Below are 224,333 nucleotides of genomic sequence, written 5' to 3'. Positions count from 1 at the left end.
CGCACAGCCACTGCACCCACCGCAGCGGGCTCATCTCGCCCGACAGCAGGTGCCGGACGCTGCCGAGCGGGGTCACCCACGGCTGCGCCGGACGGAGGGCGTCCACGGCGCCCAGCAGCCCGAACAGCCCCAGCGGCAGGACGATCGTCGCGGCGAACGCGAGCACCGTCGAGCGCAGCAGCAGACCCAGCCCGGTGCCGACCAGCCCGGCGACGACCTGCACCAGCACGCTGCCCACCGCCACCGTCCCCGCGTGCCGCCACGGTTCGTCGGCCACCTCGGCCGGGGTGAGAGCCACCGTCGCGGCGCAGATCAGCACCCCGCCCACGCCGATGACGACGGCCGGCACCAGCACCGCGAGCACGGTGGGGACGACCCCGACCGTGTCGGGCGCCCGCCGCAGATCACGCACCAGCAGGATGCCGAAGAGCGGCGTCAGCACCGACATCAGGCTCTGGACCGGGTCCGAGACCGCGGCGAACGTCCGGTCGGCGGGATTCGCCGCCGCGATCAGCGCCACGGCGCTGAGCAGCCCCGCCGCCAGGGTGCCCACCAGCAGCAAGGACCGGCCCCGCGTGCCGAGAGAGCGCCGCAGCGCACCGCGCGTCGTCTCGTCCACCGTGTCCACCTTTCGACCACCGGCCGGGTAGGAGAGCCTACCGACGGCGGCGTCGGTGCGTGGTCCCGTGATCACCCGGAGCTGTTCCCTCGCTCACGTCCGGGCGGTCTCACGCGGCGGGTCGCGTAGGGCCTACGGGAGTTGTCCCAGCCTCCGGCTAGGCTCGCTGCGGCGCGCCACGCCGGCTGATGTCGCCGGTGACCGGCAGCACACCGCCGAGACCGGGGAGTACGACCAGTTGACCGCAGAGCCTGACACCCTGTACGGGGCCGATGACCTCACCCACCTTGAGGGGCTGGACGCTGTCCGCAAGCGGCCCGGCATGTACATCGGCTCCACCGACAGCCGTGGCGTGGGTCACCTCGTCAACGAGATCCTCGACAACTCCACCGACGAGGGTGTCGCCGGTCATGCCAGCCACGTCGAGGTGATCCTGCACGCCGACGGCTCGGTGCAGGTCGACGACGACGGCCGGGGCATCCCCACCGACGTGCACGCCAAGTCGGGCATCTCCGGCGTCGAGCTGGTGCTGACCCGCCTGCACGCCGGCGGCAAGTTCGGCGGCTCCGGCTACAAGACCTCCGGCGGCCTGCACGGCGTCGGCGCCTCCGCGGTCAACGCGCTGTCCCGCCGGTTCGACGTGACCGTCCGCCGCGCCGGCAAGATCCACGCGATGTCGTTCCGGCACGGCGTTCCCGGGATCTTCGACGGCGACGGCCCGGACGCGCCCTTCACCCCCGGCCCCGGGCTCCAGGTCGTCGGCGCGATGAAGCGCGGCCACCGCACCGGCACCTCGATCCGCTGGTGGCACGACGCCCGCTACTTCGAGACCGGCGCGGCGCTCGACGTCGACGCGGTCCGGATGAAGCTGCGCAACACCGCCTTCCTGGTCCCCGGTGTGACGTACCTGCTGCGTGACCTGACCGGCGAGGCGCCCGCCGAGGAGCGGTTCCACTACCCCAACGGGCTCAGCGACATGGTGGAGTTCCTCGCCCCGGCCGGCGACCGGCCGGTCTCCGGCATCCTGCTCGTCAACGGCGAGGGGACCTACCGGGAGAACGCCGCCGACGCCAACGGGGTCATGCAGTCCAATGTGCAGCGCCGCGCGGAGGTCGAGGTGGCGTTCCGCTGGGGCACCGGCTACGAGCGCACCGTCGAGTGCTTCACCAACACCATCCGCAACGCGCACGGCGGCACCCACCGCAAGGGCTTCGAGCGTGCCCTGGTGCGCACCCTCGCCGACGCGGTCCGCAACACCCGCGGTCTGCTCAAGGCCAAGGAGGAGCCGCCCACCCTGGACGACGTCCTGGAGGGCATGACCGCTGTGGTGCACGTGCGGATCCCCGAGCCGCAGTTCACCTCGCAGACCAAGGACGAGCTGTCCACCACAGGCATCACCAAGGTGATCCAGCCCCTGGTCGACGCGCACGTCAAGGCGTGGCTGGAGGACAGGCGCACCAAGGCCGAGGCGCGCACCGTCCTGCAGAAGATCGTCGACGCGGCCCGGGTGCGGCTCACTCAGAAGCAGCAGAAGGACGCCGCCCGGCGCAAGACCGCCCTGGAGGGCGCGTCGATGCCGCCGAAGCTCGTCGACTGCCGGGCCACCGGCATCGACCGCAGTGAGCTGTTCATCGTGGAGGGCGACAGCGCCCTCGGCACGAGCCGGATGGCGCGCAGTTCCGAATATCAGGCGCTGCTGCCGATCCGCGGCAAGATCCTGAACGTGCAGAAGGCCAACCTCCAGCAGGTTCTGGACAATGCCGAGTGCGCGGCGATCGTCCAGGTCCTCGGGGCCGGCTCCGGGCGCACGTTCGACCTCTCCGCGCTGCGCTACGGCCGCGTACTGATCATGGCCGACGCCGACGTGGACGGCGCGCACATCCGTACCCTGCTGATCACCCTCTTCGCCAGGTACATGCGCCCGCTGATCGAAGCGGGTCGGCTCTTCGCCGCGATGCCGCCCCTGCACAAGGTGACCACCAAGGGCCGTAACCCGCAGACCGTCTACACCTACACCCAGGCCGAGATGGAGACGACGGTCCGCAAGCTGGAGAAGGCCGGCAAGCAGATCGTCACTCCCATCCCGCGCTTCAAGGGTCTCGGCGAGATGGACGCCGACGAGTTGTGGGACACCACGATGAACCCGGCCACCCGCGCCGTACGCCGCATCACCCTGGACGACGTGGACGCCGCCGAACGCATCCTCGAACTGTTGATGGGCGAGAAGGTCGAGCCCCGGCGCAACTGGCTCATCGACTCGGCCGACCGGGTCGACCGGGAAGCGATCGACGCGTGATCACCTGTCTTGTGCGAGTGGAGAGCTGAGTCATGGCACGCCGTAAGGAAAACAAGGTCGACCTCTCCTCGTTCGACCAGGCTGGCGCGCGGGTCTTCGACAACCCGCTGGTCACCGAGGTCTCCGACTCCTACCTGGAGTACGCGTTCTCGGTCATCCACTCCCGCGCCCTGCCGGACGCCCGCGACGGTCTCAAGCCCGTGCACAGGCGCATCCTCTGGTCGATGTACGAGCAGGGCTACCGACCCGACCGGGGGCATGTGAAGTCCGCCCGGATCGTCGGCGACACGATGGGTAAGTACCACCCGCACGGGGACACCGCGATCTACGACGCGATGGTCCGCCTCGCGCAGGACTTCTCGCTCAACGTGCCGCTCATCGACGGGCACGGCAACTTTGGATCGCCAGACGACGGCCCGGCTGCCTCGCGCTACACCGAGGCGCGGATGTCCCGCGAGGCGATGCTGCTCGTCGGTGAGCTGGGCGAGGACACCGTCGACGTCGAACCCAACTACGACGGGTCACTGACCCAGCCGACAGTGCTGCCGGCCGCGTTCCCCAACCTGCTCGTCAACGGCGCGTCCGGGATCGCGGTCGGGATGGCCACCAACATGATCCCGCACAACCTGGCCGAGGTGGTCTCCGCCGCCCGCTGGCTGATCAACCACCCGGACGCCACGCTGGACCGGCTCATGGAGTTCGTCCCCGGCCCCGACCTGCCCACCGGTGGTGTGCTGCTGGGCTTGGACGAGGTGCGCCGGGCGTACGAGACCGGGCGCGGCGTGGTGCGGATGCGCGGCAAGGTGGAGATCGGCCCGATCGAGGGCAGCCGGGGCCGTCAGGCGATCACAGTCGTCGAGCTGCCCTACGGGGTCGGCGCGGAGAAGGTCATCGCGGCGATCACCAACGAGGTCACCAAGACCAAGCGGCTGACCGGCATCGCCGACGTCAAGGACCTGACCGACCGGGAGAGCGGCACCCGGCTCGTCATCGAGTGCAAGGTCGGGGTCAACCCGCAGGCGCTGCTCGCCGACCTCTACCGGTTGACCCCGCTGGAGCAGTCCTTCGGCGTCAACAACCTGGTCCTGGTCGACGGGCAGCCGCGCACGCTGGGGCTGAAGGCGCTGCTGGAGGTCTTCCTGGCCCACCGGTACGAGGTGGTCACCCGGCGCACCTCGTACCGTCGGCGCAAGCGGCAGGAACGACTGCACCTGGTCGACGGTCTGCTCATCGCCCTGCTGGACATCGACGAGGTGGTCCGGCTGATCCGGGGCAGCGACGACGCGCAGGCCGCGAAGGACGGGCTGATGAGCCGCTTCGGCCTCTCCGACATCCAGGCCACCTACATCCTGGACACTCCGCTGCGCCGGTTGACGAAGTTCGACCGGATCGAGCTGGAGGCCGAGCAGGAGCGCCTGCGCGCCGAGATCGCCGAGCTGAGCGCGATCCTCGACGACGAGCGGGTGCTCCGCAAGGTGGTCTCCGACGAGCTGGCGGCGGTGGTCAAGCAGTTCGGCGCCGAACGGCGTACGACGCTTGTCGACGGTGACCTGAAGGAGGTGCTTGCCGCGTCCGCGCCGGCCGGCCCGCTCGAGGTGGCCGACGACCCGTGCCAGGTGATCCTCTCCGCGACCGGGCTTGTCGCCCGGACCGCGGCCGAGTCGGAGGAGAGCGCCGAAGGGCGCCGGCGCAACGGCCGGGTCAAGCACGACACGGTACGCGCGATCGCGCACTCCACCGCCCGTGGTCGGGTGCTGCTGCTGACCAGCGCCGGTCGGGCGTTCAAGGTCGACGTCCTGCCGTTGCCGGTGCTGCCCGAGCAGGCCGGCACGGTGTCGCTGCGCGGTGGGATGTCCGCGGCCGAGCTGGTGCCGTTGGAGGCGGGGGAGACCGTCGTCGGTCTGGCCCCGCTGGGCGGGCCGGCGGACGGCTCCCCGGGGCTGGCGCTGGGCACCCGGCAGGGTGTGGTGAAGGTCTGCGCACCGGAGTGGCCGGTGCGGTCCGACGAGTTCGAGGTGATCGGTCTGCGCGACGGTGACGAGGTGGTCGGGGCGACCTGGCTGACCGACGGCGCCGAGACGTTGACGTTCGTGTCCTCGGAGGCGTCGCTGCTGCGGTTCCCCGCCGCGCTGGTCCGTCCGCAGGGGCTCAAGGGTGGTGGCATGGCCGGCATCAACCTGCCGGCCGGGGCGCACGTGGTGTTCTTCGGGGCGGTACGCACCGACGACCCCGGTCACGGCGAGCCGATGGTGGTGACCTCGACCGGGGCGACCGTCAAGGTGACGCCGTTCAGGTCGTACCCGGCGAAGGGCCGGGCGACGGGCGGCGTGCGCGCGCACCGCTTCCTCAAGGGGGAGACGGACGTGGCTGTCGCCTGGGTGGGGCCGCGCCCGGTCGGCGCGACAGGCACCGGCGACCCGGTGGAGCTGCCCGCGGCCGACCCGCGCCGTGATGGTTCGGGCTTCGCGGTGATGCTCGGCCCGACCGTGGTCGGCCACCTCATCGAACGCGACTGACCCCACACGCCTTGTCGCGGCGTTGCCCGGCGTGCCCGGCGCGTGCCCGCCCCCAAGATCCGCACAACTTCGGGGAAGTTGGTGCTTCCGGGATGCCGGAGGCAGCACTTTCCCTGAAGTTGTGCGGATCTTGTCGTTCGAGCCGCCGCAAGATCGTGCTCGATCCTGGAAGTAGTGGCTTCGCCGACAGGGTGATGCCACTCGATCCTGGATCGAGCACGATCATGGGGAGTGGCGTGTCCGGCAGCGCGGTATGGTGGGGCTCTCTGTTGTCGGTGAGGGTCCGGGTGCACCGCGAAGCACCCCTCAACATGATTCCTTCTCTGTCCGGCGGAGTCGCCAGCGCGGCGTGAGCGCCGCCATCCGGGTCCGGCCGAGGCGTGAGCTACGCGCCGCCCGACGTCCCCGGCCACACCGCTGTTGGGGTCACCTGATCGCCGCTCCACTCTGGCCGATGCACGGCGCGAACCTGGGCACCCTGTTGCGTACGTGCGACGCGGTCGGTGCCTGCCTAGCCGTGCCTCCGCTCCGCTGGGTGGATGAGGCGGTGGCCCGGGGCAACACGTTGCGCCGGCCGGGCTGCATCCACCGGGTCGGCAGTCCGCTGCGCTGGCTGGCCGCCGAACGGGCCGCCGGCACGCGGATCCTCGGCGTTGAGTTGGCCGACGAGGCCGTCCGGCTCGGTGATCTGCCCGCCGCTCGGGGCCGCACCGTGGTGCTGCTGGGGCACGAGGCGACCGGCATCCCACCCGAGGCGCTCGACCAGTTGGACGCGGCGGTGGAGATTCCCATGGTCGGCCATGGTTACAGCCTCAACGTCGCGGTAGCCGGCTCCCTGGTCCTCTACAAACTAGCCGGCCTCCTATAGCTGGCGCCCCGCTCGCCCGATCTTGCACTTCCCGCACCGACAACGCAGCGCGAAAGGGGCACGTAGGCGTCCGAAAGTGCAAGATCGGCGAGGCGGGGCTCGGGTCAGGCGACGTTGACGGGGCGGAACTGGACGCTGACCCGAGGGCCCACCGGGCGGGTGGTCTTGGGGATGGCGTGTTCCCAGGTGCGTTGGCAGGAGCCGCCCATCACGATCAGGTCGCCGTGCCCGACGGGGAAGCGCAGGCTCTCGCCGCCGCCACGGGGACGCAGCAGCAGCGGCCGGGGCGCCCCGAACGAGACGATCGCGACGACCGTGTCGGTGTGCGCCGAGCGGCCGATGGTGTCGCCGTGCCAGGCCACGCTGTCGCGCCCGGACCGGTAGAGGCACATGCCCGCGGTGACGAACGGCTCGCCCAGCTCGGGGGCGTAGTGCCGGGTCAGCGCCGCCCGCGCCTCGGTGAGCACGGGATGGGGGAGCTGCCGGTCGCCCGCGTACCAGCAGAGCAGGCGCGGCACGTCGACCTCGTTGTCGAACATGGTGCGCCGTTCGGCACGCCAGGGCACCTCGGTGAGCAGGGTGTCGAGGACCGTGTCGGAGCCGCGCACCCAGCCCGGGAGGTGGTCGACCCAGGCGCCCCGGCTGAGCTGGTGCCTGCGGATCTGGCCGGGCAGCGGCCCCAGGGTCGGCCCGGCGTCGGCCAGGTCGAGCATCGACGGCTGGTAGGCGGCCTGCGTCATGCGGCCACCCTAGCAGCACTTTCGTACACCCGTGCTAGGTGTGAAGCCATGCCGGTCAGCCGGCTCGTGCTCGATCTCGGATGCGTCGCCCGCAGCCCGCGAGCCTGACCTTCGCAGGTCAGCCGGTGACGGCGGCCGGGCGGACGGCGTCGAGCACCGCGTCCACGACCCGCGCCCGACCCTGCCCGTCGACGGCGGACCAGGCCCGCGCGGCCAGCGCCGCGCGCCGCTGCGGGGAGCCGAGCAGGCCGTTCAGGGTCCGCGCCGCCGTCGCGCGCGCCGCCCGACCGGGGATGCCGGCGGCGGTCAGCTCGGGCAGGACGCCGAGGCCGGCGGCCAGGCCGTGCCGGACCACCCGGTCGTACGACTCGCGCTGGTTGTCGACCACGCAGACCAGCGCGGCGGGTGCCCCGAGGCAGCAGAGTTCCCAGGTGGACGTGCCGGCGGCGCTGACCACCAGGTCGGCGGCGGTGATCAGGGACGGCAGCGCGCCGGTGGGCGGGACGGGTCGGATGCTCTGCCCCCGGCCGGGGGTGATCTCCTCCAGCTCCGCCTCGATCCCGGGTCGACCGACGACGACCGTGAGGTCCATCGGATGGCCGGTGGCCACCAGCACCCGGGTCAGCACCGGGGCCGCGCCTACCGCGTCGGTGCCGCCGAAGAACGCCAGTACACGGGGTCGGCCGGCGGTCGTGGCGGGCGGGGGCGCCGGCGGACGGGCGGTGATCACCGAGTCGCGCAGCAGGGCGTACGCGCTGCCGGCGAGCAGCCGACCGGGCAGCTCCGGGTGCCGCGCTCCGAAGTTCTGGTCGAGGTAGAGGTCGGCGTCCTGGCCTCGGCTGTCGCCGTCGATGACGGCGACTGTGAACACGCCGGCGGCACGCAGCGCGCCCGCGCCGGCCGGGTCCAGCTCGTAGGAGTCGAGGACCATCACGTCCAGGTCGTGCCGGTGCGCGGCCTCGACCAGCTCGGCCGGCGAGTCGGGGCCGGGGTGCAGTCCGATGCCGCGCGCGGCCAGTTCGGCGACGGCCCAGTCGAGGCGTTCGACGGTGCCGAACACCGCGACGTGGGCACCGCGGGCCTGGAACTCCTCGGCGAGGGCCAGGCAGCGTACGAGGTGCCCGACACCGCGTCGCGGCCCGGCGTCGCAGCGCACCCCGATCCGGATCGTGTTCAGGACTCCTCCAGGCGCTTCTGGCGGACGTCGGCGTTGAGCGCCCGGAGCCGGGGCTGCCCGTCCAGCCAGTCGGCGAGTTTGGCCAGCGGCACGCTGACGTCGCCGAAGTGGTCGACGACGGCGCTGACGAGCGCCCAGTCCTGTTCGGTGTCGAGGGTCAGCCGCAGCCCGGAACGGTCCGGGGTGAGCGTCACCCCGAGCACCCGGAACAGGTCGGGGTGGGTGTACGCGTACGAGGTCACGTGCACCCGGTGGTGCCCGGTGGCGAGCCGGTCGAGGGTACGCAGCGCGTCCGCCCGGATGATCTCGACGTCCAGCCCACGGGGCAGCGTACGGGCGATCGACGTGCTCGCGTAGTCCAGTCCGGGGACCGCCCGGTACACGGCGGCGACCAGCGCGACGATCTCCGGGTCGAGCAGGGGGCAGTCGGCGGTGAACCGCATGACCGCGTCCCCGGGGTGCGCGGCGAGAGCGCCCACGAACCGGTCCAGGACGTCGTCGACGGGCCCCCGGTGGCACGGCACGTCCAGCCGTTCGCACTCGGCGACGACCGCGTCGTCGACCGGGTCGGTGCTGGTGGCCACCACCAGGTCGGCGAGGACGCCGCTGTCGCTGGCGGCACGCACCACCCGGCCCAGCACGGACCGTCCGGCGAGCGGGCGGAGCACCTTGCCGGGCAGGCGCGACGATCCCATCCGGGCCTGCACGATCCCGACGATGCGTGGCCCGGTCACTGCTGCTCCTCCTGCCTCGGGGCGAGCACCGTGCGGGCCCGGCGCTTGGCGGCGCGGGCGCCACGCTTGGCGAGCCGGGCCGGGGTGATGGCGAGCCGGCCCACCCGGTAGCTGAGTGAGCCGCTGAGCAGGCCGATCGTCGTCTCGGCGCGGCGCAGCGCCCGTTCGCGCGAGGTCAGCAGTTCCTCGGTCCACGCGGTGAGCGCCGCGAGTCGACTCAGTTCCTCCCGCTGGCGCAGCCACGCCTCGCGCAACTGCTGGTAGCTGTGCGGGCCGACCGGCGGGTCGGTCGGTGCGACGGCGTGCAGCCGGGTGGCGAGGGTGACCCGGCCGTCGGCGTCGAGCTGGTGCAGGGCCGCCGTGATCTCCGCCTCGGCGTCCACCGCGTCGGCGACCGTCGTACGGTCGAGGTCCCGTCCGGCGAGCCCGCCGAGCACCACTGTCAGGCCTGCCACGTCGAGGGTGGACGACCACGGGTGCGCGTACCCGCCGGTGAACAGGTCCGCCGCGAAGCGCCACAGGCCGCGGGCCAGCACCACGTCCGCCGGGAGGGCGCCGGTGGCCCGCCAGCTCGCGTCGAGGACGGCGTACCGGCCGCCGTCGACGACCACGTTGTCGGTGCCGGCCAGTGCGGTCGCGCCGACGACGAGACCGTCGGGGTCGGCCTGGTCGGCGAGCCAGCCCGCGTACCCCCGCAGCAGCGTGCGCAGGGTCGCCAGGTCGCGGCGCAGGGCCGCGTCGAGCAGGAGGGTACGCAGCAGCCGGCCGGGCGGCACCGGCCCGCTCAGCGCGTCCGGGTCCCGGTAGGCGGCCACGCGGCTGGCGAACGGCTGCGCGGCCGGCAGGCCCGCGCCGGTGCCCGGGGTGAGCCCCCAGCGCCAGCCCGACGGCCCGTCGAGCACCTCCAGCACGCCGATCCCGGGTTGCCCGGTCTGCGCGAGGGCCACCGGCAGGTCCGCCTCGGACCCCGGCGCCGGTGCCCCGTCCCGGTGGGCGAGCATCAGCCAGCCCGGCGCGAGGTCGGCGGCGCGCCCGGCGTGCAGCGCGTCCACCGCCAGCCGGGCCGGGTCCTGAAGGACAGTCGTGCCTGCGAAGCCCGCCGCGCAGGCGCCGTGCAGCACCGCGTCGAACAGGCCGGAGCCGGCGCCCCGGTCGAGCTGGTCGGCGTCGAGCAGCGCCGTGGGGGCGCCGGAGTCGGGGTACGCGGCCCAGCAGGCGGCCGGGAGCAGCCCGGCGCCGCGCAGCCGCTCGCGGAGCTGGTCGCGGTTGGCCGGGTGGGCCTGGTCCAGCACACCACCGATCACCCAGGCGGAGTCGTCCCGGCCGGCGTACCAGGGGGTGGTGTCAACGAGTCGGTGCAGGCCGAGCGGGTTGTCCAGGCGCAGCAGCAGCGCGCCTCCCGGCCGCAGCGCGCCGACGAGTCGCGCCAGCACTCCGTCCCAGCCGAGCCGGGCGCCCTCCACCGACTCCACCGGGTCCAGTCCGGCGGCGGCGATGACCACGTCGTACGTCTCGTCGGCCGGCAATCCGGCCGGGCCGCCCACCACCACGTGGGCTGCGCGCGGGGCGAGCGCCACCGCGTCCGGGTGGCTGCGCAGCAGGCAGGTCACCTCGGCGTGGGTGAGCCGGTCGAGCAGCGCCGGGTCGTGCGGGCCGGCCAGCAGGACCCGGGCGCCGGACGGCACGATCCGGGCGGCCAGCGCGGCGAGCGGCCCACCGTCGGCCAGCCGTTCGCGCGGCAGGTCGGACCAGGCCAGCATCTCGCCGCCCGGCAGGGTGATCCGGCCGGCGGGTGCCGTCTCAGTCGTCACGGTCTTCCTCTTCCTCCTGGAGGTTCGCCCATCCGAGCAGCTCGCGCAGTTCGGCGGGCGAGCAGCGGTGGTCGGTGCCGAGCTCGGCGCGGGCGATCTCGACCGCTGCGGACAGGTCGACTGTGGCGCCGTGCAGCTGCGGCCACTGTCGCCGGATGCGGGCCGTCCCACCGAAGGTCGGGTCCTCGTTGGACAGGATCATCGGGTCGCCGTAGACGGCCGGTTCGCAGCCCGCCGCGATGCCGTAGAAGATCGCGCTGGTCAGCCGGTTGGAGGCGACCCGGCGGTGCCGGCGCAGTTCGGTCAACTGCTTGTCGAGGAACTCCGGGTCGGTGTCCTTCCACCAGTGCCCCCGGTAGCCGTGGCAGATCACCCGGAAGCCGGCGCGCTCGTAGAGCCGGCGGACGTTGCGCATGCCGTACTCGTGCCAGTACAGGCAGACCGTGACCGGGCCGGGCTCGGTCTCCCGGATCAGGGCGATCAGCTTGCGGTGGTCGCCCTTGACGTGCTGGCCCTCCCAGCCGTGGAACGGGTACCAGATGGTGCCCTCGCGCTCCTCGGCCGGCGGCTCCTCGGGACGCATGGCCAGCAGGTAGACGAACGGCGCGCCGATGACGACCACGTTGCGTCGCCCCACCGACCAGGCCCGCCGGCGCGTCTGCTCCGACCAGAGCAGGCTCGGGGCGCGGTCGGCGTACGGGTGGCCCGGGGCCAGACCGTCGCCGATGTTCCAGCCGTGCTGCACGTACCCGTTGATCCGGGGTGGGTGCCGGTCGCCGAGACCCGCGTAGCGGGCCAGGACGTGCGCGTGGCCGTAGAAGTGGTTCGCGTGGTGCATCAGGTCCCCATCAGGCGGCGGAACGCACCGCGCTGCCCCGCAGAATCGCGGTCAGCGCGTCGACGACGCGGTCCTGGTCGGCGTCGCTGAGCCCCGGGTAGAGCGGCAGCGACAGCTGCTGGGAGTAGAACGACTCGGCCACCGGGCAGGATCCGCGCCGGTAGCCCAGATCGGCGAACGCCGGGTGCCAGTGCACCGGGAGGTAGTTGACCTGGACGCCGATGCCGGCGGCGCGCATCCGGTCGTACACCTCGCGGCGGCGGCCGTCGAGCACCCGGATCGGGTACAGGTGCCACGCCGGGTCGGCCCACGACCGGCGGGTGGGCGTCACCACGCCGTCCAGGTCGGACAGCGCCTCGTCGTAGCGGGCGACAAGGGCGGCCCGACGCGCCGTGAACCCGGCGAGGCGGCGTAGCTGGCTGCGGCCCAGGGCGCAGAGCACGTCCGGCAGCCGGTAGTTCAGCCCGAACTCGTGCACCTCCTGGTGCCAGCCGCCCTCGTCCGGAGAGCGCAGCTCGTGGCGCTCGCGGACCACGCCGACGCCGCGGAACCGGCGGGCCCGCTTCAGGATCCCCGGGTCCAGGGCGGCGACCGCCCCACCCTCGGCGGTGGTGAGGTTCTTCGTGGGGAAGAACGAGAACGTCGTCAGGTCGGCGAGCGAACCGACCGGCCGGCCGTGGTACGTCCCGCCGATCGAGTGCGCCGCGTCGGCGAGCAGCAGCGCCTCGCTGCCGACGAGCGACCGGCGCAGGGCGTCGTAGTCGGCCGGGTGGCCGGCGTAGTCGACAGCGGCGACGACCTTCGTACGCGAGGTGACGGCCGCGGCGGCGGCCGCCGGGTCGAGGCAGAACGTCTCGTCGTCGACGTCGGCGAACACGATCTTCGCGCCGAGGGCGACGGCGCTGCTGGCGGTCGCCACGAACGTCATCGGCGGGACGACGACCTCGTCGCCCGGTCCCACCCCGGCGGCCGCGTACGCCACGTGCAGCGCGGCCGTGCCGTTGGAGACGGCGGCGACGCCCACCCCGCCGGTCCACCGGGCCAGGTCGGCCTCGAAGGCGTCCACCTGCGGACCCGTGGTGAGCCAGTCGCCGCGCAGCACGTCGGCGACGGCCGCGATGTCGTCCTCGGTGACCGACTGCCGGCCGTACGGGAGCATCCCCGTCATGCGGTGAGGCCGAGCATGTCGCGCAGCTGCTCGACGCTGAGCCACTCGTCGTTGGTGTCCGACTGGTACGCGAAGCCGTCCGGCACCGGCTCGCAGTCGACAGGCGGCTGGTAACCCCAGCCGGCGATTGTCGGCTGGACGATGTAGCGGTCCTTGGCGCGCAGCGTCCGGCGGCTGTCGTCCGGCGCGATCATCTCCTCGTGCAGCTTCTCGCCGGGCCGGATGCCGATCTCGTGGGTGGTGGCGTCCGGCGCGACGGCCTCGACCAGGTCGAGGATGCGCATGCTCGGGATGCGCGGCACGAACAGCTCGCCGCCCTGCATCTGGTCGAACGAGTCCATGACGAACTGGACGGCCTGCTCCAGGGTGATCCAGAAACGGGTCATCCGCTTGTCGGTGACCGGCAGGCTCTTGCCCTCGGCGGCCAGCCGGTGGAACAGCGGGACCACCGAGCCGCGGCTGCCGACCACGTTGCCGTAGCGGACCACCGCGAACCGGGTGGGGTGGTGGGCGGCGTAGTGGTTGGCCGAGACGAACAGCTTGTCGCCGACGAGCTTCGTGGCGCCGTACAGGTTGATCGGGCTGGACGCCTTGTCGGTGGAGAGCGCGATGACCTTCCGGACGCCTGCCTCGATCGCGGCGTCGACCACGTGCTGCGAGCCGGTGATGTTGGTGGCGATGAACTCGGAGGGGTTGTACTCAGCGGTGTCCACCTGCTTGAGGGCGGCGGCGTGCACCACGTGGTCCACGCCGTGCATGGCGCGGGTGAGGCGGTGCCGGTCCCGGATGTCGCCGATGAACCAGCGCAGCCGCGGGTCGTCGCCGAGTTGCTGGCGCAGCTCGTACTGCTTGAGCTCGTCGCGGGAGAACACCACCACCCGGGCGGGGTCGGCCTCGTTGAGGATGTGCCGCAGGAAGGTCCTGCCGAAGGAACCCGTTCCCCCGGTGATCAGAATGGACGATCCATTCAACTCACTCAATGTGGTGCTCCCGTGTTCGTGGATGAACGGGCGGCCCTCGGCCGGCCGACCGGGGTGACACGCTAGCCATGGCGGGTTAACGCCCCGGCGCTCGCGGGTTAACCGCGTCCACTGCTCCCGTGAATGCCGCACGCCGCGCAGGCGAACACTTGCGGACCTCCGCGAAGCGGGCTGACCAGGCCGGATCCGGCCGCTACAGTGGCCGCGCGAGCGACCCGGGCGCCCTCGCGCCGCCGGTTGCCGCGTTCACCCGACAGCCGCGCCACCTCGGCGTGAGCGGTGCACCCCCACGCGCGTCACCGGCCGGCCGCAGCGCCGTCCGGCCCGCGCACCACCGGCCCGGCCGGCGACCTCAGGAGGCGTTGATGGCATCCGGCAGCGACGTGATGGAACGGCCGGCTGCTCCGGCCGGTACGCCGCCCGCCGCACCCGCGCGGCGCTGGCTCGTGCCGCTGCTGCTGCTCGTCGGGTGGGTGCTCAGCGTCGCCTGGCGGATGTGGCTGTCCCGGCACGTCGTGCTGCCGATCGCGCACACCGACGAGGACAGCTACCTCAACACCGCCCGCGCGCTGGCCGGTGGCCCGGGCGGGTTCAGCAGCGAGAACGACCTGCTGCGTCGGGTCGGCTACCCCATGCTGATCTCGCCGGCGTTCCTCGGCGACCGGGACTTCGCCGACAGCTACCGGCTGGTCCAACTGATCAACGCGATGGTGAACTCGACGCTGCTGCCCCTGGCGTACCTGCTGGGGCGGCGGCTGCTCGGGCTGCGCCGCTCGTACGCCCTGGGTGCGGCGGTGGTGGCCGCGACCCTGCCGGCGACCGCCTTCTACGCCGGCGTCGCCATGATCGACGCGGTGATGGCGCCGCTGGTGGTGGCCTGGCTGCTCGCCGTGCACCGCTGGATCGGGCGACCCGGGCCGCTCGCCGCGGCCGCCGTCGGCCTGTTCGTCGGCGCGTTCCACCTGCTGCACTCCCGGGGCCTGGTGATCGTCGGCATCCACGCCGGTCTGGTGCTGCTGCTGCTGGTCCGCCGCCGGATCAGCCCCGCCGGGGTGCTCGCGGCGCTGGCGCCGGTGCTGGCCCTGGCGCTCGTCAACGAGGCCGGCATCCGGCTGCTCGGGGACAAGGTCTACCTGCTGGGCAGCACCCCGGGCGGCAGCGTGGTCGACGCGGTCGCCTCCGCGCAGGGTGTGGTCCGGGTCGGCGCGGCGGTCACCACGCAGCTCTGGTACCTCGTCGTGATCACCTTCGGGATGGCAGGGGTGGCCTGGGCAGCCGCCGTCCGGGAACTGTGGCGTCCCCGCCACGGCGACGCGACCCGCTGGACGATGGGCGTCGCGCTGGTCACGAGCATCGGGGTCGCCAGCGGGGCCTCGGTCATCCTGGCCGGCATCACCGGCAAGCCGTTGGACGCGATCTACGGACGCTACGTGCAGATGCTCGCGCCGTTCTGGATGCTCGTCGGGCTCGGTGTGCTGCTCACCGCCGGGCGCCGGGTGGTGCTGCGCCGCACGGCCGTCGCGGTGGCCCTGCTGGCCGCCGGCGGCGCGCTCGTCGCGGCCCGGCTCGCGTACGTGGCCAGCCGGGGGCACACCCTGCGCTACGGCGGCTTCGGCGCGCCCGACCTGATGGCGTTGACCGGCGGCTGGCGGGAGATGCGCCCGGTCGTCGGGTCGCTGATCGGCGCCGCCGGCTGCCTGCTGCTGGTCGCCGCGGTCCAGGTGCCCCGCCTGCGGCTGCCGGTCCTCGGCGTCCTCGTGGCGGTCAACCTCGTCACCATGCAGGTGATCGACCAGCGGCTGGTGCGCCCGACCGTGGCGAGCACCGCGCCCACCCCCCGGGTGGCCGACGTCGGGGTACGCCCCGGCGAGCGGGTGTGGGCGTCCACGGGCGTGCACTACATCCTGCGGTTCAACCTCAGTCACCAGGTGACCTGGACCGACGTGCGGTGGTTCCGCGAGCAGCCGCCGGCCGCGGCGCAGGTGGTGTTCGCCCGCTGGGCGCCCGGCCAACCCGACGACTGGGACGGCGCCCGGTACGGCTTCGTCCGGCTCGGCGGCAACGAGCGCCAGCACTGGGCGGCGTGGCGACGAATGTGACACGGCCTTTTATGAACGGCCGGTGTCCAAGGGGGGCGGCAGCGGTTAATCGTTTCCGACCATTGCGCGAATATGCGCGACAATCAGCGTCGGCGGCGGTCGCCCTGGTGGAGCGAAATGGGGATGACCGTGATTTCCCGACCGTCGGACATCTCCCGGCGTCCGGTGCCCTCGACAAAACGGAAACGTCTGTTCATCTGCCGTACGACGGTGTTGTGCTCCAGCACCTCCCCGTCGAGCCGGTCCAGGTGCAACCCGTCGAAGGCGTACTCCACGGCCTCCCGCATGATGCCCAGCCAGGCGGGCAGCGTCTCGTCCCGCCCGGCCAGCCCCTCGGAGTCCAGATAGAAGCCCCAGGCACCCGTCCGGGGGCCGTCCAGCCGCAGGTCGAAGAAGGTGACCACACCGCAGGGGCGGTCGTCGCGGACGTACACCAGCACCCGTCGCGACGGGTCGTCGCGGACCGCCGACCACCACCGGGCGTGCTCCTCGGCGGTGATCTCGTGGCTGTTCCTGCTGACCTGCCGGTTGGCTTTCTGATTACGCCAGGACAACATCAGGTGAACGTCGTCCGCTGTTGCTTCGCGCAGCACGTGCCTCTCGCTTTCAATCTGTTCACGCCCGGTCCGGGAACCTTACCCGGGTGCACCGGGAAATCGGATATGCATTCGTTGGGTTGTAGACTCCGGCGCATGAACGAATTGAGTCGCGCGCAGATCCGCGACCTCATGGCGCAGGTGTTGAAGAACCAGGACAAGGAGCTGCCCGCCGACGACGCGGCGCAGCTGCGGGAGATCGGCTTCCGCTCACTGGACTTCTCCGAGCTGGCCCTGCGGGTGGAGGACGAGACGGGGGAGGAGCTCAACTTCGACGCTCCCGGCCTGCGCCGCATCGCCACCGTCGGTGACGTCCTCGACTTCCTCGTCGAGCTTCAGCACCAGTGACGGTCGCGACACCTGGCCCCGCGGCGGCCACGCGTCCCGAGCCGGCCGGCGTCGACAACCGGGTGGTCGTCGGCGGCGTCGCGTTGACCTGGCGGGAGCTGCCGGCGCCGGCGCTGCCCGACCCCGCCGCGGTGCTGGCGCACTCCGCCGCGCACGCCCTCGCCGCCGCGCGGCAGCACGCCGTGCGCGGCACCGAGCTGCTGCTCAGCACCGCGAGCCGGGTGGACGCGGCGATGCGCGCCGACCTGTCCGAGGCCGGCTTCGCGGTCACCGTCCTCGACGACGACGGCACGCATCCGAGCGCACCGGCCCGGCCGCGCGCCGCCGACCCCGGCCGGCTCTGGCTGTTGACCTCCGGTTCGACAGGCCGTCCGAAGCGGGTCGGACACACCCTCGACACGCTGACCACCGTGCGGGCCGACCAGCCCGAGCGGACCTGGCTCTGCCCCTACGCCCCCGGCACGTACGCCTGGTGGCAGGTGGTCACCCTGTCGCTGACCCAGCCCGGGCAGCACCTGGTGGTCATCGAGCCGGACGAGCTGGACGACTGGCCCGCGGTCGCCGCCGCGCACGGGGTGGACGCCGCCTCCGGCACGCCGACGTTCTGGCGTCGCACCCTCTACCGGGACGCCGCCGCGCTGGCCCGGGTGCCGCTGCGCCAGATCACCCTCGGCGGGGAGCCGGTGGACCAGGCGATCCTCGACCAGCTGCGGGACGTCTTCCCGACCACCCGGATCTCCTGGATCTACGCGTCGTCGGAGGTCGGTGCGTCCATCGTGGTGCACGACGGGCGGGCCGGGTTCCCTGTCGACTGGTTGGACCGGCAGGCCCCCGGCCGGCCGACGCTGTCCGTACGGGACGACGAGCTGGTTGTCACCTCCCCGTACCACGGGGCCGGGCTTGCCGGCCCGGTGCGCACCGGTGACCGGGTGCAGGTGGTCGACGGCCGGGTGCTGATCACCGGGCGGCTGGACTCCGACGAGATCAACGTCGGTGGCAGCAAGGTCTCCGCCGGTGTGGTGCGCGGTGTGCTGACCGGGCACCCGGGCGTGGCCTGGGCCCGGGTCACCGGCCGCCGCGCCCCGGTGCTCGGCCGGATGGTGGTCGCCGAGGTGGTCCTCACCCCCGCCGACCCGACCAGCGGCGACGCCGGCGTGCCGGACGAGGCCGCGCTGGTGCGCTGGTGTGCCGACCGGCTGCCCGAGCACGCGGTGCCCCGCCGCATCCGTGTGCTGACCGAGATCCCCGTCAAGGAGACCCTGAAGAGCGATGTCTGACCCCGCCGACACCCAGCTCGTTCCCCCCAGCTCCGTCGTCCTCGTCTCCGGGGGCTCACGGGGGCTGGGCCTGGCCATCGTCACCGACCTGCTCGACGCGGGCGTACGGGTGGCCGCGTTCGCCCGCACCGTCACCCCGGAGCTGGAGAAGCTCGCCGCCGAGCACCCCGACCGGGTGCACGTCGGCTCGGTGGACGTCACCGACCTGCGCGCCGCGCAGGCCTTCGTCCGCGAGGTGGAGCAGCGCCTCGGCCCGATCGACGGCATCGTCAACAACGCGGCCGTCGGGCAGGACTCGCTGCACGTGCACACCGCCACCGACGACATCGCCCGGATCATCGAGACCAACCTGACCGCGCCGCTGCAACTGACCCGGCTGGTGGTCCGCCGGATGCTCGGCAAGGGCCTGCGTGGGCGGATCGTCAACATCACCTCGATCTGCGCGCAGCGTGGCTTCCCGGGCCTGGTGGCGTACTCGGCCACCAAGGGCGGCATGGACGCCGCCACCCGCTCACTCGCCCGGGAGCTGGGCGGGCGGATGCTCGTCAACGCGGTGGCGCCCGGGTTCTTCGCCTCGGAGATGTCCGCGGTGCTCGGCCCGACCCAGCTCGACCAGATCGTGCGCCGCACCCCGAGCGGTCACCTCACCGAGCCGCTGGAAGTCGTGCCCGTGGTGCGGATGCTGCTGCGCGAGCACACCAACATCAACGGCCAGGTCATCGTGGTGGACGGTGCCGCCTCCGTCTGACCTGGCCCAGCTGGCCGTCGCCGAGCGGCATCTGCGCATCGGCGTACCCGCCGACCTGGCCGACGCGACGACTCGTAGCCATCTCGACGATGGTCGCTGCGTCGGCTGGTACGGCCCGCTGACGCCCGGGTGGCGGGTGGCGATCGACGCCGAACGCGCGGACGCCCCGGTGCCGCCGGCGCTAGCTCGCCGCTTCGGCGTGCCGGACTTCTGGGCGCGGTGGACCCGTACCGAGTGCCACTGCAAGCTGACCGACGTGCCGGTGGCGGTGTGGTGGCGTACCCACGGGCTGAGCACGCCAGCCGGCGCAACGGTCTGGCGCACCCTCACCGTGGCCGACCTGGTCGTCACTGTCGGCGTCGTCCGCGAGCCTGCGCTGCCACTCAGCTACCAGGACCTGCGGGAAGCCGCCGCCGGCGGTCGGTAGCCCCGGTGTGGTGGGCGCGCTGGCCGGCGCGCGGCCGCCCTGGCGGTCGGTACGGTGGTGCCTGTCGAGCTGCCCCAGATGTGGGGCAGACGCTCTCGCCGCTGGTCGGCGCCGTGGTTATCCCTGAGCTGCCCCTCGTCTTGGGCAGGCGCCTCCGCCGCTGGTCCACCTGGACCGCGAGTCTCGGGAGTCCGCAGGGCTGCGCGACGGCTGTCCACGGCTGCGCGACGGCTGTCCACGGCTGCGCGACGGCTGCGCGACGGCTGCGCGACGGCTGCGCGACGGCTGCGCGACGGCTGCGCGACGGCTGCGCGACGGCTGCGCGACGGCTGTCCGCCCCATATCCGGGGCAGCTCGACAGGCTCTCAGCCTCGCTCCACCGGCGCTGCGGGCGGACCCGCCGGGCAGCCCCGGTGGAGCGACCGATCAGATCAGGTCCCAGCTCAGGGGGGTGCCACGGGGGACGTCGGTGGTGAAGGTGCGGCCCCGCACCCGGTCGATCTCCACCGGGGCCAGCCCGCCGGCCGGGCGGATCGAGCGGACGTTGTCGGCAGTCACCGGGTCGCCGGCCCGCACGTCGGCGACAACGAACAACGAGCGGCGGAACCGCAGCCCCTCCTGCTCGGCCGGGGTCGGGCCGATGGCGGTGCCACCGAGCGCCGCGTACGCCCGGCCGGACTCGGCGACCAGGGCGGTGAGCTCCCCCGGGTTCAGGGAGAAGTCCGAGTCCACGCCGCCGTCGGCGCGGTCAAGCGTCACGTGCTTCTCGATGAAGCAGGCGCCCAGTGCCACCGAGGCGACAGCCACCCCGATGCCTGGCGTGTGGTCGGAGAGGCCGACCGGCACGTCGAAGGCGCCGGCCAGCACCGGCAACCGGCGCAGGTTGCTGTCGGCCGGCGGCGCCGGGTAGGACGCCGTGCAGGCCAGCAGGATGATGCCCGCCGCGCCGCCGTCGCGGGCGGTGCGCACCGCGGCGTCGATCTCGGCGACCGTCGCCATCCCGGTGGAGATCACCATCGGTTTGCCGGTGCCGGCGACCAACCGGATCAGCGGAAGGTCGACGAGCTCCGACGAGGCGATCTTGTACGCGGGCGCGTCAAGTGACTCCAGCAGTTCCACGGCCGTGGCGTCGAACGGCGACGAGAAGACGGTCAGACCGCGCTCGCGGGCCCGCTCGAAGATCGGCGCGTGCCACTCGTACGGGGTGTGCGCCCGCTCGTAGAGGCGGTACAGGTTCTCCCCGCCCCACAGCTCGTGCCCGCTGGAGATGCGGAACGCGGGGGTGTCGACGTCGATCGTGATCGTGTCCGGCCGGTACGTCTGGAGCTTGAGCGCGTGCGCCCCGCTCTCGGCCACCGCGTCGACGATCGCCAGCGCGCGACCCAGGTCGCCGTTGTGGTTGCCGGACATCTCTGCGACCACGAAGGGTCGCTCGCCGGCACCGACCGCGTGCGGTCCGATCTTGGTTGTCGCCGTCATTGGGACCTCTGCTCAGGTACGTCCGCACCGGGGTGCGGTGGTGCTGTCGTCGTCCCCCCGAGGGGTGGACGACCTGGAAAACTCCGGCGCCGGGAGCCGCGCCGGGCGTGGGGTGCGACTCCGACGGTCACGGCAGGCGGCCCCCTGCCAACGCGTCGGACCGCTCGGGTGTCCCGGTGGGCTCCGCGGCCCGCGTCGTGGTGGGGTCCCCTCGGTTCGGGTCCTCGTCGGTCCCGGCGTCCGGGCTCGCCGTCGGGCCCGACCGGCGCAGCCGGCCCGCGACCCGGTGCGCCTGACGCAGCGCCGAGTACGCCAGCCAGTCACCGCGCCCCACCAGCCGGTGCTTGAGCCCGGCCACGCCGGTCGGCACCGGGTAACCGCCGGTGGGCAGGTAGCGGCGGTAGTGCTCGGCGACCCGGTGGAAGAACGCCCGCCGCAGGTGCGGGTGCAGGCGGTCGTCGTTGCCGACCACCACCAGATAGTGGCTGATCATCAGCTCGAACAGCTCGGCCCGCAACCGCTCGTCCGGGTGTTTGCGGGCGACCCAGTCCATCAGCCGCTCGTACTGGCCGAACGCGTCGAAGTGCCGGCCGCTGCGGGTGGAGGTGATCGCGCCCTGGCGGCCCTGCCGGTACAGGTAGCAGACCCGGTCCAGTACGGAGATCTTCTCCGCGCCGATGAGCAGCGGATGGCTGAACGGGATGTCCTCGTACCAGCCGGGGAAGAACCGCAGCCCCAACTCGTCGAGGAAGGCCCGGCGGACCACCTTGTTCCAGGCGGTGTGCTGCACCCGCAGCAGGTGCGGCTGGTCGGCCAGGCGGACCACACCCGGCACCCCGCGCAGCAGGTGACTGCTCGCGTCCACCTCGCGCCGGCCGTCCTCGTGCACCCGCAGGTGGTCCACCATCAGCACGTCGGGCTGGTGTTGGCGCAGCCGGTCCAGCACCGCCGCGATGGTGCCCGGGGGCAGCCAGTCGTCGCTGTCGACGAACCAGACGTACCTGCCGGTGGCCACGTCGAGACCGGCGTTGCGGGCCAGCCCCAGACCCACGTTGCTGCTCAGGTGCACGACCCGGACGCCGTCGCGGCCTGCGTACGCGCGCAGCATCGCGCCGCAGCCGTCCGGCGACGCGTCGTCGACGGCGATCAGCTCGACCGCGTCCGCGTCGCCCGCGGGAATGTCCGCCCGGATCGACTCGAGGCACTGGTACAGGTACGCCTCCACGCCGTACACGGGCACGACGATGCTCAGCAGCGGTGCGTGCGTCGGCTCATTGACCACGCCGCCACCTTCGACGACCCGGGTGGCCGGCCCCGGAACCTGACGTGGCCGAGGAAGGTGGAGTCCCTGAACTCCCGCCGAGCGGAAGGTTAACGACGCTCGTCCGGTTCACCCGGGAGTGACCCGGTAGGGTGCCCCGGTGCGGCCCTGCCGGGTCGTCGCGGGCGTCGCCGTCGCGCCGTCCGACGCCGCGCCGAGGAGGAGACGTACGTGCTGGTGACCCTGCTGATCGTCAGGCGACCGGCATGACGGGCACCACCGACGTCCCGGCGACGGCCCGGCCCGCCCCGGTCACCCGGCTGCCCTCGCTGACCGGGCTGCGCTGGATCGCCGCGCTGCTGGTCTTCGGTTTCCACGCCGGCACCATGCGGATCATCGCCGAGCCGGACTACAAGGCGGTTGTCGACGCGCTGTTCACCCTCGGCCTGTCCGGGGTGCAGTTCTTCTTCGTTCTCAGTGGGTTCGTGCTGGTCTGGTCGGCCCGCCCGGGCGACTCCCGGCGGACGTTCTGGCGCCGGCGGGTCGCCAAGATCTACCCGAACCACCTGGTGCTGTGGGCGGCGGCGCTGCTTGTCGCCTGGTGGTTCGCCGACCCCGTCCTGCCCGCCGTCGCGCTGGAGAACCTCCTGCTGTTGCAGGCCTGGGACCCCAGGCCGGGCTGGTTCTACAGCATCAACACGGTGAGCTGGTCGCTGTCCTGCGAGTTCTTCTTCTACCTGTGCCTGCCGCTGGTGCTGCCCTTGCTGCGCCGGGCGCGGCCCGCGCTGCTGTGGACGCTGATCGTCGCGTTGCCACTGCTGATCCTCGCGCTCTGGCCGGCCCAGCACCTGGTGCCGGAGGACAGCCGGTGGTGGTTCACCCAGGTCTTCCCGCTGACGCGGTCGCTGGAGTTCTGGTTGGGCGCGGTGGCGGCCGAGCTGATGCGCCGGGGCCTGTGGCGCGGTCCCGGCCTGACCGTCGCGAGCGCGATCTTCGTGGCCACCTGGGTGGCAGCGGCACAGTGGATCCGCGCCGAGCTGTGGACCACCCTGCTTGCCGTGGCCTACCTGCTGGTGATCACCGCCGCGGCGGACGCCGACGTGCGGGGCCGACGCTCGCCGTGGCGGTCCCGCCCGCTGGTCTGGCTCGGTGAGGTCTCGTTCGCGTTCTACCTCGTGCACGTGCTGGTGATGACGAGCGTGCTGCGGTGGACGGGGGACTGGGGGACCGGGTTCGGCGGGTGGCGCGGCCCGGCTGTGGTGCTCGGCTTCCTGTCGGTCAACCTCGTCCTCGCCGCACTGCTGCACCGCTTCGTGGAGACACCGATGATGCGCCGGCTCGCCCCGAGCCGCCGGGCCCACACGTCGGCCGTCCCGCGTCCGCGCACACCAGCCACCGGCGCTGACGAACCCACCCACCAGGCCGGGAACGCGCCGACCGCCGGGCCCCGGCCCGAAAACCGATCGACGTACGCCGACTCGCGCTGATCGTCCACGCTGGTCGGCGCGGCGTGACCCGACACGCCCGGCGTCGGTGCGTCCGGCCGGCGACGGCGGTAGCGTGAGGACGTGCTTCCGGTCGCGCTCACCTGTCCCCTGTGGTGGGTGGCGCGCTGGGCCACACGGGTGCTGACCAGCCTGGCCGTCGTCGCCCTCGCGCTCGGCGCGGGCGCACCGCCCGCCTCCGCCGGTTCCCCGACGTTCGCCGACGCCGCGTCGACGTTCACCGCCAGCGGGCCGATCATGCGGCAGGCCAGCGTCGCACCGGGTCTCGTCACCGGCCCGAGCACGCCGTCCGGTCCGGTCGGCGTGGTCGCCATCGGGCACCTGCCGTCGGTCGTCGCCGACGACGCCGCCGACCGGCACACCTCGACCCGGTCGGTCGACCCGCAGCCCGCCCGGCTGGCCGCCGGGATCCTGCCCGCCGCCACGAGTGTCACCCCGGCGAGCGCTGCCCGGTCCGAGCGGCGGCCCCACGCCCACGGCCCGGCCAGCCGGGCACCCCGGGCCCCGCCCTCCCGCTGAGCCATCGGGACGAGCGTCCCGCCGCCGCGCCTGTCGATCAACCACCCGCACCCGTCGGCCCGTGGCCACGCCACGACCCGCCCGGCCCGTGCGGCTCACCGTCGCATCGCTGTCGCTCCGAGGTGTCGATCATGGAGACCGTCGTCTTCTACCAGTTCCTGACCGAGGTGCCGCAGGCCGCCGCCATCTGGTCGGTGCTGTTCCTGCTGGCGTTGAGCGTGCCCGCCGTCCTCGTCGCCCGTCCGGAGCGGGACGGGCCGACGGGTGAGCCGGGCCCGACCGCGCCCACCGCCCGGGAGGCCGCGGCCGCCGAGGCCGCCGACAGGCGCCGGTACGCCGAGGAGGTGGCTGTCGCCGCCGCCGGCGCCGCGCAGACCGCCCGACGGCGACGAGCTGACTGGCTGGTCACCCAGGAGGAGGCGGAGCGGGCCTGGGCCGGGTACGACGAGGCGGACACCGTGGCCCGTCGGTTCGCCGGCGCCGGGGCGCTGCCCACCCCGCGTACCCCGCACACCCCCGCCGAGTACGCCGCCCGGGAGCGGTACCTGCACCGTGCCGCGATGGCCGCGTACTGGCGCGGGGAGCTGACCATGGGGCAGCTCGGTGACGTGTTCGGGCACCGGCGCGGCTGGGATCCCCGCCGGCACCCCGTCGAGCAGGAGGTGCTGCTCGCCCGGGCGATCAGGGACGCGAGGCTCGCCGACTACCGGGTCGCCGCCGAGCGGGAACGGTCGGCCTGGCGGGACGCGGAACTGGCCGCCGAGTCGGCCCGCACCCTCGCCGAGGAGGCGTACGCGGCCGCAGCCCGACTGCGACCCGGCCCGGCGCCGGCCCGCCGGGCGGCGACCGGTGCGGTACGTCCCGCCGCGGTGGCCCGCTGGCGCCCGGCGCGCGTCAGTTGAGCCCGCCCGTCGGTTGAGCCCGATCTGTGACGTGAGCCCGGTCACGGGCCCGCGAAATCGGGCGGTCGGCGCGATCGGGCCCGTTGTTCACGCGAATCCGACGTCGTTGTCGACGACGTGTCCGGTTGTCGACCACAGGCGTCGCCGTCACCGGTTGTCCCATCGAGTCACGTCATCGGCAATACGCGCAGAAATTGTCGCCCAGAATGATGTTTACGCAGGTGGGCGCGGCTTGGCAGGCGTACGCACCACAAGTACTGTCGTCCTGTCCGGTGCGGTTACCGATCGCAAGAGGCGACGCCGCGCCGACCCGCTCAATCGTGATCAACGAACCGGGGACCCATCAGTACGTCCGGGGTGAATCCGCGAGCCACGGCCCGCGGTAGGGCGATCTTCCCGCCCGAATCCGTCAGCTAACCCGGTAGGCGGTGTCGGAAGGAGTTCCATCCTCGTGCAGCACCTCTCCACCCCTCGCTTGTTCCCCCGCCTCCACGGCGTCGCGGTGCCCCCGCTCATCCGTCCGGTGAGCTGACCCCCCGGGTCATCGCCCTTCCCGCCCGGCCGCGCCGGGCGTTCCCCTCGAGCGGTTCACCATCCGCGGACCACGGTTCGCGCGCTGGCGCCTGCCCGGATACCGGCTCGGCCCCGGTGTGCCGCTCTCCCCCCGAACCGTGGAGGACCCCGTGAAGCACACCCTGAAGCGTCAGCTCCGCCGTCTCACCACCGAACGTCCGTACCAGATCGTCGCCGCCTCCGCCGCGGCCCTCGCGCTCGCGACCACCACCGGTGTCCTGCTCACCGACACCGACGACGCCCCGGCCGGCCAGCACACCGCGACCACCGTCGCCGAGATGCGCAGCGACATGGCCGCCTCCCGTGGCCAGGCACGTGTCGCGCCCCCCTCGGCCAGCGCCGCGCCGAGCAGCGCCGCCCCGGCCACCAGCGCCGCGTCGCCCGCCGCGAAGGCCAGCGGCAACCCGGACCTCACCCGTAAGCCGACGCCGCCGAAGCCGCCCGCGACGAAGGTGCTCGACTACGACTACGAGGCGCAGAACACGTACTACAACTGCGGTCCGGCGGCCACCCGCAACGCGCTCAGCGCCAGCGGCATCGACCGCACCCAGAACGAACTCGCCGTCAAGCTGGGCACCACCGAGATGGGCACCAACTCGGCCCTGGACACCACACGCGTGCTCAACGCCGAGGTCAAGGGTTCCCCGTACCGGACCCGGATGTTCGCCGGCACCCCCAGCCCGGCCCAGATGGACCAGCTCCAGGCCGACGTCGTCAAGGCCATCACCGACGGCCGTGGCGTGGTGGCGAACGTCGCCGGCGACGCCGTCGACACCAACGGCGGCTGGCACTCCTACGGCGGTGGGCACTACATCGCCGTGGTGGGTTACCGGGACAACGGCCGGACCGTGCGGATCGCCGACTCGGCGAACGCGGCCGACGCGTCGTACTGGGTCACCACGATCGACCTGGCCAACTGGATCGCCACCCGGGGCTACTCCGCCTGACCCAGGCGGATGGACCGCCGCGGGCGCCGTCCCCCACGAGGGGCCGGCGCCCGCGGCGTCTTCGTGTCGTGCTCAGTAGTCGATGAAGCCGTACAGCGCGAGGTGGTTCGACTTCGTCCCGCTGACCGTGTGCCCGATGCTGGACGGCCGTACGGTGCCCTTCACGAACAGATAGTCGATCTTGCTGGACCCGCTGGTGGCGGCCGAGCCGTAGCCGGTCATGCCGTAGCCGCTCAGCGTGCTGGCCGCGATGCCCGTGCGGTTCGCGTCGATCCCCACGATCCGGATCGTGGAGGCGTTCAACAGGCTCGTCGCGTCCGCGCCCAGGTGGATGCCGCTGTTGGCGATGCCCCGGTCGCCGTCGCCGGCGCACGCGTTCTGCCGGTTCTCCTGCGGCAGGTGCATGGTCGCCGCGAACACGCTGGTGCCGGTCGCCCTGATCGTGAACCGGGCCGCGATGGCGCTGGTCCGCTTCCACTTGTAGTAGTCGGTGCTGTCCGGGTCGCTGTTCGGCGGCTTGTACAGCGTGCACCCGGCGCCGTTGGCGTACGCCGTGCCCGGCTTGAGCCAGCCCGCGCTCCAGTACTTGGAGATGTCGCCGGCGGCGAGGCTGAGCGTCCTGGTGTTCCAGATGATCGCGTTGGTCTGCTTCTTCTTCAGGTCGCCCAGCGACTGGGAGCTGCACTTGTGCGTGCTGCCCCACGGCTCCGGGTCCGTCCAGGCCACGATGGCCCCGTACGTGCCAGCCGGGTAGCCGAACTTCGCCGACAGTTGGTCGGCGTACGCCTCGGCCTGGCCGCTGCCGCGCACCTGCTGCACGATCAGCAGGTCCGGCGCCACCACACCGCTGGTGCCTGTGCGTCCGGCGTCGTCGACCAGGATCGAGGTCAGGTGGTCCGGTCCGGAGATCCGGGTGCAGCTCCCGTCGGCGTTGTTCACCACCAGGTTCTCGATGTTGTTGTTGTAGACCCGCAGGACCCGGTCGGCCGCCGCGACAGTCGCGCCGTGCGGCGCGACGCCCGACGGCGTGCCGAGCGCGGGCGCGTCAGGTGCCGCGCCGAGCGCGACGACGGCCACCGCCGCCGCAAGCGTTGATCGATGCCTTCTGAGCACGGAGGCTCCCTCCCGCGACGACGATGCCCGTCCAGGCGCCGCACTCTACAGTGGATCATCGCCGGTCGGGTCCGCGTTCGACTCTCGTTCCGGGCCGCGAACCGTGGGAGACTGCGGCCGTGGCGGATGAATCGGGTGGTCAAGCCGGTCGCGGACCGATCCTGCTGCTGCTGCACGGGATGGGGGCGAGCGGCGACGTGTGGCTGCCCTGGGCGCCGCTGCTGGAGCAGCACTGGCCCGCGCGGTGGCTCGCCCCGGACCTGGCCGGTCACGGCTGGTCGGCGCCGCTGCCGTCGTACTCCTTCGCTGGTCTTGCCGACCGGATCGCCCGCGGCATGGCGGCCGACGACCGGCTCGTCGTGCTCGGGCATTCGCTCGGAGGCGTCGTCGGTCTCGCGCTGGCCGCCCGCGACGCCGGACTGCCTGTCGACGCGGTGGTCGGGCTGGGCATCAAGGCGGTCTGGTCGCCCGCCGAGCTGGACCGCGCCGCCGAGCTGGCCGCCCGCCCGGTCAGCTGGTTCGCCAACCGCACCGAGGCGGCACGCCGCTACCTGCGGGTCTCCGGGCTGGCCGGCCTGCTCCCACCGGACCATCCGGTGGTGGACGCCGGGCTGCGGCAGGTCGACGGCCGGTGGCGCCTCGCCATGGATCCCGGCGCGTTCGCCGTCGGCGAGCCCGACCTGGCCGCCCTGATCGCCGCCACCGACGTGCCTGTGGTGCTGGCCCGCGGCGAGCACGACCCGATGGTCACCGACGCGCAGCTCAAGGAGTACGGCGTCCCGGTCGTCACGCTGCCCGGGCTCGGGCACAACGCACACGTGGAGGACCCGGCGGCGGTGCTGGCCCTGCTCGACCCGTACCGCTGAGGCGCTACACGCCCGCCGGGGCGGTGAGTGTCCGCTGCGGCGTCAGCTCCCGGCGGGCGGCGGTCAGGAACGCCTCGGCGTACGTCTCGGCCGGGAAGTCGCCCAGGTAGTGGCGGCGGGTTGCCCAGCGCGCCTCGGCCGCCGGATCGGTGTCCAGCAGGTCGGTCAACACCTCGTCGGTGTTCGACATGTCCCGCCGCAGCACGTAACCGGCCCCGGCCAACGGGAAGCGCCGCACGAACCCGTCGCCCTCGTCGCCCATGTCGGTCACCGCGTACGGCTTACCGGAGTAGAGGTAGTCGGAGATCACCCCGGACACGTCGGAGATCAGCGCGTCCGAGCGGTTCACGCACTCGGTAAGGCTCAGCTCGCGGGCCGCCGCGCCGACGACGTGCTGCCGTCCGGTGCGGGCCCGGTCGGCGACCAGCAGCTCGGTCAACCGGCCGAGCTGCCGGGCCGAGGCCGGATTCTGCGCGGTGTACGGGTGCGCCCGCAGGATGACTGTCGCGCCGCGCTCCAGCAGCCGCCGCAGCAGCTTCTCGGCCACCGGCAGGGAGCAGTAGTCGGCGTCGGCGTGGTGCCCCGTCCAGGTGGGGGTGTAGAGCACCGTCGGGTGGGCGAGCCCGCGTACCGGCTCGGGGCGTACCTCGATCGACTCGACCTGCGGGCGGCCCACCACCACGAACTTCTCGGCCGGGATCCGTACGCCGGCGCGGGCGTACCGCTCGATCGCCGCCGGGCCGGCCACGAAGATCCGGTCGAAGATCCCGGACACCGGGTTGGCGCTGGGCGCCTTGTCGCTGTCGCCGTGGTGCAACTGCACGTGGGTGAGCTGGGTGAACCTGATGCAGTGGCTGTTCTTGGCGCCGTGGTTGACGTAGAACGCCGCCCGCAGGCTTGGCACCAGCGCCTCGTCCATCGCCCGCAGGGTGGGGCAGTAGACCACCGGCGCGTCGGTGGCGGCGGCGATCGGCGCGAGGAACTCCGGCTCCCGCACCAGCACCACGAACGGGCGGCCGATCCGTTCCAGGTACGGCAGCCACATGGTGACCTGGTACTCCGAACCGGGGGGTGCGGAGAAGTAGAGCAGGAACTCGGGCTCGTGCCGGCGCAGCGCGCGGGCCACCGCCCCGCCAGCGGCGGCCGGCCGGAACCGGCGCCGGGCCAGGTCCAGGGCGACAGCCCCGGCCCCCGCGCCCACCAGCAGGCTGGCGACAAGCGCCACGACGGCGGGCAGGACCAGCGCGGCGGCGAGGGCCACGACGGCGAGTAGCCCCAGCAGTGCGGTGCCGAGCCGGTCGGCGACCAGCGGCGTCCAGGACCGCACCGGCAGGTTGGCCGCCCGGATCTCCAGGTTCCCGGCCGTCCGCAGCGGCCCCACCAGCAGCACCAGCCCCAGCAGGACCAGCGCGGTGGCCACCAGCGCCGGGTCGAGCCCGTCGTCGAGCCGCCGGGAGTAGCCGACCAGCACGGCGGCGGCGATGAGGGCCGTCTCGGCGACCAGGTCGGCGCTGGGCCGGATCCGCTGCTCGACGGCTGCCGCGGCCAAGGCGGCGACGGCCAGCGCCAGCCCCCAGTCGGTGGCCCCGGTGAGCGCCAGCACGACGAAGGCCAGCACGGCCAGCCCGGTGCTCAGGCACCGGGCGGCCATCTTCCGGACCAGGTCACCGCGCATGTCGCTCCGTTTTCCGCCCTCGCCGCCGCCGTCAGTTCGCGGACGCCGCCGCCGGCGCCTCGGCCCGGTCCGGGCCGGACTGCGCCGGCACGCTCGGCCCGTCACCGGGTGCCCGACGTACGTCGATCACCTGGCCGGTCAGGTCGGAGATCAGCACGTCAAGCGACGACTGGGCGACGGCCTCGGCGGCGAGCAGGGTGTGCTCCGGCTCCTCGCCGAACGCCCGGGTGCGCATCGGGGTGGCGGTCCGCTCCGGGTTGATGCAGTTGACCCGGACGCCGACGTCGGCCCACTCGTCGGCGAGCGCCTGGGTGAGGTTGACCAGGGCGGCCTTCGTGGCCGAGTAGAGCGCGTAGCGGGCCCGCCCCCGGGTGTACGAGCTGGAGGTGTAGAGCAGCAGCTGGCCCTTGGTCTGCTGGAGGTACGGAAGGGACTGCCGGGCGATGGTCACCGGGCCGACGAAGTTGACCTGGAGCACCCGGTCCATCGTCTCCTCGTCCATCTCGGCGAGGGCGCCCTTCTCCAGGATCCCGGCGGTGACCACCACGTGGTCGATGCGGCCGGTGGCCTCGAACGCGGTCTTCAGCGCGGCCTCGACGTCCTCGGCGCGCTCGACGTGGGTGCCGGTGGTGGAGCGGCTGAACGGGAAGACCTGCGCGCCGTAGCGGCGGGCCAACTCGGCCAGCTCGTGACCGATGCCGTAGCTGCCGCCGAACACCACGATGGTGCGGCCGGTCAGCTCCTCGGCGTAGCTGCGGTGGTCGGTGAGCCGGGGCGCCTGCGCGGCGGCGAGCTGGAAGAGCTTGTCCGCCAGGTGCACGTCGACCGGGTGGGTGACCTTGATGTTCTCGTCGGAACCGTCGATCACCTTGATCGGGGTGCCGGGCAGGTAGCGCAGCACCACGCCGCAGTCGTCGGTCGCGGCGAAGTCCGGGTCGCCCTCGGCGATCCGGTACGCCTCGCGGATGGTGGGGGAGCGGAACGCCTGCGGGGTCTGGCCACGGCGCAGGCGGGAGCGCATCGGGATGTCGGTGATGCAGTCGTTGTCGTCGACCTGGATGATCGTGTCCGCGGAGGGGATGGCCACGTCCACTGCGTCGTAGGTCCAGAGCGCGTTCACGCACTCGCGCACGATCCGGCCGCTGAGCAGCGGGCGTACCGCGTCGTGGAAGAGGATGTTGCAGTCGGCCGGGCCGACGGCGTCCAGGGCGATCCGGGTCGTCGCGTTGCGGGTGTCGCCACCCTCGATCACCTTGGTGACCTTGCGCAGGCCGGCCTTCTCGACGATCTGCCGGGCGTCCTCGACGTGGCCGGCGGCCATCAGCACGATGATCTCGTCGATCTCCGGTGCCGCCTCGAAGACCGCCAGGGTGTGCTCGATGATCGGCTTACCGGCGATCTTCAGGAGCTGCTTCGGGATGCCGAGGCCCAGCCGGGTCCCGGTGCCGCCCGCCAGCACCACGGCCACTGTCCGCGAGGGCCGCCACGGTGCCGGGGTCTCCGTTGCGGCGTCCGGGCCAGTGGTCTGGTCCTGCGTCATTGCCGGATCCTCACTCTCGTCGAATGCGTTAACGGAAGGTTCCGCCCGAGCGGCGACGGGATGAACCTTAACGCGCGGACCGCGCCACCCCAACGCGGGCGACGCGGTCCATGGCGTCGTGTCGATGCCGGAGGTTCGCCGGCACTTCTACTTGCTGTTCGCGTACGCCTCGTATTCGCGGATGACCTCGTCGGTGGGGCCGTCCATCCGGATGACGCCCGATTCCAGCCAGATCGTCCGCTCACAGGTGTCGCGTACCGAGGAGAGCTGGTGGCTGACCAGGAACACCGTGCCGGCGCCCTCGCGCAGTTCCCGTACCCGCTGCTCGCTGCGCTTGCGGAAGCCCTTGTCGCCGGTGGCGAGCGCCTCGTCGATGAGCAGCACGTCGTGCTTCTTCGCGGCGGCGATGGAGAACCGCAGCCGGGCCGCCATGCCCGACGAGTACGTCCGCATCGGCAGGCTGGCGAAGTCGCCCCGGTCGTTGATTCCGGAGAAGTCGATGATCCCCTGGGCCTGCTTGGCCACGTCGTCCGGGTGCATCCCCATGGCCAGGCAGCCGAGCACCACGTTGCGCTCGCCCGACAGGTCGTTGAGCAGCGCCGCGTTCACGCCGAGCAGCGACGGCTGCCCCTGGGTGTGGATCGCGCCCCTGTTGACCGGCAGCAGGCCGGCGATGGCCCGCAGGATCGTGGACTTGCCGGAGCCGTTGCTGCCGATCAGCCCGATCGCCTCGCCCCGGTACGCGGTGAACGAGACGCCCTTGACCGCGTGCACCTCCCGGACGTTCGGCGCGTGGGTGCGCTTGACCAGCCGGCGCAGCGCGGCCACCGGCGTGGTGCCACCGGAGGCGCCCTGGTGCACCCGGTAGATGATGTGCGCGTCGTCGACCACCACGGTCGGGATGCGCTCCTGGGTGGCGGTCAGTGTCGCGGTCGCCTCGGTGGAGGCCCCGATGTGCTCAACCACGGCCGTACTCCTGTTCGCCGCGCCAGAAGTAGATGAAACCGCCGAGCCCGGCCACCAGCGCCCAACCCGCCGCGACCACCCAGAGCCGGGTCAGCGACTCGTTGAGCAGTGGCGCCTGTTCCAGCAGGGAGTAGCGGGCCAGCTCGATGTAGACCAGCAGCGGGTTGTACTGCACGAGCGTCGTCGCCCAGGCGGGCAGCCGCTCGAAGAGGCTGACGCTGTACAGGACACCGGAGCCGTACATCCAGGTGCGCATGACGAACGGCATGACCTGCTTCAGGTCGCTTGACTTGGAGCCCAGCCGGGCAACCAGCAGCACCACGCCGGCGTTGAACACCGCCTGCAGCAGCAGGGCCGGCACCAGCAGCAACCACTTCAGCGTGATCGGCTCGCCGGTGACCAGCACGATGCCGATCAGCACCACCATCGACGCCAGTAATTGCTGGAACTGGGTGATCGTGGTGGACAGCGGCAGGCTGGCCCGGGGGAAGTGCAGCGCCCGGATCAGCCCCAGGTTGCTGCTGATCGACTGGGTGCCCGCCAGCACCGCGCTCTGGGTGAAGTTGAAGATGAACAGCCCGGTGGTCAGGTAGGCGATGAAGTTCGGAATGCTGTTCTGAGCCAGCACCACCCCGAAGATCAGGTAGTAGACCGCCGCGTTGGTCAGCGGTGTGAGCACCTGCCAGAGCTGGCCCAGCTTGGCGTTGCTGTACGAGGCGACCAGCTTGGCGTTGGCGTACGCGGCGATGAAATGCCGGTAGGCCCACAGTCGGCGGCTGTACTCGACGAGGCTCGGTCGCTCACCGGCGACCCGTAGCCCGTGCCGAGCGGCCAGCTGCGCCTGGGTCAGGCCCGTGTCGGGGTCGACCAGCGCGGTGGTGGCCATGGATATGGCGCTCCGATCTTTCGTGCAGACGGGGTTGCTCGCGACGATGGGATCCTAGTGGGAGTTGTGCGCGGGGCGCCGCCTCGTCGCTGCGTGGACAGTAGTCCGAAACACGTCGGGACGCAACCGTATCGTCGTTGCGCTACGCTGGCTGTCGTGACCTGCGAGAAGAGTCCCTGGTGACGTCCGAGAAGAGGCGTGCTCCGGCCGGTGCGGCGGTGCTCCGTGGAGAGATCACCACGGCCATCCGGCGCGCGCTGATGCAGGAGCTCGCCGCGGTCGGCTACGGGCGGCTCTCCATCGAGGCGGTCGCCCGCCGGGCCGGCGTCAGCAAGACGGCGATCTACCGCCGGTGGAGCTCCAAGCTCGACCTGGTCGTGGAGATCGTCGCGGCGGCGGCGCACGGCAAGCTCCCGGCGCTTGACACCGGCACCCTGCGCGGCGACCTCACGCTGCTGTTCCAGGCCGTGGCGCACGCGCTGCGCCACCCGCTGGCCTCGCAGATCATCCCCGACCTGCTGGCCGAGGCCGCCCGCAACCCCGGCATCGACGCGACCCTGCGTCAGGTGCTGCAGGCCCGCCAGCAGGACATCGGCGGTCGTCTGGTCGGCCGGGCCGTGCAGCGGGGAGAGCTGCCCGCCGACACCGACCCGGACGCCGCGATCGACCTCATCGTCGGCCCGCTCTACTGGCGGCTCGCCATCGCCCGGCTTCCGCTCACAGACAGTTACCTGGAGCGGCTCGTCGAGTCGGTGGTCGCCGGGCTCGGCGTGACGGGTGCCGTGCCGCACCCCCGGGCAGCTCCGATGGCCGGCTGACCGGCCCCGCGACACCCTCCGAACGGTGGGCCCGGATTCCCCGCCCGCCTCCGCTAGGCTGCCCCCTTGACATCGGGCTGTCACCGAGACGACATCCACTTTTCGCCCCCACACTCGCCGCCGGACGACAAGGACGACCCGTGACGAAAGTCGAAGACGCTGTTGTGGCGCCAGCGCCAGCCGACCGAGAGACCGCCCCGATCGCGGGCCCCGCAGCGGCGGGCACCAGCCGGTCGGGGCGCGGCCGGGGTCTGATCGGTCGACTCAACGCCGGTGTGGCAGCCGCACCCGTCCTGTTCACCGACGCGGCGGTGGTCGGCTTCGCCCTCTGGACGCTGCTCTACCACCTCAACCTCGGTCTCGACCTGCGTCCCTCGGTCGTCTTCATCGGCTGGGTGGTCCTGCTGCCGGTCGTGGCGTACGTGACCTGGAAGCTCCGGCAGCGGGACGAGGTCGTCCGGCCCGCCGACGACGAGCCGGCTGGCGCGCCCGCCGAGCCGCCCGTCGACCGGACGGCGCTGCTGCGCCGGTACGCCCTGCCCCTCGGCTCCGCGCTCGGCGCGGCGCTGTTCGCCTCCCTCGGCACCGGCATGGTGACCTGGTGGCTGGCGATCGGGCTCGGCCTGGTCTCGGTCATCTCGGCGTGGCTGGCCCTGTCGCGCCGCGGCGCCCGGGTCGACAGGGGCACCGCTGCGGCAAGCCGTGGCACCACCCCGGCGCAGGGCTGGGTGGTCCTCGTCGTCTCGCTGGCCGCCGCCTACTTCGCCACGCTCATCGGCCGGGTTTCCCTCGACGACGTCTTCTACGTCGGCAAGTCCGTCTGGGTGGCCGAGCGGGACGAGATCCCGTTCCGGGACTTCCTGTTCACCGAGGGCGTCCTGCCGGCCGGCTCGGCGAACCCGCCCCTGCCGTCCTTCGAGGTCTTCATCGGGGCGATGGCGCGCGTCCTGCACGTGCACGCCGCGTCCGCGACGTGGTACCTGCTCCTTCCGGTGCTTGCCGTCTTCGCCATCTTCGCGCTGTGGCGGCTCGTGCAGCGGTGGGCGCCGCGGCGTCCGCTCGTCGCGTTCGGCGTGGCCGCGGCCTACATCCTGCTGGTGGCGTACTTCGCCGACTCGTTGAACACCTACCACCTGCCCCGGCTGACCCAGGGCAAGAGCGTCTTCGTGCACGCGCTCATCCCACTGACCTGGGTGTACTTCACCGACTACCTGGAGCGCCGCTCCCGGCGTTCGCTGATCCTGCTCACCCTGCTCTCCGTGGCGAGCGTCGGCTACACCACCACGGCCGTGATGCTCCTGCCCCTGATCGGCGCCGCGGCGGGTGTCGTACTGCTGGCCACCAGGCGGGTGCGCGACGCCGTCCTGTGCTTCGCGGCCGTGTCGCTCTACCCGGTGCTGTCCGGCGCGCTCGTCCAGGTCCTGCGCGGCGGGATCGAGACGACGGTCGCCACGTACGCGCCGCTGCTGCCGCTGCGGACCATCTACGAGCTCACCCTGTGGCTCGGCATCCTCGGCGTCATCGCCGGGCTCGCCGTGTGGTGGTCGCCCCTGGTGCTTCGCGCGGGCGCGCCCCGGCAGCTCGCCGCCGGCGCCGTGCTCGCGGTGACGGTCCTGCTGATCCCCGGGATCCTCAAGGTCGCCGGTGACCTCAGCGGTCTGCGGGCGGTGCTCTGGCGGGTGCCGTGGATCCTGCCGGTGCCGGCGCTCGTCGGCATGCTCGCCGTCGTCCGGCTTCCCCGACTGCCCCGGCTGGCCCAGGTCAACCGCGTCCTGGCCTTCGCGCTCCCCGCCGTGCTGGTGTGCATCTTCTACACCCAGGGCAAGCCCATGTGGAAAGACGACATGGTCCAGACCGAGCCGACCTGGCGGATGCCGGTGGCCCGCAAGGCGTCCTCCTTCTGGATCAAGAGGCTGGACAACCGCCCGCCGGGCCTGGTGCTCGCGCCGTCGTCGGTCATGCGGTCACTCCCGGAGGTCACGACCGAGGTCCGGGTGGTGCTTCCCCGCGACCTCTACCTCACCGACTACGGAATCGACACGCAGTTCTCCCGGGACCGGCTGCTGCTGGCGAGACTGGCCGACGCCGACCGGACCGTCTCGATCTACGAGGCGGACGGCGCGATGCGCCGGGTGGGGGTCAGCACGGTCTGTGTCTGGAAGTCCAACACCCTCGTCGCCGACGCCGCGCCGTACCTGGGTCTGGAGCTGATCGCGTCGCGCAACCCACCCGGCGCGATGAACTGCTACCGGACCACCGCGGCCCCGACCCCCGGCGGCTGACCTGCCGGGACACGCCGACACCACGGCCCGGACGCCTCGTCGCGTCCGGGCCGTGGCGTGTCGGTGCCCGGTTGTGACCCGCCGCACAGCGGCGGGACCCGTCAGGTGCCCGGATTGCGGTCCGATACCCGGGTGATCCCTCGGTGTTCCACGGCGTTAAGGTCGCAGTCACGCGCGGACGGCCCGAGGCGCGGTTTTGGGCGGGTCCGCGCGTGGCACACTGCACTTCAGGAGTTCGGACATGGGACGTGGCGTGCGCGGTGGCGGGGCCGACCCGTCGGTGGCGCGCGAGGCTGCGACCTCCGCATCGCCGCGTGGCCCCCGCGTCGTACGCAGGCCGTCCCCATCCGGCGTCGCCATTAAGGGCCACGCGCCCAGACGGTCACCACTCTCGTAGGGAGCTGTACCTTTGTTCGGCACGTTATCGGGACGCCTCGGCGTCGCCGCCCGCAGCGCGCTGCTGGTGCTGTCCTACCTGGTCATGCTCGTCGCCGGCACCTTCGGTTGGATCGCTCTGTTCGCCGTCGCCGGGCTGGTCGCGGTGGTCGGCGAGTTCGCCGTGGCCCGCTGGTCGCCACCGTCGCAGCTGCTGCTGGAGAAGGTCGGCCTGCACTTCTCGTACCGGCAGTTGACCCGGGATCTCGCCGCCGTGCTGCTGGTCGCCGCCGAGGTGCCGCTCGACGGCGGTGAGCTGACGTGGCTGCTCGCCCTGCCGGCAGTCGTGTGGGTCGTGTCGGTCTTCGCCGGCGCCCTGACCACCATGATCGAGCGTCGTAACCCGCTCTCCGCCATGGTGCGCAACATCGAACTGGGTCCGCTGCGCTCGGCCCCCCAGCCGCCGGCCTGGGCCGCGGCCGTGGCCGGCGAGCGGATGCCCCTGCTCAACCTGCTGCTGGTGCCGGCGGCGGTGGCCGCCGCGGTGCAGCACGACGTGACCCCGTTCTTCGTCGCCGCGGTGGTGGCCGTGGCGGCGACCGGCGTGGTGGGCGCGATCATCGCGCTGACCTGGCTGCGCGGCCGGGGCTCGGGTCCGGGTCCGCTGCTGCCCGCCGTGCAGCGGTGGCTGGACACCTACCGGCCCGAGGTGGCGCTCTACTTCGCCGGCCCGGCGAAGGACGTCTACCAGGCGAACATGTGGCTCGCCCCCACCGAGGCGCTCCAGCAGCGCGCGGTGGTGCTGATGCGCAGCCGGGACGCGTTCCTGGAGCTGGCCGACACCCGGCTGCCGGTGATCTGCGTACCGGCCGGGGTGGACTTCATGAACCTCGAACTCGGCAGCATCCGCGCGGCGCTCTACGCCGCGAACGTCGGCGCGAACATCCACATGCTGCGCGAGCCCACCACGAAGCACGTCTTCGTCGGGCACGGTGACAGCGACAAGCAGGCAAGCGTCAACCCCTACAGCAAGGTGTACGACGAGGTCTGGGTCGCCGGACTGGCCGGCCGGGAGCGGTACGCCCGCGCCGGTGTGGGTGTGCTCGACTCGGACATCGTCGAGATCGGCCGGCCGCAGCTCGCCGGTGTCCACACGTTCGGCGCCGAGTCGGTGGACCGGCCGTTCACGGTGCTGTACGCGCCCACCTGGGAGGGCTGGCTCGACGACGACCCGTACCACACCTCGCTCGTGCTGATGGGTGAGCGGATCGTCAAGGGGCTGCTGGCCACGAACCCCCGGGTGCGTCTGATCTACAAGCCGCACCCGCTCACCGGGTCGCGGTCTACGGCGGCCCGGAGCGTGCACGAGCGGATCGTCGGCGCGATCCGTGCCGCCGGCGGCAACCCGAACGCGTCCTCTCTGGACGGCACCGCGCACCTGGTCATCACGGGCCGCACGCCGGCGTTGTTCGACTGCTTCAACCAGACCGACCTGCTGGTCAGCGACGTGTCCAGTGTGGTCTCCGACTTCGTGCAGAGCCAGCGTCCGTACGTGGTGGCCAACCCGGCAGGCCTCCCGGAGGACGAGTTCCGCAGGGAGTTCCCCACCACGCGGGCCGCGTACCTGCTCTCGAAGGACTGCGGTGAGCTGGAGAAGATCGTGTCGGTGACCCGGGCCGGTGACGACCCGATGACCGAGGCGCGCCGGGAGTTGAAGACCTACCTGCTCGGCCCCGCCGAGGAGAACCCGATGGACCGGTTCCAGGAAGAGATCGCCCGCCTCTGCCGCTGACCCGACGATCCCGCGCCCGGCCCGACGCCGTCGGACCGGGCGCGGTCGCGTCAGCTCAGGAGCGCGGCCACCGCCTCGGCGACCGGGACGTCCACCGGCAGCACCCGCGCGTCCACCACGGCGGTGACCGGCAGGGGACCGTACAGGTGCGGAAAGAGCTGCCCGCCGCGCGACGGTTCCCACCGCAGCGCGTCACCCAACCGGTCCTCGCGGACGCTCAGCAGGGTCAGCCCGGTGGCGCCGGCGAAGTGCCGACGGGCGGTCTCCACCACCTGCTCGGCGGCGGAGAGGTGGATGAAACCGTCCTGCCGGTCCACCGCCGAGCCGGCGAGGTGCCCGGCCGCCCGGGCGTCGTCCCACTCGACAGTCGGCAGCAGCTTGTAGATCACCTCCGCAGCGTACGTCGGCGGGTACGCGTTTCGGCCGTACCGCCGCCGACGCCGGGCGCGGCCCGGCATGCTCAGGTGCAACGGCCGCGGAGGGGATGGCGATGGAGAGCTACGACGACGACTGGACCGACAGCCAGCGGGCGCTGTACGACGAGTGCTACCGGGCCGGCGGGGAGTGGGCCGCGGATCCGGACACCCCGTCCGACGACGTGCAGCAGGTGATCAATCTGGCCGAGGCGGACGACGACGCCTTCGACGACGCCGAGATCGACTTTCCGCCCCTGGTCGACGCGGTCACCCAGGCCAGCGGCGTGAACGTCACGAGCGTGCCGGCCCGCCACGACGACCCGGGCTTTCGGGGCTTCACCGACGGTGTCCGGGACAGCGTCGCCGACGACGTCTTCGGCCTCTGAGCGTCCGCCCCCGGTGGGCGGGCCTCCCGCTCGCCGCCCGCTTCTGCCACCATTCGCAGGACGGCGCTGCGAGGGACGGGGGCACGGGTGCGGATCCTGCTGGTGGAGGACGACCGCCGGGTGGCCGCCGCGCTCTCCTCGGCTCTCGGCCGGCGCGGATACGAGGTCGAGCACGCCGCCACCGTCGCCGCGGCGCTCTCCGCCGCCCCGTGCGACCTGGTCCTGCTCGACCTGACGCTGCCCGACGGGGACGGCACCGACCTGTGCCGGGCGTTGCGCCGACGCAGCAGTCAGCTCGGCATCATCGCGGTGACCGCGCGGGGTGAGGAGCGCGACCGGGTGCTCGGGCTGCGCCTCGGCGCCGACGACTACGTGGTCAAACCGTTCTCGATGGTGGAGTTGCAGGCCCGGATCGAGGCGGTGCTGCGTCGGGCCGCTAACGCCGCGCCGGAGCGGCACCTGATCGAGGCCGGGTCGGTGCGCATCGACGTGACGGCCCGGACGGTGACTGTCGACGGCCGGCTGGTCACGTTGACCCGCAAGGAGTTCGACGTGCTGCTGTCGTTGGCCCGCCAGCCCGGGGTGGCGGTGCCCCGGGACCGCATCCTGCTCGACGCCTGGGGCACCACCTGGGCCGACCGGCACACAGTCGAGGTGCACGTGGGGTCGCTGCGCGGCAAGCTGGGCGACGCCCGCCTGGTGGAGACCGTACGCGGGGTCGGCTACCGGCTGCGCGAGGTCTGAGGAGCCGCCGTGCGTCGCCGACTGGTGATCAGCTACCTGCTGCTGATGGTGCTCGTCCTCATCGCCCTGGAGACCCCGCTGGCCGCCACCCTGGCCAATGGTGAGACCGAACGGGTACGCGCCGACCGGCTGGCCGACGCGACCCGGTTCGCCTCGCTGGCCGGGCCGACGTTGCGCGGCGGCGGCCCGGACCCGATCGAGTCGGAGTTGCGCAGCTACGACGAGTTGTACGCGATAGGCGCGGCAGTCGTCGACCGGGACCGGGGGACACTTGTCGCCTCGCCTCGGTGGCAGCCGACCGCGACCACCACGGCCCTGGACGTCGCGCTGTCCGGGCAGCAGGCCAGTGCCCCCCAGTCGGTGTGGCCGTGGACGACGGGCCCGGTGGTGGTGGCCGTGCCGGTAAGCGACGGTGGTGAGGTCCTCGGCGCGGTGGTGATCGTGACCCCGGCCGGCCCGATCCGCCGGGCCGTCGCCGCCTGGTGGTTGCTGCTCGCGCTGGCGGGTCTGCTCGCCGTGCTGGCCTGCGTGCTCACCGCGTTCGGGCTGGCCGGGTGGGTGCTGCGGCCGGTCACCGAGCTGGACGCGGTCACCCACGAGATCGCCGAGGGCGACCGGAGCGCCCGGGTGCAGCACCGCCTGGGCCCTCCTGAGCTGCGCCGGCTCGCGGCCAGCTTCAACCACATGGCCGACGTGGTCTCCGACGTGATGGACCGGCAGCGCGCCTTCGTGGCGCACGCCAGTCACCAGCTGCGTAACCCGCTGACGGCGCTTCGGCTGCGGGTGGAGGAGCTGGGCCCCAGCCTCACCGACGTGGACGGCCGCTCCGAGCACCGGTTGGCGCTTGAGGAGACCGACCGGCTGGCGCTTGTGCTCGACGCGTTGCTCACCCTGGCCCGTGCCGAACGCGAGGAGAACGAGCGGGTCACCGTCGATGCGGCGGCGGTGGCGGCGTCCCGGGTGGCCGCGTGGGCGCCGCTCGCGCGGCACCGGTCGGTCACGCTGCGGCTGGCCCCGGGCGACGCCCCGGCGTACGCCCGCACCGTGCCGACAGCCGTCGACCAGGCCCTCGACGCGTTGATCGACAACGCGGTGAAGTTCAGCGGTGCCGGCGGGACGGTCACGGTGACCGTTGCTCTCCGTGACCACGGGGTGGCCCTGGAGGTGCGCGACTCCGGGCCGGGCATGACCGAGAGTCAGCTCGGCCAGGCCACCGAGCGGTTCTGGCGGGCGCCGGACGCGCAGAACGTCGACGGCGCCGGGCTCGGCCTGACCATCGTCGCAGTGCTCGTGGACGCGTCCGACGGGCGGCTCACGATGCGCGCGGGGGAGCCGCGGGGGCTGATCGCCGGTCTGTGGTTCCCGGGGCCCCCGGCCGACGCCCACCGGCCGGATCCGGACACCGAACCCGCCGGCGACGCGTGCCCCGTCCCGTAGCGGGTGCTCAGGGTTTGGCCGCGCGGTACCACTGGGCGGCGCCCGGGTGCAGCGACAGCGGTGCGGTGACGATCGCCGAACGGGGGCTCATCCGTCCGGCCGCCGGATGGGCCGCGCCCAGCTCGGCCCGGCGCTCCATCAACAGCCTGGTCACCTCCCGGACCACCCGCTCCGGCAGGTTGGCCCGCACGATCAGGTAGTTCGGGTCCGCCACCGTGGTCACCGGGTCCATGCCGTACACCGAGCGGGGAATGTCCCGGGAGACGTAGACCGGCCCGTAGCGGGAGCGCAGCGGCTCGGTCAGCGCGCTCAGGTCGACGATCCGGGTGGCGCTGCGCCAGGCCAGCTCCGCGATGCCGCGCACCGGCAGCCCGCCGGAGAAGAAGAACGCGTCGATCCGCCCGGCCCGCAGGGCCGCCACCGAGTCGTCCAGGCCGAGCCGCTCGCGGCGCACCTGGTCGCCGCCGAGCCGCGCCACCTCCAGCAGCCGGGAGGCGGTGATCTCGGTGCCCGATCCGGGGGCGCCGACGGAGACCCGCCGGCCCCGCAGGTCGGCGACGGTACGCACCGGCCCGCCACCCGTGGTGACCAGGTGCAGCTGGTCGTCGTACACCCGGGCGATGGCGTCGACGGGCGAGTCCTTCGCCGAGGCTCTGGGCAGCACGTCGGCCTGGGTGAAGCCCAGTTCGGCGTCGCCGGAGCCGACAAGTCGCACGTTCTCCGCCGAGGCGGCGGTGACCACCACGCTCGCCCGCACGTCGGGCATCTCCCGGTTGAGGATGGTCGCCAGGGACTGACCGAAGGCGTAGTAGACGGCTGTGGGGCTCCCGGTGGCGATCCGGATGCGCAGCGGCTCGTTCGCGGTGTCCCGGCAGCCGGCGGCGGTCAGCGTCACGGCCAGCAGCAGCGTCAACAGGGCCGCCGGGCCCGCGCGGCGGTGGCCGGGCCGACTGGACGAGGTACGCCTCACGCGCTGCACTGTGCGCCGTCGGCAGCGCGGGCGCAAGCCCGTTCGCGCGGCCGGCGCGTCAACGGCGTCGACTCAGCAGACCTGACGGCGTGCCGGCTCCAGGGTCGCGCTGCGCAGGATCCGCTCCCGGTCGGGGCCGTCGGCGACGCTGACCAGGAAACAGCCGGTACCCGGGCGGAGCCGGGCCGGCACGTCGAGTACGGCGGCGGCGCGGATCAGCACCCCGGCCAGCTCCCGGTCGGTGATCCGGACGCCGAGGATGTGCCGGCGGACGTGCCGTCCACCGGCCAGCAGCGCCGACCGCCAGGCCGCCGCCGCCAGACGGGACACCCACAGCCGCCGGGCCGGCGACGCGCCGGGCGCCGGCCCGCCGAGCAGTTCCCGACGCCCCTGCCGCCAGCCGGCGTCCAACAACCGGGTGTACGCGCCGTGGTGCTCGCGCGGCACCCAGAGCCTGTGCAGTTCGTAGCGGCGGCGCAGACCACCGACGGCGGTCTCGTGGGTCACCGGGATGTCCAGCCGGCCGAGCAGTTGGCGCATCCGCTGCGCGGCGTCCTCCCGGTTGAACTCCACGCCTGGCGCGTACGGGGTGCCCGGCCGGGCGGCTGTCGGCGGCGGCGTGCACCGCAGCAGGCAGGCGGCCTCGAACGCGTCGCCGAGGGTCAGCCAGTCCAGTGGGGGCGGCGTCGCGGGTGCGCGCAGTGCGTCGAGCAGGGCAGGTTCGGAGGTCAACGAAGGCTCCCTTGTCGGAGTCTGGGTTCCCCTACCGTGGCCCCTGCGACGCCGTTGCGGAATGCCTCGCGCCCAGCCTTGAGGAAATCTTGCGGGTGCCCGCCGTCACAGGTCGCTGACGACCAGGTCCACCTGTCGTACCCGGCCGGGCGCGGTGGTCTGCTCCTCGACCGTGTGCTTCAGCTCGCGAAGCGTGCCGACGAGCTGCGCGGCGGTACGCGGGCGGGCGCCGGCGAGCAGCAGGTCGCGGACCAGCCGGCCCTTGGTGGCCTTGTTGAAGTGGCTCACCACCGAACGGACCGGCGCCCCGTCGACCTCCCGCTCGTGCAGCACCCGCACGGTGACCGTCCGCTCGGCCAGCTCCCCGCGCGGCGTCCAGGTGGCCGCGTACGCGCCGGAGCGCAGGTCCAGCACCAGGCCGCGACCGGCCGCGCCGTCCAGCGCCGCCGCCAGCTCCCCGCGCCAGTACGCGGACAGCGCCCCGACGCCGGGCAGGCGTGCGCCGATCGGGCAGCGGTACGGCGGGATCCGGTCGGCCAGGCGTACCGCCCCCCACAGTCCCGAGCTGATCAGGATCGACCGGCGGGCTGCCCGCTGTGCCGGGGCCGGCAACGAGGCCAGCCCCAGCGCCTCGTAGAGGACCCCGGTGTAGAGCCGCTCGGCGGGCGCGGTGGCCGCCACGCGCAGCCGGGCGTTGCGGCGCAGCTCGTCGCGCTGGCCCTCGCTGAGCCCGAGCGCGACCCGAGCCGCCTCCTCGTCCGGCCCGGCGCAGAGCGTCACAAGCGCGTCGAGCACCCGTTCCCGGGCGGGGTTCAACTCCGGCAGCGAGACCCGGTCGGGGCTGAACCGTCGTCCGGTGCCGGCGTCGGCCTTGCCCTCCGAGGGCGGCAGCAGGATGAGCATGGGACTCCTCGACGGGTGCGACGGCGGCGGCCCGGCCAGCGTACGACCCGCCGTTACCGCCAGGGCCGCACCGGTGTGTCGGGGTGGTACACGCGATAGCCGCCGACCTCCCGTACCGGTGTGGTGTCGTCCCGGTCGGCGAGCAGCCGGCGCAGCCGCCGGTCCATCGGCGAGTCGATCTCCACCACGTAGCCGGGTCGTTCGGCGCGGCCGACCTGCCGCCAGTACGCCAGGTAGCGGTTCTGCCCGGGGGACAGGTCGCCGTCGAGCACCCCGCAGATCACCGTCTCGTCGGTGTTGAAGATCAGCCGGTTGCAGGTCCAGTAGTCCGCGTACACCTCGTGCGGCCCGTCGGCGCGCAGCGCGGCGGCCAGCTCCCGGGCGGCGCGCTCCTCGGTCCGCGACGCGGCGGTCCCGGTCGTCACGAACAGCACGGTGGTGACCAGCGTGGTAGCGGTCAGCGCGACCAGCACGGCGGTGGCCAGCACGCCGGCGAGCCGCCCGAGCACGCTTGCCGTGCCCCGCCAGCAGGTCACCGCCACCACCCACACCGGCCACAGCACCGCCGGCAGCGACAGTTGCAGCACCGACAGGTAGCGGGCGTTGTCCAGCGGGCTGGTCGCGGCGAGCGGGCTGCGCACGTACGACAGCAGGGTCAACGCGGCGCCCGCGACAAGCGCGAGCTGCACGACAGGCGCGACCCGCTCCCCGCGCGGCGTCGCGGCCGCCCGACGGTACGCGAGCACGGCGAGCGCCGCGCCGGCCACCAGCAGCAGCGGGTAGATCATCCCGAACCACTGCTGCCAGCGCCCGCAGCCGTCCACCGGGCAGAGCCCGTGCGCCAGCGGTATCCCCTCGAGCAGGCCGCCGGAGATCCGTTCGGACCACGGCGGTTGCGGCCCCGCCTTGGTGCTCACCTCCCGGAACACCGACAGCGAGTCGTCACCCGGGCCGGCACGCAGGTTGTCGACGATCATCGGCGCGATCCCGACCACGACGCCGGCCACCAGCAGCAGGCCGGACCAGCCGAGAAGCTCCCGCCGCAGCGCCCACACCAGGGCCAGCCCGGCCACCGCGAGGTACGGCAGGATCAGCCAGTCCGACCAGGCGGCCAGGCCGACGAGCAGCCCGAACAACGCCACGGCGAGCCGCCGGCGGCGCACGGTGCCGGCCGCCAGCCCCACGGTGATCAGCAGCATCAGCAGCACCGCGGGCTTCACCTCGGGCCGTCCGCCGACGACTGTGAGCTGGTCGCGCACCACCCGTTCGCCCCCGAGCGCGAGCAGACCGACGACTACCGTGGCGAACCAGGGCGTGCAGATCCGGCGGGTCAACCTGTGGATCAGATACAGGAACACCGCGTACAGCGCGAGCATCGGCAGCCGCAGCACCGGCCAGCTCGGCCCGGCAAGCGCCACGAGGGGCGCCGCCAGGTACGACTCCAGCATTCCCATGTAGTGCTGGCCGTACAGGAAGACAGGCCGTTCCCGGCCCTGCCCGATGTGCAGCGCCGCGAGGCCGAAGGTGGCCTCGTCGCTGTTCGACACCGGCACCGTGTACAGCGTCAGGACCAGCCGGTAGACGACGCCGACGAGCCCGAGCAGCAGCGCCACGAGCGCCGGCCGGTCGGGTCGTGGGCGCCACCGCCCACGGTGCTGTTCTGGATGCGACACGACCAACGCCCCCGTCGTCGTCCCGACCGGAGTGTTTCACGGCCGGCGGGCGGGCCGGGGAGCTTCCGCGCAGTCGGGGTCCGCTCACGTGGCCGTGGGTGTGATCGTGTGGCAGGGTTGGCGCGTGCCACCCACTCCCGCCGGCCAGCTGGCCGTTCCCAACCTGCACCGGGCAGCGCGGATCGAGGACGCCGTTCACCAGCTCGTGGAGCGCCGCCTGCGCCGCACCGGCTGGCGGGTCAACATCATCGCGTACACCGGCTACGGCTCCCCGGGTTGGGTGCGGGTGATGTGCCGGGTGCTGCTGGGCCGTCCGGACACCCGCCAGCGGGGCCGTCTGGACAAGGTGCGCGGCTGGCGCAGCTTCACCACCCTGCCGGCGAAGCACGTCACGGTGACCATCGAGGCCGGTGGCGTGCGGCACGAGGCGCAGGCCGACCGCAGCGGCTTCGTCGACACGCTCGTCGAGGCCGACCTGCCGCCCGGGTGGGGCACGGTCCGGCTCAGCGTCCCGGACGCAGATCCGGTCGACGCGCCGGTACGCATCCTCGACCCCAACGTCACATTCGGCATCCTCTCCGACATCGACGACACGGTGATGGTGACCGCGCTGCCCCGGCCGCTGCTCGCCGCCTGGAACACGTTCGTGCTCGACGAGCACGCCCGCAACGCCGTGCCCGGCATGGCCGTGCTGTACGAGCGGCTGGTCACCGCGCACCCCGGCTCGCCTGTCTTCTACCTCTCCACAGGCGCGTGGAACGTCGCGCCCACGCTCACCCGGTTCCTGTCCCGGCACCTCTACCCGGCCGGGCCGCTGCTGCTCACCGACTGGGGGCCGACGGCCGACCGCTGGTTCCGCAGCGGCCGGGAGCACAAGCGGGTCACCCTGGCCCGGCTCGCCAGGGAGTTCCCGCACGTGCGGTGGCTGCTGGTCGGCGACGACGGCCAGCACGACCAGGAGATCTACCGGGAGTTCGCCGCCGCGCACCCGGAGAACGTGGCGGGTGTGGCCATCCGCCGGCTCTCCCCGACGCAGTCGGTGCTGGCCGGTAGCCTGCCCGCCCCGGCCGGCCGCGCGTCGTCCGGGCCGGTGGGGCAGAAGTGGCTGTCCGCGCCGGACGGCGCCGGCCTCTGGCAGCTGCTGCGCGACGCCGACCTGGTCTGAGCGTCCGCCGCCGCCGGCGCTGAAGGTTACTTGCACAACAGTCGGGCAACGTTGAAAATCCCTTCATGCCCAGAGACTGTTATCGATATTTTTCGGGACTGGCGCTGGTAGCGGCGCTGACGCTCGGCGCAACAGCCGCCGCCTCCTCCCCGCCGGACACCGTGCCGGTGGCCGCCCAGGCAGCCTGCGTGACCGACCCGGCCACCCCGAAACGGCAGTTCCGGGGCATGTGGATCGCCAGCGTGGCCAACATCGACTGGCCCAGCCGCACCGGGCTCATCGCCGCCGCCCAGCAGGCCGAGTACCGGGGTTGGCTCGACCTGGCCAAGCAGCGTCGGATGAACGCCGTCGTCGTGCAGATCCGCCCCGCCGCCGACGCGTTCTGGCCGTCGACGTACGAGCCGTGGTCGCAGTGGCTCACCGGCACCCAGGGCGGCAACCCCGGCTACGACCCGCTGGCCTTCATGGTGGCCGAGGCGCACGCCCGCGACCTGGAATTCCACGCCTGGTTCAACCCGTACCGGGTCGCCACCCACACCGACCTCACCAGGCTGGCCGCCAGCCATCCGGCCCGCACGAACCCGGGCTGGGCCGTCGCCTACAACGGCCAGCTCTACTACAACCCGGGCATCCCCGCCGTCCGGGCCTTCGTGCAGACCGCCATGATGGACGCCGTCAACCGATACGACATCGACGCGGTGCACTGGGACGACTACTTCTACCCGTACCCGGGTAGCGGTGGTGGCTTTCCCGACCAGGCCACGTACGCTCAGTACGGCGCCGGCTTCACCACCATCGCCGACTGGCGGCGCAACAACGTCAACCTGCTGGTGCAGGAGATGAGTGCCAGGATCCGTGCGGCGAAGCCGTGGGTGAAGCTCGGCGTGAGCCCGTTCGGCATCTGGCGCAACGCCGGCACCGACCCGCTCGGCTCGCGCACCACAGGCCTCCAGTCGTACGACGCCATCTACGCCGACACCCGACGCTGGGTGAAGCAGGGCTGGATCGACTACGTCGCCCCCCAGATCTACTGGCAGATCGGCCACCCGTCGGCCGACTACGCCGAGCTGGTCCGCTGGTGGTCCGAGACCGTCACCGGCACCAACGTGCAACTGCTCGTCGGTCAGGCCACCTACCGCGCCGGTGCGTCCGGGCAGGATGCCGCCTGGCAGGACCCGGCGGAGCTGTCCGACCACCTCACGCTCAACCGCACCTACCCCCGGATCCTCGGCGACATCCACTTCAGCGCCAAGGACGTCCGCGCCGACCGCATCGGTGCCGTGTCGCGGGTGGCGAACGACCACTACCGCAGGCCCGCGCTGGCGCCGGCCGGCGTCGGCGGCGCGGCGCCCGCCGCGCCGAACCTCACCTCGGCGGTACGCGGCACCGGCGGTGTGACAGTGAACTGGCAGCGCGGCGGCACCGGAAGCACGGCCTCGTACGCCGTGTACCGACTGCCCGGCGACGGCGCCGTCGACACCTGCGACCTGGCCGACGCCCGCAACCTGCTCGGCACGGTACGCGCGTCCGGCAGCACCGGGACGTTCACCGACACCACCGCCGCGGCGGGCTCGACCTACCGGTACCTGGTGACCGCCCTGGACCGGCTGCACCACGAGAGCCCGGCCAGCAACGCGCGGGTGGTCACCGGCACCGGCGGCACGTTCAGCGTGATCGTGGACAACACCACCACAGGTGGCTTCACCGCCGCCGCCACCTGGGGCACGTCGTCGTACCTCACCACGCGGTACGGCACGAACTACCGGTTCGCCGAGCCGCAGGCGGTCAGCGACCCGGCCTGGTTCAGCGCGACGCTGCCCGCCGCCGGCTCGTACCGGGTCGAGGTCTGGTACCCGGCCGATCCCGGGTACAACAGCGCCACGCCGCACCTGGTGGCGACGGCGAACGGGACCGTGACCGCCTCCGTCGACCAGCGCAGCGGCGGCGGGCAGTGGCGGGTGCTGGGCACCTACGACCTCGCCGCGGGGACCCGCCAGGTCGTCGGGGTCAGCCGCTGGACCAGCACCCAGGGGTACGTCGTCGCCGACGCCGTCCGGATCACCCGGCTCTGAGCCGGCCCCGTCCGGGGTTTGCCTCGGCGCCCCCGCACGGGCGCACGGTCATCCCCTGCGCAGCCAGACCGCGCCGAGCGGGGGGACCTGGAGGGCCGCCGAGGCGACCATGCCGTGCCACGGGACGTCCTCGGCGCGTACCTCGCCCAGGTTGCCCACCCCGGAGCCGCCGTAGTGGTGGGCGTCGGTGTTGAGCACCTCGGCCCACGTCCCGCCGGCGGGCAGGCCGATCCGGTAGTCGTGCAGCGGCTGGGCGGAGAAGTTCGCCACGCAGACCAGCGTCGAGCCGTCCGGGGCGATCCGGACGAACGAGACGGTGTTGTTGGCGACGTCGTCGCCGGCGATCCACCGGAACCCGGCGGGCTCGGTGTCCTGTGCCCAGAGCGCCGGGGTGTCCCGGTAGACCCGGTTCAGGTCGGCGACGAGGCGCTGCACGCCGGCGCGGGCCGGGTCGTGCAGCAGGTACCAGTCGAGGCCGCGTTCCTCGCTCCACTCGCGGTCGTCGGCCAGCTCGGAGCCCATGAAGAGCAGTTGCTTGCCGGGGTGCGCCCACATGTACGCCAGCAGCGCCCGGACGTTCGCCAGCCGCTGCCAGGTGTCGCCGGGCATCTTGCCGGCCAGTGAGCCCTTGCCGTGCACGACCTCGTCGTGGCTGATCGGCAGCACGTAGTTCTCGCTCCAGGCGTACGCCAGGGAGAACGTGAGCTGATGGTGGTGGTGCTGGCGGTAGATCGGGTCCTTCGAGGTGTAGAGCAGGGTGTCGTGCATCCAGCCCATGTTCCACTTGAAGCCGAAGCCCAGCCCGCCGTCGGCGGTGGGGCGGGTGACGCCCGGCCAGGCGGTGGACTCCTCGGCGATCATGACGACCCCGGCGTGGTGCTTGTAGACGGTCGCGTTCACCTCCTGCATGAGCGCGATGGCCTCCAGGTTCTCCCGGCCGCCGTACTGGTTGGGGGCCCATTCGCCGTGGTTGCGGGAGTAGTCCAGGTAGAGCATCGAGGCGACCGCGTCCACACGTAGCCCGTCGACGTGGAACTGGTCGCACCAGTAGAGCGCGTTGGCGACCAGGAAGTTGCGCACCTCGTTGCGGCCGAAGTCGAAGACGTACGTACCCCAGTCGGGGTGTTCGCCACGGCGCGGATCGGGGTGCTCGTAGAGCGGGGTGCCGTCGAAGCGGCCGAGGGCCCACTCGTCCTTGGGGAAGTGCGCGGGCACCCAGTCCAGGATCACGCCGATGCCCGCGGCGTGCAGCCGGTCGACCAGGTGCCGGAACTCGTCCGGATCACCGAAGCGGGAGGTCGGCGCGTAGTAGCCGGTGACCTGGTAACCCCAGGAACCGCCGAACGGGTGCTCCATCACGGGCAGGAACTCCACGTGCGTGAAGCCCAACTCGGTGACGTACGCGGTGAGCTGGTCGGCCAGCTCGCGGTAGCTCAGCCCGGGTCGCCACGAACCGAGGTGCACCTCGTAGACGCTCATCGGTTCCTGGTGCGGCTGCCGTTCGGCCCGGCGGGCCAGCCAGTCCGCGTCGTTCCACAGGTACGTCGAGTGGTACACCACCGAGGCGGTGGCCGGGGGCACCTCCGCGTACGCGGCCAGGGGGTCGGCCTTGTCCCGCCACTGCCCGTCGGCGCCGAGCACCCGGTACTTGTACCGGGCGCCGACGCGGGCGTTGGGCACGAACAGTTCCCACACGCCGCTGGAGCCGAGCGAGCGCATCGGCCAGCCGTCGTCGGGCCCCCAGCCGGTGAAGTCGCCGACCACCCGGACCCCGCCTGCGTTGGGCGCCCACACGCTGAACGCCACGCCCTCGTCGAAGACCCGGGCGCCCAGGGCGTCCCACAGTCGCTCGTGCCGGCCCTCGCCGATCAGGTGCAGGTCCAGCTCACCGAGCGTCGGCGGATAGCGGTACGGGTCGTCGTGCGCGGTGCCGTCGACCTCCACCCGGTAGTCGAGCACGGTGCCCTCGACCTGGGTCTCGAAGACGCCCACGTCGTGCACCCGCTTCATCGGGTGCCGCTCGTCGCCGACGAGCAGCACCACGTCGCCGGCGCCCCGGCGCATCGTGCGGATCGTCGTCGAGGAGTCGGCGGGGTGCGCGCCGAGCAGCGCGTGCGGGTCGTGCGTCGCGCCGGAGATCAGCTGGTCCATCGGGCGTCCTTCGGGGCGGCGTCGGTCGGTGCGGAGGCGGGCGGGCGGGTCGCTGACCGGCGCGGCGGGGTCGGTACCGGGCCCGACCGGCGGGGCGGAGTCGGCGCGGGAGCTGTCGGCGCGGGAGCTGTCGGCGCGGTGCCGCCGGAGAGGTCGTCCGGCACCTCGGCGACGGTGAGGTCCGTCGGCTCGGTGCCTGCCAGCTGCGGCTGGGTCGGTGGGGCCGGCCGACGCACGGTCAGCACGTGCGCGGGTTGCAGGTACGGGTCGAGCCGCACCGCGTTGCGTTGACCCCAGTCGTAGCTGGTGCCGGTCAGCTCGTCGTACACGGTGAAGCGTTCGTGCCAGTCGAAGCCCAGCGCCGGCATGTCGAGTGTCGTGTTGCCCCACTGCACCTCGCGCGAGTCGAACGAGCAGATCACGATGACCGTGTTGCCGGTCTGCGGGTCGTGCTTGGACCAGCACAGCAGCGCCGGGTTGTCGATCTCGTGGAACCGCAGGTTGCGCAGCTGGTGCAGGGCCGGGTTGTCCCGGCGTACCCGGTTGAGGGTGGTCAGGAACGGCGCCAGCGAGCGGCCCTGCGCCTCGGCGGCGGCCCAGTCGCGGGGCCGCAGCTCGTACTTCTCGTTGTCCAGGTACTCCTCGGCACCCGGCCGGGCCACGTGCTCGAACAGCTCGTAGCCCGCGTACAGGCCCCAGGAGGGGGAGAGCAGCGCGGCGAGCACCGCCCGGATCTTGAACATCGGTGGCCCGCCGTGCTGCAACGACTCGTGCAGGATGTCAGGCGTGTTCGGCCAGAAGTTCGGCCGCATGTGCTCCGCCGACGCGACCAGCTCCTCGCAGTACTCCCGCATCTGCGCGGCCGTCGTGCGCCAGGTGAAATAGGTGTACGACTGCGTGAAGCCGATCTTGCCGAGGCCGTGCATGATCGCCGGCCTGGTGAACGCCTCGGCCAGGAACAGCACGTCCGGGTCGACGGTCTTCACCTCGGCGATCAGCCAGTGCCAGAAGTCGAACGGCTTGGTGTGCGGGTTGTCCACCCGGAAGATCCGGATGCCCTCGCCGACCCAGTGCAGCACCACCCGCAGCACCTCGGCCCGGATGCCCTCGGGGTCGTTGTCGAAGTTGACCGGGTAGATGTCCTGGTACTTCTTCGGCGGGTTCTCCGCGTACGCGATGCTGCCGTCGGCCCGGGTGGTGAACCACTCCGGGTGCTCGGCGACCCACGGGTGGTCCGGCGCGCACTGCAACGCCAGGTCCATCGCCACCTCCAGGCCCTGCGCCGCCGCCGCCTCGACGAAGGCCCGGAAGTCCGCGGGCGTACCCAGGTCGGGGTGGATCGTGTCGTGGCCGCCCTCGGCGGCGCCGATCGCCCACGGCGAGCCCACGTCGTCCGGTTCGGCGGTGAGCGCGTTGTTGCGGCCCTTGCGGTTGACCCGGCCGATCGGGTGGATCGGCGGCAGGTAGAGCACGTCGAAGCCCATCGCGGCCACACCCGGCAGCCGCCTCGTGGCGGTCGCGAAGGTGCCGGACCGACCGCCCGCCGCTCCTTCGGAGCGCGGGAAGAACTCGTACCAGGCGGAGAAGAGCGCCCGCTTGCGGTCAACCCAGATCGAGTACGTGTCGCCGACGGTCACCAGCTCCCGCACCGGGTGTTCCCAGAGCAGGTCGGCAAGGGCCAGCGCCGGACCGACGCGCTGCGGCAGGGTCAGGTCGGTGTCCGCGAGCGCGGTGAGTGCGTCGGCGACCCGGGATCTGTCGGTCGCCGGAACGAGGTCCCGGGCGGCGGCGAGCACACGGGTGCCCTCGGCCAGGTCGTTGGCCAGCTCGGCCGGCCCCTGCCCGGCGGCGATCTTCTTGGTCACCGCGTTCTGCCAGGTCAGGTACGGGTCCTGGAACGCCTCGACGGCGAAGGTCCACTCGCCGACCGCGTCCGGTGCGATGGTGGCGTGCCAGCGGTCCTGGCCGGGCTCGCCGGGACGCATCCGGGTGAACGGCCGGGTTTCGCCGTCCGGGCCGCTCCACACCACGTTGCAGCCCAGCGCGTCGTGCCCCTCCCGGTAGGCGCGCGCCGACACCGGAACCGGTTCGTCGACCACCGCCTTGGCCGGGTATCGCCCGCAGGAGACGACGGGGGAGACGTCTTCGATCGGGAACCGTCCAGTCACCCCGCCAACCTACTGCGCGAGATCCGTTCGCGCGCGGCCAAGCACGCTCGTCCGCTCTCCAGCGGCCGCTCCGCGCCCTCCCTGCCCGCTCACCGGACGCGACGACGACCCTGGTCGACACCAACGTGCTGCTGGACATCCTCACCGATGACCCCAAGTGGGCGGACTGGTCCGGAAGCGCCCTCGCCGAAGCCCGCGACACGGGCAACTTGGTGATCAATCCCATCGTCTATGCCGAGGTGTCGGTTCGTTTCGACCGCATCGAAGAGCTGGACGAGGCGTTGCCGGCGGGAGATTTCCTTCGCGAGGAGCTGCCTTACCTGGCGGGCTTCCTCGCCGGCAAGGCGTACACGCGATACCGCAGGCTGGGCGGCGTGAAACGGTCGCCGCTCGCCGATTTCTACATCGGCGCGCATGCTGCCGTGTGCCGATACAACCTGCTGACCCGTGACGGGGCGCGATACCGCACGTACTTTCCGACCCTGACGCTGACGACCCCGACCAACTGACCCTGCTCACGGCCTCCAGCCGTCCGTCAGCCCGCTGTCACTGGAGCAGCCGCTGTCACTGGAGATCGTGCCGCGCGACGTGGCCCGCGCGTACGCCTCGGTCGGCGACATGCTCCGCGCGGGCAGGGCGCTGATCGACGCGGAACGCGCCGCCCACAGCGAGGTGCGCGACCGGCCTGCGGTGCGAAAGCTGGTCGCCGTCGTGTGGCGGCCACCCTCGCCGTCGCCTGGGAAGCGTCGCATTGGCGGTGGGGTTTCCGGGCCTATCTGCGCAGGTGGTAGTGGTTGCGGCGGGGGACCTGCCCGGGATCGAGCCAGGCGGGTGGGATGAACTCGGGGTGGCCGTCGCCGCCGAGGCGGACGGCCCAGTCGCCGTGGTGGAGGTGTCGGTGGTGGTGACCGCAGAGCAGAACGGCGTTGGCGAGGCTTGTGTCGCCGCCGTCGGCCCAGTGCCGGATGTGGTGACCGTCGCACCAGCGGGGCGGGCGGTCACAGCCGGGGAAGGCGCAACCCCTGTCGCGCAGCACCAGGGCCCGTCGCAACGGACCGCTGATGAGGCGTCGTTGTCGACCGACGTCGAGTGCCTGCCCGGCGCCGCCGAGAACGGCGGGTAGGACGGCGGCGTCGCAGGCGAGCCGACGCACGACCTCGGGAGTGAGCTGTAAGCCGGTGTCGAGGGCTCCCGCGCCCAACTGCCGCGCCAACCCGTCGTAGGTGGTGGTGACGACGAGCTGGGCGGGGTCGCCGCCGGTTTCGGGCAGCTCACCGGTCCGAAGGGCGAGCCGGCAGATGTCGGCCAGGGCGTCGTGGCGGCGCTGCGTCGGGGTGCGGGTGTCGTCGGGGCCGGTGGGCGTGGTGAGCGGGTCGATGGCGGCGCGCAACGCGGCGGCGGCCTCGGTGTCGAGGATGCCGGCGAGGCGTAGCCGGCCGTCGGTCTGCTCGCTGATGGTGATGTGCCGGTCCCGGGCGGCCCGCGACTCCTGCGCCCGCAGCGCCGCCTCGTCGGCGGCGTCGGCGACGTCCGGGGCGACGTGGTCGAGGATCCGGGTGCCGAGCCTGCGCAGCAGGGCGGCGTCGAACTGCGCGGCCCAGTGGACGAGGACACCGACTGCCTTGTCGGCGGCCTCCGCGCCGGCGGCGCTGTGCACGGTCTCGACCGTGTCGGCTATGACCCGGATCTGCTCCACGGTGACCGAACCAGCGGCCAGCGCATCGCGCACCCCGGACGGGGCGGCGTCGAGCGTGGCGGCCAGCTCGACCAGGCGCCGGGCGGCGCCGACCCCGAGTCGCAGCCGGTACCGCAGCCACACCGCCGTCGAGGACGCGCCCTGCGCGGTGGCGGTGCCTCGACCGTCCAGCTCGCGTACGAGGCTCAGCTTGACCGCTGCCAGGCGCTGCTCCAGCCGATGCGTCGCGTCCAGCGCCGCCACGATGTCGCGCTCATCGGCGGCCCAGCTGGCCGTGTCGAAGCAGACCGCCACCGCGGCCTCAGCCTGCTCCAACGCATCCAACACGACCACAGGTTAGGACAGGTGTACGACACTTTTCGGCACCGGAAGTGGTCGGGTCGCAGCGGATCAGGGCGCCACCGTAGGCCGGAGAGTGACATAGCCTCCGGCCATGATCCAACGGGTGAAGGTAGCTGTCGTCGGCGTCGGCAACAACACGTCCGCGCTGGTGCAGGGGATCGCTCTGCACCGCCACAGCGGGAGGCTGGTGGGTGTCCGCAGGCCGATCGTCGACGGGCTCGCGGTGGGCGACATCGAGTTCGTCGCGGCCTTCGCCACCTCCCCGGAGAAGATCGGCAGGGACCTGACCGAGGCGATCCTCCTGCCGCCCAACAATTTCCCCCGGCTCGACTGCGACCTGCCCGAGGCAGGTGTCCCCGTCACCGAAGGGCTTGTCGACGCGAGCGGGGTGGACCGGGTGGCGGCGGCGCTGGCCGGGGCTGAGGTGCTGCTCTACTCGGCTCCGAGTGGCCGGCCGGAGACGGCACGGGCGTACGCCGAAGCCGCGCACCAGGCGGGCCTGGCGTTCGTCAACACCACCTCCGACCCGGTGGCCCGGGATCCGCAGTGGATGGGCAGGTTCGAGGCGGCCGGTCTGCCGCTGATCGGCGATGACCTGGCCAGCCAGTTCGGCACCTCGGTGCTGCACAACGCGCTGTTGCAGCTGCTGCGGGAACGGGGCCTCACTCTGGTCAGCTCCTACCAGGTCAATCTGGGCGGCACCGAAGACTTCCGCAACCTGGTCGAGAACCCCACCACCAAGAAGCAGTCCAAGCTCAACGCCCTGTCGGCGGCTGACCGCGTGGAGGTGGCCCCGCTCGGCTACCTGCCGCATCTCGCGTCGCAGAAGGTGGCGCACCTCAACCTTGAGGCGCAGGGCTGGGGTGAGACCTCGGTGAGCCTCGACGTGAAACTGAAGGTGCATGATCCGAGTGGTGCCGCAGGCGTGAACATCGACCTGATCCGCATCGCCGCCAGCGCGCTACGCGATGGGCGTGGTGGTCATGTCGCCGAGGCGACGTCACTGCTCAAGTCCCCGCCGGGAACGGCGATCTGAGCCGGACCAATCGGGTGATACCCGCGCAGCCCGCTGTTTCGGCGAGATCGCCGGTGGGTGAATGGGTGCATGACAGTCCTCGCGATAGTCGTGGGCGGTGGTATCGGTGCCACGCTGCGGTACCTGCTGGGGCTGGGGCTCGCACCGTCCACGCCACCTGACTTCCCGTGGGTCACCTTCGTGATCAACATGGTGGGCGCCTTCGCCCTCGGCGCCGTGATGACGCTGCTCGCGGCGCACCGGCTGCCTGGCCCGTGGGGCAAGCCGTTCCTTTCGACCGGGCTCATCGGCGGCTTCACGACGTGGTCGCACTTCATCGTCGAGTCCGACCAACTGATCGGGGCACGGCGCAGCGGAATCGGCATCGTCTACCTGGTCGTGTCCATCGTCGGTGGGGTGCTCGCGGCGGCGCTCGGCGCCCGCCTCGCGGAAATGCGGGTGGGGCGTCCGGCGGGGAGGGGCGCCTGATGTGGGTGGGCATCGGCGTGTTCCTGGCCGGCGGGCTCGGGGCGCTGAGCCGCGCCGGCGTCGACGCGTTGGTCAAGCCGTGGTGGAGCAGACGGGCCACCGGGTCCAGCAAGGCTTTCCCGGCGAGCACCTTTCTGATCAACGTTTCCGGCGCCTTCGTGCTCGGCATCGTCACCGGCTACGCGGTGAAACACACAGCCGCAGGCGCGCAGGACTTCGCCACTGTCGTCGGGGTTGGCTTCCTCGGCGCGTACACCACCTTCTCCACCGAGGAGTGGCACACCCTGGGACTGCTGCGCAGGAACGCCGCCGTCGAGGCCTTCAACGTGCTCGGCAGCCTCTGCGCCAGCCTCGTGCTGGCCGCGCTCGGCCTCTGGCTCGGCAGTTTGATCTAGCGCGGGCGCGGGCGCGGTCCGGCGGCGTTCTCCGTCAGCGGCCCTGCGGCAGCAGCGAGCGGTAGACGTCGAGCGTCTGCCGGGCGATGGCGTCCCAGGAGAAGTGCTCCACCGCGCGCCGCCGCCCGGCCAGCCCGAACCGTTCGGTGCGCGCCGCGTCGGCCAGCAGCGTGTTGATCGCCGCCGCCAGGTCGGCCACGAAACGGGCCGGCGCCAGCGGGGTGCCGGAGCCGTCGGTGGCCTGCTCGATCGGCACCAGCAGGCCCGTCTCGCCGTCGGCCACGACCTCGGGGATGCCGCCGGTGGCGGTCGCCACCACCGCCGTCTCGCAGGCCATCGCCTCCAGGTTGACGATGCCCATCGGCTCGTACACGGACGGGCAGACGAAGACGGTGGCGTGGGTGAGCACCTGGATCACCTCGGGCTTGGGCAGCATCTCGGCCACCCAGACCACGCCGGACCGGTTGGCCCGCAGCTCGGCCACCAACTCCTCGACCTCGGCGGCGATCTCGGCCGTGTCCGGCGCGCCGGCGAGCAGCACGAGCTGCGTGTCCGCCGGCAGCTCGCGGGCGGCGCGCAGCAGGTACGGCAGCCCCTTCTGCCGAGTGATCCTTCCCACGTAGGCGACACTGGGTCGTGCCGGGTCGATGCCGAGCCGGTCGAGCACGTCGGTGCCGGCGTCCGGGGCGTACTGGACGGTGTCGATGCCGTTGTAGACCACCCGCACCCGGTCCGGGTCGATCTGCGGGTAGGCGGTGAGCACGTCGTTACGCATCCCCCCGCTGACCGCGATGATCGCGTCGGCCGACTCGTACGCCGTGCGCTCGATCCAGGACGAGAGCGCGTAACCGCCGCCGAGCTGCTCGGCCTTCCACGGACGCAGCGGCTCCAGGCTGTGCGCGGTCACCACGTGCGGCACGCCGTGCAGCAGTTTCGCGGTGTGCCCAGCCAGGTTGGCGTACCAGGTGTGGCTGTGCACCACGTCGGCGCCCGCCGTCCCGGCGGCCATCTCCAGATCGACGCCCATCGTGCGCAGCGCGGCGTTCGCGCCGGTCAGGCCGGGCGGTTCGGGGTACGCGGTGACACCCGGCTCGGTGCGCGGCTGACCGAAGCAGTGCACCCGGACGTCGGTGTGGCGGCGCAACTCCCGGGCCAGGTACTCGACGTGCACGCCCGCGCCGCCGTAGACCTCCGGCGGGTATTCGCGGGTGAGCAGGTCGACGCGCAGCGGGGTGGGTTCCGTCATGACCCCGCACCCTAGTGCAGAAGACTCCCCGTACGAGTGGTGAAGTCCGACGCGGGTGGATAGCGTCGGGGCATGGCTGCCAAGGTGCTCGCGATCGTCCTGGCGGGTGGGGAGGGCAAGCGCCTGATGCCACTCACCACGGACCGGGCCAAGCCGGCCGTCCCGTTCGGCGGGATGTACCGCATGGTCGACTTCGTCCTCTCCAACCTGGCCAACGCCGGCTATCTCAAGATCGTCGTGCTGACCCAGTACAAGTCCCACTCCCTCGACCGGCACATCACCAAGACCTGGCGGATGTCCACGCTGCTCGGCAACTACGTCACCCCGGTGCCCGCGCAGCAGCGTCGTGGCCCGTGGTGGTTCGCCGGTTCGGCCGACGCCATCTACCAGAGCTTCAACCTGATCAACGACGAGCAGCCCGACTACGTGATCGTCTTCGGCGCCGACCACATCTACCGGATGGACCCCCGGCAGATGGTGGAGGACCACATCGCCTCCGGCGCGGCGGTGACCGTCGCCGGCATCCGTCAGCCGCTGTCGATGGCCGACCAGTTCGGTGTCATCGAGGTCGGCGAGGACGGCCGGAAGATCCGGGCGTTCCGCGAGAAGCCCACCGACGCGGTGGGCCTGCCCGACGCGCCGGACGAGATCTACGCCTCGATGGGCAACTACGTCTTCACCACCCGCGCGCTGTGCGAGGCGGTCGAACGCGACGCGGAGGACAAGACCAGCAAGCACGACATGGGCGGCAGCATCATCCCGATGCTCGTGGAGCGCGGCGAGGCGAACGTCTACGACTTCCGCGACAACGAGGTGCCGGGCAGCACCGACCGTGACCGCGGCTACTGGCGCGACGTGGGGACGCTCGACTCGTTCTACGACGCGCACATGGATCTGATCAACGTGCACCCCGTGTTCAATCTCTACAACTTCGACTGGCCGATCTACACGGAGCAGCCACCGTGGCCGCCGGCGAAGTTCGTCCACCAGTGGGGTGAGCGGGTCGGCCGCGCGGTCGGCTCGATGGTCTCCCCCGGGGTGGTGATCTCCGGGTCACTCGTGGAGAACTCGATCGTCTCGCCGAAGGTGCGGGTGCACTCCTGGGCGCACGTCGAGGGCTCGGTGCTCATGGAGGGTGTGGAGATCGGCCGACACGCGGTGGTCCGCCGCGCCATCCTGGACAAGAACGTGTTCGTCCCGGAGGGCGCCGAGATCGGCGTCGACCTGGAGAAGGACAGGCAGCGCTACACCGTCTCCGACAACGGCATCGTGGTCATCGGCAAGGGCCAGCGGGTCGAGCCGTGACCGACGTACCAGCAGGAAGGTAGAACCCCCGTGACCCATCCCCGTGCCGGCCAGCCCGCCGAGCCCGCCGACCTGGTCGACGTGCCGCGCCTGGTGACCGCCTACTACGCCGAGCACCCGGACCCAGCGGACCCGGCGCAGCAGGTCTCCTTCGGCACCTCCGGCCACCGGGGTTCCAGCCTGCGCAACGCGTTCAACTCCGACCACATCCTGGCGGTCACCCAGGCGCTCTGCGACTACCGGCGCGAGCAGGGCCTCGACGGCCCGTTGTTCCTCGCCCGGGACACCCACGCCCTCTCCGCACCGGCCGCCGTGGACGCCCTGGAGGTCCTCGCCGCCAACGGGGTCACCGTGCTCGTCGACAGCCGCGACGGCTACACCCCGACTCCGGCGCTGTCGCACGCGATCCTCACCCACAACCGGGGGCGCACCAGCGGGCTCGCCGACGGCATCGTCATCACCCCGTCGCACAACCCGCCGGACGACGGCGGCTTCAAGTACAACCCGACAAACGGCGGGCCGGCCGACACCGACGTGACCCGGTGGATCCAGGACCGGGCCAACGCCATCCTGGCCGCCGGGCTCAAGGAGGTCCGCCGGATCACCTACGCGCGGGCCCGGGCCGCCGACACAACAGGGGAGTACGACTTCCTCGCCCACTACGTCGACGACCTGCCGTCGGCTATCGACATCGACGCCATCCGCGACGCCGGGATCCGGATCGGCGCGGACCCGCTGGGCGGGGCGAGCGTGGCCTACTGGGGGGAGATCGCCGAACGGCACCGCCTGGACCTGACGGTGGTCAACCCGACCGTCGACCCGACCTGGCGGTTCATGACGCTTGACGGCGACGGCAAGATCCGGATGGACTGCTCGTCACCGAACGCGATGGCGTCGCTTATCGCCGCCCGGGCCGACTACCAGATCTCCACGGGCAACGACGCCGACGCCGACCGGCACGGCATCGTCACGCCGGACGCCGGCCTCATGAACCCCAACCACTTCCTGGCGGTGGCGATCGGGCACCTGTTCCGTACCCGCGCCGAGTGGGGTCCGGCCGCCGCGGTGGGCAAGACCCTTGTGTCGTCCTCGATGATCGACCGGGTGGCCGCCGACCTGGGGCGGCCGCTGCTGGAGGTGCCCGTCGGCTTCAAGTGGTTCGTGCCCGGCCTGCTCGACGGCGCGGTCGGCTTCGGCGGTGAGGAGAGCGCCGGGGCGTCCTTCCTGCGTCGCGACGGCTCGACCTGGACCACCGACAAGGACGGCATCCTGCTCTGCCTGCTCGCCTCCGAGATCCTGGCCACCACCGGGCGCAGCCCGGGCGAGCACTGGGCGGAGCTGGCCGAACGGTTCGGCGCGCCCTCGTACGCCCGGATCGACGCGCCGGCCACCCGGGAGCAGAAGGCGGTGCTCGGCAAGCTCTCCCCGGAGCAGGTCGACGCCACCGAGCTGGCCGGCGAGCCGATCACCGCGACGCTGACCACCGCGCCCGGCAACGGGGCCCCGATCGGCGGTCTGAAGGTCAGCACCGAAACCGGCTGGTTCGCCGCACGGCCCTCCGGCACGGAGGACGTCTACAAGATCTACGCCGAGTCCTTCCGGGGCCCCGATCACCTCAAGCAGATCCAGCAGGAGGCCAAGAGCCTGGTGGACAAGGCCCTGGCCCAGTCCTGACCCCCGTGGGCCCGCCTTCCGGGAGCCGGGGTGGGTCAGCAGGGCGGGGGGATGTCCTCCTGCGGTTTGCGGAGTTCCTGCGGGAGCAGCTCACGGAGCTGTTCCGGCAGGAACGGCAGGTCCAGCAGGCCCATCTTCAGCTGGTTGCGTTCCTGGTAGCGCAGCGGGTCCAAGCGGACCACCAGGCCGGCGTTGCGGCGGTAACCGATGTCCACCGCCCCCTCGGTCGCCGCGTCGCGCAGCACCAGCCCGTCCACCTCCACCACGACCGACGACGAGTGGGGCTCCAACTCCAGGCGGATCTTCTCGTCCGGGGAGAGCACCACCGACCGGGAGATGCCGGCCATCGGCGCCGACGGGGTGACCACCACCGCGTCCGCCGCCGGGGAGATCAGCGGCCCGCCGGCGGCATAGCTGTACGCGGTGGAGCCGATAGGCGTGCTCACCACCACGGCGTCGGCGCGGTAGTAGCCGTACTGCTGGCCGTCCACCGCGAGGGTGGCGGAGACGAAGCCGGAACCGGGCTTGCGGACCAGGGCGATGTCGTTGAACGCCACGACGTCGTCACCGCACACGTCGCAGGCCAGGCAGGCGTGCGACTCGACAGTGAAGTCCTTGGACAGCAACCGGCTCAGCGCGTCGGGCAGCTCCGGCGGTTCGACCTCCACCAGGAAACCGAGCCGACCCAGGTGGACGCCGAGCACCGGCTTCGGGTCGTGGATCGCGGAGCGCAGCGCGCCCAGCATCGTGCCGTCACCACCGATGCTGATCAACGCGTCGGCGCGGGCGGCCACCTCGCCCTCCGGTACGGGTTCGACGCTGGCCGGTACCCGATGCTTGTCCTCGGCACGCACCATGAGCGTCTTGTGGTGGCGCGTCGCCCACCGTTCGATGATCCCGACCACCTCGGTGACATCCCGGGTGGGGTGCAGCACAAGTCCCAGCCCCGACACCCGTACAGCTCACCACATCGGCGTCGGACCCGTCCGGCGTACGTCGAAGGTGCGCCGGGGCCGGCTAACCGAGCACCCTGGCGATGATCTCCGCGATGCGTCTGCCTGCCGCGCCGTCCCACATCGGTGGTGTGGGACGCAGGGTCTGCCGTCCCGCCGCCACGGTGTTCGCCACGGCGTCGGCGAGCGTCGAGCGGGTGACGAGCCGGTTGGTGCCGTGCGTGATGGTGATCGGGCGCTCGGTGTTGGGTCGCAGGGTCAGACACGGCACGCCGAGCATCGTCGTCTCCTCCTGCACGCCACCGGAGTCGGTGACGACGACCACCGCGCCACGTACCAGGCTCACGAACTCCAGGTAGCCCAGCGGTTCGACCACGCGCAGCGCGCGGTGCGAGAGCAGGCCCGCGTTCTCGAGCTGCCGCCGCCCGCGCGGGTGCAGCGGCAGGATGACGGGCAGGTGGTCGGCCACGGCGTGCATCGCCTTCACCAGATCGACGACGTCCGCCGGGTCGTCGACGTTGCCGGGCCGGTGCAGTGTCGCCACCACGTAGCGCTCGGGGAGCGACAGCGCGGCGCGGATGCCGGCGACGTCGAAGCGGTCGAGGTTCGCCAGCAGCGTGTCGATCATCGGATTGCCGACCAGGTGGATCTTCTCCGCCGCGATGCCCTCGTCACGCAGGTGGGTCACGGCGTCGGGGCTGGTGGCGAACAGCAGGTCTGCCACGTGGTCGACGACGACGCGGTTGATCTCCTCGGGCATGGACCTGTCGAAGCTGCGCAGGCCCGCCTCCACATGCGCGACCGGGATGTCCAACTTGGATGCCACGAGAGCCGCCGCGAGTGCCGAGTTGACGTCGCCGTACACGACTGTGAGCGCGGGCCGTTCGGCGACCATCAGCTCCTCCAGACCGGTCATCACGCGGGCGGTCTGGCTGGCGTGGCTGCCCGACCCGACGCCGAGGTTGATGTCCGGCTCGGGCAGGCGCAGTTGGCGGAAGAAGACCTCGGACATCCGCTCGTCGTAGTGCTGTCCGGTGTGGACGAGGCGTTGCCGGACGCCGTGCCTGTCGAGCGCGCGGACCACGGGCGCCGCCTTGGGGAAGTTGGGTCGAGCGCCCGTGACGTGCAGAACGATCCCGGCTGGCATGTGTCTCCTCGTGGCCGACGCGAATCAGGAGCGACGCGGCAATAGTACAAGTTATCCAGTTTGATGCCTGTGCTCTCTATACAATGTCGAATGACGGATGCGTTGCGGTTTGCGCTGCCCGAGGGTGCCCTGCCGCGAGCGATGTTCCTACTCCCTGATGGCAGGCGGGCCCCACGTGAAGCAGATCGTCCAGTCCGTGTCCGCCGGCGAGCTGAAGGTCGTCGAGGTTCCACAGCCGGAGCCCGGCCCGACCGAGGTGCTCGTCGCCACCCGCAGGTCCCTGCTCTCGGCGGGGACCGAGCGGGCCGTGCGTGAGCTGGCGTCGGCGAGTCTGCTGCGCAAGGCGCGGGCGCGGCCGGACCTCGTCCGCCAGGTTGTCAACCGGGCGCGCACCGGCGGGGTGCGCTCGACGCTCGCGGCGGTACGCAGCCGGCTCGACGAGGACATGCCACTCGGGTACAGCGCCGCCGGTGTCGTGGTCACCGCCGGCGCCGCGACCGACGGGATCCGCCCCGGTATGCGGGTGGCCACCGCGTCCGCCGGGCACGCCGAGTATCAGGCGGTGCCGGGTCTGCTCGCGGTACCCGTACCCGATGCGGTGTCGGACCAGGCGGCCGCGTTCGGCGCGGTGGCGGCGATCGCGTTGCAGGGTCTGCGGCAGGCCGAGGTGGGGCTCGGCGGCTCGGTCGCCGTGGTCGGCCTCGGCCTGGTCGGGCAGCTGACCGTACGCCTGGCGCTCGCCTCGGGCCTCACCGTCATAGGCATCGACCTGCGCCAGTGGACCGCCGACCTGGCCGGAGGCGGCGGCGCGGTCGGTCTCGTCGAGGCAGGTGCGGCGACCACCGAACAGATCCGGGAACTGACCCGTGGTCGGGGCGTCGACGCGGTCTTGATCACTGCGGCGACAGCCTCGTCGGAGCCTGTCGCGCGCAGCGCCGAGATCGCCCGCGACCGTGCCCGGCTGGTCGTGGTCGGCGACGTCGGCCTGGACCTCGACCGTCGGCGGTTCTACGAGCGCGAGCTGGATCTGCGGTTCGCCCGCAGCTACGGCGCCGGCCGCTACGACCGGGCGTACGAGGAGTGGGGCATCGACTACCCGATCGGCCACGTGCGCTGGACGGCGCGACGCAACATCGAGGCGTACCTCGATCTGGTGGCAAGCGGACGGGTCGCGGTCGACGACCTGGTCACCCACGTCTTCGACGTGGAGCGGGCGACGTCGGCGTACGAGGTGCTGGCGTCGGATCCGCGTTCGCTCGCCGTGCAGCTCGACTACTCGGCTCCCGCGCAGCCGTCCCGGCACACCATTCCGATCCGGCCGCGCCGCACCTCCGCGTCGCCCCGGGCGGGCCTCATCGGGGCCGGAAACTACGCCAGGGCGACGTTCCTGCCCGCGCTCAAGGCCGCGGGCTGGGCGGACGACCTCGCCGCCATCACGTCCGCCAAGGGTCTGTCGGCCCGCCACGCCGCAGAGCGCAACGGCATCGGCGTGGTGGCGCCCACCGTCGAGGATCTGCTGGTCCGCGACGACGTCGACGTCGTGTTCATCCTGAGCCGCCACGACTCGCACGCCCGCCTGGTGGTGCAGTCGCTCGACGCCGGCAAGCACGTGTTCGTGGAGAAGCCGCTCGCGTTGACACAGGACGAACTCGACGAGGTCACGGCCGCGTACCAGCGCAACCCCGGGCACCTGTTCGTCGGCTTCAACCGCCGGCACGCGCCGATGGTGCTCGCGGCCAGGACGGCACTGGCCGCCGGCTCCGGGCCGGTGACCGTCGCGTACCGGATCAACGCCGGGCAGCTGCCCGACTCGCACTGGTACCACGACCGGCGTCAGGGCGGCCGCGTCCGTGGCGAGGTGTGCCACTTCCTGGACCTCGCGTCGTGGCTGGTGGGCGAGCAGCCCCGGGTCGTGTCCGCGTACGGCAGTGGTCGTGGTGAGCCGGGGTTGGAAGAGGACGTGAGCGTCCTGCTCGGCTACCCGAACGGGTCCACCGCGACGATCACCTACTCCACTGGTGGGCACCGGCGTACGCCCAAGGAGCGTCTGGAGATCCTCGGCCGGGGGCGCACGATACTGATCGACGACTTTCAGCGCCTGGAGATCGACGGTCGCGAGGTGAAGCGGGTGTCCGGTGGGAAGGGACACCGGGAGCTGCTCGCCCACACGCGGGCGGTGATCGCCGGCGACGCGTCCGACGACGGCGAACTCGACGCGTCGCTGGGTACGACCCGCGCGGCGCTGTCCGCCGTCGCCGCCCTGATGGGCGCCGAGGAGCAGCCGTCGCGTCTGCCCACGCAGCTCGACGCGGACAGCAGTGTGAGCACCGGCTTCACCCTCTGACGGCCGAGCGGATCAGCGTGCCGCCTCGTCCCCGCCGTTGACAAGCGGGCCGAGCAGTCGCGCGAGCGCGAGCGCCATCGCCGAGCGGGACTGGTGTTCCCGGATCCAGCGACGGCCGGCCGCGCCCATCTTCGTCAACTCGTCGGGGCTCGCCTGCACCATCTGGGCGAGGCCGTGGGCGAGGTGACCCGGCGGGGTCACGCACCCGGAGTCGGCGCCCATGACGAGGTCACCGACGATTCCCGGGCTGTTGGTGACGATCGGCAGGCCGGCCGCCATGTAGTCGAACACCTTGTTGGGGCTCACCCCGGCCCGGAACAGCTCGACGTCGGCGAGCACGTGCAGCCCGACGTCCGCCGCGTGCAGCAGATCGGGGATCTCGGTCTTGGGCACCGGGTCCAGGAACCGCACGGTACGGATGCCGCGCGCCCTGGTTTGCAGGCGCGCCTTCTCCACGCCCGAGCCCACCAGCACGACGTCGATCTCGGGCACCGCCTCGGCGGCGGCCAGCAGCAGGTCGAGCCCGTTGGCCGGGCCGTGCGCCCCCGCGTACACGGCGGTGCGGCGGGTGAAGCCGTACCGGCGGCGCAGCTCGTCGCGGTCCGCGCTGGGGGTGAAGTCCTCGGGGTCCGCCGCGTTGGGGATGAACGCGATCCGGTCCGGCGCCACGCCCTTGCCCTCGATCGCCTCCCGGACGCCCGGGGCCATGATCACCACCCGGTCGGCGCGCCGGTACAGGAACCGCTCCAGGCGCTCCAGCGCGCGGTTCGCCAGCGACGTCTCCGACAACGTGCCCATCTCGACGAGCACGCGCGGCCACAGGTCCCGCACCTCCAGGACGAACGGGGTGCGCCGCAGTGTCGCCACCACGCAGCCGGAGAGGCCGGCCAGCAGGTGCGGCGAGGACGCGTACACCACGTCGGGGCGGGGCTGCCGCAGGCCGGCCACCGTGGCCGTCACCGCGTAGCTCACCCAGTTCACCACCCGACCCAGGCCGTTGCCCCGGTACGGCGTCACGGCCACCGGATGGAATCCCGGCTCCGGCAGTTGCGGCGCACCGGTGATCATGTTGCGCCGGCCGGCGAGGATCACGTACGTCCAGCCGGGGAGCCGGCTGAACAGCTCGACGTGCCGGGTGCCGCCGGGTTGGCCCGGGGGGACGGCGAAGTGGTTGAGGACGAGGACTCTGCGGTGTGTCATCGCGGCGCTCCCACGTGTCGGACCGTCCCGGACGCGAGGTGCGTGACGGCGAGGGAGGCGCCGCTCTCGCTCCAGGTCACCTCGAAGGCGTAACCGTCGAGGGCGTCAGGTGCGGGCGGTGGCCCGGCCACCGTGCCGAACCCCCACACGGTGGTGTCGGCCCGGCTCTCGGCGGTGATCCACGTCGCCGGCTCCCAGCGCCCGTACGTCCGGCTGTGCCAGCCCGCGAACGGCGTCGACCGTCCCCGCACCGTCTCGTGGCCGTCCAGCCCGAAGAGGTGGAGTTTGGTGTCACCGGCGACCAGTGTGTCGTTCTCCACCACCACCTCGGGGTGCAGCGGGACGGTGAGCGACCAGGTCCCGACGGACGCCGGCGGGTCGACGAACTCGACGATCGCCACGTACTGGTCGGCAACCACGACGGCGCGGCCGACACGGATGGGGCGCTCGCCGCGCTCGTACGCGTCGTGCCAACCGAACAGGACGGTGCGGTCCGGCAGGTCGAGCGGCGGCCCGAGGTGCCCACGCGCGGTGTGCCACCAGCGGAACGCGCGATGGGGGACGAGCTGGTCCCGCCCGTCCGGCCGTCGTACCGGGTGGGCGGCCGAGGTGCGCAACCCGTTGCGCACCTCCAGTGGCCCGTTGTAGGTGCCCGTACCCGGGTCGGCGACCAGCCAGTGCCCGCCGTGCCTGATCCAGACCGAGGTGAGGTCGGCGTGCCCGTGGGACGGCCCGCCGTCCACCTTGAACCACACCCGCCACGGCCCCCGGCCGACCACCGCGATGCCGCCGGAGGTCGTCGACCGTCCCCGGGTGGTCGCCGCGAACCCGTCCCCGGCGGCGTCCCGCGCGGGTGCCGGCGCGTACCACGCCAGTTCGTCGAAGTCGGCGTACCACCGTGCCGGCAGCCGCTCACCGCACAGCGCGAGCCCGAGCGCGGTCGAGCCGGCCACGTCCAGCGGATCGCCGGAGGAGGCGAGCACCCGCCCCTCGTCCCAGTCGCCGTACTGCGGGACGTCCCCGTCGAACACGCCGAGCCGGGCCAGGTGCAGGCTTGCCGCGCGCAGGTCACGAAGGACGCTCGCCGGCGCACCGCCGAGCAGCGTCCGCACGGTGAGCATTTCGAGGACGAAGCGGTGGTACGACACCGAATCCTCGATCATGCGACCGTCGGGTCCGAAGTGCCGGCGCTGCTGGGCGGCGAACATCCTCTCCCCGGTGCCTGCCCACCACCGTGCGCGTCGGGCGGTGGGGTACATCCGGGAGAGCAGGATCAGCCCGAGCGCGTCGCCGAGCATGTGGTTGTTGCGCATGCTGCTCACCGTGTAGGGCAGCTCGACCATCAGGTGCCGGGCGCTGGCCAGCAGCAGCCGGTCCATGGCGGTCGTCACCTCGCGCGGAAGCCGTTCGCCGGCCAGCGTCAGGATCTGGTTCCAGGCGATGGCGCGCAGGGCGAGTTCGAGGCTCGAGTACCAGTTCACACCCCGCTCCGGTGGCGACTGGTCGCACCAGGACCGCAGCAGCTCGTCGAGGCCGTCCTGCCAGGGGCCGTCCGGGTCGAGACGGGCCGCGCGCGCCAGGACGACCAGGTCACGGTGGCGTGCCGCCTCCCAGATGTGCTTCACGTCGGACAGTCGCGCGTCGGATCGGATGTCGATGCGCCACCACGGGTCGTCGGCCGGCCACCGCTGCCCGGTCAGGGGGTCGGTGCACCACGGTGCCGACACGCCGGTGGCCACCCGGGCGCCGAAGACCCGCAGGCCGTCGTGCAGGACACGTCGGGCGTCGTCCAGGCAGCGCTGCCGGGCCTGGTCGCTGCTCGGCAGCGCGTTTGTCAGCGGTACCGGCGCCGCGGGGTGGTGGCGGTGTGCCTGGGCGCGGAACAGGACGGCGTGGAATCCGGTGCGCTTGGAGGTCTCGTACGCGGCGCGTAGCGGCGCGGATCCGCCAAGTGCGCGCAGGTCCGCGGCGATCGCGCGGAGAGGGTTCTTCACCATCGGGTTTCCTTGGGCGCGGCGACGAAGGCGATCGGGTTTGCGGAACTGGTCGCGAATGCCGAGCTCAGGGCGCTCGAAGCAGTTCGGCAGACGGTATCAGCTCATTAGCGGTGATTCACGCAATTAGGACGGACTATGGCCGCGTGTTCAGTAATTCCCGATTCGAGGCCACACTGACCGTTTCCGCGTTGCCTCGCCTGTCGTGAGGTCGTTGCGCGTGGTGTGTCCGGGCAGTTCTGGTGCGGGGAATCGCGTAGCGCTCAACAGCGTGGCTCGCGGCGGCTCGACGCTGCCCGCTCACCGGGACACCCGGTCGGGAGTGGACTGTGGTGACAGCCGTCGACGGGATCAGCCGGGGGCGGCACCGGTCGTACCGCGATGCCGTCGACGACCGCTGGCGCACGGTCTCGCCGCCGCCTGACCGCCGCGCACCGCGGACGGACACCACCGCCGCAAGACCGACCTCCCGGACGGTGACCTGGCTTCCGCTGTGGCTCGCCCTGGCCTGGATGCTCGGCACGTTCGGCGCGTTCTGGTTGACCGGGCTGGCCCGCGAGGTCACGAACCCGGGCCAGCTCTGCGTCTTCGTGGTCGCGGCGACGGCCCTCTTCGCCGGTGGATACGTGGCGCAGATGTCACGCCGTGCGCCGTCCGCGGCCGTCACGACCCATTCCATCGACCGCATCCGGCAGGTGCGACAGCTGGTCCTGGCCAGTTCGGTCTACTACGTCGTGGTGAGCCTGACGCGACTGGCCGAGTTCGGCGCCACCGGCCCGCAGAGCGTGTGGGCGAGCGTCAGGGCACCGGCCACCGGCTATCTCAACAAGTTCGAGATCTACCAGCAGGGCATCGGCACCACGAGCCCGTGGATGAACCTCCTGTTCCCGCTCGGCGTGCTCAGCGTGGCCCTCGTACCCCTGCTGGTGGTCCACTGGCGCAGCCTGCCCACCTGGCTGCGGCTCGCCGGCCTGACCGGGACGGCGCTGCACATGGCGTTCTACCTCTTCATCGGCACCACGAAGGGGCTCGGCGACGTCGCCGTCATGCTGGCGGCGGGGATGCTTGTCGCCCGGGCGTCGGTCCGGCGGCGACGGCGCATCAGCTCGCGACGTCGCGGAACGCTCGTGGTGGTCGGCGCGGCGTTCGCGCTCCTGGCCATCTACATGGTCCACAGTCATGCGACGCGGGCGACCGAGTTCGGCACCACCGGTGCCCTCGTCCAGGTCAACCCCACGGTGGAGCGCGTCGTCGGCACGCCGATCGCCGAGGGTGTCGCGGACGTCATCGGTTACCCGACCCACGGCTACCTGGGGCTCTCCTACAACCTCCAGGTGCCCTTCGAGTGGTCCCGTGGCCTGGGTAGCTCACCGTCCGCGGCGATCTTCGCCGAGCAGAGGTTCGGAGTGGACCTGACCGACCACCCGCCCTTTCCGGACCGGACGGAGCACGAGAAGGGGTGGCCGGCACGCATGTACTGGGCCACGATCTATCCCTGGCTCGCCTCCGACCTCACGTTCCCCGGTGCGGCGTTGCTCATGGGGCTGGTCGGCTGGCTCTTCGCCGGCTCCTGGCGCGCGGCGGTGTCCTCCCGGCGGGTGATCCCGACGTTGCTGTTCGCCCAGCTCTGCATCCTCGTCGTCTACGTACCGGCGAACAACCAGCTCGGTATGGCGCCGGAATCCATAGTCGGGATGGCCACCCTGCTCGCGCTCTGGGCGATGCAGTCACTCAACGCCGGGCGCCGGCGGCTCGCGGCAGCCCAGGATCGTCAGCCCCAGTTCCGGAAGAACGCGCCGATCGGCTCCGCGTAGGCCCGGTAGTCGAACGACTCGAGTGCCTGGCTACGCGCGGCCTGGCGCATCAGGTTGCGCTGCGCGTCGCTCAGACCGGCAGCCGTACGGATCGCCCCGGTGACCTCGGCGAGCGAATGGTCCCGGCAGATCAGCCCCTCACGGTGCGGGCGCAGGTACCTGCCCATGTCGCTGGTGAGGTTGGCGATGACCGGGGTGCCGCTGGCCAGGCTCTCGCAGAACTTCGTCGAGAAGCCCGCGTCGGTGGCCCGTTCCGGCCGACGGATCAGGACCGTGAAATCCGCCTCCTGGAGGGCGGCGGCCACCTCGGCCTGCGGTAGGCGACCCAGGCACCGCACACCGTCAGGCAGCGCCCGGCCGCCGAACAGACCGCGTGCCTCGTCCGGCGTCGGCCCGTAGATGCGCAACTCGACGCGCGCGCCGTCGCGCTGGACCCGGCTGACCGCCTCGATGACGGTGCCCAGGAGGTCCTTCTTGTTCCCGTGCGGGTTGCCGGCGTAGGCGAGCGTGAGACCGGACGAGCCCGCCGCCGTCTGCCGGGCGTCGAGCGTCAGGCCCTTGACGTCGAGGGTGGGCGGCACCCGCAGGAGCGGCCTGCCGCTTCGGCGGTAGTGGTCCTCCAGGTACGAACTGATCACGACGAGGCCGTCGCAGCGCGGGTAGTAGTGGTGCAGTGCGAGCTTCATGCTGGCGTGCAGTGGCCCGAGGTACCCGCCGCGTACGTAGCGCCCGTTGAACCAGTCGACGACATCGACGATCAACGGGACGTCGTGACGACGGCACCACCGCTGGAGGTGGTACATGTACTGGGCCTGACCGCCGTGCACCAGGACGTGCGAGGGCCTGGTCGGTTGGGCGTCGAGCCAGCGGACCGTCCGTTGACCCCAACGCACCAGGGTCTGGATCGAACTGGCGAGCGGCCCGGCGCCCGGCGGCGGTTTCTCCGCGAGGCCGACGTACGCCACCGAACCCGGCCCGTCGACACCCGGCAGCGGGGTGACGCCGCGCGGCTCCGCCCCACCGCCGGCGACCACCACGTCGTAGCCGGCGGCGGCCAGCGACGCCACAAGTCCGTGGACGCGTCGCGACCCCGCCTCACCCCACGGGAAGAGGAACGGGCCCACACAGGCGACCCAACCCGACCGTCTCATTCGCACCTCAACGTGCCTCTGCGGTCAGTTGCCTGACGGATTCGACGTCCGTCGCCGCGCGGAGCGTGGCGGCGAACCGCGCGGCGACGCTGTCCCTGGCGTGCTCCTGCCGCGCGAAGTCGACCCCGTTGCGGGCGAGCCGCTGGCGCAGCGCGGCGTCACGGCAGAGCCTCGTGAGGTCGGCGACCAGTGCCGCCGGGTCGTTCGTACCGACGATCACGCCGGCGTCCGCCGCGCGGATGTGGTCCATCGACGCCACCTCGGCGGGGCCGTAGCCGAGGATCGGACGGCCCGAGGCGAGGTACTGGGGGATCTTCGTCGACACCGAGTAGCGGGTGTAGCGCCTGATCTCCTCGTCGAACGACTCGATGTGGACGAGGACGTCCGCGGACCGCAGCGCCTCCGGCACCTCGTCGCTGGCCAGCGACGGCCCGAGCCGCACCCGCTCTAGGTGGGCGAGGTGCCGGCCGTACCGGGCGAGGTCCTTCTCCGGGGCGTGGACCGTCAGCCGGGCCGGGAGGCCGTCCCCGGCCAGCCGGTCCAGTACGGCGCCGATGTCGCGCAGCGACTCCCACCGGTTGAGGTGCAGCGCGCCTACGTACACCAGCTCCGTCGTCGCTCGCTGGTGGGTCTCCTCGCGCGGTGCGGCGAAGTAGGTCTCGTCGACGCAGTTCACGAACGGGCTGAACGGTATGCCGTACCGCCTGGTGTACTCGTGCGCCATCGGCCGGCTGATGACCATGCCGAGCGGAGCCAGCCGGATGAGCCGCGCGATGGCCTCCTGCGTGGACCGGTTGGCCCGCCCGAGGAGTTCGCCGTTGCCGTACAGCGTCGCCGGCCAGTCGTCGGTGAAGTGCGGCACCACGGGAACGCCGCAGGTACGCGCCGCCAGAGCGGTGATCCTCGTCAGCCGCACACTGCCGAGCATGGAGTAGACGACGTCGGGGCGGAAGTCGCGCATCCAGTCGGTGAGCGTCCGGGGCACCCGGATGGGGCTGAGGTCGGCGGTCGCGCGCAGCTGCGCGTACGCCCTGGCCATGGCGGGGCGGCTCTCCGCCGCGGCGTGTACGGCCGCGATGGGTCGGCTCTGTTGCAGTGGCGTACGACCGTTCCAGCCCAGCATCCGCATGGAGTAGTACTGGATCGGCAGGTAGTGGTCCCGGGGCGGGAAGTGGAAGAACCTCTCGCACACCTCGGTCGACGGCGCGATGTTGCCGGTGTGCACCTGCCCGAGGCGGTCCTTCGGCCAGCCGGAGAAGAGGTTCGACAGGGTCATGGCGGTGCCGCTGACCCGGCTGAAGGGCGTGTGGCTCACCACCAGCACCCGGGGGTGTTCGTCCTGCGACAACATCGGTGATCCGCCTCTCTCAGGTGGCCCGCACGGTGAGCGCCCGCCGGTAGCCGTAGATGGCAGCCGGGACGACCGTCAGGCTGTAGACGACGACGGCGATGAACGGCGCGGCCGAGAGTCCCAGCCAGTGCACGCCGAACACCTTGCCGACGATGGACAGCGGTAGGTAGAGCAGGTAACCGCAGAGCTGGGGGCGTACGACCCCTGCCGCGTTCTGCACCATGAACCGCGGGGAGATCGCGGCCAGCACGAGCCACCAGCAGGCCAGGCCGACCAGCAGGGAACGGCTTCCGATCGGGATCGGGAGCCACGCGGCGAAGAACTGCTCGCCGTACACCACCAGGAATGTCGACGGCAGCAGCGCGATGAGCGTGGAGACGACTGTCATACGACGGACGGTCCGGCGTACCCAGTCGAGGTCCCGGCGCGCCAGGGCCTCGCCGTGCATCGGCCACAGCGGCTGGTTCACCAGCGTGACGAGCGCGCCGAGCTGGGTGAACAGCTTGGCCGGCACCGCGTACGCGGTCACACTGGCCAGGCCCAGGATGTGCGCGATGATCAGCGGGTCGGCGTTGTCGGCAAGCACCATCACCAGCGTCACCAGGAAGAACAGGCCGCCGAGAGCGAACAGGTCGCGGACCCCGCGACGGTCGACGAACCTCGGGCGGGGCGCCAGTTGCGGCAGGCGCCAGCCGAACGTCCACACCGTGTTGGCGACGTTGACCAGCAACGGGGAGATGGCGATGCTGGCGATGACCGCTATCGGGGGAAGGTCCGCGTACACCGCGCCGAGCGCGAGCGGGAGCGAGAGGGCGCTCGCACCCGCCTGCCAGACGTTGCTGACGGCCACCTGCTGGTACGCGTACTGCACCCGGGCGACAAGCGACAACGGGATGTTCAGCAGGAAGGCGGTCAGGCAGATCAGGGCGACGAGGTGGGCGTCCCGCGCGGCCGCTCCTGTCGCGTTGAACAGCAGCGGCCACGGTACGAGGCCGCCAACCAGCCAGAGCAGGCCACACACCGGCAGCGTGATGCCGCAGACCGCCGCGTAGGCGCTGGAGACGTACCGCCGGGCGGTGTCCGAGTCGCCGTCCACCCGGCACGGCGCGAGCCTGGTCATCAGCCCGAGGCCGACGCCCAGGTCGGCGAAGGCGACCATCCCGGTGACCGCGAGGACAGCGGCCCAGAGTCCGTACAGGTCGGTGCCGAGGTACGACAGCGTCACCGGCAGCAGGAACAGGGGTACGACCGCGCTTACCGCCCGGCTCAGCGCCGCGGTGGCGATCCAGGACAGCAGCCGGCGTCCGCGACCCGGCCGCGGGGCGGCGGGGATCGTCGGCGGGGGTGGCTCGACCGTCTGGACGGCCAGCCCCGGCCCCGCGGTGTCCGGCCGTTCCTGCCGCTCGAACCTGCCGTCGGGGGCCCGCAAAGTGTCGGTCCTATCGATCTCGGGGCGGTGCGAGTGCCGCGGCGCGACCTCGCTCTGGGTCCTCCCGGCATAACTGTCGGTGAGGGGGTTTGGATGCGGACGCACCGGCGGTGCCCGGTCGTGGTCGATCAGCGCGAACGCAGGGGTACGCCCAGCGGACCGTGGACCGTCGGGTCGCTCGGCTGGGCGCTGAGCAGGGCGAGGTGATGGATGACCTTCGCCGTGTCCTCGTACGGGTCGAGCCCGCTCACCTCCATCGGGTCCAGCGGTGGCACGGCCACGTGGGACACCAGGGGATGGAACGGCCGGTCGTCGATCTCGCCGGTGCCGAGCAGGTCCTCGTGCAGCTTCTCTCCCGGACGCAGGCCGGTGTAGACGATCGGCACGGTGCTCGACGCCTGCTCGGCCATCTGCCGGGCCAGGTCGGCGATGCGTACCGGCTCGCCCATGTCCAGCACCAACGCCTCCCCGTCGCGGCCGATCTCGGCGGCCTGGAGCACCAGGTGCACGGCCTCCTGCACGGTCATCAGGTAGCGGGTGACCTCGGGGTGGGTGACGGTCAGTGGCCTGCCGTCCTCGATCTGCCGTTGGAAGGCGGTCACCACCGAACCGCGACTGCTCAGCACGTTGCCGAACCGGACGCTCAGGAACGTCCCGGGAAAGCGGGACGCGGCGTGCGCGGTCAGCCGCTCGGTGATCCGCTTGGAGTATCCGAGCACGCTTATCGGGTTGGCCGCCTTGTCGGTGGAGATGTTGACGAACCTGGCCACGTCCTGGCAGGCGTCGAGCACCGACAGGGTGCCCCACACGTTCGTCTGGACGGCCTCACCTGGGTGCCGCTGCAACAGCGTCAGGTGCTTGAGCGCCGCCGCGTGCAGGATGACCTCGGGTCGTCGTTCGCGGATGATCCGCCGGATGCCCTCGTCGTCCCGCAGGTCGGCGAGGATCAGCTCGGGACCGTCCAGCAGGGCCCGTCCGGCGAGTGACATCTGGAGGCTGTGCAGGGCCGACTCGTCGCGGTCGAGCATCATCAGCTCGCCCGGGTCGGCCTGCATCACCTGCCGGCAGAGTTCGGAGCCGATCGACCCGCCCGCGCCGGTGACCAGGACCCGCCGCCCGGCCAGGCTGTTCGTACTCAGTGGCAGGTCGCCGACGACCTGGCGCCGCCCGAGCAGGTCACCGATCTGCACGTCGCGGACGTCGGTGACGGTGATCCGGTGGTCGACCAGGTCCCGTACCGGCGGCAGGACCTTGAACACCGCGCCCGCCGCCAGCGTGGCCTCGCGGATCTGACGGATCAGCGCGGCGTCGGCGTTGGCCACCGAGAAGATGACAGCCTTCGCGCCGGTGCGTCGCACGGCCCGGCCGACGTCGTGTCGCCCGCCGAGCACCCGGACGCCCCGGATGCGCAGGTCGCGCTTGTCCGGGTCGTCGTCGAGGGCGCCCACCGGCAGGTACCTGCCGCGTGGGTCGCCGAGCAGCGCGCGTAGCAGCTCCTGCCCGGCGTCGCCGATCCCGAACAGCAGCACCGGCGTCGAGGACCGGACGTCGGGTCGCAGGGACAGGTCCCGCCGGTGCCGGTACGCGAACCGGGCGCCGAGCATCAGGAGCAGGGCCAGGGCGCCGCCGACCATCGGGGTGCTCGCCGGCACCGGCCGGTGGCTGCTGGGCAGGAGGCCGAGCAGCACGATGGCGGCCGTGGTGATCGCGGTGCCGGCGACTCCCTGAACCTCCTGGAGGCTGCCCAGGGGGTGACGTCCGGAGTAGAGCCGGCGTACCGCCGCCACCGCCACGTGCGCGACGGCGGCGAGGACGCCTATCGCCGCGGTCCGACCCAGCTGGCCCGGCGGGAGGTGGAACTCGAACCGCGTCCAGGCGGCGGCGACGAAACCGCTGATCCAGGCGGTGGTGTCGGTGGCGAGAAAGGCGATGGTGCGCCGGCGTGCCCTGGCCCGCCGGTTCCGGCGCTGCGCGTGGTCCGTGTGCTCGGTGTCCTGCGGCATGTCTGGCTCTCCTGCCTCCTGCCCCGTGTCCCGACTGCTTCCGCCGTACACGGCAGAAGGGCCCGTACTGCGCCCTTTGTCCTTGTTACAGGCATAGTGCGGTGTCGTAACCGTTTTTCAGGTAATGGCGTGATCTATTGCCTGTCTCGGGGGAACCGGCCAGGCCTGATTGCCTCCCATCGCCACCTGATCGGCCCACATCCCGTACCACTTCGGACGCGCCACCGGGCCGGACCGGACCGGCTAGCCGCCCGCGCGGAGGGCGAGGAACTCCTCGATGGCGGCGAACACCCGGGCGGTCTGCGGCTCGGTCAGGGCGCTCCCGCTGGGCAGGGTGACGCCGTCGGCGAAGAGCCGTTCCGCCGCGCCGGTGAGCAGACACTCCGCACCGAGGTGCACTGGCTGCATGTGCATCGGCTTCCACACCGGCCGGGTCTCGATGTCCCGCTCGGCCAGGTGGGCCGCCAGGTCGTCGGCCCGCCAACCGCACCGGTCCGGCTCGACGGTGAGAACCGTGAGCCAGCAGTTGGACTCGGTGTCCTCCGCGTTGAGCAGCCGTACGCCGGGGACCGGGGCGAAGAGTTTCGCGTAGCTGTCCCGCAGGTGCCGGCGTCGGGCGATCATCCCGTCCAGCCGGATCAGCTGGGCCCGGCCCAGGGCCGCGAGCAGGTTGCTGAGCCGGTAGTTGTAGCCGGTCTCGCGGTGCTCGTAGTGCCGTGCCGGTTCCCGGGCCTGCGTGGCGAGGTGTCGAGCCCGCGCGAGAAGCGCGGTGTCGTCGGACACCAGCATCCCGCCACCGGACGTCGTCATGATCTTGTTGCCGTTGAAGGAGAGCACGCCTACCTGCCCGAACGACCCGGCGGGCCGCCCCGCGTGGCTGGCGCCGAGCGCCTCGGCGGCGTCCTCCACCAGTGGCACGCCGGCCTCGGCGCAGATCGGGCTCAGGGCGCTGTAGTCGGCGCAGCTGCCGAACATGTCGACGGGGACGATCGCGCCGACGCGCTCACCCCGCGACCGCAGCCCCCGGATCAGGTCGTCGACGAGGTCGACGTCCACGTTTCCGGTCCGCGGGTCGCAGTCGACGAACACCGCACGCGCACCGACGTACCGGACCGCGTTCGCCGTGGCGACGAAGGTCAGGGTCGGCACGACGACCACGTCGCCCGGCCCGACCCCGACGCCCAGCAGAGCCAGGTGCAGGGCTGCCGTCCCCGAGTTGACCGCCACGGCGCCGGCGGTGCCGACCCGTCCGGCGATCGCCTGCTCGAACGCCTCCAGGTCGGGACCGGTCGGCGCGGCCCACCCCGAGCGCAGGGCGGCGATCAGGTACGACTCCTCGAGCGGCCCGACGTCGGGTGGCGACAGGTACACAGTGCCGTTCACGGGGTCGTCCGGTGCCGGCGCGTCCGAACATCAGGAGATACGGGGACAAAAGGCATGTAGGTGTTGTATCAGTGACGCGAGTTCCGACACGTCAATTCACCACAGTCGGAAAACCGCGTCGCCCCGGTCAACAGCGAAATCCACCGCCGGACACGGGTCGGGTCACCGGCTTCCCTCCCGGGTGAGGGGCCCGCGGTGAGCGTGGACCCGAGCGGCGCTCATCTCGCCGTGGGGGATTTACCCATAATTTGGGTGATTGTGGCAATCCGCGCAGGTCGCCGAATTTACACTTCGGACCGCGTGATCACCGAACGGCAGCGGAGACGGAGACAGTGGTGCTGAGCATGGTGCGCGGCGTGGCGAACGCCCTGCGGGACCGGCGGGCCGCCGCCCGGGACCCGGAGGGTTTCGCCCGGTCCCTCGGCGTCGACCTGCGCGGCCGGGTCCGCTTCTACGGCATCGACCGGGCGATGTTCGGCTCCGAGCCGTGGCTCGTCTCCCTCGGTGACAACGTCTACGTCACCGCGGGGGTCCAGTTCATCACCCACGACGGCGGCACGCTGATCCTGCGCAGAGAGGTGCCCGATCTGGAGTGGACCGCCCCGATCACCGTCGGGGACGACGTCTACCTCGGCGTACGGACGACAATCCTGCCCGGCGTGACGATCGGCGACCGGTGCATCATCGGCGCGGGCTCGGTGGTGGCCCGCGACATCCCGGCCAACAGTGTCGCGGCAGGCGTGCCGGCCCGGGTGATCCGCAGCGTCGACGACTACCTCGACCGGATGCGCGCCCGGTCGCTGGGGTGCGGGCACCTGCCGGCCGCCGAGAAGGCCGCCGTGATCCGTCAGATCTACGGGGTGCCCGAGCAGGTCGGCGCCGGCCGGGCGGGGTTCTGATGCGGGTGGCGGCGGGTCGGCCGGGTGCCGTCGTCGGGGCGGTGGTCCTGGCGCTGCACCGCCTCGCGGACACCGTCACCCGCGCCCGCCGGGCCGTTAGGGGCCTCGCCCTCGCCAACCGGTTCGCCGCCCGGGGCGACAACTTCACCTTCGACCCGGACGGCGTCTACACCTGCGAGACGATCGAGGTCGGCCACAACGTGGATCTCGGATACCGGCCGATCCTGGTGGCGGCCCGGGCGCGGATCCGGATCGGCGACAACGTCATGTTCGGCCCCGAGGTGACCATCAGGGGCGGCAACCACCGTATCGACCAGGTGGGCGTACCGATGATCGCGGTCGGCAAGAAGCCCGGCGACGAGAGCCACGACCGTGGCGTGACCATCGGCGACGACGTCTGGGTCGGCACCCGCGCGGTGATCCTGCACGGCGTGACCATCGGCCGGGGTGCGGTGATCGGCGCGGGTGCGGTCGTCACCCGGTCGGTGCCGCCGTACGCCGTGGCGGCCGGCAACCCGGCCCGGGTGATCCGACTGCGCTGGCCGGTGGAGACGATCCGGGACCACGAGCGGCAGCTCTACCCACCTCAGCGGCGGCTGACCCCCGCCGAGCTGGCCGGTCTGGCCGAGCTGCCGACGCCCGAGCCGCCAGTGACGAAGTCGCTGACGAGCGCCGTCCAGGCGCGGTAGTCGAAGCAGTACGCCCGCTCGCGGGCCGCCCGGCTCATCGCCCACCAGCCCTGGTCGTCGAGCAGCAGCGCCCGCTCCAGCCCGCGCCGCACGTCGTCCGCCCCGGCGCCGTCGAGGACGATCCCCTCCCGGCCGTCCACGATGTACCGCCTCAGGTCGCTTGTGTGGTTGAGCAGCACGGGGCAGCCGGCGGCCAGGCTCTCCGGCACCTTGGACGGGAAGCCCGCCTGCGCGTACCCGGCCGGCGGCCGGACCAGCACCGAGAAGTGCGCCAGGCGCAGCTCGGCGAGCACCCGGTCGCGGGGCACCCGACCGAGGAATGTCACCCGGTCGTCGAGGTCGGAAGGGTCCGCGTTGCCCAGGTCGGAGAGGCTGCCGGCCCGCTCCCGACTGATCCCGGCGATCACCAGCCGTACCCGGGACCGGTCCTCGGGCGCGAGTGCGCGGATGCCCTCCAGCACCACTGCCAGTTGGTCCTTGGCGCCTGCCGATCCCGCGTAGAGCAGCCGGAGCCCGCCGTCGAGCGGGGTCGGCGCGGGGTCGGCGTAGTCGGCGCAGTCCACCTGGGGCGGTACCACGAGCGTGGGTCGGCCCTTGCCGACGAAGTGCCGCTCCAGTGTCTCGGAGATGGCGATGACCCGGTCGGCGAGCCGGCCGGCCAGGAAGAACGCCCAGCGGTGCCGGACGAAGTACGGCGTCAGCCAGCCCCGGGGGAACTGCGTCCGGTCGTGCCGTTCGAGCACGTCCACGGTGATCGGGCAGCGGACGGCCGTGCGCAGCACCGCCCAGGTGACCAGGTTCCACACGCTGAGCGGCAGGTGCACGCCGGCCAGCGCCGCCGGGCGGACGCCCGCGCCGCGCAGGGCGGCCAGCACCCGCAGCGGACGGGTGTACCTGTGCAGCCAGCGGCCCGCCATCCCGCCGACGACGCGACGGCGGGGCAGCGTGATCAGTCGGACGCCGGGGGGCAGGTCCGGGGATTCCGGTGGACGCGACCCGTCCTGCGGCCAGTCGTTGACCACAAGTGTCGTACCGCCCGGCGGAGTGGCCGAGCGGGCCAGTTGCAGCAGGCGGTTGGACATCGCGTCCCCGTGTGGGAACCGGTACGCGGCCACCGCCAGCACCTGTGGCGTCGCGGTGGCCCGCGCGGCCGGGATCAGGTCCGTCGTCGTGGTGGGCTCGCCCACGGACTGCCCCCCTCGGAGGATTCGGGTTGTTCAACCGTTATGGCCGATAAGTCTAGGCAGTCCGGGTCGGCCAGAGCTGGCTCGCGCCGCCGTGTCGGAGAGGAAACCGGTGTCGCAACGCTGTCGGTGATCGTGTGACTACGTACAGCAACCGTGACGATCGGTGGTCGTTGTACCTGGTGACCTGTCGACGGGGCGTGGAGGCGGCACGGCATGCGACGACCGACCACCGGAGAGGCGCCCGTCGCCGGGCGACCCGGTCTCGTCGTGGCCGAGCGGCCGACACCCGCGAGCCCACCGGTCCCGCCCGACACCGGGAAGACCCGCAGCCGTGTGCTCGCCGGCGGCATCGTGTCCTCGCTCGCCGGCAAGATGGTCGGCCTGGCCGCGCCACTGCTGATCACCCCGCTGGCCTTTCGCAGCCTCGGCGCGGAGCGGTACGGCCTCTGGATGGCCGTCACCTCGCTCACCGGCATGGCGCTCTTCGCCGACTTCGGGCTCGGCAACGGGCTGCTGACCCGGCTGGCGAGGTTGCGCGGCACCGGCGAACGGCAGGCGGCGGCCCGGGAGGTCTCCAGCGCGTACGCGCTGCTGGGCGCGCTGTCCGTACTGCTGGTGGTGGTGCTTGTCGCGAGCCTGTGGTGGGTGCCCTGGCCGGCGCTGCTGAACGCCACGGCCCCGGCGGTGGCCGGCGACGCCCGGGCGGTGGTGCTGCTCTGCTTCGGCGCCTTCCTGGTCAACATCCCGCTCGCCCTCATCCAGCGGGTCCAGTACGCCCACCAGCAGGTGGCCCAGAGCAACCTCTGGCAGGCCGGCGGCAGCCTCGTCTCGGTCGCGCTTGTCTACGCCGCTGTCGCCGGCGACGCCGGTCACGTGGCGGTCATCGCCGCCGCGGTGCTCGCGGTGCCGGTGATCAACCTGGCCAACTCCGTCTGCTACTTCGCCTGGCAGGACCGGGATCTGCGACCCCGGCCGCGGCACGTGCGGGCGGCGGTGGCCCGTGGGCTCCTCCGGCTGGGCGCCCGGTTCTTCCTGCTCTCGGTGCTCTCGTCGGTGGTGCTCAACCTCGACGGCTTCCTGATCGGTCGGGTGCTCGGGCTTCCCGCCGCGGCGACCTACGCGGTGGTGCTGCGGATGTTCGCCCTGCTGACGCTCTTCATCACCCTGGTGAACCTGCCGCTCTGGCCGGCCAACGGCGAGGCGCTGGCCCGCGGTGATCTCACCTGGGTACGGCGCGTCACCCTCCGGATGGTCTGCCTGTCCGCAGGCGTCGTCGTCCTACCCGGACTCGCGCTCGTGCTGATCGGCAACGACGTGCTGCGGCTCTGGGTCCGCGCGGCCGACCTCCCGCCGGTGTCGCCCACGCTCTTCGCCGGGCTCGCCGTCTGGTCGGTGCTGCTGGCCGTCGCCGCTCCACTGTTCATGGTGCAGAACAGCGTCGGTCTGCTCCGACCCCAGTTCGTCGGCTGGACGGGCTGCCTGCTGCTGGCCGTACCCCTGAAGATCGTGCTGGCCGCCCGGGTGGGCCTGCCCGGGGTGGCGCTCGCCTCGGCCGTGGCCTACGGGCTCACGGTGCTGCCGGCCGCCGTGGTCGGCTACCGCCGGGTGCTGGCCGGCGGGTCGTCGCGGCCGGAGAGGGCCACCACCGCCGCGACTGTCGTGGGGCCGTGAGCGATCGGGCCCGGCGCGGCGGCGTCACCTCGTCGCGGCTGCCGCAGTTACCACCCGGGGTGCGGCCGGCGCACCCGGACCGGCTCGTCGTCGAGCCTCGTGCGGAACGAGGGGCCATGCAACGTCACACCGTGCGCGACAGCCGACGCCGCCCGGCGCCTGTCGGAGTCGCCCCGTGACCCGGCCGGTGGTGGTGCAGCACTCGGCCGGCACGCCGGGGGCGAACGGCCCGCTGACCGCCGTGCAGCGCGTGCTCGACTCGCCGCTGGCCGAGCGCTACGAGTTCGTCCGGATGCACCAGCACGCGGGCAACGGCAGCCTGAACGTGCCACTGCTGCGCGAGTGGGTACGCCTGCTGCGGCGCGTCCGCCCCGACCTCGTGCACGTCCGGGGCCTGCAGAACGAGGGCTTCCACGGGGTGCTCGCCGCCCGCCTCGCCGGCTGCCGCCGGATCCTGGTCACCGTGCACGGCACCGTCCGCGACCTGCGGCAGCCCGGCCGGCCCTGGCGTCGCCGGCTGCTCGTGCACGGGGCCGAACCCGCCACCCTGCGGATGGCCAGCCACGTCGGCACCGTCTGCGAGTACGCGGCCCGCCGCGACTTCCTCCGCGACCCGGGCGCGACGTTCGTCGGGGTGATCCCCAACGGGGTGCCGCTGCCGGCGCACCCCCGCGCGCACCGGGAGCGGGTCCGCGCCGCGCTGGGCCTGCGCCCCGACGACGTGGCCATGATCGCGGTGTCCCGGCTGACCTGGGAGAAGGGCTACGGCGTCCTCGCCGACGCGCTGCGCCGACTGCCCCCGTCCACGGTCCGCCGGTCCGCCGCCCGCCGGGTGCTGCTCGTCGCCGGCGACGGCCCGGACCGGGAGGGAATCACCGCGGCCCTCGCCGACACCGGAGACGTCGAGGTACGGCTGCTCGGCAACCGACTCGACGTGCCGGACCTGCTCGGCGCGGCGGACCTCTTCGTCTTCCCGACCCTGCACGAGAACCTCTCCAACGCGCTGCTGGAGGCCATGGCGCACGGGCTGCCCGTCGTCGCCTCGGCGGTCGGCGGCAACGTCGAGGTGCTGCGCTCCGGCGGCGGCCGGCTGGTGCCGGCGGGTGATCCCGACGCACTGGCCGGAGCGCTGTCGCCGCTGCTCGACGACTCCGCCGAGCGGCTGCACGTGGGCGAGCTGGGTCGCAAGGTGGTGGCCGAGGGCTACAGCCTCGACGTCATGCTCGGCTCACTCGACCGGGTCTACCAGCGGATCATCGGGGAGTGAGCATGGCGCACCGTCGTAGCCCACGGGTCACCCTGCTGGGCTTCACCGTGCCGGACGACCTGCTCGCCGAGATCATCGCCCGGGACACCATCATGCCCACCCAGACGCACACCTTCGCCTGGGGACTGGTCCACAGTCTGCGGGCCGCCGACTGTCAGGTGCACCTGCTGTCGGCCGCCCCGGTGTCCACCTGGCCGGGCAACCGTCAGGTCCGCTTCCGCCCCGGACGGTTCCGGCAGGACGGCGTGGACGGTCACCTGCTGGCGTTCGTCAACCTGCTCGGCCTCAAGCACCTCACCCGGTTCGTGGCGGCCTGGCGCACCGGAAGCCGGGAGCTGCGGGAGCAGGCGACCGATGTGCTCCTCGTCCACGGGGTGCACTCGCCCTTCCTGTGGTTCGGCGTGCTGCGGGCCCGGCGGCGCGGCGTCCGGGTGGTGCCGGTGCTCACCGACCCGCCGGGTGTCGCGCTGCCCACCGACGGACGGGTGGTCCGGCTGCTGCGCGGGCTCGACGTGGCGCTGGTCCGGGCCGCGCTGGCCCGCTGCTCCGGGGTGATCGCGCTGACGCCCGCGCTCGCCGACGACTTCGCGCCCGGCCGGCCCCGGCTGGTGATGGAGGGCATCTGCGCCACCGGGCCGGCAAGCGTCGCCGAGGCACCGCCGGTGGCGACCCGGGACGTCGTCTACGCCGGCGGCCTGAGCCGCGCCTACGGCGTCGACCGGCTCGTCGAGGCGTTCCGCGGGCTGCCCGGGGACGACCTGCGGCTGTGCGTGTACGGGCGTGGTGAACTGGAGGGCTGGCTGCGTGACCAGGCCGCAGTGGACCGGCGGATCGCGCCGCCGCGGCTGCTGCCCCGGGCCGAGCTGCTGCCCCGGCTGTCCCGGGCGAGCGTGCTGGTGAACCCCCGGCCGGTGGATCAGGACTTCGTCCGCTGGTCGTTCCCGTCGAAGATCATCGAGTACCTGGCCACCGGCGTGCCTGTGGTGAGCACCCGGCTGCCGGGCATCCCGGCGGACTACACCCCCTGGCTGTCGTTCGCCGAGCCGGACACCGTCGAAGGGCTGCGCGCGGCCCTGGGTCGGGTGGTGAGTCTGCCGCCCGGCACGGCCCGTGAGCGCGGCGCCGGCGGCGCCCGGTTCGTGCGGGAAACCCGCAACCCGGCGGCCCAGGGGCGCCGGATGCACGACTTCCTCGCCGACCTGTGCGGGCTCACCGGCGAGCGGGACACTCCGGCCGACGTGCCGGCGCCCGCCCCGGGCCGGGTCGGCTGACCCGCGGCTACGAGGTCGGCGCGGGCCCGCGCGGCGTGCCGGGCCGGCGCGGCCCGTTCAGCGCACCAGACCCATCGGTGGCCGTGCCGGGCGGGTGCCCGGCACCACAGGCTTCGTCTCGACGGGCCGGTCGAGCAGTGCCACCGGCAGCCGGGACCACAGGGCCAGCACGAGCCACGCCACAGGCGAGATCTCCCAGTGCCCGCTGAGCCAGATCGGCGTCCACCCGACGATCAGCGCGCCCACCAGCATCCCGTGCCGGCGGCTCAGCCCGGGCGCCGCGTCCCGGATGAGGAAGCCGATCACCGCCGCGAACATCACGATCCCGATCAGGCCGAGGTCGTTGCCGAGGGTGAGCACCAGCGAGTGGGCGCCCACCCCGTAGTAGGGGTTGGTGCCGGGAAACGCGCCGACGCCGATGCCGACAAGCGGCGAGTCCCAGAACGACGCCTCGGCGACCGGCCAGATGGCGAGCCGTCCGGAGAGGTCGTCGAGGGGCCTGTCGAACACGTTCGCGAGCCACTGTGGCTGGTAGCGGGTCAGGTGCCCGAACGGTACGAGGGTCAGCAGGACTGCCGAGGCGCCGACGGCGACGGCCCAGGTCCGCCCGGCCAGCCGGTCCACGAGCAGGTACGCCGCGACGGCGACAAGCGCCATCTGGCTGGCCCGCGTTCCGGTGAGCATCGTCGCGTACCCGAACAGCGGCAGCAGCAGCCAGAGCGCGGCGCGGACCGGGCGGGTGCCGACCCGTGCCACCAGCAGCAGGACGGTGACCAGGACGGCGGTGACCAGGCAGTACGCGGTGTAGTTGACGCCCACGCCCTCCAGCGAGACGCGCAGCGCGGTCTGGTCCAGGCGGCTGGCCCGGATCAGCTCGGCCGCCGTCCATCCCGCGCCGGCGACGTAGGAACCGGCGACCAGCAGCAGGCGACGCCTGCTGGACAGCACGTGCCGTGCGGCGATCAGCAGCAGGGCGACTGTCCACCAGGCCCGTACGGCGATCTGGCTGCTCTCGATGTCCCGACTCCACATCAGCGTGGCGCTGGCCCAGCAGCAGATCAGGATCGCCAGGTAGTCCGCCGGTCCCGTGCGGGGGATGCGACCGCTGGTCAGCAGCGCGGCGGCGGCGAGCCAGAGCCCGCCCTGGTAGGCCAGGTTCGGGCTGACCGTGCCCAGGACGGCGGCGAGGCAGATCGGCAGCACGCTGAACCCCGCCAGGTTCCACCGGCTGCCGCCGCTGGCCGCCGGTGCCGGCGCGGCTGTCCGGGGCAGACCGATCGGCGACCGGGCAGGTGTGGCGTCGTCGGGGCGCCGCTGCGGATGCTCCACGATGGACCGCGCTGCGCCGTACCCCTGAGCCACGGGCTCTCCTCCTGCCGAGCGGTGCTCCCGGCCGGGCGGACGCCGGACCGTGCCGCAGACGAGCCTAGGTGGAGATCGAGGGAGGTACCTGTGCTTTAACCAATAAATCGGGCAATTGCCGCTGTGTGTCAGCCGCGCCCCCGGGCCGCCGCCTTGCTCAACAGGTCCTCGATCTGGTCGACCCCGACGCGCATCGACATCCGGTCCAGGTAGAGCTGACGACCCCGGCGGCCCATCGCGAGCCGCTGCTCGGCCGGCACCCGTGCCGCCGCGACGAACTGGTCGGCAAGCGCCTGCCAGTCGTCCGGCGGGCAGACCAGCCCGGCCCCACCGGCCTCGACCAGCCGGGCGGCGTCGCCGTCCGCCGACATCAGCACCGGCACCCCGCAGGCGAGCGCGGCCTGCAACTTCGACGGCACCGTGCCGCGCAGCCACGGCAGGTCCCGCAGCATGACCAGCTGGTAGTCGGCGGCGGCGTACAGCTCGGCCATCTCCGCCGCCGGCCGGCGGCCGAGGAACCGGACGTTCGTCGCGCCCAGGTCGTCGGCGAGTTTGCGGGCCTGCTCGGCGCCCAACCCGGTGCCGACGAAGACCAGGTCCACCGCGTCCGGTGCGGCCGCCGCCGCCCTGATCGCCACGTCGACGCCCTGCAACAACCCCAGGTTGCCGGCGAACATCACAGTCGTCCGTCCCCGATGGCCGATCGCCGTACGGGCCGCGTCGGTGCACGGCACCGGCCGGAACAGCGCCTCGTCGGTCCAGTTGAAGACGGTACGCACCGAGCCCGGGTCCACGCCGCGCTCCACCACCTGCTCCGCCATCGCGGGAGCGATCACCGCGATGCCGGCGCAGGAGTGGTAGATCCGCCGCATCGCCCCGGTGAGGACCGCGTCCAACGCCCTGCCCGCCAGCCCCGCCGGCGCCATCCCCGACTGGGTCACCGACTCCGGCCACAGGTCCTGCACGTGCAGCACCGCCGGTACGCCGCGCAACAGGCGTAGCAGCCCGGCGGCGGCGTACGAGGTGGGCGGCGGGTGGTAGACGTAGAGCGCGTCGACCCCGCGCAGGTGTCGCGGGGCGGCCACGGCGCTGGTCGCCGCGAACGACAGGTAGCTCACCGCCCGGCGCAGGCCGGAACGGTCGTGGCTCGGGTACGCCGGCACCCGCCGTACGGCCACCCCGCCCTCGGTGCTGCGGTGGTTCCACCGCTGTCGCCACCCCGGGTAGGTCCGACCCAGCGGCAGGCTCGGGAACGTGGTCAGCACCCGCACCTCGTGCCCGCGCCGGGCCAGCTCGGTGGCCAGCTGACCCGGCACGAACGTGTTCTCCGGCGGGTACCACTGACTGATCAGTCCGATTCGCATCTCCGACGCCCCCGTCCCCACTCGCCCATCAGCGCTGACAACTGACGGAACGGATCGGAGGACACGCGCCACGCCGGTCCCGTACCGCGTGACCTGGGTCCGGAGCGCTCGTTGTCCCACTGGCAGCGGGTGCTGGGCCGCCGTCGACCGGCCGAAGGGGAGACCTCGTGAAGGTAGTGGTGACCGGGGGAGCCGGATTCATCGGCGCGAATCTCGTGCGGGCGCTCGACGAGACCCCACAGGTGACCGAGATCGTGGTCGTCGACGACCTCTCCACCGGCCTGCTGGACAACCTGCACGGCCAACCGGTCCGGCTGTACCAGGGCACCGTGCTCGACCCCGACCTGCTCGACGAGGCGGTCGCCGGCGCGGCAAGCGTCGTGCACCTGGGCGCCCTCGGCTCGGTGCCGCGCTCCATCGACAGGCCGCTGCCCAGCCACCACGCCAACGCCACAGGCACGCTCATGGTGCTGGAGGCCGCCCGCCGGCACGGCGTACCGCAGGTGATCCTCTCGTCGTCCTCGTCGGTGTACGGCGCCAACCCGGTGCTGCCCCGGCAGGAGGGACTCCGCCCGATCCCGGTCTCCCCGTACGCGGTCTCCAAGCTGGCCGCCGAGGCGTACGCGGTCGCCTACGCGTCCTGCTACGACATGGGTGTGCTGCCGTTCCGCTTCTTCAACGTCTTCGGCCCACGGCAGGCGGCGCATCACGCGTACGCCGCCGTGCTGCCCCGGTTCGTCACCGCAGCCCTCGCCGGCGAGCCGCTGCGGGTGCACGGTGACGGCCGGCAGACCCGCGACTTCACGTTCGTCGGCACCGTGACCTCGGTGCTCGTCGACGCCATCGTCCGCCGGGTGTCCACCACCGACGTGGTGAACCTCGCCTTCGGCGCACGGATCTCCCTGCTCGACCTGATCGCCGAACTGGAGGACATCATGGGCCGGCCGTTGCCCGTGGTGCACGAGCCACCGCGCCCCGGCGACGTACGGGACTCGCAGGCCGACTGCGGCCGGCTGCGGGAACTGTTCCCCACGGTGCGACCGGTACCGCTGCGCACCGGTCTGGAGCGGACCGTGTCCTGGATGTCCGGTCACGTGCTCAGCGGCCAGTAGGCCGCGCCGATGTCGTCCGGGGTCGCCGAACGGACCCGGCGGGCCGGCCCGGCCGGCACGAGCCGCAGCCGCCGGCTGGTGTCGGGTGTCACCACGGCGCTGCTCAGCCGGGCGGCCGGGCTGATCGTTCCGATAGTGCTGGTCCCGGTGACGCTTCCCTACTTCGGCAACGACCTGTACGGCCTGTGGATGGCTGTCGCCTCGCTGGCCGGCATGGCGGCCTTCGCCGACCTGGGGCTGGGCAGCGGACTGATGACGAAGCTGGCCCCCTGCTACGCGAACGGTGACACCGCGCGGGCCCGCCGCTACGTCTCCAGCGCGTACCTGACCCTCACGGTGCTGGCGTTCGCGCTCACCGGGGCGCTCTGGCTGGCCGCCGGCGCGGTGCCGTGGTCGGCGCTGTTCAACGTGACCGGGCAGGTCACCACCGAGCAGACCCGGATGATCTCGCTGATCTGCCTCACCGCGTTCGCGCTGAACGTGCCGCTGTCCCTGATCGCCCGCGTCCAGTACGCCTACCAGCAGGTCGGGCGGAGCAACGTCTGGCAGACCGCCGGCAGCCTCGCGGCGCTCGCCGCCGTCCTCGGTGTGGTCTGGGCCGACCTGTCGCCGCTCCTGGTCGTCGCGGTGTCGGTGGCCACGCCGTTGCTGGTCAACCTGCTCAACACGCTCTGGTTCTTCGGTCGGCAGGAGCCGCGGATCCGACCCACGCCGAGAGCTGTCGACGCCCGCGCGGCAGTGGAGCTGGCCCGGCTCAGTGGCTTGTTCTTCGTGCTCACCGTTGTCATCTCGTTCGCCACGAACGCCGACACGCTGATCATCGCGCACGCGCTCGGCCTGTCCGCGGTGGCCGGGTACGTGGTGCCGGCGAAGCTGCTGTCCCAGCTCGGCCAGCTCGTCGTCCTGGTCAACGTGCCGCTCTGGCCGGCCAACGGCGAGGCCCTGGCCCAGGGGCACCTGGACTGGGTACGGCGAACCACCCGACGGATGACAGTGCTGTCGGTGCTCGCCGCCGGCCTGCCCGCCGCCGCGCTCGTGGCGTTCGGCGACCGGCTCTTCGCCGCCTGGCTGCCGGTGCCGATGGGCGACGACCGCGTGCTGCTCGCCGGGCTGGGTGTCTGGTGGGTGCTCCAGGCCGCCCTGTCGCCGCGGTTCATGGTGCAGAACGCCGACGGCGTGATCGTCCCGCAACTCGTCGGCTGGGCGGCCTTCCTGGTGCTGTCGGCGCTCGGCAAGTGGTACGCGGCCGACCGCCTCGGCGTCGCCGCCGTGCCCTGGGTCGGGGCGCTCGGCTACGCGCTGACCGTCGTGCCTGCCGCGCTGTACGGATATCACCGGACGTTGCGCCGGCATCACCGCCCGACCACCGAGACCGAGGGAGTCGTCGCCCATGCCGTCCGTTGAGGAGTTTCCCCGCGTCCTGGTGGTGAGCGCCGCCGTCTTCGACCGCTCCACGGGCACCGGCATCACCCTGTCGAACCTGTTCGCCGGCTGGCCGCCGGACCGCCTCGCCCAGCTGTACACCGAGGACGCCAGCCCGGGTGCGGAGGTGCGCGGCACCTTCGCCCGGTTCGCGCCGCGCAACGCGCCAGTGGAGTACCACCTGTTCCGCCTCCGCCAGCGCACCCGCCGTGCCGACCCGGTCGGCGTGGGAACCGCCGAGGCGGTCGATCCGCTGCCCGGCCCGGTGCGCGCCCGACTGCGCCAGCAGTTGCGGGCCTTCGTCGACCTCAGCCCGGTCCGCGTCCCCGTCGACGTACGCGGCTGGCTGCGCGAGCAGCGACCCGACGTGGTGTACGCGACGCTCGGCAGCATCCGGATGATGCGCCTGGCGGTGACCGCCGCGCAGGAGTGCGACGCGCCGCTGGTGCCGCACTTCATGGACGACTGGCCCAGCACCCTGTACGCCAACGGGCAGGTGCTCGGCGTACCCCGGCTCGCCGTCCTGGCCGGGGTCAGGGAGGTGCTGCGGCACTCGTCGTACGGGATGGGGATCAGCGAGGCGATGGCCCGCGAGTTCGAGCGCCGGTACGAGCTGCCGTTCGCCGCGTTCGGCAACTGTGTGGCCCCGTCCGACTTCGCCGACCCCGACCAGCCGCCGCCGACGCGTCCGGCGGGCGGCCCGGTCGAGTTCGTCTACGTGGGCGGGCTGCACCTGGACCGGTGGCGTTCGCTGCGCCGGATCGGCGAGGTGGTGCAGCGACTGGCGCAGCGGGGCACGCCCGCGCGACTGACCGTGCACGCCCCGGCGCGGGACCTCGGCCCGTACGGGGATGTCTTCGCCGGCCTGCCGGCGGTCCGGATGGGTCGGTCGTTGGCGCCCGGCGAGGTCCCCGGGGTGCTGCGACGGGCCGACGTGCTGGTGCACGTCGAGGCGTTCGCCGAGGAGCACCGCCGGTACACCCGCTACTCGCTGTCCACGAAGATCCCGCAGTACCTCGCCGCGGGCCGGCCGGTGCTCGGGTTCGGTCCCGCCGAGCTGGCCTCGATGGCGCACCTGTCGGAGGCCGACGCGGGCACCGTCGTCGGTGTCGACGACGAGGCGGCCCTGGCCGAGGCGGTCGGCGCGCTCTGCGCCGATGCCGGGCTGCGCGAGCGGCTGGGCCGGCGGGGGCTGGCGTACGCGGTGCGGCACCACCGCACGGACCGGGTGGCAGCCCGCTTCGCCGAGGTGCTGCGGGAGGCGGCGCGCCGCCGGGTGGCCCGGCCGCCGGCGCCCCGGTCCGGGTCGGGGACGACGCTCGAGGGCGTGGACGCCGGCTGAGCGGCGCCGCCGACGGTCAGCGGCGCAGGAACCTTCCGGCGCCGGCCATCGGCACGAGTGTCGCCCGGCGCAGGAGGGAGCGGGCGTGCCGGGGCGCGACGCCCCGCGCCCGCGCCGGACCCCAGATCCCGGGAACGACAGTGAGCAGGCCGAGGGCCAGCCAGAAACCCAGCGCGGTCTCCCACTGGCCGGTCAGCCAGATCGGCAGCATGGCTGCGGTGAACGCGCAGGTCAGCAGCAACGCCCTCCGGCCGGTGCGGGCGGCGGTGACAAGAGCCACGGCCATCGTGCCGAAGTAGAGAAGCACCCCGACCAGCCCCAGGTCGTTGCCGACGGTGAGCAGCAGGTTGTGCGGCCCGATCTCGAACGGGTTGGTGGAGATGAACACCCCCGCGCCGGAGCCGGTCAGCGGCGACTCCCACCAGGTCGACAGGGCGTACGGCCAGATGGAGAGCCGCCCGGAGATGTCGCCGGTGGGCCTGCCGTACAGCCCGTCGAGCCAGAGCATCTCGTTCTGCGGGGTCATCCCGAACGGCACCACGAGCACCGCGGCGGCGGCGACCCCGGCGACGGTGAGCCCGGTCAGCCGGGGCAGCAGGTGCGCCGCCAGCGCGGCGAGCAACCCGAGCAGCACGCCGATGGCCGCGCCCCGCGAGCCGGTGAGCAGCACCGCGTACCCGAGCAGGGCCACCAGCGCCAGCGGCGCCAGCCACAGCGACCGCCGGTGGGCGCCGGCCACGGCGAGCGCCAGGGCCAGCACCACACCGACGGCAAGGGTGTACGCGGTGAGGTTCACCTCCCTGCCGTCGACGCCGTAGCGGTGCGCGAAGAGCAGCACGTCCCCCTGCGACCGGGCGCCGGTGACCACCTCGACGGCGACGACGGCGCAGCCGGCGAGGTACGCCCAGCCGACCAGCAGCAGGTCGCGTCGGGCACGGACGACGTGCCGGCAGGCCACCAGGAGCAGGCATACCGTGATGTACCGGTAGGCGGCGGGCACCGTGAGGTCGGTGCGGCTGCTCCAGAGGATGCTGGCGGCGGCCCAGCCCGCGAGGAGCAGCGCGAGCGTGTCGACGCCGCGCAGCCGGGGCAGCCGTCCGGTGAGTCCGATCGCCAGCAGGGCCAGCGGTGCGGCGTAGTTGAACGACCACCAGGGCGGGCGCGCGGCCATGAAGGCGATCACGCAGAGGACCAGGACGGCGGGGAGGCTGCCGCTGGGTTGGTGCGGGCGGGGTCGGGGGCGCGTGGCGGTGGCCGGCCGCTGCCCGACGGGCGTCGGGTTCGTCCGGCCGGCGAGCTGCGGGGGGCGCCGGGCCGGTCCGGTGCGCGGCGGCGCCGCCGTCACCGGATGAGCCCGGGGTACGCGGTCGGCGCGCGGCCTGGCGGGGGAGGGAGCGGCACGGAACCGTTTCTATCAGGTGAAGAACGGTAAAGTGGCGAATTCCCCCGACAAACATGGACCTTTTCGGCGCGATTTTGCGCAGGTGGAGGCTTGTTTGGGGTGTTTGGGTTAAACGCGTATCCCGGCCTGTCGGCCTTCGTTGACCCGGGTGCCGCAACCGGTGGGGCTTTCGCCTGGCCACCGGAGATCGGCGCCCGCGCGGCAGCGCGCAGCGCTGCGTCCGGGCTGGCGGGTGACAACCGCCCGTCGGGTGACGAACGGGAGAACCAATGAGCGTGATGACCGCGGGCCGCCGGGTGCTGATCACCGGCGGGACCGGATCCTTTGGACAGACGATGGCCCGACGCCTGCTCGACCGGGACGTCGCCGAGGTGCGGATCCTCAGCCGGGACGAGGCCAAGCAGGAAGCCATGCGACGGTCCCTCGGCGACGAACGGGTGCGCTACCACATCGGCGACGTCCGCGACGTCGACACCGTGCTGCGCGCCACCCGGGGCGTCGACTTCGTCTTCCACGCGGCGGCGCTCAAGCAGGTGCCGTCCTGCGAGTTCTTCCCCCTCGAAGCGGTGCGCACCAACATCCTCGGCAGCGGCAACGTCGTCGAGGCCGCCGCGCACAACGGGGTCAGCTCCGTGGTGGTGCTCAGCACCGACAAGGCCGTCTACCCGGTGAACGCGATGGGCATGAGCAAGGCGCTGATGGAGAAGGTCGCCCAGGCGTACGCCAGGAACAACCCGAACAGCGCCACCACCGTCTCCTGCGTCAGGTACGGCAACGTCATGTACTCGCGCGGCTCGGTGATCCCGCTGTTCATCGAGCAGATCAAGGCCGGCCGCGCGCCCACCGTCACCGATCCCGGCATGACCCGCTTCCTCATGTCGCTCGCCGACTCGGTCGACCTGGTCGAGCACGCCTTCCACCACGCCCGCCCCGGCGACGTGTTCATCCGCAAGGCCGCCGCCTGCACCATCAGCGACCTCGCCGAGGCCGTCTGCCAGCTCTTCGACGTGCCGTTCAAGTTGGACGTGATCGGCGTACGGCACAGCGAGAAGTGGCACGAGACCCTCGCCAGTCGGGAGGAGCTGGCCCAGGCCGACGACTTCGGCGACTTCTTCCGGGTGCCGCTCGACGCACGGGACCTCAACTACGCGCTCTACGTCTCCGAGGGCGAGCTGGGCGAGGTGCCGCGGGAGGACTTCAACTCGGCGAACGCCACCCGGCTCGGCGTACCCGAGGTGGTGGAGCTGCTCAAGACGCTGCCGGAGGTCCGGGCGGAGCTGGCGCTGCGCGACCCGGTGCTGGCGTGCTGAGCCTCGCCGTCACCGGCGCGGGCGGCTTCCTCGGCTGGCACGTGCGGGTCCTGCTGCGGGCGCTCGGCTGGCCCGAGCCGACAGTGCTGACCCGCGCGGACCTCGCCGACCCGGCCGTGGTCGCCCACAAGATCGCCGGCGTGGACCGGGTGCTGCACCTGGCCGGGGTCAACCGGGGTGAACCCGCCGACGTGGCCGCCGGCAACGTCCAGCTCGCCGCCCAGCTCGCCAACGGCCTGCGCGCCTGCCCGGACCCGCCCATCGGTGTGGTCTTCGCCAACTCGGTGCAGGCCGGCAACGGCACCCCGTACGGCGACGCCAAGGCCACCGCCGCCAGCATCCTCGCCGACACCGGCGTGCCGCTCGACGACCTGCTGCTTCCCAACCTGTACGGCGAGCACGGCCGGCCCTGGTACAACTCGGCGGTCGCCACCTTCTGCCGGGTGCTCGCCGAGGGCGGCCAGCCGGAGGTGCACGCCGACCGGGAGATGGACCTGGTGCACGTCACCGACGCCGCGGCCCGGCTGGCCGGTGTGGCGGCGGGCGGCTCCTGGGACCCGGCGATGCCGGCGCTGCGGACCGGGGTCCGTGCCCTCGCCGACCAGCTCGCCTCGTACGCGGACATCTACCGCACCGGCGAGATCCCGCCGCTTGGCGACAGGCACGCCGTACGGCTGTTCAACACCTACCGGTCGCACTGTTTCCCGGCGCACTACCCGCTGGCCCTGCCCACCCGGGCCGACGCCCGGGGAGCGCTCGTCGAGACGGTGAAGACGCACGGGGGAGCGGGGCAGACGTTCTGCTCCACCACCCGGCCCGGCATCACCCGCGGCGAGCACTTCCACCTGGCCAAGGTGGAACGGTTCGTGGTGCTGCGCGGCACCGCCGAGATCAGCCTGCGCCGGATCGGCGACACCGACGTCGTCCGGTTCCCGGTCAGCGGCGACGAACCTGTGGTGGTCGACATGCCGACCATGTGGGCGCACAACATCACCAACACGGGCCGCGACGAGCTGCTCACGCTCTTCTGGACCAACGAGCTGTTCGACCCGGAACGGCCCGACACGTGGCCCGAACCGGTCGGGACCGAGCACCGGGTGCCGGCCGGCGTCCGGTGAGTGACAGGCGGAGGGAGACCACATGACCCGGGTGATGACAGTCGTCGGCACCCGTCCCGAGATCATCCGACTGTCCCGGGTGCTCAGCCGGCTCGACGACACAGTCGACCACGTGCTTGTGCACACCGGACAGAACTGGGACGCCACCCTCTCCGACGTGTTCTTCACCGAGCTGCGCCTGCGGCAACCCGACAGGTTCCTGCGTGTCGACACCTCGTCCCTGGGCCGGGTGCTCGGCGGGGTCCTCGTCGGCATGGAGGCGGCGATCGCCGAGGTGCGGCCCGACGCGCTGCTCGTGCTCGGCGACACCAACAGCTGCATCGCCGCGCTGATGGCCCGCCGGATGCGGGTGCCGGTCTACCACATGGAGGCCGGCAACCGCTGCTTCGACCTGAACGTGCCGGAGGAGACGAACCGGCGCCTGGTCGACCACGTGGCCGACTTCAACCTGGTCTACACCGAACACGCCCGACGCAACCTGCTCGCCGAGGGCCTGCACCCGCGCCGGATCCTGCACACCGGCTCGCCGATGCGCGAGGTGCTGGAGCACTACCGGGCGCCGATCGCCAGCTCCACAATCCTGCGCCAGCTGGAACTCGACAAGGGCGGCTACTTCCTGGTCAGCGCGCACCGGGAGGAGAACGTCGACCGGCCCGACCGGCTCCAGCGGCTGCTGGACTGTCTGGTCGCGGTCCGCGACAGGTGGGGTCTGCCGGTGCTCGTCTCCACCCACCCGCGTACCCGCAAGCGGTTGGAGGCGTTGGCGCCGGACGCCACCGCGCTGGACGGCATCGCCTTCCACGAGCCGTTCGGGCTGCTCGACTACGTGCACCTGCAGACCAGGGCGTACTGCACGCTGTCGGACAGCGGCACGATCAGCGAGGAGGCCGCAATCCTCGGCTTCGGCGCGGTGACCCTGCGCGAGTCGATCGAACGCCCCGAGGCGCTCGACGCCGGCGGGATCATCATGACCGGCCTCGACCCGCAGGGCGTGGTCGAGGCCGTCGAGGTGACTGTGGCGCAGGTCGCCGCGCAGGGGGTGCCCTGCCCGGCCGACTACCAGGTGCCGGACACCTCGCGGCGGGTGGTCGACTTCATCCTCTCCACGGTGCGTCGCCACCACGACTGGGCCGGCATCCGGCACTGACGCGCGACGGGCGGTCGGTGGTCCGGCGGGACCGGCCACCGACCGCCCACCGTCGTGGTCACCGCCTGCGGGCCGCCACGTCCTCCACGAGGTCCGCCACCTCGGCCGCCGCCCGCAGGTCGTCGAAGGACGCCAGCACGTGCTGGCGGGCCAGCCTGCCGCGCAGCGTCAGCGTTCCGGCGACCCAGCCCCGGTACGCGGTGTCGAGCGCGTCCACCAGGGCTGTCGGGTCAGCCGGTGGCACCACCCAGCCGGAACGTCCGGTGACCGCCTCGGGTAGCCCGCCGGCCGCGCTGACGATGCTCGGCACGCCCATCGAACCGGCCTCGACCGCCGCCATCGGACTGTCGCAGAGCGACGGCGCGACGCTCACGTCGGCGGCGGCGTAGCAGGGCCGCACGTCCGGCACCGACTCCACCCAGGTCACCCCGGGGTCGTCGGCCACGCCGAAGGATTCGCCCAGGTGCCGCCGGTAGCTCTCCCCGGCCGCCGTCCAGCCGCCGCCGACGAGCAGCAGGTGCGCGTCCGGGTGCCGGCGGCGGAACGTCCGCCACGCGGCCAGCAGGACGTCGTGCCCCTTCACCCCGCGACCGGAGTGCACCAGGCGCTTGGGCGGGTAGACGTAGGAGACCATCACCGCCAGGAACGCGCTCTGGTCGATGCCCAGCTCGGCGCGCAGCTTCGCCCGCTGGTCCGGGCCTGTGGCCTCCGGGCTGAACGCGTCGGTGTCCACCCCGTACACCGCCACCGGCCGCCGCTGCGGCGGGCAGCCCAGTTCGCCGTACCGGGCGGAGGCGTACCGGCAGCCGCAGACCACCAGGTCGTCCAGCCGCCACATCAACCGCTCCACCGACCGGACGAGCCGGGACTCCAGGTACGCCGGACCGGCCACCATGTGCACCCGGCGCACCGGCATTCCCAGGGTGGCCAGCCGCACCGCGTACGCCGAGGCGATCAGGTGGTACTGCACCACGTCGGGGCGCAGCCGCCGCAGCAGCGCCCGCAGCCGCAGCAGCCCGACCGCCGCGTGCCTGCCCATCGTGAAGTCGTACGGGGAGTCGAGCACCTCGAAGCCCCGCCGCTCCAGCTCGTCGGTGAGCCGGCCGGCCCCCCGGGGCAGCACCACTGTCACCTCGTGCCCCCGGTGGCGCAGCTCCTCGACCTGCGGCAACAGCCACATCCCGCCGGCGTTCGTCTTGACCAGCACCGCGATGCGCAGTCGGCGGACCCCGAGCGGGTGACCCACGCCGGGGCCGCCGGAGGCGCTCACCGGGCCGGGACTCCCTTGACCACCGTGCCGGCCGGTACGTCCCGGACCACGCAGGCTCCCGCGCCGACCGTCGCGCCGGCGCCCACCCGCAGCTTCTGCAACACGACCGCCCCGGCGCCGATCAGCACCCCGTCGCCCAGCCGGCAGTCGCCCGAGACCGCCCCCAGCGGGTTGACCGAGACGTGGTCGCCCAGCTCACAGTCGTGCGCCACAGCGCTGTTCTGGTTGAGGTGCACGTGCCGGCCGAGCGTGACGTTCGTGGTGACCCGGGCGCCGGGGAACGCGATCAGACCCTCGCCGTAGACGGCATCCGGGCCGACTGTGGCGTCCGGGTGCACAAGCACCGCGGCCGGCAGGCCGTACCCGGCCAGCCGTCCGTCCACCGCCCGGCGGGACGCCGGGTCCCCGATGCCCAACGCCAGGTACGTGCCGGCGGGCTGCTCGGCGAGGTGGCCGGTCCCGCCCAGGTAGGGCACCTCCAGCCGCTGCACCCGCTTCAGGTTGACCTCGCTGGGCCGATCGTCGACGAATCCCCGTACCCGCCACGGTGGCGCGCCAGCGGCTGCGGCGTTGACGGCCCGGACGATGCCGAACACCTCCCTGCCGTGCCCGCCGCAGCCGACGATGACGAGGTCCACGCTCACCGGTGGGCCTCCGCCGCGCCGGCGCCGGCCAGCTCGGCCGGACCGAGGTATTCGTGCGCGGTGGCCGCGCCGGCCGCGGTGATCCCCTCCCGCCGCAGCACGGTGCGGACCGTGCGCAGCAGGATGCGCAGGTCCAGCCGGAGTGAGCGCTGCCCGACGTAGCGCACGTCGAGGGCGAAACGCTCCTCCCAGCTCAGCGCGTTACGCCCGTACACCTGCTGGAGGCCCGTGATGCCGGGGCGGACGTCGTGGCGGCGGAACTGCTCAGGCGTGTACCGGTCCAGGTACGCCGGCAGCAGCGGGCGCGGCCCCACCAGGCTCATCTCGCCGCGCAGCACGTTCCACAGTTGCGGCAGCTCGTCCAGGCTGGTGGTGCGCAGCCAGCGACCGAACGGGGTCAGTCGCGAGCCGTCGTTCGCCGGCGCGGTGTCCTCGCCCCCGACCGTCATCGAGCGGAACTTGACAAGCTCGAACAGCCGCCCGTGCCGCCCGGGCCGGGCCTGCCGGAACAGCACCGGCCGACCCATCGTGATCAGGACAGCCAACGCCACGGCGGCGAGCACAGGCGTGGCCAGCAGCAGACCGACGGCGGCGACCAGCACGTCCAGCACCCGCTTCACGGCGTCGTACGGCCGGCTCACCGGTGCCCCCCGAGGAACTCGGCGATCCCGCCGACCACGCGATCGACCTGCTCGTCGGTGAGGGCGGAACCGCTGGGCAGCGAGAGACTTGTGGCGAAGAGCTGGTCGGCGGCGCCGGTGAGGGCGACCTGCCGGTCGGCGTACACCGGTTGGCGGTGCATCGGTTTCCACATCGGCCGGCTCTCCACCCCGAGCCGGGCCAGGTGCGCGGCGAGGTCCCCGGCGTGCCAGCCGGACCGCTCCGGCTCGACCACCACGGAGGTCAGCCAGCAGTTCGAGCCGGGGTCGCCGGCGCCGAGGATGCGGGTGCCCGGTACGGCGGCGAAGAGTCGCGCGTACCGGTCCCGTAGAGCCCGCCGCCTGGCGATCATCGGGTCCAGTCTGCTGAGCTGCGCCCGGCCGAGGGCCGCCAGCAGGGTGCTGAGCCGGTAGTTGTAGCCGATGTCGCGGTGCTCGTAGTGCGGCACCGGTTCGCGGGCCTGGGTGGCGAGGTGCCGGGCCCGGGCCACGAGCGCGGCGTCGTCGGAGACGAGCATCCCGCCGGCCGAGGTGGTCATGATCTTGTTGTGGCTGAACGAGTAGATCCCGACCCGGCCGAGTGTGCCGGCACACCGTCCACGGTAGGTGGAGCCGAGGGCCTGTGCGGCGTCCTCCACCACAGGGACGCCGGTGGCCGCGCAGAGCGGCAGCAGCCTGTCGTAGTCGGCGCAGCGGCCGTTGATGTCGACGACAAGGACGGCGGCGACCCGTCGACCGGCGTCGGCGAGGCGGCCCAGCAGGTCGGATAGCAGGTCGACGTCGACGTTGCCGGTGGCAGCGTCACAGTCCACGAAGACCGGTTCGGCGCCTGTGTAGGTGACCGCGTTCGCGGTGGCGGCGAAGGTGAGCGTGGGCACCACCACGACGCTGTCCGGTCCGGCCCCCACCGCGAGCAGCGCCAGGTGCAGTGCGGCGGTGCCGGAGGAGAGCCCCAGCGCGTACCCGACGCCGACCCGCGCGGCGACCTCCCGCTCGAACGCGCCCAGCTCGGGCCCGTCGGGGTCGAATCGGCCGGTGCGCACGGCGCGCAGCAGGTAGGACTCCTCCAGCTCACCGACGTCCGGTGGGGAGAGGTAGACCGGGTCGGTCACCGCCGGGCCGCCGCTGCGCGGCGCCACGGGCGGACGGTGGTGGATCAGGTCCACGGACGGCGCCTCCGATCGGACGTGACAAAAGACCACAATGGTTGTAGCAGGGCCTATGGCGGTGCATAGGTGGTTTCGCCGATTCTGCGGCGAATCGGGCCGACTGGCCCCGACGTCCGAACCGGTCGTCCGGTCCGGCCCGCTAGAGTGCTGCCGGCCGTGCCTGCGTGCCGCGTACAACAGGGAGAACGAGTGCTGCACCTGAGGGTGATCGCCCCTGCGGACCGATCCGCCGAGGTCGTCGACCTGCTGGCCGCCGAGGCGGGGGTGACCCACCTGGCCGTGCTGCCCGGCGTGGCCCGGCAACCGCAGGGTGACCTGATCCTCTGCGACGTGGTCCGGGAGAGCGCCGACGGCGTTCTGCGGGGCCTCCAGCAGCTCGGGGTGGAGGCGAGCGGCGGTATCTCCGCCGACGACGTCGAGCTGACCATCTCCGAGTCGGCCGACCGGGCCGCGGAGAGGGCCCCGGGCAGCGGCGCGGACGCGGTGGTGTGGGACGAGATCGCGGCGAAGACCGGCGAGCAGACCGAGTTGTCCGGCACCTACCTGGTGCTGATCGTGGTGGCCACCATGATCGCCGGTATCGGCGTGCTGCTGGACCAGCCGATCCTCATCGTCGGCGCGATGGTGGTCGGCCCGGAGTTCGGCCCGCTCGCCGCGCTCTGCGTGGCGCTGCTGCGCCGCAGGCTCGACGTGATCGGCCGCTCGGTGCAGGCCCTCACCGTCGGCTTCCTGGCGGCAATGGTGGCGACCGTGCTGAGCACCTGGGCGCTGACCGCCGCTGGTCTGGTCAGCGAGGAGATGCTGCGCGCCGAACGACCGCTGACCAGCTTCATCTGGCGGCCCGACGCGCTGTCCTGGGTGGTCGGCCTGCTCGCCGGCGTCGCCGGCATGCTCTCCCTGACGTCGAAGAAGTCCGGAAGCCTGGTCGGGGTGCTGATCTCGGTGACCACGGTGCCGGCCGCGGCGAACGTGGCCGTTGCCGCCGCCTACGGCGTGTGGGACGAGGCGGGCGGTTCGGCACTCCAGCTGGTGATCAACGTGTGCGCGATCGTCCTGGCCGGGCTGCTCACTCTCCTGGTCCAGCAGGCCTGGTGGTGGGACGTGGCCCGCCGGAATCGCCTGGCGCGTCGTCAAGCAGCCGGGTGAGCAGGGTCCGCAACGGCATCGACTCGCCGTCCCGGCCACCCGCCCCGACGACAAGCGGCGCCGGGCTGGGCTGCGGGTCGACGCCGAACAGCCGGGCCCGCAGGCCACCCGGCACGGTCAGCAGGTGGAACCGGCCGTCCACGTCCACCGCCCGGGTGCCGGCCCGGTCGACGTACCAGCCGGTCAGCCGGGTGCGGTAGCGCCCGCGCCCGTCGTAGCCCCGCGCGACAAGCCGGGTGGTGGGCAACCCGCGCCGGGTCGCCTCGGCCACGAACCAGGCCACCAGCTCCGCCGCCTGCGCCTGCTCGGCCGCCCGCCGCCGGGCGTCCGCGTCGGCGTGCGCCCGGACCGCCTGTCGCTGCCGCTCCCGCCACTGCGGGTCGTCGCCCTCCACCACGAGCCGACGGTACGCGACCCGGGCTCAGCCGAGGACGGCCCGCAGGGTGTGCCGGGCGATGTCGGCCATCACCGGGTTGGTCTCGACGTAGTACGGCAGCGCGTTGATCGCCTGCTCCAGGGCCCAGCCGCGCCCCCGCTCCCACGTCGCGTCGTCCACGCCCAACGCCCGCCGGTACGTCCCGCGCGCCCCCGCGTCGAACAGGTTCCACGCGGGCATCAGGTCCACCGCCGGATCGCCCACACCTACCGCGCCCAGGTCGATGACCGCGGCCAGCCGACCGTCGCGGACCAGCAGGTTGCCAGGCATCAGGTCGGCGTGGATCCAGACGTCGGCGGGGTCGTCCCGGCGCACGTCCCGGCACCGGTCCCACACCTGGGCGAGCGCGGCGGTGTCGGTGAGTTCGCCGCTGACGGCGAGGGCGGCCCGCACACCGGCGTCCTGGCCGGCCAGCGGCCCACCCCGGCCGGACCCCGACCAGGCCTGGCCGCCGGCGTCGATCGCGTGCAGGGCGTTGACGACGCCGGCCAGGTCCCGGGCGAAGGCGTCCAGGTCGCCGAAGTGGCCGGGGTGGATCGGCTCGCCAAGGATCCAGCGGTACGCCGTCCACGGCCCGGGGTACCCCTCACCCGGCTCGCCGAGGCCGAGCGGTTCGGGCACCGCGATCGGCAGGTGACGGCCGAGCAGCCGAGCGTGCTCCTGCTCCCGCAGCAGCTCGGCCCGCAGCTCGGGGTGGGCCGTCGGTTGCAGGGGAAACCGAAGGACGATCTCCGCGCCGAGCCGGAAGAGGGCGTTCACCGTGCCGGACGAGGGGAGCGGACGAACGGGGAGCGCCCGCCACTCGGGAAACTGCTCGGCGACCAGGGCGGCCACCACCTCGGCGCTGACGTCGAACTGATCGGCGTGCATCTTCACCGCGAGATCATCACGCATCGCCGTGCTGCCAGGCGAGCCGATTTCCCCGGGTCCGCACCGTTCCTCCGTGGCTCCCTCATCCCCGACGGCGCTTGCGGGTTCGGGGGAGCCCGGTGCAGGCGGCCCCTGTCGAGCTGCCCCAGATCTGGACCGCCGCCGCGTCGACACGTCCCAGATCTGGACTGCCGCCGCGTCGACACGTCCCAGATCTGGACTGCCGCCGCGTCGACACGTCCCAGATCTGGACTGCCGCCGCGTCGACCCACCCCACAAGTGGGGCAGCTCGACAGGCTGCCGTGAGCAGTCGGGCTGCCTCAGATGTGGACGGCGGTCGCACGGACTCGCCCCACGGGTGGGGCAGCTCGACAGGTTGCCGTGAGGACCCGGCGGCGTAGGACAGAGCGCTGACGATCAGGCAGTGGGCAGCCCCGCCTGTGCTCCTCGACCTCCACCAGGACGCCGTGCCGCGGAGCACCGGGCAGGCCCGCGATCGAGGCCTGCCCGCCCCGCTGGCCGGTCAGGCCAGACCGGCCCGGCGCAGGGCCTCCGCCATCGCGTCGTTGGCCGGCGCCGGCGCGCTCTGCCGCTGCTGCCCGCCGCGACCACCCTGCCCGCCCCGGGAACCCTGTCCTCCGCGACCACTCTGCCCTGCAGGACCACCCTGCGGCCCGCGCTGCGCCGGGCCGCCACGCCCCTCCTGGCTCGTCCGACCACCACCACCGGCGGCTGGCTCGTCGTCGAGGCGCAGGGTCAGCGAGATGCGCTTACGGGGTACGTCCACGTCGAGCACCCGGACCTTGACCACGTCGCCGGACTTCACCACCTCGCGGGGGTCCTTGACGAAGGTCCGGGACATCGCCGACACGTGCACGAGGCCGTCCTGGTGCACACCGACGTCCACGAACGCCCCGAATGCCGCCACGTTGGTGACCACGCCCTCCAACACCATCCCGGGCGTCAGGTCACCGATCTTCTCCACCCCCTCGACGAAGGTGGCGGTGCGGAACTCCGGTCGCGGGTCGCGGCCCGGCTTCTCCAGCTCGGCGAGGATGTCGGTGACGGTGGGCAGGCCGAACCGGTCGTCGACGAAGTCGGTCGCCCGCAGCCCACGCAGGATCGCGCTCCTGCCGATCACCGAGCGCAGGTCCTGACCGGTGCTGGCGAGGATGCGACGCACCACCGGGTACGCCTCGGGGTGCACGCTCGACGAGTCCAGCGGGTCGTCACCATCGGCGATGCGCAGGAAGCCGGCGCACTGTTCGAACGCCTTCGGCCCGAGCCGGGCCACCTTCTTCAGGTCCGTACGCGAGCGGAACGGCCCGTTGGCGTCCCGGTGCAGCACGATGTTCTCCGCCAGGCCGGCGCCGATCCCGGAGACCCGGGTCAGCAGCGGCGCGGAGGCGGTGTTGACGTCCACCCCCACCGCGTTCACGCAGTCCTCCACGACCGCGTCGAGCGACCGGGACAACTTCACCTCGGACAGGTCGTGCTGGTACTGCCCGACCCCGATCGACCGCGGGTCGATCTTGACCAGCTCGGCGAGCGGGTCCTGGAGCCGTCGGGCGATGGAGACCGCGCCGCGCAGCGACACGTCCATCCCGGGCAGCTCCTGCGAGGCGTACGCGGAGGCGGAGTAGACCGACGCGCCGGCCTCGGAGACCATCACCTTGGTCAGGTTGAGCTGCGGATGCCGCTTGATCAGGTCGCCGGCCAGCTTGTCGGTCTCCCGCGAGGCGGTGCCGTTGCCGATCGCGATCAGCTCCACCCCGTGCGCGCCGGCCAACCGGGCGAGGGTCTCCACCGAGGCGTCCCACTGCCGGCGCGGCTCGTGCGGGTAGATCGTGTCGGTGGCGAGCACCTTGCCTGTGGCGTCCACCACCGCCACCTTCACGCCCGTCCGCAGACCCGGGTCCAGACCCATCGTTGGCCGGCTGCCGGCCGGCGCGGCGAGCAGCAGGTCACGCAGGTTGGTGGCGAAGACCCGGACCGCCTCCTCCTCGGCCGCCTGCCACAGCCGCATCCGCAGGTCCGCGCCGAGGTGGATGAGGATCCGCGTACGCCAGGCCCAGCGGACCGTGTCGGCCAGCCACCTGTCGGCCGGGCGGCCCGCGTCGGACACCCCGAACCGGCCGGCGATGGCCGCCTCGTACCGGCTCGGACCGGTCGGCGCGGCATCCGCCTCGCCGGCCTCCTCCGGTTCCATGGTCAGGTCGAGCACGCCTTCCTTCTCGCCCCGGAACATCGCCAGGATCCGGTGCGAGGGCAGCTTCGGGTACGGCTCGGAGAAGTCGAAGTAGTCGGCGAACTTGGCGCCGGCCGTCTCCTGACCCTCGCGTACCCGGGACACCAGCCGGCCCCGCGACCACATCTGCTCGCGCAGCGTGCCGATCAGGTCGGCGTCCTCGGCGAAGGTCTCGATGAGGATCGCGCGGGCGCCCTCCAGCGCGGCGGCGGCGTCGGCGACGCCCTTCTCCGCGTCGACGAACCCGGCGGCCGTGGCCCTCGGGTCCTGCGTCGGATCGGCAAGCAGCGACTCGGCGAGCGGCGCCAGCCCGGCCTCGCGGGCGATCTGCGCCCGGGTCCGCCGCTTCGGCTTGTACGGCAGGTAGATGTCCTCCAGCCGGGACTTCGAGTCCGCCGCCATGATCTGCGCTTCCAGGGCCTCGTCGAGCTTGCCCTGACCGCGGATCGACTCCAGGACCGCCGCCCGCCGCTCGTCCAGCTCCCGCAGGTAGCGCAGCCGCTCCTCAAGCGTGCGCAGCTGGGTGTCGTCGAGCAGGCCGGTGGCCTCCTTGCGGTAGCGGGCGATGAACGGCACTGTGGCGCCGCCGTCGAGCAGCTCCACGGCCGCCCGCACCTGACGCTCGGCCACGCCGAGCTCGTCGGCGATCCGCTGATGAACAGACTGGGTCACGATCTCGATCCGCCTTCGGGAGTGGGTACCGCCTGCATTCTGCCGGGCGGCCCCGGCCGCTGTCGCCGCGCCCGGCCGGGTGACCCGGCGGCGGTCCCACCCGGCCTGCGCTAGCGTGGCGATCATGGAAACACCTGCGGAGCCGCGCGCCCGGCGGCTCTTCGGCGGCAGCGCCCGGGCCCTCGGCGACCTCGCGGCCAACCCGTTCCGCGCCGACCGGGACCGGATCGTCGGCTCGCCGTTCTTCGCCCGCCTCGGCGGCGTCACCCAGGTCATCAGCCCGGTCGGCTCCGGTCTGCTGGTGCACAACCGGCTCACCCACAGCCTGAAGGTCGCCCAGGTGGCCCGGTCGATCGCCGAACGGCTCACGGCCGACGAGCGGTGGCGTGACCTGCTGGACAAGCTCGGCGGCTGCGACCCGGACGTGGTGGAGGCCGCCGCGCTCGCCCACGACCTCGGCCACCCGCCGTTCGGGCACCTGGGGGAGCGGGTGCTGGACCGGCTGGCCCGCCAGCGCCTCGGCCTCCCCGACGGCTTCGAGGGCAACGCCCAGTCGTACCGGATCGTCACCAGCACCGAGATCCGGGGCGCGGCCACCACGGGGCTGGACCTGACCGCCGCGGTCCGCGCGGCGATGCTGAAGTACCCGTGGACCCGGCTGGACTACCCCGACCCGCACCCGCGCCTGCTGGACCCACCGCCCCGGGGCGCGACCCCGCCGCCGGACGACCCGGAGAGCGGCTCGCTGAAGTTCGGCGCGTACCGGACCGAACTGGACGACCTGCGGCAGGCGCGGGAGCCGTTCGCCGGCCGCATCCCGGACTGGCAGCAGACAGTCGAGGCATCGGTGATGGACACCGCCGACGACATCGCGTACGCCATCCACGACGTGGAGGACTTCTACCGCGTCGGTGTGCTCCAGCAGGGGGCGGTGTCGGCCGAGCTGATGGCCTGGCAGCGCGAGAGCGGGCAGCTCCGGGCGATCACCGACGCGGCGCTGGCCATCGCGGCCCGGCGGCCCGGCGCGGCGATCGAGCGGCTCCGCCGGCAGCTGCACCGCAAGGACGCCTGGATCGCCGACGACGACGCGTTCGCCGCCGCCGTCGAGCATGTCCGCGAGGAACTGGTCGACGGGCTGCTGGCGATGCCGTTCGACGGTTCGATCGAGGCCGAGCAGTACGTGGCCCGGTTCTCCGCCCGCTGGTCCACCCGCTTCGTCGAGGCGATCACCGTGACCGACCAGCCCTCGGTGCGCTCCGGGTACGTGCTGCTCGGCTGCGCGCAGTGGCACGAGGTGCAGGTGCTCAAGTTCGTCCACCACCGGTTCGTGCTGGCGCGCCCCGACCTGGCCCTGCACCAGCGGGGTCAGGCCCGGCTGCTGGGCACCCTGGTGGAGGCGCTGTGGGAGTGGCTGCTCGACCCGGAGGAGGAGTCCCGGCTGCCCCGCCGGCTGCACGACCTGGTGGAGCTGGCCGAGGCGGAGCTGCACCCGCGTACGCCGGACCGGATCGGGCGGGCCCGGGGTCGGGCCATCGTGGACTTCGTCGCGCAACTCACCGACGGTCAGGCGGTCGCCATGCTGGACGCGCTCTCCGGCCGCTCCGGCGCGCTCTGGACCGACGCGTTCGTGCTCTGAGCCCGACCCGGGCGATGCCCGCTCCGGCCCGGCTCAGGCGATGGCCTGCCACCAGCCGTCGACGGCGGGCGGCTCGTCGACCACCACCCGCTCGCCGGGGCGCGGCACCGCCAGCCGCACGTCGCGGGCCTTCGCCTCGGCCCACAGCCTGTTCACCGGCTCGGACCAGTCGTGCAGGGCCAGGTTGAACGTCGCCCAGTGCACCGGGATGAACAGCCCGCCGCGCAGGTCGAGGTGGGCGTTCACCGCCTCCTCGGGGAACATGTGGATGGTCGGCCAGGCCGTGTCGTACGCGCCGATCTGCATAAGCGTCACGTCGAACGGCCCGTGCTCGGCGCCGATCGCCGCGTACCCGTCGAAGTAGCCGGAGTCGCCTGTGTAGAAGACCCTGCGGCGTGCCCCGGCCACCACCCACGAACTCCACAGCGTGCCGTCGCGGCGCAGCCCCCGGCCGGAGAAGTGCTGGGCGGCGGTGGCGGTGATCTCCAGGCCGGCGACCTGGTGCGACTCGGACCAGTCCAGCTCGATGATCCGGTCGGCGGGTACGCCCCACCGGTCCAGGTGCGCGCCCACGCCGAGCGGCACCAGGAACGGCGCGGACTGACCGGCAAGCAGCGCCCGCACGGTGGCCATGTCCAGGTGGTCGTAGTGGTCGTGGGAGATCAGGATGGCGTCCAGCGGGGGCAGCTCGTCCAGGCGTACCGGTGGCTCGTGCAGCCGGCGGGGGCCGACCAGGGCGGACGGCGAGCACCTGTCGCTCCACACCGGGTCGAGCAGGACCCGCCGGCCCTCGATCTCGATGAGCGCCGAGGCGTGGCCGTACCAGACGATGTTCAGCTCGTCGGCGGTGTCGGCGGCGGGCGACTCGCTCGGGCGAAGCAGTGGCACGGGCGCGGTGGGACGCCGCTTCTGCTTACCGAAGATCAGCTCGCGGACCAGGTTGCGACCGGGGTCGGCGACCATCGTGCGGGTGCCGGCCCGGTTGTGGAAGGTGCCGTCGTGGAACTGCGGCGAGCGGGCCGCCCGTTCGGCGCGGGCGCCGGCGAGCCGGCCGCCGAGCGCCGCCGGTACGTCCCGGGCCGCCCAGGCCAGGCCGGCCAGCGCGGCGAGCCCGGCCGCGCCCCGCATCCGTCGCCCGAGCGACCGTTCGACGTCAGTGCTCCGTGTTGGTGCCATCGCCGTCCCTCCGAGGTGTCCGCCCTACACGGTAGTCACCTCGGGGCCGGCGTGCCGGGACGGGTTCCCGTGCGGGTCGGCCGCCGCCGGCGGCGGCCGACCCGGGGCCGGGCTCAGCCGCCGTTGCTGGGGCGCCGGGTGGCGGTCCGGTACGCGGCGCCGGTGCCGGCGAGCCGGTCCACAGCCGTCAGGAACTTCGGACCCATGGCGGCCCGGGCCTGCACCGCCGGGTGGGTGGCGCCGAAGTTGTCCGGGTCGGCCTGCCCGTCGGCGAAGAGCGCGTACGTGAGCACCGCCGCGCCGGACCGGTCGAAGATCACACCGGCCTCGTGGCGGGCGTCGGCGAACCAGCCGGCCTTGGTGGCGATGCGGGCCCGCTCGTCGGAGGACATGGTGCGCCTGATGCCGTCGGTGAACGCCACCGGGGAGCGCAGCAGCCCGAGCAGGTACGCCGTCGAGGTGGGGGAGAGCAGCGTGCCGCCGACCAGGGCCCGCAGCAGGTCGTGCGTCTCCCGGGGAGTGCTGGTGCCGAGGAAGAACCGGTTGGGGTTGGCCACCGGCTCGACCTGGGTGTTCGGGAAACCCTTGCCGACCAGGATCGTGTTGATCTCGGCGGCCGGGGCGACCAGCCCGCACAGCCGCACCGCCGTGTCGTCCGAGACGGTCAGCAGGTTGGCCAGCACGTGCCCGAGGGTCACGCTGCTCGGGTAGGCGCCGTCCAGGCTGAAGATGCCGTCACCACCCGGCACGACGATCGCGGCCGTGACGTCGACCCGCTGGTCCAGCGTGAGCAGCCCCCTGTCGACCTTGTCCAGCACCGCCGTGGCGACCGCGATCTTGTTGACGCTGTACGCCTCGATCCGCCGGTCCGCGTCGGCGGCCACCGCGACGACAGGCGCGCCGGCCGGGTCGGCAACGCTCACGTACGCCTGCCAGTTGCCACCGGCCTCGGTGCTGTGCCGGGCGAAGACCGTGGCGACCCGACGGGCGGCCCGGGCGGGGGTGGTCGGCGCGGCCTCGGTGTCGGCGGCGCTCGCGGGTGTGGCGGCGCCGAGTACCGTGCCGGCGGTGGCCACCGTCCCGAGTCCGAGTGCTGTCCTGCGGTTCAGCCGGATAGTCAATCTTCTCTCCCGTCGTGGGGCGCCGGAGCGCCTGCCGGCCCACCACCCTAGGCGAGTTGATCGATACACGATGCCCCTCAGCCGAGCCGTCGGCGAAGTGCGGCGCCGACCGTCCACGCCGGCCCGGACAGCTGCCGGGCGAGTTGCCGCAGGTCGGGAACGTGACCGCCGCGTACGGCCTCGCCCGCCGGGTTCGGGGTGAAGACCGAGCCGTCGTGCGCGGCGATCGCCCGTCCGCTCAGGCCGGCCAGCCTCATCAGCGGTCCGACCAGGACGTCGTAGACACCCGGGACCAGTGTGAAGCCGGCGCGCATCACCACGTTCAGCCGCCCCACCGACACCTCCCGGCGCGGCCGGTCCACGCAGTCGACGATGGCCCGGGCCACCCGCTGCGGGCCGGCGACCGGCGGCGGGGGCCTGCCGATCCGGCCCAGGTAGTTGGCCGCCTGCTGGTACACCGGAGTGTCCACACTCCCCGGGTTGACCAGGCAGAGCCGGATCCGCGGGGTGTCGCGCAACTCCTGCTGCACCGTCCGGGCCAGCCCCTGCAGACCCCACTTGCTGGCCACGTACGCGCTCATGTACGGGGCGGTGATGTGCCCGAGCACCGAACCGGTGAGGATCAGCGTGCCGGCGCCGGTGGCCCGGAAGTGCCGCAGCGCCACCCGCGCCGCACCGGCCGCGGCCAGCAGGTCGGTGCGCACCACCTGCTCGAAGATCCGCTCGGGCAGCTCGTCGAAGCGGCCGTACGCCATCACCGCGGCGGTGTGCACCCACACGTCGATGCGACCGAACCGCCCGATCGCCGCGTCGGCGAGCGCCTCCAACGCGCCCGGCTCGGTGACGTCGGTGGGCACGGTCAACACGTCGGCGTCGGCGCACTCCGCGCGTACCTCGGCGAGGGTCTGTGGGGCGCGGGCGGCGAGGACCAGGCGGTCGCCGCGCTCGGCGAACGCCCGGGCCGTCGCCCGCCCGATTCCACTCGTCGCACCGGCGATCACCACCACCCGACTCACGGGGCCACCGCTGTTCGTGACTGCGGGGCTCGCAGGATCGGCTCACTCCTCGCACTCACGGGGCCAGGACCACCTTGATGCAGCCGTCCTCCTTCTTCTGGAACATCTCGTACGCCTGCGGGGCCTCGCTCAGCGGCAGCCGGTGGGTGCGCAGGTCCTCCACGCCCAGCGGGTCGTCGTCGCCGGAGAGCAGCGGCAGGATCTCGTCGGTCCACCGGCGGACGTGGCACTGACCCATCCGCAGCTGGATGCCCCTGTCGAACATCTCCATCATCGGCATCGGGTCGGCCTCGCCGCCGTAGACGCCGGAGAGCGAGACGGTGCCCCCGCGACGGACTCCCTTGAGCGCGGCGTGCAGGACGGCCAGCCGGTCCACGCCGGCCTTGTCGGTCATCGTCTGGGCCAGCTTGTTCGGCAGCAGCCCGGCGGCGGTCTGGGCCAGCTTGCCCGCCGGAGAGCCGTGCGCCTCCATGCCGACGGCGTCGATCACCGCGTCCGGGCCGCGCCCGTCGACCAGGTCGATGAGCGTGCCCGGCACGTCGGTCAGCTCGCTGACGTCGAGCACCTCGATGCCGTGCCGGCGGGCCAGCTCCAGCCGCTCCGGCACCAGGTCCAGCCCGATGACCCGGCCGGCGCCGAGGTGCCGGCCGATGCGGGCGCAGAACTGGCCGACCGGGCCCAGCCCGAACACGGCCAGGGTGCCGCCGGGCGGGGTGTCCGCGTACTTCACGGCCTGCCAGGCCGTCGGCAGGATGTCCGAGAGGTAGAGGTAGCGCTCGTCGGCCCCGGTCTGCGGGATCTTGATCGGTCCGAACTGGGCGTGCGGGACGCGCAGGTACTCGGCCTGGCCGCCGGGCACCGAGCCGTAGAGCGAGGTGTACCCGAACAGCGCAGCGCCCTTACCCTCGCCGGTGACCTGGGTGGTCTCGCACTGGGCGTAGAGCTGACGCTCGCACATCCAGCAGCTGCCGCAGGAGATGTTGAACGGAATCACCACCCGGTCCCCGGGCTTGAGCCGGGTCACTCCCGACCCGACCTCCTCGACGATGCCCATCGGCTCGTGGCCGAGGACGTCGCCGGGCTTCAGGTACGGCCCCAACACCTCGTACAGGTGCAGGTCGGAGCCGCAGATCGCCGTCGAGGTGATCTTCACGATTGCGTCGGTCGGTTCCTCGATCCGGGGATCCGGCACCTCCTCGACCCGTACGTCCCGCTTGCCCTGCCAGGTCAGTGCCTTCATATCGGGTTCCTCCCTCGGTTGCTGCCTGACTGCTACCCGGGGGAAGGGAGTTGAACCGGCCGCGTCACCGGTGAGAGCGGGTCATCAAGGCCCGGGCTCACCGCAACCGCCGCTGCCAGACGCCGGACCGCCGCACCCCGAGTCGGGGTACGGCGGTCCGCTGGCGCGTGGGTCAGGAGCCGGGGGTGTTGCCGGCGCCCTTGGTGGTGGCCGCGAGGTAGTCGCGGTTGAGCCGGCCGATGGTGTTCAGCGGGATGCCCTTGGGGCAGACCACAGTGCACTCGCCGGCGTTGGTGCAGCCGCCGAAGCCTGCCTCGTCGTGCGCGTCGACCATGCCGATCACCCGGGTGTAGCGCTCCGGCTGGCCCTGCGGCAGCAGCGAGAGCTGGGTGAGCTTGGCGGCGGTGAAGAGCATGCCGGAGCCGTTCGGGCAGGCCGCGACGCAGGCGCCGCAGCCGATGCAGGCCGCCGACTCGAAGGCGGCGTCGGCGTTGGCCTTGGCCACCGGGGTGGAGTGCGCCTCGGGCGCGCTGCCGGTCGGCGCGGTGACGTAGCCACCCGCGGCGATGATCTTGTCGAAGGCGCCCCGGTTGACCACCAGGTCCTTGATGACCGGGAAGGCGCTGGCCCGCCACGGCTCGATGTCGATCGTGTCGCCGTCCTTGAACTGCCGCATGTGCAGCTGGCACGCGGTCGTGCCGCGCTGCGGCCCGTGCGCGTCCCCGTTGATCATCAGGCCGCACATGCCGCAGATGCCCTCGCGGCAGTCGTGGTCGAACGCGACCGGGTCCTCGCCGTCGAGGATGAGCCGCTCGTTGAGCACGTCGAGCATCTCCAGGAACGACATGTCCGGGGACACGTCGTCGACCGGGTAGGTCACCATCCGACCCTTGTCCTCAGGGCCCTTCTGGCGCCAGATGCGCAGGGTCAGGTTCACTTGTAGCTCCGCTGCGTGGGGTGGACGTATTCGAACTTGAGGTCTTCCTTGTGCAGCACCGACGGCTCGCCGGTGGCGGTGAACTCCCAGGCCGCCACGTACGCGAACCGGTCGTCGTCGCGCTGCGCCTCGCCGTCGGGCGTCTGGTGCTCGGCCCGGAAGTGGCCGCCGCAGGACTCCTCGCGGTGTAGGGCGTCGATGCACATCAGCTCGGCCAGCTCGAAGAAGTCGGCCACCCGGCCGGCCTTCTCCAGCGACTGGTTGAGCTCCTCACCGGTGCCGGACACCTTGACCCGCTGCCAGAACTGCTCGCGCAGGTCGCGGATCTCGCCGATCGCCTTGCGCAGGCCGGCCTCACTGCGCTCCATGCCGCAGTGCTCCCACATGATCTGGCCCAGCTCCCGGTGGAACGAGTCCACCGTCCGGTCGCCGTTGACGGCCAGCAGCCGCTGGATCCGGTCCTCGACGTCGGTACGCGCCTCGACGGCCGCCGGGTGGCTGGCGTCGACCTTCTCCAGGGGGCCGGAGGCCAGGTAGTTGGCGATGGTGGTGGGCAGCACGAAGTACCCGTCGGCGAGGCCCTGCATCAGCGCCGAGGCGCCGAGCCGGTTCGCGCCGTGGTCGGAGAAGTTCGCCTCGCCGATCACGAACAGGCCGGGGATGCTCGACTGGAGGTCGTAGTCGACCCAGAGGCCGCCCATCGTGTAGTGCACGGCGGGGTAGATCCGCATCGGCACCTCGTACGGGTCCTCGCCGGTGATCCGCTCGTACATCTCGAAGAGGTTGCCGTACTTGGCCTCGATGGCCTTGCGGCCGAGGCGGTCGATCGCGTCGGCGAAGTCGAGGTAGACGCCGAGCTTGGTCGGCCCGACGCCCCGGCCCTCGTCGCACACGTTCTTCGCGGCGCGGGAGGCGATGTCGCGGGGGACCAGGTTGCCGAAGGACGGGTAGATCCGCTCCAGGTAGTAGTCCCGCTCGTCCTCGGGGATGTCGCGCGGGTTGCGGTCGTCGCCCTTGTTCTTCGGCACCCAGACCCGGCCGTCGTTGCGCAGCGACTCGCTCATCAGGGTCAGCTTCGACTGGTGGTCGCCGGAGACCGGGATGCAGGTCGGGTGGATCTGCGTGTAGCAGGGGTTGGCGAAGTACGCGCCCTTGCGGTGCGCCCGCCAGGTGGCGGTGACGTTGCAGCCCTTGGCGTTTGTGGAGAGGTAGAAGACGTTGCCGTACCCGCCGGAGGCGAGCACGACCGCGTCGGCCATCTCGGTGCTGATCTCGCCGGTGACCAGGTCCCGCACGACGATGCCGCGCGCCTTGCCGTCGACGATGACCAGCTCCAGCATCTCGTGCCGCGCGTTCATCTCCACGTTGCCGAGGCCGATCTGCCGCTCCAGGGCCTGGTACGCGCCGAGCAGCAGCTGCTGGCCCGTCTGGCCCCTGGCGTAGAAGGTGCGCTGCACCTGGGCGCCACCGAACGATCGGGTGTCCAGCAGGCCGCCGTACTCGCGGGCGAACGGCACGCCCTGCGCGACGCACTGGTCGATGATGTTCACCGACACCTCGGCCAGGCGGTGCACGTTCGACTCGCGGGACCGGAAGTCGCCGCCCTTGACGGTGTCGTAGAAGAGGCGGTGCACCGAGTCGCCGTCGTTGCGGTAGTTCTTGGCGGCGTTGATGCCGCCCTGCGCAGCGATGGAGTGCGCGCGGCGCGGGCTGTCCTGGTAGCAGTAGGACTTCACGTGGTAGCCCTGCTCGGCCAGGGTGGCCGCGGCGGAGCCGCCGGCCAGGCCGGTGCCCACCACGATGACAGTCATCTTGCGGCGGTTGGCGGGGTTGACGAGCTTGGCCTCGAAGCGTCGGGTCTCCCAGCGCTTCTCGATCGGGCCGGTGGGAGCCTTCGTGTCGGCGATCGGGTCGCCCTCGGTGAAGAGTTCCATGTCAGGACACCAATCCGGTGAGAACGGCGAACGGGACCACCAGGTATCCGGCGCAGAGGGCCACGGCGAAGACGAGCGCGGCGTTGCGCGCCCGCCGCTCGCCGCGTGGCGTCTGCTGGCCGAGGCTGCGGAACGCGCTGAACGCGCCGTGGCGCAGGTGGAAGCCGAGCGTGACGATCGCCAGGGTGTAGAAGAGCGTGACGTACCAGCGTTCCGGCGCGAAGTCGGCGACGACGTTGCCGTACGGGTTGCTGGGGTCGCCGACCGGGTTGAGCGTGCCTGTGGTCAGGTCCAGGAGGTGGTAGATCACGAACAGCAGGATGATCACGCCACCCCAGCGCATGGTGCGGGCGGCGTAGCTGCCCCGGACCTTCTTGCGGTGGGCGTACTTGACCGGGCGGGCGGCGCGGGCCCGAAGGGCGAGCACTGTCGCGGCCCAGATGTGGCCGACGACCGCCACCACGAGCACGGTACGCAGGATCCACAGGAACCAGACCCCGGGCAGCAGTGGCTTGCCGATGTCGCGCAGCCAGTGCGCGTAGTGGTCGAACGAGGTCTCCCCCGTGAACACCTTCAGGTTCCCGAGCATGTGGGCGATCAGGAACAGCACCAGCACAATGCCCGTCACCGCCATGACGGCCTTGAGACCGACGTTCGAGCGGATGGGCGACCGAGTTTTCGTCATTACCACGTGACCGACGCTAGGAGGACTTTGATCAGTCGTCCAATGCATCGAACTCGCAGCGTTGATAGCCATAAGCTATGTAGATGCAGCTCCATCAGCTCAGGTACTTCGTCGCGGTGGCCGAAGTACGACATTTCACCCAAGCCGCCGACCTTGTGGGCATCACTCAGCCTTCTCTCAGTAAGCAAATTCACGCTCTGGAGACCGACCTCGGGGCGCCCCTGTTCGAGCGGGTAAGGGGCAACATCACCCTCACGGCGGCCGGCGAGGTGCTGCTGCCGTTGGCCACCCGGATCCTGGCCGACGTGGAGACCGCCACCCGGGAGGTGCAGGAGCTGGTCGGCCTCCGGCGGGGCCGGGTCCGCCTCGGCGCCACGCCGAGCCTGGCCACCTCGCTCGCCCCGCCGGTCCTGCGCCGCTTCCGCGACGCACATCCGACGGTGGACCTGCGGGTCGAGGAGGGCGGCTCCCAGGACCTGGTGCGCGACCTGCTGCGCGGCGACCTCGACCTGGCCCTGATCATCATGCCGGCGCAGGGCGCCGACCCGGGCCTGCGCGTCGACCCGATCCTGCGCGAGAGCCTCGTGGTGGCGTCGGTGGGGGAGGTGCCGACCGCCTCGGCGACCGGGGAGCTGCACATCACGGACCTGCGCGACCAGCCGATGGTGATGTTCCGCGAGGGGTACGACCTGCGCGACGCCACCATCCAGGCGTGCCGCGAGGCGGGCTTCGAGCCGACCTTCGCTGTGGACGGCGGTGAGATGGACGCCGTGCTCAGCTTCGTCGAGGCCGGCCTCGGCATCGCGCTGGTACCCGGCATCGTGCTGGCCCGGCGACCCGGGGTTCGGATCACCCCCCTGGCCCCGCCGGGAGTGCGGCGGACCATCGCGGTGGCCCGTCGGCGCGACGTCGTGCCGACCCATGCCGGCCGGGAGCTGCGACGGATCCTCCTCGACTACGTGCAGTCGGCGATCGAGCGCGACGACCTGCCCCCGGGCGTGGATCCCCGCTGATCGGCCCGACGGCGGGCCGCTTGCTTAATTCGTCCTTAAGGGCGCTGTATCACTGTCAGTGTTGATGACCGTCACCTAAGGTGGGTTCGTGCGCGGGGCAAAAGCCCCATTCGTCTCAGCAGAGCTCACCGGTGGACGTTTCTCGCCGGCAGGGAGGCCATACATGAGGATCCTGGTGACCGGCGCCGCTGGCTTCATCGGTTCGCATTTCGCGCGCAGCCTGCTCGCCGGGCGCTATGTCGGCTTCGAGCACTGCGACGTGACGGTTATCGACAAGCTGACCTACGCCAGTGACCGGGCCAACCTGCCGGCCGCGCACCCCCGTCTGACGTTCATCCGTGGCGACATCTGCGACCGCCAGCTGCTCACCGACGTGGTGCCCGGGCACGACGCGGTGGTGCACTTCGCCGCCGAGTCGCACGTCGACAGGTCCATCGACGACCCGGCGCCGTTCTTCGAGACCAACGTGATGGGCTCGCACCACCTGCTGGCCGCCTGCGCGCGCGGTGGGGTCGGCCGCGTCGTGCACGTCTCCACCGACGAGGTGTACGGGTCGATCAGCGAGGGCTCCTGGAACGAGAGCTGCGTCCTGGAACCGAACTCCCCGTACGCGGCCTCGAAGGCGGCGAGTGACCACGTGGTGCGCTCCTACTGGCGTACGTACGACGTGGACGTCTCGATCACCCGCTGCGCCAACAACTACGGGCCGTACCAGAACGTGGAGAAGGTCATCCCCCGATTCGTCACCAGCCTGCTCTCCGGGCAGGACATCACCCTGCACGGCGACGGCGGCGCGGTGCGCGAGTGGCTGCACGTGGACGACCACTGCCGGGCCATCGCGCTGGTCCTGGCCAAGGGCCGCGCCGGCGAGGTCTACAACATCGGCGGCGACATCGAGCTGACCAACCGCGCCCTCGCCGAGCGGATCCTGCGGCTGGCCGGCGCCGGCTGGGAACGGGTCCGGCACGTGCCGGACCGCAAGGTCCAGGACCAGCGCTACTCGCTGGACTACCGCAAGATCTCCGAGGAGCTCGGCTTCGAGCCGCAGATCCGGTTCGAGGACGGCCTGTCCGAGGTCTTCCACTGGTACCGGGAGAACCGCCCCTGGTGGGCGCCCACCGCCGCCGAGGCGCGCAACGCGGCGTTGACCAGCTCCGTGCGGGGCGTCCCGGCCAGCCGGGCGCTGTCCGTCCCGGCGCACTGACCGGTCCGCGACCCGGCCCGGCCGATCCGCCGGGCCGGGTCAGCGGCCCTCGGCCTCGTCCATCGCCCGGTAGATCCGCTGCTCTGACACGGGGTACGGGGTGCCCAGCGCCTGCGCGAAGACGTTCACCCGCAACTCCTCGATCATCCAGCGGATCTGCCGGACGGCCGTCTCCTGTCGACGCGCCGGCGGCAACGCGGCGAGCAGGTCGGCGTACTCCTTCTGCACCACCGCGATCCGGTCCTGCTGCTGGCGGTCCCGCTGCGGGTTGCCGCCGAGGCGGTCCAACCGGCGTTCGATGGCGGTCAGGTAGCGCAGCAGGTCGGGCAGGCGGGCGTACCCGGTCTCGGTGACGAACCCGGCGTGCACAAGCCCGGCGAGCTGGCCGCGGATGTCGGCCAACGCGGCCACCACGGCGAGGTTGCGGGTGGCACCGAGGCGCTGCTCCACCGCGTACGCGGCGGCGAGCACCTTGCGGACCCGGTCCATCACCTCTACCACTGTGTCGACGAGGTCGGCGCGTACCTTCTCGCGCAGCGCCGCGAACCCGTCGGCGTCCCACGCCGGCCCACCGGTGGCGTCGATGAGCCTGTCGATGGCCGCGCCGGCCGCGTCCTCGATCAGCTCCTGCACGCCGCCGTGCGGGTTGCGGCTCAGCGCCAGCTTCGCCTCGTTGCTCAGCCGGCCCTGCAGGAACCGCGCCGGGGACGGCACGGTGAGCCGCAGCAGCCGTCGGGTGCCCGCCCAGTGCGCGGCCTCGGCCTCGGCGGGGGAGTCGAACACCTTCACCCCGACAGTCGCGCCCTCGTCGACAAGCGCCGGGTACGCGGTCACCGCGTAGCCGGCGCGGACCTGTTCGATGGTGCGCGGCAGGGTGCCGAGGCTCCACTCCCGCAGGCCCGTCCGGGCGACCTCCGGCGCGGCGGCCGCCACCACCTGGCGTACCTCCTGGCGGAGCTGGCGTTGCAGGGCCGGCAGGTCCTTGCCCTCGGCGACGGGCTTCTCGTCGTCGCCCAGCACCCGGAAGGTGACCCGCAGGTGGGCCGGGAGCTTGGCCGGCTCCCAGGCGTCCCGGGGCACGGTGACGCCTGTCATCCGCCGCAGCTCGCGGGTGAGCGCGTCCAGCAGCGGCTCCCTGCCCGGGGTGATCGCCGCCAGGGCGGCCCGGGCGAAGTCCGGCACCGGCACGAAGTTGCGGCGGACCGGTTTGGGCAGTGAGCGGATCAGCGCGATCACTGTCTCCTCGCGCAGCCCCGGCACCTGCCAGTCGAAGCTCTCCGCCGGCACCTGGTTGAGCAGCGGCAGCGGGATGTCGACTGTGACGCCGTCGGTGGGTGTGCCCGGCTCGAACCGGTAGGTCAGCGGCAGGCTCACGCCGTCGGCCTGCCACTCGTCGGGGTAGTCCTCCTCGTCCACCCCGGCCCGACCGTCGTTGATCAGCAGGTCGCGGGTGAAGGTGAGCAGGTCGGGTTGCTCGCGGCGGGTCTTCTTCCACCAGCTGTCGAAGTGCCGGCCGGAGGAGACGTCGGCCGGGATCCGCTGGTCGTAGAAGCCGAAGATGGTCTCGTCGTCGACCAGGATGTCCCGGCGTCGGGCCCGGCTCTCCAACTCCTCGATGTCGGCGAGCAGCCGCTTGTTGTCCGCCCAGAACTGGTGGTGGGTCTGCCAGTCGCGCTCGACCAGGGCGTGCCTGATGAAGAGCTCCCGGCTCAGCGTCGGGTCGATCCGGCCGAAGTTGACCTTGCGGGAGCTGACCAGCGGGACGCCGTACAGGGTGACCTTCTCGTAGGCCATCACCGCGGCCTGCTTCTTCTCCCAGTGCGGTTCGCTGTAGCTGCGCTTGACCAGGTGCTGCGCGAGCGGTTCGACCCACTCCGGTTCGACCCGGCCGGCGATGCGGCCCCACAGCCGGGAGGTCTCCACCAGTTCGGCTGCCATCACCCAGCGCGGCGGCTTCTTGAACAACGCCGACCCGGGGAAGAGCGCGAACTTCGCGCCCCGCGCCCCCAGGTACTCGTGTTTCTGGGCGTCCTTCAGGCCGATGTGCGACAGCAGGCCCGGCAACAGCGACTGGTGCACCTTCGGGGTGTCGATCTCCTCGGGCAGGTCCGCGCCGCCGCGGCGGCCCGCACCCCGGCCGGCCTCCGCGCCGTCCGCGGTGTCGCGCGCCGGCCGCCCACCACGCCTGTCGCTCTCCTGCGGGGTACGCAGCACCTGGCGCAACTGGCTGACGATGTCCTGCCACTCGCGGATCCGCAGGTAGTTCAGGTACTCCGCCTTGCACATCCGGCGGAACGCGCTCGAGGACAGCTCCCGCTGCTGCTCGCGCACGTACCGCCACAGGTTGAGGTACGCGACGAAGTCGGACTCCTTGTCGGCGAACCGGGCGTGCGCCTGGTCGGCCTGGGCCTGCTTCTCCGCCGGCCGCTCGCGCGGGTCCTGGATGGAGAGCGCGGCGGCGATCACCAGCACCTCGGTGGCGCAGCCGTTGCGCTCACCCTCGACCACCATCCGGGCCAGTCGCGGGTCGACGGGCAGCTGGGCCAGGCGGCGGCCCAGCGCGGTGAGCCGCTTCGCCGGGTCGGACTCGGTCGGGTCCAGTGCGCCCAGCTCGTGCAGCAGGTTGACGCCGTCGGTGATGTTGCGCCGGTCCGGCGGGTCGATGAACGGGAACGCGGCCAGGTCGCCCAGCCCGATAGCCGTCATCTGGAGGATTACCGACGCCAGGTTGGTGCGCAGGATCTCCGGGTCGGTGAACTCGGGGCGCGAGGCGAAGTCCTGCTCGTCGTAGAGGCGGATGCAGATGCCGTCCGACGTACGGCCGCAGCGGCCCTTGCGCTGGTTGGCCGACGCCTGGGAGACCGCCTCGATGGGCAGCCGCTGCACCTTCAGCCGGCTGGAGTAGCGGGAGATGCGGGCGGTGCCGGGGTCCACCACGTACTTGATGCCGGGCACGGTCAGCGAGGTCTCCGCGACGTTCGTGGCGAGCACCACCCGGCGCGACGAGTGCGCGGCGAAGACCCGGTGCTGCTCGGCGCTGGACAGCCGGGCGTACAGCGGCAGGATCTCGGTGCCCAGCAGTGAGCGTTTCTTCTGCACCAGCTTGCCCAGCGCGTCGGCGGTGTCCCGGATCTCCCGCTCGCCGCTGAGGAAGACCAGGATGTCGCCGGGGCCCTCGGCGGCCAGCTCCTCGACGGCGTCCCCGATCGCCTGGATCTGGTCGCGGACGTTCTCCTCGTCCCCGTCGCCGTCCTCCTCGCCGTCGGCGACCTCGACCAGGGGCCGGTAGCGCACCTCGACCGGGTAGGTCCGTCCGGACACCTCGACCACCGGCGCGGGCACGCCGTCGGGCTCGTCGGCGGTGGCCGGGCCGGCGAAGTGCCTGGCGAAGCGGTCCGTCTCGATGGTCGCCGAGGTGATGATCACCTTGAGGTCGGGCCGGCGGGGCAGCAGCTCCCGCAGGTACCCGAGGATGAAGTCGATGTTGAGGCTGCGCTCGTGCGCCTCGTCGATGATCAACGTGTCGTACTGGCGCAGCATCCGGTCGGTCTGCAACTCGGCCAGCAGGATGCCGTCGGTCATCAGCTTCACCAGGCTGCGGTCGCTCACCTGGTCGGTGAAGCGCACCTTGTAGCCGACCACGTCGCCCAGCTCGGTGCCCAGCTCGTCGGCGATCCGGTCGGCCACCGTCCGGGCGGCCAGCCGGCGGGGCTGGGTGTGCCCGATCAGGCCGTTGATGCCGCGCCCCAGCTCCAGACAGATCTTGGGCAGCTGGGTGGTCTTACCGGAACCGGTCTCGCCGGCCACGATCACCACCTGGTGATCGCGGATGGCGGCGGCGATGTCGTCCTTGCGCTCACTGACCGGCAACCCCGCCGGGTACGTGATGACGGGTACGGCCGCGCGCCGGGCGGCGATCCGCTGCTCGGCCCGGGTCACGTCGGCGCTGATCTCGGCGAGTGCCGTCTCCCGCCGCTGCGGGTCGCGCAGCTTGCGAGCGCCGTCCAGCCGCCGTTGGAGCCGGCGCTGGTCACGGAACATCAGGGGAGAGAGGCGGCGGTGCAGCTCGCGTACCGGATCGGTCGCGGCGGAGGCGGCTGGATTCTGCATGTCGTGCCCAAGGATAGGCAGCCCGGCGGCGTACCGCCTGTGGGTTACCGCCGGACGGCGGTCGGGGGGCCGCCCGCCGGTGCGGTCTCCGTCGGCGCGGCGCCCGCCGGCTCCGTGCGCGCCTGCTGCGGAGTGCGCAGGCCGCGGATCCGCCGGGTCAGCATGGGTACGGCCGAGACGGCGAACCCGGCGGTGCCGACCGCGACCCCGACCCGGCTGCCCGCCGCGTGTCCCAGCACGCCACCGAGGGCGCTGCCCAGCGGGAGCGCCCCGTAGATCAACAGGCGGTAGCCGCCGTTGCTGCGGGCCAGGTTGCCCCGGGGGATGACGACCTGGCGCAGGGTCACCGAGAGGACGTTCGCCACACCGAGCCCGATGCCCGCGGTGAACTGCACCCCGGCCAGTCCGGCGGCGAGCGGGCCACCGGAGCCGGGCAGCGCCGCGATGAGCAGCGGTGTGCCGGTGGACAGCAGCAGCGCGGCGGCGAAGGCCCGACCGTAGCCGAGCCACTCGGCCAGCCGGGTCGACGCGAGCGTGCCGACCAGCGCGCCGGCCCCAGCGGCGCTCAGCGCCAATCCGAACAGGCCGGGGCTCAGGCCCCGATCGGTGACCATGAGAACGACCAGGTTGACGGTGACGATCTGCGACGCCGCGTTGTAGATGGTGGCGTGCGTGGTCAGCGCCCGCAGCCACGGGTTGACGGCGATGACCCGGAGCCCGTCGAGGATGCCGCCGGCGTCCTCGCGCGGCGGAGCCGGCTCGACGCGTCGCGCGGCGGCCACACCCAGCGCGCTGGCCAGGTAGCTCACCGCGTCCAGGGCGACGGCCAGCGGCGGCCCGGCGAGCTGGGTGAGACCGCCGGCGAGTCCCGGCCCGGCCACCTGGGCGGCGGTGGTGGAGCCCTGCGTGGCCCGGTTCGCGTCGGCGAGGTCGGCGTCGTCCACCAGGGATGGCACGTACGCGAAGCTGCCGATCTCGAACACCACGCTTGCCGCGCCGACGACCAGGGCGACAACCACCAGCAGTGGCACCGAGAGGAAGCCCAGGAGGTACGCGACAGGCACCACGGCCAACGTGCCGGCCCGCACGAGGTCCGCTCCGATCATCACCGGTCGCCGCCGACGCCGCTGCAACAAGTGACCGATCAGCAGGGGGAGCAGCAGGTTCGGCAGGTACGACGCGGTGGCGATGACCGCCACGCCTGCCGCGCCCGCGCCCAGCGTCAGCGAGGCCAGCAGGGGCAACGCCACAGCGGTCACCTGGGAGCCGACCACCGACGCCGTGTGGCCGGCCCAGAACCAGCGGAAGTCACGGTTGCGGCGGAGGACCCCAGGGGCCGGAGTAACCATATAGCTGCCTCCTTCTGGTAACAGTTACCGGTGATGCTGCCACAGCGGTAATGTCGGCGCATGCGACAGCCCGGCGACCGTCGACCCGCCCCGGGTCCGCTCGCCCTCGTGCAGGACCTCGTCAACACCCTCGACATCGAGGCGGGACGCGACGCGCTGGTCACCGTCGCCGACCTCGTCGCGTTCTGCGCCGCGCACGGCGTACCGGCCTCGGCCGCCGGCGCGGAGGACCTGGCGGCGGTGCGCCGCCTGCGCGAGTCGGTGCGCGACGCCTGTCAGGCCCACACCGGGATGGAAGTGCCGCCGGACACCCTCACCGCACTTGCCGACCTGTTCCGGGACGCCCCGCTGACCGTCGAGATCGACAGCGCCGGGCGGGCCCGCCCGGCACCGGGTCCCGGACTGACCAGGGCCGCCGCGCTCACCGCGCGGGTGGGTTGTACCGTCCTCCTCGCCGAGGCCGACGGCACCTGGCCACGACTGAAGGCGTGCGCCGCGCACGGGTGCCGCTGGGTCTACTACGACCACAGTCCGGCCGGGCGCAGCCGCTGGTGCACGATGAGCATCTGCGGAAGCCGGGCGAAGATGCGGGCGTACCGCGACCGCAGCCGACCCGACCAGGATCGGACCACGACGAGCAACCGGGGCCGACAGTGACGATGCGCGATACCGACCGGGCGCTGGTGCAGGCGGCCACGGCCGTCGCCAAGCTGCGCTGCCGCAGCCCCCGACACACCCGTGCCGCCGCCGCACGCACCGCCGACGGTCGGGTCTTCAGCGGGGTGAACGTCCACCACGACAGTGGCGGGGCGTGCGCCGAGATGGTGGCCGTGGGCGCCGCCGCGACCCAGGGCGTCACCGAGCTGGAGACGATGGTCGTGGTGGGGGATCGTGGCCGCGAGATCGTGGAGCCGTGCGGCCCGTGCCGGCAGGTGCTGCGGGACAGCTTCCCCGGCCTACGGGTGATCGTCGGTCCGGTGGACGGGCCCCGGGTGACGCCGATCGGCGACCTGCCGCCGGAGGAGGTGACCCTCGGCGGCGTGGGCGCCGTCGACGGCCCGCTGCCGACGCCCCGGCCCGCCGAGGGCTGAGACCGGCGGATCAGTCGCCGGCAGCCGCCTCCAGCATCGACCGGGGCATCGGCACGCCCTCGAACCGCACATTGCCCTCCGGGACCAGCCAGCTCGTCACCTGCGCGGTCAACAGCCCGGCGCTGACGGCCGGGTCGTTGGCGAACAGCGCGCGGGCGTCGTCCGGGGCGATGGAGAGCACGACGAAACCGCGCAGCCGGTCGTCGTCGGCGTGCAGGAACGGCCCGGCCGCCAGCACCAGACCCTGCTCCACGAGCCCGGCCTGGTGGGCCAGGTGGGTCTCCTGCAACCTGTCGATCGCGTCCTGCGGCAGCTCCGGCGGGTCCGACGGTCGGGCCAGGAGGACGACCGTGTGCCTGTCGAATCGCATGTCCATACCCTATGACGTGAACATCCCTCTTACGGGTGTCATGCGCCATCTGTCCGTCCTGGGGTCGTCCGCGAAACTCATTCTCTTATGGGACGTGCGGGTGATCGGGAGGTGCGGAAATGGTCAGCAGGCGACGGTTGCTCGCGGCAGGGGCCGCCGGCGGTGCCACGGCGCTGGTCCCGGCGGGTTGGACCGCGCTCGCGGCAGCGGCGCCGCTGGACGCCAGAGACATCCCGAAGTACGTCACGCCGCTGCGGATCCCACCGACCATGCCGCAGGTGGCGACCGGCCCGGAGCGGGACACGTACGTCATCGCGGTACGCCAGTTCCGCCAGCAGATCCTGCCCCCGTCCTGGCCGCGCACGACGGTGTGGGGTTACGGCTCCACCGCCCACCCCGGCAGCTTCGGCTACCCGTCGCCCACCATCATGGCGCGGGTGGACCGCCCGGTACGCGTGACCTGGGTCAACCAGCTCGTCGACGACAGGGGTGACCACCTGCCCCACCTGCTGCCGGTGGACCCGACCCTGCACTGGGCCAACCCGGCGGGTGGAGTGGCGGGCCGGGACCGGCACGGCCGCCGGGCGGCGACCCCCGGGGATACCGGGGGCCGGTGCCGCAGGTGGTGCACCTGCACGGCGCGCACAGCACCCAGGAGAGCGACGGACACGCCGAGGCGTGGTACCTGCCGGTGACCCGTGACCTGCCGCCCGGCTTCGCGGTGGCCGGCAGCGCGTACCGCGAGTTCCGGTCCCGCTTCGCCGAAGCCTCCGGCCTGCGCTGGGCGCCGGGCTCGGCCACCTTCGAGTACGCCAACGATCAGCGGCCCTGCACCCTCTGGTACCACGACCACACCCTCGGGCTCACCCGGGAGAACATCTACGCCGGCCCGGCCGGCTTCTATCTGCTCGACGGCGACGACCTGCCGGACGGCGTCCTGCCCGGCCCGGCACCGGCCCTCGACGACCCGCCGGATGCCCGGCACCACGACATTCCGCTGCTGATCCAGGACCGCAGCTTCGGCGCCGACGGCAGCCTCCGCTACCCGGGCGGGCGCGCGTCGCACGACGATGACCCGCGCTGGAGGTCGGAGTTCTCCGGCTCCACGATCGTGGTCAACGGCCGCACCTGGCCCACGCTGACCGTGCGACCCCGGCGCTACCGGTTCCGGCTGCTCAACGGCTGCAACAGCCGGTTCTTGATGCTCAGCGTGGTCGCCAACCCCACCGCGCGGCCGGCCCGTGCGGTGCTGCCGATCTGGCAGGTCGGCGGCGACGGTGGCTTCCTGCCCGAGCCGGTACCGCACGAGCGCGTGACCCTCGGCCCCGCGCAGCGGGTCGACGCCGTCGTCGACTTCACCGACGTCCCGGCGGGCACCGAGTTCTACCTGGTCAACGAGGGGCCCGACTGGGCGTACCGCGGAGGTCGGCCCGGGGTGGACTTCCCGCCCGCCGATCCGCTGACCACCGGGCAGGTGCTGCGCTTCGTGGTCGCCGAGGCGGCGGGCGTGGACACCAGCGTGCCACCCGAGCAGCTGCGGCTGCCGGCACACCGTCGGCTCGGGCCGGCCGAGCGGGTACGACGGCTGTCGCTCAACGAGCGGATGTCGGGCGGGTCGGGTGCCATGGCCATGCTGCTCGGCGTCCTCGACGACCGGGGTCGGGGCCTGCCGCTGCGCTGGAGCGACCCGGCGACCGAGCAACCCACCCTCGGCGCCACCGAGGTGTGGGAGATCCGCAACTTCACCAGGCATGTGCATCCGGTCCACCTGCACCAGGTCCAGTTCGAGTTCCTCGGACGCGGGCGTTCGGGCAGGTTGATGCCGGGCCCGGGGGACCGGGGGCGGATGGACACCGTCCTCGCGTACCCGTGGGAGGTGACCCGGATCAAGGCACGCTTCGACCTGCCGGGCCGCTACGCCTGGCACTGCCATCTGCTGGAGCACGAGGACAACGAGATGATGCGGCCACTCAACGTGCTGCCGCACGGTGGCGCGGCGGCCGGGGACGGCGGTTCGGCGGGCGTACCCGAGGGGCCCACGACGGCATCGACCGACGCCGGTTAGGTCACTTTCCGCAGCTCGGCTAAGGTTAGGCGAACCTAAGGTCGAACGTGCAGGAGTTCCGTGACCGCCCTCGCCAGCCGGCCGACCCGGAGTCGGGCCAGCACCCGCACCGGCCGTCGGGTCATCGTCACCGCCGGTGCCGCGCTGGTCCTGCTGCTCGCCGTTCTCGCCAGTTTCGCGCTGGGCAGCAGGCAACTCGGCGTCGACGCGGTCTGGCACGCCCTCGTCGCACCGGACGGCAGCGACGCGAGCACTATCGTCCGCGAACTGCGCATGCCGCGTACCGCCCTCGGCCTCGCCGTCGGGCTCGCCCTCGCCGTGGCCGGTGTGCTGTTCCAGGCGCTCACCCGCAACCCCCTGGCCGAGCCCCGCATCCTCGGCATCAGCGCCGGCGCGTCCTTCGGTGTGGTGCTCGCCATCTCCGTCTTCGGCATCGGCACGCTCGCCGGCTACGTCTGGTTCGGCATCGCCGGGGCGCTGATCGCCGGCCTGTTGGTCTTCGCCATCGCCACCCGGGCCCGCGAGGGCGCCAGCCCGGTCACCCTCGCGCTTGTCGGCGCGGCCCTCGACGCCAGCCTGGCCTCCGGGGTGTACGCGCTGCTCAGCATCGACGCCCGCACCTTCGAGGAGTACCGGTTCTGGGTGGTCGGCGGGCTGGCCGGCCGGGACCTGTCGGTCACCGCGCAGGTGCTGCCGTTCGTCCTCGCCGGGCTGCTGCTGGCCGCCCTGGTGGCACGGGGCCTGGACGCGCTGGCCCTCGGCGACGACGTGGCCCGTGGCCTCGGCCACCGCATCGGCCTGGTCCGCCTCGGCGGCGGACTCGCCGCGGTGCTGCTGACAGGTGCCGCGGTGGCGGCGGCCGGGCCCGTCGCCTTCGTGGGCCTGGCCGTGCCGCACCTGGCGCGCGCCCTGGTCGGCGCCGACCACCGCTGGACCCTCGCCGTCTCCGCCCTGCTCGGGCCGGCGCTGCTGCTCGGCGCCGACGTCGTCGGCCGGCTGGTCGCCCCGCCCGGCGAGATCCCGGCCGGAATCGTCACCGCCCTGATCGGCGCGCCGCTGCTCGCCGTGCTGGTCCGCCGCGCCCGGGTGGTGACCGCGTGACCACGATCCACCGTCCGGCAGGCCCTTCGACAGGCGCACCCGGCGCGCAGCCGCCGGGACGGTCCCTGCTGCGCATCGGCCCGGTCAGCCTGCTGATCCGCCGCCGCGCCGTGCTGGTGGCCGCCGCGCTCACCGTCCTGCTCCTGCTGGCGATGCTGCTCAGCCTCTCCCTGGGCACCCCGTACGTCGCACCGGCCGACGTGCTGCGCGCCCTCTCCGGCGCCGGCACGCCGTACGACCTCGTTGTCTTTGATCTTCGGCTGCCGCGGATCCTGCTGGCCGCGGTGGCCGGCGCGGCCTTCGGCGTGGCCGGCACCCTGATCCAGAGCGTGGCCCGCAACCCCCTCGCCAGCCCGGACGTCATCGGCATCACCCAGGGCGCCGGGCTCGCCGCGACAGTGGCGCTGACCAGTGGCATGGCCGCCGTCCTGGTCGCGCCCACCGCGCTTGTCGGCGGGCTGGTCGCGGCGGCGCTGCTGTTCGCCCTCGGTGCCCGGCACGGGCTGGCCGCGCAGCGGTTCGTGCTCGCCGGCGTGGCTGTCGCGTTCGGTTTCCGGGCGCTCACCGAGGTGGTCATGCTCACCGCCGACCCCATCGACGGGCTCCGCGCGCAGATCTGGCTGATCGGCACCCTGGCCGGCAAGGGCTGGACCGAGGCCGCCTGGATCGCCGGCACCCTGCTGGTGCTGCTGCCGGTGCTGGCCTGGGCCGGCTGGGCACTGAACAGCACCGCCCTGGACGACGACACCACCCGGGGCGTCGGCCTGCGCCCGGTGGCCCGGCGCATCGGCCTCGCCGGCACCGGCGTGCTCGTCGCCGCGATGGTCACCGCCCAGGTCGGCGCCGTCGACTTCGTCGCGCTCGTCGCCCCTCAGGTGGCCCGCCGCCTGGTACGCGCCGAACGGCCACCGCTGGTCTGCGCCGCGCTGCTCGGCGCGCTGCTGCTGGTGCTCGCCGACCTCGCCGGCCGGCGGCTGTTCGCACCCACCCAACTGCCCGCCGGCGTGTTGACCGCCGCGATCGGCGGCCCGTACCTGATCTTCCTGCTGCTGCGCGGACGGCGGCGGTCGTCGTGACGCCCCAAGGAGTCGTGTGATGCTGTCCACCCGCGACCTGGTCGCCGGCTACGACGAGCGGACCGTGCTCGACGGCCTCGACCTCGATCTGCCCGCCGACGCGTTCACAGTGATCGTCGGCCCGAACGCGTGCGGCAAATCCACCCTGCTGCGCACCATGGCCCGGCTGCTCACACCCCGCCGCGGCACCGTGCTGCTGGACGGCACCGCGATCCGCGACCTGCCGACCCGCGAGGTGGCCCGCCGGCTCGGGGTGCTGCCGCAGAGCCCACTGGTCCCCGAGGGCGTCACCGTTGCCGACCTGGTCGGACGCGGCCGGCAGCCCTACCAGCGCTGGTGGCGGCAGTGGTCGTCGGAGGACGGGGTCGCGGTGGAGCAGGCCATGGCCCTGGCCGACGTGGCCGACCTCGCCGACCGGCCGGTGGACAGCCTCTCCGGCGGTCAGCGGCAGCGCGTGTGGATCGCCATGACGCTCGCCCAGGACACCGACGCCCTGCTGCTTGACGAACCCACCACCTTCCTCGACCTCGCCCACCAGGTGGAGGTCCTCGACCTGCTGCACCGGCTGCGCGTCGAGCGGGGCCGCACCGTCGTCGCCGTCCTGCACGACCTCAACCAGGCAGCCCGCTACGCCGACCACCTGGTCGCGATGCGCGCCGGCGCTGTCGTCGCCGCCGGGCCGCCCCGGGAGATCCTCACCGCCGACCTGGTCCACGACGTCTTCGGGCTCGCCTGCGTCGTCGTGCCCTGCCCGGTGACCGGCGCGCCCCTTGTGGTGCCCGCCCACACCGGGGGCCACTCCGCCGCCGCCGCGCCTGCCGGCGTGTCCGGCACCTCTGCCGCGTCCGCAGGCGCGTCGGGCGCCTCTGCCGCGTCCGCAGGCGTGTCCGGCACCTCTGCCGCGTCCGCAGGCGTGTCCGGCACCTCTGCCGCGTCCGCAGGCGCGTCGGGCACCCCAGCCGCGACCGCCGGCGCCTGTGGCACCGATCTGTCGGACGCGTCCGTGCCGGGCGCCCGACCCGCAAGCGGCGACGCGGCCGACCCGCTCGCCGACTCGTACCCCTCGAAAGGACTCTGATGCGTCGTCTCGTCGCCGCTCTCGCCGCGGCCGCCGCCCTCGGCGTCGGACTCACCGCCTGCGGTGAGAGCGACCCGGTCGCCGGCACCACCACCGGGGAGACCCGGGAGATCACCCACGCCATGGGCACCACGAAGGTCCCGGCCGAACCCAAGCGCGTCGTCGTGCTCGACACCGACAAGATCGACACCGCGCTCTCGCTGGGCGTCACGCCCGTCGGCGCCGCGACCGCCGGCGAGGCGAAGAGCTGGCCGACGTACTTCGGCGCGGACAAGCTCTCCGGCATCAAGGAGGTCGGGGTCCTCACCGAACCCGACCTGGAGGCCATCAACGCCCTCAAGCCGGACCTCATCCTCGGCAGCAAGTTCCGCCAGGAGAAGTTCTACGACGAACTGGCCGCCATCGCGCCGACCGTGTTCACCGACAAGGTGGGCATCACCTGGAAGGAGAACTTCCTCCTCGACGGCAAGGCGCTCGGTCACGAGCAGCAGGCCAAGGACCTCCTCGCCGCGTACGAGAAGCGGGCCAAGGACTTCGGCGCCACCCTCGGCGACCCCGCCGCCCGCAAGGTGTCGATCGTGCGGTTCATCCCCGGCAACATCCGGGTGTACGGTCCCGACTCCTTCTCCGGCATCGTCATCGGCGACACCGGCCTCGGCCGCCCCGAGCGGCAGCTGCTGGCCAACAAGGAGGACAAGCGCTTCGACCTGGTCAGCCCCGAGCGGATCAACGAGGTCGACGGCGACGTCATCTTCGTCACCGCGTACGGCGACAAGGCCGCGGCCGAGCAGACCAAGGTCGCCGGCGGCACCCTCTGGAAGGGCCTCGGCGCGGTCAAGGCCGGCAAGGCGTACCCCGTCTCCGACGAGATCTGGATGACCGGCATCGGCGTCGGCGCCGCCAACAAGATCCTCGACGATCTGGCCAAGTACCTTCCCGCCGCCTGACCCGCACACGCCGCGCGCCTGTCACCCGCGCCACGCCTGCGCACCCACCCCATGATCGTGCTCGATCCATGAAGTAGTGGCCTCCCTCGTCTGGGAGGCCACTACTTCCATGTTCGAGCGCGATCATCGTGGTCCGAGTGAGCGGGAGCGCGCTCGGAGAGCGGCCCGGACCTCGGCGAGGAAACCGTCGAAGTCGTCCCGGAGACGCTTTGCGGTCACGTGCAGCACGATCCAGTCACCGCCGAGCAGACGGTTGAGTCGCCTGCGGTCCCGATGAACCTGCTCGACGTCGTCGTGCCAGAGCCCGTCGTACTCCACCGCGACCTTGAACTGCGGCCAGGCCAGGTCCAGCCGGGCCACGAACCGGCCCTGCTCCGCCACGACCCACTGCGTCTGTGGCCTTGGCAGGCCGGCGAGCACCAACCGGACCCGCGTGCGGGACTCCTGGGGTGACTCGGCGCCCGCATCGGCCAGGTCGACCGCACGCAGCAGCGACCGCCAGCCGCGTCGACCGGCCCGACTCAGCGCGTACTCGCGAAGGGCCGGCACCGTGGTAAGCCGTCTGGCCAGCATGGCGTCGACGACGACCACCGCCTCGATCACGTCGAGCCACCTGGCCAGGTCCCAGCAGGTTCGCACTGGGCTGGTCACCGTGACCCCGGCCCGATCGATAGTGTCTCCGGGGTCCACCTCCCCGCTGTGGACCCGGACGCCGGTGATCCGGCCGACCCGGGTCGTCGCGGGGATCAGGACGTCGACCGGCTCGTCGGCGGTGGGGCTCGCACAGCCGTACAGAGCTGCGGCGGCGCCTCCCGCGATGGCCGAGCCAGGTGGGACCAGCCAGCGTCCGACGGCGGCACATCTGATGGTGTGGGTGACGGTGACCTGGGCATCGACGTAGACGTCGCGAAAGAGCGGCCGCCACGCCGAGCTGCGTAAGTCGTTGCGGGTCAGCAGGCCTTGCGAGACGGCGATCGAGCCACGGAAAACCCGACCACGCAGCTGCGGAGGCCGACGAGGAGCTTTCGGCATGGGCTTCAGGCTGACCGATGCCCCGCACACCACGCTGCCCCTGTGGATAACCATCGTCGCCACGCCACGCCACGCCACGCCACGCCACGCCACGCCACGCCACGCCACGCCACGCCACGCCACGCCACGCCACGCCACGCCACGCCACGCCACGCACGCCGCTGTCCCCATGATCGCGCTCGAACACGGATGTAGTGGCCTCCGTTGTTCGGGAGGCCACTACATCCTGGATCGAGCGCGATCTTGCCTGCGTGGGGGGTGGGTCAGGCGGCGGTGGACCAGATGGCGCGGAAGGCGGCGGCTTCGCCGGCGAGCCAGCGTTCGATCTGCTCGGGTTTGGCGTCGGCGGGCATCCGGTGGGCCTGGCCCCGCCGGACGTCGACCAGGACCGGCTCGGCGTGCGGCAGCACCGCGTCCATGTGTCGGGCCATCAGGTGCAGGGTGGCGAGCACCGACTCCTCGCTCGGCGGGATCTCGTCGAAGTGCAGGCGCACGGCCTCGGCGTGACCGTCGGCGTGTCGTACCCCGAAATGGGGGTTGATCTTGACTGGCAGGTCGCCGAGCATGGCCAGGGCGTCGCGGGTGTGGGCCAGGTCGAGGGCGGCCGGATCGCCGAGGGAGTGCAGCCAGGCCGTGGCGCCGGGCACCAGCGCCTGGTAGAGCGGGCGCCAGCGGGGCTTGACCACGTCGACCACGCCGGCCAGGTGGGTGCCGCCGGTGTGGAAGGCGATGTCGGCCTTGAGCGCCTTGACGAACTGGCCGTGCGGGTTGAAGCCGGAGCGGCTGGCGCGCTGCTTGCGCAGGCCGCCCACGAAGGTCGCCTTGGTGGGGCCGGTGCGGTCGACGTAGCGGGTGAAACCGAGCAGTGTGGCGTAGGGGGTGAGGGGCGTGGAGGCGGGCGCGGTCACGGGCGTCCTCCCGGTCGTAATCCTGCAGGTCAGGAAGTCGATTAGTACATACATTCTAATCGACACCTCTGACATCGCCCAGCGAAAACGGGGGTGGCGGAAGACGCGACAAAGGGGGCCACCCGGCGTGCGGCGACCCCCTGTCGGCGGGACGGCTAGAGCTGGCCGACGTCGGTGATGCGGACGACCGCCGCGCCGACCTCGTCCGAGGCGACCAGGTCGATCTCGGCGCTGATGCCCCAGTCGTGGTCGCCGTCCGGGTCGTCGAAGATCTGCCGCACGGTCCAGCGCTCCCGGCCTTGCTCGATCATGAGCAGCGCCGGTCCCCGGGCGTCCGGCCCGACGCCTATCGAGTCGTACGCCTCGAAGTACGGCGCGAGGGCGTCGGCCCACGCGTCGTAGTCCCAGCCGTCGGCGGCGTCCAACTCGGCGAGCAGGTCCCAGCGGCGCAGCGCGGCCAACTCGACCCGGCGGAACAGCGCGTTGCGCACCAGCACGCGGAACGCCCGCGCGTTGCGCGTCACCGCCGGTGGCCGGTCGGTCAGGGCGGCGTGCGCCTGGGCCACCTCGGCCACGTCCGACGGGTTGCGCAGCCGCTCCCACTCGTCGATGAGGCTGGAGTCGACCTGGCGGACCAGCTCGCCCAGCCACTCGATGAGGTCGATCAGCTCTTCGGTCTTGGCGTCCTCGGGCACGGTCTGGCGCAGCGTCTTGTACGCGTCGGCCAGGTACCGCAGGACCAGGCCCTCCGAGCGGGTCAGCCCGTAGAACTGCACGTACTCGGTGAAGGTCATGGCCCGCTCGTACATGTCGCGGACGACGGCCTTGGGGGAGAGTTGGTGGTCGGCGACCCAGGGGTGCCCCTGCCGGTACATCTCGTACGCGGCCTCCAGCAGCTCGGCGAGGGGCTTGGGGTGGGTGACCTCGTCGAGCAGTTCGAGGCGGGCCTCGTACTCGATGCCCTCGGCCTTCATCGCGGCCACCGCCTCGCCGCGCGCCTTGAACTGCTGCGCGGAGAGGATCTGCCGGGGGTCGTCGAGGATCGACTCGATCACGCTGAGCACGTCGAGGGCGTACGACGGGGACTCGGCGTCGAGCAGCTCGATGGTGGCCAGGGCCAGGGGCGAGAGCGGCTGGTTGAGGGCGAAGTCGAGCTGGAGGTCGACGGTGAGCCGGATCCGTCGGCCTGTCTCGTCCGGCTCGGGCAGCTCCTCGACGACCCCGCCGGCGCGCAGCGCCCGGTAGATGGCGATCGCCCGACGGATGTGCCGGCGCTTGGCGGCCGGCTCCTCGTGGTTGTCGGTGAGCAGGTGCCGCATCGCGGTGAACGCGTCCCCGGGACGGCCGATGACGTTGAGCAGCATCGAGTGGCTGACCTGGAAACTGGAGGTCAACGGCTCCGGCTCGGCGTCCACGAGGCGGTCGAAGGTGGGCTGGCCCCACCCGATGGAGCCCTCCGGCGGCTTCTTGCGGACCACCTTGCGCCGCTTCTTCGGGTCGTCGCCGGCCTTCGCGAGGGCCTTCTCGTTGTCGATGACGTGCTCGGGTGCCTGCACCACGACCCGGCCGATGGTGTCGTAGCCGGCCCGGCCGGCCCGACCGGCGATCTGGTGGAACTCGCGGTTCTTGAGCAGCCGGGTACGGACGCCGTCGTACTTGGACAGGCCGGTGAACAGCACGGTGCGGATCGGCACGTTGATGCCGACGCCGAGGGTGTCGGTGCCGCAGATGACCTTGAGTAGGCCGGCCTGGGCGAGGGTCTCCACGAGGCGGCGGTACTTGGGCAGCATGCCGGCGTGGTGCACACCGATGCCGTGCCGGACCAGCCGGGACAGCGTCTTGCCGAAGCCGGACGTGAACCGGAAACCGCCGATCGCCTGGGCGATCATGTCCTTCTCCGCGCGGGAGCAGACGTTGACGCTCATCAGCGCCTGGGCGCGTTCCAGCGCGGCGGCCTGGGTGAAGTGCACCACGTACACCGGGGCCTGCTTGGTCTCCAGCAGCTCCTCGAGTGTCTCGTGCAGTGGCGTCATCGCGTACGAGAAGATCAGCGGGACGGGCCGCTCGGCCGAGCGGACGACGGCCGTCGGCCGCCCGGTACGCCGGGTCAGGTCGTCGACGAACCGGGTGGTGTCCCCCAGGGTGGCGGACATCAGGACGAACTGGGCCTGCGGCAGCTCGATGATCGGCACCTGCCACGCCCAGCCCCGGTCGGGCTCGGCGTAGAAGTGGAACTCGTCCATGATCACCTGGCCGACGTCGGCCTTGGCGCCCTCGCGCAGCGCCAGGTTCGCCAGGATCTCCGCCGTGCAGCAGATGATCGGGGCGTCGGCGTTGACGCTGGCGTCGCCGGTGAGCATGCCGACGTTCTCGGCGCCGAAGACCTCGCACAGGGCGAAGAACTTCTCCGACACCAGCGCCTTGATCGGCGCCGTGTAGAAGGTCGTCCGGCTGTCCGCGAGGGCGGCGAAGTGCGCGGCGATCGCCACCAGGCTCTTACCCGAGCCGGTGGGCGTATTCATGATCAGGTTGGCGCCGGAGACGATCTCGATGACCGCCTCCTCCTGATGGGGGTAGAGGTCGAGGCCGCGCTCCTTCGCCCAACCGGCGAACGCGTCGAAGAGGGTGTCGGGGTCGGCGCTTGTCGGCAGCGCGGCGGTGAGCGTCATATCCCGTCCATGGTGCCTGGATCATGCCCCGGTACGCCAACCCGGCCCCCGCCGGACCCCCGTCCGGGCCGGCGCGTCACCGCCGGCGGTAGAGCAGATCGGCTACCGGCCGTCCGGCCGTGATGGCCCGTCGCTCGAACTTCGTCACCGGGCGGTGCGCCGGACGCGGCGCGAAGCCGCCGTACGCGTCCACCAGCTCCGGGTCGGCGTCGAGGGTCTCCCGCATCGCCTCGGCGTACTCCGCCCAGTCGGTGGCGCAGTGCAGCGTGCCGCCGGGCGCCAGTCGGGACCGCAGCAGCGCCACGTGCGCCGGCTGGATGATCCGCCGCTTGTGGTGGCGGGCCTTGGGCCACGGGTCGGGAAAGAAGATGTGCACGGCGTCCAGGACACCCTCCGGCAGGCCGCTGACCAGCTCCAACGCGTCCCCCTGGGCCACCCGGACGTTGCCCAGCCCAGCCCGGTCCACCAGGTCGAGGAGGTTCGCGATTCCCGGCGTGTGCACCTCCACCGCCAGATAATCTCGATCCGGGTCAGCGGCGGCCATCACGGCGGTGCTGTCGCCCATCCCCGAGCCGATCTCCAGCACCACCGGCGCTCGGCGACCGAACAGCTCGGCCAGGTCGACGGGCTCGTCCGACACGTCCAGGCCGTAGCGGGGCCACAGCCGGTCCAGCGCGTCGGTCTGCCGGCCGCTCATCCGGCCCCGGCGGGGGTGGAACGTGCGGATCGTCCGGCTCGCGGGCGGGACGGCGGGGTCATGGTCGGTGGCGGTCACAGCGACCCGAGCGTACGCGACGCCGCCGGCGGATCGGATGTGATGTGCGACCGGAAATGAGAGGATCCAACTGGTACGGCAGGCCGGGCGGTCCGCTGCCCGGCACGCCCACCCGGCGTCGAGAGGGGGCATCGTGACAGTGACCCGCGGCGGTGTGACCCTGTCGGTGCTGATCGTCCTGGCCGGCCCCCTGCTGGCCGCCGCGCCCGCGTCCGCCGCGCCCGCCCCGGCGGCGGTTGTGCCGGTGGCCGCCGTGGCAGTGGCTGTGGCGCCCGCGGTGGCCGCGCCTCAGCCCGGAGGGCCGAGCGGCCAGCCGCAACCCAACCCGCCTGTGGACATCTTCGTCGAGGTGAGTCCCAGCACCGTGCAGCCCGGCTACCTGGTCGGCATCCGGGCCAGCTGCCGGGACAACTCGGTGGGTGCGACAGTCGTCTCCGACGCGTTCGGCGCGATCGGCGTGCAGCCGCAGAACGGCCTGCTCACCGCCGCGCCGATGGTGCGGGACCGCACCCGCCCCGGCAACTACCGGGTCAAGCTGGAGTGCCGCGACGGCGAGACCGCCTCGACAATGCTCCAGGTGGTCAAGAAGGTGCCGGCGTACCCGAGTCGCGGCCCGGCCACCGGCTTCGGCGGCGGCGCCGACGGCATGACCGGCAAGCTGCTGCTGCCCGGCGGAGCGGCGTTGACAGTCGCCGGGCTGATCCTCGCCATCGTTGCGCTGCGCCGGCCACGGACCGTCCGAGCCGCCGCGCGCCGCTGAGCCCGCCATGGAGATCTTCCGTCCCACGCCGCCGCCGGCCGGTTCACGCCCATCGCCCACCGGACGTCCCGCGTCGCCGCACGCTGGCCCACGCTCATCGCCCACGGGTCGTCCCGCGTCGTCGCCGCCCGCTGGCGCGCGTCCGCCGGCTGCGGGCCGCCCCGCGCCGCCCTCGAACGGGGTACGACTGCCCGTGGACAACGGCTGGCCGGACTCCGACGGCCCGCTGGATCCGGACCGCCCGCCAGGGGCCCCACGTCCGGCGGGGGCCGCACGTGCAGCCGGGGCCGATCGCCCGGCGGTTGCCGCGCGTCCGCCGACCGCCGTCGCGCCCCGGCGTAGCCGTCCGCCCGGCCGGAGCCCCTGGTCGGTGCCGCTGGCCGTGGTGCTGGTGCTGGTCGGCGTCTTCGCCACCGGGGCGGGGCTGGGCCGCTCGGTCGGGCCGTTCGACCTGGCCCCGGCCGGGGGTGACCGGCCGGCCCGCAGCGAGTCCGTCGGGCTGTCGGCCAGCCGCCCGGTGCGCCTCACCGTCCCGGCGATCAAGGTGGCCGCGCCTGTGGCACCGGTCGGGCAGGCCCGGGACGGCTCGATCGCCGTACCGCCGCTGGAGCGGCACAACGAGACCGGCTGGTACGACCGCGGGCCCACGCCCGGCGAGCCCGGCCCGGCGGTGATCGTCGGACACGTGGACACCAAGAGCGGCCCGTCGGTCTTCTACGACCTGGGCAAACTGAAGCCCGGCGACCTGATCGAGGTGGCCCGGGCGGACCGGTCGACGGTGGTCTTCACTGTCGACACCGTCGAGCACTTCCCGAAGGACCGGCTGCCCGCCGAACGGATCTACGGCCACGACGGGCCACCCGGTCTGCGCCTGATCACCTGTGGCGGCCAGTTCATCGGCGGCCGGACGGGCTACGCCGACAACGTGATCGCCTTCGCCAGCCTCCAGTCCTCCCGCAGGCCCTGAGGCGGGCCGGGGCGATGGGGCAGCCCGGTTGTCAGCTCAGGAAGTCCAGGAGGTGGCGGGTGGTCTCGTCGGGTGCCTCTTCCGGGATGAAGTGGCCGACCGGGACCGGCTCGCCGCGTACGTCGTCGGCCCACTCCCGCCAGATCGCCAGCGGGTCGTCGTAGAGCTTCGCGACCTGACCGCGTTGACTCCAGAGGAACAGCAGCGGGCAGGCGATCTTCCGGTTCCCCCGGTCCGCCTCGTCCTGCTGGTAGTCGAGTGTCGCGGCGGCGCGGAACTCCTCGCAGATCGCGTGGACCGTGTCCGGGTCGGTGAACTGCCTGACGTACGCCGCCCGCACCTCGGACGGGAAGACGTCGGTCACCTCGGGCCAGGTGTCGAGCATGAAGTCGACGAGCACCGCCGGCGCCGCGTCGATGAACCGCTCCGGCACCGGGGCCGGAGCCGCCAGGAAGGACCAGACCCAGTAGGAGAGGCTGAACGCCCGGTCGGCGCGGTTGTAGACGTCACCGACCGGGACGACGTCCATGACGGCCAGCCGGGAGACGGCGTCCGGTTCGTCGAGCGCGAGGCGGTAGGCGCAGCGGGCCCCGCGATCGTGGCCGACGACGTGGAACCGGTCATGACCGAGGCTCCGCATCACCTCGACCTGGTCGCGGGCGATGGCCCGCATCCCGTACGGCTCGTGGTCGGCGGTGCTCGGCGGTGCGCTGCTGTCACCCCAGCCCCGCAGGTCGGTGGCGACGACCGTGAAGTGCTCGGCGAGCCGCGGCGCCACCCGATGCCACATGAGATGCGTTTCGGGGATGCCGTGCAGGAGCAGGACGGGCGGCCCGTCTCCGCCGCGTCGTCCGTGGATCGTGCCGCCGGACGACGCGGCGATGTCGAACTCGTCGAATCCGTCGAACATGGCCGGAATTCCCCCGCAGCCGACTGACGACCGGCTACCGCCGGGCCCACTGCGACGCTATCAGCCGATAAGACCGGACTGGGCCGATTGTGGTGGGGACGCCGGTGGCGACACCGCCTACGGCTGGGGGACGTGCAGGGCCACCTCGAACTCCAGGAGGCTGGCGCCGTTGGCGACCGGCGGGCGGGGCTTGTCGCCGGGCGCGGTGGCGTGCGCGGCGCGCGCGGGACCGGCGGCCCACGCCTGGTACGCCTCCTCGCTCTCCCACTTCGTGTAGACGAAGTAGCGGGTCTCGCCGGCCACCGGCCGGAGCAGCTCGAAGCCGAGGAAGCCGGGGGAGTTCTCCACCGCGCCGGCCCGGGCGGCGAACCGCTTCTCCAACTCGGTGCCGGCGCCCGGCGGAACGTCGATTGCGTTGATCTTCACGACTGCCATCTGTCCACCCTAGCCAGCTCAGAACGCCTCGACCGCGGGCACCAGGTCCGCATCGACCACGATCGGGGCGTGGTCGGAGGGGCCCTTGCCCTTGCGGGCCTCGCGGTCCACGTACGCCGAGCGGACCGCCCGGGCGAACGGCGCGGAGGCGTACACGAGGTCGATCCGCATGCCCTTGTTCTGGTGGAACATGCCGGCGCGGTAGTCCCAGTAGGTGAACGGGTGCGGCCCCTTCATCGGGGTGGGCACCACGTCGGCGAGGCCCAGGTCGCGCAGCGCCGCGAGGGCCGCCCGCTCGGCCGGGGTGACGTGCGTGGAGTGGGTGAAGACCGCAGGGTCCCACACGTCGGCGTCGGTGGGCGCGACGTTGAAGTCGCCGCAGACGGTCACCGGCAGCCCGGCGGCCAGTTCCGCCTCCAACGCGTCCCGCAGCGCCGCGAACCAGGCCAGCTTGTACGCGTAGTGCGGGTCGTCGGGTGTGCGCCCGTTGGGCACGTACACCGACCAGACCCGCACCCCGTCGCAGGTGGCGGAGATCGCGCGGGCCTCCGGCTCGGGAAAGCCGGGCTCACCGGCGAACCCGACCCGGACGTCGTCCAACCCGACCCGGGACAGGATGGCCACCCCGTTCCAGCGGCCGTCGCTGTGGCTGGCCACCGTGTAGCCCAGCTCGCCCACCTCGGCCACCGGGAAGGCGCCGTCCGGGCACTTGGTCTCCTGGAGGCAGACCACGTCCGGCCCGGTGCCGGCCAGCCACTCCAGCAGCCGGGGCAGTCGGGCCTTCACCGAGTTCACGTTCCAGGTCGCCAGGCGCATGACTCCAGCCTGCCGCATCCGCCGCCCCGGCGCCGGGTCAGCTGCCCGGGGTGTCGCCAGGACGGGTCTGTTCGGCCAGGAAGCGTTCCAGCTCCGCGCCGAGTTCGTCGGCGGTGGGCAGCGGTCCGGCGTCCGCGGCGAGCAGGTTCTTCTCGCCCCGACCCCGGGCGAACGTGTCGTACTGCTCCTCCAGGGCCTGGACCAGTGCGGCTGCGTCCTCGGTCTGGGCGACCTGCCGGTCGATCTCCACCCGGACCACCTCGGCGGCCGAGCGGAGCCCCTCGCCGGGCAGCAGCAGCCCGGTGCTGCGGGACACGGACGTGAGCAGCACCTCGGCGGCGGCCGGGTACTCGGTCTGCGCCACGTAGTGCGGCACGTGGGCGGCGAAGCCGAGCGCGTCGCGGCCCTGCTCGCCGAGGCGGAACTCCAGCAGGTGACCGACGCTGCCGGGCACCTGGACCCTTTGCAGCCAGGGCTCGTACCCGGCGATCAGCTCGGGGCGGGTGGCGTGGGCGGTCACCCCTGTGGGCCGGGTGTGCGGCACCGCCATCGGGATCGAGTTGAGCCCGACGGTGAGCCGGACGTCGAGTCGGGCGGCGAGCCCGGCGACGGCCGCCACGAACCGTTCCCACTGCAGATCCGGCTCGGGGCCGGTGAGCAGCAGGAAGGGGGTCTCGTCGTCGTCGTGCAACAGGTGCAGTTCCAGCTTGGGCGCGTCGACGGACTCCCAGTGGTCCTCCACGAAGGTCATCACCGGCCGTCGCGAGCGGTAGTCGAAGAGCTGGTCCACGTCGAAGGTGGCGATCGGCCGGCCCTCCAGCGAGGTGAGGAGCTGCTCGCGGGCCAGCCGGCTGGCGTTGCCGGCGTCCACGAAGCCGGTGAGGGCCTGGATCAGGACCGGTTGCCCGAGGTCGGGCAGGTCGTCGGTGAGCTGGTAGAGCTCGTGTGGGTCGAGCACCGGTGCGGACCTCCCTGGAATGTGCCTACTCGGATGCCGACGCGACGGACGGCACCCGGTTCGGGCAACGTACCCGCCATCCTGGTGCATTCCTGCTTCGGGCGATCCGTCGCCCGGCGGACGCGCGTGACCGGACCAATCACCCGATTACGCCATCGGGCGGTCCGGGTCGCCTGAACGGTGGAGTGGGGGTTCGGCCCAAAGGCCGAGTTTGTCGATCATGTCAAGGTCCGGGGTCCGATGTCCCTGCCTGTCGCCGGCCGTGCCGGCCTGCGTGCCCCGCCTGCTTCATCCGGTACGCGAGGTACGTTCCCCGGGCGGTTCGAGCCACCCCGGTCGTCCACCAGCACACCCCGGATCTGTGGCAAGCGCCACGTGATCACCGTGCGTGATCGGCGTGTCCGCCTGCCTAGCCTCGGCTGATGCGTGACGACGGCACCCTCGACGACCCGTACGCCCCGAGCAGCCCCACTGCCGATATGGAGGACAGCACCTCAACCGAACGGACAACCACCGCGAGTCGCCTCCGGGCGTACGCCCGGGACCTGACCGGACGCCGCCGGGTGCACGTCGCCCTGGCTACCGGCGTGGTGTGCTGCCTCGGCCTGGCCGCGGTCGCGCAGGTCCGTGACGACGGTGCCGGCCCGGCCCGGACCGACTCCCTCGCCGGCGGCGCGGAGTTGGTGCAGCGTGCCGAGCAGCAGACCGCCTCGCGCGGACTCGAGCGTTCCGCCACCCCGTCGACCCCCGCGGCCACCCCGTCGTCCGCCGACCCGGACACCACGTCGCCGGCCCGCAAGGCGGCCTCGGCGCGCCCGACCGACCCGGCGCCCGTCGCCGGCCTGGACGAGGACCAGATGGAGAACGCCGAGGCGATCGTCCGCGCCGGGCGTGACATGGGCGTCCCCCGTCGTGGCCTGGTCATCGCGGTGGCCACCGCCATGCAGGAGAGCAACCTGTACAACGTGGCGAGCGGCGTGCTGCCCGAGTCGCAGAACTACCCGCACCAGGGCGTCGGCTGGGACCACGACTCGGTCGGGCTGTTCCAGCAGCGCTCCAGCAGCGGCTGGGGGCCGGTGGGCCGGCTGATGGACCCGGAGTTCGCCACCCGACAGTTCCTCTCCGCCCTGGAGCAGGTGCCCGGCTGGCAGCGGATGCGGCTCACCGACGCCGCCCAGGCGGTGCAGGTCTCCGCGTACCCCGAGCACTACCAGAAGCACGAGTGGCGGGCCGTGCGGGTCGTCGACGCCATCGTGCCGAGCGGGCGGTAGCCTACCGACCACTATGGACGGTGAGGGTTGAGCCTGTCGAGTCCCGGGTACATCCGTTGCGGGTTCGGGGTACACATGACTGAGGGATCATCGACAGGAGGACGTTATGTCACTGATGCAGCGGATCAGCGCTTTTCTGAGATCACCCAAGGGGCAGCAGCTGGTCGACCGCGGTCGGCGCGAGATGGCCAAGCCCGCCAACCAGCAGAAGCTCAAGGGGTTGGCGTCGCGGTTCTCCAACCGTCGCCGCTGACCGCCCCGTCGGCCGTCCTGCCCGCCGTACCCACCCCTGGGGAGCCCCGGTGACCGACACTCCGCCCGTCGGCGGCCAGCCCGCCGCGCCCACCCCCCAGCCCTCCGTCGGCCCGCCGGACGGGCCCACGGAGGCTGTGGAGGGCCCGCCGGCCCGCCTCTGGGACCGGATGCGCGACGATCCGCAGTACGCCCCGGAGCATCTCGCCCTGGAGGCGGTACGCCGGCTCGGCCCGGAGGCCGCGCAGTGGGCCGGTCGCGCCCGCGCCGAGCAGCCAGGCGTCTCGGCCGACGCGCTCGCCGACCAGGCGGCCCGCAAGTTCGTCAACCTGGCCCGCCTCTCCGGTGCGGTGTCCGGCGCGGCAGGGTTGCCCGGGGCCGTCCTCGACGTGGGTGTGCTGGCCTGGACGCAGGCGCGGATGGTGCTGCACATCGCCGCCGCGTACGACGTCGACCCGCTGCACACCGACCGGGCCACCGACCTGCTGGTGCTCCAGCGGGTGCACAAGGTCGCCGAGAGTGCCCGCCTGGCGCTCGGCGTCGCCGCCGGCCGCGAGCGTGCCGACGCGCTCTTCGGGCTGGGCGGGCACCGCCCACTCGGCCGGGTCATGCTGCAACTCAGCGTCCGGCTCGCCCGGATGGCAGGCGTGCGGGCGGCCAAGAGGATGGTCGCCAAGGTCATACCCGGCGCCGCCATCGTGCTGGGCACCTGGGCCAACTCGTCGGCCACCAAGGAACTCGCCGAGCGCTCCCGGGCGCTCTACCGTCCGCGCGGCGTGGGCCTGCCGCCACCTCGCCGTCCCTGACCGGCCCGCCGCGCTCAGTCGGCGAGACCGGAGGAGCGCCAGGTCACCTCCGCGAGTCGGCCCTGCCCGTTGACGTTGGGGTGGAACCAGTCCAGCGGATTCAGCATGTCCAGGGTGAAGCGCACCCGGTGCACGGCACCGCCGTCGTGCCGGCAGCGCGAGCCGTACGCCCGGCACGCCGCCACCAACTCGGCGTTGTACGCGTCGATCCGGTCCCGCACGGCGGCTCGACGGCTCCGGTCGGCGGGCGCTGTCGACGTCGCGTTGGCCAGCAGGGCCGGGCACACTCCACGCCGCCAGGCGCGCGTCGCCCGCGAGTCGCCGTGCCCGACCTCCCAGAGCCGGTACAGGTCGGGGATGCTCACCACCAGCACCCGGGCCTTGGGTCGGCCGGTCCGCAGAGCCCGCAGGCCGCGGTCGACGTCGGCGCGGAACTCGGCCACCTGTGTCATGGCGTCCACCCCGCCCCGGCACACGTCGTTGGCGCCGATCAGCACCGTGACGTAGTCGGCGCGGTCGCGTACCGCGGCCTTCGCCTGCCCTTCCAGGGCGTCCGCGCGGGCGCCGGGACGGGCGTGGTTGTAGGCCCGGCCGCGGATCGACGGGTCCTGGTCGAGCAGTCGCCGGTAGTGGCTGCGCACCCGCAGGCCGTCCCCCGTGGACCAGGAGTTGCGCTCGCAGGAGGTGAGCACCAGGCAGGAGGCGAAGCCGGTGCTGATCGAGTCGCCGAGGGCGGCGATGCCGCCCGGGCCGCCTGGTTGCCCGGCGCTCCTGGTGGGGCGGGGCGCCGCCGAACCGCCTCCCTCGCAGGCCAACGCGACAAGCGCCGCGAGGCAGGCCAGGGCGGCGACCCAGCGTCGAGGCATGACGTCTCCCGTTTCCGCAGCGCAGAGCGACAGCCTGGTAACTCTATGCGTAGGACGTGGTTTGTCGGGAAGGTGCTGTCGGGTATGCGGCAGACTGCCGCCGCCGGCGTCTCTCGACTGCTATAAGGCCGCCCGGTACGGCCCGGGCTCCGTACCGGTTAACTCCCCCGATCGGGGGTAGATCGGGAGGTATGACGAGATCGCAGCCCCGGCGTGCCCGCGGCACGGTCGGCCACGCGAACAGCGCGCTGAACCTCCGCCTCGCCCTCGCCACCTTCGGCCTGGTGATCATGGTGATCTTCGCGGTGCTGGCGTTCTGGGCCGGCATCGCCTGGCTCGGCGTGGTCTGCGCGCTCCTCGCAGTGGTCGCCGTTGTCGACCTGGTCGTGATCCAGCGCCGCCGCGCCGCCCGCCGCCGCGAGGAGCCGGGCGTACGACACTCGTTGTTCGAGTGACAGGAGGACGAGATGCCCCACATCGCCACCACCAACCCCGCCACCGGTCAGGTGCTCAAGACCTATGAGGCGATGTCCACCGAACAGCTCGACGCCGCCATCGAGCGGACCCACCTCGCGTACCGGCAGCTCCGGGCGACCACCGTCGAGCAGCGCGCCGGGTGGATGAGGGCGGCGGCCGACCTGCTCGACGCCGAACGCGACGAGATCGCCCGGATCATGACCACGGAGATGGGCAAGACGTACGCGTCGGCGCAGGCCGAGGTGACCAAGTGCGCCACGGCCGCCCGCTTCTACGCCGACAGGGCGCCGGCGTTCCTCGCCGACCAGCCGGCCGACGCCGACGCGGTCAAGGCGACCCGGGCGTTCATCCGCTACCAGCCGATCGGCGTGGTGCTCGCGGTCATGCCGTGGAACTTCCCGCTCTGGCAGGTGATGCGCTTCGCCGCGCCGGCGCTGATGGCCGGCAACACGGGCCTGCTCAAGCACGCCTCGAACGTGCCGCAGACCGCGCTTCTGCTGGAGGACGTGTTCCGGCGGGCCGGGTTCCCCGAGGGGGCGTTCACCACCGTGCTGGTCGGCTCGGACGCCGTCGACCGCATCCTCAGCGACCCCCGGGTACGCGCCGCGACGCTCACCGGCAGCGAACCCGCCGGCAGGTCCATCGCCCAGATCGCCGGCCGGGAGCTGAAGAAGACGGTCCTGGAACTCGGCGGCAGTGACCCGTTCGTGGTGATGCCCTCGGCCGACGTGGACCGGGCCGCCGAGGTGGCCACCACCGCCCGCTGCCAGAACAACGGGCAGTCCTGCATCGCCGCCAAGCGCTTCATCGTGCACACCGACGTCTTCGACGCGTTCGCCGAGAAGTTCGCCGCGAACATGGCCGCGCTGCGCGTCGGCGACCCGATGGACCCGGACACCGACGTCGGCCCGCTGGCCAGCGAGCGGGGCCGCGACGAGGTGCACGCCCAGGTGCGGGATGCGGTCGACAACGGCGCGACGGTGCTCTGCGGCGGTGAGCTGCCCGGCGGCGACGGTTGGTTCTACCCGCCGACAGTGGTCACCGATCTCACCCCGCAGATGCGGATGTGGTCCGAGGAGGTCTTCGGCCCGGTCGCCGGCCTGTTCCGGGTGTCGTCGTACGAGGAGGCCATCGAGGTCGCCAACGGGACCAACTTCGGGCTCGGCTCGAACGCCTGGACGCGGGACCCGGCCGAGCAGGAGCGCTTCGCCACCGACCTGGACGCCGGGAACGTCTTCGTCAACGGGATGACCACCTCGTACCCGGAGCTGCCGTTCGGCGGTGTGAAGAACTCCGGCTACGGGCGGGAGCTGTCCGAACTGGGCATGCGGGAGTTCTGCAACACCAAGACGGTCTGGGTGGGTGAGGGCGCCGCCTCGGCTGGCGCGGGGGCGCACGCCGAATAACGCATGCGTCAGGCGCCCGCATCATGGGTAGGAAGTGCGCCCATGACGCAGTTCGGGTTCCACGCCTCGCATGAACAGATCGGTCCGCGCGCCCTGCTGGAGGCGGTGATGCACGCCGAGCGGGCCGGCTTCGACGCCGCCATGTGCTCGGACCACTTCTCCCCGTGGAGCGCGCGGCAGGGCGAGTCGGGCTTCGCCTGGTCCTGGCTGGGCTCCGCGTTGCAGGCCACCGGCATGCCGTTCGGCGTGGTCAACGCACCGGGCCAGCGGTACCACCCGGCGATCATCGCGCAGGCCATCGGCACCCTCGGCGCCATGTACCCGGGTCGGTTCTGGGCGGCGTTGGGCACCGGTGAGGCCAGCAACGAGCACATCACCGGCGACGCGTGGCCGCGCAAGGACGTCCGCGCCGCCCGCCTGCGCGAGTGCGTCGACGTGATCCGTGCCCTGCTCGCCGGCGAGGAGGTCAGCCACGACGGCCTGGTCCGGGTGGACCGGGCCCGGCTGTGGACCCGCCCCGAGGAGCCACCCGCGCTGGTCGGCGCCGCAGTCAGCGTGGCCACCGCCCGCTGGTGCGCCGAGTGGGCGGACGGCCTGATCACCGTCAACGCACCGGTGGCCCACCTGCGCGAGATGATCGACGCGTACCGGGACGCCGGTGGCCGTGGCCCCCTGCACCTGCAGGTGCACGTCTCCTGGGCGGCGGAGCAGGAGCAGGCCGAGGCCCTCGCGTACGACCAGTGGCGCAGCAACGTCTTCGCCCCGCCGGTCTGCTGGGACCTGGAGACCGTCGAGCACTTCGACGTGGTCTCCGCCGACGTGCCCGCCCAGCGGGTCGCCGACGTGGTGAACATCTCCTCCGACCTGGGCCGGCACGTCGGCTGGCTCGAGGAGTACGTGGAACTCGGCTTCGACCAGATCGCCCTGCACCACGTCGGGCAGGAGCAGCGCGGTTTCATCGACGCGTTCGGCGCCGAGGTGCTGCCGAAGCTGCGCTCGGCCGGCTGATCGGACGCTGCTGGGCGTACCCCTAGGCTCGTACCCCATGGAAAGCCTGTTTCCGGTCGTCGTGTTCCTGGCGATCGCCACCCTGGGCGCCGCGCTGGCCCGCCGGTTCGGCCTTCTCGCGCCGATCGTGCTCGTCGTCCTCGGCCTGGCGCTGTCGTACGTGCCGGGCTTCCCGCAGGTCGAACTCGACCCCGAGCTGGTGCTCGTCGGCATCCTGCCGCCGCTGCTCTACGTCGCCGCGTTGGAGACGTCGGTGCCGGCGTTCAAGACCAACATCCGGCCCATCCTGCTGCTCGCGGTGGGCCTGGTCCTGTTCACCGCGTTCGTGGTCGGGTTCGTGCTGCACCTGTTGCTGCCGCAGCTGCCGTTCGCGATCTGCCTGGCCCTCGGCGCGGTGGTCGCCCCGCCCGACGCGGTGGCCGCCACGGCGGTCGCCCGCCGGGTCGGCCTGCCCCGCCGGGTGGTCACCATCCTGGAGGGCGAGAGCCTGGTCAACGACGCCACCGCGCTGGTGCTGCTGCGGGTCGCGACGATGGCCACCATCGGCTCGGCGGTCGGCACCACCGAGGTCGCCGTCGAGGTGCTGCGGGCCACCGGCGGCGGCATCCTGATCGGGGCGCTCGGCGCGCTGGCCTTCGGTTTCCTGCACCGGCGGATCACCGACCCGCTACTGGACAACGCGCTGTCACTGATCATCCCGTTCGCTGTGGTGTTCACCGCCGAGCACCTGCACGCCTCAGGTGTGGTCGCGGTGGTCGTCACCGGCCTGGTGCTCGGGCACAAACTGCCCCAACTGCTGTCGGCGGCGTCCCGGTTGCAGATCGGCGCGTTCTGGCGGCTGGTCCGGTTCCTGCTGGAGGGCCTGGTCTTCCTGCTGGTCGGGCTCCAACTGCGGGAGGTGCTGCACGACCTGGACGAACCGGTCGGCTCGATCCTCCTGACCACTCTCGCGGTGCTCGCCGCCGTCTTCCTGACCCGGTTCGTCTGGCTCTTCCCGGCCACCTACCTGGCCCGGCTGGTCCCGCGGGTCCGCCGCCGGGACGCCCGGCCGTCGCCCAAGGTCCCGATCATCATCGGCTGGGCCGGGATGCGCGGTGTGGTGACCCTGGCCGCCGCCCTCGCGCTGCCGCTGACCCTTGCCGACGGCGAGCCGTACCCGAGGGCCCTGTTCATCTGGTTGGCCTTCGCGGTGATCGTTTTCACCCTCGTCGGTCAGGGCGCCACGCTGCCGCTCGTCGCCCGCCGGTTGAAACTGCCGCAGGACGACCCCGTGCAGGACGCGCTGTCCGCCGCCGGTGTGCAGCAGCAGGCCAGCCGCGCAGCCCGCGAGCGCCTCGACGAACTGGCCGACAGCGCCCCGGAGGCGGTGGTGGACCGGCTGCGCCGGGCGTCGGAGGACCGCACCAACATGGCCTGGGAGCGGCTCGGAGGGGCCGAACGGGAAACCCCGTCGCAGGCGTACGGTCGGTTGCGACAAGAGATGATCGACGCCGAGCGGGAGGTGTTCCGGGCTGCCCGGGACTCCGGTCGGATCCCTGAGGAGGTGCTGGTGCAGGCCTATCGTGACCTGGACCTGGAAGAGTCGTTGCTGCGGGAGGTCGAGAAGTGAGCTGTCAGCACCTGGCCGAGGCCGGCGCCGCCGAGCCGCGTACCCCCGACGAGTGCGCGGACTGCGTCGCCATCGGCGACACGTACTGGGTGCACCTGCGTACCTGCCTGACCTGCGGGCAGGTCGGCTGCTGTGACTCGTCGCCCAACCAGCACGCCAGCAAGCACTACGCGTCCACCGGTCACCCGGTGATCCGGTCGGCGCAGCCCGGCGAGGCCTGGCGCTGGTGCTACGTCGACGAGGAGATCGGCTGACCGCTGGCCGGCAGCGGCTGGGCGCGGTTCGCGTCGGGTCAGCGGTGGCACGGCCAGACCGGTCCGGCCAGCAGCCCGGCCAGGGTCAGCCAACCGATCGGAGCTGCGCCGAGGATCAGCCAGGTCAGCACCGCCGGCTCGGCCGCGCGGGCCAACCCGGCGAGCCGTGTGTCGACCCCCTGGTAGGCGCCGCACGGAGCTGCTGGCCGAACAGGAGCAGGTGCCGCTGGCGTACTACATGAGCCTGTGCCTGATCTCTGCCGGCCAGGACATGGGCTGGGCTCCCGCCCCGGCACCCCTGGTGGTCGGGAAAGCGGAGCGTAAGGAGCGCGTCAGTCGGCGCGTACGGGCCTAGCACGTAAGGCGGTGCCCCGTTTAACGCCCAGCGCCTGGATCCGCCGGCTGGCGACGCCAGAGGATCACGTTCGTCGGTGGTAGTGGTTGCGGCGGGGGACCTGGTTGGGGTCGAGCCAGGCGGGTGGGAGGAATTCGGGGTGCCAGTCGCCGCCGATTCGGGGTCGAGGATGCCGGTGAGGCTGAGCCGGCCGTTGGGCTGCTCGCTGACGGTGAGGTGCCGGTCCCGGCCGGCCCGTGACTCCTGTGCCCGCAGCGCGGCCTCGGCCGCCGCGTCGGCGATCTCCGGGGCGACGTGGTCGAGGATGCGGGTGCCGAGTTTGCGCAGCAGGGCGGCATCGAACTGCGCCGCCCACTCGACGAGAACTCCGACAGCCTTGTCAGCCGCCTCCGCGCCGGCGCTGGCGTGGACGGTCTCGACCGTGCCGGCGATGATCTTCACCTGCTCCAGGTCGACCAGCCCGCCGGCCAACGCGTCCCGCACAGCGGGCGGGGCGGTGTCGAGCGTCGCGGCCAACTCGACCAGGCGGCGGGTCGCGCCGACACCGAGGTGCAACCGGTCACGGAGCCACACCGCCGTCGAGGACGCGCCCTGCGTCGTCGCGGTGCCGCGGCCGTCCAGCTCACGCACGAGGCTCAGCTTGACGGCGGCGAGGCGCTGCTCCAGGCGGTGGGTGGCATCCAGCGCCGCCACGAGATCGCGCTCGGAGGCGGCCCAGGCCGCCGTGTCGAAGCAGGCCGCTACGGCAGCCTCGGCCTGCTCCAACGCGTCAATCACAGTCATAGATTAGAACGGACGTACGACAACTTCTGTCGGTTGGGCGCCCGCGCCGGATGGCGGTGGGTGACAGGCTCCGGATCAGCGCGCGGGATCGCGTCAGGGCGCTCCGCCGGAGTCACTTGCGACGCCGCTGTTGAAGGCCTGGTTGTCGTCTCCGCCGTACCCCTTGCCGCGCATGGTGCCGCGGCGTTGGCGGCGCTGATGGTGGCCGCTCGCCGCGATCGCCTGGCGCGCCCGGCGCATCGTCTCGTCGGCTCCGGCCGGGGCGCGACGCCTGCGCCGTGCACGGACCAGCAGCGCGGTCACCAGGAGCACGGCGAGCAGTAGGGCGGCCACCCCGACCAGGATCCAGACTCGTCCATCCATGTTCGCGATGGTAGGTACGTGGGTCCAGCCGAGCTGGTGGCCGCCCGGGGGGAGGGCGGCCACCAGCCGTGCGTGCTCAGGACAGCGAGCAGGGCTTCCCGTTGACGGTGATCAGGCCCGGGTTCGGGTTGGCGCCGCCGGAGGTCGTCGCGTTGAAGCCGAACGTCACAGTGCCGCCGGGAGCGATCTTGGCGTTGTGCGACTCGTTCTTCGCGGTCACAGTCGCGCCGGACTGGGTGATTTTCGCCAGCCACGCCTCGCGGACCCGCTGGTCGCCGGTGAACGCGAAGCGCACATTCCAGCCGTTGACCGCCGTGGCACCGGTGTTGCGGACGGTCAGCTGCGCGGTGAACCCGGTGCCGCCCTGCCAGGCGCCGTAGTTCTGGTAGGCCACCGAGCAGGTGATGGCCGGCACCGCGCCGGCGTCACCCTGGTCGGCCAGGAACGAGGCGATCCACGCCAGCGCCGAGTTCCAGTTGATCGCCACCTCGTTCGTCGAGTACGAGTTGATGTCGTCGACGTAGCAGAACTGGGGCGCGCAGCCGGTCAGCAACTGCGCCACGAACGGGTCCTGCAGGGCCGCGTTCGCGCCACCGGCGAGGGAACCGTCCGGCGGGCGGGGCATGCTCGGGTCGAGCTGGTGGCCGAAGATGCGGCTGTGCTGGTTCTGCGCCGCGTGCTCGCCCCAGCCGGTGACGTAGGAGATGTTCAGGGCGTTACGGCCGAAGATGTAGTCCATCGCCTGCACCGCCCCGTCCCGGTAGACCGGGTTGCGGGTCAGGTCGAACGCGGTGGCCAGCACCACCGCGTTGTTGATGATGTTGCTGTTGCCGCCCCAGAAGTAGCTGTTGGCGTCACCGGGCATCGGCAGCCCGTACGCCTGGCGGCGCAGCTCGGCGAGGTACGCGTCGGCGGCTGTGGTGACCGAGGAGCGGATCCGGGTCAGCTCGGCGGCGGGCAGCCCGTTCGGCACGGTGGCCAGGTCGAGGCGGCCCAGCGCGGCGACGCTCTGCCAGCCGAAGCCGCGGGCGTCGAACACGTCGCCTGTGTGGTGCGGCGAGGCGGTCAGGTCGGCCAGGTAGGTAGGCGCCCCGGTGGTGAGGTACAGCTCGGCCGCCGCCCAGTAGAACTCGTCGGTGACGTTCGTGTCGTCGTACGCGCCGCCGCCGGTGCCGTCGGTCGGGCTGGCGTACACGGCGGGGTGGGCCTTGGCCGCGGCGTAGGCCGTCTTCGCGGCGGTGCCGCAACGGGTCGCGAACGCCGCGTCGTACGGCGCGAAGAGCCGCGCGCACTGGGCGGCGGTGGCGGCCAGGTTGAGGGTGGCGGCGGTCGACGGCGGGTGCAGCTCGCGCGGCTGCGGGTCGTCCTGCGGGGCGAGCGGAAGGCCGGTCCAGTTCTGGTCGTGGATCTTGTGGTGGACCATCCCGGCGAGCGGCTTGCCGGCCGGCACCTGCATGCGCAGCAGGAACTCCAGCTCCCAGCGGGCCTCGTCGAGGATGTCCGGCACGGCGTTGCCGCGCTCGGGCACCCGCAGCGTGCCGTCTGCGAGCCGCGCGCCGCCGGCCGCGGTGGCGGCCGTCTTGGTCCGCTCGAAGGTGTTCAACAGCTGGTAGGTGGCGATGCCGCCGTTGACCACGTACTTGCCGTGGTCGCCGGCGTCGTACCAGCCGCCGCGCACGTCGAGCGAGTAGTCGCAGACGCCCGGCTGGCAGGGCACGTTGGTGTCGCCCTTGTTGGGGGCGACGCCGAGGTGGCCGGCGGGGCGGGCGTACTCGTCGCCGATCAGGTCCCCGTCGATGGCGATGCCGCTGCGTTGGGCGTAGAAGAACTGCAACGAGTCCGAGCGCAGCTGGTCGTAGAGCGTGCCGGAGATGTCGAACGGCCTGCTGGTCTCCCCGTCCACGGTGAGCGTCAGCCCGGTGCCGGGGGTGCGGTAGCTGGAGAAGTCGACCGAGTGCACGTTCTGCCCGGAGGCGGCGTCGACACCGCGTGCGGTGGTGGTGCCGCTGGCCACGACGGTGCCGGCGCCCGACCGCAGCTGCCAGGGCAGCGGTTCGGTGGCGTCGGTGACGACTGTGGCGTTCTTCGGCCCGCCGGGCAGGTAGCCGACCTGGTTGACGCGGACCCGCGGCCCGGTGTCCGGCACGTACGGCTCGGGCGGCTCGCCGCCGCGCAGCGAGACGTCGTCCAGGCAGATGGTCTGCGTCTCGGGGGAGCCGCCGACCTGGAAGATCAGTTGGGCGTTCGGGTTGTCGTCCGGGACGGTGAAGGTCTGCTCGACGCGCTGGGCGGTGCCGGTGGCGGTGGCGTCCACTGCGGCGTACGTGGTGTACGGGGCGCTGCCGAGTTGGAGCACGGCCTTGACCGCCGCGCCGGGGGTGGCGGAGACGGCGAAGCCGAGGGTGTACTCGGCGCCGGCGATCAGCGGTACGCCGTCCTGGCCGATGCCGGCGTCCCACGGGTTGGCCAGCCCGCCTGCGACACTTGTGCAGAGCCGCCCGTCGGTGACCGCGAGCGCGCCGGTGCCGAAGGAGAACCAGGGGCTGACGCCGGCGCTGAAGTCGCCGTTGTCGATCTGTTCGGGGGCGTCCGGTGGGGGTTCGGCGTGGGCCGCGCCGGCGCCCGCGCCGGTGAGGGCGAGGGCGGTCGCCGCGGCCAGCAGGAGGCGGCGTCGGGGTGTCGTCACGGGGAGTCCTTCCGGGACCGGGGGTGGGACGGTGGCGGTACGACCTGGGAGCGCTCCCAGCTATCGGCTCGATGTTTCCAGTGGGGATCCGCCGTGTCAATTGATCTGACTGGATGGGTTTTGCCGTGCCACAAGGGCAGCCTCGCGGTGACGCGCCGACCCCGAGACGTGAGATTGACCGCGCCACGCGCCGTCGTCGTGATCTCCTAGAGACAACTGCGCCCTTCGCCTGGCAGGCTGCCTCCCATGACCCTGAAGCTGCGTTCCGTGGGAACGAGCGACCGTGGGCTGATCCGTAGCGGAAACCAGGACGCCCTGCACGCCGGGACCTGGCTCGTCGCCGTCGCCGACGGCATGGGCGGGATGGCCGCCGGTGACCTCGCCAGCGCCCTCACCATCGACGCGGTCGCCCCGCTCGACGTGGAGACGCCCGAGGACGCCCTGGTCGCCGCGCTCCAGGGCGGCATAGCCCTGGCCACCGCGAGGATCCGGCAGGCGGTCGCCGAGGATCCCGAGCGTCAGGGCATGGGCACCACACTCACCGCCCTGCTCTTCGCCCGTACCGGCAGCTGCCTGGCCCTCGCCCACGTCGGCGACTCGCGGGCGTACCTGTTCCGCGAGGGCGTGCTCAAGCAGGTCACCCGGGACGACACGTTCGTCCAGCTGCTGGTGGACCAGGGCGTGATCACCGCCGACCAGGCCAGCAGTCACCCGCGCCGGGCTGTCGTCACCCAGGCGTTGCAGGGCGAGGAGGTCTCCCCGTCGTACGCCACGATGGTGCCCCGCGCCGGTGACCGGTGGCTGCTGTGCAGCGACGGCCTCTCCAACGTGGTCCGTCCGGACACGCTCGCCGAGGTGCTCGCCGACTACCCGGACCGGGCCGCCTGCGTCGGCAAGCTCATCGACCTGGCGCTGCACGCCGGCGCACCGGACAACGTCACGGTGGTGGTGGCCGACGTGGTGCAGGAGTGACGCCGCGCCCTCAGCGCCGGCGCGGCGTGACCCGGCGGGTGGGCGTCGCCGTTCCCGGGTCCTCCGGCCACGGATGCCGGGGGTAGCGTCCGCGCAGCTCCGAGCGCACCTGCGGGTACCCGCTGCGCCAGAAGGAGGCCAGGTCGGCGGTGACCGCGACCGGCCGTCCGGCGGGGGAGAGCAGGTGCAGCAGCACCGGCACCCGGCCGTCGGCGATGCGCGGAGCCGCCGGCCAGCCGAACGTCTCCTGGAGTTTCACCGCCAGCACCGGCGCCGCCGGGTCGGTGTAGTCGACCCGGATCCGTGAGCCGCTGGGCACCTCGATCCGCTCGGGGGCCAGCTCGTCCAGCCGGGCCGCCTGCCGCCAGGGCAGCAGCCGGCGCAGCGCCGAGGCCACGTCCACCCGGGCCAGGTCCGCGCGCCGCCGGGCGGCGGCCAGTTCCGGGCCGAGCCAGGTGGGGGCGGCGTCGAGCAGTGCCTCGTCGCCGACGTCCGGCCACTCGTCGCCGAGGTGGTGCCTGCTGAACGCCAGCCGCTCGCGCAGGGACCGGGCCGCAGGCGTCCAGGACAGCAGCCCCACCCCCTCCTGGCGCAGCCCGGTCAGCAGCGCCCCGGTCACCTCGGCGCGTTCCGGGCGGTCGATCCGGCGCTGGAGCAGCTCGATCGCGCCCAGCCGGGTCACCTCCCGGGCCACCACGTCCCCCTCGGACCAGCCGACCTCCCGCCGGGTGGACAGCAGCGGGCCGGCCGCGTCCCGGGCGGTCGCCTCGTCCACAGGCGTGGCCCGGCGGATCCGTGCCGACGGCGCGCCGGGGGTGCGGTCCGCGACGGCGACCGCCAGCCAGTCGGAGCCGACAAGCGCCGACCCGGCCGCCAGCTCCGCGGCGGTTCCGCCGGTCATGAGGTACGCCGAGCCGCCCGGCCGCCGCGCCCGCGCCAGCCGTTCCGGGTACGCCAGGCCGACCAGCAGCCCCGCGGCGAGATCGTCGGTGAGCCCGGCCCGTCCGCCGGTCTCCGGGCCGCGCGCACCGGCCCGGCCACGGCCCTCAGTCGGGGAGTCGACGGGCAGCGCGGCGCGCAGCCGTCGTACCTCGGTGCGCCAGCGGGCGGTCGCTCCCGCGTCGGCGCCGGCACGCAGGCGGCGCCAGCTGGCGACCAGGTCGTCGCCGGGACCGGCGGCGCTCTCCTCGGCGAGCAGGGCCACCACCTCGGCGGCACGGTCCGCGCCGACCCGGCCCGCGCCGTCGAGCAGCGCCCGCGCCAGCCGTGGGTGCGCGCCCGCCGCGGCGATCGCCCGGCCGCGCGCGGTGATCCGGCCGTCCGGCTCGACCGCGCCCAGGGTGACGAGCGTGTCCCGGGCCACAGTCATCGCCGCCACCGGTGGCGCGTCGGGCAGCGCCAACCCGACGCCGTCCGGCCGGCCCCAGGCGGCCAACTCCAGCGCGAAGCCGGTCAGGTCGGCGGTGGCGATCTCCGGCTCGGCGCGGGCGGGCAGCCGTTCGTGGGTCGCCGCGGACCAGCACCGGTAGACGGACCCGGGGGCCTCCCGGCCGGCCCGGCCGGCGCGCTGTGTGGCGGCGGCCCGGGAGACCGGCACGGTGACCAGCGCGCCCAGCCCCCGGGCCAGGTCGACGCGGGGCACCCGGGACAGCCCGGCGTCCACCACGACCCGCACGCCCGGGACGGTCAGGCTGGTCTCGGCCAGGGCGGTGGACAGCACGACGCGCCGCCGGTCGGCCGGGCGCAGGGCGGCGTCCTGCTCACCGCCGCGCTGACGGCCGTGCAGGGGCAGGAGCGCGACGGCGTCCCGCAGGTCGGCGAGCCGGCCGCTGACCGCCGCGATCTCGCCGGCGCCGGGCAGGAAGACCAGCACGTCACCGTCGTGCTCGCGTAGCGCCCGCCGGACGGTGGCCGCCACGTGGTCGAGCAGGGCCCGGTCGACAGGTCCCGCTCCGGGCGGCGCGACCGGCCGCGGCGGCGGCGCCCAGATCCGCCGCACCGGGTGCAGCGCCGACTCGGCCCGTACCACCGGGGCGGGGACGTCACCGCCGAGCAGCGCGGCGAACCGGTAGGTGTCCGGGGTGGCGGACATGGCCAGCAGCCACAGGTCCGGCCGGAGGGTGGCCCGGGCCTCCACAGTGAACGCCAGCGCCAGGTCGGCGTCGAGGTGCCGCTCGTGGCACTCGTCGAGCAGCACGGCGCCCGTACCGGGCAGCTCCGGGTCCTGGTGCAGGCGGCGGACCAGCAGGCCGGTCGTGACCACCTCCACCCGGGTGGACGGACCGACGCGGCGCTCGCCGCGGACCGCGTAGCCGACGCGTTCGCCTACCCGCTCGCCGAGCAGCTCGGCCATCCGCCGGGCGGCGGCGCGGGCCGCCACCCGCCGCGGTTGCGCGATCACCACCCGACCGGTGACCCGGTCGGCCACGGCCAGCGGCGCGAGTGTGGTCTTGCCCGTGCCCGGCGGCGCGACGAGCACCCCGGCGCCGGCCGCGTCGAGTGCCGCGACCAGCGCCGGCAGCACCGGACGGACCGGCAGGTCAACTGTTACGTCGGAGAGCACGGCCCAGTCTCGCACCGGCCCGCCGGACTCACCGGCGGTGGACGCCGCCCACGCCGCGCACGAAGCTCCGCCAGGCCGGTGCCGCGAACGCGAGGACCGGACCGGAGCGGTCCTTGCTGTCCCGGACGGCGACCTGACCGTCGACTGTCGCGACCTCCACGCAGTTGCCGTTGCCACTGCTGCGCGTGCTGGTGCGCCAGTCCGCCCCGGTCCGGTCGTACGCCGTCATCCGCGGTGCCTCTCGTCTGCGTCGGCGTGCCGCAGACGCGGTCACGCAAAGTTACGAGAAGCCTGCTCCAGACGGGTCAACGACGCCGTCGGATCGAGTGCCATCCGGCACAGCTCCTCGTGCAGAAGGCTATACCCGAGCACTTGATCGGCATCCTCCAGAGCCAGTCCCATCGTGAGGTTATCCAGGTAAACCACTGACGCGTCGGCGGTGTCGGCGAAGTTGAGGATCACGTACGGGGTGCTCATCGCCGGGTGCCCGCCGGCAGCGAACGGAAGTACCTGAATTGTGACGTTGGGTAGTTGAGCGATTCGACTCATGTGGGCCACCTGCTCGGCCATCACGGCGGCGCCGCCGACCGGGCGCAGCAGGACCGCCTCGTTGAGCACTACCGACAGGTGGACGGGGTCGTCGCGGCGCAGCACCTCCTGCCGGCGCAGCCGTGCGGCGACCTTGCGTTCCAGGCCGTCCTCGCCCGCGGTGCGCCGGTAGATCTCCCGCGCGTACGCCTCGGTCTGCAGGAGCCCGGGCACCGACTCGGCCTCGTACGTGCGCAGCGCCGCCGCCTCGGCCTCCAGTCCCACGTAGAACTCGAACCACTCGGGCAGCACGTCGCTGTAGTTCTGCCACCAGCCGCGCTGCTGGGCGCCGCGGGCGATCTCGATCAACGCCTCGGCGTCCGCGCCGGTCACCTGGTAGAGGGCCAGGGCCGCGCGCACGTCGCGTGGCTTGATGCCGATCTGCGCGGTCTCGATCCGGGAGAGGTTGCTCTTGGACATGTCGAGCTGCCGGGCCGCCACATCGAGGGTCATCCCCGCGCGTTCCCGTAGCTGGCGGAGCTCCCGAGCGATGCGTCGACGGCGCACTGTCGGGCTGGCGGTGGGTCGGATGGCGGGGGTGGCGGTCACCGTCCGAGTCTGACATGACGAGATCCCCAGGTCGCGCCTGTACGGAGTGCAACTTTCAAATCTGGGAGTTGCATTGCAGTAGCTCTGGGTGCATCCTTTCCCGGTTGCGATCACTGTGGACATACATCCTTGCGGGAGGACCGTTTGCTCATCGCCGACGAGTTCTTCCTGATCGCCCACAACGACAGTCGTGGCAAGGCCAAACTGCACCCGGCGGCGACCGGCCTCGGGTTGGCCGCGGGCCTTCTCGGTGAGCTGACCCTGTACGGACACATCACTGTCTCCGGCGGGCAGGTAAGCGTCGTCGACAGGCGTCCCCCGTCCGACGCGCTGGCACACACGGTCCTCGACCAGCTGATCGGCGAGGCTCACCACCAGGCGGTGAACACCTGGCTCAGCTTCCTGTCGCAGAGCGCCACGACCTCGGTGGGGGAGCGGCTGGCCCGCGCCGGGGTGCTCCGTCGCCAGGAGAGCCGCCGACTGCTGCGGACGTCGGTCAGCTACCTGCCGATCGACCTCAACGCGGTGGCCTGGCCCGCCACCCGGTTGCGGGCGCTGCTGGACCGACCGGATCCGCCGAGCGTGCCGGACGCGCTGCTGCTCGGGCTGGTCGTGGCGGCCGGGCTGACCCGCGAGGTGCTGTGGAGCGCCGGCCCCCGCGCCCACCACCGGTTGAACGTTCTCATCCCCGCGCTGCCGGCGCCCCTGAAGGAACTCGTCGGGCACACCGAGGCCGCCGTCGGCGCCGCGGTGCTGCGCGGCTTCCCCTGACCCACCCGGTAACCCCCTGTCCCTCCCCTCGACAACCGGAGTAGTCGTATGCCCCCGACATCGACAGTCGACCGACCCAGCAACGTCTCCGAAGCCCTCGCCCGGGGTCGTCTCGGCGTCCCCTCGGTCATCTTCTTCGTGCTCTCGGCGGCCGCGCCGCTGACCGTGGTCGCCGGTGTGGTCACCACCGGCTACGGCGTCATCGGTGTGACAGGCATTCCGCTGGCCTTCCTCGTGGTCGCCGCCGTGCTCGGCCTGTTCTCGGTCGGCTACGTGGCGATGTCCCGCCGGGTGGAGAACGCCGGCGCCTTCTACGCCTACATCTCCCGTGGCCTCGGTCGACCGGCAGGTGTGGGTGCCGCCTGGGTGGCGCTCCTGGCGTACAACGCGTTGCAGGTCGGGCTGTACGGCACCATCGGCGTCGCCGCCGAGCCGGTGCTGGACCGGATCTTCGGCGGCCACCCGCACTGGTCGATCGTCGCCCTGGTGGCGTGGGCGCTTGTCGGCCTGCTCGGTCTGCTCCGGGTCGACATCAACGGCCTCGTGCTGGCCGCGCTGCTGGTCGCCGAGATCGTGGTGATCCTCGTCTTCGACCTCGGTCAGCTCGGCAACCCGGCCGACGGTCAGGTCAGCTTCGCCGCCCTGTCGCCGGACAACCTCTTCGTGCCGGGGGTGGGTGCCGTGCTGGTGCTGGCGATCCTCGGGTTCGTGGGCTTCGAGTCCGCTGTGGTCTTCAGCGAGGAGAGCAAGGACCCGAAGCGGACGGTGCCGCTTGCCACGTACCTGTCGGTGGCGATCATCGCCGGGTTGTACGCGCTGTCGTCCTGGACGATGACTGTCGCCGTCGGACCGGACCGGATCGTCGCCGAGGCGGGCGAGCAGAGCGTGGGCCTGATCTTCAACCTGGCTGCCGCGCAGCTCGGTGACACCGCTGTCACCATCGGCCAGGTGCTCTTCCTGACCTCGGTGCTGGCCGCGATGATCTCCTTCCACAACACGACGGCGCGCTACACGTTCGCCCTGGGCCGCGAACGGGTGCTGCCGGCGGTGTTCGGGCAGACCTCGCCGCGCTCCGGCGCGCCCCGGGCCGCCTCCCTGGCGCAGAGCGCCCTCGGCCTGCTGGTCATCCTGCTGTACGCGGCGAACGGCTGGGACCCGGTGGTCCAGCTCTTCTTCTGGGGCGGCACCACGGGCGGCTTCGGCGTGCTGCTGCTGATCGCCACCACCTCGGTGGCGGTGATCGCCTACTTCGCCCGCTCCGGCGGCGCCGGCGAGAACATCTGGCGGCGGGCCATCGCCCCCGCCCTGGCGACGATCGCCCTCGTCGTGATCATCTGGTTGGCTGTGTCGAACTTCGCGAACCTGCTCGGCGTCGAGCCGGACTCCACCCTGCGCTGGGCGCTGCCTGCCGTGTACCCGGTGGCGGCCGCGCTTGGCGTGATCTGGGGGCTGGTGCTGCGCGCCAGCCGCCCCGACACGTACGCCCGGATCGGGCTCGGCGCGGCGAGCGCCGCCGCCGCCGTGACGACGGACGCGCCGGCCAGCGTGGAGGTGACGCGGTGAGCGTGCGCATCGACCGGCTCGGGCCACCGGACACCGCACTGGTGGCCGGCCTGATCGCCGAGGCGTTCACCGCCCTGGAGGTGACGTCCTGGCTGGTGCCCGACGCGAGCAAGCGTGAGGCAGTCCTGGCCGGAAACTTCGAGATCCTGGTCGGGCACGCGATGCGCCACGGCACGGTGTACGCCACGGCCGAGCGCACCTCGGTCGCTGTGTGGTTCCCGTCGGTGGGGGAAGAGCTTCCCTCACCGGAGGACTACGACGCCCGGCTCGCCGCCGCGTGCGGCGAGTGGACCGACCGGTTCCGCCACCTCGACGACCTGTTCGCGGCGAACCACCCGCACCCGGACCACCACCACCTGGCGTTCCTGGCGACGCGGCCGGATCGGCAGGGGCGCGGGCTGGGCACCGCGCTGCTGGAGCACCACCACGCCTGGCTGGACGCCAACGCGATGCCGGCGTACCTGGAGGCGAGCAGTCCGCGTAGCCGGGACCTGTACGCGAAGCACGGCTACCGGGCCGGTGAGCCGTTCCGGGTGCCCGACGGCACCCCGTTCTGGCCGATGTGGCGCGAGCCGGTCGGTAGCTGACCGAAGTTGTCACGTCCGCGTGACACCTACCGCGTGTGACGCGAAGCGGGGCCGGGTCCAACTGGACCCGGCCCCGCTTCGTCAGGCGTTCTAGTACGTGCCGTCGAGCTGGCCGCGCAGCTTGGTCAGCGCCCGGGCCAGCAGCCGGGAGACGTGCATCTGCGAGACGCCGATCTGGTCGGCGATCTGCGACTGGGTCAGGTTGCCGTAGAACCGCAGCGTGAGGATCTTCTGCTCGCGCTCGTCGAGGGTGGCGAGCGCGGGGCCGAGGGCCACTCGCAGCTCGGCCAGCTCGAACTCGTTGTCCTCACCGCCGAGCATGTCGCCCAGCTCGGTGGCCCGGTCGCCGTCGCCGGTCGGGGTGGACAGCGACACCGCGTTGTACGCGCGGGCGCCCTCCAGGCCCTCCAGGACCTCTTCCTCGGTGAGCTTGAGGTGGGCGGCGATGTCGGCGACCGTCGGCGAGCGGCCGAGGGTCTGCAGCAGCGAGCTGTTGGCGTCCGAGATGGCCAGCCGCAGCTCCTGGAGGCGGCGGGGCACCCGGATGTCCCAGGTGCGGTCGCGGAAGTGCCGCTTGAGCTCACCGATGATGGTGGGGATGGCGTACCCGGCGAAGTCGACGCCGCGCGTCGGGTCGAACTTGTCGATGGCCTTGATGAGGCCGACGGCGGCGGTCTGGGCCAGGTCGTCGGTCGGCTCGCCCCGCCCGCTGTAGCGGTGGGCGAGGTGGTTCGCCAGGGGCAGCCAGGCCTCGATCGCCCGGTCGCGCAGCGCGGCGCGGGACGGGTGGTTTGCCGGCAGTGCCGCCATGGCGTTGAGCAGGTCGGCGGCGCTGTCGGTGAGCGCGCGCGGGTCCAGCTTGGTGGTGCTCCGGACAGCGGTGCTCGGCTGCTCGGTGATCGTTGGCGCGGTCATGGGTGGTCCTCCCTGCACCTCGTCCGCGGAAAAAAGACGTGACGCTTTTTGGTTTAGCTTCGTATGGGCCGTTCGGGACTCACCTTAGCCTGATCGTCTCGCCGAAATCTAGCCGAAAGGCTGATGTACTTATGTGATTTTCAATCACAAAACACTCAAGTCGGGCGGAAGTCCGGGGGAGTGTGAGGTCTCTTACCTGTTTCCCGCCACCCGGTCGCCCACAGGCGACGAGCCGATCGGTCAACCCCGACCACCGGACGGTCAACAGGAAATCCGACAACGGGGCAGATGTGTCGCCTATCCGTCCTTGTCCCGCCGGTGGGACCGGCCGTAGCGTCGCCTGTACACACCCGGTTCGGAGGCACCATGCTCGATCCAGCCGCTCCCCAGCTCGTCGTGAACAGTCGCACGCTCTACTTCAGCTGGCTGCCGGCGGATCCGGACGCGGTGGCCGCCCTGGTCCCGGCGGGGCTGCGCCCCCGCGCCGACCGTCAGGTGTTCCTCAACCAGTACGTCGTCGACGACGAGACGCAGACCTCCGGCTTCGGCGCGTACTCGCTCACGTACCTCGGTGTGTCGCTGGCCGGCGTGGACGCGCCCGGAGGGCTCAACCCGGGCGGCTGGTGGACCCACTACGTGGCCTCCAGCCGACTCGTGCGGGAGTACGCCGCCGCCCGTGGCGCCCCGACGTTCGCCGGTCGCACCCACATCGAGATCGACGGCGAGGACCTGTGCTCCGAGACCGAGATCGACGGTGTGCCGCTGGTCCGGGCCCGCTGCCGGGTGGGGGAGACCGGGCATGTGATCAGCAGCGGGCACCACCGCTACTTCACCAGGCGCGACGGTCAGCTCCTCAGCTCGGTCTACCCGTTCGTGGCCGAGCCGGTCGCGCCGTTCGAGATCGAGTCGGTGGAGTTCCTCCAGCCCGGGCACCCGCTGTACGCGCTACGACCGGACAACCCGCTGACCATCGGCTTCGGCTACTTCTCCCCGCGCTCCTCGTTCGCGTACCCCGGGGGGCTGACCGTGCATCCCGGCTCGACCGGCATGCCGGAGCCGGCCCGGACGGTTCACCAGGTGCCCGCCAGTCTGGCCCGCAGCGGCCTGCCGTCCGGGTCGTAGACCAACCGGTACGCCGGCAGCGCCCAGGCGCGGGTGTACCACGGCAGCCGTTCGGGTCGGTGCGGGCGCAGCCGCCCGGGTGGGCGTTCACCCACCTGGCCGTCGTCGTACCACTGTTGCAGGGCATCGGCGGCGGCCTTGATCGCCGCGACGGCGTCGGCGGGGTCGAGCAGATCGGCGTCGTCCCGGCCGTCCGGGTCGCGGTCCAGGTGCTCGCGCCAGAGCCGCAGTCGCAGGTCCCGGGCGAAGACCCGCGCCCCGTCGCCCCGCCCGGCCGGGTCGGTGGGTTCCCGCTCGTCGCGGGTGTCGTCGAGCACTGCGCAGGACAGCTCACTGTCGTGCGTCCAGGACCGGCGGTTGAAGTTGTCGCTGCCGACGCTGGCCCAGACGTCGTCGACCACGCAGACCTTGGCGTGCACGTAGACCGGGTCGCCTGCGTGGTTCTCCACGTCGAACACGTGCACCCGGTCCGGTGCGGCCCGTTCGCACAGCGACAGCGCCTGCTCCCGGCCGACCATGTTCGGCGGCAGCGCCAGCCGGCCGTCCACGTCCGGGTGCCGGGGTACGACGGCGACCAGCTGCAGCTCGGGGTTGTCCCGTAGCGCCCGCGCGAACAGGTCCGCGACCTCTGTCGACCAGAGGTACTGGTCCTCCAGGTAGATGAGCCGGCGTGCCCGGTGGACCGCCTTGGTGTAGCCCCGGGCGACGGTCCGTTCCCCGTCCGGCGCGAACGAGTAGCGGGGCCGGACGGCGGGATAGGTCCGCAGCACCTGGATGTGGTGCGGCCCGCAGGCGGGCGGGTCGGCTGGCTGCTCGGGCAGCGGATCGGGCGTGAGGTCCGCGCCGCGCAGCCGGTCCCGCAGGTACGCCATCGGGTTCTCCGAGTCCAGTGGCATCGGGTCGGTCCAGCGTTCCCGGAACACGGTGTCCAGGGCGCCGACCACCGGGCCGCGTACCGCGAGCTGCACGTCGTGCCAGGGCGGGTGGGGGCCGTACCGGGGCGACATCTGCACCGGCTGCGGGTCGCCGTGGTGGGCGGCGTCGTCGCGGCGGCTGTGGCACAGGTCGATCCCGCCGGCGAACGCGATGTCCCGCTCCGGGGCGTTCGGGTGCCGCAGCACCACGAGCTTCTGGTGGTGCGAGCCGCCGCGGCGGACCCGCTGGTCGAGCAGCACCTCGCCGCCGGCCGCGGAGACGGCCTCGCTGAGGTTGCGGTTCTCCGCCTCGCTGTAGGCGAGCACGTCGAGGTGGGAGCGCCAGATCAGCCCCTTGACCACCACGCCCCGCTGCGCGGCCTGGGCGAAGAGTTGGGCGACGGTCGGGCCGTCCGGTCGCAGCCGTTGATCCGGGTCGCCCCGCCAGTCGGTGAAGAACAGGTGGTCGCCCGCGGTGAGCGCCTGCACCTCGTCGACCAGCCGGTCGAAGTACGCCGCGCCGTGAATCAACGGCTCGGCGAGGTTTCCGCTGGTCCAGACGGGTAACCCAGAGACCGGGTTGGCCCGTTCCCGCGCGGTGAGGAACCAGTCCTGCAACGGCACCGTCCAGCCCCCCGGAGGTCGACAACGTCCTCACGGTAGGACCCGCGGCGCGGGTTCGCACCCCGGCCGGGCGCACCGGTGACCCGGCCAACGCCATCGACGACGATGTGACACCAACGAGGAGGCCGCACTATGCCCCGCGAGACGACGAATCCCGTGACCGAGTACCGCGAGCCGGCGGTGGAGAGCGAACGGGGTGCGCTGGTAGCGGTGTTGGTGATGGTGATTCTCGGTGTCGCTGGGATATTCGCGGTCTCCTGAGGGGGCGCCGGCGCCGGCGCCCCGGTGACACAGGGGGGCGCCGGCGCCGGTCTCAGCCGGCCGCGAGGGTCAGGGCCGGGCGCCCTGGCCGCCGGTGTGCGGCAGCCGCCCGGTCGGGATCACGCCGAGCCGGCCGGCCCTGAAGTCCTCGAACGCCTGGAGCAGCTCGTCCCGGGTGTTCATCACGAACGGGCCGTACTGCGCCACGGGCTCCCGGATCGGCTGGCCGCCCATGATGTAGAGGTCCAGCGCCGGGGTGTTGCTGTCCTGCGCGGTGTCCGCGCTGAACCGCAGCGCGTCGCCCGCCCCGTGCACCGCGAGTTGACCGGTCCGCACCGGCCGACGGTCCGTGCCGACGGTGCCACGGCCGCCGAGCACGTAGACCAGGGCGTTGAACTCCGGCTGCCAGGGCAGGTCGACCTGCGCGCCCGGCTGGACGGTGACGTGGGTGATGGTGATCGGGGTGAAGGTCGACCCCGGACCGCGGTGCCCGGCGATCTCACCGGCGATGACCCGGATCAGCGCGCCGCCGTCCCCGGTGGTGAGCAGCGCCGACTCCCGACCCCGGATGTCCTGGTAGCGGGGCGGGTTCATCTTGGCCGAGCGGGGCAGGTTGACCCAGAGCTGGGTGCCGTGGAACAGGCCACCGCTCATCACCAGGTGCTCCGGCGGGGCCTCGATGTGGAGCAGGCCACTGCCGGCCGTCATCCACTGGGTGTCCCCATCGGTGATGGTGCCGCCGCCGCCCTGCGAGTCCTGGTGGTCGAAGACGCCGTCGATGATGTACGTCACGGTCTCGAAGCCGCGGTGGGGATGCCACGGGGTGCCCTTCGGCTCGCCCGGCGCGTAGTCCACCTCGCCCATCTGGTCGAGGTGGATGAACGGGTCCAGGTCGGTGGTCGAGACCCCGGCGAAGGCCCGGCGGACGGGGAAGCCCTCGCCCTCGAACCCGCTGGGGGCCGTGGTGACCGTGCGGACCGGGCGGAATCTGGTGGTCTCGTCGAGGCGCGGGAGGCGGGGCAGGACGAGAACGTTGTCGACGGTGATGGCGGGCATCGCGGGGCTCCTAACTGGTGGCGTCTGTGGTCGGCGCGGGGCAGTCCGCCCGCAGGCGGTCGCCGAGCCGGCCGAAGACCCGGGTGAGGCAGGCGACCTCGTCGTCGTCGAGGTCGTCCATCAGGTGGGTACGCACCGACGCCAGATGGTGGGGTGCGGCCTCGGACAGGGTGAGCAGCCCGGCGGCGGTGAGGACCGCCTCGCTGCCGCGTCGGTCGTCCGGGCAGGGCTCCTTGCTGACCAGGCCGCGACGCTGCATGGACGTGATCTGGTACGTCAGTCGGCTCGGCGAGAAGATCAGTCGGCTGGCCAGCTCGCCCATGCGCAGCCGTTGGCCCGGCGCCTCGGAGAGCACGACAAGCACGTGGTAGTCGGCGAAGCTCAGGCCGCTGTCGACACGTAGGTCCTCTTCCAACTGTGTGTAGAGACGCTGGCTGGCCTCGATGTAGGCGCGCCAGGCCGCCTCTCGGGTGCTGTCCAGGCTCTCCGTCACGCCCCGACGGTAGCACTCTTTCAAAATTTAAGTAACGCCCTTGGTCGTCGTCTGGGTCACAGGGAGCGCTCGGCAGGAGGAAGTCGTGCAGGTTTGAAGGACATGGACGGAAATCGGGCGGCGGGCGGGTCCGGCCGTGTGCCAGACTCCGCCCTCGTGGAACACGTGGAACTCGCCGCCGCCGACCTGCTGCTGCGCCCCTGGCGCGACGCGGACGCCCCCGCCGTCCGTGGCGCCCTGCGCGACCCGTCCATCGCCCAGTGGAACCCGCAGTCCGCCGGCCCGGTCGACGACGAGTACGCGCTGCTCTGGGTGCGCCGTCGGGCCGACTGGTCCGTCGGTGACCACGCCTCCCTGGCGGTCACCGCGGCGGACGGCGGTGACCTGCTGGGCTCGGTGTCCCTGCACCACATCCACCACGGCGACGCGTCGATCGGGTACTGGACGATGCCGTCGGCGCGCGGACGCGGGGTGGCGGTCCGCGCCGTCGTCCGGCTCACCGAGTGGGCGTTCACCGACCTGCGGCTGCACCGCGTGGAGCTGTGTCACGCGGTGGCCAACCCGGCGTCCTGCCGGGTCGCCGACCGGGCCGGCTACGCCGCCGAGGGCACGCTGCGTGAGTCGTACCAGTACGGCGACGGGCGCCGCTACGACGAGCACCTGCACGCCCGCCTGGCCACCGACCGCTGATCAGCGAACCGTCACTCGGTGATCCTGCGCAGGAACGCGCTGAGGTGGCTCCTCGTCCGCTCGATCTTCTCCGGCACGGTCAGGGTCTCGTAGACGCGGGGCCCGGCGTGCTTCTTGCCCCGCAGATAGAGCGAGCAGGCCAGGTCGGAGCAGATGTACGCGCCCACGGAGTTGCCCTGCCGCCCGTCGGGTCCGGCCCTGCGGGCGGTCATCAGCGAGACGCCGTCACCTGTGTGCGTGGTCAGGCAGAGCGAGCACATGCTGCGCCGGACCCGCCCGGTGTGCTGGGGCGCGACGCGCAACGCCACGCCGACCAGCCCGTTGTCGACCTCGGTGACGAGGTAGGCCCGCTGTGGCGCGGACGGGTCCCGCCAGCCGAGGAAGTCGAGGTCGTCCCAGGGGCGGAACTCGAGATCGTTGGGTACGGCCAGTCGCTTCGCCTCGCCCTGGGTCGTGTTGACGAAGGAGGCGCGGATGGCAGACTCGGTGGGGACTAACATAGGCCCTAGCCTAGTCGTCCTAGGCAAAAAACTAGAGGAGTGTGGCGGATGGCACGTGCGGGGGTGACCGCCGAGCGGCTGACCCTGGCCGCGGCGGAGCTGGCCGACGAGATCGGCATGGAGAACGTCACTGTCGCCGCGCTCGCCCGCCAGTTCGGAGTCAAGGACGCGAGCCTGTACTTCCACATCCGTAACGCCCACGACCTGCGGGTGCGGGTGGCCCTGCTGGCGCTCTCCGAACTGGCCGACCGGGTGGCCTCGGCGCTTGCCGGCCGCGCCGGCAAGGACGCCCTGGTGGCCTTCGCCAACGCGTACCGCGCCTACGCGATGGAGCACCCGGGCCGGTACGCCGCCATGCAGATCGACCTCGACCCCGAGACGGCGGCCGCCAGCGCCGGCGTCCGGCACGCGGAGATGACCCGGGCCATCCTGCGCGGATACCGCCTGGCCGAGCCGGACCAGACCGACGCGGTACGGATGATGCACAGCACCTTCCACGGATTCGTGAGCCTGGAGAAGACCGGGGGATTCCGGCACACCCCGCGCAGCACCGACGACTCCTGGGCGCGCGCCCTGGACGCCCTGGACGCCGTCCTGAGCAACTGGCCGGCATAGGCTCGGGGCGTGGACGATCTGGAACTGGCCGACTGGCGCGAGCGGGTGGCCCGGCTCTACCTCTCCGGCGTCGACCTGGCCGGCTTCCGTGCCGGCCGCGACGACCTCTTCGCCACCCACCCGCAGAGCCCGATCCCGGCCGCGGAGCGTCAGGGCTTCTCCGGAGTGCGCTACTACCCGCCCAACCCCGATGCCGTGGTCGAGGCGCCGCTGCGACCGGCCAGCGGCGAGCTGCGGGTCGACACCGGCGGGCCGGACGGCGTGGTCGCGTACCGCCGGATCGCGGTGGCCGAGACACCCTGGGGGCCGCTGACCCTCTGGTGGATCGAGGCGTACGGGGGTGGACTGTTCGTGCCGCTGCGCGACGCCACGTGCGGCCCCGAGACCTACGGCGGTGGGCGCTACCTCACCGACACCGTGAAGGGCACCTTCGGCCGGGGCGTCCAGCTGCTGCCCGGTGACCGGGTCCGCCTCGACGCCAACTACCTCTACAACCCGAGCTGCGCGTACGACGACCGCTGGGCCTGCCCGCTCGCGCCGCCGGAGAACCGCGTCGACGTGCCACTGCGGGCTGGCGAACTGGCGTACCACGGCTGACGGCCGCCCCGGCGTGGAGCCGGGACGGCCGGTCGGACCGTGACCAGTCAGGCGTTGGCGGGGCGGTTGCCCATCCCCATCCGACCCAGCAGCTGCCGGGCCTGGTCCGCGAGCTGCGCGTCGACGGTCACCGCGTACTGGCCGGCACGCAGCGAACTGGCGGAGGTGAAGTCCCGCCGCCCACCCGTCATCGCGTGCGCGACAGCGCCGAACACGGCGCCCCAGATCGCACCGATGACCAGGCCGACCAGGATCACCGCCAGCCAGTTGCCGACCGTGAAGATGCCGAACAACAGGCCGATGAACAGCCCGAACCAGGCGCCGGTGCCGGCGCCGAGCAGAGCCGCCCGTCCGGTGGTCATCCGCCCCAGCACCGTCTCCACAAGGGTGAGATTGGTGCCGATGATGGCACTGTGCTCCACCGGGAAGCGGTTGTCAGCGAGATGGTCCACCACCCGCTGCGCGGACGGATAGTCCGGATATGAGCCGATCGTGACGGTCGGTGGGCCGGTCTCCGGCCCGCGCCCGTCACCTGCCGGTGTCCCCAGGCGACCGGCCGGTCCGGTTGGAAGCAGGTCGCCACCCTGTGCGCCGGGCCGCCAGTTGGCGGCCGGACCCGAAGCTGACGTCATGAGCATCCTCCCTCGGTCAGCGTCCCGGGTTCCCGCCGATGCCGAGCGGTAACGCCCACCGCCCGGCCGACTGCCGTTGCGCCAGGGGAATGCGCGCGGACCGCTCGGGTAGCCAGTCGGGTGGAGAGCGGACAGATCAGCGACTACGGGTTCCTCGCCGACGGCCGCAGCGCGGCGCTCGTGGACTCCTCGGGCTCGATCAACTGGTGGTGCCCGGGCCGGTTCGACGCCCCGTCGGTGTTCGGTCGCCTGCTCGACGACGGGGCCGGGCACTGGGCGATCCAGCCGGCCGTCGACTTCACCGTGCAGCGCCGCTACCTCGACGACACGCTTGTGCTGCGCACCGTGTTCCGTACCGCGCAGGGGGAGGTCGCGCTCACCGACGCGCTCGCCTTCGAGCCCGGCGCGCGCGGTCACGAGATCGGAGTGCACTCGCCGCAGGTCCTGGTCCGCAGCCTGCGAGGGCTGTCCGGCGCGGTGCCGATGCGGGTGCTCTACCGGCCCCGCTTCGAGTACGGCCGCGCCATCGCGTACCTGGTCGAGCGGGACGACATGCTGGAGGCCATCGCCGGGGCCGCCCGGCTCACGCTGCGCAGCGACGTGCGGTTGAGCAGCGGCGACGGCGAGGCCACCGCGTCGTTCACCGTCCGCGCCGGTGAGACGCGCAACTTCTCCCTCGGGTACGCCCCGACCTACGACTCGCCCCTGCCCGAGGTGCCGGACGCGGACGAGACCATCGCCGACACCGTCGCCGGCTGGCGGTCCTGGGCAGAGCAGCACGAATACCAGGGCCTCTACCCGGAGCAGGTGCGGCGCAGCCGGCTCGTGGTGCAGGGCATGACGTACGGGCCGAGCGGGGCGGTGGTGGCCTCGGTGACCACGTCGCTGCCGGAGGAGGTCGGCGGGGACCGCAACTACGACTACCGCTACGTCTGGGTACGCGACTTCAGTCTCACGCTGCGGGCGCTGTGGCGGTCGGCGTGCGTCGAGGAGGTGCAGCGGCAGTTCGCCTGGTTGGGTCGGGCGATGGGCCGGGTCGACGACGAGCCGGTGCCCATCATGTACGGGGTGCTCGGCGAGCGGGACCTCACCGAGCACCGTCTGGACCAGCTCGGCGGCTACCGCGACAGCCCACCGGTGATGATCGGCAACAACGCCTGGCAGCAGCGGCAGACCGACATCTTCGGCGAGGCGATGGACGCCGCCTGGTTGATGCGCGACAAGCTGGAGCCGATGGACCTGGAGGTGCGGCACGTCCTGCGGGTGCTCGCCGACCAGGCCGTACGGGTCTGGATGCTGCCCGACGCGGGGATGTGGGAGGAGCGCGGCGTCCAACACCACCACGTGTCCTCGAAGGTGCAGTGCTGGGTGGCGCTGGACCGGGCGGTCCGCTTCGGTGACCGGCTCGGAGGGCCGCAGGACGTGGCCCGCTGGGCGGCCGCCCGCGACGAGGTGCGCGCGGAGATCCTTGAGCGGGGCTGGAGCGAGCGGCTCCAGTCGTTCACCGGGAGTTTCGAGTCCGACGAACTCGACGCGTCGGTGCTGGTCATGCCGTTGGTGGGTTTCCTGCGGGCCGACGACCCACGGATGCGTTCGACGATCCGCGTCGTGGAGCAGGGGCTGTCGCACGACGGGCTGCTGCGGCGCTGGGACGGCGACCCGGCCGGTTTCCTCATCTGCTCGTTCTGGCTGGTGTGCTGCCTGGCGCTGGCCGGCGAGCGGGACCGGGCACACGAGCTGTTCGGTGTATTGGCGGGGCGGGTCAACGACCTCGGCCTGTTCGCCGAGCAGATCGACGTGCTGACCGGGGAGCAGCTGGGCAACTTTCCCCAGGCGTTCTCGCACATCGGTCTGATCAACGCCGCCGGTGTGCTGACCGACGTCGAGCGGGACCCGGTGGCGCGGGGGCTCGGCATGCCCCCGGCCCACTTCAGCCCGGTGCGTCAGTGACCAGTGCTCTCGCGGGATCACCCGCGTCGCCGGGCGGTCGGCGGGGGCGCGGGGGACAATGTCCGCATGCGGCTGGTGCTCACGGCGGACACCCACGTACCGAAGCGGGCCCGGGACCTGCCCGAGCCGCTGTGGACGGCGATCGAGGCGGCGGACGTGGTGGTGCACGCCGGCGACTGGGTCGACGAGGCGCTGCTCGACGCGATGCTCGCGCGGTCGCGGCGGCTGGTCGGCGTGTACGGAAACAACGACGGCCCGGCGCTGCGCGCCCGGCTGCCCGAGGTCGCCCGGGTGGACCTCGACGGCCTGCGGGTCGCCGTGGTGCACGAGACCGGGCCCCGGACCGGACGCGAACAGCGGTGCGCGGCGCGTTACCCCGACGTCGACCTGCTCGTGTTCGGGCACTCGCACATCCCCTGGGACACCGAGGCGCCCGGCGGCCTGCGCCTGCTCAACCCCGGCTCACCCACCGACCGCCGCTCCCAACCGCACGCCACCTACCTGGAAGCCGAGATCACCGACGGCCGGCTGACCGGCGTGCGCCTGCACCGCCTGCCCCGCCCCTGACACACCCCGGCGACCGCGCGCTCGCTGCCGAGTCGGCCGGTCCGGCGCGACAGCGAGCGCACGATCGCGGGGGTGGGGAGGAGCTACCGGCCCCGGCCGGTCTCGGCCTGGAGCTCGTCGATCCGCTTGGACGCCTCGGCCTTGGTGAGGTCGTCCGGAAGATCCTCGTCGGCCTCCCGGGCGAGCGTCTTCAGGTAGGACTCCTGCGCGGCGGTCGGCGGCTCGTCGCCGGTCACCCACTCGTCCGGGTCCTTGATCGCGCCGCGCGGGTCGGCCTGTTCGTTGCTGCGGTCCGTCATCGTCATCACCCTTTCTTCGAACAGGTGTGCCAGTACCCCGATCGTCGGTGGTTCATGCCCACCCGCCGCCGCCTACGATCAGCCGATGAGCGTGACGGTTGTGGGAGCGGGCATCGCCGGAGTGGCCTGCGCCGTGGAGCTGACAGGTGCGGGCGTGCCGGTGCGGCTGCGCGAGCGGGGGCACGTCTGCGGCGGCCGGATGGCAAGCAAACGCTTCGCCGGGCGCCCCGCCGACATCGGTGCCGCGTACTTCACCGTCAGCGACCCGGACTTCGCGGTCGTCGTCGAGCGGTGGCGCTCCGCCGGTCTGGTCCGGGAGTGGACCGACACCTTCCAGGCGTACGACAGGCAGGGGCGCCACGACGTGCCCGGGCCGATGCGCTTCGCCGCGCCGCGCGGGCTCCGCTCGCTCGTCGAGGACCTGGCCGCCCCGCTGCCGGTGACAGTCGACCGGCTGGTGCTCGGCGTCGATCCCGGGCCGGTCGTGGACGGCGAGCCGTGCGCGGCAGTCGTCCTGGCCATGCCCGGCCCGCAGGCGGCGCTGCTGCTCGCCCCGGCACTCGCCGACGCCACCCGGGCCGTGCAGGCGCAGAGCTGGTCACCGGCGCTCGCCGCCGTGCTGCACTTCCCGAGCCGCCGCTGGCCCGACTTCGGCGGCGCGTTCGTCAACGACCACCCGGTGCTCAGCCTTGTCTGCGACGACGGCGACCGGCGCGGCGACGACGCGCCGGTGCTTGTCGCGCACACGGTGCCCGCGTTCGCCAGCGGTCACCTCGCCCAGCCCACCGGGGCGGGGCCGGCGATCGCGCAGGCCGTACGGGACCTGCTGGGGCTGCCCGAGCAGGCCACCGACGTGCACGTGCACAGGTGGACCTACGCGGCCCCGACCGGCGGTACCGACGGCCAGACCTTCCACCTGGACGCCGACGGGATCGGCCTGGCCGGTGACGCCTTCGGCAAGCCCCGGGTGCAGACCGCCTGGCGCTCCGGACGGGACCTCGGCCGGGCGCTGGCCGCCCGCCTCGCCTGAGGGGTCGTCGCCCGCTCAGCCGTGTCCGGCGGCGGCGACGGGCTGGGCGGAGGAGTCCCGTTCGGCGGGGTCGGAGGTCCGTTCGCCCTCGCGGTCCAGCAGCTGCATGACCGGGGTCGCCGTGATGCCGTGCACCACCACCGACACGAGCACCACCAGCCCGACCGTGGCCCACAGCAGTTCCGCCTGCGGAAAGTCTGCCTTCGTGGTGGCGTACGCGAGGTAGTAGAACGAGCCCACCCCGCGGATGCCGAACAACGAGATCACCCAGTGCTCGGCGGGACGTCCCGGAGCCCCGCGCAGCGACAGCCAGCCCGTCAGCGGCCGGATCAGGAACACCAGCGCCAACCCGACCGTGGCCGCCTGCCAGGTCAACGGGGCGAGCAGCCCGCCCACGATCGCGCCGCCGAGCAGGAGCAGCAGCACAAGCGTGAGCAGTCGTTCGATCTGTTCGGCGAAGTCATGCAGCACCGCGTGGAACTCGTGGGTCCGCTCCGCCGCCCGGATCGCCCGGGCAGCCACGAACACCGCGAGGAAGCCGTACCCGCCGACCACCTCCACCAGGCCGTACGCCAGGAAGGTGGCGGCCAACGCGAGGAAACCCTCGGCGTGCCGGGCCAGCCGCAGCTTGCTGGGCGCCCGGAAGAAGAGCTTGCCGAGCAGCCAGCCGATGAGCAGGCCGCCGCCGACACCGACGGACACCTTCCACAGCACGTCCACCGTGAACCACTTCGCCATCCAGTCGCCCGGGGCGAGACTCGTCGAGGCGATGGCGATCGCCGCGTAGACGAACGGGAACGCCAACCCGTCGTTGAGGCCGGCCTCGGAGGTCAGCGCGAAGCGGACCTCGTCCTCGGAGTCCTCGACATCTGTCGGTTCGCCGACCTGCACGTCGGCGGCGAGCACCGGGTCGGTCGGGGCCAGCGCAGCGCCCAGCAGCAGCGCCGCCGCCGGAACCAGGCCCGCCCACCACCAGCCGAGCAACGCGACTGCCGCGATGCACAGTGGCATCGCGATGGCCAGCAGCCGCCAGGTCGACGACCAGCGGGCCCAGCTCAACGGGCGGTCGATCTTGAGCCCGGCGCCCATCAGGGCGACGATCACCCCGATCTCGGTGAGGTGGGTGGCCAGCGCCGGATGGGCCAGCGGGTCCGGTGTGGGCAGACCCACCGGCAGCAGGAAGACGAGCATGCCGAGGCCCAGAAAGGCGATGGGCATGGACAGTGGACGGTGCTCCAGCACCCGGGGCAGGATCCCTGCGAGCAGAGCACCGAGGCCCACCAGAGCGAACGCCACGTCTACCGGCTCCACCATGCCACCTTCCGCCCGCGCCCACTGGTTGCGGGCAGGTGGTGACCATGCCCCGGCGGAACTCCGGCTATGCGTACGCGGCCCGACCAACCCGAGTGGGCTTCACCTCGCGCGGGTCAGGGGAGAGGTGGACAGTTCGGCGAGCAGGGCAGCCGGGTCGTCGTACACCGCCACCGCCCCGGCGCCGGCCAACTCGCCGCGGCTGGTGCCGCCGCAGGTCAGGCCCACACACGGGATGTCGAGCTTGCCGGCCGCCGCGACGTCCCACACCGAGTCGCCGACGAAGACCACCCGCTCGGCGTCCAGTCCGGACTGCTCCAGCGCGGCCACCAGGATGTCCGGGGCCGGCTTGCTCTGCTCCGCGTCGGCCGAGGAGGTGACTGTTTCCACGACGTCGTCGGCGCCCAGCGCCCGGCGTAGCGCGCCGACCTCGTGCTCCGACGCGCTTGTCGCCAGCACCACCCGCAGGCCCCGCTCGGCGCAGGCGCGCAGCAGGTCAGCCGCCCGGGGCAGTGGCGTGAGGCGTTCCCAGTACTCGGCGTACAGGGTGTCGTGCGCGTCGCGCAGCTTCTGGTCGGCGTCGCGGTCCCGCTCCGGGCCGAGCAGATGATCGAGGAGCTTGTCCGCGCCCATCCCGATCGACCGGTGCACTGTCGCCATCGGCACCGGCTGGTCGGTCTGGCGCAGAGCCTCCCACCAGGACACGGTGTGCAGGTAGGTGGTGTCGACGAGGGTGCCGTCGACGTCAAAGAGGACGCCCGCGGGTCGGTCAGTGGCCATGCGCATCCCCTACCCGCTGGGCGGTCGGCTGATTCGTGCGGGCACCCGCTCCGTCAGCGGCGCTCCACGGCCGGAACGAGGATCTCGAACCACACCGTGGAGCCGCGGACCGTCGGATCGGTGCCCCAGGCGTCGCTGAGCTGCTCGATCAGCCCGAGACCACGGCCCCGACTGCTCAACGTGTCGGTGCGGGTACGGGTCACGGTGCCCCGGGTACCGGTGTCGGCGACCGAGACCAGCAGCCGCTCCGGGCTGAGGTCGATCTCCACCCGGGCGGCGGTGCCGGCGTGCAGGAGGGCATTGGTGGTCAACTCGCTCGTGCAGAGCACCGCCGCGCCGATCACCGACTCGGGCACCTGCCACTCGGTGAGCTGGCCGGTCATCCAGTGCCGTACCCGACTCGGCGCGGTCGGCTCCGCCGGCACCTCCATGCTCGCCGAACGGCTCGGCTTGAGCGCGTGCTCGACCGCGAGGACTGCCACGTCGTCCTCGGTGCCACCGGGCACGGCGGCGGTGGCCACCGCGCACAGCGCGCGCGGATCGCTGCTGGCGGCCTTCGCGACGGCGTCGACGAGGGAGTCCAGCCCGGCGGTGAGACTCTGCCGACGGCGCTCCACCACACCGTCGCTGAAGAGCAGCAGGGTGTCGCCGGGACGGAGCGCCACGGTGGCGGTGACCGGCCGACCTCCGAGCCCCAGCGGAGGGCCGGTCGGCAGGTCCACGTACTCGGCGCGGGAACGGCCGTCCGGGTCACTGCGGCGGATCAGCGGGGCCGGATGACCGGCGCTGGCGAGGGTGACCTGCCGGCGGTCCGCGTCGACGACCCCGAACACCACGGTGACGAACAGTTCGTCGGTGCCGGCCTCCGCGCCGAGGCTGGTCACCAGCCGGTCCAGTCCGGCCAGCACCGCGTCCGGGGACGGGTCGGCCAGGGCCAGCGCCCGCAGGGCCGCGCGGACCTGTCCCATCCGCGCCGCCGCCTGCACGTCGTGCCCGGCCACGTCACCGAGCACCACGCCGAGGTCGCCGGTGGGCAGCAGGAACGCGTCGTAGAAGTCGCCGCCCGCGGCGTTGCCGTCCACCCCCGGGTCGTAGCGGGCCGCGATCCGCAGCCGGGGCAGGTCCGGCAGGTGCGCCGGCAACATGCTGCGTTGCAGTAACTGGGCGGTGCCGTGCTGGGTCTCGAAGCGACGCGCCCGCTCCGCCGCCTGACCGATCAGCTCGCAGGAGGCGGCGAGCAACGCCCGCTCGGCGGCCGACCAGGCGTGTGTCGCCTGGAAGCCGACCGCCAGCCCGCCGCGCACCACAGAGGTGCCCAGCGGCAGGGCCGCCATCGACCGGATCTTCTGATCGTGACGGTCGACAGCGGTCTCGCGCAGCGGCTGCCCGTCCCGCAGGAACGAGGGGTCACCGGCCCGCGCCACCCGCACCACGGGGGCCGACCAGTCCGCCGGTACGCGCCGCCACAGCGGCGGGAGGCGCTCGTCGGCCTCGTCCATCAGCTCGCCGCGCACCCTGCGCACCGTCCGCCAACCGCCGCCGCCCTCGTCCACAGCGAACGCCACCTGGTCGGCGTCGAAGGCGTTTATCGTGTGCCGCAGCGCCACCCGGGCCACGTCGTCGAGGGTGAGCGTGCCGGCGAGCGCGGCGGCCACCTCGCTGAGGCTCTGCAACTGCTCGGTGACGTGGGTGGTCTCGGCGGCCACCGTCAACATGCCGACGATCCGCCCGGCGCTGTCGCGCACAGGCGAGTAACCCCTGGTGAAGACCGCCTGCTCCGCCACTGCGGCGTGCTCGCGCACCAGGGGGACCGTCGACTCCTTCTCCAGGAACGACACGCCCTGCCGGTAGGTCCGCTCGATCACCTCACCGACCCCGGGCAGCGCCCAGACCTCCGCGTACACCTCGGCGGCGGGGCGGCCCAGGGCGCCGGGGTGTCTGCTGCCCAGCAGCTCGGCGTACCCGGCGTTGTAGAGCAGCACGAGATCGTCGCCGTACGCCAGTGCCATCGGCATCGGCGAGGCGAGGATCAGCTCGATCACGGCCCGGACCGACGGGTCCCACGCCTCGGGTGGGCCCAGCGGGGTGCTGGCCCAGTCGTGGGCGAGCACGCCGGCGTGCGCCCCCGCTCCGGTGGATGCGCCGGGGACCGGAGTTGCTGGCGTGGGGACTCGCCCGACCGTTCCTGGCATGTCCGCAGCCTATCCGGCCCCGCGAAAACGACATCCGATCATGGCGGCGGGTCATCATGGGCGCGGCCGTGGTGGCTGTTCGGCCAGTTCAGGGCCCTTCTCCGCCGGCTTGTCGGAAAAAACTCCGCGAGCCGCGCGGACTGCCGCACCCCCGGCCGGGTATGCGCCCGGCGCAGTCCATGCGACAGGAGGGACGTCATGCTGAAAACCCTCGCGGTCCGGCAGGCCGACATCGGCGATGCCATCGCCGACACCTGGAGGTCGGTGCTGCTCTTCATCCCGAAGGCAGTGGCCTTCATCGTCATCCTCGTGGTCGGCTGGCTCATCGCCAGAGCCGTCCTCAAGATCGTGGATACGGTGCTAGAACGGGTGCGCTTCGACGAAGCGGTCGAACGCGGAGGCATCAAACGGGCCCTGGAGAGAACGAAGTACGACGCCAGCGACATTCTGGCCAGACTGGCGTACTACGCGGTACTGCTGTTCACGCTGCAGTTCGCGTTCGGAGTCTGGGGTCCCAACGCGATCAGTGACCTGATCAGCGGCGTGGTGGCCTGGCTGCCGCGGGCCTTCATCGCGATCGTCATCGTGGTGGTGGCTGCCGCGATCGCCAACGCCGTCCGGGATCTGGTCACCGGGGCGCTGGGCGGGCTCTCGTACGGCAAGGTCCTGGCCGACCTGACGGCGATCTTCATCATCGCCCTCGGCGTGATCGCCGCGCTGAACCAGGTGGGCATCGCCACCACGGTCACCACTCCGGTGCTTATCGCGGTGCTCGCCACGGTGGCCGGCATCCTGATCGTCGGTGTCGGCGGTGGTCTGGTGAAGCCGATGCAGAAGCGCTGGGACGGCTGGCTGGACCGGGCCGCGCGGGAGGCGCGGGCGGTGCAGCAGCAGCGTCAGGCCACGGCGGCCGGGCGTAGCGACATGGAGCGGCAGATGGCCGACCGCGGCGGCGACCGCACCCAGGCCATGCCCCGGGTCGACGAGGCCCAGCAGTACCGCCCGTAGCGGCCGGGTCGTACCGGGAAGAGGGTGTTCGCGCGTCCGTGCGGGCACCCTCTTCCGCGCGGCTCAGGCCCCGTCGAGTGAACGGGCCAGCGCGCAGACGGCGAGCAGTCGGGCGAGCGGCCACTCCGGTTCGCTCCAGTCCACCGGGCCGTGTGGCGGGGTCCACCCGTGCTCCAGGGCCGCTTCGCGCAGGCCCTCGGCGTAGCCGGCGAGGGACGCCGCCGTCAGGGGCTGCCGGTCGCCGTCGAGGCTGTCCCGTACGGCCGCGGCGTGCTGGTCGACGAGGGCGAGCAGCCCGGGGCGGGTGGCGGCGGCAGCGAGCCCGACGGTGCCCACGGAGACGGTGAGGGCGGCCAGGGTGGACCGCGCCGAGTCGACGGCGGTACGGGAGGCGACCCGGGTGAACGGCACACGCATGGTGACCGAGGCTAACCGACAGGTGAGCGGACCGGCCTCGGCCGCTCGGCGGGTGTCGGCCACGCCACTGGACGACCCGGGCTGGCCGCGAGGGTTGATCCGGCACAGACGGGGCAGCAGGAGAACCACGGCACACACCAGAGCACGGAGGCACCCATGGGACAGCGAGCGGACGCGCCGGACGAGCGGCACCGCCGGCCGGACGGGGTGAGCGACGAGACGGTCGCCGCCCTGGGCAAGCTCAGCGAGGCGATGGAGTGCGTGGAGAGAGCCCGGGGGCACCTGTACTCGCTGCACCAGTTGATCGGGCACGCCGACCTGATGCTCGACGACGCCGTGGAGCAGTTCCGCGCGGCCGGGCACCAGCAGCTCGCCGACCGGATCGCCACCGAACTGGTGGGTCGCAACGTCATCGCCGGACGGTGGACGTTCCAGATCGTCGAGGACTTCGACGACGGCTACCACGCGCTGTTCCGGGAGCTGGACCAGCAGGCCCGGGACGAGTTGGTGGGTGGGCGGCGGCACCTCTACGAGGCCGAGATGAAGGAGCGCCGCCGCAGCCCGGGCAGGCCGGGGCACGAGGCCCGGCCTGCCAGCGGCGGCTAGTCCCCTGTCGCGCCGGCGGGCCGACGCCGTGCCGCGTCGTCAGCGATGATCACGGTGGCCACCATCAGCGCGACGCAGAGGCTGAACAGCCAGGAGTCGTCGGAGACGAGTCGGGCCGAGACCGGCGCCTGGAGCGCGGCGAGCAGGAAGCCGAGCCAGGCGAGCCGGCGCTGACGCGTGGAGAGGATTCCGGAGCCTTGATGCATTCCGAAATTCTTACGCGAATAAGCCGGCTTGCCGTCCTCCGATCGGCCGATTCTGGATGAGCTGTCCGTTTTCTCGACCGTCCGGACACCACTTCTTGCCGTGGGAGGTCCGTGACCGGCGGTGCCGGTAAGGTGCGCCTGCGGCAGGATGCTGTTCCGTGTCCACCGCACCCGCGCCCCGCGCGTCCCTGCTGCTGCTGGCCTACCTCGCGTTCGTCAGTCTCGGCCTGCCCGACGGCCTGCTCGGCGTCGGCTGGCCCTCGATCCGGGCGGACTTCGAGGTGCCCACAAAGGCCGTCGGGCTGCTGCTCACCGCCGGCACAGTCGGCTACCTGACCTCAAGCGTGCTGGCCGGGTTCACGCTCGCCCGGGTCGGGGTGGGCGCGCTGCTCGCCGGCAGCACCCTGCTGGCCAGCCTGGCGTTGACCGGCTACACGGTCAGCCCGGGGCTCGCCGTGATCGTCGTCTGCGCGCTGCTGCTCGGGCTGGGCTCCGGCGCGATCGACTCCGGACTCAACGCGTACGCCGCCGGGGCGTTCGGCCCGCGACACATGAACTGGATGCACGCGTTCTTCGGCCTGGGCGTGGCGATCGGCCCGCTGATCATGACCGGTGCGTTGAGCGCCGGGCTGGCCTGGCGCTGGGGGTACGGCATCGTGGCCGCCGCCCAACTCGCCCTCGCCACCGCGTTCGCGCTCACCGTGCGCGCCTGGCGCCGCGCCCCCACCGATCCGGGTGCCGCGCCGGCACCGACCACTCCTGCGGTGCGCGTGCCGGTACGCGCCACGCTGCGGCTGCCTGCGGTCTGGTCGGGGACTGTCGGCTTCGCGCTGTACGTGGCGATCGAGGTGTCCGCCGGGCTGTGGGCGTTCCTGCTGCTCACCGAGGGGCGTGGGCTCAGCGCTGCGGCGGCCGGCGGCTGCGTGTCCGCGTACTGGGGGAGTCTCTTCGTGGGCCGGGTGGTGCAGGGCGTGGTCGCCGAGCGGCTGGGCACGCGGCTCGTGCTGCGCGCGAGCCTGGCCGGGATGGTCGTCGGCGCGGCGCTGATCGCCGTACCCGGGTCGGCGGCGCTGGCCGTCGTCGGCCTGGTCGTGGTCGGTTTCGCCGCCGCTCCGGTGTTCCCGCTGCTCACCCTCACCACCGCCGACCGGGTCGGCGCGGCCCACGCGGACCGCGCCATCGGCCTGCAGATCGGCGCCGCCGGGCTGGGTGCCGCGCTCGTCCCCGGTGGGCTCGGCGTCCTGATCGACGCCCTGTCGGTGCAGGTCCTCGGTCCGGCCCTGGCGGTGCTCGCGGTGGCGCTGTTCGTGCTGTACGAGCTGGGCGCCCGCCGGCCCGCGCGGCCGGTCGGCCACCCGGGGCCCGAGTCCGCTCAGCCGTTGTCCGGTCCGGTCCGGCCGGTGGTGGAGGGGCGGTAGGCGCGCTCCGGGTCGGTCGGCTCCCGGCCGGCGCCCCGGGCCTGCCCGGCGCGGTCGGCCGCCGCCGGCCCGTGCCCGAACGCGGCCTCCTCACCGGCGTCGTTGCCTGTCACGTCGTCGGCCTGCCCGTCGAGGCTTGAGCCCGACACGGCGCGTTCCAACTCCTCGAGCGGGAGCCGTTCCTCGTCCCGCCACACCCTGATGTTGTCGTCGGTCATGTCCTCAGCCGTACCCGGGCGCGATGATCGCAAACGGCGCCGCGCGGGCGGGCTCGGACACGGCGATGGCCGCCGGGAACTCCGGCGGCCATCGCGTGGGTGGTACTGGGGATCACGGCTGCGGGCGGTCCACCGACCCGCGCCAGGCGCCGGTCTCCTGACCGCGCCGCTCGATGAAGGTCTTGAACCGCTCCAGGTCGCCCTTGGCCCGCCGGTCGACGATGCCGAGCTTGTCGCCGGCCTGCTCGACCACCCCGTGCGGCTCGAACTCGAGCTGGAGGGTGACCCGGGTCTTGTCCTCGTCCAGGCGGTGGAAGGTCACCACACCGGCCTGCTGCGTGCCGCCCGTGGAACGCCAGGCCACCCGCTCGTCGGGCAGCTGCTCGGTGATCTCGGCGTCGAACTCCCGCTTCACCCCGGCGATGTCCACCGTCCAGTGGGTCATCGTGTCGGAGAGCTGCCGAACCTCCTGCACACCCTCCATGAACTGGGGGAACTCCTCGAACTGCGTCCACTGGTCGTAGGCGGTGCGGACGGGTACGGCAACATCGACGTGTTCGGTAACGCCACTCATCTGGGAACCTCCTTCGGCCGCTGAGCGCTCGGATCGGGGGCGATCCGGCTCACCAGCGGGTTGTCTCGTTCTTGTGGCCGAGCGCGGCCCACACCTCGGAGACGGTCTGGTACTCGGTGCCCTCGGGCAACCGCTCCAGGGCCGCCAGGATGTCGTCCGGCGCCTCGTTCTCGCGGGCGCTGGCGATGAGGACGAGGCGGTCGCCCGGCAAGGCGCTCATCGAGATGAACCGGCCGAGCCGGCTGCGCTGCTCGACATCCGCGGAACTCATCCCCTGCGGGGTGCCGGTGCGCAGGTCGCCGGCCGGGGCGGTGGTCGTCTCCGGCTGGTCCTCGCCCGCCGGCTCCGGCACCCGCGACTCGTCGACCCGAGAGCCGCCGGTCCCCGGCCCCTGTACGAGGCCGCTGACCTCCTGGCTCATCTGCTCGTCGATCCTCGGTCCGTGCTTGCTGTTGCCACGCTCCATGCCTTCTGCGCTACCCGGCACCGGGGTCGGTAAACCGGCACCCGATGACGAACCGGCCCCCGGACCGGACATCCGGGCCTCGACGGCTCAGTCGTCGGCGGGCTTGCGGGGCGGCAGCACCGGTTCCTCCGGGTCCGGGTCGCCGGCCTGCAACTGCCGCCCGCGCTGCACCTCGGCGTTGATCTGCACGCCCAGCATCAGCGCCGAGTTCGACAGGTAGAGCCAGACGAGGAACGCGATGGCCGCGCCGAGGCTGCCGTACGTGGCGTCGTACGAGGCGAAGTTGGCCACGTACAGACCGAAGCCGAAGGAGACGAGCGCCCAGGAGACGAGCGCCACCGCACCTCCCGGGGTGAGCCAGCGGAACCGGGGCTGGCGCACGTTCGGGGCGATCCAGAACAGCAGCGACAGCAGCACCATCATGATCATGGCCAGGACGGGCCACTTCGCCACGCTCCACACCGTGCGGGCCAGGCCACCGGCATTGACCAGGTCGCCTACCGCGTCGGTGACCGGACCGCTGACGATCAGCCCGAGGGCGACCACCGCGAGGAGCACAAGCGTGATCGCGGCCAGGCCGATCTGCAACGGCCGCAGCTTCCACACCGCCCGACCCTCGGTCACCCCGTAGATGGCGTTGGAGGCCCGGGTGAACGCCCCGATGAAGCCCGACGCCGACCACAGCGCGCCGAGCAGACCGAAACTCAGCAGCAGCTTGGGATTGCTCTGTTCCACCACCACCGACCGGATCACCCCGACCACGCCACCCTCGTCGTCGGTGAGCACCGACCCGGCGCCCACCTGGTTGGCGAGGTCGACCACCGTGTCCACGGTCCGCTCACCGGAGGACACCAGGCCGACCAGGGCCACCACCACGATTGCCGACGGGAAGAGCGCCAGGACGCCGTAGTACGTCAACGCGGCGGCCCAGTCCGAGCAGTTGTCGGTGACGAAGTTCCGCACGCTGCGGACCAGCACGCCACGCCAGGTCCGCCAGTTCAACTGGCGCACCCGCCGGGGCAGCCGTGCGCCGGAGGTGCCGCCGAGCGTCGTACCCGACTCCGTGGTCGTCATGCCCGCTCCCATGTGCGCCCGGCCGCCGAACGACCGGTCGTCCGGTCGAGCCTGGCCCGGCCGGTACCCGCGCCGGTAAATCGACAAACCCGCCAGGCTGTTTGCCCGCGGGTGTCCGGGGAACGACAGGGGAATCTGACCGACACGGAGGAGGACGAGATGCCCGGGCGCGAGGACATGCCCAGCACGCTGCGACGCTCCCCGGACAAGGCGCAGCGCACCTGGGAGAAGACACACGACTCGGCGGTGCAGACCTACGGCGAGGGGGAGCGGTCGCACCGCACCGCCTTCGCCGCGGTGAAGCACGAGTTCGAGAAGGTGGGCGACCACTGGGAGCCCAAGGGCCGCAAGGGCCCGAGCGACGCCCAGGCGGCCGGCGGTGGGCCGGAGCGCCGCTCGCCCACCGCGGGCGGGGTGGACGCCAACGCCACAAAGGACCACCTGATGTCGGTGGCCCGCAAGCTGGACGTACCCGGCCGGTCCAGCATGACCAAACCGGAGCTGGTCAAGGCCATCGAGAAGGCGAACGACCGCGCCACCCGCAAGGCCCGCGGCGACTGACCAGCCACGACGGTACGCACGGGCGGACGAGGCACTGTCGCGTCCGCCCGTGCCTCGTCACCAGTGCCCGCCGGCCGGCGCCTCGATGTGCACCGCCTTCGTCGCGGTGAACTCGTCGAGCAGCTCCGGGCCGTAGCCGAAGCCCTGCCCGCTGGCGCGACGTGGATGCGCGGCGCCGCCCGGTGCCCCGCCGAACACCGAGTTGACCTTCACCGTCCCCACCGGCAGCTCCCGCCACGCCCGCTGCGCGTGGGTCATCGAGGCGGTGAGCACCGTGGCGGCCAGCCCGTACACCGAGTCCGCCGCGCAGCGCAGCGCCTCCTCGTACGAGTCGACGACCACCACCGGGGCGACCGGTCCGAACGTCTCCTCCCGCACCAGCGGCATGTCGTGCCGGCAGTCGGTGACCACGGTGGCCGGGTAGAACGCCCCCGGCCCGTCCGGCACCTCACCACCGACGCGGACCCGCGCACCCGCCGCCACGGCCGCCGCGACCTGCCCGTGCACGTGATCCCGGTGCCGCCTGTCGACAAGCGGACCGAGTTCGGTGTCCGGGTCCCGCCCCGGCCCGGTCCGCAGCGCGCCCGCCCGTCGTACGAGCGCCGCCACGAAGTCCTCGGCCACGTCCCGGTGCACGTAGATCCGCTCCACCGCGACGCAGATCTGCCCGGCGTTGGCGAACGCGCCGAGCGCCGCCTGCTGCGCCGCCCACTCCGGGTCCACGCCCGCGTCGACGACGAGCGGGTCGCTGCCACCGTTCTCCAGCAGCACCTTCGCGCCGGTGCGGGCCGCCGCCGCGGCGATGGCCCGTCCGGTCGCCGTGGAACCCACGTGCGCCACCACGTCGACCTCCTGGGCGGCCAGCGCCGCACCGACCTGCGGCCCGCCGGTGAGCAGCGACAGCACTCCGGCCGGCAGCGCCTCGTCCAGCGCCCGCGCCAGCAGCCAACCCGTCGCCGGCGTCCGTTCGCTGGGCTTGTAGAGCACCACGTTGCCGGTGACCAGGGCCGCGCCGAGCAGCCCGCAGGAGATCGCCACCGGGTCGTTCCACGGGGTGATCGCGGCCACCACGCCGCGCGGCTGCGGGGTCATGAAGTCGAGCGCGTCCTGCGCGCCGTTGAGCGTCCGCCCGCCGCGCAGCGGGGCCAGCTCCGCGTACTGTCGCAGGGTGCCGATGCCCGCCTCGACGCCGCCGCGGGCGTCCGCCAGGGGTTTGCCCATCTCCGCCGTGACCGCCGCCGTCAGCTCGTCGGTGGCCGCCGCCACCGCGTCCGCGGCCCGGTGCAGCGCCGCCGCCCGCGCGGCAGGCTCGGTCGCCGCCCACTCCGCCGCCGCGCCGCGCGCCGCCTGTGCCGCCTTGCCGACCTCGTCGGCGGTGGCCACCGGCGCCGTGCTGACCGGCGAACCGTCCGCCGGGTCGTGCACGACCAGCTCACCGCCGTCGCCGCCCGCACCCCACACCCCGCCCACCAGCTGCGCAACCGTGTACATGCGGCGCTGGATGCCCGGGCCCGGGCGAGGCAAACGCGTTTCGCCCGGTTGCGCGCCGGGTAGCCGGATCGGATGACTACCACCGGCGCGCAGAGCGCGGACGCCGTCGTCGTCGGGGCGGGTCACAACGGTCTGGTCGCGGCCAACCTGCTTGCCGACGCCGGATGGGACGTGGTCGTGCTGGAGGCCACCGCCGTGCCCGGCGGGGCCGTCCGCTCCGGCGAGGTGACCGCGCCCGGCTACCTCAGCGACCTCTACAGCTCCTTCTACCCCCTGGGGTACGCCTCGCCGGTGCTGCGCGGGCTCGATCTGGGCCGGCACGGCCTGTCCTGGCGGCACGCCCCGGACGTGTTGGCGCACCTGCTGCCCGACGGGCGGGCCGCGGTGATCAACCGGGATCCGGACGTCACAGCCGCCTCGCTGGAGCAGTTCGCCCCTGGTGACGGCAAGCGCTGGCTCAACGCGTACACCGACTGGCTCGATGTGGCCGAGCCGATGCTGGACACCATCACCACGCCGTTCCCGCCGGTACGCGGCGGGCTGGGTCTGCTGCGCCGGCTGCGGATCGCCGGCGCGCTACGGCTGGCCCGGCGGCTCGTGGTGCCGGTGCGCAAGCTCGGCGACGAACTCTTCGACGGCCCCGGCGGGCCGGCGCTGCTGGCCGGCTGCGCCCTGCACACCGACCTGTCCCCGGAGGAGGCCGGCTCCGGGGTGTACGGGTGGCTGCTGGCCATGCTCGGTCAGCAGGTCGGCTGGCCGGTGCCCGACGGCGGCGCGCAGCAGATCACCAACGCGCTCGTCGACCGCCTCCAGGAGCGCGGCGGGACGATCATCTACGGCGCCGCCGTCGACCGGGTGCTCACCGCCCGAGGCCGGGCGATGGGCGTGCGTACCGTAGGCGGGGCGCTGTGGCGGGCCCGCCGGGCCGTGCTCGCCGACGTGCCGGCCCCCGCGCTCTACCTCGACCTGGTCGGCGCGGCGGCGCTGCCGTCCCGGCTGGTCGAGGACCTGGCGCACTTCCGCTGGGACGGCTCGACGCTCAAGGTGGACTGGGCGCTCTCCGCGCCGGTGCCGTGGACGAACCGGCAGGTGGCCGGCTCGGGCACCGTGCACCTCGGCGCGGACCTGAACGGGCTCACCCACTACGCCGGCGAGCTGGCCCGGGGCGAGCTGCCCCGCGATCCGTTCCTGCTGGTGGGGCAGATGTCGGTGGCCGACCCGAGCCACTCCCCGCCGGGCACCGAGTCGTTGTGGGCGTACACCCACCTGCCGTTCCGGCGGGACTGGCGGGCCGACGACGTCGTCGGGCACGTGCAGCGGATGGAGGACGTGCTGGAGGCGGCGGCCCCGGGCTTCCGGCAACTGATCGTGGGCCGGCACGTGGCCGGGCCGGCCGACCTGGAGAAGGAGAACCCGAGCCTGGTCGGCGGCGCTCTCGGCGGTGGCACGGCCGCCGCGTACCAGCAGCTGTTCCTGCGTCCGATCCCCGGCCTGGGCCGGGCGGACACCCCGGTGGACCGGCTCTTCCTGGCCAGTTCGTCGGCGCACCCCGGCGGCGGGGTGCACGGCGCGCCAGGCGCGAACGCGGCCCGTGCTGCGCTGGCCCGCGACCGCGCGCTCACCGGCCGCGCCTACGCCGCCGCCATCGCCCAGGCCCACAAAACCGTCTACCCCACCTAACCCCCTGCGCCGCCCGCCCCCAGAGGCCCGGTTGATCAAGAGGTTCGCGTCGGTGTCCGGCCCGGATCTGACGCAAACCTCTTGATCACCCGGATGGGTGAGGGTCGGGGGCGGGGTCAGCGGGTGATGTTGCGGTGCTTGTTGCGGAGGCGGAAGGGCATCAACGCACTCTCGATCTTGGTGGCGGTGGTCATCTTCGACTCGCCGTCGCGCCGCTCCTCGAAGCGGATCGGCACCTCGAGGATCGTGTGCCCCAGCTTGGTGGCCAGGTAGTGCATCTCCACCTGGAAGCTGTAGCCGTTGGACTGGACCCGGTCCAGGCCGATGTCCCGCAGGGCGTCCGCCCGCCAGATCTTGAAGCCGGCCGTCAGGTCCCGGATCCGCACCCGCAGCAGGGTGTGCACGTACAGGTTCGCCCAGCCGCTGAGCGCCCGGCGGTACAGCGGCCAGTTCTCGTCCAGCTCGCCACCGGGCACGTACCGGGAACCGATCACCACGCCGGCCTGGGTGGAGAGCAGGGCACCGAGCATCCCCGGCAGCGCCTCCGGCGGATGCGACAGGTCGGCGTCCATCTGGGCCACGTACTCGGCGCCACCGTCGAGGGCACGCCCGATCCCGTCCACGTAGGCCCGGCCCAGGCCCTCCTTGCCGGCCCGGTGCACCACCTCGATCCGATCCGGGTGCTCGATGGCCAACTTGTCGGCCACCTCGCCGGTGCCGTCGGGGGAGTTGTCGTCGGCGACGAGGATGCGCAGCCCCGGCAGCGGCAGCGCGAGCAGCCGCTCGACCAGCGCCGGGAGGTTGCCCGCCTCGTTGTAGGTGGGCACCACGACGGTCAGGCGTGCGTCCCGCCACGGCGACGGCAGCTGCACGGGCTCGATCATGTCGGACATCCTCGGTTTGCGGACAGGGCTACCTGAGAGGGTATCCAGTTGTCGCGTCCGAGTGGAAAACGCTCCCCTTCCGGGCGTTGCGGGCGAGGTCACCCCAATGGCGGCGGGCGCCCACAGCGCGGGTCACCGCAGTCGCCGGGCCACCGCGGTGAGGGCCAGCGCCACACCGGCGAGCGCGACTCCGGACAGCGCCGGCTTGTGGGTGCCCACCCACAGCGCCGCCGAGCGGTCGCGCGCCCGGTCGGCGAACACGCCCGCCGCACCCCGGTCCCGGTCCTCGTCGCCTGGGTGGTCCAGGTTGTCCCGCCAGGTGCCGGGGTCGATCCTCTCGCCGGTCTGCTGGCTGTCGTACCCGTCGCGGGCCAGCTTGCGGTCGAGCAGCCCGGGGATCAGGATGTCGCCGAGGCGGGCACGCCAGGTCGGACCGCCGACGTTGAGTTCCCGGGGACCGTGGTCGGCGGCCCACACGATCGCGCGGGCGGCCACCTCCGGAGCGAAGATCGGCGGCACCGGCTGCGGATGCCGGGGCAACCGGGTACGCACCCAGGAGAACTGCGGCGTGTTCACCGCGGGCAGCTGCACCATCGACAGCTTCACCCCCGGGCAGTCGTGCAGCAGCTCGGCCCGCAGGGAGTCGTTGAACCCCTGCACGGCGTGCTTGCTCGCGCAGTACGCCGACTGCAACGGGATCCCCCGGTACGCCAGCGCGGAGCCCACCTGCACGATTGCGCCCCGACCGTGCGCGCGCATGTGCCGCAGCGCCGCGAGGGTGCCGTGCACCGTACCCAGGTAGGTGACCTCGGTGACCCGCCGGAACTCGCGGGCCGGGATCTCCCACGCCGGTGCGAACACCGACACCATGGCGTTGTTGACCCACACGTCGATGCCGCCCCAGCGGTGCACGACGTCGTCGGCGGCCCGCTGCACCGCGCCCGCGTCCGCCACGTCGACCCGGTGGACGCGGACGTCGGCGGCGCCGCGCAGCCGACAGTCCCGCTCGGCGGCGGCCAGGCCGGCCTCGCCCCGGGCCAGCAACGCCAACCGGGCGCCCCGGGCCGCGTACGCCTGCGCCACCGCCCGGCCCACGCCGGCGCTCGCACCGGTCACCACAACGGTCTGCGTCACGGTCACCCCTTCTGTCGGGTGGCGATGTCGGAGAGCCGTGCCAGCGTCTCCCGGTTACGCAGGTGCAGCACCAGGTCGTTGAGCTTGTTGCGGACCCAGCGCAGCGGTCCGGCGGCGAACTGCTCGCCGATGCGGACCCGGGTGGCGCCGTCACCCACCGGTTCCAGGGTGAACGACACGACCGCCTCGCCGGCCGGCCACAGACCGGCGAGCAGCACGAGCCGGCGCGGCGGTTCGCAGACCAGCACCGTGGACGCGTCCTGCAACGAGAACGGCCACGGGCCGGCCCGGTGGTGCAGCTGACTGCCCACCCGCGGCCACGCGTCGTCGACGTCCCGCACGTGTGCCGTGCCGACCACCCAGTCGCTGTACGTCCACCCGTCGGCAAGCACGTCGAACACCTGCTGCGGGGGAGCTTCGATCACTTTCTCCACAATCGCCACTGGACTCCCATACCCGCGCGGCGGTGGTGCTAACGACCTGCGGGTTAGCTTCTCCGGGGCGGCGGGTAAGGCCGACGCGGGGCACCGGTGGCGGCGCTGGCCCACCACGTCCACGACGACGTTTACTCCTCGGGGCGCAGGGAACCCGCCGCCTGTGCGACAGGACCAGGAGGATCCGGATCAGCGCAGGTCAGCCCGGGTGTACGCCCGCGCTGGCCAGGCCTGGTCCGGGCCCGTCGGGAGCCCCCGCGGGGTCCTGTACGACGCCGTGCTGCTCGACCGGGACGGCACCCTGATCGAGGACGTGCCGTACAACGGTGATCCGGAGAAGGTGCGGCCGGTGCCGGGCGCGCGGGCGGCGCTGGACCGGTTGCGGGCCGCCGGCCTGCGACTGGCGGTGGTGACCAACCAGTCGGGTCTGGCGCGTGGCTACTTCACCGAGGAGCAGATGCGGGCTGTGCACTCCCGCGTCGAGGAGCTGCTGGGCCGCTTCGACGCGTGGTTGGTCTGCCCGCACGACGACGCCGACGGGTGCGACTGCCGCAAACCGGCGCCGGGTCTGGTGCACGCCGCCGCCCGGCAGCTGGGCACGAGCGCGTCGCGGTGCGTCATGGTCGGCGACATCGGCCGGGACGTCGCCGCCGCGCTTGCCGCCGGAGCGGCGGGGGTTCTGGTGCCCACACCGGTGACCCGGCCGGAGGAGGTCGCCGCCGCCGGATGGGTGGCCGCCGACCTGCCCTCGGCGGTGCGGGAGATCCTGCGCCGCCAGGAGGCGGTACGCCCCGAGCCGGCCGGTGAGCGGATCGGGACGGCATTGGTGGTGCGGTCGGACTCGGCCGGGGACGTGCTGGTCACCGGGCCGGCGATCCGTGCGGTGGCGGCGGGCGCGCGGCGTGTGGTGCTGCTGTGCGGGCCGCGTGGACGAGCCGCCGCCGAGCTGCTGCCCGGCGTCGACGAGATCATCGAACACCCGCTGCCGTGGATCGACCCCACTCCGGCGCCAGTCGACCCGGCGGCCCTGCGCGACCTGACCGCGCGCCTCGCCGCCGTCGACGCGGACCAGGCAGTGGTGTTCACCTCCTTCCACCAGTCGGCCCTGCCCCTGGCGCTGCTGCTGCGGATGGCCGGGATCGGCCGGATCGCGGCGATCAGCGACGACTACCCGGGTTCCCTGCTGGACGTACGCCACCGGGTGCCGGTGGGCGTCCCCGAGCCCGAACGCGCGCTCTCCCTCGCCGCCGCCGCCGGCCACCGGCTGCCCGACGGCGACGAGCCGGTGCTCCGCCTCCGGCCGGATGCCCTGCCCCCGCGCCCGGCCGGTCTCGGCGACCCCGGGTACGTGGTGCTGCACCCCGGCTCGGCCGCGTCGAGCCGGGCCTGCCCGCCCGAGCTGGCGACCCGGATCGCCGGCGCGCTGAGCGCCGCCGGGCACCGGTTGCTGGTCACCGGCGGTCCCGACGAGCGGGCGGTCACCGCCCGCGTCGCGGCGGCCGGCGGCATCGACCTGGGCGGCCGGACCGACCTGGCCGGCCTGGCCGCGATCGTGGCGGACGCCGCCGCGGTGGTGGTCGGCAACACCGGCCCCGCGCACCTCGCCGCCGCCGCCGGAGTGCCGGTGGTGAGCCTGTTCGCGCCGACCGTCCCGTTCGGACAGTGGGGGCCGTACCGGGTGCCGACCGTCCGACTCGGGGACGCCGCCGCGCCCTGCCGGGACACCCGGGCCGCCAGCTGCCCCGTCCCCGGGCACCCGTGCCTGAGCGACGTCGAGCCGGCCGAGGTGGTCGAGGCGCTGCGGGTGCTCGCCGTTGCCGGTGGTGGCGGCCGATGAACGTTCTGCTCTGGCACGTGCACGGCTCCTGGACCACGTCGTTCGTGCACGGCCGTCACCGCTACCTGATCCCCACCACACCCGACCGGGGTCCGTACGGCCTCGGCCGGGCCCGCACCTACCCGTGGCCGGACACCGCCGTCGAGGTGAGCCCGGACGAGCTGCCCGACGCCGACGTCGACCTGGTCATCCTGCAACGGCCCGAGGAGATCGACCTGGCCGAACAGTGGCTGCGCCGCCGTCCCGGCCGGGACGTCCCCGCCATCTACGTCGAGCACAACACCCCCAAGGGCGACGTGCCGAACACGCGCCACCCGATGGCCGACCGTGACGACCTGCTGATCGCCCACGTCACAGGTTTCAACCAGATCTTCTGGGACACCGGCACCACCCGCACCACAGTCGTCGACCACGGCATCGTCGCTCCCGCCGTGTCCTACACGGGCGAGCTGGACCGGCTCGCCGTCGTGATCAACGAGCCGGTGCGCCGGGGGCGGGTCACCGGCACCGACCTGCTGCCCCGCTTCGCCGAGATCGCCCCCCTCGACGTTTTCGGCATGGGCGTCGCCGGCCTCGCCGACCACCTGGGTCTGCCCGCCGACCGGCTCACCAGCCACGACGACGTACCCCAGGACCGGATGCACGCCGAGCTGGCGCGGCGGCGCGCGTACCTGCACCTGTGCCGCTGGACCTCGCTCGGGCTCAGCCTCATCGAGGCCATGGCGATCGGCATGCCTGTCGTCGCGCTCGCCACCACCGAGGCGGTGACTGCCGTACCACCGGAGGCGGGGGTCCTCGCCACCCGGACGGACACCCTGCTCGACGCCGCCCGCCGGTTCATCGCCGAACCGGAGGCCGCGCGTCAGGCCGGCGCGGTGGCACGGACCGCCGCACGGGACAGATACGGCCTCGACCGTTTCCTCGCTGACTGGGACCGGCTGCTGGAGGAGGAGATATGCGGATCGCGATGATCTCGGAGCACGCCAGCCCGCTCGCCATCCTCGGAGGCGAGGACGCCGGCGGCCAGAACACGCACGTCGCGGAGCTGTCCGCGGCGCTCGCCGCCGCCGGCCACGAGGTGCGGGTCTACACCCGCCGCGACGCGCTCGACCTGCCGGTGACGGTCCGCAGCCCGGACGGGTACGACGTGGTGCACGTACCCGCCGGGCCGGCCGAGCCGGTGGCCAAGGACGCGTTGCTTCCGCACATGCGGGAGTTCAGCCGCTGGCTGGTCGAGCGGTGGCGGGGCGGCGACTGGACGCCCGAGGTGATCCACGCGCACTTCTGGATGAGCGGTCTCGCCGCGTTGACCGCCGGGCGGCAGACCGGGGTGCCGGTGGTGCAGACGTACCACGCGTTGGGCACCGTGAAGCGCCGCTACCAGGGCGTACAGGACACCAGCCCGGCACGCCGGATCGCCTACGAGCGGGAGTTGGGCCGCTCGGTGGACCGGGTGGTCGCGCAGTGCCGCGACGAGGTCGGCGAGCTGGTCCGGATGGGAGTGCCCCGGTCCCGGATGACTGTGGTGCCGTCCGGGGTCAACCTCGGCACGTTCGCCCCGCTCGGGCCGGCCGCCGAACGGGAGCCCGGGCGGGCCCGGATCCTGACCGTGGGCCGGCTGGTCGAGCGCAAGGGCTTCCAGACGGTCGTGCGCGCGATGGCGCTGGTGCCCGACGCCGAGTGCGTGGTGGTCGGCGGCCCGCCCGAGGGGCTGCTGGAGACCGACCCGTACGCCCGCCGGCTGCGGGCGCTCGCCGAGACGTGCGGGGTGGCCGACCGGGTGCACCTGGTCGGCGCGGTGCCCCGGGAGGAGATGGGCCGCTGGTACCGCTCGGCGGACCTGCTCGTCGCCGCACCCTGGTACGAGCCGTTCGGCCTGACCCCGCTGGAGGCGATGGCCTGCGGGGTGCCGGTCGTCGGCACCGCCGTGGGTGGCATCCGGGACACGGTTGTCGACGGGACGACCGGGGATCTCGTACCGGCGCGGGACCCGAGGGCGCTCGCCACCGCGATCCAGGGGCTGCTCGACGACCGGATCCGGCGTTTCGCGTACGCCACGGCGGCGCGCGAGCGGGCCCGGTCGCGGTATTCGTGGGCGGCGACCGCGGAGCGGCTGGCGGAGGTCTACGCCGAGGTGGCCGCGGTGCGCCGGCCGAGCCGGGTGGTGGCCTGATGCCGGCGGGCAACCTGCTGGAGACCCACCTGACGAACCTGGCGGCGGCGCTGGTGCCCTACCGGCTCTGCGAGCCGCAGGTGGCGCGCTGGGGTGCCGAGCTGGCCCACCGGCTGACGGCCGGCGGCCGGTTGCTGGTCGCCGGCAACGGCGGGAGCGCCGCCGAGGCCCAGCATCTGACCGCCGAGCTGGTGGGCAAGCTGCACCACGACCGGCAGCCGTTGTCGGCGATCGCCCTGCACGCCGAGACGAGTGCGGTCACCGCCATCGCCAACGACTACGGCTACACCGACGTGTACGCCCGGCAGGTCCGCGCGCACGGGCGGCCCGGCGACGTCCTGCTGCTGCTGAGCACCAGCGGCGCCAGCGAGAACCTGCTCACCGCCGCGAGGGCCGGCCGCGACGCCGGCCTCACCACGTGGGCGCTCACCGGTCCGACTCCCAACGCCCTCGCCGAGGCGTGCGACGAGGTGCTCGCCGTGTCGTCGACCGACACCCAGGTCGTCCAGGAGCTGCACCTCGTCACGAGTCATCTGATCTGCGAGTACCTCGAGAAGGAACTGCCCCCGTCGGCCGTCACCGCGTCGTCGTCTCCGGTTCGGACCGGGGTCGAGGTGGTGCTCGACGGCGGGGCCGGACAGCAGGTCGACGCGTGAGGATGAGGAGGAAAGCGTGAGGGGACCCGTGGTGGTGGTCGGGGACACCCTGCTCGACCGGGACGTGGAAGGGGTGGTGAACCGCCTCTGCCCGGACTCGCCGGTGCCGGTGCTCGATGAGACGGTGGCCACCGACCGGCCCGGTGGGGCCGGTCTGGCGGCGGTGTTCGCCGCCGCGCAGGGCGCCGAGGTGGTGCTGGTGACCGCCCTCGCCGACGATGCCGGTGGTGCCCGCCTGAGTGCCCTGCTCGCCGCCGCTGGCGTGCGGGTGTACCCGCTGCCCCTGTCCGGGGCGACGCCGGAGAAGATACGGCTGCGGGCCCGGGGTCGGGTGCTGCTGCGCCATGACCGCGGCGGTGTGCCCGGCGAGCCGGGCCAGCCCTCCGAGGAGGTGTTGCGCGTGATCGGCGCGGCGTCGGCGGTGCTGGTCAGCGACTACGGCCGGGGGGTGGCCCGGCAGCCGGCGCTGCGCGACGCCCTCGCCGCCACCCGCGCGCCTGTGGTGTGGGACCCGCATCCGCGTGGCCCGGCCGCGGTGCCCGGCGTGCACCTGGCCACCCCGAACGAGTCAGAGGTGCGTGAGCTGGTCCCGGCGCTGCCCGGGACGTCCCGGCTGGCCGCCGCGTCCCGGGGCGCGCAGGGGTTGCGCCGGCGCTGGCGGGCCGGGGCGGTCGCGGTGACCCTGGGCGGGGACGGCGCGTTGCTCTGCCACGCCGGGTCGACGCCGCTGGTGGTGCCCACCCCGGGCAGCGCCGAGGGGGACACCTGCGGCGCGGGCGACCGGTTCGCGGCAGCCGCCAGCCTCGCCCTGGCCCAGGGCGCGCTGGTCTCCGAGGCGGTGCAGGCGGCCGTCGCGGAGGCGTCCGCGTACGTGGCCGGTGGGGGTGTCGCCGCGGCCCTGCCGTCGCCGGCTGACGCCCGCAACCATCAGGTACGTGCCGCCGTGCCCGGCCCCGGCGGTGACCGGGTGGGCGTCGCTCCCGTCGCCGCGCTGCTGGCCGAGGTCCGTGCCGCGGGCGGCACAGTGGTGGCGACCGGGGGCTGCTTCGACCTGCTGCACGCCGGGCACGTGGCGACCCTCCAGGCCGCCCGGCAGCTCGGCGACTGCCTGATCGTGTGCCTCAACTCCGACGCCAGCGTGGCCGGGTTGAAGGGGCCGGACCGGCCGGTCATGTCCGAGGGGGACAGGGCGCGGCTGCTCGCGGCGCTGAGCTGCGTCGACGCGGTCATGGTCTTCGACGAGTCGACCCCGGAAGCGGCGTTGTCGTGGCTGCGGCCGGACATCTGGGTCAAGGGCGGGGACTACGCCACCGGGGGAGGGGACGCCGCGAGTCTGCCGGAGGCGGAGGTCCTGCGCCGGTGGGGCGGCAACACGGTGGTGGTGCCCTACCTGGACGGTCGGTCCACGACCGACATGATCGCCCGTTCGGTCGCGCCGGTGTCGACGCCGGAGCGGGTCCGATGACCGCCACCGGACCGAGCGTCCTGGTCACCGGCGGCTCCAGCGGGCTCGGCGCGGCGGTGGTCGCCGCGGTGGCCGCCGCCGGCGGCCGGCCGCTCGTGCTGGACCGGCAGCCGCCTGTCGACGGAGTCTCCTGGACCGAGTGCGACCTGGCCGACACCCGGGCCGCCGAGGCCGCGACGCGGCACCTCGCCGAGCAGGCCGGCGGCCTGGACGCGGTGGTCACGGCCGCCGGCATGGACGTGCCGGGCCGGCTCGCCGACGTACCGGGCGAGACGTGGGACCGGATCGTGGCCGTCGACCTGCTCGCGACGGCCGCCGTGATCCGGGCCGCGCTGCCGTTCCTGTTGACCTCCCGGGGCCGCGTCGTCACTGTCGCCTCCACCCTGGGCGTCAAGGCGGTCAGCGACGCCACCGCGTACTGCGCCGCGAAGTTCGGCGTGGTGGGTTTCACCCGGGCGCTGGCCGCCGAACTCGCCGGCCAGGTCGGCGTGACCCTGCTGATTCCGGGCGGGATGCGGACGGCGTTCTTCGACGAGCGGGACCCGCAGTACAGGCCGGGGCCGGACGCCATCCTCAACGACCCCACCGACACCGCCGCGGCGATCATGTTCGCGCTCAACCAGCCGGCCGGGTGCGCAGTACGGGAACTTGTCGTCTGCGCCGAGCAGGAGACGTCGTACCCGTGATCCTGGTCCTGCGGGCCCTGGGCGTCGGCGACCTGGTCACCGCCGTGCCCGCGCTGCGGGCGTTGCGGGCCGCGTACCCCGGTCGGGAGCTGGCGCTCGCCGCGCCGGCCTGGCTGGCCCCGCTTGTCGAACTGGTCGGCGGCGTCGACCGGCTGGTGGACACCGACGGTCTCGGCCGGCCGGTGCGGGTCGGGTCGGCGCCGCGCGTCGCCGTCAACCTGCACGGGCGCGGCCCGGGATCGCACCGTTTGCTGGCCGCGACCCGGCCCGGGCGGCTGCTCGCCTTCGCCAACCAGGAGGCTGGCTTTCCCGCCGGACCGGAGTGGGTCGAGCGGGAACACGAGGTGGACCGCTGGTGCCGGCTGCTGTCCTGGTACGGCATCCCGGCCGACCGCGCCGACCTCGGCCTGCGCCGGCCCGAGCCGGCGGGACTGCCCACCGGGGCCACCCTGCTGCATCCGGGCAGCAAGATCCCCGCGAAGCGCTGGCCGGCGGACCGGTTCGCGGCACTGGCCCGCGCCCTCACCGACCAGGGCCACCGGGTGCTGTTCACCGGCTCGGCCGACGAGCGGGCTGTCGCCGTACGGGTGGCCGACGACGCCGGACTGCCGGCCGAGGCCGTGCTTGCCGGGCGGACCGACCTCGGCGTGCTCGCCGCGCTCGTGGCCGACGCCCGCCTGGTGGTCAGCGGGGACACCGGGGTGGCGCACCTCGCCACCGCGTACGGCACCCCGTCGGTGGTGCTGTTCGGGCCGGTGCCGCCGGCGCTCTGGGGGCCGCCAGCGGACCGCCCCCGGCACCGCGTGCTCTGGGCCGGCGAGATGGATTGGCCCAGCTGGGACGGGGTAGGAAGCCACCCGATGCTGGCGGCCCTGGGCCTGGACGAGGTGCTGGCCGCCGTGGCCGAGGTGGAACGGGCGGTGCGGGTCTCCGGTGCGATTGCGGCGTAGCGATCCGGGCCGGCCGGGATACCGGCGTAGCCGGCGCGGCAGGGGCTGGCTCTTTCTCGACCCGGCCGGTGACCCGGTCAGGGACCCCGACGTGCTGGCCCGGCTGCGGGACCTCGTCATCCCGCCGGCCTGGCAGGACGTGTGGATCGCGCCGCACCCCAACGGGCACATCCAGGCGACAGGCATCGACGCGGCCGGCCGCAAGCAGTACCTCTACCACCCGGTGTGGCGGGAGAAGCAGGACGAGGCGAAGTTCGACCACATGCTGGAGGTGGCGCGGCGGCTGCCGGTACTGCGCGAGCGGGTGGACAGTGACCTGGACGGTCGCGGACTCGGCCGGGACCGGGTGCTGGCAACTGTGGCCCGGCTGCTGGACATGGGGATGTTCCGGGTCGGCAGCGATCAGTACGCGGCAGGCGACGATCCGACGTTCGGGGTGTCCACCCTGCGCCCCGAGCACGCCCGGTCCCGGGGCGGCTGCGTGGTCTTCGAGTTCCCCGCCAAGGGCGGCATCGAGCAGGTACGCCGGATCGAGGACCCGGAGCTGTGCCAGGTGCTCGTCAACCTGCGTCGGCGCCGGCGGCGGGCGGACCGGCTGTTCGGCTACTGGGACGGCAGGGAGTGGCGCGACGTGCGCAGCGACGAGGTCAACGGGTATCTGCGCGACGCCAGCGGCGGGGAGATGACGGCGAAGGACTTCCGGACGTGGCACGCCACAGTGCTCGCCGCGACCGAGTTGGCGACAGTCGGCCTGGCCCGGTCGGTGACCGCGCGCCGCAGGGCGGTGGCGGCGGTGATGCGCGAGGTGGCGGACCTGCTGGGCAACACACCGACTGTGGCGCGTACGTCCTACGTGGACCCTCGGATCGTCGACCTCTACCACGACGGGGTGGTGGTACCTGTCGACCCGGACGCGCCGCGCGAGGTGGCCGAACGGGTCGTGCTGGAGGTGCTGGAGAAGGCCTGAGCGGCCCGCCGACGATTGCGCGGGGGATACCGGGCGGCCGCCCGCCGCGAGTGGCGGCGGGCGCCTCGCCACGGCCCCCCGTTAGCGGCCCACCGACGACGGCCTGCCGCTGCGCTGTCAGTCTGCCGGAGGCGAGTTGACCAGGGATGCCGGGTGGTTGACGATCCGTGCCGGATCCGAGGCGGACTCCCGGTACGCCTGCGGGCTGGTGCCGTACGCCGCCCGGAACACCCGGCTGAAGTGGGCCTTGTCGGGAAAACCCCAGCGCGCGGCGATGACCTGCACGGGCTGGGTGCGCAGGGTCGGATCGGTCAGGTCGCGCCGACACCTGGTCAACCGCAGGTCGCGGATGTACGACGCCACTGTCGTCTCCTCGGCCTCGAACAGCCTGTGCAACGAGCGCAACGAGATGTGGTGGGCGTCCGCGACGACCCGTGGGCTGAGCGCCGGGTCGCCGACGTGGCGGTGGACGTACGCCTGCACCTGGGTGACAAGCGCCCGGCGGCGTACCTCGATCGGCACCGCGTCCTCGGCGACCAGGTGGCGGCCGAGCATGGTGGTGGTCAGGTCCAGTCCGACCGCGCCGAGGCGGCCGGCGTCGGCGGCGTGATACTGCTCCGGGTGCCAGCTGATCTGGAGCAGGAACTGCGCCAGCAGCGCCCCGATCCCCTCGCTGCCGGACATCCGGCCGCCGAAGAGCGCGGCCATCCGCTCCGGCGGCAGCGGCAGCGCGGCGTGCGGGATCATCGCGATGATCGAGGTGGCGCGGCCCTGCTCCGGTTCGGTGGCGTGGTGGCCGACGTCGTGCGGCCGGGACCCGTCGTAGAAGGTGAACTCACCGGCGCGGATCTCGCTGCGTCGGCCGTCCTGACTGGACGTGCCGACGCCGTCGGTGGTGAGAGCGAGCATGTAGAGCTCCGGGTCCGACTGGCGGATGAGCTTGTGAGTTCGGGTGGCATCCAGCGACGGGTAGTGGTACTTGACCACCTGGATCGGGCCGAGGTAGAAGAAGTCGGCCCGGGCGGCGAAGTCGTCGGAGTGTGCGGACCGGATCCGCATCGGTGCCGAGGTACGCGCGACCAGGTCCAGCCACATGCCGAACCGCTCGCCCGGTGGCACGACAGTGGTGTCCATGGTTTCCCGGTGCAGCATCGGTGCCCCTCAGGAAGCTCGTCTGTCGACCAGTGCCTCGATGCCGTCGAGGATCCGGTCGAGGCCGAAGGTGAACTCGTCGTCGGGGTCGTCGTCCTGGTTGAGGACGCCGGAGGTCAGCACGCGGTGCAGTGCCGGGAAGCGCGCGGGTTCGATGAGTCGGGCCACGGTACGACCGTACGCGGGCATCATCTCGCCGGGTTCGACGCCGGCGGCCCGGCTGCCCTCGGCGATCTGGGCGGTGAGCGTGGCCTCGTTGCGGACGTAGCCGGTGATCAGCAGGATCACCGACATCTTCTCGCTCTCGGCCAGGTGGGTGTCGTCGAGGCAGCGCAGCCCGTCCTCCAGCCAGCCGAGCTGCTGGGGGGTGATCGGCGGGCCGGTGATCGGCACGTGCAGCAGCCAGGTCCGTTGCCGCAGCACGTCGCGTTCGGCGCGGGCCCAGCGGGTCAGCCCGGCGCGCCAGCCGTCGCCGGGAGCAGCCGGGCCGGGCGGCGGGCCGTAGCCCGCGTCGACCATGAGCAGGAGCAGGTCGTCCTTCGAGCCGATGTGCCGGTAGAGGGCCATGGTGGCGGCGCCCAGCTCCTTGGCGACCCGGCTCATCGAGACGGCCGTCAGCCCGTCGGCGTCGGCCACCCGTACGGCGGCGTCCACGATGCCGGGCACGCTCAGCCCGGGGCGGGGCCCCTTGGGTGGCCGCTCGCGTAGCCCCCAGGCGCTCTCGATGGCCGGGGGGAGCGCCGGCCCGCTGTCGTCTTTCTTCGCCGCCACATGTCCTCCTTGCCTTGCCATCCTAGTTCTGCGTATGGTCTACGCATTACAGCGTACGGCATACGCAGAAGGGATCTGATCATGACGACGACGATCACACAGGCACCGAGGGCGGGCCGGCGGGAGTGGATCGGGTTCACGGTGCTGATGCTGCCGCTGCTCCTGGTCTCGATGGACGTGTCGGTGCTCTACTTCGCCGTCCCGTTCATCAGCGAGGAACTGCGCCCCACCGCCACCCAGCAGCTGTGGATCTTCGACATCTACGGCTTCGTGCTGGCCGGCCTGCTGATCACGATGGGCGCTCTCGGTGACCGGATCGGCAGGCGCCGACTGCTGCTGCTCGGCGCCACCGCGTTCGGCGCGGCGTCGCTGCTCGCCGCGTACGCCCACAGCGCCGAGACGCTCATCGCCGCGCGTGCCGTGCTCGGCATCGGCGGCGCCACACTGATGCCCTCCACCCTCGCCCTGGTGCGCAACATGTTCCACGACGCCCGGCAGCGGGGCACCGCGATCGGCATCTGGACGGCCACGCTCACCGGCGGCATCGCGATCGGTCCGGTGCTCAGCGGCGTCCTGCTGGAGCACTTCTGGTGGGGCTCGATCTTCCTCATCAACATCCCGGCGATGCTGATGCTGCTCCTGCTCGCCCCGGTCCTGGTGCCCGAGTTCCGCAACCCGGCCGCCGGGCCGTTCGACCTGGTCAGCGCGGTCCTGTCGCTCGGCGCGCTGCTACCGGTGATCTACGGCATCAAGGAGATGGCCCGCGACGGCGTCGACGCGACGCGGGTGCTGGCCGTCGTCGCCGGCCTGCTCGTCGCGGCGCTGTTCCTGCGCCGGCAGCGGACCCGGCCGTACCCGATGATCGACCTGGCGCTGTTCCGCAGGCGCGGCTTCGGCGGGTCGCTCGCGGTCAACCTGCTGGCGATGTTCGCGCTCGTCGGCTTCGCCATCTTCACCACCCAGCACCTCCAGCTGGTGCTCGGCATGAGCCCGCTGCGGGCGGCACTGTGGAGCCTCGTCCCGTCGCTCGCGGTGGGCGGCGTCGCGCCGGCCGCCGCCGCCCTCGCCCAGCGCGTCGAGCGGGCGTACCTGATCGGGGCCGGCTTCGGGATCGCCGTGCTCGGCTTCGTGGTGCTGACCCGGGTCACGCCGGACTCGCACCTGTGGCTGCTGCTGGCCGGCGCCAGCGTCTACGCGGGCGGCCTGGTGATGGTGATGTCCCTCGTCACCGAGCTGGTCCTCGGCGCGGCACCCCCGGAGCAGGCGGGCGTCGCCTCCGCGCTCACCGAGTCCAGCAGCGAGCTGGGCGGCGCGCTGGGAATGGCGATCCTGGGCAGCGTGGGCGCGGCGGTCTACCGGCGCGAGGTCCTCGACGGCCTGCCCGCCGACCTGCCGCAGGGCGCCCGGGACACGGCTCGGGAGACGTTGGGCGGGGCGCTCGCCGTGGCGAAGGGGCTGCCCGGGGAGCTGGGTGACGCGGTGCTGCACGCCGCCCGGTACGCGTTCACCGACGGGCTGCACCTGGCCGCGTACGCCGCCATGGCGGCGATGCTGCTGGGCGCGGCGACCGCGCTGCTGGCGCTGCGCGGCGTGCGGCCGGCCGACCCGGCGGCGATGACCGCCGAGCCGACCGGTACGCCTCTGTCGTCCGTCAGTCGGTGAGAACGTGCGCCAGCCGGTCCCGGAAGCGCCGCTCGGAGTCGCTCACCGTCTCGCCGCCCAGGCCCAGCAACCCACCGCTGGACGCGGCGCCCACCACCTGCTCGGCGATTTTCACCAGCCAGTGCTTGTACGCGCCGGCCTCCCCCTCGTCGACCCGGGCGGCGAGCAGCGCGGCGGCCTCGCCGGCCCGCAGCAGCACGTCGTCGATCATGGCGCGCGGGTCGGCGGGCGCGATGACAGGCAGTTCCTCGCCGGTCTCCGGGTCGCCGACCCGGGTCACGATCTCGCCGGCCACGGCGGCGACCAGCGGGCTGGCCGACTCCCGTCCGGCGGCGATCGTCTCCAGCCCGGCCGCGGTCTCCGCCATGGTCCGGCGGGTGCCGTCGGACTCGGCGGCGCTCGCGGCGGTCAGCACCGACTGCGGCAGACCGACGAGCAGCCCCCACTCCCCGTCGGAGAAACCAAAACCGGTGTACGCCGGCTGCTCGATCACGGCAACGCCCCTTCCGCCCTGCTCTGTGTGGTCAATCGGTGCCCGGGTCAGGCTAGTCCAGCGTCAGCAGGCCCTGTTCGGACACCACGCGCACGGACAGGGTCTTGTACCCGACCTCGTCGAACAGAACCGTCATCTTGTCGTCCTCGTAGCCGAGCACCATGCCGTGCCCCCACTCCGGGTGGCGGACCTGGCTGTGCACCGGGAACGGCCCGACCGCGCCCTGGTCGGCGACGCTCGTGCCGTTGTGGCAGTTGTCGCAGTGCGCGCAGACCTTCGTCATCTGCTCGCCGAAGTAGGCAAGCAGGGTCTGCCCCCGGCAGGCGGTGGTCTCGGCGAACGCCCGCATCATGTCGGTCCGCGAGCGGGTGACCGTCTGCTGCCGTTCCGCCTCGGCCAGCGCCGCGGCGGCGGCGTCGGTCGGATTGGGGGAGTAGCGGGGCGCGCCGATGCGCTGGCGGGCGCGCGGCTCGGCGGCGCCCACCTGCTCCAGCAACGAGAGGTACTGGCCCAGCTTGCGCGGCCCGAGTCCGGTGGCCTCGCGCAGTTCGGTCTTCGTGGCCGGCTTGCGGCGCAGCAGCGCGGCGAGGTCGCGCAGTTCGGTCTCGTCGGGCAGGCCGCCGCTGAAGAAGCGTTGCAGACCCACGTCCTCGGCCTGCCAGAGCAGCAGCACCCGGGCCGGCTCGCCGTCGCGGCCGGCCCGGCCGATCTCCTGGAAGTAGCTGTCCGGCGAGTCGGGCAGCGCCATGTGCACCACCCAGGCGATGTTCGGCTTGTCGATGCCCATGCCGAACGCCGAGGTGGCCACCATGATCGGTACCTGGTCGGCGAGGAACGCCTCGTGCAGCTCGGCGCGCGGGCCGGCGGCCATCCCACCGTGGTAGAACTGCGCCGGGAAACCGGCGTCGGTCAACCGGCTGGCCAACTCCTCGGCCGCCCGACGGGTCGGCACGTAGATGATCCCTGGTCGACCCTCGTCGCGCAGCAGGGTCATCAGGCGCCGCCACCGGTAGTCCTCGGTGGGGCAGTGCGCCACCTCCAGGAACAGGTTGGGTCGGTCCAGACCGGACACCACCAGCTCCGGGTCGCGCAGGCGCAGCCGGGCGATGATGTCGTCGCGGACCGGCGGGGAGGCGGTGGCCGTCAGCGCGACCACAGGCGGTCGGCCGATGCCCTCGATGAGGTGCCCGAGCGCCAGGTAGTCGGGGCGGAAGTCGTGCCCCCAGGCCGAGATGCAGTGCGCCTCGTCGATCGCCACCAGCGCCGGCTTGAGCGACTTCACCTCGGCCATCCGGTCGGGGTTGCTCAACTGCTCAGGGGTGATGAACAGGAACTCCGCCCGACCCTCGCGGATCTCGGCGATCGCCTCGGCCTGCTGGGTGGCCGACTCGTTCGAACTGATCCGCACCGCCCGCAGCTCGGGGCGCTGCCGCTCGTTGAGGGCCGCGATCTGATCCTGTTGCAGGGCCAGCAGCGGGGAGATCACCACGGTGGGGCCGGGGATCAGGCTCGCCGGGATCTGGTAGATCGCCGACTTGCCGGCGCCGGTGGGCAGGACCACAAGCGCGTCGCGTCGCTTCATCACCGCGCGCATGGCGGCCAGCTGGTTGGGCCGCAGCGCGTTCCAGCCGAACAGGCTGCGCGCCGCGCGGCGCAACGACATCGAATGCGTGGACAGTTTCATCGAGGGCCGGAGGTACCCGAGCCCATGACCGCCGAAACACTTTCGACGATCATGGGCTCGTGACTCGTCGGCTCAGCGCAGTCGGGGCAGGACCTCGCGCCGGTAGAGGTCGAACAGGCCCTGGTAGTGGGGGCCGGTGTTGGCCACGTACACCTCGTCGAAGCCGGCCTTGGCGTACTTGTCGATCATCTCCAGGTGCGCGTCGGCGTTGTTTCCGCAGACGAACGCCTCCTTCATCATCTCCGGCTTGACCAGCTCGCCGGCCTGCTCGAAGTGCCGCGGCGAGGGCAGCACCTGGGACAGCTCACCGGGCACCCCGGCGTTGGGCCAGCGCTCGTACGCGATCCGCACGCCCTCGTCCTCGCTGTCCGCGTACGCCGCCTTGAAGCCGCCCTGGCACGGCTTGTCGCCGCCGCCGTTCTCGCGGAAGCGCCGGACCATGTCGCCGTCGGGCATGGTGCTCACGTAGCCGTCACCGATGCGGGCGGCCAGGTCGATGGCCTTCGGGCCGAACCCGGAGACGTAGATCGGCGGGGGAGCGTCGGGCAGCGTATAGATGCGGGCGTGCTCGACCGTGTAGTGCGTGCCGTGGTGGTTGACGAAGCCGCCCTCCCACAGCTTGCGCAGCACCTCGACGGACTCCTCCAGCATCTCCAGCCGGACGTCGGCCTGCGGCCAGGCGTCGCCGAAGATGTGTTCGTTGAGCGCCTCGCCGGTGCCGACGCCGAGCACGAACCGTCCACCGTGCAGCACCGCGCTCGTCGCCGCCGCCTGGGCGATCACCGCCGGGTGGATCCGCACGGTGGGGCACGTCACGGCCGTCGTCACCGGCAGCGAGCAGACCTGGCTGAGCGCGCCGATCATCGACCAGACGAACGGGCTCTGGCCCTGGGCGTCCACCCACGGGTGGTAGTGGTCGGAGATCCACAGCGCCTCGAAGCCTGCCTGTTCGGCGCCGCGCGCCTGCTCCAGCAACTCCTCGGGCGTGTACTCCTCACTGGACAGGAAGTAACCGATCTTCATGGCGTCCCCTTCGGCGCGCGTACCTGCTGATGTCCACGCGGTACCCCGACGCCCTCCGGTCACACCGGTGGCGCCGTTTCTCAGCGCTTGCCGAACATCGCCCGGATCGCGGCGAGCAGCAGCAGGGCGCCGACGACGAGGCCGAGCAGGCGTACGCCGGGGATGTCGGCGGGGCTCGTCGCGTCGGCAAGCAGGGCGGGATCCATTCCCGAACTCTCCCCGGGACCGCGCCGTCGGGCAACTGTAAGGTTTATTGACTATTCAATCGCTCGGTGTGACCATGGCAGCACCGCCTGCCCGGGCGGTGCGCCGAGGGCGCGCGAGAGATGGGGTACGGGGGCCGCATGAGCGAGCGCAACCAGCGGGTCGGCGGGTACGCGTCGACGCCGGGAACGGACGCCCAGCACCGCGAGGGGATCGCGTGACCGCGCCAGCCGGAGGCCTGTCGGCGCTCGCCGCCGCCGTCCTGCAACCCGGGTTCGTCGGCACCACCCCACCGCCGTGGGTGTGCCGTTGGCTCGGCGAGGGGCTTGGCGGGGTGGTCCTGTTCGCCCGCAACATCGTCGACCCCGCCCAGGTGGCGGCCCTCACCGCCACGCTGCGCGCCGAACGCCCGGACGTCATCGTGGCGATCGACGAGGAGGCCGGCGACGTCACCCGCATCGAATCCGGCCGGGGCAGCTCCCGGCCCGGCAACTTCGCCCTCGGCGCGGTCGACGACCCGGCGTTGACCGAGGCGGTCGCCCGCGACCTCGGCACCGAACTGGCAGTCGCCGGGGTCACCCTCGACTACGCCCCGGACGCCGACGTCAACTCCAACCCGGACAACCCGGTGATCGGCGTGCGTTCCTTCGGAGCGGACCCGGCGCTCGTCGCCCGGCACACCGCCGCCTGGGTCCGCGGGCTCCAGGCCGGTGGCGTCGCCGCCTGTGCCAAACACTTCCCCGGCCACGGCGACACCCGGGTCGACTCCCACCACGACCTGCCCCGCATCACCGCCGACCGGGACCGGCTCGACGCCTGCGAGCTGGCCCCGTTCCGGGCCGCCGTGGCCGCCGGGGTGCAGGCGGTGATGACCGGCCACCTGCTGGTCCCCGCCCTGGACCCGGAGCTGCCGGCCACCCTGAGCCAGCGCATCCTGGGCGGGCTGCTCCGCGACGAGCTGGGCTTCTCCGGTGTGGTCGTGACCGACGCCGTGGAGATGCGCGCCGTCGCCGACAGGTACGGCTTCGCCGGAGCGGCCGTGCGCGCGCTCGCCGCCGGCGCCGACGCCATCTGCGTCGGCGGTGAACGCGCCGGGGAGCGGGACGCCCGCGAGCTGCGCGACGCCATCGTGGCCGCCGTGGTCTCCGGTGAGCTGCCCGAGGAACGCCTCGCCGAGGCCGCCAAGCGGGTCGGTCAGCTCGCCGCCTGGACGGTCGCCGCCCGCACCACCCTGTCGAACGGGGCGCGCGGCGCCACCGACGTCGGGCTCGTCGCCGCCCGACGCGCCGTGCGGGTCAGCACCACGCGACCGGTACCGGCCGTGCTGCCACTGACCCGCCCCGCGTACGTGGTCGAGTTCGAGCCGCCGCGCAACATCGCCATCGGCGCTGAAACCCCCTGGGGCATCGGGGAGCCGCTGGGCGAGCTGCTGCCGGGCACCGACACGGTCCGCTACGCCGAACCGGACGTGCCCGCCGACCCGGGCGCCCCGGCGGGTGGGCGTCCCCTCGTGCTGGTGGTCCGCGACCTGCACCGGCACGACTGGATGCGGGAGGCCGTACGGCGGGCGGTCGCGGCCCGCCCGGACGCGGTCGTCGTCGAGCTGGGCGTACCCGAGCTGGTCATCGGGGCGGTGCACCTGGCCACCCACGGCGCCACCCGGGCCAGTGGGCGGGCGGCCGCCGAGGCGCTGACCGGGAGGACCTAGGCCTGCTCGACGACCAGGTCGGCGTACTCGGGGTGTTTGTCGACGAACGCGGCCACGAACGGGCACTGCGGCACCAGCCGGCCACCCCTGGCGCGGATCTCGTCCAGGGCACCCCGGATCAGCGCGCTGGCCACGCCCTTGCCCTGGAATCCCGGGTCCACCTCGGTGTGGGTGAGGACCAGCACCTCCCCCCGGGGCACGTACGCGGTGAAACCGGCAAGCGCGTCGTCGACCAGGATCTCGAAGCGGTTCTTGGCGGGGTTGTCCTTGACCAGGGTGCTCACCGGGTGATTCTCCCTTCCCGGTCGAGCACCACGTCGAGTTCGGCGAGCAACAGGTCCACCTCGTCGGCGGTGTTGTAGTGGTAGAGGCTGGCCCGCACGGCGCCGCCGCTGTCGCGCAGACCCATCAGTCGGAAGTACTCGTAGGCGTAGTAGTCGCCGGCCGAGAGGCAGAAACCGGCGGCGCCCAACGCCTCCTGGGTGGCCGCCGGTGACAACCCGGCGACCCGGAACGACACGGTCGGGCAGCGCCGGGCCGGCGAACCGTAGACGGTGACGGCGGGCCGTTCCGCCAGCCCGGCGAGCAGCCGCTCCAGCAGTGCCTCCTCGTGCGCCTGCGCGGCGGCCAGTCCGGCGCGCAGCCGTGCCCGCCGGTCGCCGACCGCCTCCGGGTCCAGCCCGGCGAGGTGGTCCACGGCAGCGGTGACGCCGGCCAGCAGCGGGAAGCTCGGGGTGCCGTACTCGAACCGGTCCGGCACCGCGTCGGACGACGGCAGCAGCTTCGCCGGGCGCAGCGCCTCCCAGTGCGCCGGGTCGGCCACCATCGCCGCCAGGTGCGGCCCGGACCACTTGTAGGCGCTGGTGACCAGCACGTCGGCGCCGAGCGAGGCCAGGTCGGTAGGCCCGTGCGGCACCGAGTGGACCCCGTCGACGAAGACCAGCGCGCCGACCGCGTGTGCGATCTTGGCGATCGCCGGCACGTCCGGCACGGTGCCGATGGCATTGCTGCCGGCGGTCACCGCGACCAGCCGGGTCCGCTCGCCGACCAGGTCGGTGTACTGCGCGGCGGGCAGCTCGCCGGTCTCCCGGTCGACCTCGGCCCAGCGCACCGTCGCGCCGGCCGCCTCGGCCGCCTGCACCCACGGCCGCACGTTGGCGTCGTGGTCGAGCCGGGACACGACCACCTCGTCGCCCGGGCGCCAGGTCGCGCCGAGCGTACGGGCCAGGGTGTACGTCAGCGCGGTGGCGCTCGGACCGAGCACCACCCCGGCCGGGTCGGCGTCGAGCAGGTCGGCCACCGCCGAGCGCGCCTCGGCGACCAGCTCCAACGACCGGCGACCCGGGACGAATGCGGCACTGCGGTTGCCGACCGCGCTGCGCATGGCGTCGGCCACCGCGTCGATCACACCGGCCGCGGTCTGGGTGCCCCCGGCACCGTCGAAGTGGACGAAGCCCTCGGTCAGGGCGGGGTAGGCGGCCCGGGTGCGGGCGATGTCGAAGGGCATGTCCCGGACCCTAGCCGGGATGCGTCGCGCCTTCGTCGCCGGCCGGCGTCGCCGGCGTCTCGTACTCTTGGCGGGGTGACGAACCGACCCGCCACCATGTCCCTTCCCCCCGTCCGCCGCGCCGCCGGTCTGTTCGCCGGTCTGGCGCTCGGTCTCGCCGTGCTCGCCGGGTGCAGCTCCCAGGGCGCCTCCACCGACTGCGGGCTGGACGCCTGCACGGTCACCTTCGAGCGGGGTGTCGACGCGAGCGCCACAATTCTCGGCGTCGAGGCCAAGCTGGTCGGCGCCGAGGGCGACCAGGTGACCGTCGAGGTCGCCGGCGAGCAGTTGACCCTGACCACCGGGCAACAGGCCACCGAGGCCGGCGGCTTCGCGGTGACGCTGGACAGCGTCACCGACCAGCAGGTCAAGATCCGCGTTTCGCGCAATCCGGGCAACTGACCGCCCCGGGCGGTGGTGGCCGACGTTTGGGAATCTTCGTAAACGGAGATTGTGGCGCCATGTCACTTACCCGTAACGCCGAAGCCACCGCCTCCCGTACGGCGGACAGCCGGTGGCTGGAACTCCTCGCCCGGGCCGGCTTCATCGGCTACGGCATCGTGCACCTGCTCTTCGCCTGGCTGGCGTTGCAGATCGCGTTCGGCACGTCGTCCGACGACGGCGACCAGTCCGGCGCGCTGCGTACCCTCTCCGCACAGCCCCTCGGAAAGTTCCTGGTGATCGCCGTCGCGGTCGGCCTGCTCGCGATGGCGATCTGGCAGGGCCTCGAGGCGGCTGTCGGGCACCGCGCCGAGCGCGGCAAGGAACGGGTCATGGAACGGCTCGCCTCGGCCGGCCGGACCATCGTCTACCTCTACTTCGCCTGGACCGCGTTCAAGGTCTTCTCCGACGCCTCGTCGAACAGCGCCGACCAGCAGGAGGCGCTGACCGGCAAGCTGATGACCTCCACCGGCGGTCGCTGGCTGGTCGGTCTGGCCGGGCTGGTGCTCGCCGCGATCGGCATCGGCCTGGTGATCTACGGCATCCGCAAGAAGTTCGAGAAGCACCTGAAGACCGGTGAGATGAGCCCGAAGACCCGCCAGTTGGCCCGTCGCCTCGGCATCGCCGGGTACGTCGCCAAGGGCGTCGCGTACGGCATCGCCGGTCTGCTGGTCATCGTGGCGGCGGTGAACTACGACCCGGAGAAGGCCCGTGGTCTGGACGCCGCGCTACACACGCTTCAGGAGCAGTCGTACGGCACGTTCCTGCTGACCCTTGTCGCCCTGGGCATCGCCGCCTTCGGCGTCTACTGCTTCCTCCAGTCCCGGTACCGCAAGGTCTGAGCTGGTCGATTCCGGCTACGTGCGGCACTCTTGGGCTTTTGCCCGAAGCGCCGACGCCTGGTCGAAGGGAAGCACCGAACCCGTGCAGAGTTACCTCACGACGGCCGTCGCCGCGCTCGCCGCGGCGGCGGTCGCTCTCTTTCTGGTCGAGGTCGTCCACCGGCTCACCCGGCGGTTCGGCCGCCGGTCGCAGCTGTCGACCGAGCTGACCGATCACGCGCACCGCCCGTTCCAGGTCGCCGGGACGGTCCTGGCCGTGCAGTTCGCCGTCCGGTTCAGCACCGGGTACGCCGTCGGCGAGCACTGGCGGCAGCTGCTGCTGCACCTGCTCGTCCTCGGCGTGATCGCCACCACCGCCTGGCTGGTCGCGTCGCTGCTGGTCGTCGTCGAGGACACCGCGCTGGCCCGCTTCCGGGTGGACGTACCGGACAACAGGCACGCCCGGCGCGTCCGCACCCAGGTGGTGATGCTGCGCCGGCTCACCATCGCGGTGATCGTCATCCTGACCGTCGGCGTGATGCTCATGACGTTCCCGAGCGTGCGCGGCATCGGCGCCGGCGTGCTCACCTCCGCCGGTGTGGTGGGTGTGGTGGCCGCCCTCGCCGCGCAGAGCCTGCTCGGCAACGTCTTCGCAGGCCTCCAGCTCGCCTTCAGCGACGCCGTACGCCTCGACGACGTGGTGGTCGTCGAGGGGGAGTGGGGCCGCATCGAGGAACTGACGCTCAGCTACGTGGTCGTGCAGATCTGGGACGACCGGCGGCTGATCCTGCCCACGTCGTACTTCACCAGCAAGCCCTTCCAGAACTGGACCCGCACCGAGGCGGCGGTGCTGGGCACCGCCGAGTTCGACGTCGACTGGGCGGTGCCGGTGCAGACCATGAGGGAGGAGCTGCGCCGCCTCGTGGAGGGCACCGAGCTGTGGGACGGGCGGGTCTGCGTCCTGCAGGTCACCGACGCCACCGGCGGAACGGTACGGGTACGCGCGCTGGTCAGCGCCGCCGACGCCGGCAGCCTGTGGGACCTGCGCTGCCTCGTCCGCGAACACCTGGTCGCCTGGATCCGGGACAACCGGCCCACCGCGATGCCCCGGATGCGTACCGAGCTGGGCGACGCCAGCAGCAACCTGCCGTGGCAGTGGGTGCAGCCCCGCCGGCCGGTGCGCCGCCCGGGCGGCACCGAGGCCCCCGACGACGCCCGCGTCTTCGGCGGCAGCGACGACGGCGACGCCCGCAGCGAGGCCTTCGTGGGCCCCGACGAAACCTCCTCCGCGTCCCTGCGCCCCTAGCGCGCGCGAGTCGGGGCGGTTGAGAGGTTTGGGCAGGCTTGGGTGGGGGATCCGCTGCCGGACTTCTCTGTCGCGGGCGGTCGCCGGGCACCGGATTTCGGCGGCGCGGCGACCGGACGACAGGGACGGGCACCCGCTCGCCGCGCTTTAGGATTGACGGGCGGCGACTCCGGGCATACAGCGCGGTGATGAGGAAAGGAGGACAGCATGGCTGACGTGGCGAACGCCCGCACATCCCGCAACGGGAGCGAGCCCTCCACCGCCGAGCTGGTGCAGCGAGCCACCGAGCAGGTCTCCCGCCTCGTACGGGACGAACTGGCGCTGGCCCGGGCGGAGTTGACCGAGAAGGGCAAGCACGCCGGCATCGGGATCGGCCTGTTCGGCGGCGGCGGAGCGATGGCGTTCTACGGCCTGGGAGCGCTTGTCGTCACGGCGATCCTGCTGCTGGACCTGGTACTACCCGCCTGGGCCGCCGCCCTGATCGTGGCGGTGGCGCTCTTCCTGGTCGCCGGCATCCTCGCCCTGGTGGGCAAGAAGCAGGTCAGCCGTGCGGTCCCGCCGGTCCCGGCGGCCACGGTACGCAGCCTGCGGGCCGACGTGGACACCGTCGCCGCCGCGGTGAAGGACAGGGGACGGGCATGACGGGTAACGGGACCGGCGACACGGAGGCGCTCCGCGAGGAGATCCGTCGTACCCGGGTCGAGTTGGGCGAGACGATGGAGGCGCTGGCCGCCAAGGCGGACGTCAAGGCGCGCCTGAAGGAGTCCGCCGGTCAGGCACGGGAGCGGATGCGCGAGCAGGCGGCGCAGACCGTGGCCCGGGTCAAGGGGCAGGCTGTGCGCCACGCCGAGGACGTGCGGGCGCAGGCGTACGACAAGGGGGACATGGTCCGGCGCAATCCGGTGCCGTGGGCGACGGTGGCCGCCGGCGCGGTGGCCGCCGTGGTGTTGCTGATGATCGTGCGGGGGAGGCGTAGGTGAGCAAGAGCATCGGCAGGGTCGCGTACCGGCCGGCAGGCATCCTGTTGGGTATCGCCGCGGGTACGGTGGCGGGCGCGATCTTCCGGCAGGTCTGGAAGGTCACCGCGGGCGACGGTGAGGCGCCCAACGCCACCGACGAGGACCGCGGCTGGGGCGAGATCCTTGCCGCCGCGGCACTTCAGGGGGCCATCTTCGCTGTGGTCCGGGCCGCAGTGGACCGGGGTGGAGCGGTGGGCGTACGCCGGATGACCGGCCACTGGCCGGACTGACCCGACACATCGACATCGGCCCCCTTCCCGTATCGACGGGAAGGGGGCCTTTCGCACGGTGGAGCACGACGCCCAGCGATCTCAGGCATCCGTCAGGTCACATGTCGGAGAAATTCGTCGGAGAGGTCGTGCAGAGTTTTTGCGTACGTGATTTGCTGTTCCACGCTGTTGCGAGATGGCGTGGGTTGAGAGAAGCCCCAGTCATGGGGCCGCCTCAGGCGCCGCTGCTCGAAAACGGCCAATCGGCCGCACGGCGTGCACGGCCGCCAGTTTTAGAAGGAGATACACATGGCGCAGGGAACCGTGAAGTGGTTCAACGCTGACAAGGGCTTCGGCTTCATCACCGTCGACGGCGGGGGTGCTGACGTGTTCGTCCACTTCTCGGCCATCCAGACCAGCGGCTACCGCACGCTGGAGGAGAACCAGCGGGTGGAGTTCGAGATCGCTCAGGGTCAGAAGGGCCCGCAGGCTGAGCAGGTCCGTCCGATCTGAGTAGTGCGGCCGGCCCCCGCCGGCCAGTGGGACGATCCGGCCAGGGGTCGTTGTGCAGCCCCGTATCCCGCAAGGGATACGGGGCTGTTCCACGTCCCGGGGGCCGACGGGTCAGAGTCGGCGGCGCGACCGCAGGCCGAACCAGATCACCACGAGACCGGCCAGCGCCACGATCGGGCCGAGCACCGCCCAGAACCGCTCGTCGGTCATGACGCTGCCACCGACGTAGCCGAGGCCCTGCACCGTCCACACCGCACCGACCACGACCGCCAGCAGGCCGAGGCTGAGCGTGAGCCAACCCCTCATCGCGTCACCACCTGTCGTGCACCTTCGGGCGGATCAGCTCGTCGTAGACCTCGCGTACCCCTGCCAACTGCTCGGCGGTCAGCGGCGCCTGGGCCGCGGTGGCCGCGTTGCGCCGCGCCTGCTCGGCGTCGCGGGCACCGGGGATGACGACTGTGACGCCGGGCTGGTCCACCACCCAGCGCAGGGCGAACTGCGCCATCGTGCGATCCGCGTCGACAAGTGGCGCGAGCCGGCGTACGGCAGCCAGGCCGCGCTCGAAGTCGACGCCGGAGAACGTCTCGCCGACGTCGAACGCGGCGCCGTGCCTGTTGAAGTTGCGGTGGTCGTCGGCGGGGAACTCGGTGTGCTCGTCGTACCGGCCGGAGAGCAGTCCGCTGGCCAGCGGCACCCGGGCGATGATGCCGACCCCGGCCGCCGAGGCCGCCGGCAGGACCTGCTCCAGCGGCTTGTGGCGTACCGCGTTGAGGATGATCTGCACGCTCGCCACGCCCGGTCGGGCGATGGCGGTGAGGGCCTGGTCGCAGGTCTCCACGCTGACGCCGTACCCGGCGACGGCCTTCTCGGCGACGAGGGTGTCCAGGGCGTCGAAGACCTCGTCGGAGGCGAAGACGGCGGTGGGCGGGCAGTGCAGCTGCACCAGGTCCAGTGTGTCCATGCCCAGGTTGGCCCGGGACCGGTCGGTCCACTGCCGGAAGTTGGCAAGGGTGTACGCCTCGGCGCGCTGCTCGACGCGGCGGCCCATCTTGGTGGCGACGGTCAGCCCGGCGTCGGGGCGGGAGCGGAGGAAACGGCCGATGAGCTGCTCGCTGCGGCCGTCGCCGTACACGTCCGCGGTGTCGAGGAAGGTGACACCGGCGTCCACGGCGGCGGTGAGCACGGCCGTCGCGTCGGACTCGCTGACGGTGCCCCAGTCGGCGCCGAGCTGCCAGGCACCCAGGCCGACCACTCCGACGCTCCGGCCGAGCCGGTTGAAGCTGCGCTGTTCCATGCCCCGAGCCTAGTGATGGGGTTGCCGGGGTGCCACGCGAGCCGTACCTTAAAACAAGACGGACGTACGGTTTGGGAGGCGACGATGTGGGATCCGACGACATACCTGCGGTACGCGGACGAACGGTCCCGTCCGTTTCACGACCTCGTCGCCCGGATCCCGGCCCGGCGACCCCGCACCGTGGTCGACCTCGGCTGCGGCCCCGGTCAGCTCACCGCCACCCTCGCCGAGCGCTGGCCGGCGAGCCGCGTGGTCGGCCTCGACTCCTCGCCCGAGATGATCGACCGGGCCGCCGCCCTGGACACCCCCGTCGACTTCGCCGTCGCCGACGCCCGCGACTGGCGGCCGGCCGGCGACGAGGACGTGGTCGTCACCAACGCCCTCCTCCAGTGGGTCCCCGACCACCGGGAGCTGCTGCGCCGCTGGGTGGCCGAGCTGCCCGCCGGCGCGTGGCTGGCCATGCAGGTCCCCGGCAACTTCGACGCCCCCTCGCACCGGGCGCTGCGCGAGGTCGCCGGCCGCCCGCCCTGGCGTGCCGAACTGGCCCCCCTGCTGCGCGCCGACCCGGTCGACGACCCCACCGACTACGCCGAGCTGCTGACCGCCGCCGGCTGCTCCGTGGACGCCTGGGAGACTACCTACGTGCACCTGCTGCCGGCCCAGCCCGCCGCCGACCACCCGGTGCTGACCTGGATGGAGGGCACCGCCCTGCGCCCGGTCCGCGCCGCGCTGGACGCCGCCGGCTGGTCCGCCTTCCGCGCCGAGCTGGGGGTACGCCTCACCGCCGCGTACCCGGTCCGGCAGGGTCGGGTGTACTTCCCGTTCCGCCGCGTCTTCGTCGTCGCCCAGACCGACGACCGTGCCGAGGAGATCTCGTGACCGACCTGTCCACCTTCATCGCCGGCCTGCCCAAGGTCGAGCTGCACGTGCACCACGTCGGCTCCGCCTCGCCCCGGATCGTCTCCGAGCTGGCGGCCCGGCACGAAGGCCGCACCCCGGTGCCGGCCGACCCGGCGGCGCTCGTCGACTACTTCGAGTTCCGCGACTTCGCGCACTTCGTCGAGGTCTATCTGAGCGTCGTCGACCTCATCCGCGACCCCGAGGACGTCTGGATCCTCACCCACGAGGTCGCCCGGGAGCTGGCCCGCCAGCAGGTCCGGTACGCGGAGCTGACCATCACGCCGTACTCGCACGTGCGGCGGGGCATTCCCGCGCCGGCGTTCTGCGAGGCGATCGAGGACGCCCGCAAGCGCGCCCTTACCGACTTCGGCATCGAGCTGCGGTGGTGCTTCGACATCCCCGGCGAAGCCGGCCTGCCCGCCGCCGAGGAGACCCTGCGCATCGCGCTGGAGGAACGCCCCGACGGGCTGATCAGCTTCGGACTGGGTGGCCCGGAGATCGGCGTACCCCGACCGCAGTTCCGGCAGTTCTTCGACCAGGCCCGCGCGGCCGGGCTCCGCTCGGTGCCGCACGCGGGGGAGACCACCGGCCCGCAGACCGTCTGGGACGCGCTGCGCGAGCTGGGCGCCGAGCGGATCGGCCACGGCATCTCCGCCGCGCAGGATCCGGAGTTGCTCGCGTACCTGGCCGAGCGTCAGATCGGGATGGAGGTCTGCCCGACGTCGAACGTGCGGACACGGGCCGTGGCCAACCTCGACGAGCACCCGCTGCCCCGACTCGTGGAGGCGGGCCTGCTGGTCACCATCAACTCCGACGACCCGCCGATGTTCGGCACCACCCTCAACGACGAGTACGCGGTGGCGGCCCGGCTGCTCGGGGTGGGGCCGCAGGGGCTTGCCGGGTTGGCCCGCAACGCGGTGACCGCGTCGTTCCTGGACCCGGCCGGCAAGAAGGAGATCACCGCCGAGATCGACGCGTACCTCGCCGCCGCCGGCTGAACGGGCCGGCGGGGGAGCAGGGCGCGCGGCGGGAGCGTGGGTGTGGGGGGACCTGTGGCTCCCGCCGCGCGCGCGGCTCCACCGACCGGTGGGTGCACGGTGCGGTGGTCGGTGGAACTGGTGGGTTCGTGCATCGATCCTGTCAGCCCGCGGCTGATCCACCTCGGTCGTTAACCGCGATCTAAGGAAGACTTGCGCCGGGGCACAGCCCGGGGTTCAGTCGTCGGTGGGGCGCTGCCGGGGCCAGCGGCGGCCGCTTGCCTTCTGCTCCCGGACGTCCCGCGCCATCCGGCCCACCAGACCGAAACGGCTGACCTGCCGGGGCGTTGCCTCCGGGTCGGCGAGCAGCATCACCACGCTCGCCCCGCCCAGCCGGGCCCGGTCGATGCTCACCGATCCGTTGGCCTGCAACGCCACACGCTTGGCGATGTCCAACCCGAGGCCTGTCGAACCCTGGTCGCTGGCCCCCCGGCGCAGCGCCCGGTCCGGGTTGGCGATGCCGGGGCCGGCATCGTCGATCCGGATGGCCACATAACCGTCGCGGCGGGACACCGCCACCTCGAACGCGGTGCCCTGCGGGGTGTAGCGGAAGACGTTGCCGATCACCGCGTCCAGCGCGGCGGCCAACTCGGCGCGGGGCACCGGCGCCGGGATGCGCAGCTGCGCGCCTGTCACCCGCTGCGGCCGGTTCTGGTCGCTGGCCAGCGCCGCCCAGAACACCATCCGGTCCCGGACCACCTCGCTCACGTCGCACATCGCCGGCCCGGCCTCGTGCGCCACCGCCTTGCGCGTGGTCTTGATCAGCACGTCGATCTCACCTTCCAGGGTGACGATCGCCTGCCGGATCCGCCGGATTCCGCGCCGACGGTCCAGTTCGGCCTCGGAGAACGACCCCACACTTGTGTCGTCGGACTCCAACGCCTCCGCGTCCAGCCGCAGCACTGTCAACGGGGTACGCAGCCGGTGCGACAGGTCGGCCACCAGCTCCCGCTCGTCGGTGCGCGCCGCGTCCAGCCGGTCCGCCATCCGGTTGAAGGCGTACCCGGCCTCGGCCAGCTCCCGGGGGCCGGTCGGCTCCACGCGGACGCCGAGGTCGCCGTCGCCGATGGAGAGGGCGGCCTTGACCAGGCCGCGGGTCGCGTCCACCGCGCGGGCGGCGACCCGGTCGACCACCAGCACCGCCGCGCCGGTCATCGCGGCGCCCACCGCGAACAACAGCAGCCAGGTGCCGCCGGCGCCCCCGCCCAGCGCCGAGTCGGGCACGAACACCTCGACCACCGCCGTCCGGTCGCCCAGCACCACCGGATCGAGCCGGACGACCCCGCCGTCGACGTCGGCGACCATCGAACGGCGCTCGGCGCGGGCCTGGTCCAGATCCCTGGCACCGGCCCGGCCGGCGGACTCGTCCAACCCCAACCCGTGCACCACGGGACGGGTCGGCGCGCCCTCGGCGCTCGCCACCACGGCCCGCTCGACCACCGTGGGGTCGGTGCTCACCGCCAGCGCGCCGGTCACCAGCGCACTACGACGGGCCGCCTCGGCGATCGCCTCCTGACGGTTCTGCTCCCGCAGACTCAGCCCCAGCGGGATCAGGAACGCGAGCGCGACGAGACTGCACATGCCGGCCGTGAGCAGGGCCAGCGCGGACCTCAGTCCGGCGCCACCAGCCGGAACCCGACCCCCCGCACGGTGCGCAGGTAGCGCGGCTTCGCCGCGGACTCGCCCATCTTTCGGCGTAGCCAGTACAGGTGAACGTCGATGGTCTGATCCTCGCCGACCGATGGCTGACGCCATACCTCCTCCAAGAGCTCCCGGCGGGACACTACCCGCCCGGGTCGTGCGGCGAGATAGGCCAGCAGGTCGAATTCCTTGCGGGTCAGCGCCAGCGCCTCCCCGTCGAGCTGGGCGCTGCGCTCACCGACGTCCACCCGCAGCCCGCCCACTGTGTGCACCGCGGGCTGCACCGTCCGGCTGGCCCGCCCGGCACGCCGCAGCACTGTGGTGATCCGGGCGTCCAGGTGTGCGCCGGTGAACGGCTTGACCATGTAGTCGTCGGCGCCGGCGCGCAGCAGCTTCACCACCGACTGCTCGTCGTCACGGGCGGTGGCGATGATGATCGGGACGTCGGTGATGCCGCGCAGCATCCGCAGCGCGTCCGAACCGTCCAGGTCGGGCAGCCCGAGGTCCAGCACCACCAGGTCGGGTGTCTCGGCGGCGACGCGGCGCAGGGCGTCCAACGCCGTACCCACGGCGTGCACGGCGTGCCCCCGGTCGGTGAGGGACCGCAGCATCGCGCCGCGTACGACGTGATCGTCTTCGACCAGGAGCACGGAGGCCACGACAAGACCGTACTTGGCGTGGCAAGTTGATCGCGTTGCGGCGTACCTGGGAAGCGGGCAAGCTGGTACGACGATGTCGTTCACCCTGTTCGTCGATGCCCGCCTGGCGCTCGCCCGGGACAGCCTCGCCGGTCTCTCGACCGGCGACGCGCTCGGCGCTCGGTACTTCCTGCCGGGCGAGGCGTCCCCGGATCTCGGCGTGGAGGCGCTGCCCGCCGCGCCCTGGGAGTGGACCGACGACACCGAGATGGCCTGCTCGGTCCTCGCCGAGCTGGCCGACGGCGGCGGCATCGACCGGGACCGGCTGGCGCTGGCGTTCGCGCACCGGTGCTCCCCGCACCGCGGCTACGGCTCCGGCGCGCTGGCGATCCTGCGACTCATCCGCACCGGCACGCCGTGGCCGCTGGCTGCCGCGTCCGCGTTCGACGGCGAGGGCTCGTGCGGCAACGGCGCGGCGATGCGGGTGGGTCCGTTGGGCGCGTACTTCGCCGACTCGACCGCCCGCGCGGCGGCGCAGGCCCGCGCCTCGGCGGAGGTGACCCACGCGCACCCGGAGGGGATCGCCGGCGCGGTCGCGGTGGCGGTGGCCGCCGCGTTGGCCGCCCGTGCCCGCCTCGACGGGCACCGGCCGGCTCCCGAGCGGTTGCTCGCCGGGATCGCCGCCGCCGTCGACCCCGGCACCGAGGTGCATCGCGGCGTCAGCCGGGCGGCCGGGCTGCTCGGCCGGCCACTGCCCCGGGTGGTGGCGGCGCTGGGCAACGGCTCCCGGGTGACCGCCCAGGACACCGTCGGGTTCACCCTCTGGGTGGCCGCCACCCACCTCGACGACTATCCGGCGGCGATCCAGACGTGCGTGCGCGCCGGTGGGGACGTGGACACCACGGCCGCCATCGCGGGTGCGGTGGTGGCCGCGTACACCGGCGTCGGCACCCCGGGCGGGGTGCCCGAGGCGTGGCTGGCCGCCCGCGAGCCGCTACCTCCCTGGGCGCCCTGACCCCATTTCTCACCGGCGGGCACCTGCCCCCTTCGGTCTCCGGCGCCGACCGCCAGCCTGTCCTTTCACCCCTTTGCTCTGCACCCCTACGCGCACCAGGCACGTTCCGTGACCGGTGCTTGGGCGGGTGCAGAGCAAAGGGGGTGGAGGGGGTTGGTTCGCTCCGGTCCCGGCGGAGTTCGTCAGCCGGTGCGGACCGGAGTGCCGACCGGGGCCGACTCCGCCACGGACGCCGTCGGCGCCCCGGCGGCCTGCGCCCGGTCGGCCCGCGCCCGGTCGACGTTGGCGGGCTCGGCGGGCTCGGTCGGATCGTCCTTTGCGCCGGTCACCTCGGCAAGCGCCGCGTCCTCGGCCGGGTCGCGCCGCCGCCACCGGCTCACCAGCCAGCCGATCGCCGCGCCGCCCCCCAGGCCCGCCAGCAGCCCGGCGCCCAGCATCGCGTCGGCGCTGCCCTGCTCCTCACCGGAGCCGCCCGCCGCGTCCGTCGCCGTCCCACCACCGGTGTTGGGGTCGGCGTTGGTGTCGGCACCGTTCGCCGTACCCGTACCCGTACCCGTACCCGTACCCGTCGCCGGAGCACCGTGACCGCCGTGGCCGACCGGTCCGGCAGCGCCCGCCGCCGCCGGCAGCAGGGTCAGCGTCGGGGCCGGGTGCGCCCCGTCGGCGTCCGTCCACCTGACGACAGTGTCGTCGGCGTACGTCTGGACGACCTCGAAGGTGAGCTTGTCGGCCTGCGGCAGTGGGCCCATGGACAGCGCCAGCCGGGCCGGTCCGGGTGCGACCTGGCCCACCCGCACCCAGGTCACCGCCGTGGTGACGGTGCTCACCCCTGAGGAGTGGATGCCGGCCACCGGCTTGTCCAGGGTGCGGGAGCTGATCCGGGGCGCCCAGCCGTCGACCGACATCGGGTAGACCTCGGCCACCGGCGCGTCGGCCGGCAACCGGACCTCGATCTGCCGGGTCGTGGTGCCCGCCCGCTCCTCCGGCACGCTGAACTCCAACCGCACCGCGTCGCCCTGCCGGGCCTCGGTCGGGGTGGTCGTCACGTCCGCCGCGTACGCCGCCGCGGGCCAGAGCAGCAGCCCGGCGGCCGTCAACGCGGTCGCCGCCACGATCCGCCTCCGGCGGCCACCACCGTCCGTGCTCGCCATCTCGTGCCCCCATCCGTGTCGACGCGACCGGCACCGGTTTCCGGCCACACCCTCTAGTTCGGCTCGGAGGCGCGAAAGGTTCAACGCCGGACGTTAGGAAGGTGCCGTTCCCGGTCGGAGGCGGGCCGACCGATAGCATCGGCAGGAGCCGAGGATCGGCCCCGTTTCGTACCGCTTGGAGGAGTCACCGTGTCCGCACCCCGTACCCCCGCCGTGGCCGACCCCGTCGTCGTCGCCGCCGGGACGACGGCGGCCGACGCGGTGGCCGCGGCCGGACTGCCCGCGAACGGCCCCAAGGCGATCGTCGTGGTCCGCGACCCGCAGGGTCAGCTGCGCGACCTGGACTGGTCGCCCGCCGAGGAAACCGTCGTCGAGCCGGTCAGCCTGGACTCGCCGGACGGGCTCAACGTGCTGCGCCACTCCACGGCGCACGTGCTCGCCCAGGCCGTGCAGGACGTCTTCCCCGAGGCAAAGCTGGGCATCGGACCGCCCATCGAGAACGGGTTCTACTACGACTTCGACGTCGACAAGCCGTTCCAGCCCGACGATCTCAGCAAGCTCGAGAAGCGCATGCAGGAGATCATCAAGTCGGGGCAGCGGTTCCGCCGGCGCCGCTTCGGCAGCCTCGACGAGGCGCGCGCCGAGCTGGCCGACGAGCCGTTCAAGCTGGAGCTGATCGAGGTCAAGGGCGAGGGCCTGGACACCGACGAGGTGATGGAGGTCGGCGGCGGCGAGCTGACCATCTACGACAACCTCGACGCCAAGGAGGACAAGGTCTGCTGGTCGGACCTGTGCCGGGGCCCGCACCTGCCGACCACCCGACTGATCGGCGCGTTCAAACTGATGCGCTCGGCCGCCGCGTACTGGCGGGGGTCGGAGAAGAACCCCCAGCTCCAGCGGGTGTACGGCACCGCGTGGCCGACCCGCGACGAGCTCAAGGCGTACCTGAAGCTGTTGGAGGAGGCCGCCCGGCGCGACCACCGCAAGCTCGGCGCGGACCTGGACCTGTTCAGCTTCCCCGACGAGATCGGCTCGGGTCTGGCGGTCTTCCACCCCAAGGGCGGCATCATCCGTCGGGAGATGGAGAACTACTCCCGGCAGCGGCACGAGGCCGCCGGGTACGAGTTCGTCAACAGCCCACACATCAGCAAGGCGCAGCTGTTCCACACCTCCGGGCACCTGCCCTACTACGCGGACACCATGTTCCCGCCCATGCAGCTCGAAGGCGCGGACTACTACCTCAAGGCCATGAACTGCCCCATGCACAACCTGATCTTCAGGTCGCGCGGGCGGTCGTACCGTGAGCTGCCGCTGCGGATGTTCGAGTTCGGCACCGTCTACCGGTACGAGAAGTCGGGAGTGGTGCACGGCCTGACCCGGGTCCGTGGCCTCACCCAGGACGACTCGCACATCTACTGCACCCGCGAGCAGATGGCCGGCGAGCTGTCGACGCTGCTCAGCTTCGTGCTCGACCTGCTGCGAGACTACGGCCTGGACGACTTCTACCTGGAGCTGTCCACCCGCGACGACTCGCCCAAGTTCATCGGGGCCGACGAGGACTGGGCGGAGGCCACCGAGGCGCTGCGGACCGCCGCCGAAACCTCCGGCCTGGAGCTGGTGCCCGACCCGGGCGGCGCGGCGTTCTACGGGCCGAAGATCTCCGTGCAGGCCCGCGACGCGATCGGCCGGACGTGGCAGATGTCCACGATCCAGGTCGACTTCAACCAGCCGGAGCGGTTCGGGCTGGAGTACCAGGCCGCGGACGGCAGCCGGCAGCGGCCCGTGATGATCCACCGGGCGCTGTTCGGGTCGATCGAGCGGTTCTTCGGGGTGCTCACCGAGCACTACGCGGGGGCGTTCCCGGCCTGGCTGGCACCGGTGCAGGTGGTCGGTATCCCGATCCGCGAGGACCACACCGACTACCTGCACGGGTTCGTCGCGGCGCTGCGCGCCGAGGGCGTCCGGGCGCAGGTGGACGCGGGTGACGACCGGATGCAGAAGAAGATCCGCACCGCCCAGCAGCAGAAGATCCCGTTCATGGTGATCGCCGGTGACGACGACGTCGCCGCCGGCACGGTCTCCTTCCGCTACCGGGACGGCTCGCAGCGCAACGGGGTGCCGGTCGCCGAGGCGGTGACCCACGTCCTGGACGTGGTCACCTCGCGTACCAACATCGGCCCCTCGGCCGCAGCGGAGTAACGGAGGCGGTCCGGCCCGCCGGCCCGCCTCGCGGCATGATCGCGCTCGATCCAGGAAGTAGTGGCCTCCCCGGTGCGGGAGGCCACTACTTCCATGTTCGGGCGCGATCTTCACCGAGCGCGGCGCCCGTGGGTCAGATGCCGCAGTTCGGCGCTGACCAGCCGCCGACCGCCGCCACGTGGGTGTGGTCGTTGTGGTCCGGGTAGCCGGGGCCGAGGATCTGCCCGAAACCGTGGTAGCGGGCCTGCTGCGCCAGCCGGCAGAACGACGGGGACCCGACCAGGTCGACCCCGTCGCCGTAGAGGTGTCGACTGTTCGACGCCCCGCCGACGGCGCTGTTGCAGGCGTAGCTGCGGAAGCTGCTGCTGATCGCGATGGAGACGTCGCCGAGGGCGTGCCGCATGGCCTGGAGCTTCCACATCGACACCAGCGCGTTGAACCGCGCGGTGCTCGCGGAGACCGCGCCACCGGACCAGTCGCTGTTGCAGTTGTTCAACTCGGCGTAGCTGAAGTTGGCAGGTGTGCAGTCGTCGTCCTGGAGGGCGTAGAGCCGGTTGAAGGTCTGCGGGCCGGCGACGCCGTCCGCGGACAGCCCGTACGCCTGCTGGAAGCGGATCACCGCGGACCGGGTGGCGGGCCCGTACGAGCCGTCGAGGGTGAGTACGGCGCCGTAGCCGGGGTAGCCGGCGACCCGGATCTGGAGTTGCCGGACGTCCTCGCCGGTCATCCCCTGGGACAGGGCGCGACCCCAGGTGTAGCAGCCGTCCGCCTGTGCGGCGCTGGCGGTGAGGGTGACGCCGGTCACTGTGGTGGCGGCGGTCAGGGCGAGTGCCGCGAGGAGCCGGCCGAGCCGTCGGATCATGAAGCCCTCCATCAATGCATGGAAGTTCCTGGATGCATGGAATCTTCAGGTTTCGGCATTGATCCGTCAAGAACTTGCAGCATCGAGTTTCCCGACGGTGGGAGTCGCCGCCCTCCCGGGCGGCTCCGTAGGATCGGCTCGTGACTGGGGCACAACGGGACACCGACAGCGGCGGCATGGCCGACGGCCTGGAGCGGCTCTGGACGCCGCACCGGATGACCTACATCTCCGGCGAGGACCGGCCCGAGGGCGGCTACGAGAAGCCGACCGGCTGCCCCTTCTGTCTCGCCCCGGGCCTGCCCACCGAGGAGAGCCTC

The 224,333-nt window shown here is 72.7% G+C and carries 205 protein-coding genes, 1 pseudogene and 1 riboswitch (2 of these 207 cut by a window edge); of the genes and pseudogenes, 101 read left to right on the top strand and 105 right to left on the bottom strand.

Annotated features, from left to right (window positions below; genetic code table 11):
• Positions 1–619: the 5' portion of a hypothetical protein gene (locus ACZ6N8_RS12520; protein ID WP_466009626.1), read on the bottom strand. It extends 80 nt beyond the left edge of the window; the window shows 619 of its 699 coding nt (coding positions 1–619); its start codon is at positions 617–619; its stop codon lies off the left edge, out of view.
• Between the two features lie 238 nt (positions 620–857).
• Here ACZ6N8_RS12520 and ACZ6N8_RS12515 point away from each other — a divergent pair, with 238 nt between their 5' ends.
• The 3 genes from ACZ6N8_RS12515 (at position 858) to ACZ6N8_RS12505 (ending at position 6,299) form a co-directional block, all read left to right on the top strand.
• The gene (locus ACZ6N8_RS12515) at positions 858–2,915 is read left to right on the top strand and encodes a DNA gyrase/topoisomerase IV subunit B (RefSeq protein ID WP_466009624.1); all 2,058 of its coding nucleotides are present in this window, start codon (positions 858–860) and stop codon (positions 2,913–2,915) included.
• Positions 2,916–2,947: 32 nt separating this feature from the next.
• Positions 2,948–5,431 carry a DNA gyrase/topoisomerase IV subunit A gene (locus ACZ6N8_RS12510; RefSeq protein ID WP_400309325.1) on the top strand — a complete coding sequence of 828 codons (2,484 nt, stop codon included), beginning with the start codon at positions 2,948–2,950 and terminating at the stop codon, positions 5,429–5,431.
• Between the two features lie 454 nt (positions 5,432–5,885).
• On the top strand, positions 5,886–6,299 hold the full coding sequence (locus tag ACZ6N8_RS12505) for a TrmH family RNA methyltransferase (RefSeq protein ID WP_357986253.1): 414 nt from the start codon (positions 5,886–5,888) through the stop codon (positions 6,297–6,299).
• Positions 6,300–6,403: 104 nt separating this feature from the next.
• On the opposite strand, the gene ACZ6N8_RS12500 is transcribed toward ACZ6N8_RS12505, so the two are convergent.
• The 7 genes from ACZ6N8_RS12500 to pseB all read right to left on the bottom strand — a co-directional run bounded on the left by ACZ6N8_RS12500 (position 6,404) and on the right by pseB (position 13,747).
• The gene (locus ACZ6N8_RS12500) at positions 6,404–7,039 is read right to left on the bottom strand and encodes an alpha-ketoglutarate-dependent dioxygenase AlkB (protein WP_357986256.1); all 636 of its coding nucleotides are present in this window, start codon (positions 7,037–7,039) and stop codon (positions 6,404–6,406) included.
• Between the two features lie 118 nt (positions 7,040–7,157).
• Positions 7,158–8,216 carry a PseG/SpsG family protein gene (locus tag ACZ6N8_RS12495; RefSeq protein ID WP_377602115.1) on the bottom strand — a complete coding sequence of 353 codons (1,059 nt, stop codon included), beginning with the start codon at positions 8,214–8,216 and terminating at the stop codon, positions 7,158–7,160.
• Positions 8,213–8,950 (bottom strand): glycosyltransferase family protein, encoded by a 738-nt coding sequence (locus tag ACZ6N8_RS12490; protein WP_357986259.1) that lies wholly within the window; start codon positions 8,948–8,950, stop codon positions 8,213–8,215. Before ACZ6N8_RS12490 ends, ACZ6N8_RS12495 begins: the two co-directional genes overlap by 4 nt.
• A complete protein-coding gene (locus ACZ6N8_RS12485) occupies positions 8,947–10,761 on the bottom strand; it encodes a class I SAM-dependent methyltransferase (RefSeq protein WP_466009622.1) in 1,815 nt (604 codons plus the stop codon). The genes ACZ6N8_RS12490 and ACZ6N8_RS12485 overlap by 4 nt, the downstream gene beginning before the upstream one ends.
• Positions 10,751–11,599: a hypothetical protein gene (locus ACZ6N8_RS12480; protein WP_357986265.1), complete on the bottom strand. Its 849-nt coding sequence runs from the start codon at positions 11,597–11,599 to the stop codon at positions 10,751–10,753. Before ACZ6N8_RS12480 ends, ACZ6N8_RS12485 begins: the two co-directional genes overlap by 11 nt.
• A 10-nt stretch (positions 11,600–11,609) precedes the next feature.
• Entirely contained in the window at positions 11,610–12,767 is a 1,158-nt protein-coding gene (locus tag ACZ6N8_RS12475; RefSeq protein ID WP_466009619.1) for a DegT/DnrJ/EryC1/StrS family aminotransferase, read from the bottom strand.
• Positions 12,764–13,747 (bottom strand): UDP-N-acetylglucosamine 4,6-dehydratase (inverting), encoded by a 984-nt coding sequence (pseB, locus tag ACZ6N8_RS12470; protein WP_357986271.1) that lies wholly within the window; start codon positions 13,745–13,747, stop codon positions 12,764–12,766. Before pseB ends, ACZ6N8_RS12475 begins: the two co-directional genes overlap by 4 nt.
• Positions 13,748–14,112: 365 nt before the next feature.
• Between pseB and ACZ6N8_RS12465 the strand changes: the two genes are divergently transcribed.
• Complete coding sequence (locus tag ACZ6N8_RS12465) at positions 14,113–15,846, top strand: hypothetical protein (protein ID WP_466009617.1); 1,734 nt, start codon at positions 14,113–14,115, stop codon at positions 15,844–15,846.
• 83 nt (positions 15,847–15,929) lie between these two features.
• On the opposite strand, the gene ACZ6N8_RS12460 is transcribed toward ACZ6N8_RS12465, so the two are convergent.
• Positions 15,930–16,439: a GNAT family N-acetyltransferase gene (locus tag ACZ6N8_RS12460; protein WP_466009615.1), complete on the bottom strand. Its 510-nt coding sequence runs from the start codon at positions 16,437–16,439 to the stop codon at positions 15,930–15,932.
• 99 nt (positions 16,440–16,538) lie between these two features.
• Between ACZ6N8_RS12460 and ACZ6N8_RS12455 the strand changes: the two genes are divergently transcribed.
• From ACZ6N8_RS12455 to ACZ6N8_RS12440, 4 genes are read left to right on the top strand one after another with little or no spacing between them, the layout of a single operon-like run.
• Complete coding sequence (locus ACZ6N8_RS12455; RefSeq protein WP_091401397.1) at positions 16,539–16,790, top strand: acyl carrier protein; 252 nt, start codon at positions 16,539–16,541, stop codon at positions 16,788–16,790.
• Complete coding sequence (locus ACZ6N8_RS12450; protein WP_466009614.1) at positions 16,787–18,067, top strand: AMP-binding protein; 1,281 nt, start codon at positions 16,787–16,789, stop codon at positions 18,065–18,067. The genes ACZ6N8_RS12455 and ACZ6N8_RS12450 overlap by 4 nt, the downstream gene beginning before the upstream one ends.
• Positions 18,060–18,815, top strand: a complete 756-nt coding sequence (locus ACZ6N8_RS12445) for an SDR family NAD(P)-dependent oxidoreductase (RefSeq protein WP_466009612.1) — start codon at positions 18,060–18,062, stop codon at positions 18,813–18,815. The genes ACZ6N8_RS12450 and ACZ6N8_RS12445 overlap by 8 nt, the downstream gene beginning before the upstream one ends.
• The gene (locus tag ACZ6N8_RS12440; RefSeq protein WP_466009610.1) at positions 18,799–19,242 is read left to right on the top strand and encodes a hypothetical protein; all 444 of its coding nucleotides are present in this window, start codon (positions 18,799–18,801) and stop codon (positions 19,240–19,242) included. Before ACZ6N8_RS12445 ends, ACZ6N8_RS12440 begins: the two co-directional genes overlap by 17 nt.
• A 426-nt stretch (positions 19,243–19,668) precedes the next feature.
• Here ACZ6N8_RS12440 and pseI read toward each other — a convergent pair whose 3' ends face one another.
• Positions 19,669–20,721, bottom strand: coding sequence for a pseudaminic acid synthase (gene pseI / locus ACZ6N8_RS12435; protein ID WP_466009608.1), 1,053 nt, complete (start codon positions 20,719–20,721; stop codon positions 19,669–19,671).
• A 127-nt stretch (positions 20,722–20,848) separates the two neighbouring features.
• Positions 20,849–22,003, bottom strand: a complete 1,155-nt coding sequence (locus ACZ6N8_RS12430) for a glycosyltransferase family 2 protein (RefSeq protein WP_466009606.1) — start codon at positions 22,001–22,003, stop codon at positions 20,849–20,851.
• Between the two features lie 245 nt (positions 22,004–22,248).
• Between ACZ6N8_RS12430 and ACZ6N8_RS12425 the strand changes: the two genes are divergently transcribed.
• The 4 genes from ACZ6N8_RS12425 to ACZ6N8_RS12410 all read left to right on the top strand — a co-directional run bounded on the left by ACZ6N8_RS12425 (position 22,249) and on the right by ACZ6N8_RS12410 (position 26,428).
• Positions 22,249–23,469: an acyltransferase family protein gene (locus tag ACZ6N8_RS12425; RefSeq protein WP_466009604.1), complete on the top strand. Its 1,221-nt coding sequence runs from the start codon at positions 22,249–22,251 to the stop codon at positions 23,467–23,469.
• Between the two features lie 81 nt (positions 23,470–23,550).
• Positions 23,551–24,006, top strand: a complete 456-nt coding sequence (locus ACZ6N8_RS12420; protein WP_466009603.1) for a hypothetical protein — start codon at positions 23,551–23,553, stop codon at positions 24,004–24,006.
• Between the two features lie 131 nt (positions 24,007–24,137).
• Entirely contained in the window at positions 24,138–24,908 is a 771-nt protein-coding gene (locus ACZ6N8_RS12415) for a hypothetical protein (protein WP_466009602.1), read from the top strand.
• Between the two features lie 301 nt (positions 24,909–25,209).
• A riboswitch (cyclic di-AMP (ydaO/yuaA leader) is annotated at positions 25,210–25,351 on the top strand.
• A gap of 228 nt (positions 25,352–25,579) precedes the next feature.
• Positions 25,580–26,428, top strand: coding sequence for a C39 family peptidase (locus ACZ6N8_RS12410; protein ID WP_466009600.1), 849 nt, complete (start codon positions 25,580–25,582; stop codon positions 26,426–26,428).
• A gap of 72 nt (positions 26,429–26,500) precedes the next feature.
• On the opposite strand, the gene ACZ6N8_RS12405 is transcribed toward ACZ6N8_RS12410, so the two are convergent.
• A complete protein-coding gene (locus tag ACZ6N8_RS12405; protein WP_466009599.1) occupies positions 26,501–27,541 on the bottom strand; it encodes a hypothetical protein in 1,041 nt (346 codons plus the stop codon).
• 119 nt (positions 27,542–27,660) lie between these two features.
• Here ACZ6N8_RS12405 and ACZ6N8_RS12400 point away from each other — a divergent pair, with 119 nt between their 5' ends.
• Positions 27,661–28,407, top strand: coding sequence for an alpha/beta fold hydrolase (locus tag ACZ6N8_RS12400; RefSeq protein WP_466009597.1), 747 nt, complete (start codon positions 27,661–27,663; stop codon positions 28,405–28,407).
• A gap of 4 nt (positions 28,408–28,411) precedes the next feature.
• Here the strand turns inward: ACZ6N8_RS12400 and ACZ6N8_RS12395 are convergent, their stop codons facing one another.
• From ACZ6N8_RS12395 to ACZ6N8_RS12380, 4 genes are all read right to left on the bottom strand, one after another.
• Complete coding sequence (locus tag ACZ6N8_RS12395) at positions 28,412–30,082, bottom strand: CDP-glycerol glycerophosphotransferase family protein (protein WP_466009595.1); 1,671 nt, start codon at positions 30,080–30,082, stop codon at positions 28,412–28,414.
• A 31-nt stretch (positions 30,083–30,113) separates the two neighbouring features.
• A complete protein-coding gene (locus ACZ6N8_RS12390; RefSeq protein ID WP_139583974.1) occupies positions 30,114–31,622 on the bottom strand; it encodes a bifunctional cytidylyltransferase/SDR family oxidoreductase in 1,509 nt (502 codons plus the stop codon).
• Positions 31,623–31,769: 147 nt separating this feature from the next.
• Complete coding sequence (locus ACZ6N8_RS12385; RefSeq protein ID WP_364371797.1) at positions 31,770–32,588, bottom strand: ABC transporter ATP-binding protein; 819 nt, start codon at positions 32,586–32,588, stop codon at positions 31,770–31,772.
• Positions 32,581–33,474: an ABC transporter permease gene (locus ACZ6N8_RS12380; protein ID WP_466009593.1), complete on the bottom strand. Its 894-nt coding sequence runs from the start codon at positions 33,472–33,474 to the stop codon at positions 32,581–32,583. Before ACZ6N8_RS12380 ends, ACZ6N8_RS12385 begins: the two co-directional genes overlap by 8 nt.
• Positions 33,475–33,692: 218 nt before the next feature.
• Here ACZ6N8_RS12380 and ACZ6N8_RS12375 point away from each other — a divergent pair, with 218 nt between their 5' ends.
• From ACZ6N8_RS12375 to ACZ6N8_RS12365, 3 genes are all read left to right on the top strand, one after another.
• Positions 33,693–34,292: a TetR/AcrR family transcriptional regulator gene (locus tag ACZ6N8_RS12375; protein ID WP_466009841.1), complete on the top strand. Its 600-nt coding sequence runs from the start codon at positions 33,693–33,695 to the stop codon at positions 34,290–34,292.
• Positions 34,293–34,432: 140 nt separating this feature from the next.
• Positions 34,433–36,574 (top strand): DUF6077 domain-containing protein, encoded by a 2,142-nt coding sequence (locus ACZ6N8_RS12370; protein ID WP_466009591.1) that lies wholly within the window; start codon positions 34,433–34,435, stop codon positions 36,572–36,574.
• Positions 36,575–36,983: 409 nt separating this feature from the next.
• A complete protein-coding gene (locus ACZ6N8_RS12365) occupies positions 36,984–38,741 on the top strand; it encodes a CDP-glycerol glycerophosphotransferase family protein (protein WP_466009589.1) in 1,758 nt (585 codons plus the stop codon).
• A 50-nt stretch (positions 38,742–38,791) separates the two neighbouring features.
• Here ACZ6N8_RS12365 and ACZ6N8_RS12360 read toward each other — a convergent pair whose 3' ends face one another.
• Positions 38,792–39,130 carry a DUF952 domain-containing protein gene (locus tag ACZ6N8_RS12360; protein WP_466009587.1) on the bottom strand — a complete coding sequence of 113 codons (339 nt, stop codon included), beginning with the start codon at positions 39,128–39,130 and terminating at the stop codon, positions 38,792–38,794.
• A 101-nt stretch (positions 39,131–39,231) separates the two neighbouring features.
• Between ACZ6N8_RS12360 and ACZ6N8_RS12355 the strand changes: the two genes are divergently transcribed.
• The 3 genes from ACZ6N8_RS12355 to ACZ6N8_RS12345 all read left to right on the top strand — a co-directional run bounded on the left by ACZ6N8_RS12355 (position 39,232) and on the right by ACZ6N8_RS12345 (position 41,724).
• A complete protein-coding gene (locus ACZ6N8_RS12355; RefSeq protein WP_139583969.1) occupies positions 39,232–39,543 on the top strand; it encodes a hypothetical protein in 312 nt (103 codons plus the stop codon).
• An 87-nt stretch (positions 39,544–39,630) separates the two neighbouring features.
• Complete coding sequence (locus ACZ6N8_RS12350; protein ID WP_357985654.1) at positions 39,631–40,287, top strand: response regulator transcription factor; 657 nt, start codon at positions 39,631–39,633, stop codon at positions 40,285–40,287.
• Between the two features lie 9 nt (positions 40,288–40,296).
• Entirely contained in the window at positions 40,297–41,724 is a 1,428-nt protein-coding gene (locus ACZ6N8_RS12345; protein ID WP_466009585.1) for a sensor histidine kinase, read from the top strand.
• A gap of 7 nt (positions 41,725–41,731) precedes the next feature.
• Here ACZ6N8_RS12345 and ACZ6N8_RS12340 read toward each other — a convergent pair whose 3' ends face one another.
• From ACZ6N8_RS12340 to ACZ6N8_RS12325, 4 genes are all read right to left on the bottom strand, one after another.
• Positions 41,732–42,703 carry a TAXI family TRAP transporter solute-binding subunit gene (locus ACZ6N8_RS12340; protein ID WP_466009582.1) on the bottom strand — a complete coding sequence of 324 codons (972 nt, stop codon included), beginning with the start codon at positions 42,701–42,703 and terminating at the stop codon, positions 41,732–41,734.
• A 63-nt stretch (positions 42,704–42,766) separates the two neighbouring features.
• Complete coding sequence (locus ACZ6N8_RS12335) at positions 42,767–43,426, bottom strand: hypothetical protein (protein WP_466009580.1); 660 nt, start codon at positions 43,424–43,426, stop codon at positions 42,767–42,769.
• Between the two features lie 105 nt (positions 43,427–43,531).
• Positions 43,532–44,329, bottom strand: coding sequence for a peroxide stress protein YaaA (gene yaaA, locus ACZ6N8_RS12330; RefSeq protein ID WP_466009579.1), 798 nt, complete (start codon positions 44,327–44,329; stop codon positions 43,532–43,534).
• 53 nt (positions 44,330–44,382) lie between these two features.
• Positions 44,383–46,002, bottom strand: a complete 1,620-nt coding sequence (locus tag ACZ6N8_RS12325; RefSeq protein WP_466009577.1) for an ArnT family glycosyltransferase — start codon at positions 46,000–46,002, stop codon at positions 44,383–44,385.
• A gap of 124 nt (positions 46,003–46,126) precedes the next feature.
• On the opposite strand from ACZ6N8_RS12325, the gene ACZ6N8_RS12320 reads away from it, so the two are divergent.
• Positions 46,127–47,167 (top strand): App1 family protein, encoded by a 1,041-nt coding sequence (locus ACZ6N8_RS12320; RefSeq protein WP_364371766.1) that lies wholly within the window; start codon positions 46,127–46,129, stop codon positions 47,165–47,167.
• A gap of 65 nt (positions 47,168–47,232) precedes the next feature.
• Positions 47,233–49,239 (top strand): family 10 glycosylhydrolase, encoded by a 2,007-nt coding sequence (locus ACZ6N8_RS12315; protein WP_466009575.1) that lies wholly within the window; start codon positions 47,233–47,235, stop codon positions 49,237–49,239.
• Positions 49,240–49,287: 48 nt separating this feature from the next.
• Here the strand turns inward: ACZ6N8_RS12315 and glgB are convergent, their stop codons facing one another.
• Positions 49,288–51,390 carry a 1,4-alpha-glucan branching protein GlgB gene (gene glgB / locus ACZ6N8_RS12310; protein WP_466009574.1) on the bottom strand — a complete coding sequence of 701 codons (2,103 nt, stop codon included), beginning with the start codon at positions 51,388–51,390 and terminating at the stop codon, positions 49,288–49,290.
• Positions 51,378–53,558: an alpha-1,4-glucan--maltose-1-phosphate maltosyltransferase gene (locus tag ACZ6N8_RS12305; protein ID WP_466009573.1), complete on the bottom strand. Its 2,181-nt coding sequence runs from the start codon at positions 53,556–53,558 to the stop codon at positions 51,378–51,380. Before ACZ6N8_RS12305 ends, glgB begins: the two co-directional genes overlap by 13 nt.
• A gap of 110 nt (positions 53,559–53,668) precedes the next feature.
• Here ACZ6N8_RS12305 and ACZ6N8_RS12300 point away from each other — a divergent pair, with 110 nt between their 5' ends.
• The gene (locus ACZ6N8_RS12300) at positions 53,669–54,067 is read left to right on the top strand and encodes a type II toxin-antitoxin system VapC family toxin (protein WP_466009839.1); all 399 of its coding nucleotides are present in this window, start codon (positions 53,669–53,671) and stop codon (positions 54,065–54,067) included.
• 6 nt (positions 54,068–54,073) lie between these two features.
• Here the strand turns inward: ACZ6N8_RS12300 and ACZ6N8_RS12295 are convergent, their stop codons facing one another.
• Together ACZ6N8_RS12295 and ACZ6N8_RS12290 are read right to left on the bottom strand one after the other, a co-directional pair.
• Positions 54,074–54,310 (bottom strand): hypothetical protein, encoded by a 237-nt coding sequence (locus ACZ6N8_RS12295; RefSeq protein WP_466009571.1) that lies wholly within the window; start codon positions 54,308–54,310, stop codon positions 54,074–54,076.
• A gap of 20 nt (positions 54,311–54,330) precedes the next feature.
• Entirely contained in the window at positions 54,331–55,581 is a 1,251-nt protein-coding gene (locus ACZ6N8_RS12290; RefSeq protein WP_466009570.1) for an HNH endonuclease signature motif containing protein, read from the bottom strand.
• A 106-nt stretch (positions 55,582–55,687) separates the two neighbouring features.
• Here ACZ6N8_RS12290 and ACZ6N8_RS12285 point away from each other — a divergent pair, with 106 nt between their 5' ends.
• The 3 genes from ACZ6N8_RS12285 (at position 55,688) to ACZ6N8_RS12275 (ending at position 57,495) form a co-directional block, all read left to right on the top strand.
• Positions 55,688–56,632, top strand: coding sequence for an inositol-3-phosphate synthase (locus tag ACZ6N8_RS12285; protein ID WP_466009569.1), 945 nt, complete (start codon positions 55,688–55,690; stop codon positions 56,630–56,632).
• A 69-nt stretch (positions 56,633–56,701) separates the two neighbouring features.
• Complete coding sequence (locus tag ACZ6N8_RS12280; protein ID WP_466009568.1) at positions 56,702–57,100, top strand: fluoride efflux transporter FluC; 399 nt, start codon at positions 56,702–56,704, stop codon at positions 57,098–57,100.
• Positions 57,100–57,495: a fluoride efflux transporter FluC gene (locus ACZ6N8_RS12275; protein WP_466009567.1), complete on the top strand. Its 396-nt coding sequence runs from the start codon at positions 57,100–57,102 to the stop codon at positions 57,493–57,495. Before ACZ6N8_RS12280 ends, ACZ6N8_RS12275 begins: the two co-directional genes overlap by 1 nt.
• Positions 57,496–57,529: 34 nt before the next feature.
• On the opposite strand, the gene glgA is transcribed toward ACZ6N8_RS12275, so the two are convergent.
• A complete protein-coding gene (gene glgA, locus ACZ6N8_RS12270) occupies positions 57,530–58,741 on the bottom strand; it encodes a glycogen synthase (RefSeq protein WP_466009565.1) in 1,212 nt (403 codons plus the stop codon).
• A 72-nt stretch (positions 58,742–58,813) separates the two neighbouring features.
• On the opposite strand from glgA, the gene glgC reads away from it, so the two are divergent.
• Together glgC and pgm are read left to right on the top strand one after the other, a co-directional pair.
• A complete protein-coding gene (glgC, locus tag ACZ6N8_RS12265; RefSeq protein WP_387113827.1) occupies positions 58,814–60,046 on the top strand; it encodes a glucose-1-phosphate adenylyltransferase in 1,233 nt (410 codons plus the stop codon).
• A gap of 30 nt (positions 60,047–60,076) precedes the next feature.
• Complete coding sequence (gene pgm / locus ACZ6N8_RS12260; protein WP_466009563.1) at positions 60,077–61,720, top strand: phosphoglucomutase (alpha-D-glucose-1,6-bisphosphate-dependent); 1,644 nt, start codon at positions 60,077–60,079, stop codon at positions 61,718–61,720.
• A gap of 35 nt (positions 61,721–61,755) precedes the next feature.
• Here pgm and ACZ6N8_RS12255 read toward each other — a convergent pair whose 3' ends face one another.
• Both ACZ6N8_RS12255 and wecB (ACZ6N8_RS12250) read right to left on the bottom strand, forming a co-directional pair.
• Entirely contained in the window at positions 61,756–62,664 is a 909-nt protein-coding gene (locus ACZ6N8_RS12255) for an NAD(+)/NADH kinase (protein ID WP_466009837.1), read from the bottom strand.
• Positions 62,665–62,737: 73 nt separating this feature from the next.
• On the bottom strand, positions 62,738–63,820 hold the full coding sequence (gene wecB / locus ACZ6N8_RS12250; protein ID WP_466009561.1) for a non-hydrolyzing UDP-N-acetylglucosamine 2-epimerase: 1,083 nt from the start codon (positions 63,818–63,820) through the stop codon (positions 62,738–62,740).
• A 175-nt stretch (positions 63,821–63,995) separates the two neighbouring features.
• Between wecB (ACZ6N8_RS12250) and ACZ6N8_RS12245 the strand changes: the two genes are divergently transcribed.
• Positions 63,996–66,164, top strand: a complete 2,169-nt coding sequence (locus ACZ6N8_RS12245; protein ID WP_466009559.1) for a bi-domain-containing oxidoreductase — start codon at positions 63,996–63,998, stop codon at positions 66,162–66,164.
• Positions 66,165–66,176: 12 nt separating this feature from the next.
• Here ACZ6N8_RS12245 and ACZ6N8_RS12240 read toward each other — a convergent pair whose 3' ends face one another.
• Complete coding sequence (locus tag ACZ6N8_RS12240; RefSeq protein WP_466009557.1) at positions 66,177–67,364, bottom strand: glycosyltransferase family 4 protein; 1,188 nt, start codon at positions 67,362–67,364, stop codon at positions 66,177–66,179.
• Positions 67,361–69,361, bottom strand: coding sequence for a heparinase II/III domain-containing protein (locus ACZ6N8_RS12235; protein WP_466009555.1), 2,001 nt, complete (start codon positions 69,359–69,361; stop codon positions 67,361–67,363). Before ACZ6N8_RS12235 ends, ACZ6N8_RS12240 begins: the two co-directional genes overlap by 4 nt.
• A gap of 326 nt (positions 69,362–69,687) precedes the next feature.
• Between ACZ6N8_RS12235 and ACZ6N8_RS12230 the strand changes: the two genes are divergently transcribed.
• Positions 69,688–71,172, top strand: coding sequence for a hypothetical protein (locus ACZ6N8_RS12230; RefSeq protein ID WP_466009553.1), 1,485 nt, complete (start codon positions 69,688–69,690; stop codon positions 71,170–71,172).
• Here ACZ6N8_RS12230 and ACZ6N8_RS12225 read toward each other — a convergent pair.
• The 5 genes from ACZ6N8_RS12225 to ACZ6N8_RS12205 all read right to left on the bottom strand — a co-directional run bounded on the left by ACZ6N8_RS12225 (position 71,130) and on the right by ACZ6N8_RS12205 (position 78,489).
• Positions 71,130–72,296 carry a glycosyltransferase family protein gene (locus ACZ6N8_RS12225; RefSeq protein WP_466009552.1) on the bottom strand — a complete coding sequence of 389 codons (1,167 nt, stop codon included), beginning with the start codon at positions 72,294–72,296 and terminating at the stop codon, positions 71,130–71,132. The genes ACZ6N8_RS12230 and ACZ6N8_RS12225 overlap by 43 nt on opposite strands.
• 34 nt (positions 72,297–72,330) lie before the next feature.
• The gene (locus tag ACZ6N8_RS12220) at positions 72,331–73,674 is read right to left on the bottom strand and encodes a glycosyltransferase family protein (protein ID WP_466009551.1); all 1,344 of its coding nucleotides are present in this window, start codon (positions 73,672–73,674) and stop codon (positions 72,331–72,333) included.
• 16 nt (positions 73,675–73,690) lie between these two features.
• Entirely contained in the window at positions 73,691–75,103 is a 1,413-nt protein-coding gene (locus ACZ6N8_RS12215) for a lipopolysaccharide biosynthesis protein (protein ID WP_466009549.1), read from the bottom strand.
• 128 nt (positions 75,104–75,231) lie between these two features.
• Positions 75,232–77,106, bottom strand: coding sequence for a polysaccharide biosynthesis protein (locus ACZ6N8_RS12210; RefSeq protein ID WP_466009547.1), 1,875 nt, complete (start codon positions 77,104–77,106; stop codon positions 75,232–75,234).
• A gap of 243 nt (positions 77,107–77,349) precedes the next feature.
• On the bottom strand, positions 77,350–78,489 hold the full coding sequence (locus tag ACZ6N8_RS12205; RefSeq protein ID WP_466009546.1) for a DegT/DnrJ/EryC1/StrS family aminotransferase: 1,140 nt from the start codon (positions 78,487–78,489) through the stop codon (positions 77,350–77,352).
• Positions 78,490–78,833: 344 nt separating this feature from the next.
• On the opposite strand from ACZ6N8_RS12205, the gene ACZ6N8_RS12200 reads away from it, so the two are divergent.
• Positions 78,834–79,388, top strand: coding sequence for a DapH/DapD/GlmU-related protein (locus ACZ6N8_RS12200; protein ID WP_364372140.1), 555 nt, complete (start codon positions 78,834–78,836; stop codon positions 79,386–79,388).
• On the top strand, positions 79,388–80,077 hold the full coding sequence (locus tag ACZ6N8_RS12195) for an acyltransferase (RefSeq protein WP_466009544.1): 690 nt from the start codon (positions 79,388–79,390) through the stop codon (positions 80,075–80,077). The genes ACZ6N8_RS12200 and ACZ6N8_RS12195 overlap by 1 nt, the downstream gene beginning before the upstream one ends.
• Here the strand turns inward: ACZ6N8_RS12195 and ACZ6N8_RS12190 are convergent.
• The gene (locus ACZ6N8_RS12190) at positions 79,975–81,264 is read right to left on the bottom strand and encodes a glycosyltransferase (RefSeq protein ID WP_466009542.1); all 1,290 of its coding nucleotides are present in this window, start codon (positions 81,262–81,264) and stop codon (positions 79,975–79,977) included. The genes ACZ6N8_RS12195 and ACZ6N8_RS12190 overlap by 103 nt on opposite strands.
• 213 nt (positions 81,265–81,477) lie before the next feature.
• Between ACZ6N8_RS12190 and ACZ6N8_RS12185 the strand changes: the two genes are divergently transcribed.
• From ACZ6N8_RS12185 to ACZ6N8_RS12175, 3 genes are all read left to right on the top strand, one after another.
• Positions 81,478–82,935, top strand: a complete 1,458-nt coding sequence (locus tag ACZ6N8_RS12185) for a lipopolysaccharide biosynthesis protein (protein WP_466009540.1) — start codon at positions 81,478–81,480, stop codon at positions 82,933–82,935.
• A gap of 175 nt (positions 82,936–83,110) precedes the next feature.
• Positions 83,111–84,202: a glycosyltransferase family 4 protein gene (locus ACZ6N8_RS12180; RefSeq protein ID WP_466009539.1), complete on the top strand. Its 1,092-nt coding sequence runs from the start codon at positions 83,111–83,113 to the stop codon at positions 84,200–84,202.
• A 2-nt stretch (positions 84,203–84,204) separates the two neighbouring features.
• Positions 84,205–85,473 carry a glycosyltransferase gene (locus tag ACZ6N8_RS12175; RefSeq protein ID WP_466009538.1) on the top strand — a complete coding sequence of 423 codons (1,269 nt, stop codon included), beginning with the start codon at positions 84,205–84,207 and terminating at the stop codon, positions 85,471–85,473.
• 57 nt (positions 85,474–85,530) lie between these two features.
• On the opposite strand, the gene ACZ6N8_RS12170 is transcribed toward ACZ6N8_RS12175, so the two are convergent.
• Entirely contained in the window at positions 85,531–86,835 is a 1,305-nt protein-coding gene (locus ACZ6N8_RS12170) for an O-antigen ligase family protein (protein WP_466009536.1), read from the bottom strand.
• A gap of 128 nt (positions 86,836–86,963) precedes the next feature.
• A complete protein-coding gene (locus ACZ6N8_RS12165; RefSeq protein WP_466009535.1) occupies positions 86,964–88,199 on the bottom strand; it encodes a glycosyltransferase family 4 protein in 1,236 nt (411 codons plus the stop codon).
• Between the two features lie 167 nt (positions 88,200–88,366).
• On the opposite strand from ACZ6N8_RS12165, the gene ACZ6N8_RS12160 reads away from it, so the two are divergent.
• From ACZ6N8_RS12160 to ACZ6N8_RS12150, 3 genes are read left to right on the top strand one after another with little or no spacing between them, the layout of a single operon-like run.
• Positions 88,367–89,311, top strand: coding sequence for an NAD-dependent epimerase/dehydratase family protein (locus ACZ6N8_RS12160; RefSeq protein ID WP_364371682.1), 945 nt, complete (start codon positions 88,367–88,369; stop codon positions 89,309–89,311).
• A gap of 9 nt (positions 89,312–89,320) precedes the next feature.
• Positions 89,321–90,715: a lipopolysaccharide biosynthesis protein gene (locus ACZ6N8_RS12155; RefSeq protein WP_466009533.1), complete on the top strand. Its 1,395-nt coding sequence runs from the start codon at positions 89,321–89,323 to the stop codon at positions 90,713–90,715.
• The gene (locus ACZ6N8_RS12150; RefSeq protein ID WP_466009531.1) at positions 90,702–92,075 is read left to right on the top strand and encodes a glycosyltransferase family protein; all 1,374 of its coding nucleotides are present in this window, start codon (positions 90,702–90,704) and stop codon (positions 92,073–92,075) included. Before ACZ6N8_RS12155 ends, ACZ6N8_RS12150 begins: the two co-directional genes overlap by 14 nt.
• A 16-nt stretch (positions 92,076–92,091) precedes the next feature.
• Here ACZ6N8_RS12150 and ACZ6N8_RS12145 read toward each other — a convergent pair whose 3' ends face one another.
• On the bottom strand, positions 92,092–93,420 hold the full coding sequence (locus tag ACZ6N8_RS12145) for an O-antigen ligase family protein (RefSeq protein WP_466009529.1): 1,329 nt from the start codon (positions 93,418–93,420) through the stop codon (positions 92,092–92,094).
• A 326-nt stretch (positions 93,421–93,746) separates the two neighbouring features.
• Here ACZ6N8_RS12145 and ACZ6N8_RS12140 point away from each other — a divergent pair, with 326 nt between their 5' ends.
• The 3 genes from ACZ6N8_RS12140 to wecB (ACZ6N8_RS12130) are packed head-to-tail and all read left to right on the top strand — an operon-like array spanning position 93,747 to position 97,052.
• Entirely contained in the window at positions 93,747–94,787 is a 1,041-nt protein-coding gene (locus ACZ6N8_RS12140) for a polysaccharide biosynthesis protein (protein ID WP_466009528.1), read from the top strand.
• Positions 94,781–95,905: a polysaccharide biosynthesis C-terminal domain-containing protein gene (locus tag ACZ6N8_RS12135; RefSeq protein ID WP_466009526.1), complete on the top strand. Its 1,125-nt coding sequence runs from the start codon at positions 94,781–94,783 to the stop codon at positions 95,903–95,905. Before ACZ6N8_RS12140 ends, ACZ6N8_RS12135 begins: the two co-directional genes overlap by 7 nt.
• Positions 95,906–95,927: 22 nt before the next feature.
• Positions 95,928–97,052: a non-hydrolyzing UDP-N-acetylglucosamine 2-epimerase gene (wecB, locus tag ACZ6N8_RS12130; RefSeq protein ID WP_466009524.1), complete on the top strand. Its 1,125-nt coding sequence runs from the start codon at positions 95,928–95,930 to the stop codon at positions 97,050–97,052.
• A 58-nt stretch (positions 97,053–97,110) separates the two neighbouring features.
• Here wecB (ACZ6N8_RS12130) and ACZ6N8_RS12125 read toward each other — a convergent pair whose 3' ends face one another.
• Genes ACZ6N8_RS12125 through ACZ6N8_RS12110 form a run of 4 tightly spaced genes read right to left on the bottom strand, consistent with a single transcriptional unit; the run spans position 97,111 to position 100,764 of the window.
• Complete coding sequence (locus ACZ6N8_RS12125) at positions 97,111–98,322, bottom strand: glycosyltransferase family 4 protein (protein WP_466009523.1); 1,212 nt, start codon at positions 98,320–98,322, stop codon at positions 97,111–97,113.
• Positions 98,319–98,966 carry a NeuD/PglB/VioB family sugar acetyltransferase gene (locus ACZ6N8_RS12120; protein ID WP_466009522.1) on the bottom strand — a complete coding sequence of 216 codons (648 nt, stop codon included), beginning with the start codon at positions 98,964–98,966 and terminating at the stop codon, positions 98,319–98,321. Before ACZ6N8_RS12120 ends, ACZ6N8_RS12125 begins: the two co-directional genes overlap by 4 nt.
• Positions 98,963–99,607 carry a sugar transferase gene (locus tag ACZ6N8_RS12115; protein WP_466009520.1) on the bottom strand — a complete coding sequence of 215 codons (645 nt, stop codon included), beginning with the start codon at positions 99,605–99,607 and terminating at the stop codon, positions 98,963–98,965. The genes ACZ6N8_RS12120 and ACZ6N8_RS12115 overlap by 4 nt, the downstream gene beginning before the upstream one ends.
• Entirely contained in the window at positions 99,604–100,764 is a 1,161-nt protein-coding gene (locus ACZ6N8_RS12110; RefSeq protein ID WP_466009519.1) for a DegT/DnrJ/EryC1/StrS family aminotransferase, read from the bottom strand. The genes ACZ6N8_RS12115 and ACZ6N8_RS12110 overlap by 4 nt, the downstream gene beginning before the upstream one ends.
• Positions 100,765–100,983: 219 nt before the next feature.
• Here ACZ6N8_RS12110 and ACZ6N8_RS12105 point away from each other — a divergent pair, with 219 nt between their 5' ends.
• Positions 100,984–101,940 carry a DUF389 domain-containing protein gene (locus ACZ6N8_RS12105; RefSeq protein WP_466009518.1) on the top strand — a complete coding sequence of 319 codons (957 nt, stop codon included), beginning with the start codon at positions 100,984–100,986 and terminating at the stop codon, positions 101,938–101,940.
• Here the strand turns inward: ACZ6N8_RS12105 and ACZ6N8_RS12100 are convergent.
• The 3 genes from ACZ6N8_RS12100 to ACZ6N8_RS12090 all read right to left on the bottom strand — a co-directional run bounded on the left by ACZ6N8_RS12100 (position 101,861) and on the right by ACZ6N8_RS12090 (position 106,169).
• Complete coding sequence (locus ACZ6N8_RS12100; protein ID WP_466009516.1) at positions 101,861–102,337, bottom strand: hypothetical protein; 477 nt, start codon at positions 102,335–102,337, stop codon at positions 101,861–101,863. The genes ACZ6N8_RS12105 and ACZ6N8_RS12100 overlap by 80 nt on opposite strands.
• A gap of 24 nt (positions 102,338–102,361) precedes the next feature.
• Entirely contained in the window at positions 102,362–103,270 is a 909-nt protein-coding gene (locus ACZ6N8_RS12095; protein WP_466009514.1) for an aminoglycoside phosphotransferase family protein, read from the bottom strand.
• Positions 103,271–103,769: 499 nt separating this feature from the next.
• Positions 103,770–106,169: a Tex family protein gene (locus ACZ6N8_RS12090; protein WP_466009835.1), complete on the bottom strand. Its 2,400-nt coding sequence runs from the start codon at positions 106,167–106,169 to the stop codon at positions 103,770–103,772.
• A gap of 121 nt (positions 106,170–106,290) precedes the next feature.
• Here ACZ6N8_RS12090 and ACZ6N8_RS12085 point away from each other — a divergent pair, with 121 nt between their 5' ends.
• Entirely contained in the window at positions 106,291–107,802 is a 1,512-nt protein-coding gene (locus ACZ6N8_RS12085; RefSeq protein WP_466009512.1) for a deoxyguanosinetriphosphate triphosphohydrolase family protein, read from the top strand.
• A 33-nt stretch (positions 107,803–107,835) separates the two neighbouring features.
• On the opposite strand, the gene ACZ6N8_RS12080 is transcribed toward ACZ6N8_RS12085, so the two are convergent.
• From ACZ6N8_RS12080 to ACZ6N8_RS12050, 7 genes are all read right to left on the bottom strand, one after another.
• Positions 107,836–108,978, bottom strand: a complete 1,143-nt coding sequence (locus ACZ6N8_RS12080; protein WP_466009510.1) for an MBL fold metallo-hydrolase — start codon at positions 108,976–108,978, stop codon at positions 107,836–107,838.
• A 113-nt stretch (positions 108,979–109,091) separates the two neighbouring features.
• Complete coding sequence (locus tag ACZ6N8_RS12075; RefSeq protein WP_466009509.1) at positions 109,092–110,054, bottom strand: serine hydrolase; 963 nt, start codon at positions 110,052–110,054, stop codon at positions 109,092–109,094.
• 122 nt (positions 110,055–110,176) lie between these two features.
• Positions 110,177–111,115, bottom strand: coding sequence for an SDR family NAD(P)-dependent oxidoreductase (locus ACZ6N8_RS12070; protein ID WP_466009508.1), 939 nt, complete (start codon positions 111,113–111,115; stop codon positions 110,177–110,179).
• Positions 111,116–111,170: 55 nt separating this feature from the next.
• The gene (locus ACZ6N8_RS12065) at positions 111,171–112,355 is read right to left on the bottom strand and encodes a zinc-dependent alcohol dehydrogenase (RefSeq protein ID WP_466009506.1); all 1,185 of its coding nucleotides are present in this window, start codon (positions 112,353–112,355) and stop codon (positions 111,171–111,173) included.
• A 172-nt stretch (positions 112,356–112,527) separates the two neighbouring features.
• The gene (locus ACZ6N8_RS12060) at positions 112,528–113,292 is read right to left on the bottom strand and encodes a succinate dehydrogenase/fumarate reductase iron-sulfur subunit (protein ID WP_364371625.1); all 765 of its coding nucleotides are present in this window, start codon (positions 113,290–113,292) and stop codon (positions 112,528–112,530) included.
• A complete protein-coding gene (locus ACZ6N8_RS12055) occupies positions 113,289–115,226 on the bottom strand; it encodes a fumarate reductase/succinate dehydrogenase flavoprotein subunit (protein ID WP_466009504.1) in 1,938 nt (645 codons plus the stop codon). Before ACZ6N8_RS12055 ends, ACZ6N8_RS12060 begins: the two co-directional genes overlap by 4 nt.
• Position 115,227: 1 nt before the next feature.
• Positions 115,228–115,911, bottom strand: a complete 684-nt coding sequence (locus ACZ6N8_RS12050) for a succinate dehydrogenase cytochrome b subunit (protein ID WP_364371619.1) — start codon at positions 115,909–115,911, stop codon at positions 115,228–115,230.
• Between the two features lie 83 nt (positions 115,912–115,994).
• Here ACZ6N8_RS12050 and ACZ6N8_RS12045 point away from each other — a divergent pair, with 83 nt between their 5' ends.
• Together ACZ6N8_RS12045 and rfbB are read left to right on the top strand one after the other, a co-directional pair.
• Entirely contained in the window at positions 115,995–116,924 is a 930-nt protein-coding gene (locus ACZ6N8_RS12045; protein WP_357985482.1) for a LysR family transcriptional regulator, read from the top strand.
• A 163-nt stretch (positions 116,925–117,087) separates the two neighbouring features.
• Positions 117,088–118,128 carry a dTDP-glucose 4,6-dehydratase gene (gene rfbB, locus ACZ6N8_RS12040; protein ID WP_466009502.1) on the top strand — a complete coding sequence of 347 codons (1,041 nt, stop codon included), beginning with the start codon at positions 117,088–117,090 and terminating at the stop codon, positions 118,126–118,128.
• Positions 118,129–118,167: 39 nt separating this feature from the next.
• Here rfbB and hrpA read toward each other — a convergent pair whose 3' ends face one another.
• On the bottom strand, positions 118,168–122,238 hold the full coding sequence (gene hrpA, locus ACZ6N8_RS12035; RefSeq protein WP_466009500.1) for an ATP-dependent RNA helicase HrpA: 4,071 nt from the start codon (positions 122,236–122,238) through the stop codon (positions 118,168–118,170).
• Between the two features lie 44 nt (positions 122,239–122,282).
• A complete protein-coding gene (locus ACZ6N8_RS12030; RefSeq protein WP_466009498.1) occupies positions 122,283–123,587 on the bottom strand; it encodes an MFS transporter in 1,305 nt (434 codons plus the stop codon).
• A 60-nt stretch (positions 123,588–123,647) separates the two neighbouring features.
• Between ACZ6N8_RS12030 and ACZ6N8_RS12025 the strand changes: the two genes are divergently transcribed.
• Together ACZ6N8_RS12025 and ACZ6N8_RS12020 are read left to right on the top strand one after the other, a co-directional pair.
• Positions 123,648–124,244: a CGNR zinc finger domain-containing protein gene (locus ACZ6N8_RS12025; RefSeq protein ID WP_466009497.1), complete on the top strand. Its 597-nt coding sequence runs from the start codon at positions 123,648–123,650 to the stop codon at positions 124,242–124,244.
• A 2-nt stretch (positions 124,245–124,246) separates the two neighbouring features.
• Positions 124,247–124,678: a cytidine deaminase family protein gene (locus ACZ6N8_RS12020; protein WP_466009495.1), complete on the top strand. Its 432-nt coding sequence runs from the start codon at positions 124,247–124,249 to the stop codon at positions 124,676–124,678.
• A gap of 10 nt (positions 124,679–124,688) precedes the next feature.
• Here ACZ6N8_RS12020 and ACZ6N8_RS12015 read toward each other — a convergent pair whose 3' ends face one another.
• Positions 124,689–125,048, bottom strand: a complete 360-nt coding sequence (locus tag ACZ6N8_RS12015; protein ID WP_466009493.1) for a YciI family protein — start codon at positions 125,046–125,048, stop codon at positions 124,689–124,691.
• Between the two features lie 119 nt (positions 125,049–125,167).
• Between ACZ6N8_RS12015 and ACZ6N8_RS12010 the strand changes: the two genes are divergently transcribed.
• The 6 genes and pseudogenes from ACZ6N8_RS12010 to ACZ6N8_RS11985 all read left to right on the top strand — a co-directional run bounded on the left by ACZ6N8_RS12010 (position 125,168) and on the right by ACZ6N8_RS11985 (position 131,315).
• Positions 125,168–125,743 (top strand): cupredoxin domain-containing protein, encoded by a 576-nt coding sequence (locus tag ACZ6N8_RS12010; protein WP_466009491.1) that lies wholly within the window; start codon positions 125,168–125,170, stop codon positions 125,741–125,743.
• Positions 125,662–127,113, top strand: coding sequence for a multicopper oxidase family protein (locus ACZ6N8_RS12005; protein ID WP_466009490.1), 1,452 nt, complete (start codon positions 125,662–125,664; stop codon positions 127,111–127,113). The genes ACZ6N8_RS12010 and ACZ6N8_RS12005 overlap by 82 nt, the downstream gene beginning before the upstream one ends.
• Positions 127,114–127,173: 60 nt before the next feature.
• Positions 127,174–128,214 carry a FecCD family ABC transporter permease gene (locus tag ACZ6N8_RS12000; protein WP_466009488.1) on the top strand — a complete coding sequence of 347 codons (1,041 nt, stop codon included), beginning with the start codon at positions 127,174–127,176 and terminating at the stop codon, positions 128,212–128,214.
• Positions 128,211–129,290 carry a FecCD family ABC transporter permease gene (locus tag ACZ6N8_RS11995; RefSeq protein WP_466009486.1) on the top strand — a complete coding sequence of 360 codons (1,080 nt, stop codon included), beginning with the start codon at positions 128,211–128,213 and terminating at the stop codon, positions 129,288–129,290. The genes ACZ6N8_RS12000 and ACZ6N8_RS11995 overlap by 4 nt, the downstream gene beginning before the upstream one ends.
• A 19-nt stretch (positions 129,291–129,309) precedes the next feature.
• Positions 129,310–130,122 (top strand): annotated as a pseudogene (locus ACZ6N8_RS11990) (ABC transporter ATP-binding protein); the annotation flags it as partial.
• A gap of 245 nt (positions 130,123–130,367) precedes the next feature.
• A complete protein-coding gene (locus ACZ6N8_RS11985) occupies positions 130,368–131,315 on the top strand; it encodes an ABC transporter substrate-binding protein (RefSeq protein ID WP_364371588.1) in 948 nt (315 codons plus the stop codon).
• A 123-nt stretch (positions 131,316–131,438) separates the two neighbouring features.
• On the opposite strand, the gene ACZ6N8_RS11980 is transcribed toward ACZ6N8_RS11985, so the two are convergent.
• The 4 genes from ACZ6N8_RS11980 to trmB form a co-directional block, all read right to left on the bottom strand.
• The gene (locus ACZ6N8_RS11980; protein WP_466009484.1) at positions 131,439–132,347 is read right to left on the bottom strand and encodes a hypothetical protein; all 909 of its coding nucleotides are present in this window, start codon (positions 132,345–132,347) and stop codon (positions 131,439–131,441) included.
• 263 nt (positions 132,348–132,610) lie between these two features.
• The gene (locus tag ACZ6N8_RS11975) at positions 132,611–133,255 is read right to left on the bottom strand and encodes a hypothetical protein (protein WP_466009482.1); all 645 of its coding nucleotides are present in this window, start codon (positions 133,253–133,255) and stop codon (positions 132,611–132,613) included.
• Between the two features lie 155 nt (positions 133,256–133,410).
• Positions 133,411–135,924: a DEAD/DEAH box helicase gene (locus ACZ6N8_RS11970; RefSeq protein WP_387113934.1), complete on the bottom strand. Its 2,514-nt coding sequence runs from the start codon at positions 135,922–135,924 to the stop codon at positions 133,411–133,413.
• Between the two features lie 76 nt (positions 135,925–136,000).
• Positions 136,001–136,699 (bottom strand): tRNA (guanosine(46)-N7)-methyltransferase TrmB, encoded by a 699-nt coding sequence (gene trmB, locus ACZ6N8_RS11965; protein ID WP_466009480.1) that lies wholly within the window; start codon positions 136,697–136,699, stop codon positions 136,001–136,003.
• Positions 136,700–136,829: 130 nt separating this feature from the next.
• Here trmB and ACZ6N8_RS11960 point away from each other — a divergent pair, with 130 nt between their 5' ends.
• A complete protein-coding gene (locus tag ACZ6N8_RS11960; RefSeq protein ID WP_466009833.1) occupies positions 136,830–137,459 on the top strand; it encodes a hypothetical protein in 630 nt (209 codons plus the stop codon).
• Positions 137,460–137,829: 370 nt separating this feature from the next.
• Complete coding sequence (locus ACZ6N8_RS11955; RefSeq protein ID WP_466009478.1) at positions 137,830–138,426, top strand: class F sortase; 597 nt, start codon at positions 137,830–137,832, stop codon at positions 138,424–138,426.
• Positions 138,427–138,457: 31 nt separating this feature from the next.
• Here ACZ6N8_RS11955 and ACZ6N8_RS11950 read toward each other — a convergent pair whose 3' ends face one another.
• From ACZ6N8_RS11950 to ACZ6N8_RS11935, 4 genes are all read right to left on the bottom strand, one after another.
• Complete coding sequence (locus tag ACZ6N8_RS11950; protein ID WP_466009476.1) at positions 138,458–139,336, bottom strand: alpha/beta fold hydrolase; 879 nt, start codon at positions 139,334–139,336, stop codon at positions 138,458–138,460.
• A 117-nt stretch (positions 139,337–139,453) separates the two neighbouring features.
• Positions 139,454–139,771, bottom strand: a complete 318-nt coding sequence (locus ACZ6N8_RS11945; protein WP_466009475.1) for an antibiotic biosynthesis monooxygenase family protein — start codon at positions 139,769–139,771, stop codon at positions 139,454–139,456.
• 18 nt (positions 139,772–139,789) lie between these two features.
• On the bottom strand, positions 139,790–140,587 hold the full coding sequence (locus tag ACZ6N8_RS11940) for an exodeoxyribonuclease III (protein WP_387113944.1): 798 nt from the start codon (positions 140,585–140,587) through the stop codon (positions 139,790–139,792).
• 37 nt (positions 140,588–140,624) lie between these two features.
• Entirely contained in the window at positions 140,625–141,545 is a 921-nt protein-coding gene (locus tag ACZ6N8_RS11935; protein ID WP_364371555.1) for a proteasome assembly chaperone family protein, read from the bottom strand.
• A gap of 422 nt (positions 141,546–141,967) precedes the next feature.
• Between ACZ6N8_RS11935 and ACZ6N8_RS11930 the strand changes: the two genes are divergently transcribed.
• The 3 genes from ACZ6N8_RS11930 to ACZ6N8_RS11920 all read left to right on the top strand — a co-directional run bounded on the left by ACZ6N8_RS11930 (position 141,968) and on the right by ACZ6N8_RS11920 (position 143,874).
• Complete coding sequence (locus ACZ6N8_RS11930) at positions 141,968–142,816, top strand: peptidase M23 (RefSeq protein ID WP_466009473.1); 849 nt, start codon at positions 141,968–141,970, stop codon at positions 142,814–142,816.
• A 106-nt stretch (positions 142,817–142,922) separates the two neighbouring features.
• Entirely contained in the window at positions 142,923–143,069 is a 147-nt protein-coding gene (locus tag ACZ6N8_RS11925) for a hypothetical protein (protein ID WP_167517487.1), read from the top strand.
• Between the two features lie 49 nt (positions 143,070–143,118).
• The gene (locus ACZ6N8_RS11920) at positions 143,119–143,874 is read left to right on the top strand and encodes an EcsC family protein (RefSeq protein WP_466009471.1); all 756 of its coding nucleotides are present in this window, start codon (positions 143,119–143,121) and stop codon (positions 143,872–143,874) included.
• Positions 143,875–143,888: 14 nt separating this feature from the next.
• Here ACZ6N8_RS11920 and ACZ6N8_RS11915 read toward each other — a convergent pair whose 3' ends face one another.
• Positions 143,889–144,740, bottom strand: a complete 852-nt coding sequence (locus tag ACZ6N8_RS11915) for a GDSL-type esterase/lipase family protein (RefSeq protein WP_466009469.1) — start codon at positions 144,738–144,740, stop codon at positions 143,889–143,891.
• 191 nt (positions 144,741–144,931) lie between these two features.
• On the opposite strand from ACZ6N8_RS11915, the gene ACZ6N8_RS11910 reads away from it, so the two are divergent.
• The 5 genes from ACZ6N8_RS11910 to ACZ6N8_RS11890 are packed head-to-tail and all read left to right on the top strand — an operon-like array spanning position 144,932 to position 149,494.
• Complete coding sequence (locus tag ACZ6N8_RS11910; protein WP_466009467.1) at positions 144,932–145,195, top strand: DUF6343 family protein; 264 nt, start codon at positions 144,932–144,934, stop codon at positions 145,193–145,195.
• A gap of 12 nt (positions 145,196–145,207) precedes the next feature.
• Positions 145,208–146,623 (top strand): NADP-dependent succinic semialdehyde dehydrogenase, encoded by a 1,416-nt coding sequence (locus tag ACZ6N8_RS11905; protein ID WP_466009465.1) that lies wholly within the window; start codon positions 145,208–145,210, stop codon positions 146,621–146,623.
• A gap of 42 nt (positions 146,624–146,665) precedes the next feature.
• Positions 146,666–147,631, top strand: coding sequence for a TIGR03885 family FMN-dependent LLM class oxidoreductase (locus ACZ6N8_RS11900; RefSeq protein ID WP_466009463.1), 966 nt, complete (start codon positions 146,666–146,668; stop codon positions 147,629–147,631).
• A gap of 37 nt (positions 147,632–147,668) precedes the next feature.
• Positions 147,669–149,240, top strand: coding sequence for a Na+/H+ antiporter (locus ACZ6N8_RS11895; RefSeq protein ID WP_387113958.1), 1,572 nt, complete (start codon positions 147,669–147,671; stop codon positions 149,238–149,240).
• On the top strand, positions 149,237–149,494 hold the full coding sequence (locus ACZ6N8_RS11890) for a UBP-type zinc finger domain-containing protein (protein WP_466009461.1): 258 nt from the start codon (positions 149,237–149,239) through the stop codon (positions 149,492–149,494). Before ACZ6N8_RS11895 ends, ACZ6N8_RS11890 begins: the two co-directional genes overlap by 4 nt.
• A 124-nt stretch (positions 149,495–149,618) precedes the next feature.
• Here the strand turns inward: ACZ6N8_RS11890 and ACZ6N8_RS11885 are convergent, their stop codons facing one another.
• The 3 genes from ACZ6N8_RS11885 to ACZ6N8_RS11875 form a co-directional block, all read right to left on the bottom strand.
• Entirely contained in the window at positions 149,619–150,626 is a 1,008-nt protein-coding gene (locus ACZ6N8_RS11885; protein ID WP_466009459.1) for a DUF222 domain-containing protein, read from the bottom strand.
• Positions 150,627–150,725: 99 nt separating this feature from the next.
• Positions 150,726–150,995 (bottom strand): hypothetical protein, encoded by a 270-nt coding sequence (locus tag ACZ6N8_RS11880; RefSeq protein ID WP_466009457.1) that lies wholly within the window; start codon positions 150,993–150,995, stop codon positions 150,726–150,728.
• 76 nt (positions 150,996–151,071) lie between these two features.
• A complete protein-coding gene (locus ACZ6N8_RS11875; RefSeq protein ID WP_466009456.1) occupies positions 151,072–153,681 on the bottom strand; it encodes a glycoside hydrolase family 9 protein in 2,610 nt (869 codons plus the stop codon).
• A gap of 246 nt (positions 153,682–153,927) precedes the next feature.
• Here ACZ6N8_RS11875 and ACZ6N8_RS11870 point away from each other — a divergent pair, with 246 nt between their 5' ends.
• Positions 153,928–154,653, top strand: a complete 726-nt coding sequence (locus tag ACZ6N8_RS11870; protein WP_364371513.1) for a PP2C family protein-serine/threonine phosphatase — start codon at positions 153,928–153,930, stop codon at positions 154,651–154,653.
• A gap of 10 nt (positions 154,654–154,663) precedes the next feature.
• On the opposite strand, the gene hrpB is transcribed toward ACZ6N8_RS11870, so the two are convergent.
• From hrpB to ACZ6N8_RS11855, 3 genes are read right to left on the bottom strand one after another with little or no spacing between them, the layout of a single operon-like run.
• Entirely contained in the window at positions 154,664–157,216 is a 2,553-nt protein-coding gene (gene hrpB, locus ACZ6N8_RS11865; protein WP_466009454.1) for an ATP-dependent helicase HrpB, read from the bottom strand.
• A gap of 28 nt (positions 157,217–157,244) precedes the next feature.
• Complete coding sequence (locus ACZ6N8_RS11860) at positions 157,245–157,445, bottom strand: DUF397 domain-containing protein (RefSeq protein ID WP_364371508.1); 201 nt, start codon at positions 157,443–157,445, stop codon at positions 157,245–157,247.
• Between the two features lie 41 nt (positions 157,446–157,486).
• A complete protein-coding gene (locus tag ACZ6N8_RS11855) occupies positions 157,487–158,311 on the bottom strand; it encodes a helix-turn-helix domain-containing protein (RefSeq protein WP_387114388.1) in 825 nt (274 codons plus the stop codon).
• A 171-nt stretch (positions 158,312–158,482) separates the two neighbouring features.
• On the opposite strand from ACZ6N8_RS11855, the gene ACZ6N8_RS11850 reads away from it, so the two are divergent.
• The 3 genes from ACZ6N8_RS11850 to ACZ6N8_RS11840 are packed head-to-tail and all read left to right on the top strand — an operon-like array spanning position 158,483 to position 161,274.
• A complete protein-coding gene (locus tag ACZ6N8_RS11850; protein WP_466009453.1) occupies positions 158,483–159,124 on the top strand; it encodes a GOLPH3/VPS74 family protein in 642 nt (213 codons plus the stop codon).
• 48 nt (positions 159,125–159,172) lie between these two features.
• Entirely contained in the window at positions 159,173–160,687 is a 1,515-nt protein-coding gene (locus ACZ6N8_RS11845) for an APC family permease (RefSeq protein WP_466009452.1), read from the top strand.
• Positions 160,684–161,274 carry a GNAT family N-acetyltransferase gene (locus ACZ6N8_RS11840; protein ID WP_466009450.1) on the top strand — a complete coding sequence of 197 codons (591 nt, stop codon included), beginning with the start codon at positions 160,684–160,686 and terminating at the stop codon, positions 161,272–161,274. Before ACZ6N8_RS11845 ends, ACZ6N8_RS11840 begins: the two co-directional genes overlap by 4 nt.
• 90 nt (positions 161,275–161,364) lie before the next feature.
• Here ACZ6N8_RS11840 and ACZ6N8_RS11835 read toward each other — a convergent pair whose 3' ends face one another.
• Entirely contained in the window at positions 161,365–162,189 is an 825-nt protein-coding gene (locus ACZ6N8_RS11835; RefSeq protein ID WP_139586245.1) for a SigB/SigF/SigG family RNA polymerase sigma factor, read from the bottom strand.
• Between the two features lie 366 nt (positions 162,190–162,555).
• On the opposite strand from ACZ6N8_RS11835, the gene ACZ6N8_RS11830 reads away from it, so the two are divergent.
• Positions 162,556–163,311, top strand: a complete 756-nt coding sequence (locus tag ACZ6N8_RS11830; protein ID WP_466009449.1) for a hypothetical protein — start codon at positions 162,556–162,558, stop codon at positions 163,309–163,311.
• Here ACZ6N8_RS11830 and ACZ6N8_RS11825 read toward each other — a convergent pair.
• Entirely contained in the window at positions 163,260–164,849 is a 1,590-nt protein-coding gene (locus ACZ6N8_RS11825) for a phospholipase D family protein (protein ID WP_466009447.1), read from the bottom strand. The genes ACZ6N8_RS11830 and ACZ6N8_RS11825 overlap by 52 nt on opposite strands.
• A gap of 132 nt (positions 164,850–164,981) precedes the next feature.
• Here ACZ6N8_RS11825 and ACZ6N8_RS11820 point away from each other — a divergent pair, with 132 nt between their 5' ends.
• On the top strand, positions 164,982–165,110 hold the full coding sequence (locus ACZ6N8_RS11820; RefSeq protein WP_255421212.1) for a hypothetical protein: 129 nt from the start codon (positions 164,982–164,984) through the stop codon (positions 165,108–165,110).
• Positions 165,111–165,179: 69 nt separating this feature from the next.
• Here ACZ6N8_RS11820 and ACZ6N8_RS11815 read toward each other — a convergent pair whose 3' ends face one another.
• Both ACZ6N8_RS11815 and ACZ6N8_RS11810 read right to left on the bottom strand, forming a co-directional pair.
• On the bottom strand, positions 165,180–166,166 hold the full coding sequence (locus ACZ6N8_RS11815; protein WP_466009444.1) for a pirin family protein: 987 nt from the start codon (positions 166,164–166,166) through the stop codon (positions 165,180–165,182).
• A gap of 10 nt (positions 166,167–166,176) precedes the next feature.
• A complete protein-coding gene (locus tag ACZ6N8_RS11810) occupies positions 166,177–166,659 on the bottom strand; it encodes a MarR family winged helix-turn-helix transcriptional regulator (protein ID WP_466009442.1) in 483 nt (160 codons plus the stop codon).
• 156 nt (positions 166,660–166,815) lie between these two features.
• Here ACZ6N8_RS11810 and ACZ6N8_RS11805 point away from each other — a divergent pair, with 156 nt between their 5' ends.
• Positions 166,816–167,349, top strand: a complete 534-nt coding sequence (locus ACZ6N8_RS11805; RefSeq protein WP_466009440.1) for a GNAT family N-acetyltransferase — start codon at positions 166,816–166,818, stop codon at positions 167,347–167,349.
• Between the two features lie 11 nt (positions 167,350–167,360).
• Here the strand turns inward: ACZ6N8_RS11805 and ACZ6N8_RS11800 are convergent, their stop codons facing one another.
• Entirely contained in the window at positions 167,361–167,849 is a 489-nt protein-coding gene (locus tag ACZ6N8_RS11800; RefSeq protein ID WP_466009438.1) for an FBP domain-containing protein, read from the bottom strand.
• A gap of 48 nt (positions 167,850–167,897) precedes the next feature.
• Between ACZ6N8_RS11800 and ACZ6N8_RS11795 the strand changes: the two genes are divergently transcribed.
• On the top strand, positions 167,898–168,464 hold the full coding sequence (locus ACZ6N8_RS11795; protein ID WP_387113984.1) for a TetR/AcrR family transcriptional regulator: 567 nt from the start codon (positions 167,898–167,900) through the stop codon (positions 168,462–168,464).
• Positions 168,465–168,473: 9 nt separating this feature from the next.
• Positions 168,474–169,061, top strand: coding sequence for a DUF1684 domain-containing protein (locus tag ACZ6N8_RS11790; protein ID WP_466009436.1), 588 nt, complete (start codon positions 168,474–168,476; stop codon positions 169,059–169,061).
• Between the two features lie 47 nt (positions 169,062–169,108).
• Here ACZ6N8_RS11790 and ACZ6N8_RS11785 read toward each other — a convergent pair whose 3' ends face one another.
• Positions 169,109–169,693: a YflT domain-containing protein gene (locus tag ACZ6N8_RS11785; protein WP_466009435.1), complete on the bottom strand. Its 585-nt coding sequence runs from the start codon at positions 169,691–169,693 to the stop codon at positions 169,109–169,111.
• 120 nt (positions 169,694–169,813) lie between these two features.
• On the opposite strand from ACZ6N8_RS11785, the gene ACZ6N8_RS11780 reads away from it, so the two are divergent.
• The gene (locus ACZ6N8_RS11780; RefSeq protein WP_466009433.1) at positions 169,814–171,643 is read left to right on the top strand and encodes a glycoside hydrolase family 15 protein; all 1,830 of its coding nucleotides are present in this window, start codon (positions 169,814–169,816) and stop codon (positions 171,641–171,643) included.
• A 66-nt stretch (positions 171,644–171,709) separates the two neighbouring features.
• Entirely contained in the window at positions 171,710–172,210 is a 501-nt protein-coding gene (locus ACZ6N8_RS11775) for a metallophosphoesterase family protein (RefSeq protein WP_466009431.1), read from the top strand.
• A gap of 83 nt (positions 172,211–172,293) precedes the next feature.
• On the opposite strand, the gene ACZ6N8_RS11770 is transcribed toward ACZ6N8_RS11775, so the two are convergent.
• Positions 172,294–172,509 carry a DUF3072 domain-containing protein gene (locus tag ACZ6N8_RS11770; protein WP_364371461.1) on the bottom strand — a complete coding sequence of 72 codons (216 nt, stop codon included), beginning with the start codon at positions 172,507–172,509 and terminating at the stop codon, positions 172,294–172,296.
• Between the two features lie 91 nt (positions 172,510–172,600).
• On the opposite strand from ACZ6N8_RS11770, the gene ACZ6N8_RS11765 reads away from it, so the two are divergent.
• Positions 172,601–173,539 carry an NAD(P)/FAD-dependent oxidoreductase gene (locus ACZ6N8_RS11765; protein ID WP_466009831.1) on the top strand — a complete coding sequence of 313 codons (939 nt, stop codon included), beginning with the start codon at positions 172,601–172,603 and terminating at the stop codon, positions 173,537–173,539.
• Between the two features lie 15 nt (positions 173,540–173,554).
• Here ACZ6N8_RS11765 and ACZ6N8_RS11760 read toward each other — a convergent pair whose 3' ends face one another.
• The 3 genes from ACZ6N8_RS11760 to ACZ6N8_RS11750 form a co-directional block, all read right to left on the bottom strand.
• Positions 173,555–174,850: a cation:proton antiporter gene (locus ACZ6N8_RS11760; protein WP_466009830.1), complete on the bottom strand. Its 1,296-nt coding sequence runs from the start codon at positions 174,848–174,850 to the stop codon at positions 173,555–173,557.
• 102 nt (positions 174,851–174,952) lie between these two features.
• The gene (locus ACZ6N8_RS11755) at positions 174,953–175,630 is read right to left on the bottom strand and encodes an HAD family hydrolase (RefSeq protein WP_466009429.1); all 678 of its coding nucleotides are present in this window, start codon (positions 175,628–175,630) and stop codon (positions 174,953–174,955) included.
• 53 nt (positions 175,631–175,683) lie between these two features.
• Complete coding sequence (locus ACZ6N8_RS11750) at positions 175,684–177,822, bottom strand: SpoIIE family protein phosphatase (protein ID WP_466009427.1); 2,139 nt, start codon at positions 177,820–177,822, stop codon at positions 175,684–175,686.
• 198 nt (positions 177,823–178,020) lie between these two features.
• Between ACZ6N8_RS11750 and ACZ6N8_RS11745 the strand changes: the two genes are divergently transcribed.
• The gene (locus ACZ6N8_RS11745; RefSeq protein ID WP_466009425.1) at positions 178,021–178,830 is read left to right on the top strand and encodes a membrane protein; all 810 of its coding nucleotides are present in this window, start codon (positions 178,021–178,023) and stop codon (positions 178,828–178,830) included.
• Positions 178,831–178,893: 63 nt separating this feature from the next.
• On the opposite strand, the gene ACZ6N8_RS11740 is transcribed toward ACZ6N8_RS11745, so the two are convergent.
• A complete protein-coding gene (locus ACZ6N8_RS11740) occupies positions 178,894–179,247 on the bottom strand; it encodes a DUF6401 family natural product biosynthesis protein (RefSeq protein ID WP_364371450.1) in 354 nt (117 codons plus the stop codon).
• A 156-nt stretch (positions 179,248–179,403) separates the two neighbouring features.
• On the opposite strand from ACZ6N8_RS11740, the gene ACZ6N8_RS11735 reads away from it, so the two are divergent.
• Entirely contained in the window at positions 179,404–179,853 is a 450-nt protein-coding gene (locus ACZ6N8_RS11735) for a hypothetical protein (RefSeq protein ID WP_466009423.1), read from the top strand.
• Here ACZ6N8_RS11735 and ACZ6N8_RS11730 read toward each other — a convergent pair.
• Complete coding sequence (locus ACZ6N8_RS11730) at positions 179,850–180,059, bottom strand: hypothetical protein (RefSeq protein ID WP_364371445.1); 210 nt, start codon at positions 180,057–180,059, stop codon at positions 179,850–179,852. The two genes, ACZ6N8_RS11735 and ACZ6N8_RS11730, sit on opposite strands and share 4 nt — an antisense overlap.
• A 158-nt stretch (positions 180,060–180,217) precedes the next feature.
• Between ACZ6N8_RS11730 and ACZ6N8_RS11725 the strand changes: the two genes are divergently transcribed.
• Complete coding sequence (locus tag ACZ6N8_RS11725) at positions 180,218–181,477, top strand: MFS transporter (RefSeq protein WP_466009420.1); 1,260 nt, start codon at positions 180,218–180,220, stop codon at positions 181,475–181,477.
• Here the strand turns inward: ACZ6N8_RS11725 and ACZ6N8_RS11720 are convergent.
• The 4 genes from ACZ6N8_RS11720 to ACZ6N8_RS11705 all read right to left on the bottom strand — a co-directional run bounded on the left by ACZ6N8_RS11720 (position 181,432) and on the right by ACZ6N8_RS11705 (position 183,809).
• On the bottom strand, positions 181,432–181,695 hold the full coding sequence (locus ACZ6N8_RS11720) for a hypothetical protein (RefSeq protein WP_364371439.1): 264 nt from the start codon (positions 181,693–181,695) through the stop codon (positions 181,432–181,434). The genes ACZ6N8_RS11725 and ACZ6N8_RS11720 overlap by 46 nt on opposite strands.
• A 112-nt stretch (positions 181,696–181,807) precedes the next feature.
• On the bottom strand, positions 181,808–182,269 hold the full coding sequence (locus ACZ6N8_RS11715) for an SRPBCC family protein (RefSeq protein ID WP_088947319.1): 462 nt from the start codon (positions 182,267–182,269) through the stop codon (positions 181,808–181,810).
• A gap of 49 nt (positions 182,270–182,318) precedes the next feature.
• Positions 182,319–182,735, bottom strand: coding sequence for a DUF2795 domain-containing protein (locus tag ACZ6N8_RS11710; protein ID WP_354819322.1), 417 nt, complete (start codon positions 182,733–182,735; stop codon positions 182,319–182,321).
• An 87-nt stretch (positions 182,736–182,822) separates the two neighbouring features.
• Positions 182,823–183,809 (bottom strand): YihY/virulence factor BrkB family protein, encoded by a 987-nt coding sequence (locus tag ACZ6N8_RS11705; protein ID WP_466009417.1) that lies wholly within the window; start codon positions 183,807–183,809, stop codon positions 182,823–182,825.
• A gap of 159 nt (positions 183,810–183,968) precedes the next feature.
• Here ACZ6N8_RS11705 and ACZ6N8_RS11700 point away from each other — a divergent pair, with 159 nt between their 5' ends.
• Positions 183,969–184,370 carry a ChaB family protein gene (locus ACZ6N8_RS11700; protein ID WP_466009415.1) on the top strand — a complete coding sequence of 134 codons (402 nt, stop codon included), beginning with the start codon at positions 183,969–183,971 and terminating at the stop codon, positions 184,368–184,370.
• 57 nt (positions 184,371–184,427) lie between these two features.
• Here ACZ6N8_RS11700 and ACZ6N8_RS11695 read toward each other — a convergent pair whose 3' ends face one another.
• Positions 184,428–185,861 (bottom strand): aldehyde dehydrogenase family protein, encoded by a 1,434-nt coding sequence (locus ACZ6N8_RS11695; RefSeq protein ID WP_466009413.1) that lies wholly within the window; start codon positions 185,859–185,861, stop codon positions 184,428–184,430.
• Positions 185,862–185,933: 72 nt separating this feature from the next.
• On the opposite strand from ACZ6N8_RS11695, the gene ACZ6N8_RS11690 reads away from it, so the two are divergent.
• A complete protein-coding gene (locus ACZ6N8_RS11690) occupies positions 185,934–187,541 on the top strand; it encodes a phytoene desaturase family protein (RefSeq protein WP_466009411.1) in 1,608 nt (535 codons plus the stop codon).
• A 116-nt stretch (positions 187,542–187,657) separates the two neighbouring features.
• Here ACZ6N8_RS11690 and ACZ6N8_RS11685 read toward each other — a convergent pair whose 3' ends face one another.
• The 3 genes from ACZ6N8_RS11685 to ACZ6N8_RS11675 all read right to left on the bottom strand — a co-directional run bounded on the left by ACZ6N8_RS11685 (position 187,658) and on the right by ACZ6N8_RS11675 (position 189,984).
• Positions 187,658–188,425 (bottom strand): polyprenol monophosphomannose synthase, encoded by a 768-nt coding sequence (locus tag ACZ6N8_RS11685; RefSeq protein WP_139586273.1) that lies wholly within the window; start codon positions 188,423–188,425, stop codon positions 187,658–187,660.
• A gap of 132 nt (positions 188,426–188,557) precedes the next feature.
• Positions 188,558–189,559, bottom strand: a complete 1,002-nt coding sequence (locus ACZ6N8_RS11680; protein ID WP_466009408.1) for an SDR family oxidoreductase — start codon at positions 189,557–189,559, stop codon at positions 188,558–188,560.
• A gap of 2 nt (positions 189,560–189,561) precedes the next feature.
• A complete protein-coding gene (locus ACZ6N8_RS11675) occupies positions 189,562–189,984 on the bottom strand; it encodes an SRPBCC family protein (RefSeq protein WP_466009406.1) in 423 nt (140 codons plus the stop codon).
• 172 nt (positions 189,985–190,156) lie between these two features.
• Here ACZ6N8_RS11675 and ACZ6N8_RS11670 point away from each other — a divergent pair, with 172 nt between their 5' ends.
• Genes ACZ6N8_RS11670 through ACZ6N8_RS11635 form a run of 8 tightly spaced genes read left to right on the top strand, consistent with a single transcriptional unit; the run spans position 190,157 to position 198,727 of the window.
• On the top strand, positions 190,157–191,830 hold the full coding sequence (locus ACZ6N8_RS11670) for an HAD-IIIA family hydrolase (protein WP_466009405.1): 1,674 nt from the start codon (positions 190,157–190,159) through the stop codon (positions 191,828–191,830).
• A complete protein-coding gene (locus ACZ6N8_RS11665; protein WP_466009403.1) occupies positions 191,827–192,801 on the top strand; it encodes a glycosyltransferase in 975 nt (324 codons plus the stop codon). Before ACZ6N8_RS11670 ends, ACZ6N8_RS11665 begins: the two co-directional genes overlap by 4 nt.
• On the top strand, positions 192,786–194,003 hold the full coding sequence (locus tag ACZ6N8_RS11660) for a glycosyltransferase (RefSeq protein WP_466009401.1): 1,218 nt from the start codon (positions 192,786–192,788) through the stop codon (positions 194,001–194,003). The genes ACZ6N8_RS11665 and ACZ6N8_RS11660 overlap by 16 nt, the downstream gene beginning before the upstream one ends.
• Positions 194,000–194,659 (top strand): D-sedoheptulose-7-phosphate isomerase, encoded by a 660-nt coding sequence (locus ACZ6N8_RS11655; RefSeq protein WP_364372119.1) that lies wholly within the window; start codon positions 194,000–194,002, stop codon positions 194,657–194,659. The genes ACZ6N8_RS11660 and ACZ6N8_RS11655 overlap by 4 nt, the downstream gene beginning before the upstream one ends.
• A 16-nt stretch (positions 194,660–194,675) precedes the next feature.
• Positions 194,676–196,124 carry a PfkB family carbohydrate kinase gene (locus ACZ6N8_RS11650; protein WP_466009399.1) on the top strand — a complete coding sequence of 483 codons (1,449 nt, stop codon included), beginning with the start codon at positions 194,676–194,678 and terminating at the stop codon, positions 196,122–196,124.
• Entirely contained in the window at positions 196,121–196,810 is a 690-nt protein-coding gene (locus ACZ6N8_RS11645) for an SDR family oxidoreductase (RefSeq protein WP_466009397.1), read from the top strand. Before ACZ6N8_RS11650 ends, ACZ6N8_RS11645 begins: the two co-directional genes overlap by 4 nt.
• Positions 196,807–197,760 (top strand): glycosyltransferase family 9 protein, encoded by a 954-nt coding sequence (locus ACZ6N8_RS11640; protein WP_466009396.1) that lies wholly within the window; start codon positions 196,807–196,809, stop codon positions 197,758–197,760. The genes ACZ6N8_RS11645 and ACZ6N8_RS11640 overlap by 4 nt, the downstream gene beginning before the upstream one ends.
• On the top strand, positions 197,744–198,727 hold the full coding sequence (locus tag ACZ6N8_RS11635; protein ID WP_466009394.1) for a DNA topoisomerase IB: 984 nt from the start codon (positions 197,744–197,746) through the stop codon (positions 198,725–198,727). Before ACZ6N8_RS11640 ends, ACZ6N8_RS11635 begins: the two co-directional genes overlap by 17 nt.
• Before the next feature lie 117 nt (positions 198,728–198,844).
• Here ACZ6N8_RS11635 and ACZ6N8_RS11630 read toward each other — a convergent pair whose 3' ends face one another.
• Complete coding sequence (locus ACZ6N8_RS11630; protein WP_466009393.1) at positions 198,845–199,879, bottom strand: AraC-like ligand-binding domain-containing protein; 1,035 nt, start codon at positions 199,877–199,879, stop codon at positions 198,845–198,847.
• Positions 199,880–199,888: 9 nt separating this feature from the next.
• Entirely contained in the window at positions 199,889–200,650 is a 762-nt protein-coding gene (locus ACZ6N8_RS11625; RefSeq protein WP_466009392.1) for a TetR/AcrR family transcriptional regulator, read from the bottom strand.
• 81 nt (positions 200,651–200,731) lie between these two features.
• Here ACZ6N8_RS11625 and ACZ6N8_RS11620 point away from each other — a divergent pair, with 81 nt between their 5' ends.
• Positions 200,732–202,312: an MFS transporter gene (locus ACZ6N8_RS11620; protein WP_466009390.1), complete on the top strand. Its 1,581-nt coding sequence runs from the start codon at positions 200,732–200,734 to the stop codon at positions 202,310–202,312.
• On the opposite strand, the gene ACZ6N8_RS11615 is transcribed toward ACZ6N8_RS11620, so the two are convergent.
• The 4 genes from ACZ6N8_RS11615 to ACZ6N8_RS11600 form a co-directional block, all read right to left on the bottom strand.
• Positions 202,302–202,805 carry a hypothetical protein gene (locus ACZ6N8_RS11615; protein ID WP_357991579.1) on the bottom strand — a complete coding sequence of 168 codons (504 nt, stop codon included), beginning with the start codon at positions 202,803–202,805 and terminating at the stop codon, positions 202,302–202,304. The two genes, ACZ6N8_RS11620 and ACZ6N8_RS11615, sit on opposite strands and share 11 nt — an antisense overlap.
• A 52-nt stretch (positions 202,806–202,857) precedes the next feature.
• Positions 202,858–204,489: a RecQ family ATP-dependent DNA helicase gene (locus tag ACZ6N8_RS11610; protein WP_466009388.1), complete on the bottom strand. Its 1,632-nt coding sequence runs from the start codon at positions 204,487–204,489 to the stop codon at positions 202,858–202,860.
• Positions 204,490–204,561: 72 nt separating this feature from the next.
• Complete coding sequence (locus ACZ6N8_RS11605; protein ID WP_466009387.1) at positions 204,562–205,512, bottom strand: TIGR03557 family F420-dependent LLM class oxidoreductase; 951 nt, start codon at positions 205,510–205,512, stop codon at positions 204,562–204,564.
• Positions 205,513–205,592: 80 nt separating this feature from the next.
• Positions 205,593–205,718 (bottom strand): hypothetical protein, encoded by a 126-nt coding sequence (locus tag ACZ6N8_RS11600; protein ID WP_334628212.1) that lies wholly within the window; start codon positions 205,716–205,718, stop codon positions 205,593–205,595.
• A gap of 215 nt (positions 205,719–205,933) precedes the next feature.
• On the opposite strand from ACZ6N8_RS11600, the gene ACZ6N8_RS11595 reads away from it, so the two are divergent.
• A complete protein-coding gene (locus ACZ6N8_RS11595; protein ID WP_466009385.1) occupies positions 205,934–207,424 on the top strand; it encodes a glycoside hydrolase family 3 protein in 1,491 nt (496 codons plus the stop codon).
• Here ACZ6N8_RS11595 and ACZ6N8_RS11590 read toward each other — a convergent pair.
• Both ACZ6N8_RS11590 and ACZ6N8_RS11585 read right to left on the bottom strand, forming a co-directional pair.
• On the bottom strand, positions 207,421–207,708 hold the full coding sequence (locus tag ACZ6N8_RS11590) for a GNAT family N-acetyltransferase (RefSeq protein ID WP_466009383.1): 288 nt from the start codon (positions 207,706–207,708) through the stop codon (positions 207,421–207,423). The two genes, ACZ6N8_RS11595 and ACZ6N8_RS11590, sit on opposite strands and share 4 nt — an antisense overlap.
• A complete protein-coding gene (locus tag ACZ6N8_RS11585; protein ID WP_466009381.1) occupies positions 207,705–208,931 on the bottom strand; it encodes a cysteine desulfurase-like protein in 1,227 nt (408 codons plus the stop codon). Before ACZ6N8_RS11585 ends, ACZ6N8_RS11590 begins: the two co-directional genes overlap by 4 nt.
• A 75-nt stretch (positions 208,932–209,006) precedes the next feature.
• On the opposite strand from ACZ6N8_RS11585, the gene ACZ6N8_RS11580 reads away from it, so the two are divergent.
• From ACZ6N8_RS11580 to ACZ6N8_RS11550, 7 genes are all read left to right on the top strand, one after another.
• Positions 209,007–209,372: a hypothetical protein gene (locus tag ACZ6N8_RS11580; RefSeq protein WP_377599444.1), complete on the top strand. Its 366-nt coding sequence runs from the start codon at positions 209,007–209,009 to the stop codon at positions 209,370–209,372.
• A 59-nt stretch (positions 209,373–209,431) separates the two neighbouring features.
• Positions 209,432–210,253 carry a DUF1206 domain-containing protein gene (locus ACZ6N8_RS11575; RefSeq protein ID WP_466009379.1) on the top strand — a complete coding sequence of 274 codons (822 nt, stop codon included), beginning with the start codon at positions 209,432–209,434 and terminating at the stop codon, positions 210,251–210,253.
• 82 nt (positions 210,254–210,335) lie between these two features.
• Entirely contained in the window at positions 210,336–211,538 is a 1,203-nt protein-coding gene (locus ACZ6N8_RS11570; RefSeq protein WP_466009378.1) for a mechanosensitive ion channel family protein, read from the top strand.
• Positions 211,539–211,745: 207 nt separating this feature from the next.
• Positions 211,746–212,180 carry a phage holin family protein gene (locus ACZ6N8_RS11565; RefSeq protein ID WP_355248801.1) on the top strand — a complete coding sequence of 145 codons (435 nt, stop codon included), beginning with the start codon at positions 211,746–211,748 and terminating at the stop codon, positions 212,178–212,180.
• A complete protein-coding gene (locus ACZ6N8_RS11560; RefSeq protein ID WP_364371357.1) occupies positions 212,177–212,518 on the top strand; it encodes a DUF3618 domain-containing protein in 342 nt (113 codons plus the stop codon). Before ACZ6N8_RS11565 ends, ACZ6N8_RS11560 begins: the two co-directional genes overlap by 4 nt.
• Entirely contained in the window at positions 212,515–212,787 is a 273-nt protein-coding gene (locus ACZ6N8_RS11555) for a DUF4235 domain-containing protein (RefSeq protein WP_354819242.1), read from the top strand. The genes ACZ6N8_RS11560 and ACZ6N8_RS11555 overlap by 4 nt, the downstream gene beginning before the upstream one ends.
• A 288-nt stretch (positions 212,788–213,075) precedes the next feature.
• Positions 213,076–213,279, top strand: a complete 204-nt coding sequence (locus tag ACZ6N8_RS11550) for a cold-shock protein (protein ID WP_007075740.1) — start codon at positions 213,076–213,078, stop codon at positions 213,277–213,279.
• Between the two features lie 111 nt (positions 213,280–213,390).
• Here ACZ6N8_RS11550 and ACZ6N8_RS11545 read toward each other — a convergent pair whose 3' ends face one another.
• Positions 213,391–213,585 (bottom strand): hypothetical protein, encoded by a 195-nt coding sequence (locus ACZ6N8_RS11545; RefSeq protein WP_466009376.1) that lies wholly within the window; start codon positions 213,583–213,585, stop codon positions 213,391–213,393.
• A 4-nt stretch (positions 213,586–213,589) separates the two neighbouring features.
• Positions 213,590–214,573: an aldo/keto reductase gene (locus tag ACZ6N8_RS11540; protein WP_466009374.1), complete on the bottom strand. Its 984-nt coding sequence runs from the start codon at positions 214,571–214,573 to the stop codon at positions 213,590–213,592.
• Positions 214,574–214,657: 84 nt separating this feature from the next.
• On the opposite strand from ACZ6N8_RS11540, the gene ACZ6N8_RS11535 reads away from it, so the two are divergent.
• Positions 214,658–215,452, top strand: a complete 795-nt coding sequence (locus tag ACZ6N8_RS11535; protein ID WP_466009373.1) for a trans-aconitate 2-methyltransferase — start codon at positions 214,658–214,660, stop codon at positions 215,450–215,452.
• Entirely contained in the window at positions 215,449–216,471 is a 1,023-nt protein-coding gene (locus tag ACZ6N8_RS11530) for an adenosine deaminase (RefSeq protein WP_466009371.1), read from the top strand. The genes ACZ6N8_RS11535 and ACZ6N8_RS11530 overlap by 4 nt, the downstream gene beginning before the upstream one ends.
• A 216-nt stretch (positions 216,472–216,687) precedes the next feature.
• On the opposite strand, the gene ACZ6N8_RS11525 is transcribed toward ACZ6N8_RS11530, so the two are convergent.
• The gene (locus tag ACZ6N8_RS11525) at positions 216,688–218,091 is read right to left on the bottom strand and encodes a HAMP domain-containing sensor histidine kinase (RefSeq protein WP_466009370.1); all 1,404 of its coding nucleotides are present in this window, start codon (positions 218,089–218,091) and stop codon (positions 216,688–216,690) included.
• A gap of 29 nt (positions 218,092–218,120) precedes the next feature.
• Positions 218,121–218,810, bottom strand: coding sequence for a response regulator transcription factor (locus tag ACZ6N8_RS11520; protein WP_139586301.1), 690 nt, complete (start codon positions 218,808–218,810; stop codon positions 218,121–218,123).
• 73 nt (positions 218,811–218,883) lie between these two features.
• Here ACZ6N8_RS11520 and ACZ6N8_RS11515 point away from each other — a divergent pair, with 73 nt between their 5' ends.
• Positions 218,884–219,804 carry an ADP-ribosylglycohydrolase family protein gene (locus tag ACZ6N8_RS11515; protein ID WP_466009368.1) on the top strand — a complete coding sequence of 307 codons (921 nt, stop codon included), beginning with the start codon at positions 218,884–218,886 and terminating at the stop codon, positions 219,802–219,804.
• Between the two features lie 182 nt (positions 219,805–219,986).
• On the opposite strand, the gene ACZ6N8_RS11510 is transcribed toward ACZ6N8_RS11515, so the two are convergent.
• A complete protein-coding gene (locus tag ACZ6N8_RS11510) occupies positions 219,987–220,955 on the bottom strand; it encodes a DUF1775 domain-containing protein (RefSeq protein ID WP_466009366.1) in 969 nt (322 codons plus the stop codon).
• A 189-nt stretch (positions 220,956–221,144) separates the two neighbouring features.
• Between ACZ6N8_RS11510 and thrS the strand changes: the two genes are divergently transcribed.
• Positions 221,145–223,154: a threonine--tRNA ligase gene (gene thrS / locus ACZ6N8_RS11505; RefSeq protein WP_466009364.1), complete on the top strand. Its 2,010-nt coding sequence runs from the start codon at positions 221,145–221,147 to the stop codon at positions 223,152–223,154.
• 133 nt (positions 223,155–223,287) lie between these two features.
• Here the strand turns inward: thrS and ACZ6N8_RS11500 are convergent, their stop codons facing one another.
• The gene (locus tag ACZ6N8_RS11500; RefSeq protein ID WP_466009363.1) at positions 223,288–224,016 is read right to left on the bottom strand and encodes a D-Ala-D-Ala carboxypeptidase family metallohydrolase; all 729 of its coding nucleotides are present in this window, start codon (positions 224,014–224,016) and stop codon (positions 223,288–223,290) included.
• A 176-nt stretch (positions 224,017–224,192) separates the two neighbouring features.
• Here ACZ6N8_RS11500 and ACZ6N8_RS11495 point away from each other — a divergent pair, with 176 nt between their 5' ends.
• Positions 224,193–224,333 carry the 5' portion of an HIT family protein gene (locus tag ACZ6N8_RS11495; RefSeq protein WP_466009828.1) on the top strand. 372 nt of this gene lie beyond the right edge of the window, so 141 of the gene's 513 nt are visible here — the first part of the coding sequence; the start codon lies at positions 224,193–224,195; its stop codon lies off the right edge, out of view.

This window comes from Micromonospora sp. NPDC047521, assembly GCF_055587305.1.
Note: the sequence above shows the minus strand (reverse complement) of the source record. Positions and strands in the feature narration are given on the sequence as shown.

What these genes read in the sequence shown, in the direction of transcription:
- ACZ6N8_RS11545 (WP_466009376.1), bottom strand. Translation starts at nt 213,585, where the DNA reads ATGAGGGGTTGGCTCACGCTCAGCCTCGGCCTGCTGGCGGTCGTGGTC.
- ACZ6N8_RS11585 (WP_466009381.1), bottom strand. Translation starts at nt 208,931, where the DNA reads ATGCCCTTCGACATCGCCCGCACCCGGGCCGCCTACCCCGCCCTGACC.
- ACZ6N8_RS11620 (WP_466009390.1), top strand. Translation starts at nt 200,732, where the DNA reads ATGACGACGACGATCACACAGGCACCGAGGGCGGGCCGGCGGGAGTGG.
- glgC (WP_387113827.1), top strand. Translation starts at nt 58,814, where the DNA reads ATGGCTGCCAAGGTGCTCGCGATCGTCCTGGCGGGTGGGGAGGGCAAG.
- ACZ6N8_RS11735 (WP_466009423.1), top strand. Translation starts at nt 179,404, where the DNA reads ATGGGACAGCGAGCGGACGCGCCGGACGAGCGGCACCGCCGGCCGGAC.
- ACZ6N8_RS11835 (WP_139586245.1), bottom strand. Translation starts at nt 162,189, where the DNA reads ATGACCGCGCCAACGATCACCGAGCAGCCGAGCACCGCTGTCCGGAGC.
- ACZ6N8_RS12200 (WP_364372140.1), top strand. Translation starts at nt 78,834, where the DNA reads ATGGTGCGCGGCGTGGCGAACGCCCTGCGGGACCGGCGGGCCGCCGCC.
- ACZ6N8_RS12175 (WP_466009538.1), top strand. Translation starts at nt 84,205, where the DNA reads ATGGCGCACCGTCGTAGCCCACGGGTCACCCTGCTGGGCTTCACCGTG.
- glgB (WP_466009574.1), bottom strand. Translation starts at nt 51,390, where the DNA reads ATGGACCAGCTGATCTCCGGCGCGACGCACGACCCGCACGCGCTGCTC.
- ACZ6N8_RS12415 (WP_466009602.1), top strand. Translation starts at nt 24,138, where the DNA reads ATGGAGACCGTCGTCTTCTACCAGTTCCTGACCGAGGTGCCGCAGGCC.
- ACZ6N8_RS11950 (WP_466009476.1), bottom strand. Translation starts at nt 139,336, where the DNA reads ATGTTCGACGGATTCGACGAGTTCGACATCGCCGCGTCGTCCGGCGGC.
- ACZ6N8_RS11785 (WP_466009435.1), bottom strand. Translation starts at nt 169,693, where the DNA reads ATGACGTCAGCTTCGGGTCCGGCCGCCAACTGGCGGCCCGGCGCACAG.
- ACZ6N8_RS12425 (WP_466009604.1), top strand. Translation starts at nt 22,249, where the DNA reads ATGACGGGCACCACCGACGTCCCGGCGACGGCCCGGCCCGCCCCGGTC.
- ACZ6N8_RS12220 (WP_466009551.1), bottom strand. Translation starts at nt 73,674, where the DNA reads ATGTTGTCGCAGGACGAACACCCCCGGGTGCTGGTGGTGAGCCACACG.
- ACZ6N8_RS11550 (WP_007075740.1), top strand. Translation starts at nt 213,076, where the DNA reads ATGGCGCAGGGAACCGTGAAGTGGTTCAACGCTGACAAGGGCTTCGGC.
- ACZ6N8_RS11930 (WP_466009473.1), top strand. Translation starts at nt 141,968, where the DNA reads ATGCGTGACGACGGCACCCTCGACGACCCGTACGCCCCGAGCAGCCCC.
- ACZ6N8_RS12455 (WP_091401397.1), top strand. Translation starts at nt 16,539, where the DNA reads ATGAACGAATTGAGTCGCGCGCAGATCCGCGACCTCATGGCGCAGGTG.
- hrpA (WP_466009500.1), bottom strand. Translation starts at nt 122,238, where the DNA reads ATGCAGAATCCAGCCGCCTCCGCCGCGACCGATCCGGTACGCGAGCTG.
- ACZ6N8_RS11540 (WP_466009374.1), bottom strand. Translation starts at nt 214,573, where the DNA reads ATGGAACAGCGCAGCTTCAACCGGCTCGGCCGGAGCGTCGGAGTGGTC.
- ACZ6N8_RS11665 (WP_466009403.1), top strand. Translation starts at nt 191,827, where the DNA reads ATGAACGTTCTGCTCTGGCACGTGCACGGCTCCTGGACCACGTCGTTC.
- ACZ6N8_RS11910 (WP_466009467.1), top strand. Translation starts at nt 144,932, where the DNA reads ATGACGAGATCGCAGCCCCGGCGTGCCCGCGGCACGGTCGGCCACGCG.
- ACZ6N8_RS11535 (WP_466009373.1), top strand. Translation starts at nt 214,658, where the DNA reads ATGTGGGATCCGACGACATACCTGCGGTACGCGGACGAACGGTCCCGT.
- ACZ6N8_RS12195 (WP_466009544.1), top strand. Translation starts at nt 79,388, where the DNA reads ATGCGGGTGGCGGCGGGTCGGCCGGGTGCCGTCGTCGGGGCGGTGGTC.
- ACZ6N8_RS11685 (WP_139586273.1), bottom strand. Translation starts at nt 188,425, where the DNA reads ATGATCGAGCCCGTGCAGCTGCCGTCGCCGTGGCGGGACGCACGCCTG.
- ACZ6N8_RS12465 (WP_466009617.1), top strand. Translation starts at nt 14,113, where the DNA reads ATGGCATCCGGCAGCGACGTGATGGAACGGCCGGCTGCTCCGGCCGGT.
- ACZ6N8_RS11605 (WP_466009387.1), bottom strand. Translation starts at nt 205,512, where the DNA reads ATGAAGATCGGTTACTTCCTGTCCAGTGAGGAGTACACGCCCGAGGAG.
- ACZ6N8_RS12025 (WP_466009497.1), top strand. Translation starts at nt 123,648, where the DNA reads ATGCGACAGCCCGGCGACCGTCGACCCGCCCCGGGTCCGCTCGCCCTC.
- ACZ6N8_RS12475 (WP_466009619.1), bottom strand. Translation starts at nt 12,767, where the DNA reads ATGACGGGGATGCTCCCGTACGGCCGGCAGTCGGTCACCGAGGACGAC.
- ACZ6N8_RS11830 (WP_466009449.1), top strand. Translation starts at nt 162,556, where the DNA reads ATGCTCGATCCAGCCGCTCCCCAGCTCGTCGTGAACAGTCGCACGCTC.
- ACZ6N8_RS11770 (WP_364371461.1), bottom strand. Translation starts at nt 172,509, where the DNA reads ATGACGGACCGCAGCAACGAACAGGCCGACCCGCGCGGCGCGATCAAG.
- ACZ6N8_RS12020 (WP_466009495.1), top strand. Translation starts at nt 124,247, where the DNA reads ATGCGCGATACCGACCGGGCGCTGGTGCAGGCGGCCACGGCCGTCGCC.
- ACZ6N8_RS12285 (WP_466009569.1), top strand. Translation starts at nt 55,688, where the DNA reads ATGATCCAACGGGTGAAGGTAGCTGTCGTCGGCGTCGGCAACAACACG.
- ACZ6N8_RS12235 (WP_466009555.1), bottom strand. Translation starts at nt 69,361, where the DNA reads ATGGTGAAGAACCCTCTCCGCGCGATCGCCGCGGACCTGCGCGCACTT.
- ACZ6N8_RS11700 (WP_466009415.1), top strand. Translation starts at nt 183,969, where the DNA reads ATGCCCGGGCGCGAGGACATGCCCAGCACGCTGCGACGCTCCCCGGAC.
- ACZ6N8_RS11755 (WP_466009429.1), bottom strand. Translation starts at nt 175,630, where the DNA reads ATGGCCACTGACCGACCCGCGGGCGTCCTCTTTGACGTCGACGGCACC.
- ACZ6N8_RS12050 (WP_364371619.1), bottom strand. Translation starts at nt 115,911, where the DNA reads ATGACGAAAACTCGGTCGCCCATCCGCTCGAACGTCGGTCTCAAGGCC.
- ACZ6N8_RS12295 (WP_466009571.1), bottom strand. Translation starts at nt 54,310, where the DNA reads ATGCGACGCTTCCCAGGCGACGGCGAGGGTGGCCGCCACACGACGGCG.
- pseI (WP_466009608.1), bottom strand. Translation starts at nt 20,721, where the DNA reads ATGACGGCGACAACCAAGATCGGACCGCACGCGGTCGGTGCCGGCGAG.
- yaaA (WP_466009579.1), bottom strand. Translation starts at nt 44,329, where the DNA reads ATGCTCATCCTGCTGCCGCCCTCGGAGGGCAAGGCCGACGCCGGCACC.
- ACZ6N8_RS12140 (WP_466009528.1), top strand. Translation starts at nt 93,747, where the DNA reads ATGAGCGTGATGACCGCGGGCCGCCGGGTGCTGATCACCGGCGGGACC.
- ACZ6N8_RS12480 (WP_357986265.1), bottom strand. Translation starts at nt 11,599, where the DNA reads ATGCACCACGCGAACCACTTCTACGGCCACGCGCACGTCCTGGCCCGC.
- ACZ6N8_RS12155 (WP_466009533.1), top strand. Translation starts at nt 89,321, where the DNA reads ATGTCGTCCGGGGTCGCCGAACGGACCCGGCGGGCCGGCCCGGCCGGC.
- ACZ6N8_RS11695 (WP_466009413.1), bottom strand. Translation starts at nt 185,861, where the DNA reads ATGTACACGGTTGCGCAGCTGGTGGGCGGGGTGTGGGGTGCGGGCGGC.
- ACZ6N8_RS12355 (WP_139583969.1), top strand. Translation starts at nt 39,232, where the DNA reads ATGGAGAGCTACGACGACGACTGGACCGACAGCCAGCGGGCGCTGTAC.
- ACZ6N8_RS11880 (WP_466009457.1), bottom strand. Translation starts at nt 150,995, where the DNA reads ATGGATGGACGAGTCTGGATCCTGGTCGGGGTGGCCGCCCTACTGCTC.
- ACZ6N8_RS11575 (WP_466009379.1), top strand. Translation starts at nt 209,432, where the DNA reads ATGTCACTTACCCGTAACGCCGAAGCCACCGCCTCCCGTACGGCGGAC.
- ACZ6N8_RS12510 (WP_400309325.1), top strand. Translation starts at nt 2,948, where the DNA reads ATGGCACGCCGTAAGGAAAACAAGGTCGACCTCTCCTCGTTCGACCAG.
- ACZ6N8_RS12015 (WP_466009493.1), bottom strand. Translation starts at nt 125,048, where the DNA reads ATGCGATTCGACAGGCACACGGTCGTCCTCCTGGCCCGACCGTCGGAC.
- ACZ6N8_RS12080 (WP_466009510.1), bottom strand. Translation starts at nt 108,978, where the DNA reads ATGGCACCAACACGGAGCACTGACGTCGAACGGTCGCTCGGGCGACGG.
- ACZ6N8_RS11515 (WP_466009368.1), top strand. Translation starts at nt 218,884, where the DNA reads ATGTCGTTCACCCTGTTCGTCGATGCCCGCCTGGCGCTCGCCCGGGAC.
- ACZ6N8_RS11745 (WP_466009425.1), top strand. Translation starts at nt 178,021, where the DNA reads ATGCTGAAAACCCTCGCGGTCCGGCAGGCCGACATCGGCGATGCCATC.
- ACZ6N8_RS11560 (WP_364371357.1), top strand. Translation starts at nt 212,177, where the DNA reads ATGACGGGTAACGGGACCGGCGACACGGAGGCGCTCCGCGAGGAGATC.
- ACZ6N8_RS12150 (WP_466009531.1), top strand. Translation starts at nt 90,702, where the DNA reads ATGCCGTCCGTTGAGGAGTTTCCCCGCGTCCTGGTGGTGAGCGCCGCC.
- ACZ6N8_RS12010 (WP_466009491.1), top strand. Translation starts at nt 125,168, where the DNA reads ATGGTCAGCAGGCGACGGTTGCTCGCGGCAGGGGCCGCCGGCGGTGCC.
- ACZ6N8_RS11860 (WP_364371508.1), bottom strand. Translation starts at nt 157,445, where the DNA reads ATGACGGCGTACGACCGGACCGGGGCGGACTGGCGCACCAGCACGCGC.
- ACZ6N8_RS11945 (WP_466009475.1), bottom strand. Translation starts at nt 139,771, where the DNA reads ATGGCAGTCGTGAAGATCAACGCAATCGACGTTCCGCCGGGCGCCGGC.
- ACZ6N8_RS12095 (WP_466009514.1), bottom strand. Translation starts at nt 103,270, where the DNA reads ATGCGTGATGATCTCGCGGTGAAGATGCACGCCGATCAGTTCGACGTC.
- ACZ6N8_RS12275 (WP_466009567.1), top strand. Translation starts at nt 57,100, where the DNA reads ATGTGGGTGGGCATCGGCGTGTTCCTGGCCGGCGGGCTCGGGGCGCTG.
- wecB (WP_466009524.1), top strand. Translation starts at nt 95,928, where the DNA reads ATGACCCGGGTGATGACAGTCGTCGGCACCCGTCCCGAGATCATCCGA.
- ACZ6N8_RS12390 (WP_139583974.1), bottom strand. Translation starts at nt 31,622, where the DNA reads ATGACGCAGGACCAGACCACTGGCCCGGACGCCGCAACGGAGACCCCG.
- ACZ6N8_RS11730 (WP_364371445.1), bottom strand. Translation starts at nt 180,059, where the DNA reads ATGCATCAAGGCTCCGGAATCCTCTCCACGCGTCAGCGCCGGCTCGCC.
- ACZ6N8_RS12445 (WP_466009612.1), top strand. Translation starts at nt 18,060, where the DNA reads ATGTCTGACCCCGCCGACACCCAGCTCGTTCCCCCCAGCTCCGTCGTC.
- ACZ6N8_RS11870 (WP_364371513.1), top strand. Translation starts at nt 153,928, where the DNA reads ATGACCCTGAAGCTGCGTTCCGTGGGAACGAGCGACCGTGGGCTGATC.
- ACZ6N8_RS12085 (WP_466009512.1), top strand. Translation starts at nt 106,291, where the DNA reads ATGGAAACACCTGCGGAGCCGCGCGCCCGGCGGCTCTTCGGCGGCAGC.
- ACZ6N8_RS11980 (WP_466009484.1), bottom strand. Translation starts at nt 132,347, where the DNA reads ATGCCGAAAGCTCCTCGTCGGCCTCCGCAGCTGCGTGGTCGGGTTTTC.
- ACZ6N8_RS11690 (WP_466009411.1), top strand. Translation starts at nt 185,934, where the DNA reads ATGACTACCACCGGCGCGCAGAGCGCGGACGCCGTCGTCGTCGGGGCG.
- ACZ6N8_RS11750 (WP_466009427.1), bottom strand. Translation starts at nt 177,822, where the DNA reads ATGCCAGGAACGGTCGGGCGAGTCCCCACGCCAGCAACTCCGGTCCCC.
- ACZ6N8_RS12030 (WP_466009498.1), bottom strand. Translation starts at nt 123,587, where the DNA reads ATGGTTACTCCGGCCCCTGGGGTCCTCCGCCGCAACCGTGACTTCCGC.
- ACZ6N8_RS12395 (WP_466009595.1), bottom strand. Translation starts at nt 30,082, where the DNA reads ATGCGCGGTGACCTGGTCCGGAAGATGGCCGCCCGGTGCCTGAGCACC.
- ACZ6N8_RS11845 (WP_466009452.1), top strand. Translation starts at nt 159,173, where the DNA reads ATGCCCCCGACATCGACAGTCGACCGACCCAGCAACGTCTCCGAAGCC.
- ACZ6N8_RS12165 (WP_466009535.1), bottom strand. Translation starts at nt 88,199, where the DNA reads ATGCGAATCGGACTGATCAGTCAGTGGTACCCGCCGGAGAACACGTTC.
- ACZ6N8_RS12380 (WP_466009593.1), bottom strand. Translation starts at nt 33,474, where the DNA reads ATGGCCACCACCGCGCTGGTCGACCCCGACACGGGCCTGACCCAGGCG.
- ACZ6N8_RS11795 (WP_387113984.1), top strand. Translation starts at nt 167,898, where the DNA reads ATGGCACGTGCGGGGGTGACCGCCGAGCGGCTGACCCTGGCCGCGGCG.
- ACZ6N8_RS11800 (WP_466009438.1), bottom strand. Translation starts at nt 167,849, where the DNA reads ATGTTAGTCCCCACCGAGTCTGCCATCCGCGCCTCCTTCGTCAACACG.
- ACZ6N8_RS11915 (WP_466009469.1), bottom strand. Translation starts at nt 144,740, where the DNA reads ATGCCTCGACGCTGGGTCGCCGCCCTGGCCTGCCTCGCGGCGCTTGTC.
- ACZ6N8_RS11905 (WP_466009465.1), top strand. Translation starts at nt 145,208, where the DNA reads ATGCCCCACATCGCCACCACCAACCCCGCCACCGGTCAGGTGCTCAAG.
- ACZ6N8_RS11925 (WP_167517487.1), top strand. Translation starts at nt 142,923, where the DNA reads ATGTCACTGATGCAGCGGATCAGCGCTTTTCTGAGATCACCCAAGGGG.
- glgA (WP_466009565.1), bottom strand. Translation starts at nt 58,741, where the DNA reads ATGACGGAACCCACCCCGCTGCGCGTCGACCTGCTCACCCGCGAATAC.
- ACZ6N8_RS11710 (WP_354819322.1), bottom strand. Translation starts at nt 182,735, where the DNA reads ATGGAGCGTGGCAACAGCAAGCACGGACCGAGGATCGACGAGCAGATG.
- ACZ6N8_RS11500 (WP_466009363.1), bottom strand. Translation starts at nt 224,016, where the DNA reads ATGATCCGACGGCTCGGCCGGCTCCTCGCGGCACTCGCCCTGACCGCC.
- ACZ6N8_RS12505 (WP_357986253.1), top strand. Translation starts at nt 5,886, where the DNA reads ATGCACGGCGCGAACCTGGGCACCCTGTTGCGTACGTGCGACGCGGTC.
- ACZ6N8_RS11645 (WP_466009397.1), top strand. Translation starts at nt 196,121, where the DNA reads ATGACCGCCACCGGACCGAGCGTCCTGGTCACCGGCGGCTCCAGCGGG.
- ACZ6N8_RS11820 (WP_255421212.1), top strand. Translation starts at nt 164,982, where the DNA reads ATGCCCCGCGAGACGACGAATCCCGTGACCGAGTACCGCGAGCCGGCG.
- ACZ6N8_RS12240 (WP_466009557.1), bottom strand. Translation starts at nt 67,364, where the DNA reads ATGACACACCGCAGAGTCCTCGTCCTCAACCACTTCGCCGTCCCCCCG.
- ACZ6N8_RS11985 (WP_364371588.1), top strand. Translation starts at nt 130,368, where the DNA reads ATGCGTCGTCTCGTCGCCGCTCTCGCCGCGGCCGCCGCCCTCGGCGTC.
- ACZ6N8_RS12045 (WP_357985482.1), top strand. Translation starts at nt 115,995, where the DNA reads ATGCAGCTCCATCAGCTCAGGTACTTCGTCGCGGTGGCCGAAGTACGA.
- rfbB (WP_466009502.1), top strand. Translation starts at nt 117,088, where the DNA reads ATGAGGATCCTGGTGACCGGCGCCGCTGGCTTCATCGGTTCGCATTTC.
- wecB (WP_466009561.1), bottom strand. Translation starts at nt 63,820, where the DNA reads ATGCCAGCCGGGATCGTTCTGCACGTCACGGGCGCTCGACCCAACTTC.
- ACZ6N8_RS11610 (WP_466009388.1), bottom strand. Translation starts at nt 204,489, where the DNA reads ATGAAACTGTCCACGCATTCGATGTCGTTGCGCCGCGCGGCGCGCAGC.
- ACZ6N8_RS11740 (WP_364371450.1), bottom strand. Translation starts at nt 179,247, where the DNA reads ATGCGTGTGCCGTTCACCCGGGTCGCCTCCCGTACCGCCGTCGACTCG.
- ACZ6N8_RS11630 (WP_466009393.1), bottom strand. Translation starts at nt 199,879, where the DNA reads ATGCTGCACCGGGAAACCATGGACACCACTGTCGTGCCACCGGGCGAG.
- ACZ6N8_RS12280 (WP_466009568.1), top strand. Translation starts at nt 56,702, where the DNA reads ATGACAGTCCTCGCGATAGTCGTGGGCGGTGGTATCGGTGCCACGCTG.
- ACZ6N8_RS11715 (WP_088947319.1), bottom strand. Translation starts at nt 182,269, where the DNA reads ATGAGTGGCGTTACCGAACACGTCGATGTTGCCGTACCCGTCCGCACC.
- ACZ6N8_RS11660 (WP_466009401.1), top strand. Translation starts at nt 192,786, where the DNA reads ATGCGGATCGCGATGATCTCGGAGCACGCCAGCCCGCTCGCCATCCTC.
- ACZ6N8_RS12500 (WP_357986256.1), bottom strand. Translation starts at nt 7,039, where the DNA reads ATGACGCAGGCCGCCTACCAGCCGTCGATGCTCGACCTGGCCGACGCC.
- ACZ6N8_RS11705 (WP_466009417.1), bottom strand. Translation starts at nt 183,809, where the DNA reads ATGACGACCACGGAGTCGGGTACGACGCTCGGCGGCACCTCCGGCGCA.
- ACZ6N8_RS12065 (WP_466009506.1), bottom strand. Translation starts at nt 112,355, where the DNA reads ATGAAGGCACTGACCTGGCAGGGCAAGCGGGACGTACGGGTCGAGGAG.
- ACZ6N8_RS12055 (WP_466009504.1), bottom strand. Translation starts at nt 115,226, where the DNA reads ATGGAACTCTTCACCGAGGGCGACCCGATCGCCGACACGAAGGCTCCC.
- ACZ6N8_RS11775 (WP_466009431.1), top strand. Translation starts at nt 171,710, where the DNA reads ATGCGGCTGGTGCTCACGGCGGACACCCACGTACCGAAGCGGGCCCGG.
- ACZ6N8_RS11720 (WP_364371439.1), bottom strand. Translation starts at nt 181,695, where the DNA reads ATGACCGACGACAACATCAGGGTGTGGCGGGACGAGGAACGGCTCCCG.
- ACZ6N8_RS12315 (WP_466009575.1), top strand. Translation starts at nt 47,233, where the DNA reads ATGCCCAGAGACTGTTATCGATATTTTTCGGGACTGGCGCTGGTAGCG.
- ACZ6N8_RS11510 (WP_466009366.1), bottom strand. Translation starts at nt 220,955, where the DNA reads ATGGCGAGCACGGACGGTGGTGGCCGCCGGAGGCGGATCGTGGCGGCG.
- ACZ6N8_RS11970 (WP_387113934.1), bottom strand. Translation starts at nt 135,924, where the DNA reads ATGACGCTCACCGCCGCGCTGCCGACAAGCGCCGACCCCGACACCCTC.
- ACZ6N8_RS11565 (WP_355248801.1), top strand. Translation starts at nt 211,746, where the DNA reads ATGGCTGACGTGGCGAACGCCCGCACATCCCGCAACGGGAGCGAGCCC.
- ACZ6N8_RS11600 (WP_334628212.1), bottom strand. Translation starts at nt 205,718, where the DNA reads ATGGATCCCGCCCTGCTTGCCGACGCGACGAGCCCCGCCGACATCCCC.
- ACZ6N8_RS11900 (WP_466009463.1), top strand. Translation starts at nt 146,666, where the DNA reads ATGACGCAGTTCGGGTTCCACGCCTCGCATGAACAGATCGGTCCGCGC.
- ACZ6N8_RS12210 (WP_466009547.1), bottom strand. Translation starts at nt 77,106, where the DNA reads ATGCCGCAGGACACCGAGCACACGGACCACGCGCAGCGCCGGAACCGG.
- ACZ6N8_RS11525 (WP_466009370.1), bottom strand. Translation starts at nt 218,091, where the DNA reads ATGTGCAGTCTCGTCGCGCTCGCGTTCCTGATCCCGCTGGGGCTGAGT.
- ACZ6N8_RS12185 (WP_466009540.1), top strand. Translation starts at nt 81,478, where the DNA reads ATGCGACGACCGACCACCGGAGAGGCGCCCGTCGCCGGGCGACCCGGT.
- ACZ6N8_RS11815 (WP_466009444.1), bottom strand. Translation starts at nt 166,166, where the DNA reads ATGCCCGCCATCACCGTCGACAACGTTCTCGTCCTGCCCCGCCTCCCG.
- ACZ6N8_RS11940 (WP_387113944.1), bottom strand. Translation starts at nt 140,587, where the DNA reads ATGCGCCTGGCGACCTGGAACGTGAACTCGGTGAAGGCCCGACTGCCC.
- ACZ6N8_RS11895 (WP_387113958.1), top strand. Translation starts at nt 147,669, where the DNA reads ATGGAAAGCCTGTTTCCGGTCGTCGTGTTCCTGGCGATCGCCACCCTG.